Origin of the sequence: Hoyosella altamirensis (genome assembly GCF_014191505.1) — a bacterium.
Lineage (GTDB): Bacteria > Actinomycetota > Actinomycetes > Mycobacteriales > Mycobacteriaceae > Hoyosella > Hoyosella altamirensis.
On record NZ_JACHWS010000003.1, the window covers coordinates 461,372 to 692,057 of the forward strand.

General features: G+C 62.2%; 219 protein-coding genes, 4 tRNA genes, 1 other RNA gene and 1 riboswitch (2 of these 225 cut by a window edge). Of the genes, 79 read left to right on the top strand and 145 right to left on the bottom strand.

Annotated features, from left to right (window positions below; genetic code table 11):
- Both FHU29_RS16225 and FHU29_RS16230 read right to left on the bottom strand, forming a co-directional pair.
- Positions 1 to 1,227, bottom strand: the 5' portion of a protein-coding gene (locus FHU29_RS16225) for a collagen-like domain-containing protein (RefSeq protein WP_183377589.1). The gene continues 387 nt to the left of window position 1, outside the view; 1,227 of the gene's 1,614 nt are visible here — the first part of the coding sequence; the start codon lies at positions 1,225 to 1,227; its stop codon lies beyond the left edge, outside the window.
- A gap of 237 nt (positions 1,228 to 1,464) precedes the next feature.
- On the bottom strand, positions 1,465 to 2,088 hold the full coding sequence (locus FHU29_RS16230; protein ID WP_064439170.1) for a TetR/AcrR family transcriptional regulator C-terminal domain-containing protein: 624 nt from the start codon (positions 2,086 to 2,088) through the stop codon (positions 1,465 to 1,467).
- A gap of 98 nt (positions 2,089 to 2,186) precedes the next feature.
- Here FHU29_RS16230 and FHU29_RS16235 point away from each other — a divergent pair, with 98 nt between their 5' ends.
- Together FHU29_RS16235 and FHU29_RS16240 are read left to right on the top strand one after the other, a co-directional pair.
- On the top strand, positions 2,187 to 3,161 hold the full coding sequence (locus FHU29_RS16235) for a nitrilase-related carbon-nitrogen hydrolase (RefSeq protein ID WP_064439171.1): 975 nt from the start codon (positions 2,187 to 2,189) through the stop codon (positions 3,159 to 3,161).
- Positions 3,158 to 4,189: an agmatine deiminase family protein gene (locus FHU29_RS16240; RefSeq protein WP_064439172.1), complete on the top strand. Its 1,032-nt coding sequence runs from the start codon at positions 3,158 to 3,160 to the stop codon at positions 4,187 to 4,189. Before FHU29_RS16235 ends, FHU29_RS16240 begins: the two co-directional genes overlap by 4 nt.
- A gap of 64 nt (positions 4,190 to 4,253) precedes the next feature.
- Here FHU29_RS16240 and glgB read toward each other — a convergent pair whose 3' ends face one another.
- The 6 genes from glgB to glgC are packed head-to-tail and all read right to left on the bottom strand — an operon-like array spanning position 4,254 to position 15,019.
- A complete protein-coding gene (gene glgB, locus FHU29_RS16245) occupies positions 4,254 to 6,458 on the bottom strand; it encodes a 1,4-alpha-glucan branching protein GlgB (RefSeq protein WP_157094931.1) in 2,205 nt (734 codons plus the stop codon).
- Complete coding sequence (locus FHU29_RS16250; RefSeq protein WP_064439173.1) at positions 6,455 to 8,467, bottom strand: alpha-1,4-glucan--maltose-1-phosphate maltosyltransferase; 2,013 nt, start codon at positions 8,465 to 8,467, stop codon at positions 6,455 to 6,457. The genes glgB and FHU29_RS16250 overlap by 4 nt, the downstream gene beginning before the upstream one ends.
- Positions 8,464 to 9,630 (bottom strand): glycogen synthase, encoded by a 1,167-nt coding sequence (glgA, locus tag FHU29_RS16255; protein ID WP_064439174.1) that lies wholly within the window; start codon positions 9,628 to 9,630, stop codon positions 8,464 to 8,466. Before glgA ends, FHU29_RS16250 begins: the two co-directional genes overlap by 4 nt.
- Positions 9,631 to 9,636: 6 nt before the next feature.
- Positions 9,637 to 12,063, bottom strand: coding sequence for an alpha-glucan family phosphorylase (gene glgP, locus FHU29_RS16260; protein WP_157094932.1), 2,427 nt, complete (start codon positions 12,061 to 12,063; stop codon positions 9,637 to 9,639).
- 30 nt (positions 12,064 to 12,093) lie between these two features.
- Positions 12,094 to 13,749: a phosphoglucomutase (alpha-D-glucose-1,6-bisphosphate-dependent) gene (gene pgm, locus FHU29_RS16265; RefSeq protein WP_064439176.1), complete on the bottom strand. Its 1,656-nt coding sequence runs from the start codon at positions 13,747 to 13,749 to the stop codon at positions 12,094 to 12,096.
- Positions 13,750 to 13,774: 25 nt separating this feature from the next.
- Positions 13,775 to 15,019 carry a glucose-1-phosphate adenylyltransferase gene (glgC, locus tag FHU29_RS16270; RefSeq protein WP_064439177.1) on the bottom strand — a complete coding sequence of 415 codons (1,245 nt, stop codon included), beginning with the start codon at positions 15,017 to 15,019 and terminating at the stop codon, positions 13,775 to 13,777.
- 267 nt (positions 15,020 to 15,286) lie between these two features.
- Between glgC and glgX the strand changes: the two genes are divergently transcribed.
- Positions 15,287 to 17,401 (top strand): glycogen debranching protein GlgX, encoded by a 2,115-nt coding sequence (gene glgX / locus FHU29_RS16275; RefSeq protein WP_064439178.1) that lies wholly within the window; start codon positions 15,287 to 15,289, stop codon positions 17,399 to 17,401.
- Entirely contained in the window at positions 17,398 to 19,725 is a 2,328-nt protein-coding gene (gene treY, locus FHU29_RS16280) for a malto-oligosyltrehalose synthase (RefSeq protein WP_064439179.1), read from the top strand. The genes glgX and treY overlap by 4 nt, the downstream gene beginning before the upstream one ends.
- Before the next feature lie 11 nt (positions 19,726 to 19,736).
- On the opposite strand, the gene FHU29_RS16285 is transcribed toward treY, so the two are convergent.
- From FHU29_RS16285 to FHU29_RS16385, 21 genes are all read right to left on the bottom strand, one after another.
- Positions 19,737 to 20,483 carry a DivIVA domain-containing protein gene (locus tag FHU29_RS16285; protein ID WP_064439180.1) on the bottom strand — a complete coding sequence of 249 codons (747 nt, stop codon included), beginning with the start codon at positions 20,481 to 20,483 and terminating at the stop codon, positions 19,737 to 19,739.
- Between the two features lie 55 nt (positions 20,484 to 20,538).
- Positions 20,539 to 20,835: a YggT family protein gene (locus FHU29_RS16290; protein ID WP_013806135.1), complete on the bottom strand. Its 297-nt coding sequence runs from the start codon at positions 20,833 to 20,835 to the stop codon at positions 20,539 to 20,541.
- Between the two features lie 97 nt (positions 20,836 to 20,932).
- Positions 20,933 to 21,625 carry a cell division protein SepF gene (locus FHU29_RS16295; RefSeq protein WP_064439181.1) on the bottom strand — a complete coding sequence of 231 codons (693 nt, stop codon included), beginning with the start codon at positions 21,623 to 21,625 and terminating at the stop codon, positions 20,933 to 20,935.
- Between the two features lie 94 nt (positions 21,626 to 21,719).
- Positions 21,720 to 22,463: a YggS family pyridoxal phosphate-dependent enzyme gene (locus FHU29_RS16300; RefSeq protein ID WP_183377590.1), complete on the bottom strand. Its 744-nt coding sequence runs from the start codon at positions 22,461 to 22,463 to the stop codon at positions 21,720 to 21,722.
- Between the two features lie 2 nt (positions 22,464 to 22,465).
- On the bottom strand, positions 22,466 to 23,170 hold the full coding sequence (gene pgeF / locus FHU29_RS16305) for a peptidoglycan editing factor PgeF (RefSeq protein WP_064439182.1): 705 nt from the start codon (positions 23,168 to 23,170) through the stop codon (positions 22,466 to 22,468).
- A 54-nt stretch (positions 23,171 to 23,224) separates the two neighbouring features.
- Positions 23,225 to 24,460, bottom strand: coding sequence for a cell division protein FtsZ (gene ftsZ, locus FHU29_RS16310; RefSeq protein WP_064439183.1), 1,236 nt, complete (start codon positions 24,458 to 24,460; stop codon positions 23,225 to 23,227).
- 231 nt (positions 24,461 to 24,691) lie between these two features.
- The gene (locus FHU29_RS16315) at positions 24,692 to 25,339 is read right to left on the bottom strand and encodes a cell division protein FtsQ/DivIB (protein WP_083962161.1); all 648 of its coding nucleotides are present in this window, start codon (positions 25,337 to 25,339) and stop codon (positions 24,692 to 24,694) included.
- A gap of 84 nt (positions 25,340 to 25,423) precedes the next feature.
- A complete protein-coding gene (murC, locus tag FHU29_RS16320) occupies positions 25,424 to 26,884 on the bottom strand; it encodes a UDP-N-acetylmuramate--L-alanine ligase (RefSeq protein ID WP_064439474.1) in 1,461 nt (486 codons plus the stop codon).
- A 56-nt stretch (positions 26,885 to 26,940) separates the two neighbouring features.
- Complete coding sequence (murG, locus tag FHU29_RS16325; RefSeq protein WP_083962162.1) at positions 26,941 to 28,077, bottom strand: undecaprenyldiphospho-muramoylpentapeptide beta-N-acetylglucosaminyltransferase; 1,137 nt, start codon at positions 28,075 to 28,077, stop codon at positions 26,941 to 26,943.
- A gap of 42 nt (positions 28,078 to 28,119) precedes the next feature.
- The gene (gene ftsW, locus FHU29_RS16330; RefSeq protein WP_064439186.1) at positions 28,120 to 29,682 is read right to left on the bottom strand and encodes a putative lipid II flippase FtsW; all 1,563 of its coding nucleotides are present in this window, start codon (positions 29,680 to 29,682) and stop codon (positions 28,120 to 28,122) included.
- Complete coding sequence (gene murD / locus FHU29_RS16335) at positions 29,682 to 31,265, bottom strand: UDP-N-acetylmuramoyl-L-alanine--D-glutamate ligase (protein WP_064439475.1); 1,584 nt, start codon at positions 31,263 to 31,265, stop codon at positions 29,682 to 29,684. Before murD ends, ftsW begins: the two co-directional genes overlap by 1 nt.
- Entirely contained in the window at positions 31,262 to 32,347 is a 1,086-nt protein-coding gene (gene mraY / locus FHU29_RS16340) for a phospho-N-acetylmuramoyl-pentapeptide-transferase (protein ID WP_064439187.1), read from the bottom strand. The genes murD and mraY overlap by 4 nt, the downstream gene beginning before the upstream one ends.
- Complete coding sequence (locus FHU29_RS16345; protein ID WP_064439188.1) at positions 32,344 to 33,906, bottom strand: UDP-N-acetylmuramoyl-tripeptide--D-alanyl-D-alanine ligase; 1,563 nt, start codon at positions 33,904 to 33,906, stop codon at positions 32,344 to 32,346. The genes mraY and FHU29_RS16345 overlap by 4 nt, the downstream gene beginning before the upstream one ends.
- On the bottom strand, positions 33,903 to 35,504 hold the full coding sequence (locus FHU29_RS16350; RefSeq protein WP_064439476.1) for a UDP-N-acetylmuramoyl-L-alanyl-D-glutamate--2,6-diaminopimelate ligase: 1,602 nt from the start codon (positions 35,502 to 35,504) through the stop codon (positions 33,903 to 33,905). Before FHU29_RS16350 ends, FHU29_RS16345 begins: the two co-directional genes overlap by 4 nt.
- Positions 35,505 to 35,671: 167 nt before the next feature.
- Positions 35,672 to 37,519, bottom strand: a complete 1,848-nt coding sequence (locus tag FHU29_RS16355) for a peptidoglycan D,D-transpeptidase FtsI family protein (protein ID WP_157094933.1) — start codon at positions 37,517 to 37,519, stop codon at positions 35,672 to 35,674.
- Positions 37,516 to 38,214 (bottom strand): cell division protein FtsL, encoded by a 699-nt coding sequence (gene ftsL / locus FHU29_RS16360; protein ID WP_083962163.1) that lies wholly within the window; start codon positions 38,212 to 38,214, stop codon positions 37,516 to 37,518. Before ftsL ends, FHU29_RS16355 begins: the two co-directional genes overlap by 4 nt.
- A complete protein-coding gene (gene rsmH / locus FHU29_RS16365; RefSeq protein ID WP_064439190.1) occupies positions 38,211 to 39,221 on the bottom strand; it encodes a 16S rRNA (cytosine(1402)-N(4))-methyltransferase RsmH in 1,011 nt (336 codons plus the stop codon). The genes ftsL and rsmH overlap by 4 nt, the downstream gene beginning before the upstream one ends.
- 20 nt (positions 39,222 to 39,241) lie before the next feature.
- Complete coding sequence (locus FHU29_RS16370; RefSeq protein ID WP_157094934.1) at positions 39,242 to 39,409, bottom strand: hypothetical protein; 168 nt, start codon at positions 39,407 to 39,409, stop codon at positions 39,242 to 39,244.
- A 1-nt stretch (position 39,410) separates the two neighbouring features.
- Positions 39,411 to 39,842 (bottom strand): division/cell wall cluster transcriptional repressor MraZ, encoded by a 432-nt coding sequence (gene mraZ / locus FHU29_RS16375; protein WP_013806119.1) that lies wholly within the window; start codon positions 39,840 to 39,842, stop codon positions 39,411 to 39,413.
- A 449-nt stretch (positions 39,843 to 40,291) separates the two neighbouring features.
- Entirely contained in the window at positions 40,292 to 40,732 is a 441-nt protein-coding gene (locus tag FHU29_RS16380; protein WP_064439191.1) for a DUF3040 domain-containing protein, read from the bottom strand.
- Between the two features lie 190 nt (positions 40,733 to 40,922).
- Entirely contained in the window at positions 40,923 to 41,360 is a 438-nt protein-coding gene (locus FHU29_RS16385) for an SAV_6107 family HEPN domain-containing protein (RefSeq protein ID WP_064439192.1), read from the bottom strand.
- Between the two features lie 240 nt (positions 41,361 to 41,600).
- Here FHU29_RS16385 and FHU29_RS16390 point away from each other — a divergent pair, with 240 nt between their 5' ends.
- Genes FHU29_RS16390 through FHU29_RS16410 form a run of 5 tightly spaced genes read left to right on the top strand, consistent with a single transcriptional unit; the run spans position 41,601 to position 46,535 of the window.
- Positions 41,601 to 42,155 carry a GNAT family N-acetyltransferase gene (locus FHU29_RS16390; RefSeq protein WP_232322904.1) on the top strand — a complete coding sequence of 185 codons (555 nt, stop codon included), beginning with the start codon at positions 41,601 to 41,603 and terminating at the stop codon, positions 42,153 to 42,155.
- A gap of 19 nt (positions 42,156 to 42,174) precedes the next feature.
- Positions 42,175 to 43,761: a phytoene desaturase family protein gene (locus FHU29_RS16395; protein ID WP_064439194.1), complete on the top strand. Its 1,587-nt coding sequence runs from the start codon at positions 42,175 to 42,177 to the stop codon at positions 43,759 to 43,761.
- Entirely contained in the window at positions 43,761 to 44,642 is an 882-nt protein-coding gene (locus FHU29_RS16400; protein ID WP_232322880.1) for a carotenoid biosynthesis protein, read from the top strand. Before FHU29_RS16395 ends, FHU29_RS16400 begins: the two co-directional genes overlap by 1 nt.
- A gap of 4 nt (positions 44,643 to 44,646) precedes the next feature.
- A complete protein-coding gene (locus tag FHU29_RS16405; protein ID WP_083962164.1) occupies positions 44,647 to 45,339 on the top strand; it encodes an LppM family (lipo)protein in 693 nt (230 codons plus the stop codon).
- A 29-nt stretch (positions 45,340 to 45,368) separates the two neighbouring features.
- On the top strand, positions 45,369 to 46,535 hold the full coding sequence (locus FHU29_RS16410; RefSeq protein WP_232322881.1) for a glycosyltransferase family 2 protein: 1,167 nt from the start codon (positions 45,369 to 45,371) through the stop codon (positions 46,533 to 46,535).
- A 4-nt stretch (positions 46,536 to 46,539) separates the two neighbouring features.
- Here FHU29_RS16410 and metF read toward each other — a convergent pair whose 3' ends face one another.
- Complete coding sequence (metF, locus tag FHU29_RS16415; protein ID WP_064439197.1) at positions 46,540 to 47,469, bottom strand: methylenetetrahydrofolate reductase [NAD(P)H]; 930 nt, start codon at positions 47,467 to 47,469, stop codon at positions 46,540 to 46,542.
- A 216-nt stretch (positions 47,470 to 47,685) separates the two neighbouring features.
- Between metF and FHU29_RS16420 the strand changes: the two genes are divergently transcribed.
- The 4 genes from FHU29_RS16420 to FHU29_RS16435 all read left to right on the top strand — a co-directional run bounded on the left by FHU29_RS16420 (position 47,686) and on the right by FHU29_RS16435 (position 53,071).
- Positions 47,686 to 48,792, top strand: a complete 1,107-nt coding sequence (locus FHU29_RS16420) for a polyprenyl synthetase family protein (protein ID WP_232322882.1) — start codon at positions 47,686 to 47,688, stop codon at positions 48,790 to 48,792.
- Between the two features lie 61 nt (positions 48,793 to 48,853).
- On the top strand, positions 48,854 to 50,467 hold the full coding sequence (crtI, locus tag FHU29_RS16425) for a phytoene desaturase family protein (RefSeq protein ID WP_064439198.1): 1,614 nt from the start codon (positions 48,854 to 48,856) through the stop codon (positions 50,465 to 50,467).
- Between the two features lie 133 nt (positions 50,468 to 50,600).
- Complete coding sequence (locus tag FHU29_RS16430; RefSeq protein WP_064439199.1) at positions 50,601 to 52,157, top strand: alpha-(1->6)-mannopyranosyltransferase A; 1,557 nt, start codon at positions 50,601 to 50,603, stop codon at positions 52,155 to 52,157.
- The gene (locus FHU29_RS16435) at positions 52,154 to 53,071 is read left to right on the top strand and encodes a phytoene/squalene synthase family protein (protein WP_064439200.1); all 918 of its coding nucleotides are present in this window, start codon (positions 52,154 to 52,156) and stop codon (positions 53,069 to 53,071) included. The genes FHU29_RS16430 and FHU29_RS16435 overlap by 4 nt, the downstream gene beginning before the upstream one ends.
- A 12-nt stretch (positions 53,072 to 53,083) precedes the next feature.
- Here FHU29_RS16435 and FHU29_RS16440 read toward each other — a convergent pair whose 3' ends face one another.
- Positions 53,084 to 53,470: an Rv2175c family DNA-binding protein gene (locus FHU29_RS16440; RefSeq protein ID WP_064439201.1), complete on the bottom strand. Its 387-nt coding sequence runs from the start codon at positions 53,468 to 53,470 to the stop codon at positions 53,084 to 53,086.
- A gap of 177 nt (positions 53,471 to 53,647) precedes the next feature.
- Between FHU29_RS16440 and pknB the strand changes: the two genes are divergently transcribed.
- Positions 53,648 to 55,681, top strand: coding sequence for a Stk1 family PASTA domain-containing Ser/Thr kinase (gene pknB, locus FHU29_RS16445; protein ID WP_064439202.1), 2,034 nt, complete (start codon positions 53,648 to 53,650; stop codon positions 55,679 to 55,681).
- A gap of 3 nt (positions 55,682 to 55,684) precedes the next feature.
- Here the strand turns inward: pknB and FHU29_RS16450 are convergent, their stop codons facing one another.
- From FHU29_RS16450 to FHU29_RS16485, 8 genes are all read right to left on the bottom strand, one after another.
- Positions 55,685 to 57,070, bottom strand: coding sequence for a class II 3-deoxy-7-phosphoheptulonate synthase (locus FHU29_RS16450; protein ID WP_064439203.1), 1,386 nt, complete (start codon positions 57,068 to 57,070; stop codon positions 55,685 to 55,687).
- Between the two features lie 75 nt (positions 57,071 to 57,145).
- On the bottom strand, positions 57,146 to 57,634 hold the full coding sequence (locus tag FHU29_RS16455) for a polyadenylate-specific 3'-exoribonuclease AS (RefSeq protein WP_064439204.1): 489 nt from the start codon (positions 57,632 to 57,634) through the stop codon (positions 57,146 to 57,148).
- Between the two features lie 51 nt (positions 57,635 to 57,685).
- A complete protein-coding gene (locus tag FHU29_RS16460) occupies positions 57,686 to 58,453 on the bottom strand; it encodes a lysophospholipid acyltransferase family protein (protein WP_064439205.1) in 768 nt (255 codons plus the stop codon).
- Positions 58,454 to 58,504: 51 nt separating this feature from the next.
- A complete protein-coding gene (locus FHU29_RS16465) occupies positions 58,505 to 59,485 on the bottom strand; it encodes an ROK family protein (RefSeq protein WP_064439206.1) in 981 nt (326 codons plus the stop codon).
- A 50-nt stretch (positions 59,486 to 59,535) separates the two neighbouring features.
- Complete coding sequence (locus tag FHU29_RS16470) at positions 59,536 to 60,105, bottom strand: hypothetical protein (RefSeq protein WP_183377591.1); 570 nt, start codon at positions 60,103 to 60,105, stop codon at positions 59,536 to 59,538.
- Entirely contained in the window at positions 60,090 to 61,349 is a 1,260-nt protein-coding gene (locus tag FHU29_RS16475; protein ID WP_064439208.1) for an ArsA family ATPase, read from the bottom strand. The genes FHU29_RS16470 and FHU29_RS16475 overlap by 16 nt, the downstream gene beginning before the upstream one ends.
- Before the next feature lie 32 nt (positions 61,350 to 61,381).
- Positions 61,382 to 61,822 (bottom strand): SRPBCC family protein, encoded by a 441-nt coding sequence (locus tag FHU29_RS16480; protein ID WP_064439209.1) that lies wholly within the window; start codon positions 61,820 to 61,822, stop codon positions 61,382 to 61,384.
- Between the two features lie 10 nt (positions 61,823 to 61,832).
- Positions 61,833 to 62,246, bottom strand: coding sequence for a hypothetical protein (locus FHU29_RS16485; protein WP_064439210.1), 414 nt, complete (start codon positions 62,244 to 62,246; stop codon positions 61,833 to 61,835).
- Between the two features lie 158 nt (positions 62,247 to 62,404).
- On the opposite strand from FHU29_RS16485, the gene FHU29_RS16490 reads away from it, so the two are divergent.
- Positions 62,405 to 64,210, top strand: a complete 1,806-nt coding sequence (locus FHU29_RS16490; RefSeq protein WP_064439211.1) for an AMP-dependent synthetase/ligase — start codon at positions 62,405 to 62,407, stop codon at positions 64,208 to 64,210.
- A gap of 52 nt (positions 64,211 to 64,262) precedes the next feature.
- Here the strand turns inward: FHU29_RS16490 and FHU29_RS16495 are convergent, their stop codons facing one another.
- From FHU29_RS16495 to FHU29_RS16510, 4 genes are all read right to left on the bottom strand, one after another.
- Positions 64,263 to 65,393, bottom strand: a complete 1,131-nt coding sequence (locus FHU29_RS16495; RefSeq protein ID WP_064439212.1) for a glycosyltransferase family 4 protein — start codon at positions 65,391 to 65,393, stop codon at positions 64,263 to 64,265.
- A gap of 61 nt (positions 65,394 to 65,454) precedes the next feature.
- Entirely contained in the window at positions 65,455 to 66,789 is a 1,335-nt protein-coding gene (locus FHU29_RS16500; RefSeq protein ID WP_083962165.1) for a hypothetical protein, read from the bottom strand.
- Positions 66,790 to 66,798: 9 nt separating this feature from the next.
- Positions 66,799 to 67,854, bottom strand: a complete 1,056-nt coding sequence (locus FHU29_RS23740; RefSeq protein ID WP_157094936.1) for an NlpC/P60 family protein — start codon at positions 67,852 to 67,854, stop codon at positions 66,799 to 66,801.
- Positions 67,855 to 68,118: 264 nt separating this feature from the next.
- Positions 68,119 to 68,715 carry a C40 family peptidase gene (locus FHU29_RS16510; protein WP_064439213.1) on the bottom strand — a complete coding sequence of 199 codons (597 nt, stop codon included), beginning with the start codon at positions 68,713 to 68,715 and terminating at the stop codon, positions 68,119 to 68,121.
- A 16-nt stretch (positions 68,716 to 68,731) separates the two neighbouring features.
- Positions 68,732 to 68,896: riboswitch (cyclic di-AMP (ydaO/yuaA leader) on the bottom strand.
- A gap of 598 nt (positions 68,897 to 69,494) precedes the next feature.
- On the opposite strand from FHU29_RS16510, the gene FHU29_RS16515 reads away from it, so the two are divergent.
- Together FHU29_RS16515 and FHU29_RS16520 are read left to right on the top strand one after the other, a co-directional pair.
- Positions 69,495 to 71,261 carry a DEDD exonuclease domain-containing protein gene (locus FHU29_RS16515; protein ID WP_232322883.1) on the top strand — a complete coding sequence of 589 codons (1,767 nt, stop codon included), beginning with the start codon at positions 69,495 to 69,497 and terminating at the stop codon, positions 71,259 to 71,261.
- 42 nt (positions 71,262 to 71,303) lie between these two features.
- The gene (locus FHU29_RS16520) at positions 71,304 to 71,579 is read left to right on the top strand and encodes an Lrp/AsnC family transcriptional regulator (RefSeq protein ID WP_064439214.1); all 276 of its coding nucleotides are present in this window, start codon (positions 71,304 to 71,306) and stop codon (positions 71,577 to 71,579) included.
- Between the two features lie 4 nt (positions 71,580 to 71,583).
- On the opposite strand, the gene trpD is transcribed toward FHU29_RS16520, so the two are convergent.
- Entirely contained in the window at positions 71,584 to 72,639 is a 1,056-nt protein-coding gene (gene trpD, locus FHU29_RS16525; RefSeq protein ID WP_183377592.1) for an anthranilate phosphoribosyltransferase, read from the bottom strand.
- Positions 72,640 to 72,698: 59 nt separating this feature from the next.
- On the bottom strand, positions 72,699 to 73,157 hold the full coding sequence (locus FHU29_RS16530) for a hypothetical protein (RefSeq protein ID WP_232322884.1): 459 nt from the start codon (positions 73,155 to 73,157) through the stop codon (positions 72,699 to 72,701).
- Positions 73,158 to 73,377: 220 nt separating this feature from the next.
- On the opposite strand from FHU29_RS16530, the gene ctaE reads away from it, so the two are divergent.
- The 4 genes from ctaE (at position 73,378) to qcrB (ending at position 77,726) form a co-directional block, all read left to right on the top strand.
- The gene (ctaE, locus tag FHU29_RS16535; RefSeq protein ID WP_074390751.1) at positions 73,378 to 73,986 is read left to right on the top strand and encodes an aa3-type cytochrome oxidase subunit III; all 609 of its coding nucleotides are present in this window, start codon (positions 73,378 to 73,380) and stop codon (positions 73,984 to 73,986) included.
- 61 nt (positions 73,987 to 74,047) lie between these two features.
- Complete coding sequence (gene qcrC, locus FHU29_RS16540) at positions 74,048 to 74,935, top strand: cytochrome bc1 complex diheme cytochrome c subunit (protein ID WP_083962167.1); 888 nt, start codon at positions 74,048 to 74,050, stop codon at positions 74,933 to 74,935.
- Complete coding sequence (gene qcrA, locus FHU29_RS16545; RefSeq protein WP_064439216.1) at positions 74,932 to 76,080, top strand: cytochrome bc1 complex Rieske iron-sulfur subunit; 1,149 nt, start codon at positions 74,932 to 74,934, stop codon at positions 76,078 to 76,080. The genes qcrC and qcrA overlap by 4 nt, the downstream gene beginning before the upstream one ends.
- 2 nt (positions 76,081 to 76,082) lie before the next feature.
- Entirely contained in the window at positions 76,083 to 77,726 is a 1,644-nt protein-coding gene (qcrB, locus tag FHU29_RS16550) for a cytochrome bc1 complex cytochrome b subunit (protein ID WP_064439484.1), read from the top strand.
- Positions 77,727 to 77,896: 170 nt separating this feature from the next.
- Here qcrB and FHU29_RS16555 read toward each other — a convergent pair whose 3' ends face one another.
- Genes FHU29_RS16555 through ctaC form a run of 4 tightly spaced genes read right to left on the bottom strand, consistent with a single transcriptional unit; the run spans position 77,897 to position 81,229 of the window.
- Entirely contained in the window at positions 77,897 to 78,646 is a 750-nt protein-coding gene (locus FHU29_RS16555) for a TIGR03943 family putative permease subunit (RefSeq protein ID WP_064439217.1), read from the bottom strand.
- Positions 78,643 to 79,653 (bottom strand): permease, encoded by a 1,011-nt coding sequence (locus FHU29_RS16560; protein WP_064439218.1) that lies wholly within the window; start codon positions 79,651 to 79,653, stop codon positions 78,643 to 78,645. Before FHU29_RS16560 ends, FHU29_RS16555 begins: the two co-directional genes overlap by 4 nt.
- Positions 79,654 to 79,711: 58 nt before the next feature.
- Positions 79,712 to 80,128, bottom strand: coding sequence for a cytochrome c oxidase subunit 4 (locus FHU29_RS16565; RefSeq protein ID WP_064439219.1), 417 nt, complete (start codon positions 80,126 to 80,128; stop codon positions 79,712 to 79,714).
- Positions 80,129 to 80,161: 33 nt separating this feature from the next.
- A complete protein-coding gene (gene ctaC / locus FHU29_RS16570) occupies positions 80,162 to 81,229 on the bottom strand; it encodes an aa3-type cytochrome oxidase subunit II (protein WP_064439220.1) in 1,068 nt (355 codons plus the stop codon).
- A gap of 203 nt (positions 81,230 to 81,432) precedes the next feature.
- Between ctaC and asnB the strand changes: the two genes are divergently transcribed.
- Positions 81,433 to 83,364, top strand: a complete 1,932-nt coding sequence (asnB, locus tag FHU29_RS16575) for an asparagine synthase (glutamine-hydrolyzing) (protein WP_064439485.1) — start codon at positions 81,433 to 81,435, stop codon at positions 83,362 to 83,364.
- 13 nt (positions 83,365 to 83,377) lie between these two features.
- Here asnB and FHU29_RS16580 read toward each other — a convergent pair whose 3' ends face one another.
- Positions 83,378 to 84,367 carry a carbohydrate kinase family protein gene (locus FHU29_RS16580; protein ID WP_064439221.1) on the bottom strand — a complete coding sequence of 330 codons (990 nt, stop codon included), beginning with the start codon at positions 84,365 to 84,367 and terminating at the stop codon, positions 83,378 to 83,380.
- Positions 84,368 to 84,578: 211 nt separating this feature from the next.
- Entirely contained in the window at positions 84,579 to 84,929 is a 351-nt protein-coding gene (locus FHU29_RS16585) for a HesB/IscA family protein (protein ID WP_064439222.1), read from the bottom strand.
- A gap of 252 nt (positions 84,930 to 85,181) precedes the next feature.
- Here FHU29_RS16585 and FHU29_RS16590 point away from each other — a divergent pair, with 252 nt between their 5' ends.
- Genes FHU29_RS16590 through FHU29_RS16605 form a run of 4 tightly spaced genes read left to right on the top strand, consistent with a single transcriptional unit; the run spans position 85,182 to position 88,350 of the window.
- On the top strand, positions 85,182 to 85,907 hold the full coding sequence (locus tag FHU29_RS16590) for a DUF3043 domain-containing protein (RefSeq protein WP_064439223.1): 726 nt from the start codon (positions 85,182 to 85,184) through the stop codon (positions 85,905 to 85,907).
- A 14-nt stretch (positions 85,908 to 85,921) separates the two neighbouring features.
- Positions 85,922 to 86,455 carry a bifunctional adenosylcobinamide kinase/adenosylcobinamide-phosphate guanylyltransferase gene (locus FHU29_RS16595; RefSeq protein WP_064439224.1) on the top strand — a complete coding sequence of 178 codons (534 nt, stop codon included), beginning with the start codon at positions 85,922 to 85,924 and terminating at the stop codon, positions 86,453 to 86,455.
- Between the two features lie 33 nt (positions 86,456 to 86,488).
- On the top strand, positions 86,489 to 87,553 hold the full coding sequence (cobT, locus tag FHU29_RS16600) for a nicotinate-nucleotide--dimethylbenzimidazole phosphoribosyltransferase (RefSeq protein ID WP_064439225.1): 1,065 nt from the start codon (positions 86,489 to 86,491) through the stop codon (positions 87,551 to 87,553).
- Positions 87,550 to 88,350 (top strand): adenosylcobinamide-GDP ribazoletransferase, encoded by an 801-nt coding sequence (locus FHU29_RS16605; RefSeq protein ID WP_232322885.1) that lies wholly within the window; start codon positions 87,550 to 87,552, stop codon positions 88,348 to 88,350. The genes cobT and FHU29_RS16605 overlap by 4 nt, the downstream gene beginning before the upstream one ends.
- Before the next feature lie 31 nt (positions 88,351 to 88,381).
- Here the strand turns inward: FHU29_RS16605 and FHU29_RS16610 are convergent, their stop codons facing one another.
- Together FHU29_RS16610 and gcvT are read right to left on the bottom strand one after the other, a co-directional pair.
- Entirely contained in the window at positions 88,382 to 89,485 is a 1,104-nt protein-coding gene (locus FHU29_RS16610; protein ID WP_064439226.1) for a branched-chain amino acid aminotransferase, read from the bottom strand.
- A 23-nt stretch (positions 89,486 to 89,508) separates the two neighbouring features.
- The gene (gcvT, locus tag FHU29_RS16615) at positions 89,509 to 90,654 is read right to left on the bottom strand and encodes a glycine cleavage system aminomethyltransferase GcvT (protein WP_064439227.1); all 1,146 of its coding nucleotides are present in this window, start codon (positions 90,652 to 90,654) and stop codon (positions 89,509 to 89,511) included.
- A 107-nt stretch (positions 90,655 to 90,761) separates the two neighbouring features.
- Between gcvT and FHU29_RS16620 the strand changes: the two genes are divergently transcribed.
- Positions 90,762 to 92,294 carry a leucyl aminopeptidase gene (locus tag FHU29_RS16620; protein ID WP_064439228.1) on the top strand — a complete coding sequence of 511 codons (1,533 nt, stop codon included), beginning with the start codon at positions 90,762 to 90,764 and terminating at the stop codon, positions 92,292 to 92,294.
- Between the two features lie 24 nt (positions 92,295 to 92,318).
- Here the strand turns inward: FHU29_RS16620 and FHU29_RS16625 are convergent, their stop codons facing one another.
- Positions 92,319 to 92,696 (bottom strand): hypothetical protein, encoded by a 378-nt coding sequence (locus tag FHU29_RS16625; protein ID WP_064439229.1) that lies wholly within the window; start codon positions 92,694 to 92,696, stop codon positions 92,319 to 92,321.
- Between the two features lie 359 nt (positions 92,697 to 93,055).
- Here FHU29_RS16625 and sucB point away from each other — a divergent pair, with 359 nt between their 5' ends.
- The 5 genes from sucB to FHU29_RS16650 all read left to right on the top strand — a co-directional run bounded on the left by sucB (position 93,056) and on the right by FHU29_RS16650 (position 98,441).
- Positions 93,056 to 94,759 carry a 2-oxoglutarate dehydrogenase, E2 component, dihydrolipoamide succinyltransferase gene (gene sucB / locus FHU29_RS16630; RefSeq protein ID WP_064439230.1) on the top strand — a complete coding sequence of 568 codons (1,704 nt, stop codon included), beginning with the start codon at positions 93,056 to 93,058 and terminating at the stop codon, positions 94,757 to 94,759.
- 71 nt (positions 94,760 to 94,830) lie between these two features.
- Positions 94,831 to 95,727 (top strand): TIGR01777 family oxidoreductase, encoded by an 897-nt coding sequence (locus FHU29_RS16635; protein ID WP_064439231.1) that lies wholly within the window; start codon positions 94,831 to 94,833, stop codon positions 95,725 to 95,727.
- A 31-nt stretch (positions 95,728 to 95,758) separates the two neighbouring features.
- Entirely contained in the window at positions 95,759 to 96,571 is an 813-nt protein-coding gene (lipB, locus tag FHU29_RS16640) for a lipoyl(octanoyl) transferase LipB (RefSeq protein WP_064439232.1), read from the top strand.
- A gap of 52 nt (positions 96,572 to 96,623) precedes the next feature.
- The gene (gene lipA / locus FHU29_RS16645; RefSeq protein ID WP_183377593.1) at positions 96,624 to 97,634 is read left to right on the top strand and encodes a lipoyl synthase; all 1,011 of its coding nucleotides are present in this window, start codon (positions 96,624 to 96,626) and stop codon (positions 97,632 to 97,634) included.
- A gap of 54 nt (positions 97,635 to 97,688) precedes the next feature.
- Positions 97,689 to 98,441: a DUF4191 domain-containing protein gene (locus FHU29_RS16650; RefSeq protein ID WP_064439233.1), complete on the top strand. Its 753-nt coding sequence runs from the start codon at positions 97,689 to 97,691 to the stop codon at positions 98,439 to 98,441.
- Positions 98,442 to 98,453: 12 nt separating this feature from the next.
- Here the strand turns inward: FHU29_RS16650 and FHU29_RS16655 are convergent, their stop codons facing one another.
- Positions 98,454 to 98,918, bottom strand: coding sequence for an RDD family protein (locus tag FHU29_RS16655; RefSeq protein ID WP_064439488.1), 465 nt, complete (start codon positions 98,916 to 98,918; stop codon positions 98,454 to 98,456).
- A 213-nt stretch (positions 98,919 to 99,131) separates the two neighbouring features.
- Here FHU29_RS16655 and glnA (FHU29_RS16660) point away from each other — a divergent pair, with 213 nt between their 5' ends.
- From glnA (FHU29_RS16660) to FHU29_RS16670, 3 genes are all read left to right on the top strand, one after another.
- Positions 99,132 to 100,568 carry a type I glutamate--ammonia ligase gene (gene glnA / locus FHU29_RS16660; protein WP_013806057.1) on the top strand — a complete coding sequence of 479 codons (1,437 nt, stop codon included), beginning with the start codon at positions 99,132 to 99,134 and terminating at the stop codon, positions 100,566 to 100,568.
- Positions 100,569 to 100,654: 86 nt separating this feature from the next.
- Entirely contained in the window at positions 100,655 to 101,266 is a 612-nt protein-coding gene (locus FHU29_RS16665; protein WP_064439234.1) for a class I SAM-dependent methyltransferase, read from the top strand.
- A 340-nt stretch (positions 101,267 to 101,606) separates the two neighbouring features.
- Positions 101,607 to 102,254 (top strand): hypothetical protein, encoded by a 648-nt coding sequence (locus tag FHU29_RS16670; protein ID WP_064439235.1) that lies wholly within the window; start codon positions 101,607 to 101,609, stop codon positions 102,252 to 102,254.
- Between the two features lies 1 nt (position 102,255).
- On the opposite strand, the gene FHU29_RS16675 is transcribed toward FHU29_RS16670, so the two are convergent.
- The 3 genes from FHU29_RS16675 to FHU29_RS16685 all read right to left on the bottom strand — a co-directional run bounded on the left by FHU29_RS16675 (position 102,256) and on the right by FHU29_RS16685 (position 108,396).
- The gene (locus tag FHU29_RS16675; protein ID WP_064439236.1) at positions 102,256 to 105,285 is read right to left on the bottom strand and encodes a bifunctional [glutamine synthetase] adenylyltransferase/[glutamine synthetase]-adenylyl-L-tyrosine phosphorylase; all 3,030 of its coding nucleotides are present in this window, start codon (positions 105,283 to 105,285) and stop codon (positions 102,256 to 102,258) included.
- 15 nt (positions 105,286 to 105,300) lie between these two features.
- Positions 105,301 to 106,641: a type I glutamate--ammonia ligase gene (gene glnA, locus FHU29_RS16680; RefSeq protein ID WP_013806054.1), complete on the bottom strand. Its 1,341-nt coding sequence runs from the start codon at positions 106,639 to 106,641 to the stop codon at positions 105,301 to 105,303.
- 102 nt (positions 106,642 to 106,743) lie between these two features.
- The gene (locus FHU29_RS16685; RefSeq protein WP_064439237.1) at positions 106,744 to 108,396 is read right to left on the bottom strand and encodes an alpha/beta hydrolase; all 1,653 of its coding nucleotides are present in this window, start codon (positions 108,394 to 108,396) and stop codon (positions 106,744 to 106,746) included.
- Positions 108,397 to 108,579: 183 nt separating this feature from the next.
- On the opposite strand from FHU29_RS16685, the gene panB reads away from it, so the two are divergent.
- From panB to FHU29_RS16700, 3 genes are read left to right on the top strand one after another with little or no spacing between them, the layout of a single operon-like run.
- Entirely contained in the window at positions 108,580 to 109,425 is an 846-nt protein-coding gene (gene panB / locus FHU29_RS16690) for a 3-methyl-2-oxobutanoate hydroxymethyltransferase (protein ID WP_064439238.1), read from the top strand.
- A 44-nt stretch (positions 109,426 to 109,469) separates the two neighbouring features.
- On the top strand, positions 109,470 to 109,877 hold the full coding sequence (locus tag FHU29_RS16695) for a hypothetical protein (RefSeq protein ID WP_157094937.1): 408 nt from the start codon (positions 109,470 to 109,472) through the stop codon (positions 109,875 to 109,877).
- Between the two features lie 4 nt (positions 109,878 to 109,881).
- Positions 109,882 to 111,417: a CYTH and CHAD domain-containing protein gene (locus FHU29_RS16700; RefSeq protein ID WP_064439240.1), complete on the top strand. Its 1,536-nt coding sequence runs from the start codon at positions 109,882 to 109,884 to the stop codon at positions 111,415 to 111,417.
- Here the strand turns inward: FHU29_RS16700 and FHU29_RS16705 are convergent.
- Positions 111,414 to 111,596, bottom strand: a complete 183-nt coding sequence (locus FHU29_RS16705) for a hypothetical protein (protein ID WP_013806048.1) — start codon at positions 111,594 to 111,596, stop codon at positions 111,414 to 111,416. The two genes, FHU29_RS16700 and FHU29_RS16705, sit on opposite strands and share 4 nt — an antisense overlap.
- 113 nt (positions 111,597 to 111,709) lie before the next feature.
- Between FHU29_RS16705 and FHU29_RS16710 the strand changes: the two genes are divergently transcribed.
- Positions 111,710 to 112,771, top strand: a complete 1,062-nt coding sequence (locus FHU29_RS16710; RefSeq protein ID WP_232322886.1) for a peptidoglycan recognition protein family protein — start codon at positions 111,710 to 111,712, stop codon at positions 112,769 to 112,771.
- An 18-nt stretch (positions 112,772 to 112,789) separates the two neighbouring features.
- On the top strand, positions 112,790 to 113,785 hold the full coding sequence (locus FHU29_RS16715; RefSeq protein WP_064439242.1) for a DUF4185 domain-containing protein: 996 nt from the start codon (positions 112,790 to 112,792) through the stop codon (positions 113,783 to 113,785).
- 17 nt (positions 113,786 to 113,802) lie between these two features.
- Here FHU29_RS16715 and rnpB read toward each other — a convergent pair.
- The 5 genes from rnpB to cobC all read right to left on the bottom strand — a co-directional run bounded on the left by rnpB (position 113,803) and on the right by cobC (position 118,462).
- An RNA gene (gene rnpB / locus FHU29_RS16720) (RNase P RNA component class A) lies at positions 113,803 to 114,236 on the bottom strand.
- Between the two features lie 62 nt (positions 114,237 to 114,298).
- Positions 114,299 to 115,408, bottom strand: coding sequence for a bifunctional RNase H/acid phosphatase (locus FHU29_RS16725; RefSeq protein ID WP_064439489.1), 1,110 nt, complete (start codon positions 115,406 to 115,408; stop codon positions 114,299 to 114,301).
- Between the two features lie 18 nt (positions 115,409 to 115,426).
- Positions 115,427 to 116,155, bottom strand: a complete 729-nt coding sequence (locus FHU29_RS16730) for a zinc ribbon domain-containing protein (RefSeq protein WP_064439243.1) — start codon at positions 116,153 to 116,155, stop codon at positions 115,427 to 115,429.
- 73 nt (positions 116,156 to 116,228) lie between these two features.
- Positions 116,229 to 117,389, bottom strand: coding sequence for a Nif3-like dinuclear metal center hexameric protein (locus tag FHU29_RS16735; protein ID WP_423785881.1), 1,161 nt, complete (start codon positions 117,387 to 117,389; stop codon positions 116,229 to 116,231).
- Positions 117,386 to 118,462 (bottom strand): Rv2231c family histidinol phosphate aminotransferase CobC, encoded by a 1,077-nt coding sequence (gene cobC, locus FHU29_RS16740; RefSeq protein WP_064439491.1) that lies wholly within the window; start codon positions 118,460 to 118,462, stop codon positions 117,386 to 117,388. The genes FHU29_RS16735 and cobC overlap by 4 nt, the downstream gene beginning before the upstream one ends.
- 9 nt (positions 118,463 to 118,471) lie before the next feature.
- On the opposite strand from cobC, the gene FHU29_RS16745 reads away from it, so the two are divergent.
- The 3 genes from FHU29_RS16745 to FHU29_RS16755 all read left to right on the top strand — a co-directional run bounded on the left by FHU29_RS16745 (position 118,472) and on the right by FHU29_RS16755 (position 120,538).
- Positions 118,472 to 119,149, top strand: coding sequence for an HAD-IA family hydrolase (locus FHU29_RS16745; RefSeq protein ID WP_064439244.1), 678 nt, complete (start codon positions 118,472 to 118,474; stop codon positions 119,147 to 119,149).
- Positions 119,150 to 119,161: 12 nt separating this feature from the next.
- The gene (locus FHU29_RS16750; RefSeq protein ID WP_074390753.1) at positions 119,162 to 119,617 is read left to right on the top strand and encodes a low molecular weight protein-tyrosine-phosphatase; all 456 of its coding nucleotides are present in this window, start codon (positions 119,162 to 119,164) and stop codon (positions 119,615 to 119,617) included.
- Positions 119,618 to 119,680: 63 nt separating this feature from the next.
- The gene (locus FHU29_RS16755; protein ID WP_064439246.1) at positions 119,681 to 120,538 is read left to right on the top strand and encodes an SURF1 family cytochrome oxidase biogenesis protein; all 858 of its coding nucleotides are present in this window, start codon (positions 119,681 to 119,683) and stop codon (positions 120,536 to 120,538) included.
- Here FHU29_RS16755 and FHU29_RS16760 read toward each other — a convergent pair.
- Positions 120,488 to 121,456 (bottom strand): cobalamin biosynthesis protein, encoded by a 969-nt coding sequence (locus tag FHU29_RS16760; protein ID WP_064439247.1) that lies wholly within the window; start codon positions 121,454 to 121,456, stop codon positions 120,488 to 120,490. The genes FHU29_RS16755 and FHU29_RS16760 overlap by 51 nt on opposite strands.
- A gap of 131 nt (positions 121,457 to 121,587) precedes the next feature.
- Between FHU29_RS16760 and FHU29_RS16765 the strand changes: the two genes are divergently transcribed.
- Positions 121,588 to 122,289, top strand: a complete 702-nt coding sequence (locus tag FHU29_RS16765) for an ABC transporter ATP-binding protein (protein ID WP_064439248.1) — start codon at positions 121,588 to 121,590, stop codon at positions 122,287 to 122,289.
- Positions 122,286 to 123,602, top strand: coding sequence for an FtsX-like permease family protein (locus FHU29_RS16770; RefSeq protein ID WP_083962169.1), 1,317 nt, complete (start codon positions 122,286 to 122,288; stop codon positions 123,600 to 123,602). Before FHU29_RS16765 ends, FHU29_RS16770 begins: the two co-directional genes overlap by 4 nt.
- Positions 123,603 to 123,653: 51 nt before the next feature.
- On the opposite strand, the gene FHU29_RS16775 is transcribed toward FHU29_RS16770, so the two are convergent.
- Entirely contained in the window at positions 123,654 to 124,343 is a 690-nt protein-coding gene (locus tag FHU29_RS16775) for a mechanosensitive ion channel family protein (RefSeq protein ID WP_064439249.1), read from the bottom strand.
- Between the two features lie 273 nt (positions 124,344 to 124,616).
- On the opposite strand from FHU29_RS16775, the gene FHU29_RS16780 reads away from it, so the two are divergent.
- Entirely contained in the window at positions 124,617 to 124,913 is a 297-nt protein-coding gene (locus tag FHU29_RS16780) for a DUF1905 domain-containing protein (RefSeq protein ID WP_064439250.1), read from the top strand.
- A gap of 23 nt (positions 124,914 to 124,936) precedes the next feature.
- Here FHU29_RS16780 and FHU29_RS16785 read toward each other — a convergent pair whose 3' ends face one another.
- The 5 genes from FHU29_RS16785 to FHU29_RS16805 all read right to left on the bottom strand — a co-directional run bounded on the left by FHU29_RS16785 (position 124,937) and on the right by FHU29_RS16805 (position 129,062).
- The gene (locus FHU29_RS16785; RefSeq protein WP_064439251.1) at positions 124,937 to 126,238 is read right to left on the bottom strand and encodes a DUF4185 domain-containing protein; all 1,302 of its coding nucleotides are present in this window, start codon (positions 126,236 to 126,238) and stop codon (positions 124,937 to 124,939) included.
- A gap of 220 nt (positions 126,239 to 126,458) precedes the next feature.
- Positions 126,459 to 127,931: a serine/threonine-protein kinase gene (locus FHU29_RS16790; RefSeq protein ID WP_083962170.1), complete on the bottom strand. Its 1,473-nt coding sequence runs from the start codon at positions 127,929 to 127,931 to the stop codon at positions 126,459 to 126,461.
- Positions 127,932 to 128,076: 145 nt separating this feature from the next.
- Positions 128,077 to 128,148, bottom strand: a tRNA-Val gene (locus FHU29_RS16795).
- An 18-nt stretch (positions 128,149 to 128,166) separates the two neighbouring features.
- Entirely contained in the window at positions 128,167 to 128,643 is a 477-nt protein-coding gene (locus FHU29_RS16800; RefSeq protein ID WP_064439252.1) for a peroxiredoxin, read from the bottom strand.
- Complete coding sequence (locus FHU29_RS16805; RefSeq protein WP_064439253.1) at positions 128,643 to 129,062, bottom strand: DUF3052 domain-containing protein; 420 nt, start codon at positions 129,060 to 129,062, stop codon at positions 128,643 to 128,645. Before FHU29_RS16805 ends, FHU29_RS16800 begins: the two co-directional genes overlap by 1 nt.
- A gap of 526 nt (positions 129,063 to 129,588) precedes the next feature.
- On the opposite strand from FHU29_RS16805, the gene aceE reads away from it, so the two are divergent.
- The 6 genes from aceE (at position 129,589) to FHU29_RS16835 (ending at position 137,983) form a co-directional block, all read left to right on the top strand.
- A complete protein-coding gene (aceE, locus tag FHU29_RS16810; RefSeq protein ID WP_157094939.1) occupies positions 129,589 to 132,354 on the top strand; it encodes a pyruvate dehydrogenase (acetyl-transferring), homodimeric type in 2,766 nt (921 codons plus the stop codon).
- 85 nt (positions 132,355 to 132,439) lie between these two features.
- Positions 132,440 to 133,678 carry a PucR family transcriptional regulator gene (locus tag FHU29_RS16815; RefSeq protein ID WP_013806027.1) on the top strand — a complete coding sequence of 413 codons (1,239 nt, stop codon included), beginning with the start codon at positions 132,440 to 132,442 and terminating at the stop codon, positions 133,676 to 133,678.
- A 144-nt stretch (positions 133,679 to 133,822) separates the two neighbouring features.
- A complete protein-coding gene (locus tag FHU29_RS16820; RefSeq protein WP_064439255.1) occupies positions 133,823 to 134,752 on the top strand; it encodes an ACP S-malonyltransferase in 930 nt (309 codons plus the stop codon).
- A 69-nt stretch (positions 134,753 to 134,821) separates the two neighbouring features.
- Positions 134,822 to 135,121 carry a meromycolate extension acyl carrier protein AcpM gene (gene acpM / locus FHU29_RS16825; RefSeq protein WP_013806025.1) on the top strand — a complete coding sequence of 100 codons (300 nt, stop codon included), beginning with the start codon at positions 134,822 to 134,824 and terminating at the stop codon, positions 135,119 to 135,121.
- A gap of 32 nt (positions 135,122 to 135,153) precedes the next feature.
- Positions 135,154 to 136,398 carry a KasA/KasB family beta-ketoacyl-ACP synthase gene (locus tag FHU29_RS16830; protein WP_064439256.1) on the top strand — a complete coding sequence of 415 codons (1,245 nt, stop codon included), beginning with the start codon at positions 135,154 to 135,156 and terminating at the stop codon, positions 136,396 to 136,398.
- Positions 136,399 to 136,528: 130 nt separating this feature from the next.
- Positions 136,529 to 137,983 carry an acyl-CoA carboxylase subunit beta gene (locus FHU29_RS16835; protein WP_064439257.1) on the top strand — a complete coding sequence of 485 codons (1,455 nt, stop codon included), beginning with the start codon at positions 136,529 to 136,531 and terminating at the stop codon, positions 137,981 to 137,983.
- Between the two features lie 9 nt (positions 137,984 to 137,992).
- Here FHU29_RS16835 and FHU29_RS16840 read toward each other — a convergent pair whose 3' ends face one another.
- The 3 genes from FHU29_RS16840 to FHU29_RS16850 form a co-directional block, all read right to left on the bottom strand.
- On the bottom strand, positions 137,993 to 138,505 hold the full coding sequence (locus tag FHU29_RS16840) for a DUF3145 domain-containing protein (protein ID WP_064439258.1): 513 nt from the start codon (positions 138,503 to 138,505) through the stop codon (positions 137,993 to 137,995).
- A gap of 182 nt (positions 138,506 to 138,687) precedes the next feature.
- Positions 138,688 to 139,503, bottom strand: a complete 816-nt coding sequence (locus tag FHU29_RS16845) for a serine hydrolase domain-containing protein (RefSeq protein ID WP_064439259.1) — start codon at positions 139,501 to 139,503, stop codon at positions 138,688 to 138,690.
- 10 nt (positions 139,504 to 139,513) lie between these two features.
- Positions 139,514 to 140,023 carry a hypothetical protein gene (locus tag FHU29_RS16850; RefSeq protein WP_157094940.1) on the bottom strand — a complete coding sequence of 170 codons (510 nt, stop codon included), beginning with the start codon at positions 140,021 to 140,023 and terminating at the stop codon, positions 139,514 to 139,516.
- Between the two features lie 198 nt (positions 140,024 to 140,221).
- On the opposite strand from FHU29_RS16850, the gene FHU29_RS16855 reads away from it, so the two are divergent.
- Positions 140,222 to 140,881 carry a DNA alkylation repair protein gene (locus tag FHU29_RS16855; protein WP_198156513.1) on the top strand — a complete coding sequence of 220 codons (660 nt, stop codon included), beginning with the start codon at positions 140,222 to 140,224 and terminating at the stop codon, positions 140,879 to 140,881.
- 10 nt (positions 140,882 to 140,891) lie between these two features.
- Here the strand turns inward: FHU29_RS16855 and FHU29_RS16860 are convergent.
- Positions 140,892 to 140,979 (bottom strand) — tRNA-Met (locus FHU29_RS16860).
- 130 nt (positions 140,980 to 141,109) lie between these two features.
- On the opposite strand from FHU29_RS16860, the gene FHU29_RS16865 reads away from it, so the two are divergent.
- The gene (locus tag FHU29_RS16865) at positions 141,110 to 141,721 is read left to right on the top strand and encodes a hypothetical protein (protein ID WP_064439262.1); all 612 of its coding nucleotides are present in this window, start codon (positions 141,110 to 141,112) and stop codon (positions 141,719 to 141,721) included.
- A gap of 446 nt (positions 141,722 to 142,167) precedes the next feature.
- Here the strand turns inward: FHU29_RS16865 and FHU29_RS16870 are convergent, their stop codons facing one another.
- The 7 genes from FHU29_RS16870 to FHU29_RS16900 form a co-directional block, all read right to left on the bottom strand.
- The gene (locus FHU29_RS16870; RefSeq protein WP_064439263.1) at positions 142,168 to 142,974 is read right to left on the bottom strand and encodes a hypothetical protein; all 807 of its coding nucleotides are present in this window, start codon (positions 142,972 to 142,974) and stop codon (positions 142,168 to 142,170) included.
- Complete coding sequence (locus tag FHU29_RS16875) at positions 142,974 to 143,219, bottom strand: hypothetical protein (RefSeq protein WP_064439264.1); 246 nt, start codon at positions 143,217 to 143,219, stop codon at positions 142,974 to 142,976. Before FHU29_RS16875 ends, FHU29_RS16870 begins: the two co-directional genes overlap by 1 nt.
- A 1-nt stretch (position 143,220) precedes the next feature.
- On the bottom strand, positions 143,221 to 143,505 hold the full coding sequence (locus FHU29_RS16880) for a hypothetical protein (protein WP_064439265.1): 285 nt from the start codon (positions 143,503 to 143,505) through the stop codon (positions 143,221 to 143,223).
- The gene (locus FHU29_RS16885; protein WP_064439266.1) at positions 143,502 to 143,852 is read right to left on the bottom strand and encodes a MerR family transcriptional regulator; all 351 of its coding nucleotides are present in this window, start codon (positions 143,850 to 143,852) and stop codon (positions 143,502 to 143,504) included. The genes FHU29_RS16880 and FHU29_RS16885 overlap by 4 nt, the downstream gene beginning before the upstream one ends.
- A gap of 88 nt (positions 143,853 to 143,940) precedes the next feature.
- Positions 143,941 to 144,102 (bottom strand): hypothetical protein, encoded by a 162-nt coding sequence (locus FHU29_RS16890; RefSeq protein WP_157094941.1) that lies wholly within the window; start codon positions 144,100 to 144,102, stop codon positions 143,941 to 143,943.
- Entirely contained in the window at positions 144,099 to 144,332 is a 234-nt protein-coding gene (locus FHU29_RS16895) for a hypothetical protein (protein ID WP_064439267.1), read from the bottom strand. Before FHU29_RS16895 ends, FHU29_RS16890 begins: the two co-directional genes overlap by 4 nt.
- Complete coding sequence (locus FHU29_RS16900; RefSeq protein WP_064439268.1) at positions 144,329 to 144,649, bottom strand: WhiB family transcriptional regulator; 321 nt, start codon at positions 144,647 to 144,649, stop codon at positions 144,329 to 144,331. Before FHU29_RS16900 ends, FHU29_RS16895 begins: the two co-directional genes overlap by 4 nt.
- A 71-nt stretch (positions 144,650 to 144,720) precedes the next feature.
- Here FHU29_RS16900 and FHU29_RS16905 point away from each other — a divergent pair, with 71 nt between their 5' ends.
- Complete coding sequence (locus FHU29_RS16905; protein ID WP_183377594.1) at positions 144,721 to 144,858, top strand: hypothetical protein; 138 nt, start codon at positions 144,721 to 144,723, stop codon at positions 144,856 to 144,858.
- Between the two features lie 221 nt (positions 144,859 to 145,079).
- Here the strand turns inward: FHU29_RS16905 and FHU29_RS16910 are convergent, their stop codons facing one another.
- From FHU29_RS16910 to FHU29_RS16935, 6 genes are all read right to left on the bottom strand, one after another.
- Positions 145,080 to 145,484 carry a hypothetical protein gene (locus FHU29_RS16910; protein ID WP_064439269.1) on the bottom strand — a complete coding sequence of 135 codons (405 nt, stop codon included), beginning with the start codon at positions 145,482 to 145,484 and terminating at the stop codon, positions 145,080 to 145,082.
- 17 nt (positions 145,485 to 145,501) lie between these two features.
- Entirely contained in the window at positions 145,502 to 147,061 is a 1,560-nt protein-coding gene (locus FHU29_RS16915) for a DUF3987 domain-containing protein (protein WP_064439270.1), read from the bottom strand.
- Entirely contained in the window at positions 147,058 to 147,366 is a 309-nt protein-coding gene (locus FHU29_RS16920; RefSeq protein WP_064439271.1) for a DUF2742 domain-containing protein, read from the bottom strand. The genes FHU29_RS16915 and FHU29_RS16920 overlap by 4 nt, the downstream gene beginning before the upstream one ends.
- A 74-nt stretch (positions 147,367 to 147,440) precedes the next feature.
- Complete coding sequence (locus FHU29_RS16925) at positions 147,441 to 147,890, bottom strand: hypothetical protein (protein ID WP_064439272.1); 450 nt, start codon at positions 147,888 to 147,890, stop codon at positions 147,441 to 147,443.
- Positions 147,891 to 147,922: 32 nt separating this feature from the next.
- Positions 147,923 to 148,246: a hypothetical protein gene (locus tag FHU29_RS16930; protein WP_157094942.1), complete on the bottom strand. Its 324-nt coding sequence runs from the start codon at positions 148,244 to 148,246 to the stop codon at positions 147,923 to 147,925.
- Positions 148,216 to 148,401, bottom strand: coding sequence for a helix-turn-helix domain-containing protein (locus FHU29_RS16935; protein WP_064439274.1), 186 nt, complete (start codon positions 148,399 to 148,401; stop codon positions 148,216 to 148,218). The genes FHU29_RS16930 and FHU29_RS16935 overlap by 31 nt, the downstream gene beginning before the upstream one ends.
- Before the next feature lie 135 nt (positions 148,402 to 148,536).
- Here FHU29_RS16935 and FHU29_RS16940 point away from each other — a divergent pair, with 135 nt between their 5' ends.
- Positions 148,537 to 149,205: a helix-turn-helix domain-containing protein gene (locus tag FHU29_RS16940; RefSeq protein ID WP_064439275.1), complete on the top strand. Its 669-nt coding sequence runs from the start codon at positions 148,537 to 148,539 to the stop codon at positions 149,203 to 149,205.
- Positions 149,198 to 150,385, top strand: coding sequence for a tyrosine-type recombinase/integrase (locus tag FHU29_RS16945; protein WP_064439276.1), 1,188 nt, complete (start codon positions 149,198 to 149,200; stop codon positions 150,383 to 150,385). Before FHU29_RS16940 ends, FHU29_RS16945 begins: the two co-directional genes overlap by 8 nt.
- 39 nt (positions 150,386 to 150,424) lie before the next feature.
- On the opposite strand, the gene FHU29_RS16950 is transcribed toward FHU29_RS16945, so the two are convergent.
- A tRNA-Ile gene (locus tag FHU29_RS16950) sits at positions 150,425 to 150,498 on the bottom strand.
- 59 nt (positions 150,499 to 150,557) lie between these two features.
- Positions 150,558 to 150,633, bottom strand: a tRNA-Asn gene (locus FHU29_RS16955).
- A gap of 175 nt (positions 150,634 to 150,808) precedes the next feature.
- On the opposite strand from FHU29_RS16955, the gene FHU29_RS16960 reads away from it, so the two are divergent.
- On the top strand, positions 150,809 to 151,081 hold the full coding sequence (locus FHU29_RS16960) for a hypothetical protein (protein WP_064439277.1): 273 nt from the start codon (positions 150,809 to 150,811) through the stop codon (positions 151,079 to 151,081).
- A 6-nt stretch (positions 151,082 to 151,087) separates the two neighbouring features.
- Here FHU29_RS16960 and dnaG read toward each other — a convergent pair whose 3' ends face one another.
- Genes dnaG through FHU29_RS16975 form a run of 3 tightly spaced genes read right to left on the bottom strand, consistent with a single transcriptional unit; the run spans position 151,088 to position 154,959 of the window.
- The gene (dnaG, locus tag FHU29_RS16965) at positions 151,088 to 152,989 is read right to left on the bottom strand and encodes a DNA primase (protein WP_064439278.1); all 1,902 of its coding nucleotides are present in this window, start codon (positions 152,987 to 152,989) and stop codon (positions 151,088 to 151,090) included.
- Positions 152,990 to 153,017: 28 nt separating this feature from the next.
- Positions 153,018 to 154,295, bottom strand: a complete 1,278-nt coding sequence (locus FHU29_RS16970; protein ID WP_064439279.1) for a deoxyguanosinetriphosphate triphosphohydrolase — start codon at positions 154,293 to 154,295, stop codon at positions 153,018 to 153,020.
- 19 nt (positions 154,296 to 154,314) lie between these two features.
- On the bottom strand, positions 154,315 to 154,959 hold the full coding sequence (locus FHU29_RS16975) for a YdcF family protein (protein ID WP_064439280.1): 645 nt from the start codon (positions 154,957 to 154,959) through the stop codon (positions 154,315 to 154,317).
- 136 nt (positions 154,960 to 155,095) lie between these two features.
- Here FHU29_RS16975 and FHU29_RS16980 point away from each other — a divergent pair, with 136 nt between their 5' ends.
- Positions 155,096 to 157,171, top strand: coding sequence for a TPM domain-containing protein (locus FHU29_RS16980; protein ID WP_074390757.1), 2,076 nt, complete (start codon positions 155,096 to 155,098; stop codon positions 157,169 to 157,171).
- A 96-nt stretch (positions 157,172 to 157,267) separates the two neighbouring features.
- On the opposite strand, the gene FHU29_RS16985 is transcribed toward FHU29_RS16980, so the two are convergent.
- On the bottom strand, positions 157,268 to 158,656 hold the full coding sequence (locus FHU29_RS16985) for a glycine--tRNA ligase (protein WP_013806013.1): 1,389 nt from the start codon (positions 158,654 to 158,656) through the stop codon (positions 157,268 to 157,270).
- 297 nt (positions 158,657 to 158,953) lie between these two features.
- Here FHU29_RS16985 and FHU29_RS16990 point away from each other — a divergent pair, with 297 nt between their 5' ends.
- On the top strand, positions 158,954 to 159,241 hold the full coding sequence (locus FHU29_RS16990; RefSeq protein ID WP_423785889.1) for an ArsR/SmtB family transcription factor: 288 nt from the start codon (positions 158,954 to 158,956) through the stop codon (positions 159,239 to 159,241).
- A gap of 2 nt (positions 159,242 to 159,243) precedes the next feature.
- Positions 159,244 to 159,684 carry a Fur family transcriptional regulator gene (locus FHU29_RS16995; protein ID WP_064439281.1) on the top strand — a complete coding sequence of 147 codons (441 nt, stop codon included), beginning with the start codon at positions 159,244 to 159,246 and terminating at the stop codon, positions 159,682 to 159,684.
- On the opposite strand, the gene FHU29_RS17000 is transcribed toward FHU29_RS16995, so the two are convergent.
- From FHU29_RS17000 to hemW, 17 genes are all read right to left on the bottom strand, one after another.
- Positions 159,681 to 160,520, bottom strand: coding sequence for an isoprenyl transferase (locus FHU29_RS17000; RefSeq protein WP_064439282.1), 840 nt, complete (start codon positions 160,518 to 160,520; stop codon positions 159,681 to 159,683). The genes FHU29_RS16995 and FHU29_RS17000 overlap by 4 nt on opposite strands.
- Complete coding sequence (gene recO, locus FHU29_RS17005; protein ID WP_074390760.1) at positions 160,465 to 161,280, bottom strand: DNA repair protein RecO; 816 nt, start codon at positions 161,278 to 161,280, stop codon at positions 160,465 to 160,467. Before recO ends, FHU29_RS17000 begins: the two co-directional genes overlap by 56 nt.
- A gap of 57 nt (positions 161,281 to 161,337) precedes the next feature.
- A complete protein-coding gene (locus tag FHU29_RS17010; RefSeq protein ID WP_183377595.1) occupies positions 161,338 to 162,078 on the bottom strand; it encodes a response regulator transcription factor in 741 nt (246 codons plus the stop codon).
- 69 nt (positions 162,079 to 162,147) lie between these two features.
- Positions 162,148 to 163,044 (bottom strand): phosphate ABC transporter ATP-binding protein PstB, encoded by an 897-nt coding sequence (gene pstB / locus FHU29_RS17015; RefSeq protein WP_064439284.1) that lies wholly within the window; start codon positions 163,042 to 163,044, stop codon positions 162,148 to 162,150.
- A gap of 76 nt (positions 163,045 to 163,120) precedes the next feature.
- Entirely contained in the window at positions 163,121 to 163,888 is a 768-nt protein-coding gene (pstB, locus tag FHU29_RS17020) for a phosphate ABC transporter ATP-binding protein PstB (RefSeq protein WP_198156515.1), read from the bottom strand.
- A 58-nt stretch (positions 163,889 to 163,946) separates the two neighbouring features.
- A complete protein-coding gene (gene pstA / locus FHU29_RS17025; RefSeq protein ID WP_064439285.1) occupies positions 163,947 to 164,870 on the bottom strand; it encodes a phosphate ABC transporter permease PstA in 924 nt (307 codons plus the stop codon).
- On the bottom strand, positions 164,867 to 165,856 hold the full coding sequence (pstC, locus tag FHU29_RS17030) for a phosphate ABC transporter permease subunit PstC (protein WP_064439286.1): 990 nt from the start codon (positions 165,854 to 165,856) through the stop codon (positions 164,867 to 164,869). The genes pstA and pstC overlap by 4 nt, the downstream gene beginning before the upstream one ends.
- A gap of 112 nt (positions 165,857 to 165,968) precedes the next feature.
- The gene (gene pstS / locus FHU29_RS17035; RefSeq protein WP_064439287.1) at positions 165,969 to 167,078 is read right to left on the bottom strand and encodes a phosphate ABC transporter substrate-binding protein PstS; all 1,110 of its coding nucleotides are present in this window, start codon (positions 167,076 to 167,078) and stop codon (positions 165,969 to 165,971) included.
- 238 nt (positions 167,079 to 167,316) lie between these two features.
- Complete coding sequence (gene era, locus FHU29_RS17040) at positions 167,317 to 168,246, bottom strand: GTPase Era (RefSeq protein WP_423785882.1); 930 nt, start codon at positions 168,244 to 168,246, stop codon at positions 167,317 to 167,319.
- Positions 168,236 to 169,576 (bottom strand): hemolysin family protein, encoded by a 1,341-nt coding sequence (locus FHU29_RS17045; RefSeq protein ID WP_423785883.1) that lies wholly within the window; start codon positions 169,574 to 169,576, stop codon positions 168,236 to 168,238. Before FHU29_RS17045 ends, era begins: the two co-directional genes overlap by 11 nt.
- 9 nt (positions 169,577 to 169,585) lie before the next feature.
- The gene (gene ybeY, locus FHU29_RS17050; RefSeq protein WP_064439288.1) at positions 169,586 to 170,134 is read right to left on the bottom strand and encodes an rRNA maturation RNase YbeY; all 549 of its coding nucleotides are present in this window, start codon (positions 170,132 to 170,134) and stop codon (positions 169,586 to 169,588) included.
- A 42-nt stretch (positions 170,135 to 170,176) separates the two neighbouring features.
- A complete protein-coding gene (locus FHU29_RS17055) occupies positions 170,177 to 171,181 on the bottom strand; it encodes a PhoH family protein (RefSeq protein WP_221195186.1) in 1,005 nt (334 codons plus the stop codon).
- A 312-nt stretch (positions 171,182 to 171,493) separates the two neighbouring features.
- Positions 171,494 to 171,763, bottom strand: a complete 270-nt coding sequence (locus tag FHU29_RS17060) for a DUF1876 domain-containing protein (RefSeq protein WP_064439500.1) — start codon at positions 171,761 to 171,763, stop codon at positions 171,494 to 171,496.
- 66 nt (positions 171,764 to 171,829) lie between these two features.
- Positions 171,830 to 172,603 carry a 16S rRNA (uracil(1498)-N(3))-methyltransferase gene (locus tag FHU29_RS17065; RefSeq protein WP_064439289.1) on the bottom strand — a complete coding sequence of 258 codons (774 nt, stop codon included), beginning with the start codon at positions 172,601 to 172,603 and terminating at the stop codon, positions 171,830 to 171,832.
- A 2-nt stretch (positions 172,604 to 172,605) separates the two neighbouring features.
- Complete coding sequence (gene dnaJ / locus FHU29_RS17070) at positions 172,606 to 173,760, bottom strand: molecular chaperone DnaJ (protein ID WP_064439290.1); 1,155 nt, start codon at positions 173,758 to 173,760, stop codon at positions 172,606 to 172,608.
- A 166-nt stretch (positions 173,761 to 173,926) separates the two neighbouring features.
- Positions 173,927 to 174,961, bottom strand: a complete 1,035-nt coding sequence (hrcA, locus tag FHU29_RS17075) for a heat-inducible transcriptional repressor HrcA (protein WP_064439291.1) — start codon at positions 174,959 to 174,961, stop codon at positions 173,927 to 173,929.
- 103 nt (positions 174,962 to 175,064) lie between these two features.
- Complete coding sequence (gene hemW / locus FHU29_RS17080) at positions 175,065 to 176,288, bottom strand: radical SAM family heme chaperone HemW (RefSeq protein ID WP_064439292.1); 1,224 nt, start codon at positions 176,286 to 176,288, stop codon at positions 175,065 to 175,067.
- A gap of 374 nt (positions 176,289 to 176,662) precedes the next feature.
- Here hemW and FHU29_RS17085 point away from each other — a divergent pair, with 374 nt between their 5' ends.
- The 4 genes from FHU29_RS17085 to FHU29_RS17100 all read left to right on the top strand — a co-directional run bounded on the left by FHU29_RS17085 (position 176,663) and on the right by FHU29_RS17100 (position 181,727).
- Positions 176,663 to 178,453 carry a nitrite/sulfite reductase gene (locus FHU29_RS17085; protein WP_064439293.1) on the top strand — a complete coding sequence of 597 codons (1,791 nt, stop codon included), beginning with the start codon at positions 176,663 to 176,665 and terminating at the stop codon, positions 178,451 to 178,453.
- A gap of 234 nt (positions 178,454 to 178,687) precedes the next feature.
- Positions 178,688 to 179,389, top strand: coding sequence for a phosphoadenylyl-sulfate reductase (locus FHU29_RS17090; protein ID WP_064439501.1), 702 nt, complete (start codon positions 178,688 to 178,690; stop codon positions 179,387 to 179,389).
- A gap of 140 nt (positions 179,390 to 179,529) precedes the next feature.
- The gene (gene cysD / locus FHU29_RS17095) at positions 179,530 to 180,429 is read left to right on the top strand and encodes a sulfate adenylyltransferase subunit CysD (protein ID WP_064439502.1); all 900 of its coding nucleotides are present in this window, start codon (positions 179,530 to 179,532) and stop codon (positions 180,427 to 180,429) included.
- Positions 180,430 to 180,431: 2 nt separating this feature from the next.
- A complete protein-coding gene (locus FHU29_RS17100) occupies positions 180,432 to 181,727 on the top strand; it encodes a sulfate adenylyltransferase subunit 1 (protein WP_013805988.1) in 1,296 nt (431 codons plus the stop codon).
- A gap of 15 nt (positions 181,728 to 181,742) precedes the next feature.
- Here FHU29_RS17100 and FHU29_RS17105 read toward each other — a convergent pair whose 3' ends face one another.
- From FHU29_RS17105 to FHU29_RS23365, 7 genes are all read right to left on the bottom strand, one after another.
- Positions 181,743 to 184,073, bottom strand: coding sequence for a hypothetical protein (locus FHU29_RS17105; protein ID WP_064439294.1), 2,331 nt, complete (start codon positions 184,071 to 184,073; stop codon positions 181,743 to 181,745).
- A gap of 67 nt (positions 184,074 to 184,140) precedes the next feature.
- The gene (locus FHU29_RS17110) at positions 184,141 to 185,118 is read right to left on the bottom strand and encodes a sulfate/molybdate ABC transporter ATP-binding protein (protein ID WP_064439295.1); all 978 of its coding nucleotides are present in this window, start codon (positions 185,116 to 185,118) and stop codon (positions 184,141 to 184,143) included.
- A complete protein-coding gene (gene cysW, locus FHU29_RS17115) occupies positions 185,115 to 185,924 on the bottom strand; it encodes a sulfate ABC transporter permease subunit CysW (RefSeq protein WP_064439296.1) in 810 nt (269 codons plus the stop codon). Before cysW ends, FHU29_RS17110 begins: the two co-directional genes overlap by 4 nt.
- The gene (gene cysT, locus FHU29_RS17120; RefSeq protein WP_221195188.1) at positions 185,921 to 186,724 is read right to left on the bottom strand and encodes a sulfate ABC transporter permease subunit CysT; all 804 of its coding nucleotides are present in this window, start codon (positions 186,722 to 186,724) and stop codon (positions 185,921 to 185,923) included. The genes cysW and cysT overlap by 4 nt, the downstream gene beginning before the upstream one ends.
- A 41-nt stretch (positions 186,725 to 186,765) precedes the next feature.
- Positions 186,766 to 187,794, bottom strand: a complete 1,029-nt coding sequence (locus tag FHU29_RS17125; protein ID WP_064439503.1) for a sulfate ABC transporter substrate-binding protein — start codon at positions 187,792 to 187,794, stop codon at positions 186,766 to 186,768.
- Between the two features lie 164 nt (positions 187,795 to 187,958).
- Complete coding sequence (locus tag FHU29_RS23855; protein ID WP_369689856.1) at positions 187,959 to 188,087, bottom strand: Ms4533A family Cys-rich leader peptide; 129 nt, start codon at positions 188,085 to 188,087, stop codon at positions 187,959 to 187,961.
- A gap of 98 nt (positions 188,088 to 188,185) precedes the next feature.
- The gene (locus FHU29_RS23365) at positions 188,186 to 188,467 is read right to left on the bottom strand and encodes a hypothetical protein (RefSeq protein WP_260152835.1); all 282 of its coding nucleotides are present in this window, start codon (positions 188,465 to 188,467) and stop codon (positions 188,186 to 188,188) included.
- A gap of 103 nt (positions 188,468 to 188,570) precedes the next feature.
- Here FHU29_RS23365 and FHU29_RS17135 point away from each other — a divergent pair, with 103 nt between their 5' ends.
- Complete coding sequence (locus FHU29_RS17135) at positions 188,571 to 190,496, top strand: glycoside hydrolase family 15 protein (RefSeq protein WP_064439506.1); 1,926 nt, start codon at positions 188,571 to 188,573, stop codon at positions 190,494 to 190,496.
- Between the two features lie 4 nt (positions 190,497 to 190,500).
- Here FHU29_RS17135 and FHU29_RS17140 read toward each other — a convergent pair whose 3' ends face one another.
- From FHU29_RS17140 to FHU29_RS17155, 4 genes are all read right to left on the bottom strand, one after another.
- Positions 190,501 to 191,481 carry an ABC transporter substrate-binding protein gene (locus tag FHU29_RS17140; RefSeq protein ID WP_064439297.1) on the bottom strand — a complete coding sequence of 327 codons (981 nt, stop codon included), beginning with the start codon at positions 191,479 to 191,481 and terminating at the stop codon, positions 190,501 to 190,503.
- A gap of 132 nt (positions 191,482 to 191,613) precedes the next feature.
- Positions 191,614 to 192,153 carry a transglycosylase family protein gene (locus FHU29_RS17145; protein WP_064439298.1) on the bottom strand — a complete coding sequence of 180 codons (540 nt, stop codon included), beginning with the start codon at positions 192,151 to 192,153 and terminating at the stop codon, positions 191,614 to 191,616.
- Between the two features lie 342 nt (positions 192,154 to 192,495).
- Positions 192,496 to 192,924: a hypothetical protein gene (locus FHU29_RS17150; protein ID WP_064439299.1), complete on the bottom strand. Its 429-nt coding sequence runs from the start codon at positions 192,922 to 192,924 to the stop codon at positions 192,496 to 192,498.
- A gap of 120 nt (positions 192,925 to 193,044) precedes the next feature.
- Entirely contained in the window at positions 193,045 to 193,998 is a 954-nt protein-coding gene (locus tag FHU29_RS17155) for an NAD(P)H-dependent flavin oxidoreductase (protein ID WP_183377596.1), read from the bottom strand.
- Between the two features lie 209 nt (positions 193,999 to 194,207).
- On the opposite strand from FHU29_RS17155, the gene FHU29_RS17160 reads away from it, so the two are divergent.
- Complete coding sequence (locus tag FHU29_RS17160) at positions 194,208 to 195,110, top strand: type IV toxin-antitoxin system AbiEi family antitoxin (protein ID WP_064439300.1); 903 nt, start codon at positions 194,208 to 194,210, stop codon at positions 195,108 to 195,110.
- Positions 195,111 to 195,254: 144 nt separating this feature from the next.
- Complete coding sequence (locus FHU29_RS17165) at positions 195,255 to 196,040, top strand: PhzF family phenazine biosynthesis protein (protein WP_064439301.1); 786 nt, start codon at positions 195,255 to 195,257, stop codon at positions 196,038 to 196,040.
- Here FHU29_RS17165 and FHU29_RS17170 read toward each other — a convergent pair.
- Positions 196,037 to 196,864, bottom strand: a complete 828-nt coding sequence (locus FHU29_RS17170) for an alpha/beta hydrolase family protein (RefSeq protein ID WP_064439302.1) — start codon at positions 196,862 to 196,864, stop codon at positions 196,037 to 196,039. The genes FHU29_RS17165 and FHU29_RS17170 overlap by 4 nt on opposite strands.
- Before the next feature lie 65 nt (positions 196,865 to 196,929).
- On the opposite strand from FHU29_RS17170, the gene FHU29_RS17175 reads away from it, so the two are divergent.
- Positions 196,930 to 197,508: a TetR/AcrR family transcriptional regulator gene (locus tag FHU29_RS17175; RefSeq protein ID WP_083962173.1), complete on the top strand. Its 579-nt coding sequence runs from the start codon at positions 196,930 to 196,932 to the stop codon at positions 197,506 to 197,508.
- Here FHU29_RS17175 and lepA read toward each other — a convergent pair whose 3' ends face one another.
- Complete coding sequence (lepA, locus tag FHU29_RS17180) at positions 197,509 to 199,365, bottom strand: translation elongation factor 4 (RefSeq protein ID WP_157094950.1); 1,857 nt, start codon at positions 199,363 to 199,365, stop codon at positions 197,509 to 197,511. It abuts the gene before it with no gap.
- A gap of 297 nt (positions 199,366 to 199,662) precedes the next feature.
- On the opposite strand from lepA, the gene FHU29_RS17185 reads away from it, so the two are divergent.
- Entirely contained in the window at positions 199,663 to 200,805 is a 1,143-nt protein-coding gene (locus FHU29_RS17185) for a peptidoglycan recognition protein family protein (protein WP_064439305.1), read from the top strand.
- Positions 200,806 to 200,818: 13 nt separating this feature from the next.
- On the opposite strand, the gene FHU29_RS17190 is transcribed toward FHU29_RS17185, so the two are convergent.
- From FHU29_RS17190 to FHU29_RS17205, 4 genes are all read right to left on the bottom strand, one after another.
- Positions 200,819 to 201,661, bottom strand: coding sequence for a transglutaminase family protein (locus FHU29_RS17190; protein ID WP_232322888.1), 843 nt, complete (start codon positions 201,659 to 201,661; stop codon positions 200,819 to 200,821).
- Positions 201,658 to 202,629, bottom strand: a complete 972-nt coding sequence (locus FHU29_RS17195; protein WP_064439306.1) for an alpha-E domain-containing protein — start codon at positions 202,627 to 202,629, stop codon at positions 201,658 to 201,660. Before FHU29_RS17195 ends, FHU29_RS17190 begins: the two co-directional genes overlap by 4 nt.
- Positions 202,630 to 202,642: 13 nt before the next feature.
- Entirely contained in the window at positions 202,643 to 204,253 is a 1,611-nt protein-coding gene (locus FHU29_RS17200) for a circularly permuted type 2 ATP-grasp protein (protein WP_064439509.1), read from the bottom strand.
- 108 nt (positions 204,254 to 204,361) lie between these two features.
- Positions 204,362 to 204,889, bottom strand: coding sequence for a DUF1648 domain-containing protein (locus FHU29_RS17205; RefSeq protein WP_157094952.1), 528 nt, complete (start codon positions 204,887 to 204,889; stop codon positions 204,362 to 204,364).
- Between the two features lie 138 nt (positions 204,890 to 205,027).
- On the opposite strand from FHU29_RS17205, the gene rpsT reads away from it, so the two are divergent.
- Positions 205,028 to 205,291, top strand: a complete 264-nt coding sequence (rpsT, locus tag FHU29_RS17210; RefSeq protein ID WP_064439308.1) for a 30S ribosomal protein S20 — start codon at positions 205,028 to 205,030, stop codon at positions 205,289 to 205,291.
- Between the two features lie 61 nt (positions 205,292 to 205,352).
- Here the strand turns inward: rpsT and holA are convergent, their stop codons facing one another.
- The 11 genes from holA to FHU29_RS17265 form a co-directional block, all read right to left on the bottom strand.
- Complete coding sequence (gene holA, locus FHU29_RS17215; protein WP_064439309.1) at positions 205,353 to 206,309, bottom strand: DNA polymerase III subunit delta; 957 nt, start codon at positions 206,307 to 206,309, stop codon at positions 205,353 to 205,355.
- 1 nt (position 206,310) lies between these two features.
- Positions 206,311 to 208,737, bottom strand: coding sequence for a ComEC/Rec2 family competence protein (locus FHU29_RS17220; RefSeq protein WP_083962175.1), 2,427 nt, complete (start codon positions 208,735 to 208,737; stop codon positions 206,311 to 206,313).
- The gene (locus tag FHU29_RS17225; RefSeq protein WP_064439310.1) at positions 208,718 to 209,635 is read right to left on the bottom strand and encodes a ComEA family DNA-binding protein; all 918 of its coding nucleotides are present in this window, start codon (positions 209,633 to 209,635) and stop codon (positions 208,718 to 208,720) included. The genes FHU29_RS17220 and FHU29_RS17225 overlap by 20 nt, the downstream gene beginning before the upstream one ends.
- 105 nt (positions 209,636 to 209,740) lie before the next feature.
- Positions 209,741 to 210,583 (bottom strand): DegV family protein, encoded by an 843-nt coding sequence (locus tag FHU29_RS17230; protein ID WP_064439311.1) that lies wholly within the window; start codon positions 210,581 to 210,583, stop codon positions 209,741 to 209,743.
- A gap of 17 nt (positions 210,584 to 210,600) precedes the next feature.
- Positions 210,601 to 211,359: a diglucosylglycerate octanoyltransferase gene (octT, locus tag FHU29_RS17235; RefSeq protein WP_064439312.1), complete on the bottom strand. Its 759-nt coding sequence runs from the start codon at positions 211,357 to 211,359 to the stop codon at positions 210,601 to 210,603.
- The gene (locus FHU29_RS17240; RefSeq protein ID WP_064439313.1) at positions 211,349 to 212,017 is read right to left on the bottom strand and encodes a histidine phosphatase family protein; all 669 of its coding nucleotides are present in this window, start codon (positions 212,015 to 212,017) and stop codon (positions 211,349 to 211,351) included. Before FHU29_RS17240 ends, octT begins: the two co-directional genes overlap by 11 nt.
- An 11-nt stretch (positions 212,018 to 212,028) precedes the next feature.
- Positions 212,029 to 212,409, bottom strand: coding sequence for a ribosome silencing factor (rsfS, locus tag FHU29_RS17245; protein WP_064439314.1), 381 nt, complete (start codon positions 212,407 to 212,409; stop codon positions 212,029 to 212,031).
- Complete coding sequence (gene nadD, locus FHU29_RS17250) at positions 212,406 to 213,086, bottom strand: nicotinate-nucleotide adenylyltransferase (RefSeq protein WP_064439315.1); 681 nt, start codon at positions 213,084 to 213,086, stop codon at positions 212,406 to 212,408. Before nadD ends, rsfS begins: the two co-directional genes overlap by 4 nt.
- Positions 213,087 to 213,161: 75 nt before the next feature.
- A complete protein-coding gene (locus FHU29_RS17255; RefSeq protein WP_064439316.1) occupies positions 213,162 to 214,634 on the bottom strand; it encodes a vWA domain-containing protein in 1,473 nt (490 codons plus the stop codon).
- Positions 214,635 to 214,643: 9 nt separating this feature from the next.
- The gene (locus tag FHU29_RS17260) at positions 214,644 to 215,513 is read right to left on the bottom strand and encodes an AAA family ATPase (RefSeq protein ID WP_064439317.1); all 870 of its coding nucleotides are present in this window, start codon (positions 215,511 to 215,513) and stop codon (positions 214,644 to 214,646) included.
- Between the two features lie 53 nt (positions 215,514 to 215,566).
- Positions 215,567 to 216,868 (bottom strand): glutamate-5-semialdehyde dehydrogenase, encoded by a 1,302-nt coding sequence (locus FHU29_RS17265; RefSeq protein WP_064439318.1) that lies wholly within the window; start codon positions 216,866 to 216,868, stop codon positions 215,567 to 215,569.
- Between the two features lie 59 nt (positions 216,869 to 216,927).
- On the opposite strand from FHU29_RS17265, the gene FHU29_RS17270 reads away from it, so the two are divergent.
- From FHU29_RS17270 to FHU29_RS17305, 8 genes are all read left to right on the top strand, one after another.
- On the top strand, positions 216,928 to 217,791 hold the full coding sequence (locus FHU29_RS17270) for a ribokinase (protein ID WP_064439319.1): 864 nt from the start codon (positions 216,928 to 216,930) through the stop codon (positions 217,789 to 217,791).
- A 144-nt stretch (positions 217,792 to 217,935) separates the two neighbouring features.
- Entirely contained in the window at positions 217,936 to 218,457 is a 522-nt protein-coding gene (gene ectA, locus FHU29_RS17275) for a diaminobutyrate acetyltransferase (RefSeq protein WP_041450889.1), read from the top strand.
- 74 nt (positions 218,458 to 218,531) lie between these two features.
- Positions 218,532 to 219,842 carry a diaminobutyrate--2-oxoglutarate transaminase gene (gene ectB / locus FHU29_RS17280; protein ID WP_232322889.1) on the top strand — a complete coding sequence of 437 codons (1,311 nt, stop codon included), beginning with the start codon at positions 218,532 to 218,534 and terminating at the stop codon, positions 219,840 to 219,842.
- A 113-nt stretch (positions 219,843 to 219,955) separates the two neighbouring features.
- A complete protein-coding gene (locus FHU29_RS17285) occupies positions 219,956 to 220,351 on the top strand; it encodes an ectoine synthase (protein ID WP_064439320.1) in 396 nt (131 codons plus the stop codon).
- A 219-nt stretch (positions 220,352 to 220,570) separates the two neighbouring features.
- Positions 220,571 to 221,425: an NAD-dependent protein deacetylase gene (locus FHU29_RS17290; protein WP_083962177.1), complete on the top strand. Its 855-nt coding sequence runs from the start codon at positions 220,571 to 220,573 to the stop codon at positions 221,423 to 221,425.
- A 44-nt stretch (positions 221,426 to 221,469) separates the two neighbouring features.
- Positions 221,470 to 221,808, top strand: coding sequence for an ArsR/SmtB family transcription factor (locus FHU29_RS17295; protein ID WP_064439321.1), 339 nt, complete (start codon positions 221,470 to 221,472; stop codon positions 221,806 to 221,808).
- 19 nt (positions 221,809 to 221,827) lie between these two features.
- Positions 221,828 to 222,946 (top strand): ACR3 family arsenite efflux transporter, encoded by a 1,119-nt coding sequence (arsB, locus tag FHU29_RS17300; RefSeq protein WP_064439322.1) that lies wholly within the window; start codon positions 221,828 to 221,830, stop codon positions 222,944 to 222,946.
- Positions 222,947 to 223,005: 59 nt separating this feature from the next.
- A complete protein-coding gene (locus FHU29_RS17305) occupies positions 223,006 to 223,356 on the top strand; it encodes an arsenate reductase ArsC (RefSeq protein WP_064439513.1) in 351 nt (116 codons plus the stop codon).
- A gap of 4 nt (positions 223,357 to 223,360) precedes the next feature.
- Here the strand turns inward: FHU29_RS17305 and proB are convergent, their stop codons facing one another.
- The 6 genes from proB to ndk form a co-directional block, all read right to left on the bottom strand.
- Positions 223,361 to 224,464 (bottom strand): glutamate 5-kinase, encoded by a 1,104-nt coding sequence (gene proB / locus FHU29_RS17310; RefSeq protein ID WP_064439323.1) that lies wholly within the window; start codon positions 224,462 to 224,464, stop codon positions 223,361 to 223,363.
- Complete coding sequence (obgE, locus tag FHU29_RS17315; RefSeq protein ID WP_064439324.1) at positions 224,461 to 225,945, bottom strand: GTPase ObgE; 1,485 nt, start codon at positions 225,943 to 225,945, stop codon at positions 224,461 to 224,463. Before obgE ends, proB begins: the two co-directional genes overlap by 4 nt.
- 130 nt (positions 225,946 to 226,075) lie before the next feature.
- Positions 226,076 to 226,336 (bottom strand): 50S ribosomal protein L27, encoded by a 261-nt coding sequence (rpmA, locus tag FHU29_RS17320; protein WP_064439325.1) that lies wholly within the window; start codon positions 226,334 to 226,336, stop codon positions 226,076 to 226,078.
- Between the two features lie 67 nt (positions 226,337 to 226,403).
- Complete coding sequence (gene rplU / locus FHU29_RS17325) at positions 226,404 to 226,712, bottom strand: 50S ribosomal protein L21 (RefSeq protein WP_013805924.1); 309 nt, start codon at positions 226,710 to 226,712, stop codon at positions 226,404 to 226,406.
- Between the two features lie 214 nt (positions 226,713 to 226,926).
- Positions 226,927 to 230,166 carry a translation initiation factor IF-2 N-terminal domain-containing protein gene (locus FHU29_RS17330; protein WP_064439326.1) on the bottom strand — a complete coding sequence of 1,080 codons (3,240 nt, stop codon included), beginning with the start codon at positions 230,164 to 230,166 and terminating at the stop codon, positions 226,927 to 226,929.
- Between the two features lie 431 nt (positions 230,167 to 230,597).
- Positions 230,598 to 230,686 carry the final stretch of a nucleoside-diphosphate kinase gene (gene ndk, locus FHU29_RS17335; protein ID WP_064439327.1) on the bottom strand. It continues 325 nt past the right edge of the window, so only the last 89 of its 414 coding nucleotides appear in the window; its start codon lies beyond the right edge, outside the window — the gene reads right to left on this strand; its stop codon occupies positions 230,598 to 230,600.

A 230,686-nucleotide genomic window follows, 5' to 3' on the forward strand; every position in this document is an offset into this window, starting at 1 on the left:
CCCCATGTCACCGGTAACACCCGTGGCACCTGTCGGGCCGGTCTCACCCTGAATACCCTGCTCACCCTGCGGACCCGTCGGCCCCGTCTCACCGGTCGCGCCCGTCGCACCCGTGGCACCTGCTGGGCCAGTCTCACCCTGAATACCCTGCTCACCCTGCGGACCCGTCGGCCCCGTCGGCCCTGCTTCACCGGTCGCACCCGTGGCACCCGTCGCACCGGTCTCCCCCTGAATGCCCTGCTCACCCTGCGGACCCGTCGGCCCCGTCGGCCCTGCTTCACCGGTCGCACCCGTCTCACCCGTGGCGCCAGTCGCACCCGTGGCACCCGCCGGGCCGGTCTCCCCCTGAATGCCCTGCTCACCCGTCGGCCCCGCCTCACCGGTCGCGCCCGTCGCACCCGTGGCGCCCGTCGGGCCGGCCTCACCCTGAATACCCTGCTCACCCTGCGGACCCGTCGCACCCGTCGGCCCCGCCTCACCGGTCGCGCCCGTCGCACCCGTGGCGCCCGTCGGGCCGGTCTCACCCTGAATACCCTGCTCACCCTGCGGACCTGTCGCACCCGTCGGCCCCGCCTCACCGGTCGCACCCGTCGCACCCGTGGCGCCCGTCGGGCCCGTCGCACCCGTCGGCCCCGTGTCACCAGTCGCACCCGTGGCACCAGTCGGGCCGGTCTCCCCCTGAATACCCTGCTCACCCGTCGCACCCGTCGGCCCCGTGGCGCCAGTCGCACCCGTGGCACCAGTCGGGCCGGTCTCCCCCTGAATACCCTGCTCACCCGTCGCACCCGTCGGCCCCGTGGCGCCAGTCGCACCCGTGGCACCCGCCGGACCGGTCTCACCCTGAATACCCTGCTCACCCTGCGGACCAGTAGGGCCTGTCTCACCAGCCGGACCAACTGGGCCTGTCGGTCCTGTCGGTCCTGTCGGGCCAGTCGGGCCCACGCACCCGCCACAAGACGAGCCGTGTGGCCCCAATGAACCGAGTGCGGCAAGGGAGCCCAGGCCGACCAATGAACCTGATGAACCGGAAGATCCATGAGAGCCAGACGAGCCGTGTGAACTGCCATCGATGGTGGAGCTGCTCAGCGCGGGAACGATCGAGTCACCATGTGCAGTTGCAGCCGTGTTCCCTTCGCTGCTCGTCAGGTGTGCGCTCATGCCTGTGAAGCCGGTTACGGCAACCGCGCAGGCAGCGACAAGCACCGAGTTACGTGCGAAGCGTTTCATAGTGACTCCAAGGGTCTTCGTTGCGCAGCCGAATCGTCGGCAGATGAAAGCGCCGCAGCGTCTCTCCACGAGTGTGCTGCGCCACTTCTGTTGTCGATTGCGACCAATGCCACCACCTCGAGTGACCTGCCGGGCAGTTAGTTACTAACTGTTAGTTGCCCGTGACTGCATCGTTGTCGCGCGGCGAGGACGAGCAACCGAGGCTCGACATCGCCACGGCACCTTTTTCGTGAACCTTTAATTCGCTGCCTGCCTGGACAGCACGACCAGCCCTTCGACGAGCGCGCGCACCCCGAGTTCAAATGCGGCATCGGCGCGTGATTCCAGCGGTGTCGCGGCAGCTATTGCGCTCCGCATGGCCGCATTCGCGTTTGCGGGTGTCGCCCACACTTCCTTCGGGGCGGCAACGTCAAGCGCAGAGCCGAGCACGAAACTGTCGACAGCAGTGATGGCGTGCAGCACGTCCGCTGACGAAAACCCCGCACTAACAAACGCGTCTGCCAACGCGTTGTACATGTTGAACGCCACTTCCGTCTGAACAGTATGTGCAGTAAAGAGAGGGATGAGGCGCGGATGCTGAGCGTAGCTGCGCCGATACTCCCTGGCGAGCCCAATCACGACGTCACTCCATGTGCGTGATTTCGCCTTGACCGCTTCCACGTCAACGCTTGACATCATTCTGGCGCGCAGGAGTTCGATGATCTCGCCGCGTCCGCTTATGTGGTTATAGAGGGAGGACGGCCGAACCTTTAAGCGTGCAGCTATCCCCGGCATGGTGAAGTCCCCACTGTCGTCGACCATGCGCAGCGCCTCGTCGGCGATCCAGTCGGGGGTGAGCAACCGACGGGGCGGACGGCCCATTTTCACTCCTTCAGAAAAATGACCCTTGACTGCTGTGATGGGATTCACCATACTTAACGAATCACATTCGTTTTACTCCAACCCGCTCCGAGGACCCGATGCGCACCATCACAGCTTTGACGCCCCCGCACTCTCCCGCTCGCGTGGAACCCGCTGACCGGCAACCGCTCCGAGTCGGAGTGGTGCAACACCAATGGCACGACAACCCGATCACTCTCCGCAAGGAACTGCGTGAAGGAATAGCCCTCGCTGCCAGCCACGGCGCACGGGTCGTGTTCCTGCCCGAGTTGACGCTCAGCCGCTACCCGGCATTCGTGCCTGGAGGGGCAAACCCGGCCGCGAACGCCGAAGACCTGTTGACGGGGCCGACCTACCAGTTCGCCGCTCAGGCCGCCAAGGAGAATGGCGTTCTCGTGCACGCCTCCCTCTACGAGCGCAACAATGGCGAAAACGGTGTCGAATTCGACGACGGCCTGGGATTCAATACCGCAATACTCGTTGCGCCCAACGGTGAGCTTGTCGGCCGCACTCGCAAGATCCACATCCCCGTCACCGCCGGTTATTACGAAGACACGTACTTCAGAGGCGGCCCACAGAGCGCTGACGCGTGGACTGTACATACCGCGCCCGAGATCGACGGCGCACGAATCGCCATGCCGACATGCTGGGATGAGTGGTTCCCCGAAGTGGCGCGCATCTATTCATTGCGCGGCGCGGAGATCATTGTCTATCCCACTGCGATCGGCTCTGAACCGGATCACCCGGACTTCGACACACAGCCGCTGTGGCAGCAAGTGATTGTCGCGAATGGCATCGCTAACGGCACCTTCATGGTCGCCCCCAACCGGCACGGCGACGAAGGTGTCATCAAGTTCTACGGCTCGTCCTTCATCTCAGACCCGTACGGCCGGATCCTCGTGCAGGCACCTCGTGACGAATCCGTGGTTCTCGTGGCTGACCTCGACCTCGCGCAGCGCAAAGACTGGCTGACACTCTTTCCTTTCCTTCAGACGCGCCGTCCCGATACGTACACGCAGCTCGTCGCTCCAATCGAAGCGAGTGTTCCGTCATGACCAGCAACTGGCGGATGCCTGCTGAGCGCGCGCCACACGAACGCACATGGATGGCCTTCCCCTGTCGGGGCTACTCCCTGGGCGACACTGCCGAAGAGCACCATGCGGCACGTAGCGCGTGGGCCGCAGTGGCCAACACCATCGTCGACTTCGAGCCAGTCGCCGTCGTAGTAGCGCCCGATGAGGCTGAATACGCGCGCCGCTACCTTTCCAGCGCAATCGACATTCTCGAAGCCCCACTCAATGACGCGTGGATGCGGGACATCGGTCCCACCTTCGTTGTCGACGACGACGGTGACGTCGGCGCGGTGAACTGGATCTTCAACGGGTGGGGTGCGCAAGACTGGGCTCAATGGGACCTCGACGAAAAGATCGCGGCATTCGTCGCTGACCACCTGGCGGTGCCGCGAATCGATTCGCCGCTCGTCAACGAAGGCGGCGGCATCCAGGTCGATGGTGAGGGCACGGTCCTGGTCACCGAAACCGTCCAGCTCGATCAGGATCGCAACCCAGGCTGGACGAAGGCCGACGTGGAAGCTGAACTCGCCCGGACGATCGGCGCGAAGAAAGTGATCTGGCTGCCGCGCGGGCTCACCCGCGATTCGGAAAAGTTCGGCACGCGCGGTCACGTCGACATCGTTGCGGCGATTCCCGCTCCCGGAGTGGTGCTGGTACACCAGCAGCAAGACTCGGGGCACCCGGATCATGCAGTCAGCCGCGAAATCATCAACCTGCTCATGGAGTCCACCGACGCGGCTGGACGGGCGTTTGAGGTCATACCTGTACCGGCCCCGAAGGTCCTAGAGGACGAGGAGGGTTGGGTCGACTACAGCTACCTCAACCACTACGTCGCCAATGGCGCCGTCATCGCGTGCCAATTCGCTGATCCACAAGATCAGCAGGCCGCTGAGATCCTCGCGAGCACCTACCCGGGCCGCGAAGTCGTCACCGTCGACGCACGCCCGATCTTCGCCCGCGGGGGCGGCATTCACTGCATAACGCAGAACCAGCCGGCAACGGCGCGTTAGATACGTGCAGCCGCGGTAGTTATAACTACCGCGGCTGCACACAACTATCGCTCCAGCGCCGGCTCTAGGCGGGCACGAGCCAGAGCACCCCTAGCGGAGGCACCTGGACCACCGCTGAGGCGGGCAGCCCGTTCCAGGGCTCACCGGTCGCCTCGACAGATCCCATGTTGCCCACTCCTGATCCGCCATAGTCGGTGGAGTCGGTGTTCACCGCTTCACGCCACGTTCCCTTGGCCGGAAGTCCGACGCGAACATCGTTGTGCGGGATACCCGAGAAGTTCGCGACACACACCAATGGCCGGTTCTCGGGATTCACGGGGTCCATGCGGACGAAGCTGAGGATGCTGCGCGTGGAATCGTCGGCGTCGATCCAGCGAAAACTCTCTGCGGAGTTGTCACCCGCGTAGAGCGCGCGCACTGACCGATAGGTGCGATTCAGATGGGCGACACAGTCCTTGATCCCCGCGTGCAGAGGGTCCTCGAGCAGGTGCCAGTCGATTGATCCCTCGTGTGACCATTCGCGCTGCTGACCTAGTTCCCCGCCCATGAAGAGCAACTGCTTCCCTGGATGGGCCCACATGTACGCGAGCAGAGAGCGCAGCCCGGCCGCTTTCTTCCAGTGGTCACCCGGCATCCTCGTGAAGAGCGAACCTTTGCCATGGACGACCTCGTCGTGGGAAAGCGGCAGTATGAAGTTCTCGCTCCACGCGTACACCAATGAAAACGTCAGATCATTGTGGTGATAGGTGCGGTGTATCGGATCGCGTCCAATGTAGGCGAGCGTGTCATTCATCCAGCCCATGTTCCATTTGAAACCGAATCCGAGACCATCCGAATCAGTGGGCTTTGTGACTCCCGGCCAAGATGTCGATTCCTCGGCGATCATCATCACGCCAGGATGGTGCTTGTACACCGTCGCGTTGAGTTCTTGCAGGAACCGCATCGCGTCGAGGTTTTCTCGGCCGCCACGCTCGTTGGGGATCCACTCGCCTTCCTTGCGCGAGTAGTCAAGGTAGAGCATCGACGCGACAGCGTCGACGCGCAGTCCATCGATGTGGAACTCGCTGAACCAGTAGAGCGCATTGGCAACCAGGAAGTTTCGCACTTCGGGCCGCCCAAAGTCGAAAACGTACGTGCCCCAGTCGGGCTGTTCGCCCTTTCGGGGATCCGGGTGCTCGTACAACGCGCTGCCGTCGAACCGCGCAAGCGCCCACGTATCGCGAGGGAAATGCGCAGGCACCCAGTCCAGGATGACGCCGATTCCCTGGTTGTGCAGGGTGTCAACGAAATACCGGAGGTCGTCCGGGGAGCCGAACCGTGACGTCGGGGCATAGTAAGACGTGACCTGGTATCCCCATGAGCCACCAAATGGGTGCTCGGCGAGGGGCAGGAACTCGACGTGGGTAAAGCCCATTTCGGTGACGTACTCGGCGAGTTCCTTCGCGGCTTCGCGGTAGCCGAGACCGGGCCGCCAGGAGCCGAGATGCACCTCATAGATGCTGACCGGCGTGTTCACGGGGCTCACGGAATCGCGCTGCGCAAACCACGTGGAATCAGTCCACGTGTAGTCCGATTCGTAGATCACCGACGCGGTCGCGGGTGGGTGCTCAGCGCACACCGCCATAGGGTCCGCTTTCTCGTGCCATCCACCGTCAGCGCCATGGAGCCGGAACTTGTACTTTGTTCCGGCACCGATCCCCGGGATGAACAGCTCCCAGATCCCGGAGCTGCCCAGCGAGCGCATCGAGTGCTCAACACCGGACCAGCCATCGAAATCGCCGCAGACCCGTACGCCGCGCGCGTTAGGAGCCCACACCGAGAATGCGACGCCCGCGACCTCGCCCGATGGCGTGTCGTAGCTGATTGGCCGCGCGCCAAGCACATCCCAAAGGCGTTCATGGCGGCCTTCACCAATTAGGTGCAGATCGAGTTCCCCGAGTGTGGGGAGCCAGCGGTAAGGATCATCCAGTACGGAGGTGCGGCCGTGGTAGGTGACCTCGAGCTTATAGTCCCCGACCGTCTCGCCGGCGAAGCCGCTGAACAAGCCCTCATCGCCGCGTGAAAGTGGATACTTCTGACCGTCGCTTATCACCGTGACGGCTGAGGCCTCCGGCCGGTAAACGCGAACTACGGCGCGTCCAGATTCGTGCTGGTGCGCGCCCAGCATCCCATGCGGGTTACTGTGGGCGCCCACTGCGAGCGCGTGGATCTCCTCTGCGGTCGGCCAATGGCCGGCCTCTGAGTGACGTTCGGATATCGACGACATCATCCGTCCTTCCTTGCCGGGTACACCATGCGCTGCGGCCGCGGCCAGTCAATGCGAACGATGTGACACACCGAGCGCTCAGGCGTAAGGATGATTGTGTTGTGACTGCCCCAGTCCCAGGTTTGTCCGCTGACTTCATCGTGCGCACTCAGCCGCGCATCGGCCGGGAAACCGAGCGCGGGCAGGTCGAGGTACAAGGTGCCGTACTGAGTGCCGAAAGGGTCCAGGTTCACGATGACCACGACCGTGTCGCCGGTTTCCGGATCTTGCTTTGAGTAGGCGATCAGTGCGTCGTTGTCGGTGTGGTGGAACCTCAGGGTGCGCAGTTGCTGCAGCGACGGATGCCGTCGACGGATTGAATTCAGCCGTAACAGCCACGGCTCCAGCGAGTCACCCGTGTGCAAGGGGGTCACGAAGTCGCGCGGCCGCAGTTCGTATTTCTCTGAGTTCAGATACTCTTCACTGCCTTCGCGCACGGCCTCATGTTCGTACAGTTCGTAGCCCGAGTACACGCCCCAGGTTGGCGCTATCGTCGCGGCCAGGGCAGCACGCAGCGCGAACATTGCGCGCCCCCCATACTGCAGGGACGCATGGAGGATGTCGGGGGTGTTGACGAACAGGTTGGGCCGGCATTCATCAGCGTGCGCCACGAGTTCGTTGCCGAACTCGATCAGGTCGTGTTTAGACGTGCGCCAAGTGAAGTACGTGTAGGACTGGGTGAAGCCCAATCGCGCGAGGCCATATAGCCGTGCGGGCCGCGTGAACGCCTCGGACAAGAAGAGGACGTCATGGTGCTCCCGTTTGACCTCGCCGATCAGCCATTCCCAGAAGTTCGGCGGTTTGGTGTGAGGGTTGTCGACCCGGAAGATCTTCACCCCATGACTCACCCAGTACAGAACGACACGCAGGATTTCCTCGTACAACGTTTCAGGGGCATTGTCGAAGTTCACCGGATAAATGTCTTGATACTTCTTGGGTGGGTTCTCCGCGTAGGCGATGGTGCCGTCCGGCTGGGTGGTGAACCACTCGGGGTGCGCAGCTACCCAGGGATGGTCCGGCGCGCATTGCAGCGCGAAATCCAGTGCAACCTCCATCCCGAGTTCGCGTGTCCGCGCGACGAACGCTTCGAAGTCCTCCATCGTGCCCAGTTCTGGATGGATTGCATCGTGGCCACCCTCCGCCGCGCCGATCGCCCAAGGTGACCCCACATCCTCCGGGCCTGGGTTCAGTGTGTTGTTCCGCCCTTTTCGATTGATACGCCCGATGGGGTGGATCGGCGGGAGGTACACGACATCGAATCCCATGCCAGCTACGCGATCGAGTTGCGCCATCGCGGTGCGGAACGTGCCATGGACTGGTCGACCATTCGCATCCGAGCCGCCCGTCGACCGGGGAAACAGCTCGTACCACGAGCCGAACAGCGCTTCCGCGCGGTCGACATGAAGATGGTGCGCTTGTCCCTCAGTAACAAGATCCCGAAGCGGGGCTTCCTCCACTATCTTCTGGACAGGGTATGACAAGGCCTCAGCAATGCGCTTAACCACTGGCAGTTCCGTGTTGCGCAGGTCTCCGGCAGCGGCGCTAAGTATCCTGCGGTCCCCATCCGAGCGGGACAGTTCGACCATGCGGTCCAGCAAACGCGCACCAGTCTCCAGGTCGTTCGCGAGTTCCTCGGCCCCTTGACCGGCGGCAGCTTTCACCTCCACCGCATGGCGCCATGTTGTCCATGGATCGCTCCACGCGTCCACGCGGAACGTCCAGATGCCTTCGCTGTCCGGCGTGATCGCCGCAATACAGTCATCGGGATTGTCCGGTTCAGCAGTCATCCGTGTCAGCCGAGCTGATGTGTCGTTGGGGCCTTGCCACACGACCGTCGCGGCGACGGCGTCGTGACCTTCCCGCCAAACTCGTGCCTCGATCGGAATATGTTCGCCTACTACAGCTTTAGCAGGAAATCGACCACAGTCGACGACTGGACGCACACCATCGATACCGAGCCTGCCGTACGTCATGCAACCACTCCTTTGAGCACCGACCGATAGACATTTACCGTTTCGTGTGCGATGGATCCCCAATCGAAGGACCCCTCTGCGCGAGCACGGCCTGCCGCTCCCATCGCCTGTGCGCGCTGCGGGTCCTGCAGGAGCGAGTTCACCGATTCGGCGAGACCCGCTTCAAACGCAGCCGGGTCCTCCTCGTTGTAGTGCACCAGAATCCCGGTTTCCCCGTCGGCGACGACCTCCGGGATACCACCCACGTCGGACGCGACGACGGGCGTGCCGCATGCCATTGCCTCGAGATTGACGATGCCGAGGGGTTCATAAACGCTCGGGCATACGAAAACGTCCGCATGTGAAAGCACTTCGAGCATCGCCTGGTGATTCAGCGACTTGTCGATCCAGAAGACGCCGTCACGAGTACTGCTCAGCGTGCTGACCCCCAACCGTGTCTCCTCGGCGATATCGGGTGTGTCCGGAGCACCGGCGCACAACAGAACCTGCGCCTCGGGAGCGATTTTATGAGCGGCCGCGATGAGGTGGCGCAGACCTTTCTGCCGCGTAATTCGGCCGATGAACGCGACACTTGGCCGCGCTGGGTCGACACCGAACTCCTCGAGCGACTCGGTGCTGGTGACAGGATGGAAACGTTCCGTATCGACACCGTTGTAGACGACGTGGACGCGATTTGGATCGATCTCCGGATAACACTCGAGCACATCTTTCCGCATGCCGTCACTCACCGCGATGACAGCGTCCGCCGATTCGTACACCGCCTTCTCCACCCACGAAGATAGCCGGTATCCCCCACCGAGCTGCTCAGCTTTCCACGGCCGACGCGGTTCAAGTGAATGCGCGGTGACGACGTGCGGAATGCCATAGAGCAGGCTCGCCACGTGACCTGCGAAGTTGGCGTACCAGGTGTGTGAGTGCACCAGGTCGACACCTTCGACGGCAGCGACGATAGACAGGTCGACCGATAGTGTCGACAGTGCCGGGTTCGCTGCTTCGAAGCCCTCAGCCGGATGGTGCGCCACCGCGCCGGGTCTGGGGGAGCCGAAGCAGTGGACGTCCACTCCGACAAGTTCGCGCAAGCTATCGACGAGAGAGCCAACATGCACTCCCGCCCCGCCGTACACGAATGGGGGAAATTCTCGGGTTAGCAAGCCGATTCGCATCGCCTATCACTCCTTGAGAGGTCGCTGGCTGGTGTGCTCTGAGGGCTGAAATTCGTGGACTAAGCCGAGCTCATGCGGAGCGAGATGTGGATGCTTAGGAATGACACGCGCGGTGTAGCCGAAGTGTCCGCCACGTGGCACATCAACGACCGCTTCAAACGTGCCCTCAGAGGGAGCCCCGCCGCCAGAAATCATCGGTGTGAAGATCGGGTCGACGAGGGTGTCGCCCTGCATAGTTCCAACGAACAGTTCAACCTCGATGTCGTCAGGAGTGATTCCGCCGCAGTCGACTTCGGCACGGAACGACGCGCAGCCCGTCTCCGGATCCACACTGATCTCAAGCGCCCCTGGGGTTACCGACGGCCATTCATCCCGGATGCGTCCCGTCCATTCAGCGAGTTCCCGTGCTGGGCTGAAGTTGCTGGCCGAAATCTCAGCGGCCGACTGAGCTGCTGGCCGATAAAGCGAACTGAGGTAGTCGGTGAGCATTCGGTCCGAAAGGACTTGTGGCCGCAAGGTACCCAGCACCGCGCGAATCTTGCGCAGCCATTGGGGGTGGTCATCGTAGAAGAGCGGCACGACCTTGGTTTCGAGCAGATCATAGAGCGCTGCAGCTTCCTGCTCGTCACGACTCAATCCACCAACACCGTCGTGCCCCGACGGAATGGACCAACCATAATCGGGGGCAAAGCATTCCGCCCACCAGCCGTCTCCAATCGATAGGTTGAGTCCGCCGTTCAGCGCGGATTTCATCCCCGAGGTTCCGCAGGCTTCCAGTGGACGCGTTGGGGTGTTGAGCCACACATCACATCCGCCGACCATCTCCCGCCCCAGCGCCATGTCATAGTCAGGCACGAAAACAACCCGGCGGCGCAATGCTGGGTCACTGGCGAAGTGGATGAACTCCTGGATCAGGCGTTTGCCGCCGTCATCGGCGGGGTGCGCTTTCCCGGCGACGATCAGCTGCACTGGCCGGTCGGGATCAAGCAGGAGCTGCCGCAGCCGCGCAGGGTCACTCAGCATCAGGGTGAGCCGCTTGTAGGTGGGCACACGCCGCGCGAAACCGATTGTCAGCACATCCGGGTCTAGACAGTCCTCAACCCAGGCGGTCTCCGCAGCGAACTCAGAATCTGCTTGCGCCGAACGCATCCGGGACCGGACCGCCTCGATAAGTTTCTCACGAAGCGCCTTCCGGGCCGACATGACCTCTTCATCTGGCAGCCCAAGATCTGGTGCATGCGGAGCCCAGCTTGGTCCGTGTACCCCGTTGGTGACGTGCCGTATCGGCACCTCTTCTGCTTCGAGTCCCGGCCATAGCGGAGCGAACATCGACCGGCTGAGCGCGCCGTGCAGTTTCGACACTCCATTGCACCGCTGCGCGAGACGCAAACCCATGTGAGCCATGTTGAACACACCCGGATCGTCTTCAGCGCCGAGGTCGAGGCACGCCTCAGTAGGCAGTTTCGGCAGCGCGACCGCCAGGTGGCCGCCAACAAGTCCGCGGTCAAACCGGTCGATACCTGCCGGAACCGGCGTGTGCGTGGTGAACACGGTGCCAGCGCGCACTGCTGCGAGCGCCTCGGAGAAGCCGAGGCCATCATCGGTCAGTTCAGCGATTCGCTCGAGCCCGAGGAAGCCAGCGTGGCCTTCGTTCGTGTGGTAGACCGCGGGCTCGGCCAGCCCGTTCGCGTCGCAGTACGCACGTACCGCGCGCACACCGCCGATGCCGAGCAGCAGTTCCTGACGGAGTCGCGTTAGCGTGTCGCCTCCGTAGAGCTGGCTCGTGAGGTTCCGCTCAGCTTCTTCGTTACGGTCATCATCGCTGTCGAGAAGTAGCAGCGGCACCCTGCCCACCTGAGCAACCCACACACGCGCGTAAAGATCCGCACCGCCAGGCAGCGCGAGATGAATGTGCGCACTAGTGAGTTCGGAGAATCCAGCGTCTTCGGGAACCAGGGTCGGGTACTGCTCGCACTGCCAGCCATCCGGCGTGAACGACTGCGTGAAATAGCCTGACCTGTACAACAGTCCGACACCGACGAGCGGTAAACGCATATCGCTAGCAGTCTTGAGATGGTCACCGGCGAGGATCCCAAGACCACCTGAGTACAACGGCAGCGACTCGGTGATCCCGAACTCGGGCGAGAAGTAAGCGACGGCGGGTGCGTTCTCCGCCGCCGGTCGCGCCAGGTAGGCCTGAAGGTCCTTCCGGGCCGCGCGCATCCGTGCGAGGAACCTCCGGTTCGTGCTGAGAGCAGCTTTCCGTGCGGTTGTCAGCTGCGACAGGAACAGAAGCGGATTGTGCCCGGTCTGTTCCCACAGAGCGGCGTCCGCAAGTTCGAAAACCGCACGGGTATCGGGGTGCCAGGACCAACGAAGGTTTTGTGCCAGTTCCCTCAGGGGTTCAAGCGTCTCAGGTAAACGCGTGGGCATGGCGAATCGGCCATATGCGTGCACAGGTCATCACTTTCCGCCGAGCGCCGCGGACACCACTGCCCGCGCCTCGGCCTGAATCTGAGATAAATGGTCGCGGTCTTTGAACGATTCCGCGTAAATCTTGTACACGTCTTCAGTGCCTGAAGGGCGCGCTGCAAACCAGCCCGAATCGGTGCACACTTTGAGCCCGCCAATAGGTTTTCCATTGCCGGGAGCCTCGGTGAGGATCGCCGTAATCGGCTCTCCCGCAAGTTCTGTGGCCGTCACCTGGTGGGGTGACAATTGTGCGAGCACATGCTTTTCTTCGCGCGTCGCCGGTGCGTCTGTTCGCTCGTACACAGGTTCACCATGCTTCGCGGTGAGGTCGGTGTAATGCTGGCTGGGGGTGCGGCCCGTTGCGGCCAGAATCTCCGCGGCCAGCAAGCAAAGCACGATGCCGTCCTTATCTGTCGTCCAGACTTTTCCGTCCTTGCGAAGGAACGACGCGCCTGCGCTTTCTTCGCCGCCGAAAAGGATTGACGAGTTCACAAGGCCCGGAACGAACCATTTGAACCCCACCGGAACTTCCACGAGAGGACGGCCGAGGTCCGCAACAACTCGATCGATCATCGATGACGACACGACCGTTTTACCTATACCGGCGCCTGCTGGCCAGCTCGGCCGGTGACGCACTAGGTAGTCGATAGCGACCGCGAGAAAATGGTTGGGGTTCATCAGACCAGCATCGGGGGTGACGATGCCGTGCCGGTCGGCGTCGGGGTCATTGCCCGTCGCGAGGTCGTAGTTCGCCCGCTGGTCGACGAGCGACGCCATCGCGTACGCCGAGGAGCAGTCCATGCGGATCTTGCCGTCCCAGTCCAAGGTCATGAACCCCCAGGCTGGATCGACCTCGGGCTGCACCACCGTCAGCGAAATATCGTGTCGCGCAGCGATTTCAGCCCAATAGTCGACGCTCGCGCCGCCGAGCGGGTCGGCACCTATCCGGATTCCGGAGTTTTTGATCTGTTCGAGATCGACAATCGCCGGAAGATCGCCGATGTAGCTGCCGCGGAAGTCATAGCGCTGCGTGGTCTCTGCCTCGAGGGCACGCTCATACGGCATGCGCTTCACTGAGCCAAGGTCGGTGAGCAGCTCGTTCGCTCGGTTCTCGATCCACCGCGTCGCGTCGGAGTCCGCTGGACCGCCGTGAGGCGGGTTGTATTTGTACCCGCCATCACCGGGCGGATTGTGCGACGGTGTTATCACCACGCCATCCGCCTGCGCCGATTTGCCGTTAGCTCCCCGCCCCGCGTTGTAGGTCAGAATCGCATGCGAGAGCGCGGGGGTGGGGGTAAAGCCGTCACGGTTGTCGACGAGCACGGTCACGCCGTTGGCAGCAAACACCTCCAGGGCGGTCTGAGCGGCGGGATCGGACAGGGCGTGCGTGTCCCGCCCCAAGAAGAGGGGGCCAGCGACACCCTCGCCTGCGCGGTACTCGCACAGTGCCTGGCTGACAGCGAGGATGTGCGCTTCATTAAAGGAGTTATTGGTACTGGAGCCGCGGTGTCCCGACGTTCCGAAGGCAACGCGCTGACCCGGTTCCGCCGGATCGGGTTTGTTATCAAAGTAGGCGCTGATCAGCGCGTTAACGTCGATGAGGTCCTCGGCGCGTGCATGTTCGCCCGCTCTCGGATGGATCGGCATGGCATTTCTCCTTGCACAGTCGGTTTCAGAGCCCTGAATCAGTCGGCTGCTGCTTTGCGACCACAACCACGCCACCCTTGCTCACTGTGTAGGTGGCACTGTCTTCCTCGAGATCAACACCGATCGTCGCGCCAGGCGGAACTACAACGTTCTTGTCGAGAATCGCGTTGCGCACGACTGCGCCCGCTCCGATCACGACATTGTTGAACAGCACTGAGCCGTCAACCTCTGCGCCCGGACCAATTCTGACATCCGGAGACACAAGTGACCTGTTCACACGCGCGCCCGCAAGGATTGCACCTGGCGCGAGGATCGTATTCTGAAGTTCAGGCGTATGACCGTGGGACGAAACCACTTTCGCGGGCGGCCGCGGAGATTGGTGGCTCAGGATCGGCCAGCGATAGTTGTACAGGTTGAAGCCCGGGTTGTCGGCAACGACGTCCATGCTCGCTGCGTAGTACGAGTCGATCGTGCCCACGTCCCGCCAGTAGCCGCGATCTTGGTCCGTGCTGCCGGGCACGTAGTTCGTCGCGAAGTCATACACGTAGGCGCTGCCCGAACTGACGAATGCCGGGATGATGTCGCCACCCATGTCGTGGCTCGATCCGATATTCGTTGCGTCACGTTTCACTGCGTCAACCAGTGCTTGAGTGGTGAAAACATAGTTGCCCATCGAGGCGTAGACCTCGTTTGGAGCGTCCGGCAAGCCAATCGCATCCGAAGGCTTCTCCCGGAACGCCGCGATCTTCTCGCCGGCCTGATCGGTTTCAATCACGCCGAACTGACTCGCCTCTTCAATCGGGACCCTGATCGCGGCCACAGTGGCCGCAGCACCCGACTCGACGTGCTCGGCGATCATGTCGCGCGGATCGATACGGTAGATATGGTCAGCGCCGAATACGGCCACATACTTTGGCCGCTCGTCGTAAATCAGATTGAGCGACTGATAGATCGCATCGGCGGAGCCCGCGAACCAGCGCGGCCCCGTCCGCTGTTGCGCTGGGACAGGCGCGACGAAGTCCCCCAGCATTGAAGGTAACCGCCAGGTCAGGGAGACATGCCTGTCGAGGCTGTGGGACTTGTATTGGGTGAGAACAACGATCTTCCTGATGCCCGCATTCACCAGATTAGAAAGTGCGAAGTCGATCAAACGGTACGTTCCGCCGAACGGAACAGCGGGTTTGGCTCGGTCGGCAGTCAGCGGCATCAGCCGCTTGCCCTCCCCACCTGCTAAAACAATGGCCAGGACGTCGCCGGTATCAATCAGCATTAGGTGCCTCCTCCCAGACCGGCACTGTCACTTGTGGTGAAAATGCCCATCGTGGGTGTTGTTTAAATTGTGGTACTCGTCACAATCTAACACCACGAGATTGGGGCGTCAGATCGCCGCCTTATTGCCCGAATTACTCGGCTACAACCACATACACACGGGCACCTTCGGGCGTGGCGTTGGACGCGTATTGACCACACCACGCGTCGGTAGTGCCCCCCATCACTCGGGCGTAACAGAACACAGGCAAACGTCTACTGTTTAGATATGGCTTCGAAACCCGTATGGCCGGGCTCGTCCTACCCGCTCGGCGCGTCCTACGACGGCGCCGGTACTAACTTTTCCCTATTTTCGGAGATCGCAGAAGCGGTCGACCTTTGTCTGATAGCGAAAGACGGCACCGAGGAACGCATTCGACTCGAAGAAGTCGACGGACACGTCTGGCACTGCTACGCGCCGTCCGTCAATCCCGGGCAGCGCTATGGATACCGCGTGCACGGACCCTTCGATCTCCCGGCGGGACATCGGTGCGACCCGGCGAAGCTTCTCCTTGATCCCTATGGAAAGGCCTTCACGGGGGATTTTGATGGGCATCTCTCGCTGCTTTCAGAGCGCGGATATGGTCTCGATTCACTCGGCCACACAATGACCTCCGTGGTCGTCAACCCGTATTTCGACTGGGCGAACGATCGACCGCCGAAGCGCCCCTACCACGAGACAGTGATCTATGAGGCGCACGTCAAAGGCATGACCGCGACCCACCCGGACGTGCCCGACGATCTGCGAGGGACCTACGCCGGCCTTGCGCATCCCGTCATCATTGATCACCTCACCCGCCTGGGTGTGACTGCGATCGAACTCATGCCGGTTCATCAGTTCCTGCAAGATCAAGTTCTGCGTGACCAGGGTCTGCGCAACTATTGGGGGTACAACACCTTCGGATTTTTCGCGCCGCACCACGAATATGCTGCGGGCGCGAAGCCGGGGGCTGGGGTGGCAGAGTTCAAAACGATGGTGAAGGCGTTCCACGAAGCAGGCATCGAAGTCATTCTCGACGTGGTGTACAACCACACCGCAGAAGGCAACCATTTTGGCCCCACGATCAACTTCCGCGGCATCGACAACGCAGCCTACTACCGCCTGCTCGACGACGACCGTCGCTACTACAAGGACTACACGGGCACCGGCAACAGCCTCAATGTCCGTAACCCCCACACACTGCAATTGATCATGGACTCACTCCGCTACTGGGTTCTGGACATGCACGTTGACGGTTTCCGGTTCGATCTTGCCGCGACGCTCGCGCGGGAACTTCACGACGTCGACCGCCTCAGCGCATTTTTCGATCTCGTGCAGCAAGATCCTGTCGTCAGCCAAGTGAAGCTCATCGCCGAACCTTGGGATATCGGCGAAGGCGGCTACCAGGTCGGCAACTTCCCCGGCCTCTGGTCCGAATGGAACGGTAAGTACCGCGATACTGTCCGAGATTACTGGCGTGGTGAACCCGCCACACTTGGGGAATTCGCGTCGCGCCTCACTGGATCGTCAGACCTCTACGAGACCACTGGCCGCCGCCCCCACGCCAGCATCAACTTCATCACTGCCCACGACGGCTTCACGCTGAACGATCTCGTCTCCTACAACGAGAAGCACAACGACGCCAACGGCGAGAACAACCAAGATGGGGAGAGCCACAACCGCTCATGGAACTGCGGAGCCGAAGGCCCCACAGACGATCCCGAGATCCTCGCCCTGCGCGCGCGTCAACGCCGAAATCTGCTGACAACACTGCTCCTCAGCCAGGGTGTTCCCATGCTGCTCCACGGCGACGAAATGGGCCGCACCCAACAGGGAAACAACAACGTCTATTGCCAGGATTCAGAACTGGCGTGGATGGACTGGTCACTCGCCGACGAAAACCGGGACCTCGTGGAATTCACCGCGCAAATCATCGCCTTGCGCAAAGCCCACCCGGTGTTCCGGCGGAGGCGGTTCTTCGAAGGACGTCCCATCCGGACCGGCGACCAGACCCGAGACATCGCGTGGCTCACACCCACCGGGGACGAAATGACCCTCGAGGACTGGGATAGCGGGTTCGGCAGGGGACTCGCAGTCTTCCTCAACGGAGAAGGTATCCACGAACCAGACCAGCGTGGCCACCGCATCGTCGACGATTCGTTCCTGCTCTGTTTCAACGCGCACCACGAACCTCTCGACTTCATCACTCCAGACGGCAAGTACGCAAAGGAATGGGAGGTTGTCGTTGATACAAACCTCGAATCCCCAGCCGATATGAGAGCGATCGAACCCATTACGGCTGGAAAACCGATCACTGTGGAAGCTCGCGCGATGGCGGTGCTGCGGAAAGCGAAAAGCTCGTGATCACCTCCACATACCGGCTGCAGCTGCGCGCTGCGACCGCTCTGTCTGCGGGTTTCACATTTCACGACGCTGCTGGGCTGGTTCCGTACCTCCGTGAGCTCGGTGTGAGCCACCTCTACCTCTCACCGTTCCTCACCGCCGTCGATGGTTCAGCCCATGGCTACGACGTCGTAGACCCCGGTTCGGTCGCCCATGTCCTGGGCGGACGCGAGGGGCTGCAGTGCCTCGCTGATGAGGCTCACGCGGCGGGACTCGGACTGATCGGCGATATCGTCCCGAACCACATGGGGGTCGCTAAACCGGCCAGCAATCGGTGGTGGTGGGATGTCCTCACGCACGGGCGAGAGTCTCGCTACGCAGCCTACTTCGACATCGACTGGGACTCGGATCCCGAAGGCCGGCTTCGGCTTCCAGCTCTCGGAAACATCAGCGAGCTCGAGCATCTTGAACTCGACGGCGACGTGCTTCGGGTCCATGGTGTCGAGTATCCCGTGGGCCCCGGGACACACGGCGGTACCGCGCATGCGGTGCACGATCGGCAGCTTTATCGCCTGATCGACTGGCGCGACGGTCCGAACTTCCGCCGCTTTCTCGGAATCAACGAACTGGCAGCACTTCGGCAGGAAGAGAAACGAGTCTTTGAGGCTACCCACCAGCTAATCGGAGAGCTGACTGCGGAAGGTGTGCTTGACGGTGTACGAGTCGACCACCTCGATGGCCTCGCCCGGCCAGAACAATACATCCACTGGCTTCGCGATCTGCTCGGCGCGGACAAGCTACTCGTCGTGGAGAAAGTGATCGGCAGCAACGAAGAACTCGACCCACAACTGCCAGTTGACGGCACCACGGGGTACGAAACGCTGCGCGAGATCGGCGGTGTCTTCAACGATCCAGGCAGTGCCGATGCTCTTCAGCAGCTCGCGCACGAATTCACTGGCAGCAGTTGGGATGCGGGGGCAATCGCCACCGCGACGCGCGAACTGAAAATTGCCGCTGCCGCTGGTCCGCTCAAACCTGAACTCAACCGGGTGAGCCGTGCTGTCAGCACCACCGAATCGGATCTCAGCGCGACTACGGAAGCCATCATCGAGACGATCGCTGAGCTTCCTGTCTACCGCGCGGATTCCAGCGATCATTTCGCTCACCTGACGAGCGCCCTCAACACTGTCACCGCGCGCGGAGCTGAAATTGGCGCGGCGGCGCAGAAGCTTCGGGCGTCCCTCGACGAGCCAGAGATACTCAGCCGTTTCAGTCAGCTCAGCGCGGGCGCAATGTCCATCGCGACAGAAGGCCCCCTCGCGTACCGGGCAACTCGGCTCATCTCGCTCCTCGAGATGGGCGGAGACCCGAGCCGCCTAGCGACGGCCAGTGATGAGCTCCATGCGTTCTTTAAGCGCACCGCGGAAACGTGGCCCCGCACGATGACGACCCTTTCAACGCACGACGCGAAGCGCGGCGAGGATGTGCGGGCCAGAATCAGCGTTCTCACTCAGTTCCCCGAACAGTTCGGGGAACTCGCCCGTGCCTGCGACGCAGTTCAGCCTGCCCCTGACCGCGCGACCGGCTACTTTCTGCTGCAGAACATCATCGGCGTCTGGCCAGAAGCTGGTCCGCCCTCCCCTGCCCTTCGCGATCGTCTCGCTGACTTCGCCGTCAAAGCGGCCCGTGAAGCGGGAATTCGCTCGGGGTGGGGCACGCCGGATTCGGATTTCGAAGACTCGCTGATCAACTGGATCGGGGAGATCTGCGACGGCAGCTCCGCCGCGCTCATCAGTTCGTTTGTCGCTCGGATCAGCCCGCACGCGCACGCCGTGTCGCTAGGGCAGAAACTGTTCCAGCTCGCCGGTCCCGGCATTCCCGACGTGTACCAGGGCACTGAAATGTGGGAGGACTCGCTCACCGATCCGGACAACCGTCGTTTCGTCAGTTACCCCCGGTTCGACTTCGCGCTCCGCCAAGTCAGCCGGGTGCCTCCCTCATCGAGCGAACCTGCATGGCTCACGAAACTACGACTGGTTCGGGAGACACTGAAGCTGCGGCGCGAGCGGCCCGCCGCGTTCATCGGCGGCGGCTACGCACCGGTGGCGCCTGATCAAACATTCGTGGCAGGCTTCAGCCGGTCACGACCAGAGCAGCCTCCCGAGATCGTCGCAATCGCAGCTCGGTTTACCGCGGTTCGGTCACAGCAAGATTGGGCAGACACCACGATCACGCTTCCTGCTGGCGCATGGACGGATAGGCTCACAGGGATCGACCACACAGGCACGGTCGACGCGCCAACCCTCCTAGGGACCTACCCAGTCGCGCTGCTCTCGCAGTCCTAGACCCATCGGCCCTAACTGCCGTTGCTCACAAGTTCTGCCTGGGCCGACGATTCGGACTCCTCGTCGACAATTTCTGGCTCATCCTCGTCGTGCGCAGGGCGCGGCACCGGCTGGCTTCCGGAGGTCATCGACGTCAGATCTTCGAGCTGCGACTCCAGGTACGCCTTAAGCCGCACCCGATACTCACGCTCGAATGTGCGGAGCTGATCGATCCGCCCTTCAAGTACGCGGCGCTGCTCATTTATCGCACCCAAGATCTCTGTGTGCTGACGCTCGGCATCAGACTGGAGCGACTCCGCACGTTCCTGAGCAGCGGATAGTTCACCGTCGCCCTTCTCACGCGCGGCCGTGACGATCGTCTCTGCCTTCTCGCGGGCATCCTTCACCATCGCAGCGGACTTATCGCGCGCTTCGGTGAGCATCGTCTTGGACTTTTCCTTCGCGTCCGTCAGCGTCGAATCCGCTTCCTGACGAGCATCAGACGTCAGACGATCAGCCATCTCCTGCGCGAGGCCGATGATCTTCGCTGCCTGAGCGCTGGCCGCCTCACCAGAGCCCTCGTGCTTGTTAACGTTCGCCAGCTTCGATTCGAGTTCGGTAACGCGCTCACGCAGATCACCATTCTCGTCAGCTAAGCGTGCAAGTTCCTGCTCAACAAGATCGAGAAAGACGTCGACTTCGTCTTCGTCGTAACCCCGCTTACCAAGCGACGGCTTTTTGAACGCCACATTGTGGACGTCCGCCGGAGTCAGACGCATGTCTCCCTAACCTTCCTCACAGGTCTGTTGCACAACGCACTTATCGGACCCAACCCTACGCGTTGCTCGCAATGATGCCGCCAATGACACTCTGCACCACCATGATTCCGATCAGCAGGATGAGGACAGACAGATCCAGCCGTACCGACCCTAAAGGGATCGGTGGAATGAACTTCCGGAGGAACTTAATCGGCGGATCTGTGATGGTGAAGATGAACTCCAGGATGACAACAATCGCGCCCGTGGGATGCCAATCCCGCGCGAACATCCGGATGAACTCGATGACCACCCGCGCGATGAGGAAAAGCGAGTAGAAGAACAGAAGATTCGAGATCACTACAAGGATCAGCACTCTGCCACTCTGCCTGACTTCACGAGAAGGTTCAAACCCGCCAGCGCTTCGCAAGCGCCAGCATCGCCCGCCGCCCTATGCGGCGGACAATGAGGAATCAACGGGCCTGATAGAACCCGGTTTCTGCGATGCGACGACGATCTTCGGCCGAGACATCGATGTCAGCTGGTGACAGCAAGAACACCTTGGACGCCACCTTCTCAAAGCTGCCGTTCAGCGCAAAGGCGCATCCTGCAGCAAAGTCGACCAATCGCTTCGCATCCGCGCCTGGCATGTCATTGAGGTCCATGATCACAGGTACGCCTTCGCGGAACTGTTCACCGATGGTGCGCGCCTCACTGTAGTCGCGCGGACGGAGCGTGGTGATCTTGCCCAACTGGCTGCCTTCCTCCATAACGGCCGCAGGACGGCGGTCCGGGCCTCCCTCGTGCCGATCAACGCGTGGCGCCCGCTGCAGTGGCTGCCTGAGTGGTGCGCGGCCAAAGTCCTCAGGAGCTGGTCCAGGCTGCGGGCCACGGGCTGCACGGGGGTCCACGCCGAAGCGGTCGCGGTCGAAACCCTCACGGTCGAAACCATCACGCTCGTACCCATCCCGGTCAAAACCGCCGCGCGGGTAGTCGTCGCGCTCACCCCGACGGGGTGGTACGTACGTACCAGGACGATAGCCCGGCATCTCCTCATCGCGGCGCATGCGTCCGCGAGGGTGCTCAGGCTCATCAAGGTAGTCGTCCTCATACTCCGCGGGCGGTACTAGCGCGAAGTACTCCTTGATCTTCTGCAGAGTGCTCATAGATGACCTTCCTTGGCAGGGGCGAAAAGGCTGTGTCGGGATAGGTGGATGTAGTCCGCGCATTTGGGTGTTCGGGCAGTTCACCATCGTTCAATTACGGCGAGGTTATCGTTCTGAGACCCAACAATGCGGTACCGACACGCACGCAGGTAGAGCCGTGTCGCACAGCGATTTCCGCGTCACCCGACATTCCGGCCGAAAGCTCCACTGCGGAAGGGAACCGCGCCACAAATCGTTCATGGATGGCACCGAGTTCTGCGAACGCTTCTTCCGGCACCGCACTGAGCGGTGGGACACACATCAAGCCCGCCAGTCTCAGCCCCTTCGCCCCGGCAACCTGCTCGCCAAGAGCTTCCAGTTCGCTCGGGGGCGCTCCCCCGCGCTGCTCATCCTGATCAAGACTGACTTGCAGGTAGATCGAGAGGTCTGACACTCGGTCGCCCCTCTCCAGTGCGGACTGGACCCCACGCTCGAGCGCCGTGACGAGCTTGCTGCTGTCGACTGACTGCACTGAACTTGCCCAGCGCGCGATTCCACTCGCTTTCTTGCGCTGCAATCGGCCGATCATGTGCCACCGCACGTCAGCGCCTGGCTCGAGTTCCGCAAACGCCTCCACCTTGGCTGCTGCCTCCTGCGCGCGTGCCTCACCGAAGTGACGGAAGCCAAGGCGATAAAGGATCTGCACGTCGCTGGCGGGAAAGAATTTCGTCACCGGAAGTAGCTCGACTTCCCGCTCGGCTCTGCCAGCCGCACTGCACGCATCACGAAGCCGGTCACGCTGAGCAGTGACGGCATCGGCGATCTCCCGAGCGCGCGCAGTACTCAATACATCATCCACAGTTACTCCGTCATCCAGATCAGCGACGCGAACCGCCCCGTGGGCGCAGTGCGGCGGTGACTGTACAACGTTGGATCCTCGATCGTGCAACGGGGGTCTTGCCGGATCTCGCGAATCCCGAAACTTCTCAGTTGCCGCTCCAGTCCGGCGGGCAGGTCGATCGATGGGGTACCGGACCGAGTCGTCGATGAACTCCGCGGCAGGTGCCGCTCTACGTCTGCACGCATCTCATCAGGGACCTCGTAACACCGGCCACACGCCGATGGACCGAGAAGAACAGTGATACGGCCAGGGTCTGCCCCCATGCTGGCCATCTGGCCGATCACTGCCTTCACGACCCCGTTCTTCGCGCCGACCCTTCCGGCATGCGCGGCCCCTATCACACATGCCGTTTCATCGGCGAGCAGCACTGGCACGCAATCAGCGGTCAATACTGCGAGAACGAGGCCGGGCTTCGCGGTGACAACCGCATCGGTTTCGGTAAGTGGCTCCGAAGAAGGGCGCTCGACTACTGCGACTTGCGTGCCATGCACCTGGTCCATCCAGATCACACGATCGCCGCCCACGCCGAGGTCCGCAGCGAGCCGCCGGCGGTTCTCCGCAACAGCGTCCGGTGCGTCACCGACGTGAACGCCGAGGTTGAGGGAGTCGTAAGGGGGTTGGGAGATGCCGCCCGACCGTGTAGTGATCTTCCACCGAACTGGCATCTCGCCCCCCCTAATCAACTCCCCCGATTATCGCCCGATGAAGGGCCATAATCGTTACCGCATAAACGGCGGAACGTCGAAATCGTCGTCGAAATCGTCGTTGTAGCGGCCGCGGCCCTGTCCAGATCCTGCGGGTACTTGATCGGGCCGGGAGGGGGCATCCCCGCGACGACCATTACCTGCTGGGATTGGAGGCAAATCACCGCTGAAGCGGTTGCGAGAGGATGAAAACTCGCGTCCTGCAGGAGCCTCAGGAGCGGCGCGCCGGGTGTTCTCAGGTGCAGGGCGTGAGGCCGCCTGTCGTGTGGGCTCACGCCGCTCGTCACGAATGTTCCGGGCCGGTGGGGCTCCATCGAAGCCTGCGGCGATGACCGTGACCCGAACCTCGTCGCCGAGGGAGTCGTCGATCACTGTTCCGAAGATGATGTTCGCATCGACGTGAGCAGCTTCTTCAACCAGGCTTGCCGCGTCATGAATCTCGAACAGACCGAGATCAGAGCCACCGGCGATGGACAGGAGCACACCGTGCGCACCGTCCATGGATGCCTCGAGCAGTGGTGAATTGATCGCCGCCTCAGCTGCCTTGACAGCGCGACCCTCACCCCGGGATGAACCGATACCCATTAGCGCGGTACCCGCTCCGGACATCACACCCTTGACGTCGGCGAAGTCGACGTTGATGAGACCCGGAGTGGTGATCAGGTCAGTGATGCCCTGCACACCATTGAGGAGAACCTCGTCTGCTGAGCGGAAGGCATCCATGAGGCTGACTGCTGCGTCACCGAGCTGCAGCAGGCGGTCATTCGGGATGACAATGAGCGTGTCGCAGGACTCGCGCAGTGAGGCGATACCAGCCTCCGCCTGACCTCCGCGGCGCTTGCCCTCAAAAGAGAACGGCCGGGTGACAACACCGACTGTCAGCGCGCCGAGCTTTCGAGCGATGCTCGCAACCACCGGGGCGCCTCCGGTACCCGTACCGCCGCCCTCCCCGGCGGTAACGAAGACCATGTCTGCGCCTTTGATGACTTCTTCAATTTCGTTCTTATGATCTTCCGCAGCTTTGCGGCCGACTTCGGGGTCTGCACCTGCGCCGAGACCTCGTGTGAGTTCACGACCCACATCGAGTTTCACGTCAGCGTCGCTCATCAGCAACGCTTGCGCATCCGTGTTGATCGCGATGAACTCAACACCTTTGAGTCCCGCTTCGATCATTCGGTTTACTGCGTTGACCCCACCGCCGCCGATGCCGACGACTTTGATAACGGCGAGGTAGTTGTGCGGGGGCGTCATGGGCTCTCGCCTTCCATGTGTCTTGCTCTACCAGCGTTCTTTGTGGACCTTCGGGGGCCGGGAACTCGAACCCTAAACTCTAAACCTCAACCACAGGGTTAGAGTTATGTCAAGTACCTGACTGCTCGGAAACGCTAGGCATGACGCAAGACGATCTCCATTAGGCGCGCCGAGACTGCACAGTTATTTCTTCTTCGCGAAACGTTGACCGTGTCGTGCTGCGTGGAAGCGTCAGCGGATTGTTGGCAGATCTGGACTCGACACGTCGTAAACCTGCCCCGGCTGCGTGAGGAGAGCGTTCGCGACTCTGGCTTTACGCTCAGTGCCTTCTGAGCTGCCCCAGATTACGGTGCGACCGTCCTCAAGCAGTAAACGCACGTCGGCAGGCGACTCGGCACTGACCTCCACGACTTGCTCACGCATTTCGGGTGCGAGCGAGGAAAGCACAGAGAGCGCGGACCTAGTCGCGGAGTCGTCCGCTCCGGGTTCGTCAACTACCAGCCGGGGAACGCCAGGGGGCGGCGGTTCGATCGCGTAAGTTACCGCGTCTAAATCCATTAGATGGGGCCCAGCCGGATTGTCGTAGAACACTGCGGCAACACGCTCAGTGACCAGGATTCGCAGCGTTGACGGATAACTGCGCTTCACCGCCACCTCTGCAACCTTGGGCAGTTCCGCCACACGAGATGCGATATCGTGCGTGCTTACCTGCAGCAGTGGCGTTTCAGGTGCAACATCGACGACCGCGCGAACCATCTCATCTGGAACTGTCGGGCCGGTTTCGACATCGATGCTGCGGACTGCCAGTACAGGCGTGAAGTAGGCCGCCGCGCCAACTCCAGCAACTGCCGACACTGCGAGCACGATGATCAGGATCATTTTGACGCGCGCCAGCCGAGGCCGTCCCTCTCGTGGATTCCGCTGCTGTCGCCGTGGTCGCTGGGCTGTTCTCGAGCTCACCTGCTACCCCGAGTTTCCCCGGGTGTTTGACGCTCCTGGACGCAAATGGTTCCGTTTCGCGCGCAGGGCATCCAGAATCGATGGGCCCAGCATTGTGACATCGCCTGCCCCCATCGTGAGGACAACATCCCCAGCGCTAGCCAGCTTCGCCACCTGACGCGGAAGCTCTGACACATCAGGCTGGAAATACGCGGGCTTCGCCACCTGACGTGCAATGAGTTCACCGGTAACGCCCGGTACCGGCTCTTCCCTGGCACCGTAAACATCGAGGACGATGATTTCGTCAGCGATGCCAAGCGCAGCAGCGAACTCCGACGCGAAGGTCTGCGTGCGCGAGTACAAGTGCGGCTGGAACACGACTACCACCCTGCCCTGTGGTGTCTCAGGGTCGGCCGCGTGCTCCTGCGCCACCATGTCCTGCGCGGTGGACAGAACTGCCCGAACCTCAGTGGGGTGGTGCGCATAGTCGTCAAACAGGCGTACCCCGGCTTCACGCCCGGTGTACTGGAAGCGGCGGCGCACACCGCCGAACCCCTCAAGACCCTCGAGAATTTCGTCGGTATACGCCCCGACCTCACGCGCCGCAAGGAACGCTCCGAGTGCATTCAGTGCCATGTGCCGTCCAGGTACTGCGAGCCGCATGGCTCTGGGACTGTGCTCACCCGCGATATGGATCTGGCCAGCGCCACCACCATCACGCGCTTCCCAGTTGATGAGCCGCACACCGAGTTCAACTCCAGTCGGCACCGTTTCGCCAGAACCGTAACCAACGACCCTGATTCCCCGTGCCGCGGCGCGTTCCGCGAAGGCGGCGGCGCCAGCATCGTCAAGGCACACAACCATGAGGCCGCCGGGCTGCATACGACCGGCGAAGTCGTCAAAAATCCGCACGTAGGCCTCAGCGGAGCCGAAGTAGTCAAGATGGTCCGCTTCGATGTTAGTCACGATGGCCACGCCTGGCTCGTAGCGCAGCAGAGAACCGTCACTTTCATCAGCTTCCGCCACGAACACCTCACCAGTGCCATGGTGCGCGTTGGTGCCAGCTTCGTTGAGCTCACCGCCAACCGCGAATGACGGATCCAGTTTGCAGTGCTGCAGCGCAACGACCAGCAGCGACGTTGTCGAAGTCTTTCCATGTGTACCCGAAACGAGGACGGGTGTGCTCCCCCGCATCAATGTGGCCAAGACGTCGGGGCGGTAACTCGTCGGAATTCCGCGTTGCTGCGCTTCGACCAGTTCGGGGTTGGTCTTCGGAATCGCGCTCTGGGTGCTCACCACCATCGTGGGGCCACCATCGATAAGATCCAGAGCAGCGGCATCGTGCCCAACCCGCACTTCAGCGCCGCGCGCACGCAAATCGAGCAGGACCCGGCTATCTTTCGCATCTGAACCGGAGACAGCACCTCCACGAGCCATCAAAATGCGGGCGATGCCCGACATCCCAGCGCCACCAATGCCAATCATGTGGACGCGCCGCAGTTCGGGAGGAAGGTCAGTGGGACTATCGAGACTCTGTTCGGTCACGCGCGGTCTCCTCTCGCGACATCCATCACGATCTTCGCTACCTCAGCAGCCGCGGACCGGTGCCCGGCATCGGCTGCGTTCTCGCTCATTCGCCGCAACCGGTCCTTATCCTGCAACATTGGAATGATCGTATCGACCACCCGCGTTCGAGACAGATCGCCATCAGACACGATGATCCCCCCGCCTGCCGCGACGACAGGCCTGGCATTGAGTTCTTGTTCCCCATTGCCATGCGGCAGTGGGACATACACCGCCGGCAAGCCGACCGCCGAAACCTCAGCGACCGTCATTGCCCCTGACCGGCACACCACCGCGTCCGCAGCGGCATAAGCAAGGTCCATCCGGCTCAAGTACGGCACAGCCACGTAGGGCGGGCCGCTATCCACGTCCGGCACATCGAGAGAGTTCTTTGGCCCGTGGGCGTGCAACACCCCAATACCTGCTGCCGCGAGGTCCGGAGCCGCAGCAGAGACCGCTTCATTGAGTGATCGTGCGCCCTGTGAACCGCCGAAGACCAGAAGCGTTGTCGCTTCCGGATCAAGTCCGAAGCTCTCCCGCGCTTGCCCTCTTAGTGCGACGCGGTCGAGACCGGTGATTGCCGCCCGGACGGGAATTCCGACCATCTCCCCATTCGGTAGTCCGGATTCTGGAAACGCTGTCAGAACACGTGACGCGCGCCGGGCTCCGACCTTATTCGCGAGACCTGCGCTCGCGTTTGCTTCGTGTACAACAATGGGAATACGACTACGGCGACGTAGAAATCCGGGACCTGCGGCGAGATAAGCAGGCAGCGACACGTAACCGCCGAAACCAATGATCACATCGGCCTCTACCTTGTCGAGTACCGCCCGCGTCTGTTTAACAGCCTGGCGCACGCGACGCGGCAGGCCGAGCATTTGACGAGACGGTTTTCTCGGCAGCGGCACCGGCGGGATGAGTTCCAGGGCATATCCACGCTCCGGAATGAGCTTCGTTTCGAGACCACGTTCGGTTCCCAGCGCAGTGATCCGGACATTTGGGTCGATGCTGCGCAGGGCGTCAGCGACCGCCATCGCTGGCTCGATGTGGCCAGCAGTCCCGCCACCGGCCAGCACGACCGAAACCGGTCGGCCTCTGGACTCTGTCACTCCCACGCACCCCTATCACCTAGTTCACGACCACGCCTGAAATCCCGGTTATCTCCGGAATCGCCCGCCGTGCCCCGGGTAGCGTGACCGATTGCCGTCTGAGCTCCGATTCTGCTGACTGCGGCGGGCTCCACGACCTTCATCAATACCACTGTTGCCTGTGCTGCGACGCCCACGGGTACGGTACTCACGTTCGGGTGGAACTGGCGCTGGAGAACCGTAGGCAGCTGTGGGTGCCCGGCCACCAGGATAGGGCCGCTGCCCCCCGGCTCGTCCATAATCCCACGACTCGGCCGCACGCACATCACCATATGAGTGCGCCGCGTAGGAAGCACCACGGGGAGGCGCGCTGCGACTGGGTTTCGCTGGCACGTACTTTTCCGGATCGGGCAAGCGCAAAAAGCGGGAGAGTCTGCTCTTCTTCGGCGCGGACCGCAAGGCCGCGATCGCCTCAGGTTCGTGCCGAGCCGCATTCGCGATGACCCCCAGCATGTACAGAGTCATCACGGCTGAAGTCCCGCCGGACGACACCAGGGGCAGTTGCAGGCCAGTGACGGGCAGCAGACCGACGACGTAACCCAAGTTGATAAAAGATTGCCCGATTACCCAAACCGTTGAAGTCGCGACGAAGATTCTAAGAAACGGGTCGACCGATCTCGTGGCGATACGCAACCCGGTGTACGCGAACAGTGCAAACAAGCCAAGAACTGCCACGCAGCCGAGGAATCCGAGTTCCTCACCGATGATCGCGAAAATGAAGTCGTTGTGCGCTTCAGGCAGGTACGCCCATTTCGCGCGACTTTGTCCGAGGCCGACTCCCCAGAAACCACCATCGGCGAGCGAGAACTTCGCCTGTCTCGCCTGATAACTAGCACCGAGGGGATCGTCGTCTGAGTTGAAGAAGGCCCGCAGTCGCTGGGACCTGTAGCCTTCCGCGACCGCCATAACTGCGGCAACCGACATCGCCGCGCCCACACCAACAACGAAGAATCCCAGTGGCAGTCCCGCGAACCACAAGAGCCCTAAGAGGATGAAGAAAAGCACGACCAGGGTGCTGTAATCCGGCTGCATCGCCACGAGATAAAAGACCACGAGTGCGCCCGGCAGCAGCGGAATCAGCATGTCGCGGATGCTCCGCGTACGCACAGCCCGGTCACCAAGCAACACAGCGCCCCACATCGCGAGCGTGATCTTGACGAGTTCCGAGGGCTGGAACGCGAATCCAGCGAAATGGAACCAGCTGCGACTGCCATTGACGAGCACGCCGATCCCCGGTATCAGCACGAGCACGAGCAGCACGCAGGATGCCAGGAAGGCGACGAGTGCAAATCTGCGAAAGACGCGGATAGGTGTCCGTAATGCCAGGTAAAACATGATCCAGCCGGCTGTGATGAACATCAGCTGGCGGAAGAACATGGAGTACGCCGAGCCTGAGCGGCCGATCTCGGACACGCTCGACGCCGACAGCACCATCACCAGGCCGAGAATCGACAGCAGTGCAGAGATCGACAGGATCAGGTGAAACGACGCGAGTGGGCGGTTCAGCCACGCGCCGAACCTGGCAGCCACAGCAGTGCGCCACCCGGCAAACCCGCCAACAGCACGGGCCATCAGTCCGCAACACCCTTCACGCCAGGGAGTGGCGGACTTCCGAGCGCTGCCACGGCATGAGCGAAACTGCGACCGCGATGGCCATAATCGCGGAACATGTCGAGCGACGCTGCTGACGGCGCCAGCAGCACTGTGTCTCCCGGCTGCGCGAGGGCGGCAGCCGCGTTAACCGCCCGCGCCATAACCGCGTCTGCGAGGTCGATGTCCGCGGCTGCGGCGTACCTCTTCTCCTGCGCTGTCGAAGGGGTGCCAGCGCGTCCGCTCTGGATCGTCGTCACTGTCACTGACCTATCGTCGCCTGCGAACACCTCGACGACAGGAACATCCGGCGCGTGTCGCGCTAATGTCTGCGCGATCACCCCGCGATCCGCGCCGATGAGGACCGCCGCCACCAGCTGGTCGCGCACGTCGGCAACGAGTTCCTCGACATTGGCGCCTTTGAGCAGACCTCCCGCGAGCCACACCACACGCGGATACGTCGAGATCGACGCGAGCGCGGCGTGGGGGTTGGTCGCTTTCGAATCATCGACATACGTGACCCCGCCAAGCGACGCCACCTTGGCATTGCGGTGGGGGCCAGTCTCATGGGTGCGCAGGCCCTCTGCCACCGCTTCTGGACTTACGCCGATTCCTCGGGCCAGTGCTGCCGCGGCAAGTCCGTCGAGCAGGCCCGGCCGGCCTCCTGGCCGCACCTCATCCGCCTTCACGAGGCGGACGCCTGCAGCATCGCCGAATGCGCGATCAACCAGGTAGCCGTCCGCCACGCCGAACTCGTTGGGCCCGGGGACGCTCAAGCGAAATCCGATCGTCCGTGCTGCCATCGACCTGCTCGCCAGTTGCGATGCAACGGGATCATCTAATCCCAGCACGCCGATCCGGCCCGTGAGGACCTGAAGCTTCGCCGCGACGTAAGCATCCATGCTGCCGTGCCAATCGAGGTGATCCTCAGCAATGTTCAGGATCACTCCTGCTTCCGGGGTTACTGACGGTGCCCAGAAGAGCTGGAACGACGACAGTTCGATGGCGAGTACATCAATTCGGGCTGACGGATCAGAGCGATCAGTGTCGCACCCTGCCATCATCGCGTCCAGGATCGGGCGCCCGATGTTCCCGCATGCTGCACTCTTCAGCCCAGCTGCACGGAGAATCGAGTTCAGCATGGTGGTGGTTGTTGTCTTGCCGTTGGTTCCAGTGACGGCAAGCCACCGCCGCGGCGGACCGAAGATTCCGGCTTGGTCAAGCCGCCAGGCGAGTTCCACATCTCCCCAGACCGGGATCCCGTTGCGTGCTGCTTCCGCTAACAGAGCGGCGTCTGGCCGCCATCCCGGGCTCGTCACGACGAGGCGGATGCCGTCAAAAACATCCCTCCCCGGCTGTAGGGCGGGCTCCAGCAGAATGCCGCGAGCCCCCTGTTTGATCGCCGGTTCGAGCGCATGCTCACGCGTATCGGCGACGACCGCGCGCGCACCGATCGCGTTCAGCGCACGCACCGTCGCGAGGCCGGAAACCCCCGCTCCTGCGACCAGTACCTCACTTCCTGCGAAGTCGTGCGGTCGCGGTGCGGGCGCAGCGCCAGCCGTCACGAGACGCCCCCCGATGCGGCGAGCCACTCACCGTAGAACAAGCCGACACCGAGCGCACAGGCAATCGCTGTGAGCAGCCAGAATCTGATGATAACCGTGGTTTCCGCCCAGCCACCGAGCTCGAAATGGTGGTGGAACGGCGCCATTCGGAACACACGCCGCCCGGTTGTGCGGAACACAGCTATCTGGATGACGACGGAGAGGAACTCGGCGACAAATATCGCGCCCACGACGATCATCAGAAGCGCGGTCTGCGTGGTCAGTGAGACGCCTGCGATCAGTCCGCCCAGAGCGAGCGACCCTGTGTCGCCCATGAAGATCTTTGCCGGCGCGGCGTTCCACCACAGGAAGCCAACACACGCACCGGCGGCCGCGGCACACAAGATTGCGATGTCAAGCGGATCGCGGACGTGATAGCAGCCGGGCACAAAGTCTGCCTGGCACGAGTTCCGGTACTGCCAGAACGTAATGATGACGTATGCCCCGACGACGAGACCGGTGGTACCTGCCGCAAGCCCATCAAGCCCATCGGTGAAGTTGACAGCATTGGACCACGCCGTCACGACGAGGTACACGAAGATCATGAACACGATCACGCCCATTGAGATGGTCGTGATGTCACGGACGTAGGACAGGTGCGGGCTGCCTGGCGTCAGGTCGTCCTGATTACGGAACTGCAAGAGCAGACCACCGAAAACCAGAGCGGCAACCAGTTGCCCTACGAGCTTTGACGTCTTGTTGAGACCGAGATTGCGCTGCTTCCGAATCTTGATGAAGTCATCGAGGAAACCCACACCGGCGAGCATCGTGGTGAGACCGAGCACGAGCATTCCGGACGCCGTCGGCCCTTCGCCATCGATGCCCATCCCTACCAGGTGTGAACCCCAGTAACCCGCCCAAATGCCGGCAAGTATCGCGACGCCGCCCATAGACGGGGTGCCACGCTTGGACTGGTGTGACTGAGGCCCCTCGACACGGATCTCTTGACCGAAACCTTGCTTCGAGAAAACGCGGATCAGCACTGGGGTTAGGAGAATCGACACCGCAAGCGCGAAGCCCCCAGCGTAGAGAACCTGCGTCATTGGATGCTCTCCGTCCTCGTCGCAGTGCTGTCGGTGCTGTCGGTGCTGTCGGTGCTGTCAGTGCTGTAACCGCCAGCGAGTAGCGCCTCCGCGACAGTCCACAGACCTACTGATTGTGATGCCTTCACGAGCACGACGTCTCCGGGGCCCACCTCGGCGGTCAGCGCCGCGATCGCCGCCTCGGCGTCCGGTACGAGCACCGACTCGTTGTCCCAGGACCCTTCCATCACAGCCCCTTGGTGCATTGCATGTGATGGCCGCCCAGTCCCGACCACCACAAGCCGATCGACGAGCAGCCGTACAGCCTGCCTGCCGATACCGTCGTGCTCAACCACCGAGTTTTCGCCTAACTCAGCCATTTCCCCCAGGACCGCCCAGCACCGACGTGACGGCTTCCCGGATCGAGCCATAGTCACCAGCGCCTTGAGCGCAGCTTTGACTGAGTCAGGGTTCGCGTTGTAGGAGTCATTGATCACGGTGACGCCATCAGTTCTGGTTCTGACGTCCATCCGGCGCGCTGACACGGCCTTGGCCCCACCGAGAGCAGCCGAGATCTGGTCCACTGTGGCGCCACATTCCAGTGCTACCGCGGCCGCGCACAGCGCATTGGTTACCTGATGCTCGCCGTGTACCGCGAGCGTCACCTCGGTGACGCCCTGCGGAGCTGTTAGCGTGAACGATGCACGAGCCTGATCATCGAGGCGAACGTCGGTGGCACGCACATGAGCGTTCCCGGACTGTCCAACAAACACCACACGAGCAGTTGTTCGTTTCGCCATCGCAGCGACAAGCGGATCATCGGCGTTCAAGATCGCAACGCCTCCGGCGGCCGCATCAGGCAGCGACTCCACAAGTTCACCCTTGGTAGCCGCGATTACCTCCCTGCTACCAAACTCTCCGAGATGCGCGGTCCCCACATTGATCACCACCCCGATACGGGGTGGCGCCGTCGCTGCCAGAGCCGCAATGTGCCCGGGACCGCGTGCGGACATTTCGAGGACGAGGAACTGCGTACCGATACCGGCACGCAGTGCAGTCCAGGGGTGGCCGATCTCGTTGTTGAACGAGCCGGGCGGGGCAATCGTTGACCCGAGTGGTTTAAGGACGGAGGCGATCAGGTCCTTCGTCGACGTCTTACCTGCTGAGCCTGTCACGCCAACCACCGTGAGGCCATGCTGTTCAGTGAGAACGTCAACGCTTGCGCGGGCGAGTTTTGCGAGTGCAGCAAGCACTGCGGCACCGGATCCATCGGCATCATGCTCGAGTGCCATCGCGGTGCCCTGCCAGGCCGAATCCTGCTCCGCTATCGGAGGGACCACAACAGCCGGCACCCCGACTGGGCGGGCCGCCAGGATCGCGCATGCTCCCGCATCCACGGCTGCCTGCGCATAATCGTGCCCGTCCGCCTGTGCCCCTGGCAACGCCAGGAAGAGTCCTCCGGCCGTTACCTTGCGTGAATCGAACTCCACAGTGCCCGTGACGACCGCGTTCTCGTCCGGCACGTCATGGAGCGTCGCTCCCGTGAGATCCGCTATCTCACGCAGTGTCATGGCGATCACTCAGTTACCTCGCTCCTCAGCGCAGCATCAATGGCGTCGGCAAGGATGAGCCGATCGTCGAATGGATGCTTCACACCTCTTATCTCCTGCCCGGTCTCGTGGCCTTTCCCCGCCACGAGAACCACATCATCGCCAACTCCATGGGCGGCCACCCACTCGACAGCGACTCGGATAGCCTTCGCGCGGTCGCCGATCTCCTGGATTTCTGCGCGTTCAGCCTCGGGTACACGTCGCGCGCCAGCGAGCATTTCCGCTCGTATCACCGATGAGTCCTCATCACGAGGATTGTCATCGGTGATGATCACAACGTCACTACCCCTCGCGCTCGCCTCACCCATCGGCTCGCGTTTACCCGTATCGCGATTGCCGCCTGCTCCAATTACCAGCGCGATCTTGCCGCGGGCCTGGGCACGCAAAGTGGCGAGCACGGCCTCCACTGCGCCTGGCTTGTGGGCGTAGTCCACGACCGCCAAGAAAGGCTGCCCGCGGTCGATACGTTCCACGCGCCCAGGAACCTGAACATCCGCGAGGCCTCGTGCCGCTCGGATTGTGTCCGAACCAGCCGCGTCGAGGATCGCGAGCGCCAAGAGGGAATTCGCGACGTTGTATCTGCCTGGCAGCCGGACTGTCACGTCATACTGACGACCGTCACTTCGTTCTGCTGTAAAGACCTGCACTCCGGTACTAACGACTTGAGCGCTGCGGGCGAGCCACTGAGCGGGATGACCATCGGCGGATACCGTCACGACGTCGCCAGCAGCACAGCCCGCCATCCGGCGGCCCCAGTCATCATCGACGCAGATGACTGCGCGTTCGCATTTCACGCGTGATTCTGCGACAAACAGACGCGCTTTCGTGTCGAAGTAATCCTCCATGTCGCGGTGGAAGTCGAGATGATCTTGCGAAAGGTTCGTGAAACCGCCCACCGCGAAGTGGCATCCGTCAACGCGGCCGAGCGCGAGCGCGTGGCTCGACACTTCCATCACCACAGAGTCGATTCCCCGCTCCGCCATGACAGCGAGCAAAGCCTGCAACTGCGGAGCTTCGGGCGTGGTCAGTGCGCTCGGAATCGGTTTTCCGTCGATGCGAGTTTCTACGGTGCCAATAAGTCCTGCGCGCCGCCCGGCACTCACAAGACCACCTTCGATGAGGTATGCCGTTGTCGTCTTCCCTGACGTCCCCGTGATCCCGATCAGCTGAAGTTTGTCCGACGGGTTTCCGTAGATGCGAGCGGCGGTATCGCCCAGAATCCGCCGGGGCTCCTCATGCACAAGAACCGGCACCTGGATGTCACTACTGACGTGCGCTAGGCCGGCCTCATCCGTGAGGATGGCGGCCGCGCCGCGTTCGAGCGCCGCCGGAATGAACGAAGCTCCGTGTGCCCGCGCGCCAGGAAGCGCGGCGAAGAGGTCGCCGACTACGACATGCTGGGCTCGCAGCTCCACACCTGACACCGTCTTCGCCTCGACAGGCGGTCCCGCAGCAGCACGCGCACCCGATAAGACAAGCAGCTCGGAAAGCGAGGCGGGAGGCAGGGTCGACGGCCGCGGAGACGAAGGCTCCTCCCCTGGTCCGCCCGCTGCCTGTCCGATTGGCACCAGTCCACTCCTCTCCCACTTCGCTGCAGCACCCCACATTTTTGCAGCCCCGAAAACAGCGTCATTGCTGGCCATAAGCTAGGGCGAACGTTACCGGCCCGCCGCGTGCTTCACAGGCTCACGGCACAATACACGCGAATCTCGCGTTACGGTCGGCAAGCTGTCCCTTACGGGGCACTGGTGTCGAGGACGAGCTGCGGCCCGGGCTCTGCCGACAGCGGTATGTTCTCCCGCTGCAGCAGCCACGACGCGATGTTGTGAAAAAGGGGCGCCCCTGACGTCCCGCCGCCACCGTCGACCCCGCGGACCGGCGCATCAAGCATCACGCCGATCACGTAGCGCGGATCATCGGACGGCGCGATCCCGGCAAAAGTGATCCAGTAGGTCGAGTTCGAGTAGCAGCCGCAATTGGGATCGACCTGCTGCGCAGTACCGGTCTTTCCGGAAACCTGATATCCCTCGATTGCCGCCTGGGGACCCGTGCCCTGCTGATAACCCATCGGGTCGCGCTGGACAACGCTGCGGAACATATCCCGGACGATCTCGGCAGTCTCCGCGCTGACTACCTCGACCGGTTCAGGTCGCTCAGATTCGGTGCGCTTCCCGGATGCATCGACCGATGCCCGAATAATGCGAGGCGGGACTCGAACACCGTCGTTCGCGACTGCCTGATACATGCCAGTCATCTGAAGGAGCGACATCGACAGACCCTGCCCGATAGGCAGGTTCGCGAAAGTGCCGCCGCCCCACTGATCTAGCGGGGGGACCATGCCAGAGCTTTCGCCAGGGAGTTCAATGCCGGTTGGCAGCCCAATCCCGAAGCGCCACAGCATTTCTGCATACCGTTCTTCGCCGACTCGCTCCGCGAGCAGCAATGTGCCCACGTTTGAGGACTTACCGAAAATGCCAGTAGTGGTGTACGGCACTACCCCGTGTTCCCAGGCGTCACGCACTGTCACGCCGGACATGTTGATGCGGCCGTCGACGTCAAGCACCTCATCGGGCGTGGTGAGACCATCTTCGATCGCGGCCGCAGCTGTCACCAGCTTGGCCACCGAACCCGGCTCGAATGGCGTCGATACTGCAAGGTTTCCTAGCTCAGAAACCTTGTTTTCAGGTGCGCCGAGACCGAGTGCCGGGTTGAACGTGCCGTCATTCGCCATCGCCAGGATTTCACCGGTGTGTGCGTCCATCACGACAGCCGACACGTTGCGCGCTCCGGAGCGATCCTTGGCGAGTTGTGCCTGCTGCTGAACGAAGAACTGGATATCGGCGTCGATCGTCAACTCAACCGTGGAACCGTCGACAGCTGGATACACATCGCGGGTACTTCCGGGAATGACCGCGCCGTCCTCGCTGCGGTCGTAGGTGCGCGATCCGTTCTGGCCCGCCAGTTCGGCGTCCATTGCCTTTTCCAGGCCCATAAGGCCGTGTCCGTCCCACCCCGTGGACCCCACAATGTTCGCCGCTAGTGCGCCGCCCGGGTATTGGCGGATGTCTTGGCGCTCGGAGCCGACCTCAGGAAAGTCCTCCTGGATCTCCGTGGCAACAGCGGGATCGACGCCGCGAGCGAGGTACGTGAACGTCTCGTCACTCATAACCTGGCGGCGAAGTGTCCGTTCCGTCACCTGATCGTCGAGCGCACGCGCGACACCCCTCGCGATTTCTCGAAGTCGCGCGTCCGGATCAGGTGCGGTCGGATCATTCTCCGCCACGGTCTCGAGTTGCTCCCGGACCCTGCGCGGCTGGAAGGTCAACGCACGTGCCTCTGTGGTGAAGGCAATAACGTTGCCATTTCGGTCAACAATCGGCCCTCGCGTAGCGGGGTCGACGAGGGACACAGTCCGCTGCATGGCGGCCTCGGCCGAAAGGCGCGGCGCGGAGAAACCCTGAACATTGATGAGCTGTACAACGATGAGCCCGATTGCCAGGAACATGACGAAACCAGCGACACGGAAGCGGTAGACGCGCGCCCCCGGCTTAGGTGGTTGCCGTCGCGACCGGGATGGGGTCACGGCAGGTCCGTCGGCTCGTCGGCGGCATCTGGCTCCCCACCTACCGGCACCAGGGTCTCCGAAAGCTCACCATTCTCACCGAGCTGCGGAGTCATCTCCGGTCCGGGCAGTTCGTCCACCGGAATCGGTATCGCCACCTCGATTTCACGTTCCGGGGACCCGGAAAGCGGGCCTGTCAGGTCACGGCGCTGGGGGTCGATATTGAACGGCGGAAGCGGTGCACCCTGCGCAACACGTGGCTCGCCAATCAGGTTCACCGAGCCGTCGCGGGCCACCCGGAGATACGCAGGATCAGGCGCTGGGATCATTCCCTCTTCGGAAGCGAGACGGGCCAGTTCCGGGGCAGAACGGCCGCGCTCGACGTCACGGCGTAACGCTTCACGCTCTTCTGCGAGCTTTTTGTATTCCATCTTCGCCTCAGTGATCTGATACGCCTGCTGCGCCGCTTGCGTCGACAACAACAAGGTGAGCGCGAGTCCGCCTACTAGCATCGCAATGATCAGGGCCACAAACGGGATACGACTCGCCTTTTCCCGCATGTCGAAACGGGCCGCTCCGCCGTCGGGACTGCCAAGGCGGGTTGAGCGGCGGGCATATGCGCGGCGCGCAGCCGGCGACATCCCGTGTGCTCCCGGGCGCCCGTTCTTTCGTTTCTGGTCATTGCCGCGCCGGGTGGGGGTCAGCGTCGTCGTCATTGCGATCTCCTTGCGATCCGCTCGGCAGCGCGAAGCCGTACCGGCGCTGAACGTGGATTTGTTGCCGCTTCCGTTTCCGAGGCCCGTTCGGCACCTCGCGTCAGCAACCGAAACTCAGGCCCTGTTCCAGGAAGGTCAACTGGCAGACCTTCAGGGGAGCGAGACTTCACGCGCTGCGCGAGTTCCCGCTTTACGATGCGATCTTCAAGCGACTGGTACGACATGAAGGCGACACGACCGCCAATTGTGAGCGCTTCACACGCTGGTTCAATGACCTTTTCGAGTGCTTCGAGCTCGCCGTTGACTTCAATACGCAACGCCTGGAAGGTGCGCTTAGCAGGATGGCCGCCCGTCCTTCGCGCGGCCGCGGGTATGGCGGAGTACAGCAACTCCACCAGCGGGGCGCTCGTCGTGAAGGGCTGCTGTTCGCGGTACCGCACGATGGCTGACGCGATCCGGCCAGCGAAGCGTTCTTCTCCGTACGTATTCAGCACTCGGGCGAGTTCACCTCTTGAATAGGTGTTCAGCACATCCGCAGCGGTCAACTCGGTTGTCGTGTCCATGCGCATGTCGAGGGGTGCATCGATCGAATACGCGAACCCGCGGCCCTTCTCATCAAGCTGCATAGATGACACACCGAGATCAAACAGAATCGCTTCTACAGCTTCGGACTGCGCCAAATCAGCTTGGTCAAGGGCCGTCGCGATGCCGTCGAAGCGGGTATGGACGAAGGTCACTCGGTCCCCGAAAGGCGCCAGTCTCTCCCTGGAGAGCGCGAGCGCGCGCTGGTCGCGATCCAGACCCACAACTCGCAGTCCCGGGAAGTCCTGCAGAAACCGTTCCGCGTGACCGCCGAGACCAAGGGTTGCATCGACCAGGACAGCGCCAGCACCATCCGCGGATCGCTGGGTGATCGCTGGAGTAAATAGTTCGACCGCACGTTCCGCCATCACCGGGACATGGGTCGGCTGCCCCTCAGATGGACGCCCGGGCATCGCATCGGTCATGACAGCTCCTAAGGTGATCGTCACGGGGCGGCAACCTTGGAGAACATCGGTGGATGCAACGTGGGCTCTGTCCGGACGGAGTACCTGGCGTTGGGGAAGTACGCCAGGGGCTCTACCGGGCAGAGGCCGCGTAACACCCGGTCCAAGGTGGCCTTGGCGAGCGCTGAAAGCGAACCTGGATTCGACACGTCAGAGGATCTCCTTGAGCACCTCGTCACGCGCCTGCGAGTAGTCCTCCTCGTTCTCCGAGAGGTATTCCTCCCACGAGCCGGAATCCCAGATCTCAAGGAAATCCACGGAGCCAACGACGACACAGTCTTTGGCGAGGCCCGCCCACTTGCGGTGAGCTGAGGAGATCGTGATTCGGCCTTGAGCATCAACGTGCTGCTCATCCGCACCGGAAGCGAGACTGCGAATGAACGCCCGTGCTTGCGGATCGCTGCGCGAGATAGATGCCGCTTTTCTGGCAAGCTCCATGAACTCGGCACGCGGGTAGACGGCAAGGCTGTGGTCCTGCCCCTTGACAACCATCACACCTCCCACGAGCGATTCCCTGAACTTCGCCGGCAGTGTGAGCCGGCCCTTGTCGTCCAACTTGGGCGTGTAGGTGCCGAGAAACATTCCGACACCTCCTCATCCGCCCCGAGAGACCTGCAGCGGAACTTGGGTACGTTCCACCGCGCACCACGTTACCCCACTTTCCCCCACCGGCAATCTATAACAGGGGCGTTTCATTGTGGTGCGTGCCTATTTATGCTGATACACGAGGTGGGAGAAGGTGGGGGCGTTCAGACCGTTATAGGACCTTGGCCCAAATCGAGTCCAGCCCGCGACCTCCCCGTTACCGCGGAACTCTTAGCCCGCACCCTCTTTACCGGCCAAGACCCGCCTGCAGCGGTGTGTGGTCAGCATTCGAGGTGTGTGGCGACAAGCAGCACCGCGAACAATAGGGCTTCGGGTGGGGAGATGTGGGGAGAGGCGGCCGCGAGGTGCCGTTAAGCGATGCCGCAAAAGAAAAGAGGGTGTGGCTCCCGGCCGGGAGCCACACCCTCTTTACATATGAGAAGCCGCTATTGCTCGAAACGCTTCCGGAATCTCTCTTCCATCCGCTTCGAGAAACTTTCGGATGAACCCCGGGGCTTGCGCGCTCCTGGCTGCGGCTTCTTGCCGCCTTGCTTGCCAGAAGCACCGGTGTCCGTTGAGGCCTCTTGGCCTTCTCCATCTGCTGTGCGCTGGTGGTTACCCGCAAGCGCCCAGACTCCTGCGCCGAACATCACCAGGAAGCCGACGAGACTCAGAATCGGAAAATCACCCAATTTGAGCGGCAGCGCAACCCCGGCGATCAGCAGGACAAGCCCCAGTAGGAAGATCGCAGCGACCTGGAGTCGCCGACGCGGAGATGCACCGCGAGTGCTTGCTGTACGCACTTGCGAAGCGAACTTCGGATCCTCGGCATAGAGCGCGCTCTCGATCTGTTCGAGCATACGCTGCTCGTGCTCGGAGAGTGGCACGGTCCCTCCCCCGCACTTGGTGGTGGCCGCCACACCATACGGCGCAGCGGGTTCCTGACTCTTGCAAGAACTTACCACTATGATAAGTGCACTTCTCATTGCGTACCACACAGATCGCTGTGCGGTTTGCCGCATCTTTCGTTCAGTTGAGTCCCGGGCGTCCTTTTCGGACGAAACGGCGGAAACTTTCTCACGCCGCACCTGGCTCGCGCAGTCCAAACACCGTCTCGTGAACTACGTCAAGAAACTCACCAGCCAACTGGCAAAGACCATCGGCCTCCGCGGGAGTGGCGGAGGCGATACCTGCCTCGAAAGCCGTCCGCCGACGTGAATAGGTGGCGAACTCGCCACTCCACCGCGCCCATCCTTCAGAAACCCCCTCAAGCAGAACCCAGGCGTTTCTCGTCCTGCGGCCTCGCCGCTGAGGTTTATCGTGCAGTGCCAGCACCGTTGCCGCGCCACGAAGTGCCGCCAGATAGGCGGCACGGAATTTGTCGTCAGGAATGCACTCGCCAACCGCCTCCGCGTGGAGCTGATCCGCCCGTCGTAGCAGGTCACGCGCTCGCGCTGCCGCTACACCAGTTCCTGGGCGTGCGACACAGGGCGCCGGGCTCATCTGTGAGCGCATCCATCCTCCTAACAGAGCGGGCCCCACAGACTGCTGCAAGGGCCGTACATATTCTCGGCGGGCTGGCCTGTGTCGCTTCCCTCGAACAGGCCAGCCGCCGTATCGAACAGCTGTTCGACGTCTTCAATATAACTATCCCCCCTGACAATTTCTGACGAAGCCGAGGAGCCGATACCGCGAAATGTGGCCCTTGTTGTGAGCACCGTGATCGAGCTGTCGCCCGAAACGCTGCGCGAACGAATGCATGAGGCGCTCCAGATTTATGTGGCGGCGATGGGATACCCGCCGTCAGTCGCCCGACGGAGGGCCCCGATGTGGGCGGAACATGCCCTGCGCCCAGGATGGAAGGCAGTGGCGGCGGTGCTGGAACCTGGAGACCAGCTCCGCGGAGTCAGCAAGCTGAAACTCGCCGCGCACCATGCTCCGCTTGTCGGCATCGCATACGGCTACTCAGGCGCCCCTAGCCAGTGGTGGTACAAGCAGGTCTGGGACGCCCTCGAGTCGGGGGACGGTGAACTCAACGCTGAGCGCACCCTGGAGGACTACTTCGAACTGACCGAACTCCATGTTCACCCTGATGCCCAGGGCATGGGTGTGGGGCAAGCACTGATCACCGCACTCCTTGATGCCAGGCCGGAACGAGCGGTGCTGCTTTCCACACCAGAAGTCGGTGACGAGGACAATCGCGCGTGGCGACTCTACCGTCGGCTCGGCTTCGCTGATGTGCTGCGACATTTTCAGTTCGACGGCGACCCTCGTCCCTTTGCTGTACTCGGGCGGGAGCTTCCGCTCTGAGCGGCTAACCTCAGGAACCGTGAGTGAGGCTGTCGTCGTCGGGTCAGGGCACAATGCGCTCGTTGCCGCGTGTTACCTCGCGCGCGCCGGGTGGGGTGTACGGGTAATCGAACGGGACACCGTCATCGGTGGCGCCGTCTCCACGGTGGAACGGTTCCCCGGACATCGCGTTGACCGCGGGTCATCCGCACACTTGATGATCCGGCACAGCGGAATTATCGAGGAACTCGACCTCGCATCGCACGGTCTGCGATACATCGACTGCGACCCCTGGGCGTTTGCTCCGGCTGAGCCTGGTTCGCATGGCAGAGGCATCGTCTTCTGGCGCGACCTCGATCGCACCTGCGAGTCGATCGCCCGCGCATGTTCAGTCGGGGAAGCCCGCGCCTACCGGGAGTTCGTCAAAGTGTGGGCCCCGCGGAGCAGCCACGTTATGCGCGCGTTCAGCGCCCCGCCCTCGGCGCCGCACCTCCTGCGGTCATTCTGGGGCCTCGACACTGGTGGTGATCCCGCCCAACTCTCACGAGAATTCCTCTCACCTGGTGACGCAGTACTCGACGAGTTCTTCACGAATGAGCGCCTCAAGGCTGCCCTTGCCTGGTTCGGCGCACAATCAGGCCCTGCAATGTCTGAACCGGGGACCGCACCGATGGTGGGTTTCGCCGCGCTGATGCACGTCCTGCCGCCTGGGCGCGCGGTCGGAGGGAGCGGAGCGCTGACTGCCGCACTGGCCCGCCGCCTCGAGGCGGACGGTGGGTCGATCACCTGCGGTGATGCTGCCGTCTCCCTTGCCCAGCACAATGGCGGGTGGACAGTGACGACCGAATCTGGCACGCAAGTCAGCGCACCCGTCGTGATTGCGGGGTGTCACATCCTCACTACCCTTGACCTCCTGGCTGAAGGCAAGTTTGACAGTGCCAGACTGGCGGACTGGCGAAAGCGAATCCGTGTGGGCCCTGGCATCGGCATGGCGGTTCGCGTGCGAGCGCGAACGCTCCCGACATACCCGACTGCGGACGACGACGCAGCGGTCATCGGCGCCAGCCTGCAGCTCCTGGCCACTGATCGTGCGCATTTGCGGACCGCTCACGGCGCTGCTCTGGCGGGCGAACTCCCGCCGAGACCTGTCTGCCTTGCAATGAGTTTCAGTGCGATCGACCCCTCGCTCGCGCCTCCCGGGGAACATCAATTGACGCTCTGGTCCCAATGGCACCCGTTCAGTCCACGCGGGAAGGCCTGGGAGACTCTGGCTGACCGAGAGGCAGATCGTATCCAGGCTGAGCTTGAGCGTTTTGCTCCTGGATTCGCAGGGACCGTCCTCGACCGGCACATACAAACCCCGAAGGGACTGGCCGACGAACTAGGCCTGATCGGCGGCAACGTGATGCATGTCGAGATGGGGCTCGACCAGATGATGATGTGGCGGCCGGTACCCGCCCTCGCCGGGCAGAAAGTGCCAGGGGCACCTGGCGTTTACCTAACCGGTGCCTCCACCCATCCTGGCGGGGGTGTCTCGGGATTCAGCGGACGCAGTGCTGCGCGGATGGCAATCCACGATGAGCGTTTCTCCGGACGACTCCGGCGCGGGTTGACATGGCCCCGGTAATGCGAATCGCCGTGGTCCTTGCGGCTGCCGCGATCGGAATGCAAATCATGTTTCCACTCGCACAGGGAGCCATGCTTGATGCTGTTACCGCGGCCGTGGTTGTCCTCCTCGCTGCCTCCGCGCTAGCCCATGCGCTGGTTACGCGGGGGGCTGGCTTCACGGTCACCCTCCTGGCTTCAGCGGCAGGTGCCGGATTCGCGGCTGAAGCGGTGGGAGTCGCTACAGGTTTTCCATTCGGCTGCTACGAGTACGCGCTCGATCGCCTGGGTCCGCACCTCGCCGGAGTTCCGCTGGTGGTACCACTGGCCTGGGCAGCGGGCAGTTACCCCGTGTGGTGCGCGGTCTCGGCGCTTCTTTCGGGACGCCACGGCTGGCGGCGGGCGGCAATGCGGGTCCCGCTGGTGGCGGTGACGATCACGGCGTGGGACCTTTACCTCGATCCCCAGATGGTCACGATGGGTTACTGGACGTGGTGTGCGGACGGGCCAGTCCTGCCAGGCGCGGGGCAAATACCGCTAACAAACTTTGCCGGGTGGCTGCTAGTCGCGACTGTGATCGCGCTGGCACTCGAAGTTGCCACTGCTCGTTCTGATTCGGTCTCCGAGCTGCCCGACCGGTGGGCCCGACTCTGCGTCGACGCCGTCCCTCTCGTGCTCTTTCTCTGGACGTGGCTCGGATCCGCGCTCGCGCATGCCGTTTTTCTCAATGCCCGTTTTCCCGATGCGGGCCTGCAGATCTCCGCATCGTTTGGCCTGCTCGGGATGGCCGTCACGGGTATACCTCTCCTCATTTGGCTTTATCGAACGGTCCAATCGCGGCCACGGATTCGTGGCCGCTCGGCAGGTCAGCGCGCAACCAGCGAGTCAGACCTGGCACGATAGCGGGGTGCCGTTGCGAAACAAGATGCGATCGCCCAGGTGGAGCCGGTTTGCGCCAGCAAGCCTGCTGCTCGCCGCTGTCCTGCTGTTGACGACTGGATGCCTGTATACGGATGCGAACATCCGATTGAGCGAGGATGATCGTCTATCCGGGCGGATAATCGTGGCGCAAGAGCCCACCGAAGAGAACGATCAGGGTCCGCAGTTGCGTGTGCCCGATTCGCTCTACGGACGTGCGCGAGTGCAGCGCTGGTCCGATGAGGGCTACGTGGGCAGTGAGCTGATTTTCAGCGATCTGAGTTTCACTGACTTCCGGCAGTTGGGGCAGTTCGCGTCTGACGCACCCGGCAGTTTCGATTTGCGCTTCACACGCTCCGGTGATGTCGTCACCCTGACTGGGCGCGCTGACCTGCGCAATGTCCCTGATGGCTCCCCTGTCACGCTCGCTGTGAGCTTCCCATCCAACATCAGCTCCACCAATGGGGAGATGACCACAAATAGGTCCGTCGTCTGGACCCCGGCACCCGGCGATCTCACTTCCCTGCGTGCTGAAACGTCGTACACCGATCCGAATACGCGCAGCTTCGCGGGCTGGACCGGGCTGATGATCGCATTGAGTGTCGCCGCAGCAGTCATCGTCGGCGCACTGGCCTGGTTCAGCCGGGACCGGTCCCCGAAGCCAAGCGACCTCGTTCACTGATTTTGCCGACAGCTAGCTGGACGTATCGTTTGGCAGTTGCTGGAGCTGCGCTCTCCGGGGCTGGGGCAGCTCTTGCGCTCCTCAATGTGCGTACGACACCCGAACTGCGGGATTTCGCCCCGGCGCGGAATGTGGACACATTGCGGCTGCTTCGTCCGCACGAGCCCGCGGGCACGATCGCCGTCTGCGTCCCGGCGCGAAACGAGGAGCGGACGCTCCCACTGTTGATCGAAGACCTCCGGGCTCAGCGTGACGTGCCAGGGATGAGAGTCTTCATCGTGGACGACGGCTCCACCGACGAAACTTTCGATGCCGCCATCGCCGCGGCGTCAGGTGATACTCGCTTCAGTGTCCGGCGTTCTGAGCGGGAACCTCCGCCAGGCTGGCTTGGCAAGCAGGCTGCATGCTCGGCGATGAGCACCGAAGCACTGAACGCGGGCGCTCAGATCCTGATATTCATCGACGCCGATGTTCGTGTCGGACCTGACGCCGTCTCCCGCGCGGCGGCAGCACTGCGCAGCACCGGAGCAGGGCTGGTCAGCGTGTGGCCTTCGCAAAATGCGGTCACCTGGGCAGAGAGACTCATTCAGCCTTTACTTGCCTGGTCGTGGATGTCGACCATGCCGATCGCAGTAAGCAACCGGAGCTTGAGACCTTCGACCGCTGTCGCGTGTGGCCAGTTCCTCGCGTTCACGCGGGACGCATACCTCAGCGCGGGCGGGCACAGCAAGGTTGCTGCGAGTCTGACCGAAGATCTGGACATCGCAAGAAACCTGCGGCGCAGCCGGTTCCGGACCGTCCTGGTCAGCGGCAGGGCGCATGCGCGCTGCCGCATGTATACGTCGCGGCGTGAGCTCGCCGCAGGATATGGACGGTGGCTCGGCACCGCGTTCGGAGGTACTGGCGGAACAATTGTCGTTGCAGCTCTGGCAGTACTCGCCTACCTGGTACCCCCTGTGGTGGCGCTTGTCGGCCACGGGCGTGCGCGCCGTTTCGGCTTCATCGGCTACCTGGCCGCTGTGACCAGCAGGCTCGCAAGCTCCCATACCGAACACGGCGGCCGCCTGGGGGCAGCGCGCGTCGCGGAGTGTTGCCTGCACCCCTTCTCAGCGCTCGCTTTCGTCGCCTTGCTGGCTCACTCGACACGCCAGTCACGCAGACGCAGCGCGCACTGGAAAGGGCGGCCAGTGCGCTAACCGGTTACGCGGGCACTGGTGCCAGCCCGAGGTTTGTGAGGACTTCTTGGGTGGCCCGCGAGAAGTTCAGCGTGCAGAAGTGCAGACATGGCGCGCCCTCAGCAATCAGCCGCTCACTCATCTTGGTCGCCAGCTCGATTCCGACTTTCCGTACCTCCACGCGATCTTCTTCCGGTCCGGAACCGGCAGCTCGTGCCAGCCTGTCTTCCAAGTGCGACGGGATCTGGGAGCCGGACAGCTCAACGATCTTGCGGACCTGTCTCAATGACGTGATGGGGAGAAGGCCCGGAATGATGGGTTTTTCGCCGTGGACAGGGTCAGCAGCCGAGACGCGGTCACGGAGGCGCAAGTAGTCTTCGACCTCGAAAAACATCTGGGTTATCGAGTACTCGGCTCCGGCTCGCAGCTTGTTAAGCAGGTAGTAGGTATCGTGATCGAGGTCTTTCGCTCGATAGTGCCCCTCGGGGAACGACGCAACGCCCACGTGGAAGTCGCCTAATTCCCTGATGAGGCGGACGAGTTCTTCCGCGTACTCGACACCCTCGGGATGCATTACCCAATCTCCTAGGGGGTTCCCCGGCGGATCACCGCGAAGTGCGAGGAGATTCACAATTCCGCGGTCTGCATACGATCCCACCAGACCACGGAGTTCGCTGATGCTGTGGTCTACCGCCGTGAGGTGTGCCACCGGAAGCAACGTGGTCTCGGTCGCGATCTGACCTGCGATACGAACAGTGCGGTCACGCGTCGAACCACCGGCGCCGTAGGTCAGGGAAACGAACGCTGGATGCAGTTGTTCGAACGTCCTTACCGCACGCCAGAGCCGCTGCTCTTCCTTTTCATTGCGCGGCGGGTAGAACTCAACAGAAAACGGGGTCGAACGGGGGTCGGCGGTAATCCGCTCCACAATCGACGGGGTCCGGCCCGGTCTCATTCCACGCACACCTGTCTGTCTCGCCTGACTTGTCACCTAAGCAAGCATACGGATTCCGTGCAAATGATCGCCCTTCGATCGACCGGTATGCTGCGAGCAACGGCCAATGTCGCCGGCCGATACCTTGGTCGCGCGGCTATGGCAGACGGGCTCCAACAAAACCAGGGCGTGCCCGTAGTTTCGTGCCGACGACAGGAGCTAGCGCTGAGCGCGCCAATGATGCCCCCACATCTTCCTTCTGGGCTGCCGCAGCCTCCCCACGATATTCGCACGAATGTCGCAGATGCGCTGCGTGGGTTCTTCCGCGACCGCGCAAGCCTGGTGGAACCCGTTGGCACCGAGTTCCGTAGCGCCGTCACCCACCTTGAAGACTTCGTGCTTCGTGGAGGTAAGCGGGTACGGCCAACATTCGCCTGGGTGGGGTGGCTAGGTGCGGGTGGCGACGTCGATGCCCCAGGTGCGGACAACGTGCTCTCCGCCTGCGCGTCCCTGGAGCTGATTCAGGCATGCGCGCTGATTCACGACGACATAATCGACAACTCCCGCACTCGGCGCGGTTTTCCCACCATCCATGTGGAGTTCGCCCGGCAGCATCGCGACCAGGGGTGGGGCGGAGACCCAGAATCGTTCGGGGAGGCTGCGGGAATTCTCATCGGCGACCTCGCCCTCGCGTGGGCTGACGACATGTTTCATGGCTCGGGGATCGGAACCGAAGCTCATCAGCGCGCGCTGCCCGTCTGGGCCGCGATGAGGACCGAGGTCCTCGGCGGCCAGCTCCTCGATATTGTCGTGGAGTCTTCGGGTGATGGCAGCCATGGTTCCGCGCTTAAGATAAACCGGTTCAAGACAGCGGCCTACACCGTCGAGCGCCCCCTGCACCTCGGAGCGGCAATCGCTGGAGCAGATGATGCACTGATTGCTGCGTACCGGACCTTCGGTGCTGATATCGGAATCGCATTTCAACTTCGTGACGACTTACTCGGAGTGTTCGGGGATCCAGCTACCACAGGTAAACCCTCTGGCGACGATCTGCGCGCGGGAAAACGCACCGCGTTGCTCGCGTACGCGCTCGAGACTGCCGACGCTAACCAGCCCGACGTTGCCGCTACACTACGCAGCGCCGTGGGAACTGAACTTAGCGAAGCGGACGTCGACTCACTTCGGTCATTGATAATCAGCCTCGGAGCGGTGGAGCGCGTCGAGAAGCAGATAGCCGACCTCACCGAACGCGCCCTGAACGCGCTCGATGCGAGTTCTGCGCGCCCGGGTACGAAGGATGCGCTCCACGCGATGGCGCTGGCGGTAACGCGCCGCACCTACTGATCGACTTGATCGCGGTCCTGTGGCGGGCCGGATCGCCGCGTGAATCTACTGGAGGAAGATGATGTCTGCCTATTCGCCGGGGGCGGGAGCCGCTGTGGGCAAGCCCGGGAACAACCGCGCCACCGTGCCGGGGCGGTCTGACCATGTTGTCGTCGTCGGAGCGGGCCTGTCCGGGCTTGCCGCCGCTCTTCACTTGCGTGGTTCAGGACGTGAGGTCACGCTGCTCGAAAAATCGAGCCACCCAGGCGGACGCGTAGGCTTTTACGCTGGCTCTCACGACGGAGACACGTTCCGGATCGATTCGGGTGCGACTGTTCTCACCATGCCCGACCTGATCGATGAGGCGCTCGCTGCAGTCGGGGCCACACGGCGCTCGACCACGCCGCAACTGCACATCCGTCGGCTCGACCCCGCCTATCACGCACGGTTCGCCGATGGCACAGCCATCAACGTCCACAGTGATCCCGATCAGATGGAAGAGGAAGTCCGGCGCACATGCGGTCCAGATGAGGCGAGCAGGTACCGAGATCTCCGCGCGTGGCTGCAATCGGTCTTTGAAACTGAGTTCGATCGCTTCATCGCCTCAAACTTTGACTCGCCACTCGACCTCGTCAATAGCCCGGCAGCGCTACGCGAAATCAGCCAACTCGTCGCGATGGGCGGATTCGGGCGTCTCGGACGCCAAGTATCGAAACGGCTGAAGGACGCACGGCTGCAGCGCATCTTCACCTTCCAGGCGCTCTACGCAGGAATGCCCCCAGCCAAGGCGCTTGGCGTCTACGGCGCAATCGCGCATATGGACACGTCACTCGGCGTGTACTTTCCGGAAGGCGGGATGCATTCCATTACCAGCGCAATGGCGGATGCGTTCGTTCACGCTGGCGGCAGGATCCACTACAACGCTGACGTGACTGCCCTAGAATCGAGCGGCCCCCGCATCACCGCCGCACGCTGCACCGATGGTCAGCGCTTCACGGCGGACGCCTTCGTCCTCACAGCGGACTTGCCGATCGTCGACGGTCTCCTCAGTTCGACACCTGCCCGGCCGGCGCGGCGGAGGACACGATGGTCGCCGTCCGCGTTCATCATGCATGGGACCGTTCCGAAATCCACAGCATCACTGTGGCCGGCGCAAGGCCACCACATCATCGACTTCGGTGGCGAGTGGGATCGCACGTTCCAAGAGTTGACTGGGCGCAAGGGCCGCGGCCATCTCATGACTGACCCCTCGCTGCTGATCACTCGGCCGTCGCTGACGGATACGGGAATGCTCCTCGGGGATCCCGACGAGCCGAGCGAGTTGCTTTCCGTCCTCGCTCCCTGTCCCAACCTCGACTCGGCTCCGCTGGACTGGGAGCGCGTGACGCCGGCCTACCAGGAAGAACTGCTGATCACACTGGAGGAGCGCGGATACAAGGGTATTTCTGGCTCTGACGGAAGCGGCTTCACTGTCAGCCATGTCGATTCTCCGGCGACGTGGCAGGCACAGGGAATGGCAGCTGGCACGCCGTTCTCGGCAGCCCACAACTTTCCGCAGACGGGCCCCTTCCGCAGGCGCAACCTTGTGAAAGGCGTGCAGAACGCGGTGCTGGCGGGCTGCGGCACGACGCCCGGGGTGGGCGTTCCCACCTGCCTAATTTCGGGGAAGCTCGCCGCCTCACGCATTACCGGGTGACACGTACTGCTCATGCCGCCCAAGCCGGACATGCAGCGGGCCGATACAATAAGCCGTCTTTTAGCTGCGTCCTGTGGGGACCGCTCTGCAGGATTTGCAGCATCCCAAGACTCAAGGGGGTGAATCGGCGCCGATGAACGCCACGCCACGGGTGTCGCTGCGCACTACCGCTGAAGAGCGGCGCCTCGGCAGTCTCCGCGTGTTCTTCGGGCGCCCCCAAGGCCGGGCGGCGCTGCTCGGGGTAATAGGTGCGCTGATTCTTGTTGCTGGCGGTTTGGGCGCGGGAAGCACTCGACGCCATGACCCGCTACTCGAATCAGCCAACCTGTCCTGGCTCCGCTACGGCCACGGGCTCGTTCTCGCGAGCATCTTCGTGTGGGTCGGTGTTCTCCTCATGATCTGGGCGTGGGTACGACTTGGACGCGCCACACTGCTCGGGAACGTATCTTTAGCAGAACTTCGATTCACGGTTTTGCTCTGGACCGTCCCGATGTTGCTCTCTGTTCCGCTGTTCAGCCGCGACGCGTACTCGTACCTCGCCCAGGGCGCGCTGCTGCGCGACGGTTTCGATCCCTACGTTGTTGGTCCTGTCGTGAACCCAGGGACCTTGCTCGACAATGTGAGTCTCGTCTGGACAACCACGCCGGCGCCCTACGGTCCCGGGTTCATGCTCATCGCAGAGACAGTGACAAGAATCTCGGGTGACAGTGTCGTGATCGGCACGATGCTCATGCGTCTCGCTATGCTCCCTGGACTGATTCTCACGCTCTGGGCGGTGCCCCGGCTCGCACGCTACCTCGGCGGCAACCCCGCAATCGCGGTCTGGCTGGCAGTTCTCAACCCTCTGGTGCTCATTCACCTCATTGGAGGCGTCCACAACGAAGTCCTGATGGTCGGACTCATGGCCGCAGGCGTTGTTCTGGCTCTCCAGCGTCACCATGTCGCGGGCATAGCGGTCATTACTGTCGGTGTCGCGGTCAAGGCCACCGCCGGGGTCGCACTCCCCTTCGTCGTGTGGATCTGGATGGTTCACCTACGTGAGGACGCCCGGCAGCGCGGCCAACAGCCAGCCCATCCCTTCATTTTGTTCGCCCGGACCGCAGGTATCGGTTTCGGCGCATTCGCGGTGGTACTCGGTGCACTGTCAGTAATAGCCGGCCTTGGAATGGGCTGGCTCTCAGCGCTGCAAGGATCTGCCCGAATAGTTAACTGGCTTTCCTTGCCCACGATTCTCGCTCATATCGTCACATGGGTCACGAATTTTTCCCTCAGTCCGGTTCTCGACATCACCCGGATGATTTGCGGCGCAGCGATGCTCGCCATCCTCGTGTACGTCTGGTGGCGCTACCGGCATACGCAGCGAGATGCGCTGATCGGGATCCTCTTCGCGCTGCTGGCGATCGTCGCGCTCTCGCCTGCCGCGTTGCCCTGGTACTACTCGTGGCCACTGGCGATTGCCGCAGCTTTCGCGCTCAGCCAGCGCACACTGGTGGTTCTTGTGGCACTTTCGGTGTGGCTCATGGTCATCTTCAGGCCGGATGGCTCGCACGGCATGTACTCATGGGTGCACGTAATTCTGACGTTCGCGGTAGCAATCGTGGCTGCATTGTCACTGAGGCAGGAAGACCCGCTCCGGGTTCGCGATTGGCTACGGGACAAACCCAAGCAGGAAGCTAACCAGACAGCGTGAGCAGCCCGACATCTCAGCATCTCTCACTGGCCTATCAGCAATGCCGAGACATCACTCGTGCCCATGGGCGGAGTTACTACCTGGCAACGAAAGTGCTTGACTCTCGGCGTCAATCTGCCGTCTACGCGCTCTACGCCTTCGCCCGAGTGGTAGACGACGTTGTCGACGAAGGCGATCACACTCCGTCGCAAAAAGCCGCGCATCTTGATGAGGTCGAGTCGGCAATCAAAGCAGGGTTCTCGGGCGCGCGACTCTCTGAACCCGTGTTCGCAGCGTTGTGCGACACCGTCGACCGGTACGCGATCCCACATGAGTACTTCTGGGCGTTTCTTCGGTCGATGCGGATGGATATTCCAGGTGCTGTTGAGCACCGAGCGCGGTACCGGACGATGGCCGAGTTGCATGAGTACATGTACGGATCGGCAGCCGTAATCGGTCTCGAATTGCTGCCAGTCTTCGGCTCGCATGGTGAGGACGCTCAGATCGGCGCCGCCGCACTCGGCAACGCTTTCCAACTGACCAATTTCTTGCGTGATGTGGCGGATGACTACCGGAGGGACCGGATCTACCTTCCGTTCGACGAGATCCTTCCGTTCGGTGTCACGGAAGACGTCATCGCAACGTGCGTGCAGAGCGGCAGTACAGACCCACGGATGCGTGCTGCGCTCGCACACCTCATTGCGGTGACCCGCAGCTACTATCGCGTCGCTGAAGGGTCCTTACCGTCTCTGCACCCCCCGGCGCGGCTCTGCGTCGAAACTGCACTCCAACTCTACGGCGGCATCCTCACAGAGATCGAGCGCTCCAACTACCAGGTCTTCTCACAGCGGATCGTGGTCCCGAACCGGCGCCGAATCCGCGTTGCTGCACCGCGCATCGCCAGCGCCCTGGCGATGCGGGTGCGTCGACCCTGACCGACGGAGCGGTCAGAAGCCAAGCGCCTGCGCCCGCCGCAGCACTTCCCTCGCGAGATGCCCGTGAAGCGCATCCACCGGGCGGCCCGGCAGGGTGGGGTCCTCCTGATACATCCAGCGCAACGACTCGTCATCGGTGAAGCCACCGTCGCGGAGCACCGCTATGAGACCAGGCATCTGTTTGAGCACCCGGATTTCACCCCTGTGATGGGCATCCTCAGTGAGGAACAGGCGGGGTATACCAACCACGCCGTCTCTCTTGACGGCGAGGAGCTGGCGATCACGCAACATCTGGTGTACTCGGGTAACTGGGACATGCAGGCTTTCTGCGACATCTGGAAGCGGCAAAACTTCGTCAGACTCTGACAGGACATCGTCGCAGACCGGAAACGTACTCACATGCCTACAGTATCGTCCCCCCGCAGCCAGTCCTGCCCCGCTACCACCGTCCCGGTCGGCGCGCCTCTTCACGAATGCGGCACTCAAAGCGCCGTGCGGCTACCATCGGTGAGGCGCCGAAGCCGCTGAGCAGGGCGCTCAAACGACGATGTATCTGAATCCGCTGGAGGTGGACCACTGAGCAGTGATTCGCTGAAGCTCGTCGGCTCACTTCTGGACGGGCGCTACAGCATCGACGCGCCGATTGCCCGCGGCGGTATGTCCATGGTGTATCAGGGCATGGATCTGCGCCTTGATCGTCCTGTCGCAATCAAGGTGATGGATCCGCGCTTCTCCGACGATCCCCAGTTCCTCGATCGTTTCGAGCTCGAAGCACGCTCGATCGCCAAGCTCACACATCCGTCTCTCGTCTCGGTATTCGACCAGGGAACAGATCAGCACCACGTGTTCCTCGTGATGGAGCTTGTACAGGGCGGTACGCTTCGGGAGCTCCTGCGTGAGCGCGGCCCAATGCCTCCTTACGCAGCCGCCGCGGTCGCCCGTCCTGTGTTGCGCGCTCTGTCCGTCGCGCACCGTGCTGGACTTGTCCACCGCGATATCAAGCCAGAAAACGTGCTGATTTCCGACTCGGGCTCTGTCAAGATCGCCGACTTTGGGCTGGTTCGCGCCATAGCTGCATCTGGGACCACTTCCGGCAGCATGATCCTCGGCACAGCCGCGTATCTCTCGCCAGAACAGGTCAGCGTTGGCAGCGCTGATGCGCGAAGCGATGTGTACAGCATGGGCATCTTGCTGTACGAGATGTTGACCGGCGAGACACCGTTTACCGGAGATAACTCCATCACGATCGCGTACCAGCGCACCAGCGCCGACGTCCCGCCTCCGAGTTCCGTGATCGCAGGGGTGCCGCGGGAGTTCGACGAACTCGTGAAGAAAGCAACAGCGCGCAACCCCGACGAGCGGTTCTCAGACGCAGGTGCCATGGCCAGCGCGCTGATGGCCGTGTGCGAGAAGCTGACTCTGCCCGCATACCGGGTGCCCGCACCGCAACGCTCAGCACAGCACCGCACCCGGGAAAACCTGCACGGCGCAGTACCTGCGGAGCCAGGCCCTCCTGCCCTGGGGCCCGACTCAACCAGGCAGATGACGACGGCTCCGCCAAGTGAGCCGAATGCCGACAAGTCTCACACCGCTGTGCTCCCGCCCCACGCCCCGGTACCTCCCGCTGCGCCCACCACGTCAGCGCCCCCAGCGAACCCAACCCAGGCGCTCACTCAGCAATATCCGCCCGCCGAATTACCGCCGACGCAAGAAGGACCACCGCTCGATTCCTCTCGAGGCCGCAAATCCCCTATCGTCGTCCTTCTTGTCGTTCTGCTCATCGCGGCTCTCGTCGGCGCCGCAGCGTGGTGGCTAGGTTCAGGTCGCTACGTCGACGTGCCCTCCGTCGCCGGACTCGACCTTGTGGCAGCTGAGTCCGCGATCGCTGCTGCCGGGCTGACACCTGCGCGGAACGGAATCTATCGGGACGTCGAGCCAGTCGACACGATTCTCGGCATGGATCCCGCTGCTGGCAGCCGGATCCCTCGCGGCAGCGACGTCACCCTTGACGTCTCCCTAGGGCAGCCCGCCGTTCCTGAGATCGACGGTGACATCACTATCGACGAGATGGCCGACCTGCTCGCCGACCGAACGTTCGACGTCATGGTCGATGATGGGGTTTTTGATCGAGTGCGACCGGAAGGAACGGTTGTGTCTCTCTCACCGAGTCCAGGGACCGTTCTTGCGGTGGGGTCAACTGTCACAGTCACCCCCAGCCTCGGCGAACCGGTGATCGTCCCCGACGTCCGCGGACTCAGCGCCTCTGAAGCCCGTGACATTCTCACCGATGCAGGCTTGACGATCAGTGATGTTCGTGAGGAGTTCGATGGCGGGATCGACGCTGGCCGGGTCGCCGACACAGAACCAGCCATCGGATCGGAAGTGGCGTCCAACGGTTCTGTCACCCTTGTGGTGTCGAACGCCGTCCGGGTCCCCTCTGTTCTCGGTCGCAGTGTCAACGCCGCGCGTGACGAGCTCTCGCAACTTGGTTTCGCTGTCGAGGTGCGGCAACTCGTCAACTCCGGCTCCTCGATTGTTGTGGGTCAAAGCCCCAGCGCCGGATCGAGGCAAAGCCCGGGCGGCGCGATCACAGTCACCGCGCTGCCCTGACAGTCAGCCCCTGAGCATTTCCGCGACGAGGAATGCCAGTTCCAGCGATTGCTGCGTATTCAGACGTGGGTCGCACGCCGTTTCGTAACGTCCCGCGAGGTCGAGATCCGAGATGTCCTGCGCACCGCCCAAGCATTCTGTGACGTTCTCGCCAACAAGTTCTATGTGAATTCCACCGGGGTGCGTTCCCAGCGAATGATGCACCTCAAAGAAGCCCTGCACTTCGTCGACGATGCGGTCGAAGTGCCTAGTTTTGTATCCAGTCGTCGCCTCATGCGTGTTTCCATGCATCGGATCGCATTGCCAAATGACCTGATGCCCGGTCGCTTGCACCTTCTCCACGATGGGAGGGAGAAGCTCACGCACCTTCCCGTTCCCCATCCGGGATACGAGAGTGAGTCGTCCCGGTTTGTTGTGCGGGTCGAGCCGTTCTACGTACTCGACAGCCATCTCGGGTGTCGTCGACGGACCGATCTTCAACCCAATCGGGTTCGCAACGAGCTCAGCGAAAGCAACGTGCGCTCCATCGAGCTGACGTGTGCGATCCCCGATCCAGAGGAAGTGCGCCGACAGGTCATAGAGGCGCGGCTCGTCGCGGCGCGTGTCGAGCCTAAGCATCGCACGCTCGTAGTCGAGCACGAGTGCTTCATGGCTCGCATAGATTTCGACCGTGTGCAGCGCTGGATCGTTGACGCCGCAGGCCTCCATGAAGCGGAGTCCGCGATCGATTTCTCCAGCGAGCGCTTCGTATCGGGCACCGGCGGGTGATGTGCGCACGAATTCGCGATTCCACTCATGCACTTTGCGAAGATCCGCCATACCTGCGCCGGTCAGCGCTCGGACGAGGTTCATCGCCGCGCTGGCGTTCGCGTACGCACGAACGAGACGGGAGGGATCATGCACACGGGTGGCCGGATCCGGCGCCAGCGAGTTCACCATGTCGCCGCGGTACGAGGGCAGCCCCAGCGCGTCGACATCCGACGACCGTGGCTTCGCGTACTGACCCGCAATCCGTGCGACCTTCACCACCGGCATGCTCGCACCATAGGTGAGCACCACTGCCATTTGGAGCAGCGTCCGGATGTTGGCTTTGATGTGCGGCTCAGTGTTGTCGGCAAACGTCTCAGCGCAGTCACCGCCCTGGAGCAAAAAAGCTTCTCCACGCGCGACAGCGGCGAGTTTCTCCTGCAGGAGATCTACCTCAGGAGCGACGGTGATCGGCGGCACGGACTCGAGTACCGTCCGCATCATCGCCGCCTGCCCCTCCGGCCAGGAAGGCTGTTGCATGGCAGGTCTAGCTAGAGCATCGTCCAGCCTGGTGCGCAGATCCTGCGGCAGCGGCGGAAGCTCTGGCAAGCTATCGATCGGAACATCGACGGTCCAGTTCACCCCTCTAGCGTAAGACGTCGCCACAAGGTTGCGCTCGTTGGGTGGGGTTCGAAACGCTCGAGCCGGTCACCGCGCTCACGGCTGCTTCCGATTTCGTTCGATGGCAAGGAAACGCGCCCGGTTGTGCCTCGCGTCGGCAAGCGCATCGTGGGCGTCGTCGGGCGCTTGTGGCAACGCGGGCCGTCCGCTGGATTCCCAGTGCTGCTTGATCTCCCGGGTAAATCTCGGCATCCCGGTCGGCAGCGCCGTCATCGGCCCCCAGAGTTGGCACAGAGCCACATGGTCGTAGGCGCCTACCCAGGCCCACAATTCAACTTCCCGGCCGTCCTGTGCGAAATACTCAGTTAGCCCATCACGGATCGCACTGCGGCTGCGCCACACCTTCGACGCAGGCGACGGGAGCTTAGGCAGCACGTTTGCCCGCACCCACTTCCCCGCACGGCCGGGGTCGAACTCCGTCGAAACAGCATAGAACTCGCGTCCCGTTTCACTGACGAAAGCAATGGAAATCAAGTCGATCGTGCGTCCATCCTCGATGAACTCACAGTCGTAGAAGTACCGCACGGTGTCTGCGTGCCTGCCTGTCTAGTGTCTGAGGAACTTGAACGAGTTCGCTTAGCTTGCGGCGGCCGATGCGCCTGGCTGTGTATCGGTCTTCGGCGCTGGTGGCGAGACCGGCGACGCCTGCCCAGCCTTCGTTTTGTTCGCTGCTTTCTCCGCTTTGTAGGTCGCAGCGTAGATATCGACGTATTCCTGCCCAGACAGATTCATCAGTTCGTAGAGCACCTCATCGGTGATCGCGCGCTCAACGAACCGGGTCCCGCGCATGCCGTCAAACCGAGAGAAGTCCAGCGGCTTGCCAATACGGATCCGTACTTTCGCTGGCTTCCACATTTTGGAGCCCGGCGGGTTCATCTTCTCCGTCCCGATCATGGCGACAGGAATGATCGGAGTACCTGTCTCGAGCGCGAGACGCGCAATACCGGTTTTGCCCTTGAACAGGCGGCCGTCTGGGGACCGCGTGCCTTCCGGGTAGAGGCCGAGCAATTTCCCTTCAGAGAGAATGCGCCGGCCCGTGTTCAGCGCTGCCTCGGCAGCGGCTCCACTAGTTCGATCAATCGGGACCTGACCTGAGCCCGCATAGAAGAACTTCAGGAGTCTGCCCTTGATCCCCGGCGTAGTGAAGTACTCACTCTTGGCAAGAAACGTGATGCGACGGCGCACCATCAGGGGTAGGTACAGCGAATCAGCAACCGCGAGGTGGTTGCTGGCAAGGATCGCTCCGCCCTTAGCTGGGATATGCTCCGCACCCTCGATCGTTGGCCGCCCTATTAGGTACAGCAGCGGCCCGATAAGGATGTATTTGAATGTCCAGTACCACATCGGCCCTCCTCGTGCGCCGGCCCCCACATCGCCGGGCGACTGCATTGAACTCTACCCAGACGTGCTTTCACTGCGCGCGGCGCGTGCCACGTCTGCGGCACCAATCATGGCCGCTTCTTCTCCCATCTGAGCCCGTCTGATTCGTGCGAGCGGCCTGTGACCTGCTCCCGTGACCATCGCGGCGTAATGCTCACGCGCCTCGTCGAGATACATAGGCGCGGAACTGCCCACGCCACCACCGATCACGATCAGGTCCGGATCGTAGATGTCGCTGACCATCGCGAGCCCCACACCGAGCCAGCGTGCAAACTCGGCGACAGTCGCTTCACCGAGCGGGTCGCCATCCTGCGCCGCAGCGGTGATACGGCGCCCTGAGATCGACCCCGGATCCATTCGTACCTCACGCGCGAGCGGTGTGGACATTGATGGTTGCGACGCGAGCAACTCGATCGCGGTATCGATCAGGCTGGTGCCACTGCAATACCGCTCCCAGCAACCCCGTTTCCCGCACGGACAGGTCCGACCATCCGGCACCACCTGTATATGCCCCAATTCGGGGGCTATGCCGTAGCTCCCCCGGAAAATTTCGCCGTCAATCAGCAAAGCTGCACCAATACCCGTACCAATCGCAATGATGACGACATTTTCGCTGCCCTTCGCCGCACCGAAGCGGTACTCCGCCCACGCTGCGGAGTTCGCATCGTGCTCGAGCACGACAGGGACACCGAGCCGCCGGGTCAGGTCGCTGCCAACCGCGGCCTGCCGCCAGGGCAAATGGGGCGCAAACCGAACGGTGGTGCGGTCGCGGGTCAGGAAACCGGCGATCGCCAAGCCGACAGCACTTATTTCGTGGCGCTGCATCAATTCCCGGATCGTGCCTTCCAGAGCGCGCTCGAGTGAAGCAGCGGAACGCGGCGTAGGCGCGTGCACCGTGTCGAGGATTTCTCCGTCCCAACTGACCACGCCCGCGCGAATATTCGTTCCACCGATGTCGACACCGATTGCGTGTGTGCGCCGCTCGAGGTCGGACATGCCCAGCCCCTCACTGTCGTACCGCCGCGGGTAACCGTCCGTTGGCGCGGTCACGATCCGATGAGGACGGGTATGTGTTCGAACCTGCCCCTTCGTGGTGAACGCGGTGACCCCGATCTGTTTCCGGTAGATCGCTTCCGACCCTCATCTGTTTCGCCATTATCGGGGTCTGAACCATTGTGGCGTGCACGATCGGACACGTTCGTGGATTCCGGGTCCGGCATATTGCTGGCGAAGCCACGCGCGTACTCGGCCATTTCCGCAAACGTGTTCATGAGGAGATCCTCAGAGGCTTCCTCATCCGCGCTGTCGAGCAGGGCCCGGACGAAACTCAGCAGACTCGCACCGTGGCTAGCCACATAGCCAAGCAGTTCGTGGTTCTCACCGCGCGAGAGTGCAATGAGCGCGCACACGGGGCACCACGCACACCCAGAACGCAGATATGGCCCCGCCTGCTGCGTCTGCGCTACCTGCGCGACCATCGGTTCGAGGCGGTCGACAACTGACCGGGCCAGCAGTTTCAGCTCGCGTGCTGCCTGCCGGACGCTGTCGCTGTCACCGAGGTCATGCCGCTCGCCGTTGCCGCACGCGCCCTCGTCCACCATCACCATTGCGGCCACACTTCCGGGTTAGGCTGGAATCTGACACGCAGTTCGCTCCCTGTGATCTCCGCACCTGCGACAACACACCTTCGCAGAACTGGCGCAAGAGGCACCCGTCGTTTGATTCCCGCTGCTCCCACGACCAGATCATCATCGATACGGCCCAGCCGTATGCTCCGGGGATCGACCAGCGGCAGCGTCAACCGCATCAGATAAACAGAATCGAGCCCCGTTCCCGACTCATGTTCGACCTTGCAATCCGCCGCACGCCGACGCCTGACATCACCTGGTGAACCGGACGTCAGCGGGGCACGGACGTGATCCAGATTGTCAACGTTTCGCGCCAGATCGCCCAGCGCCGCGACACCCACCGGCTCTGTCGCGGCGTAGCCAGCTATCAGCAACGGTATGTCCCCCAGCGCACTCGTGAGCTCATCGATCACCGCGACCTGCTCGGATACCCGGTCTCGATACCAACGATGGATCGGATCGTCGTTCCAGGATGTCGGCGCGGTCACATTCCCGGATCGATCATAGGCAACAAGGACTCGATTGGCGATGACCCGGTCCAGAGTCATGCCCAGCAATGACATCGCAGTGACCGTTCGCCGGGTCTCCTCGAAGACGATGCGTTCAGGCGTGACCACGAGGCGTACCAGGGTGCTGTCTCCAGTAAGCAAGTCCCGCAGCTGCCGCGTGTGCTGAGTCAACTGGTCCAGGATCCCGGCTGCTATCCCGGCGAACGAGTCCTCAGACATCGCCTGCAGCCTGCGATTCTGCGGCCATACCCGGTCGACGTACGCCATCACGGATTCCGGCAGGGCCACAAGCCTCAGCGTTTCAGCAGTGGGCGCACAGTCAACGACGACGACGTCCCAGCTGTCCCCTTCCGCATAGCGGGCCACCTCGCCCAAGGCGAGGAGTTCCTCGACCCCGGGTACACCAGTGAGTTCCTCTGGCTCTAGACCAAACCACTCCACGCCGTGACGGTGCTCCGGCCCGAGGCCCGCGACAGAGGCAATGATGTCGCGCCATTTCCGCTCAACAAGATCAAGAGTGTTGATGTGCAGCGCATCGAGCCCCGGGGTGACAGTCCAGATCTCACCGTTGCCTGTATCTCCCGCAGATCCAAACGCATCCGCGAGCGAATGGGCTTGATCCGTCGACACAATGAGGACTCGTTTGCCCTGCTCTGAGAGCGCGACAGCCGTCGCTGCGGCAAGCGTCGTCTTTCCCACGCCGCCTTTGCCCACGAAGAGCATTAAGCGAGCATCAGGCGCGCTTCCATCTACGTTCAGCGTTCAACCCGCTTCTTCAGCTCTTTGAGCGCCGTATCCGTAATGACCTTTTCCGCACGACGCTTCAGCAGTCCGATGACAGGAATTGCCAAGTCGACCATGAGTTCATAGGTGACCTTCGTTGACCGCCCACCACTCTGGGGCTCGAGGACATATGAACCGCTCTGAGCTTTCTGGATACCTCCGGACACAAGCTCCCAACTGACGCGCAGCCCATCGTGCGACCACGTGTACGAAAGCTCATAGGTGTCCTTGATGACGCCGGCATCAAGGACAAAGCGAACGCGGGACGCTCTGCCGTCCGGGAACGTTTCAAGAACGTCTACCTGCTTCGCCGCGGAAACCCACGAGGGATATTCGGGGAAATCAGCGATCACGGCCATGACGCTCTCCGCGGGAGCGTCGATCACGATCGACTGCGTGGTCCTCTCAGCCATGACGCAAACGCTACCCTGATGTCGCGGACGATACCGCCGGCTCGCCCGGTCGCCGTCCCCGCTCGGCCCTGAACTTGACCTCGAACGCCATCGCGCGGCCCGTGGCCCGCCAGCTGCGATTCGCCTGTGCAAGTTCGGGGAAAGACAGCGGACTCTGCCCGACCGGTTCGGCGTGAAGAAAGTAGTGGATCATCGTGCCGTCCAGAACGGGCTCGAGCCACACCTCCATCGTGCCGTCCAGAGATTTTCCCACTCGCCAGCGGACCCCTTTGTCGCCGCGGTCCTCCTGCACCGTCACCGAAAGGTCAGGCCACCAGCGCGACCAGTCAGCACGGTCCTGAAGTTCCCGCGCAACGAGATCTGGGCTCGCCGCAACGAACGTGTCGTCCGCGACATGAATACTGCTCACGTTAGAGAGCATCACACATGCTCCCTGGGCGCGGCCAGACACCCTGGCCGCAAAGTGGTGCAGGACGACACACAGTCCCATCATTGGTAACACTCCGACGCAGAAGCGTGCTGTGTCCCATTTGGGATCGATTGACGTTAGAGTGTGAGTCGCAAAGCTAGAGGAATCCCCTGATGGAGGTACCAGTGCGCGAGTTCAGCGTCCCAGCAACCTATACAGTCCCCGAGGACGCGTCCTGCGCCGATGCCGTCGCGCGGAACGCTGCGGAAGACCCGGCATACCCCCTGTTTCGTCGCCTCGTAGGCGGAAGCTGGACCGATGTGACCGCGAAGGAATTCGCAGACCAGGTAGCCAAGGTCGCGAAGGGGCTCATCGCCCTCGGCGTCAATCAGGGCGATCGGGTCGCGCTGCTCTCGGACACGCGCTACGAGTGGGTCCTCATGGACTACGCAATCTGGACCGCTGGCGGCGTGACCGTGCCGATCTACGCGACGTCATCCGCTGACCAGGTGGCTTGGATCCTCGAGGATTCCGACGCGGTGGGGATCGTCGTCGAGACTCCAGCGAACGCGGCGACCCACAAAGAGGTCACCGACGCGGCGAAGAACCTGAAGAAGGTCCTTGTCCTCGACGAAGGTGCGATCGATGAACTCGTCGCCGCCGGGGCTGACGTCGCCGACGATGAGGTCACCAATCGTGTGAAGGCGCTCAAGTCCTCTGACCCTGCCACCTTGATCTACACGTCGGGTACCACCGGCCGCCCAAAGGGCGTTCAGTTGACGCACTACAACCTCCTTGCCGAGGTAAAGAGCATCCTGGCGTCCAGCTTGTCCGAGTACCTGAACACCAATAGCCGCACGCTGCTCTTCCTCCCTCTGGCTCACGTGTTTGCGCGAGCCATCAGCGTGGCCTGCGTTGAAACCCGGATGACCGTCGGTCACACGTCGGACATTCCGAACATCGTTGAGCATCTCGGTGTCTTCAAGCCCACCGTCATCCTCGCCGTCCCGCGCATCTTCGAGAAGGTCTTCAACGGCGCACGCCTCAAGGCACACGCAGCCGGCAAGGGCAAGATTTTCGACAAGGCCGCAGATGTAGCGATCGAGTGGAGCAAGTCACTCGACACCGGTGGTGCTGGCCTTGGCCTCAAGGTGAAGCACGCAGTGTTCAGCAAGCTCGTGTACTCGAAGCTTCTCGCAGCACTCGGCGGTGAGTGCGTTGCCGCTGTCTCCGGTGGCGCCCCACTCGGTGCTCGTCTCGGCCACTTCTTCCGTGGCGCGGGCCTGAAGGTGTACGAGGGCTACGGTCTAACGGAGACCAGCGCAGCTATCACCGTGAACACCCCCGACCACCACCGCATCGGCAGTGTTGGCCGCCCGTTGCCCGGCAACAAGGCGCGAATCGCCGAGGACGGCGAAGTGCTGCTCTCGGGCCCTGTTGTCTTCGGCGGGTACTGGCGCAACGAGCAGGCCTCGCAAGACTCGATCATCGATGGCTGGTTCTACACGGGCGACCTCGGGTCACTCGACGATGATGGTTACCTCTCTATCACCGGCCGCAAGAAGGAAATCATCGTGACCGCGGGCGGCAAGAATGTCTCGCCTTCCGGTCTCGAAGATGTCCTCCGCTCAAGCGCGATCGTGAGCCAGGCAATGGTCGTTGGAGATCAGAAGCCGTTCATCGGTGCTCTCCTCACTCTCGATCCTGATGCTCTCCCCGGCTGGAAAGAGCGCAACGACAAGCCCGCAGACGCGACGGTCGACGATCTCAAGAACGATCCCGACCTGATCGCCGAAATTGACGAGCTGGTCGTGCAGGCCAACAAGACCGTTTCGGCGGCCGAGGCCATCAAGAAGTACCGCATCCTCTCCATCGACTTCACCGAGGCTTCCGGCGAACTGACCCCGTCGATGAAGCTGAAGCGCAATGTCGTCGCAGAGAAATTTGCGGACGAGATCGAAGCGCTCTACAAGAAGTAACCTGCAAGGAAAAGGCCGACGGGCATGTGTGTCACTTGTCCGTCGGCTTTTTCTATTGTGTAAGGAATGTTTGTAACCGGCTGGCCATCGTGGCCCACTGCCAGTTTGCGGTGACCCACTTTCGGCCCTGGGCGCCCATGGCGGCCGCGTTATCGGGATCGCCGAGCAGATCCGCAACTCTTTCGGTGATGCCCGGAACTGACCGGCCATCCACGACGTAGCCGGTCTCACCTTCTCGCACGGTCTCGGGAGCCCCACCTGATTGCCCTGCGATGACGGGCACTCCCGTAGCTGAGGCCTCGAGAAAAACGATTCCGAGCCCTTCGACGTCGAGTCCGGCTCCACGGGTACGACACGGCATCGCAAAAACATCGGCGATCGTGTGATGGGCGGCAAGTTCGTTCGATGGGACAGACCCCGTAAACACAACGTCATCCTCGACACCGCATTCGCGCGCTAGCGTCCGTAAGTTGTCGGCGTAGGGTCCGCCGCCCACGATGACCAGAGCTGCCCCATCGACGCGGCGGCGAATCCTTGGCATCGCCCGTATGAGCATGTCCTGGCCCTTGCGCGGAACCAGACGCGACAGGCATACCACCACCGGCCGGTTACCCAATCGGTAGCGTGCACGCAGTTCACTTCGTGCACCGCTGTCGGGCTTGAACTTCTCAGTATCGACACCCGGGGGCACGTGCTCTAGCGCCGCGTTAGGCCCGAACGCGGCCCCAAACCTGCCGCGGGTGTATTTGCTGACATACGTGACGACGTCGGTCTGCTCCCCGATCACGCGAAGGGCCTGTCGTGCGGCGGGAATCATGGACCATCCGACCTCATGCCCGTGGGTGCTAGCAATGATCGTCTCCGCACCAGCCGAACGCAGCAACGGCCCCATCAGAGCGAGCGGTGCGGCCGCACCGAACCAGACGCCGGAGCATGCATGATGCCTCATGATCTCTTTCGCGCGCTGCACTACATTCGGAGTTGGCAGCATAAGCGTTGTGGGATGCCGCACCACCTCAAATGATTGTTGCGAGTCGAACCGTGTATGGCTGTCATCCCGCCAGCGCGGGGCGTACACGACGAGTTGCTCCGGCGGCAGCATTTCGGCGAGGGTATGCACGTAGGACTGGATGCCTCCGGGCCGCGGAGGAAAATCGTTGGTCACCAGCAGGGTGCGACGCATAGCTCTACCGTATTGGTTCCCCGTGCACCGCGACTCGGCACACGCGGCATCGTTACCCGTGTCACGCGAATTCACGCTCGAGCCATGCGCCCCACCCACGGATCATTTCGGCGAGACCACGGCCAGTTTCTTCACGCATACGATCCTCGAGGACCGCACGTCCAGTCCCTGGAGCAGCGAGAGCGTAGTAAACCCGGGGTAACTCCGCTTCGCCGAGGGTCTCTGCGAGGTAAACGGAGAACGTCCACGCAAGTTCGTACGCAAGCGCGGAGGTTTCCCCGCCTGCCTGGAAGTGATCATCACGCGGCAGCGTATCCGGTGGGCCAAATTGCCGGACCAAAGCGCGCACCATCGACGCCCCCTCGTGCAGGGTGACTCCTGCAGCAGCGCGGCCAGCGTACTCAGCTGTCCCCTCAAGCAGCCACAATGGACTCGACTGGCCAGTTTTCGCGCGCGTCACCACATGAGATAGCTCATGCCGCAGCACCACCGCCCGCGCTTCATCAGGGAGAGTCCGCATGACGGGGGCGGAGAGCACGATCCGCTGACCCGTCGCCGCACCACTGCTGTCGCGTTCTGGGTCCGCGATGGCAACTGCCGCCGCTGAGCCATGGTCATGAGCGCCCCCTGTCAGCGCGGAGAACTCCTCCTCGGTTTGGCTGACGAAAACGACAACTCGCTCTTCCCACTCCGCTCGCCAGAAGCGGTCCACGTCCTCAAGAGCCTCCGCGAGTTGCGCGACCGTCTCAGATACGACGTCTTTGTCACCTGGATGGCCCAGCACCAGTGAGTCAGCACCCTGCCAGTTCACGGTCTCCGTGATAACTGGGCCGAAGTCCCACGGCCCCCGCCAGGTTTGCGCGTCGGTTGTGACATCGCTGCGGCTTACCAGTAGCCATTCCTCATCCACGCGGGCTGCGATAAGGCCCACGGGACGACTCGTTTCGGCGTGATCAGCCGTCAACTGATAGACAAGCCGAAGCTGCGGCGCCCACACGTCTCTGGCATCGATGCGGTCCGCGATCTCCGCGGGGACAAATATCTCCGGTTCGGATGCTAGTTCGTACCGCCACTCACGGAGTGGGACGTCGTCAAGATGCACGGTCTTTCGCCGCTCCGATTCCACAAACTCCGGGTCTGCGGCCAGGTGGAACAGACGCGTCAGGGCCTCCGTGTTACCAGTGCGCTGAGCCTCCGCCCACTCAGCCAGCAGTGCGTTGAGGCCTTCGGCGCGGATGGCGTCGTAGCTGCTAACAGGAGATGCTGCCGGGGGTGCTGTCGACTCCGTCGGCGCTGATGTGCCGCCCTCTGGTCCGCTCGTCCCACACGAAACGAGCGCCAGGGTCGCCGTGATGGCCACGGCAGTCGCGGCGCAGAGCCGGCGCGTGAACCACATACGGAAAGGCTAGTAGCGCCGGATCGAGTGCACCGGTGCTGAATTGACCGCGTCAACTTTGACAGGAACACCGAATGTCGATGCGTGAACGATCTGTCCATTACCGATATAGAGACCCACGTGCGAAGCATCGCGATAATAGATGACGACATCACCGGGCTGAATATCGCGTGGCGACACGGGCATGCCACCCTGCGCTTGCATCTGACTGGTTCGCGGAATCGCGCGGCCCGATTGATTGTGAGCCCACATCACAAGCCCTGAGCAGTCGAACTGGTCGGGCCCAGTTGCGCCCCACACATACGGGGCACCGAGTCGAGTCAGTGCGGCACGCGCAATATCTACACCGGTGCCCGAACCACGAAGCGAACCTGGGTCGAATCCGGGAGGCACAGTCACGCCCGCCCACTGCTGGCGCTCCTCCGCACTCAGCGTTTCGTAAAGTTCCTTGATCTCCTCGATCTGCGCTTGGAGGGCGGACTGCCGACTCGCAAGCAGTTCGTGCTGAACCCGCGCGTCCTCAGTGAGCGAGCGGAACTGCGCAGCAGCTTCGCGCGCATCTTGCTCGGCGCCCTGATACGTGGTCCGGGCTGACTCGAAGTCCTTGATTCGCTCGAGAGTGTCGCGGGAGATGATCTCAAATGCCGACATCTGGGTGATTAGGTCCTGCGGTGAGTCGCTGGTCAGCAAGGCGAACAGCGAATCAAACCGGATACCTTGGTAGTTCGCAAAGGCGAACTTGTCGACGATCTCCTGGAGTGCATCGATCTGCTGACGGGCATCAGCCATCAGCCGGGCACTCTTTTGCTGGCGCCCTTCCGCATCCCCTAACTGCCCCTGCAGGTCCTCCAAGCGGATCTGAGCAGTCAGAACCTCGTCGTTGGCGCGTGTCGCCTCTCGGCTCAGCGCCGATAAGCGCTCAAGCGCTTCCGTTGCATCCGTGATCACGGGATCCGCGGACACGCGCGGCGTGTGCACAAGACCTACGGCGACGATCAGAACAGTTGCCACCATCGCGAGCCAGACACGGGTCGCTGCTCGGCCACCAAAAGCCGCCACACTCACCTCAACTCTTCACCCATCAGAATCTTGCTTGGCCCTGGGTGGCGGATGGCGCACCGTGCGTGACAGCACCGCCCATCAGACCGGAGGTTACCGGTGAGTCAGGCCAAAGGTCTCGATCAGATTACGGAACTGACCACCAGCTGTCCACTTGAGACCGTTTTCCGCTAACTCGCCGAAAAAGCGATGTGGGGCGGAACCATTCGCATGGTTTCGCCCCACATCACCGCGCAGCGCCTAATGGCCACTGCAATTACTCGCTAGCTGTCATGCATAGCGGCGTGCGCTATGGAACGGGAACGCCCCTAGTGAGTCGACCTTGACCGGCTGTGATGAGTTCAGCGCGTGGACAATCTGGCCGTTGCCGATGTAAATGCCAGCGTGTGAAGCGCCACCGTAGAAGAGAACGACGTCACCGCGGCGCAGGTCATTGTGTCCCACAGGGATGCCGCCGCCGGCTTGTGCCTGGCTCGTGCGCGGCACGTTCAGGCCCGCCTGCTGGTGTGCCCAGTACACGAGTCCGGAGCAATCAAAAGCGTTAGGTCCTGCCGCACCCCAGACGTAAGGCGAGCCAACCTTGGTCAGCGCGCCGTCGGCCACACGGTCACCGTTGGAGAAAGGTGCTGCAACGTCACCGATGCTGCCAGTGTTCAGCTCAGGAATCTGAACTCCAGGAACCTGCGGCATCTGAGGAACGTCAAAAGTAGTCGGAATCGCAAGGTTGTCAGGGACGTCGAAAGTGCCGATTCCCGGAATGGTCACCGGAGCTGCCATTGCGGGTGCAGCCGGAAGAGCGATCGCACCGGCCGCAATCCCAGCAGCGACGGCAGTGCGAACAGTCCGCTTAAGCGACTTCGTGGCCATGTTGAGTAAGTCTCCTGTTTCTTCCATCGACCGCCGACCGAGTTAGCTGACGGGTTCGGGCCTGGAAGACGGCCCTACCCACATCCGGTGTCGAGTCCGGTGCGGGATTCACCCCAGTGGAAACGTGGTTCCCCGGTTCAGTGATCGCTTCGTGCGAGCACTGATTAGGCGGCTGACCTTCGGCGCCATCCCGGTCGGGTCGGCAGGACTCCGCAAGGTCTCGAAAAGATTACGAAAGAGGATCGGAACCGTCCACACCCTGGCCCGCCGGGCGATCCTTGTGGTAGAAGTCACACGCTGCTAACGTAACGGACTCACCGTCGCGGTACGGCTGCAAAACCGCAGCTCAGGGGTCCCCCGTTCAGGGGACACCGCACCCAAGCCCTCCATTCGGGCGCGTCTGCAGGCTCAGCCAGGCCGCGGGAGCAGGCGCGTCGGCGCACCCCCGCCGAAGACTCGGTTTGATCAGCGCATCCGTCCAGGTAGACTCGATATTTGATGGTGTCGCTATTCTGCTTCGCACGCCTCGCGAACCGCAATACACGGGGTGCAAGGATCACACAAAAAGAAAATTGTGACCCTTCTCTCACTTCTTGGCTGAGTGCTTGCTGAGTGCTTGCTGAGTCCGACATGCGAAGATTCGCACCCAATGACGCACTCGGACGATTCGGGCGGGTGTCCGTTCTGCTGTGCACTACGACGCGCATTCCAGTGCCTGTGCCGGCGCGTTCTTCTACGCGTTGGCTCGAATTGTCAGGGGTGACAATTAATCTGACCGCGTGAGTCCGGTTTCCACCTTCGCGCCAAGTCGCCAGAGCCCCGCCTCGATCGCATCTGGTAGCGGCGGAACGCAGCTGAGTTTTGAGGAACTCGGCACCACGTTGCGTGACATCACCTTCGTCGTCGTGGATCTCGAAACCACAGGCGGGAGCTCCGACAACGACCAGATAACGGAAATCGGTGCAGTGAAGATCCAGGGTGGCGAGGTGCTTGGCGAGTTTGCGACGCTGGTCAATCCAGAGCGCGATATTCCGCCCTACGTTGTCCAGATAACGGGCATCACCTCCGCGATGGTTTACCAAGCGCCGACGATCCGCGAGGTGATGCCCAGCTTTCTCGAGTTCGCGCGGGGCACAGTCCTGGTCGCCCACAACGCCGGCTTCGACATGAGCTTCCTGAAGGCGGCTGCGCAGCGCTGTGACCTTGGCTGGTCATTCCCGCAACCTGTCTGCACTGTCAAGCTTGCCCGGCGGATCCTCTCCAAAGACGAGGCTCCGTCAGTCAAGCTCTCCGCACTGGCTGACCTTTTTCGCGTGCCGCACCGCCCCACTCACAGGGCACTCGACGACGCCCGGGCGACAGTAGACGTTCTGCACGCCTTATTTGAAAGGGTCGGCAACAAAGGGATCCATAGTCTTGGGGAACTCACGGAGTATTACCCCTCGGTCCCCTCAGTTGTGCGCCAGAAACGCGACCTTGCCCGCCACCTCCCGGAAACGCCAGGCGTCTATATCTTCCGTGGACCTTCGGATGAAGCGCTCTACATCGGAACCGCCACCAACCTTCGTACCCGGGTTCGGTCCTACTTCACCGGGTCGGAGCAGCGGACCCGCATGCGGGAAATGGTGGCACTCGCGGAAGGCGTCGACCATGTCGCCTGTTCTATCCCCCTCGAAGCCGGCGTACGCGAGTTGCGGTTACTTGCCGCTCACGCGCCTCCATACAACCGGAAGTCGAAGTGGCCGCGGCGCGCGTGGTGGGTCACGCTGACAGACGAGCCATTCCCGCGACTATCCGTGACGCGGACGGCACGCCCCCATTCGATCGGCCCGTTCCCAAACCGAGGTACCGCGACAGATGCGGCACTCACACTCGCGGAGAGTGCAGGCCTGCGAACCTGCACTCGTCGACTCACGGAACGTGATCGCCATGGTTCGCACTGTCCCCCAGCCCCCGTGGGTGGCTGCCCAGCAGCACGAGAGGGCCTGCTCTCTGCCACTGAATATCGCGCCACCGCGCTTCGGGTTGCCGAAGTGCTCGCAGGGATGCGTGACGACCCCCTCACTGAACTGCAGAACAGGATTGCCCAGCTCGCTGTCGATGAGAAGTTCGAAACCGCTGCCCGGCTACGTGACAGGGCCGCAAACTTCGGGCTCGCGCTGCACCGCAGTCACCGGATATCGGCCCTTGCTTTGATCGAGGAGATCGTGGCGGGGCGGCCCGATGGTCAAGGGGGCTGGGAGCTGGCGATCATCCGGCATGGACGTCTCGCGGCGGCGGGGCTCGCCCCCCGCGGCTCATCGCCGTTACAGCTAGTCGACCTGTTGACGCACACCGCGGAAACAGTGATTCCTGACGGAACGCCACTGAGCGGTACCCACCCCGAAGAGGTCGGGCTGCTCATTAAGTGGCTCAGCGAGCCTGGCGCACGAATTGTGCGGACAACGCACGGCTACTGCGAGCCCGCCCACGGTGCGGGCAAGCACCTCGCGTGGTGCAAGCGGGCGCGATCGAGCGCCCGCGAGGCGCACTCATTCCCCGGATAACCCGTGCGGCCCCAGCACCAGCCTGAGCGATACAGTCAGCGAATGATCACCGTCATCGTTCACATCCACGCCGACGCTCATAGCATCCCGGAGACCGCCCAGGAAGTTGCCGACCTGCCGGGCGTCACCGAGGTGTATTCATGCGCCGGCGACATCGACCTAATCGCGATCATCCGGGTGCGCAGTCACGAAGATATCGCGCACGTTGTCACCGAACGGATCGCCAAGGTTCCGGGAGTTCAGACGACCCGCACGCACATAGCGTTCAAGTCTTACGCGCGTGCGGATGTCGAGGCCGGGTTTTCGATCGGAGAATGAGCCTCTACCCGGTGATCCGGTGCGTGAGCTCCGCCCAGCGCGCAAGCAAATCCGCTGCAGCCCCTGTATCGATCGCGCGCGCTGCCTGCTCTGCGCCTAAAGCGATCGCATCCGTGAGTTGTGTGTCACCGACTCCGTTGAACGCTGCAATCGCCGCCGCAGAGTTGAGGATGACGGCATCACGTACGGCCCCGCGCTCTCCGGCGAAAACCGACCGGGCGATCTGCGCGTTTTCCTCGGCGTCGCCGCCCTTCAGCGCCCCCGGGTCCGAGTAAGGAATACCCACAGACCGTGGATCGAAGGTGGTCGTCGTCACCGCGCCATCCGCTACTGCGTACACCGTGGTGGTCGTGCTGGTCGTGATTTCGTCGAGCCCATCGTCGCCGCGCACAACGAGCGCGGAATGTCCTCTATTGGCGAACACCTGGGCCACGACGGGAGCGAGCGACGGGAAAGCGCAGCCAACGAGGCCCGCACGAGGGCGCGCAGGATTCGTCAGCGGCCCCAGCACATTGAACGCCGTCGGGATTCCGATTTCTTTCCGCGGAGCAGCGGCAAACCGCAAAGCCGGGTGGAAGACGGGTGCGAAGCAGAACCCGATCCCAACCTCATCCACGCAACGCGCAACCGCGTCTGGACCGAGATCGATCCGCACACCGAGAGCCTCAAGTACGTCCGCTCCACCGCTGCGCGACGATGCCGCCCGGTTCCCATGCTTGACTACCCGTACCCCGGCCGCAGCGACCACAATCGAGGACATAGTCGAGATGTTCACGGTATGAGAGCGATCACCGCCGGTGCCCACTACATCGACGGCCTCGGAACTCACCGGGACCGAGCGCGCATGCGACAGCATCACATCGGCGAGACCGCCGAGTTCCTCGGCTGTGGGGCCTTTCATCTTGAGGGCAACACCGAACGCCGCAATCTGCGCGGGCGTCGCTTCGTCCGACATGATCTCGTTCATCGCCCAGCCGGTGGCGGCCGAGGAAAGATCCTGCCCCTCGGTTAGCGCTCCGAGAACTAGCGGCCAGCTGAACTGAGCATCACGCGACGTCACAACGAAGCCTCTCCTGCCGATCAATTTCAGAGTCCAGCCGATCTTAGTACCCACCGCCTCTAATCACGGAGCGGCTGTAGCGCGTCCCATCCGTAACACTGTCCGCCGAGGCGCGACGCAAGACTCGCCATCCGGGAAGCTTCCTGCGAGCAAGAAAGCACCGACAGCTTCTGCACACGCTGCAGCACGATCAGTTGCTCGCCAGTTTCGGGTGCTGGACCCGACCGCGACAGGTGCGGCGCTGTAGTCGCGACTGAGTATCCATCGATCGCCGCGATTTGCGCCGCCTCCTGGGCGTCGCTGCGGAAAGCCAGATGATGGCGGAGAACCACCGGGTCAGTCTCACGCCACTCCGGACGCGTCAAACTCGCGCGGGCCAGGACGGCACTGCACGACTCGGAGGGGTCAAAAGCTTCCGCGACAACCACAAGGTTCGCTTGCTCTGGATCTAGCTCCCTCGTGTTGCTGCGCGCCGCCAGCCAGTTGCGTAACCGAGCGCTGCGCATCCACTGCCACATAGTGCGTCTCCTGTCCGCGTCCAGACGTCACCCGTCAGCATGCATCGGCTTTCCCGCCCCAATAGCGGCGATCGGACACATGCTTTGCAGGGCGCGACACTCCGAAAGACACTACCAGCGTGCCGCCGAAACGACCGCGACCTGGGAAAACATCTACCCTTGAAACGAAATACCGGACCCGGCTGCACGTTTCTTACGACGGGGCGTCATACTTCCAATTGTGACGAGCGCAGTAGGGACCTCAGGAACGGCAATCACACAGCGTGTGCACTCGCTGAACCGCCCCAACATGGTCAGCGTGGGCACTATCGTCTGGTTGTCCAGCGAGCTCATGTTCTTCGCGGGCTTGTTCGCGATGTACTTCGTATCGCGTGCCCAGGCGACGGAGTGGCCTCCGCCACCCACGCACCTCAACATCCCCTTCGCGCTGACGATCACTGTCGTCCTGGTGGCGTCTTCGTTCACCTGCCAGTACGGCGTGTTCGCGGCCGAGCGAGGCGACGTCTATGGCCTGCGGCGCTGGTATCTGATCAGCTTCTTCATGGGCTTGTTCTTCGTCCTTGGACAGGGCTACGAGTACTACGAGCTCGTCCATGAGGGAACCACCCTGTCGAGCAGCGTTTACGGCTCGGTGTTCTACATGGCGACGGGCTTCCACGGCCTGCACGTCATTGGCGGTCTCATCGCGTTCCTCTACATCATCGCGCGCACCAAGATGAGCAAGTTCACTCCAGCGCAGGCCACCGCAGCGATCGTCGTCTCGTACTACTGGCACTTCGTCGACATCGTGTGGATCGCGCTCTTCGCGACGATCTACTTCATTCAATAGTCACCGAAATGCCGAAAGACCAGCCCCGTCCAGCCCGTCCCCCGATACCAAAGGGATCTCGATGAGCTCATCTCCACCACCCACAGCCGACGACTTCGGCGGTGCACCGGGCGTTCCCGAGAAGTCGCCCGGAATCTCGCCGCGCCAGCAGCGCCGCGCACGCAAGTTGCGCAGGCGCGCCGCCGGAGCAGTAATGCTCTTGATGGGTCTTGTCGGCGCGGGTGTCATCGCCGCCGCGATCACTCCTGAACCACAGATCGCTACAGCCCAAGAGGACAGTGCCGCTCTGATTCGCGAAGGAAAGCAGTTGTATGACACGTCATGTGTCACCTGCCACGGCGTGAACCTGCAGGGCGTGCCAGACCGTGGCCCGAGCCTTATTGGTGTGGGCGAAGCTTCCGTCTATTTCCAGGTCGCATCCGGTCGCATGCCTGCGATGCGCAACGAGGCCCAGGCGCTGCGCAAGCCTGCCAAGTTCGAGGCTCGTCAGATTGACGCTCTCGGTGCATACATCCAGGCGAATGGCGGCGGTCCAATCGTCCCACGTGATGCCGATGGCGAAGTCGCAACGGCCTCGCTGCGTGGCAACGACCCAGCACGCGGTGGCGAACTCTTCCGCCAGAACTGCGCTTCATGTCACAACTTCACCGGCCAGGGCGGCGCCCTGTCAGCCGGCAAATGGGCACCTGAACTCGTCGGTGTGCCGGAACCCGATATCTACACAGCGATGCTGACTGGCCCGCAGAACATGCCTGTGTTCTCCGACCGCCAGCTGTCGCCTGAGGACAAGCGCGACATTATCGCGTACGTCAAGGCGGTCAACGAGCCGCGCAACCCTGGTGGATATGGGCTCGGCGGTTTCGGCCCCGTCTCTGAGGGTGTGACGATGTGGGTCCTCGGAACAGCAGTAGTTATCGGCGCCGCAATGTGGATCGGAGCAAGGTCATGAGCAGCGGGGATCCAAAGCAGAACCCCACGCCGGAGGAACTGGCCAATTTGAGCCAGGACGAGCTCGCGAAGCTCGGTGCCAATCTGGATGATGTTGATGTCATCTACCGGCGCAATCGTTGGCCCATCAAAGACTCCAAGTCCGAGAAGCGCGCAGAACGTCAGATAGCGTTCTGGTTCGCGCTGGCCGGTCTCTCGGGTCTTGCCTTCGTCGCGATCTTCGTGTTCTGGCCGTGGGAATATCGCACCATAGGCGAAGAGGGCTACGCGCTCTATAGCCTGACAACGCCGCTTTATGGTCTGACATTCGGCCTGTCAATCCTCAGCATCGGAATCGCGGTCGTGCTGATCGCCAAGAAGATGATCCCTGAGGAGATCGCGGTCCAGCAGCGGCACGACGGGCCGTCAGAGGAAGTCGATCAGAAGACGACGGTCGCGCTGCTTCGTGATGCTTATGACACGTCCACGATCGGCCGCCGCGGGATGATCAAGTGGAGCGCAGCCTTCGGTATCGGCGCCTTTGCAGTCGCTGCTCCGGTCGGCCTTGTCGGCGGTATGGTCAAAAACCCGTGGGCGGACCGGGACGACTCCCCCCTGTGGCGATCGTTGTGGACGCCTGATTATCCGGGCGAAACTGTCTACCTGCGCCGTGATACCGGCCGCATCACTGACGTTGCCCTGGTTCGTCCCGAAGACATCGATGCCGGCGGTATGGAAACTGTGTTTCCATTCAAGGAATCGTGGCGGGGAGATCACGACGCGCTGCTCAAGTCGTTCCGGCACGAGTATTCTGCAGTTATGTTGATCCATTTGCGCGCCGAGGACGCCAACCGGGCGGTCCGACGCGAGGGTCAGGAAACATTCAATTACGGAAATTTCTTCGCATACTCGAAGATCTGCACCCATCTCGCGTGCCCAACGTCGCTCTATGAACAGCAGACACAGCGGATCCTGTGCCCCTGCCATCAGTCACAGTTCGACGTGATGCAGTACGCCAAGCCGGTCTTCGGACCAGCTACCCGTGCTCTTCCGCAGCTGCCCATCACAGTTAACGAAGAGGGTTATCTGGTCGCCAACGGCGACTTCATCGAACCGCTCGGCCCAGCGTTCTGGGAACGGCCTGGCTACAGGAATCTGGAATCATGAGCATGAGTCAAGCGCTCAAGGCGCGCAGTACAGCCGAAGCGAACAGTGCCGCAATCAACATGGATGACCGCTACCGCATGGCTGCTGGTATGCGGCGGCAGATGAACAAGGTGTTCCCCACCCACTGGTCATTCCTGCTTGGCGAGGTTGCGCTCTACAGCTTCATCATCCTTCTGATCTCCGGCGTTTACCTGACGCTGTTCTTCGACCCCTCCATGGCGCACATTGCCTACGAGGGCGTCTACCAGCCGATGCGCGGCGTTGAGATGTCGAAGGCCTACGAAACCACGCTGAACCTTTCCTTTGAGGTGCGCGGCGGGCTCTTCGTCCGGCAGCTGCATCACTGGGCCGCTCTGCTGTTCGCAGCATCGATCATCATGCACCTTCTCCGGATCTTCTTCACGGGCGGTTTCCGGAAGCCGCGTGAAGCGAACTGGGTGATCGGCTCGCTGATCTTGGTTCTCACCATTGCTGAGGGCTTCCTCGGCTACACCCTCCCTGACGACCTGCTGTCCGGCACCGGGCTTCGCATCACCTCGGCGATCATGCTTTCGCTGCCTGTGGTTGGTACGTGGATCCATTGGCTGGCATTCGGCGGGGACTTCCCTGGTGAACTGATCATTCCGCGCGCGTACGTCCTGCACATTCTGTTGCTTCCCGGCATTCTGCTGGCACTCATCGCGGCGCACCTCGCGCTCGTGTGGTACCAGAAGCACACTCAGTTCCCCGGCCCTGGGCGCACAGAGAACAACGTCGTCGGCGTCCGCGTTCTCCCCGTCTTCGGTGTCAAGGCGGGTGGCTTCTTCGCGGTAATCTTCGGAATCCTCGCGCTCATGGGCGGACTGCTGCAGATCAACCCGGTCTGGAATCTCGGCCCGTACAACCCGTCACAAATCTCTGCGGGTTCCCAGCCTGACTTCTACATGTTCTTCACCGAAGGAATGGCGCGCATCTTCCCAGGGTGGGATATCTATCTCGGGAATTACATGATCCCGTCGGTTGTCTGGGTTGCCGTGATTCTGGGTGTCGTGTTCGCGCTGCTCTTCACATACCCGTTCATCGAGGCGAAGCTCACGAAGGACGACGTCCACCACAACCTGCTACAGCGTCCACGTGACGTCCCGGTCCGCACCGCGCTCGGTGCCATGGCCCTGGCGTTCTACCTGGTGCTGTTCCTGATGGCTATGAACGACATCATCGCGTTCAAGTTCCACATCTCGCTCAATGCGACGACGTGGGCTGGTCGTATCGGTATGGTCGTTCTGCCCCCGCTGGCGTACATCATCGCGTACCGCTGGTGCATCGGCCTGCAGCGTTCCGATCGCAAGGTTCTCGAGCACGGTATCGAGACCGGCATCATCACGAGGCTCCCCCACGGCGAGTACATCGAGCTGCATCAGCCGCTAGGACCGGTGGACGAGCACGGCCATCCGATCCCGCTCCCCTACCAGGGCGCAGCTGTCCCGAAGCGGATGAACCAGCTCGGTTCTGCAGGCAAGCCAGGTTCCGGCGGTCTGCTAGTAGCCGACCCGCAGGACGAGCACGAGGCCCTCGAACGTGCGGAACACCAAGCACACGTCGAGCACGCACGTGCCCTGCGCGAACTACAACAACGCAACATCGATGGTGGCAACGGCCACCACTAGGTCAGCAGACCGGTCGACACGGGGTTCCAGCGATTCGCTGGAACCCCGTTCGCGTTGGCCCCTCGTGCACACCTTCCCCACTAACGGGACATACTCGTAGGACGTTTCCAATGAGTTTGTCCCGCTATGCGTGAGTCTGCCTCGCTCTTTCCGCGAGCCTGGCCGGAGGTTCAGCCGCCTGGGTATTCGTAAGTGTTCGCCGGTGGGTCGATCGCACGAGCGGCCGTCACCCGAAGGTGCGGGATGTAACCGTTGCGTTCGGTCGCGCTGCCCGGCGTCACCTCGCCACGCACCTCGAACCATTGGTGGTCGGCGGCCACTTCGAGGGGGGTCCCGTTGATGGCGCTCAAACGGATGCTGACGAGTCGTGCGTCGGCCGCGCAGCAAATGATGCTGATCCGACCCAGCAACGGCTCTGGGTGCGATTCAGAAGCAGCGAGCCAGAACCCGGTAACCGTTACCTCACGGCCACCTAGGCTACCGGTGGTGTCGAACGCTGCCCTTCTCGTAATCTCCAGAATGCTCAGCGCCGGAGCCGAATCTTCCGGGAGCGGGTCGAAAGCAATCGCCGGTGCGCTTCGCAGTGATACCTGTTTCGCCGGTCCGCTAGCCGAAACCATAGTTTCCGGACCCAAGGGGGGCGGCAGAATGAACAGGAGCAGAAGGACAGGAGCGCTCAGCATCCAGGCCGCCCGCCCTGCCCGTCCAGCATCGATGCTGTGGTCGTGTTGTGAACGCCTGAGCGCGCGAAAGTCCTGGGCCATGCCAGCTAGAGCCAATCCAGCTACGACCACGCCGCTCGCTAGAAGGAACGGCCCAAAATCTTCGCGAACGTACCGAACGTGCATGTCAGCAACCACTATCTTGATCAGCACGCAGCCGAACAGGAGAAGCAACGCGTTCTGCATTTCTCGGGTCATGCGTTTGCCCCGAGGAACACCAGACCTGCTGCGCATCCGCAAATGACCGCAATCAGGAACGTCAGCGGTGCGAATCGGCCAGCGAAACCCTTACCGAATGTGCCGGCTTGCATAGCAATGAGCTTCACATCTACGGCAGGTCCGACCACAAGGAAGACTAGGCGGGGCATTAGCGGCATCATCGTCAGGCTCGCCGCGACGAACGCGTCCGCTTCGGAGCACAGTGCGAGCAGGACAGCTAGCACCGCCATCACTAGCACGCCAATCAGCAGGTTCCCGGCGATGTGATCGTAGACCTGGTCAGGAACGAAAACCCGCAGAACTGCTGCGATTGCGGCGCCGAGCGCGAGGAAGGCGCCCGCCTGAATGAGGTCATGGCGAGCGGCGGCGGTGAAGGTCTGTGCGCGTCCCCCGCGGGGGTCACCGTGCGAGCATCCTGGAGCAATTTCGCTACTTGCGTCCCTCATCCAGTGGGGTTTGGCGATGGCCATCCACACCCAGCCGACAATCAGGGCCGTAGCAAGAGAGCCAGCAAATCGCGCGGCCACCATCTCGGGATACCCCGTAAATGCCACCGCCGTCGAGACGAGGACGACAGGATTGATTGCCGGCGCCGACAACATGAAGGTCAGCGCGACCGCGCTGGGGGCGCCTTGGTCGATCAGGCGGCGTGCGACTGGCACCGAGCCACATTCGCAGCCCGGCAGAGCCAGACCGGCCATTCCAGCGGCTCCCACGGCAGCGTGACGCTGACGGGGCAGAATTCGCTGGAGGATTCGCGGCGACACAAAAGTCGCGATGCTCGCGCTGAGCAGAATTCCCACAATCAGGAATGGCGTCGCCTGGACGAAGACTGCAACGAACACCGTCAGCGCGGCGAGGAGACGCGGACTGCCCGCGAAATGACCCGCTATCCACTCATGCGTGGCGAGTAGCGCGAGAAGTGCAGCCGCGAACAGGTACAACGACCTGAAACGAACGGTTCCCGCCCGTTCGCTGCCGTCCACAGAAACGGCAAATCCGCCCTGGGCCGAAACTCTGCTCCAGGGCGGATTGTGCTGCTGCTCAGTGCTGCTCAGGACCGAGGTGGTATTCGAAGACCAAACCGGCGGTGGCAACGAGAATAGCGACTACGCCAGCTGCAACCACCCACCACTGGACGAAAGCGAACCCAACGGCGGTGACCGCCGCCGCTAGTCCCAGGAGTAGCGGCCAGAAGCTATGCGGCGGGAAGAATCCGAGGTCGCCGGACCCGTCTTGGATGTCAGCTTCGTCATAGTCTTCCGGCCGTGTGTCGATGCGGCGAGCAACGAAGCGGAAGTACGTGCCCACGATCAATGTGAGGCCCGCGGAGAGGGCAATCGCTGTAATGCCGACCCACTCGAGACCTGCACGGGAAATATTGGTGAACACCACGTAGATGATGCCCACGATGATGAAGAAAACCGTCAACAGCTCGAAGAGCTTCGCTTCGATCTTCATGTCAGTAATCGTCCTCGCTCGGGATGGTCAGCGTCAGTTCTCGGCCCTAAACGGGATGGCGGTCTGGACCTCACGCCGGGTTTCGAACGGAACCGTCGTGATGGAAACGGGTTCTTCACCGATCGCTGCGAGCGCTTCGGCGTTCGAGAGCCCTTCGCCACCGTCTTCGGTCGGCTTGCGCAACTCGATGTACTCGGCGAACCGCTCAGGGCTGACGGCACGCACCTCGAAGTTCATCATCGCGTGGTAAGTGCCGCACATTTCTGCGCACCGGCCAACGAACGCGCCTTCCCGCTCGATCTCGCTGATCTGGAACGAGTTATCAGAGTGGTTCTCGATTGGGTTAGGGAGAACGTCGCGTTTGAAGAGGAACTCTGGCACCCAGAAGGAGTGGATTACGTCGGACGAGTTCAGGACGAATTCGATTCGACGGTTAGTCGGGAGAACGAGTACGGGGATCTCTTCGCTCGAACCCACCGTCTCGATCTTGTTGTACTGAAGGTAGGAGAGGTCGCGCTTCGCGGTGCCGTGGATCGCACCGTAGTCCTCCTCCTCGTCAGATTCCTGACCGGCTGCGATGACCTGCGGGGTCTCCAGATCCTCCCCGTCATACGAGGGAGTGCCGTCCTGCATGTCGATCGTCCGGTACCCGAACTTCCAGTTCCACTGGTACGCCGTGACGTCGACAACAACCTCAGCCTGGCCGTGTTCCTTGTCGTTCACGAAGTTCTGCACTACTACGGTGAAGTAGAACAGAACCGCGATGATCACGAACGGAACCGCCGTATAAAGGAGTTCTAGCGGCACGTTGTAGGCAGTCTGCCTTGGGAAATCGGGGGAATCCTTCTTCTTGCGGTGGAACGTGACCGTCCAGAATGTCAGGCCCCACACCAACACACCCATTACGAGAGCAGCGACCACCGACCAAGTCCACAATTCGCGCATCATCTCGGCCTGCGGGGTTACCCCGGATGGCCAGCCGAATCGCAGAACAGCATTGTCAATGGAGCAGCCCGAAAGGAGCACGGCAGCGAAACCGAGAGTCGCCGCTAGCCCAGTCCGCCGCGCAATCCGACGCTGACTACCGTGTGCCACGTTCACGCCTTCCTGGTTGCCACACCTACTGCGGACTCATCCACATTCTGAGTCCGAATACTACGCAGCGTAAACCACGCCGTTGGCAGCGGCGCGCTCGGGTCGCCCCATCTGTGACCGACGTTTGCGGCATACTCCCTTTCGGAAGTGTTGCCCCGCTGCAGGAGGCCGACTGGTCCCTGGAACCGCGAATTGAGGTGCTGAGCGCTGTGTGTGGCCTGCTTGGAATACTGACTGCTGACCGAAACGCGGCGGCGATCGCACCTGAACTGGGCGAAGCGGTGCATTGCATGCGTCACCGCGGGCCTGATGAATCTGGAACATGGCACGACGACGACGTCGCTTATGGCTTCAACCGCCTCGCGATCATCGATATCGCGCACTCACACCAGCCGCTCCGCTGGGGTCCGGCCGATAACCCCGACCGGTACGCCCTTACCTTCAACGGTGAGATCTACAACTACCTCGAACTTCGCGAGGAACTGCGCCGTGATCACGGCGCGGTCTTCCAGACTGAGGGTGACAGTGAAACCATTGTTGCCGCGTTCCACTACTGGGGCGCCCACGCTGTGCGGCGGTTGCGCGGCATGTTCGCATTCGCGGTGTGGGACACCGAGAAGCGTGAACTATTCATCGCGCGGGACCCCTTCGGAATCAAACCCCTATTCATCGCCCATGGTCCGGGCGGTTTCGGATTCGCAAGCGAGAAGAAGAGCCTGCTCGAGGCTGCTGACCTGCTGAACATCGACCTGAGCATCGATCCCCGTGCGACTGAGCACTACCTGGTCCTGCAATACGTTCCAGAGCCTGAGACGCTCCACACCGGCATCAGACGGCTCGAGTCCGGCTCGTACGCCTGGATCCGGCCCGGCGGTGAACCGGAGATCACCCGCTACTTCACCCCTCGGTTCCCGGTTGTTCCGTTCGGGCGCGGCATGAGCGAGGCGCAGAAACGGTACGACGAGATCGCGCGCGTTCTCGAGGACTCCGTCGCGAAGCACATGCGCGCCGACGTGACCGTAGGATCGTTTCTGTCCGGCGGGATCGACTCGACGGCGATCGCCGCACTCGCGATCCGCCACAATCCGGACCTGATTACCTTCACCACCGGTTTCCAGCGCGAAGGTTATTCCGAAGTGGATGTCGCGGCCGAATCGGCGGAAGCGATCGGAGCGCGCCATGTCGTGAAGATCGTGGGGCCCGAAGAGTTCGCCCAGGCGATCCCCGAGATTGTTTGGTACCTCGACGACCCAGTCGCCGACCCGGCCCTCGTACCGCTCTACTTCGTCGCCAGAGAAGCCCGCAAACACGTCAAGGTTGTTCTCTCGGGCGAGGGTGCGGACGAACTCTTTGGGGGCTACACCATCTACCGGGAGCCGCTGTCGTTGCGCCCATTCAGCGCGCTCACCCCGGGAATGCGCCGAGCAGCGTCGCGGATGTCAGACCGCCTGCCCGAGGGTCAGCGCGGGAAAAGCTTGCTTCAGCGGGGTTCTCAGACCCTCGAGGAGCGCTATTACGGCAACGCTCGCAGCTTCCAGGACGCGCATTTGCGCGCAGTGCTTCGCGACTTCCGTCCAGAGTGGACGCACATGGACGTCACGGCACCGATCTACGCACAGTCAGAGGATTGGGACCCCGTCGCGCGGATGCAGCATGTAGATCTCTTCACCTGGCTGCGCGGAGACATTCTCGTCAAGGCCGACAAGATGACGATGGCGAACTCCCTCGAGTTGCGCGTGCCGTTCCTGGATCCCGAGGTCTTCAAGGTGGCGGAGCGAATCCCGTATAAGCAGAAGATCACCCGCGAAACGACCAAGTACGCGTTGCGTCAGGCTCTCAAGGGGATTGTCCCACCACACGTGCTTCATCGCGACAAGCTTGGTTTCCCGGTTCCTATCCGCCACTGGCTGCGCGGCCCTGAGCTTTATGAGTGGGCGCGCAGCCAGATCGCGGAGTCGGGTGCTGACCACATTCTCAACCTGCAAGCGGTCGGCCAGATGCTGGAAGAACACCGGTCAGGGATCGCTGACCACAGTCGACGGTTGTGGACCCTTATTACGTTCATGGTGTGGCACGGGATCTTCGTGGAGAAGCGGATCAAGCCGCAAATCCAGGACCACCAGTATCCCGTGACGCTCTAAGCGTGCGCCGCCGCTATGCGCTGGCACCTACGGGAAGGGCTTCGCCGATCTCGGCTGCGGCGTCCTGCCCGTAGGCGTCAGCGAGCCGGGCGAGAGCTTCGTCACGGTTCCAGTTCCACTCCTGGGTGCCAACGGTTTCCAGGACGAGCACAGCTACGAGACAGCCGAGCTGCGCAGATCGTTCAAACCCGAGGCCAGCTACTCGCCCGGTCAGGAATCCCGCACGGAAAGCGTCACCGACACCGGTCGGATCAACACGCTTGAGTTCAGGCACGACATCAACGTGGATGCGCTGACCGCCCGAAGGCAGGATCTCGACGCCCCCGGCGCCCAGCGTTGTCACCCGAACGTCGACCTGGGAGGAAACGTCTTCCGCAGTCAGTCCGGTCTTCTGAAGAAGCAGTCCCCACTCGTACTCGTTCGTAAAGAGATACGCGGCACCTTTGATTAGGTGCCGGGCGGCGGCTCCATCAATCCGCGCGAGTTGCTGCGACGGATCCGCGGCGAAGGGAAGCCCCAGCTTGCGGCACTCGTCAGTGTGAACGCCCATCGCTTCAGGGTCATTCGCACCGACCAGCACCATATCGATGGACGGGTTCTGGCGAACGACGTCAGCGATGGACGTATCTTTGGCCTCGGACATCGCACCCGGGTAGAAAGACGCGATCTGGGCCATATCGAGGTCTGTTGTGCAGACAAACCGCGCAGTGTGCGCGGTCGTCGAGAGCGAGACACCGCTGCAATCGACACCATGGGACTCCAGCCATTCACGGTACTCAGCGAAGTCACCGCCTGCCGCGCCCACCAGCACTGGTGATCCGCCTAGCACTCCGATCGCGTACGCGATGTTTCCGCCAACACCTCCCCGTCGCACGACAAGATCGTCAACCAGGAAGCTGAGCGAAATCTGGTTCAGCTTGTCCGCGACGAGCTGCTCAGAAAACCTCCCCGGAAACGTCATGAGGTGGTCTGTTGCAATCGAACCGCTCACAGCGATCGCCACTGATGATCCCTTTCCATGCCCACGGGTAGCTAGACGCGAGGTCCTCGCGACGCCTTACGGTACCGCGATCGACGGCCCTGAAGAGAGCATGAATTGCCGGAAAAGCACTCCGGGGTGGTCCGGTTTATTCACCAGACCACCCCGGGTGCGACTTTGGGGAGGTGCGACCTTGGCAGTCCCTACTGCCCTGGTTCCCCAGCTTGGCTGTAACTCAGTTGAATGAGTCCCCGCAGGCGCACGAGCCCGTTGCATTGGGGTTATCGATCGTGAAGCCCTGCTTTTCGATCGAATCCACGAAGTCGATGACCGCGCCGTGAAGGTACGGCTCGCTCATCCGGTCTACGGCGAGCGTGACACCCTCGAAGTTCAGCGTGTGATCGCCGTCCAGAGTCCTGTCGTCGAAGAACAACTGGTAGCGCAAGCCTGCGCAACCACCTGGCTGCACAGCAATTCGCAGCGAGAGATCCTCGCGCCCCTCCTGCTCGAGCAGCGCTTTTGCCTTCGCAGCTGCAGCCGGAGTCAGCGTCACACCCTGCGTGGCGGTCTCGTTCTGCACAGTCATGCGTTCTCCCTCAGCTTCTACATCATTGCCGTGCCGTGCACATATACCCGTGCTCTCTTAAACGGTACATTGTTCAGGAACATTCCCACAGCTGTGAGCGGCCGTGAGATTCCCCGCTCTATCGCGGACGGGACGTCAGCGTGTCCAGCGTGACAGTCGCCACGTTCCGGCGGAGGACAGCCGCGGTGGGCACGGCGTGGCACATGTCGCACCGGGTTTGTCCGGCCCCATTCATCCAATACCCTGTAGCGCGTGAAGTTCCCCCGACGTGGCAACGAGCAGAATTCCCCGAGCGACAGCGAGGGCGATGCACAGCACAGTCCCGAAGCGAGTGGTGAAAGCTCCGGCGAGACGCGCGGCGCCGCAGCTGACCAGGCTGAACGGCGCGGTTACACCCCAGGGAAAGGCCGCCCCACGCCGAAGCGGAATGAGGCCACGCGAGGTAGTCGTGGACCCATTACCCCAGCGCCCATGACGCGTGCCGAGGCACGCGCACGCAAGAAAGCGCTGAAGGCGGCCAAGAAGAACGAGCCGAAGATGAGCAAGGCAGAGAAGAAGCGCGCTGCTGCCGAGACCCGGGCGCGTGCCTCAGAGCGTCGCGCACGGATGATGTCCGGCGAAGAGGATTACCTGCTCCCGCGTGACCGCGGTCCGGTTCGGCGGCTTGCGCGCAACTTTGTTGACGCCCGACGAAATCTGGCGGGGCTCTTCATGCCACTGGCGCTGCTCGTACTGCTCACGCTCTTCATGCCCCCCGAGCTTCAGGGCGTGATCACACTCGGAATGCTCGTCTTCCTCATCTTCATGATCATCGAAGGCATCATGCTCGGCCGGATGATCAGCAACCGGATCCGGGAGCGCTACCCGGACAGCGACGACACCGGCTTCAGCATCGGCTGGTATGCGTTCGTCCGGGCGACGCAGGTCCGTAAGCTTCGCGTACCACGCCCGCAAGTTCGCCCAGGGGATGCGGTCTGACCGGCGCATTAACGATGGGCCGTGTACTCGTACTAGGTGGCGCGCGTTCCGGTAAGTCCGGGTACAGCGAAGAACTGATCGCGGGGCAGGCAAATTCACCGGACAAGGTGCGATACATCGCGACCGCTCCGCGACGGGTGAACGACCGCGAATGGGACGAGCGCATCGCGGCGCACCGCGCACGGCGAGCGCCGCAGTGGCACACCGTGGAGACCGCTGATGTTGCTGCGGAACTGCGGCGCGACCGCGACGCGCCGACACTGGTGGACGACCTCGGCACCTGGCTAACCGCGCAGATTGATGCACGGCAAGCCTGGGACAGTGGCCCCACGGCGCTTGATGATGTGCTGGACGATCTCGTGTCTGCCGTGTGCCTGTATGAAGGGCCGCTCGTGCTCGTGACACCGGAAGTCGGGATGGGGATAGTTCCCCCCACGCACTCCGGCCGGATGTTTCGCGACCTCATCGGGGTGTTGAACGGCCGCCTCGCGGAAAAGTGCGAGAAAGTAGTTGTGGTCATAGCGGGAATCCCCTTACCGCTGAAATGAAATCAGCGCGAAGTTTGAGGAGGACAACGACCGGTGTCAGCCCCAGTTGAGCCGGATCCCCGCGCCGTGTTCGATTCGGTCCCCCAGCCTGACAGGCCGTCGCGGCGGGCAGCCCAGGAGCGCCAGCGCTCGCTGACTAAACCACCTGGTTCTCTTGGGCGGCTCGAAGAGATCGGCGAGTGGGTGGCCGCGTGCCAGGGGCAAAGTCCGCCGCGCGTGTTCGAGCGCCCGCGAATCGTGGTCTTCGCCGGAGATCACGGCGTCGCCCAAACCGGGGTCTCGGCTTACCCGGCAGAAGTGACCCAGCAGATGGTCCTGAATTTTCTGGCTGGCGGAGCAGCGATCAATGTTCTCGCCAGGGCAGCTGGAGCCTCCGTGCGAGTGGAAGACCTGAGCGTTTCCGGTGACACTTCCCCGGCGGTCTCCCGGCATAAGGTGCGGCGATCCTCTGGCCGTATCGACCGTGAGGACGCGCTCACGGAAGAGGAAACGCTTACCGCGATTGCCGCTGGGCGCGCGATCGCCGACAACGAAATCGACAGCGGCGCGGACTTGCTGATCGCTGGAGACATGGGAATCGGGAACACCACGCCCGCCACCGTCCTCATCGCTTCGCTCACCCGGACTGAGCCAGTGGCAGCTGTGGGTCGCGGTACCGGTATCGACGATGTCACCTGGATGCGGAAAACAGAAGTGATTCGTGATGCGATGCGGCGCGCGCGCCCTGCTGTTCGCAACCCCGTCAAACTCCTGCAAACGGCAGCCGGAGCGGACATCGCTGCAATGGCTGGGTTCCTGGCACAGAGCGCAGTACGCCGAACGCCCGCCATCCTGGATGGAGTTGTAGTGTCAGCAGCCGCAATGGTCGCCGAGGATCTGGCCGCTGGGGCACGCGACTGGTGGATTGCGGGTCATCGCTCAACCGAACCTGCGCACACGCTTGCATTGCGGCAGTTGCAGCTCGACCCAGTAGTGGATTTCCAGATGCGTCTCGGTGAGGGCTCCGGTGCGGCAGTTGCGCTGCCAATTATCCGGGCAGCGGTCGCTACGCTCGCAGAGATGGCGACTTTCGACGAGGCAGGGGTGAGTGACCGGTGACGGATCGGCGTTCGCGACGTTCGGTGCAAGCACCCGAAAGTGCCGCCATCGACGGGATCCGTGCCGCTTTTTCGTGGTTGACAATATTGCCCGTCCGGGGGCCACGCATCGCGGACCGTCAGGCGGGGAGCTGGGCGATCGCCGCGTCCCCTTTCATCGGCCTGGGGCTCGGCGTCCTGTCCGCTCTCGCGTTGTGGGGTTTGGTTGCCCTTGAGGTCCCTGCGCCGCTCGCCGGAATAGCGACGGTCGCACTCCTCGCCCTCCTCACCCGTGGAATGCACCTCGATGGACTCGCCGATACCGCAGACGGACTTGGAACCTACGGACCGCCGGAAAAAGCTCAGGCGGTAATGCACAGTGGCAGCTCAGGCCCGTTTGGCGTCGCGACGCTGGTACTTTGCCTTGCGGCGCAAGCATTCGCGCTGGGCACTCTAGCTGAACAGGGGAAGCTCGTCGCGGTCGTTGTGGCGATCGCGACAGCGCGCATCGCCGTCGTCCTCGCGTGCCGGCCCGGTATCCGTTCCGCGCGCCCGGAAGGTTTCGGCGCTCTGGTCGCAGGGACCCAATCGTGGGCGATAATCGGGACCTGGCTGATCGCTGCGGTGTTCGTGTCAATCGTCGCCGTGCCCGACCGCCCCTATCAGGGCACGATCGTCATAGCTGTCGCACTGGTACTGACCTTCTTGTTCACTAATCATTGCGTGCGCCGATTCGGCGGCCTGAACGGCGATGTGCTTGGCGCAGTCCTTGAGTTGACGGTCGTGCTGATCGCTGTGGGAATGCTCGTCGGCGGGTAGCTCCGCCTACCCGCCGACGGTCACCCGCGCTCTACCCCAGCTTCTGCATCCAGCCACGGGTGTCCGCGAAAGTGCCTCTCTGAATACCCGTAAGTGTGTCGCGAAGCGCAACCGTCACCTCACCGGGGTTGCCATCCGCGATTGCGTACTCGCCACCGGGGTATTTCACACTGCCGACCGGCGTGATCACCGCAGCGGTGCCGCATGCGAAGACCTCGGTGATCTCTCCGCTCTTGGCCTTCGTCTTGAGTTCGTCGACAGATATCTTGCGTTCTTCCACAGGAATACCGGCATCGGAGGCGAGGTGAATCAGTGAGTCTCGCGTGATCCCAGGCAGGAGTGAACCCGACAACTCTGGAGTGATGAGTCGAGCGTCCGCGCCCGACCCGAACACGAAGAACAGGTTCATTCCCCCCATTTCTTCGATGTAGCGCCGCTCGATCGCGTCGAGCCAGACCACCTGATCGCACCCGTGGTCAATCGACTCGGCCTGGGCAAGAAGTGACGCCGCGTAGTTGCCAGCGAACTTCGCTGCACCCGTACCACCGCGCACCGCACGAACATATTCCGTCGACAGCCAAACGCTCACAGGCTTGATCCCGCCCTTGAAATAGGCGCCTGCGGGCGAAGCGATCAGTAGATACTTGTACTCCTTCGCAGGCCTTACACCAAGCCCGGCCTCGGTGGAGAACATATAGGGCCGCAGATACAGCGACTCTTCACCGCCAGCCGCGGGGACCCAGGCACGGTCGACGTCGATCAGCTCCCGCAGCGATTGAACGAAAAGCTCGTCAGGCAGTTCAGCCATCGCGATACGCCGCGCCGAAGTTCTGAAGCGAGCAGCATTGGCATCGGGGCGGAATGACGCAATCGAGCCGTCCGGCTGACGGTAGGCTTTCAAGCCTTCGAAAATGGCCTGTCCGTAATGCAGCACCATCGCGGCAGGGTCCAGTGTGACCGGCCCGTATGGCAAGATCTGCGGGTCATGCCAGCCTTTTCCCTCGGTGTAATCGATGCTGACCATGTGATCGGTGAAGTGCTGACCGAACCCCGGCGATTCGAGTATGTTGTTGCGCTCCTCGTCGGGAAGGGCTGAGGGGTGCGGAACGCGACTGAACTCGGGCAGTGCTGTCATGGGCGCAAATCCTATCGCGAAATCTATTGAGTCTTAGGAACGACAAACGGTGGTCGCACCACAGCGCAGGGCATGTGCCGCCCGCGGACCTCCACCATCACTTCAGCACCTGCGTCAACTTCTGCTGTTGCGTCGAGGAGAGCAAGCGCGATTCCAGCTTTCAGCGTAGGGGAAAACGTACCTGAAGTGCAGGTACCAATCACCTGATTTTCGTGAGTGACGGTGAGTCCGGGACGGAGGACCCCACGGCCGAGCGCGCGCAGCCCCCACAGTTGCCGCGAGACGCCTGCGCTCTTCTCCCGCAGTAGCTCGTCACGACCCCAAAACTGAGGCTTCTTCCATCCGACTGCCCAACCGCAGCGCGCTTCCAGCGGATTGATTTCCAGCGAAAGTTCGTGTCCGTGAAGGGGATAACCCATTTCGGTTCGGAGCGTGTCCCGGGCTCCGAGGCCAGCTGCCTGGCCACCTCGCTGTGCGATGCAATCGACGAGGCGAGTGAGCGCATCCGCCGCGCTCTCCCAGGGAACAAGAAGCTCATATCCGAGCTCGCCCGTGTATCCAGTACGGCAAACACGGACCACTGTGCCCGACAGCGCCGACCATGTGGCGTCCTCAAACGCCATGTACGACATATCTACCGGAAGCCCCTCAGCAAGCAGGACTTCCCGCGACCACGGTCCCTGTACCGCGAAAATCGCGAAAGAACGGTGCTGATCCTGAACGGTAACTCCGGCTGGCGCCTTCGCGGCGAGACGTCGCGCCACCTCAGCGGAGTTGGCGGCATTGGGAATCAGAAAGACCTCACGCTCGCTGACAAGATAGGCGATCAGGTCATCCACAACCCCGCCTTCCTCGGTGAGACACAACGTGTATTGCGCTTTACCCGGACTAACGCGGCGCAGGTCATTCGACAGGCTGTTGTTCACGAATTCTGCCGCCCCCTCCCCGGACACCAGAACCTTCCCGAGGTGGCTAACATCGAACACGCCGACATGCTCGCGTACCGCCTTGTGCTCCCCGACCACGCCCTGATAGGAGACAGGCATCTCCCAGCCTGCGAACGGCGCGAATGTCGCACCGAGGCTCGCGTGTACCGCGTGGGCCGGGCTGCGCAGTAGGGCTGTGTCACTCGGGGCAACTGAAGCAGGGGAAACGGATTCCGATGTCACCGGACCAACGCTAGCCGGCGCGCGTAACGGTAGCCTCGAACCGCAAGAGTGTGTGAGGCATCAAAAACCATCCCCCGGTGGTCGCAGAAGCGGAAGTGAGGAGTCCCTTGAGCGCGGATCGCAAGTCACGCCAGCTCGGACCGGAGATCAAGCTCGCAGGAAAGATCGGCAAACGCCACGAGGTAGTCATAGTCGGAGTCTGGAAGGGCGAAGACGGTCCCGTTGTGGACGAGGCCGCTGGAGCTTTTGACGAGGCGACACGCGAACTGCTGTCTGGACAGTTACTGACCGCCGGCGCCACCGGCAAGGCAGACGAGCTGACTCGAATTCCGGCTCCAACACCCATTCGGGCATCAAGCGTTCTGTCTGTAGGTCTGGGGCCAGCACCGGATGACGGGGCCGTCGACGCGGAACGGCTGCGCCGGGCTGCTGGTGTTGCAGCGCGCTCGCTTGCGGGAGTTCAGAGCGCGGCGTGCACTCTTGGCAGCCTCAACCTGGGCGCCACGGTGGAAGGCCTCTTCCTTGGCGGCTACGCGTTCAATGAGTTCAAATCACCCAAGTCGCGACCGGGGCCGGACTCCGCGCCCCTGGCAGGCGCTGACATGATCGTTCCGAATCCGAAATCTAAGACGTCGCAACGCACCCTTGAACGCTCCCTCGCGATCGCCGAAGCTGTCGCGACGGCACGCGATTTCGTCAACACTCCCCCGAGCCACCTTTTCCCTGGCGAGTTCGCCGACCGCGCTCGCGCGCTCGGCGATGCCGCTGGACTCGCAGTCGAGGTGCTGGATGAGACCAAACTCGAGGAAGACGGTTACGGAGGGATTGTCGGCGTTGGTCAAGGTTCCTCACGGCCCCCTCGACTGGTCCGGCTGATACACCGCGGTGCGGCCAAGAAGGGCGCGAAAACCGTTGCCCTCGTTGGGAAGGGCATCACCTTCGATACTGGCGGCATCTCAATTAAGCCAGCCGCGAACATGGAGAACATGACGTCCGATATGGCTGGGGCGGCAGCCGTCATCGCCACGGTTGTGCTTGCCTCAAGGCTTGAGCTTCCGTTGACGGTCATCGCCACAGTGCCCATGGCGGAGAATATGCCTTCGGGCACAGCTCAACGGCCCGGTGATGTGATCACGCACTACGGAGGCACCACCGTCGAAGTTCTGAATACCGACGCCGAAGGCCGACTCGTCCTTGCTGACGCCCTGGTTCGCGCCGGCGAGGACAATCCCGATTACGTAATCGATACCGCCACGCTCACAGGCGCACAAATGGTTGCGCTCGGCAACCGCACGCCCGGCGTGATGGGAACCGACGAGTTCCGTGACCGCGTCGCGGGTCTTTCTCAGCAGGTGGGAGAAAACGGGTGGGCGATGCCCCTTCCGCCGGAGCTTCGGCGAGACCTTGATTCAAAGGTCGCCGATCTCGCCAACGTCACTAACCATCGTTGGGGAGGCATGCTCTCGGCAGGCCTGTTCCTTAAGGAATTCGTCCCGGAAGGCGCCGAGTGGGCGCACATTGACATCGCTGGTCCCGCTTACAACACAGGAGGACCGTGGGGCTACACGAGTAAGGGGGGTACCGGCGTTCCCGTGCGCACACTCCTCGCGGTTCTCGAGGATATCGCCGCGAACGGGTGACGGTGAAAGCGAATTGACGATGCGTCAGTAGGGCTGCTGATCCCGCTTGATCTGTTCCCTGCGCTGCAGTATCCGCTGACGCTCGTCGTACTCGCGCATTCGCTGCGGGTAGCCGGTCTTCTGCACGTCGTAAATTGGCACGCTCAAGCGTTCACCGAGCTTGCGCGCGGTTTTCGCGTCACCGACACGGCGTCGGGTCCATTCGCCATCCTTTGCGATCAGTACGACTGACAGCTGGTTGACGAACGTCTCCGGTTCAACGAATGCTTCCACGCCCTTGCGCTCTGCAACCCACGCTTCAAGGTGCGCAACGTCGGTGTCAGACATTCCGCGCAGCCGGCCCCCAGTTCCCCCACCGCCGCTGCCGCCGAAAGATCGGCGCATCCGTTCGAAGATTCCCATATCTCGATGCTGCCAGGAATCTGATGGAAGTCCCACTTGGGACATTTGACTGAGACCGCTTTTCTGGAAAACCGGACATCTCCGCCTGGCCGCGCAGTCAGAGCACTCGAATTAACTCCGCTGAAATGGCCCCTGCGCGCGCGGTGACCGTTCAGTGATGCAAGGATGGCATACAGCAGCGAAAACATTCGCGTCATCCGTAGAAGGTTTCGCTGCAAAAGCAGTATCTCGTGCAACTGGCCCCACAAGGTCAGCGCCACAAGCACAATAGAACCGACTAGAACCGAATACGTCGTCTCGCTACACCACGGCGGGCCGACGCGCCAACAACCCAACGAGCGCCGAGGAGTCGAAGGATAATGGCCTTCTCCGTTCAAATGCCCGCCCTAGGTGAAAGCGTGAGTGAGGGAACCGTCACGCGATGGCTCAAGCAAGAAGGCGATACCGTCGAGGTCGACGAGCCCTTACTTGAGGTCTCCACCGATAAAGTTGACACCGAAATTCCTTCGCCTGCGGCTGGCGTTTTGAGCAAGATCATCGCAAACGAGGACGACGTCGTAGAGATCGGCGGTGAACTCGCCGTTATCAGCGAAGACGGCGACACCGACGATAGCGGCTCCGATCGTGACGACGAGTCCAGCACCGAAGAAGCCGACACTGAAGCAGACAACTCAGAGGAGTCTGATTCCGAGCCTGACGACGCGGATGACCTCGCTGAGAAGTCGGAAGAGACCGAAGACTCCCCCGCCCAAGAGGAGAAGTCAAGCGCGGATTCCTCGGGAACTCAGGTCACGATGCCCGCTCTCGGTGAGTCAGTCACTGAGGGGACAGTCACTCGATGGCTGAAAGCTGTCGGTGACGAGGTCGAGATGGACGAGCCGCTTCTCGAGGTTTCGACAGACAAGGTCGACACCGAGATTCCCTCGCCTGTTGCTGGCACGCTACTCGAGATCACGGCAGATGAAGATGAGGTTGTCGAGGTCGGCGGCCAGCTCGCGGTGATCGGCAGTGGCAAGCCCGAACCAAAGGCAGAATCCAAGCCCGAACCGAAGGCCGAGTCAAAGCCCAAGCCGGAGCCAGAGAAGAAGCCCGAACCAAAGGCAGAATCCAAGCCCGCTTCCGGTTCAACGCCGTACGTCACACCACTCGTGCGCAAGCTCGCGTCGGAACACAAGATTGACCTATCGACGATCGAGGGCTCCGGGGTAGGCGGACGCATCCGGAAGGAAGACGTCCTCGCTGCGGCAGAGTCTGCTAAGTCAGCGAAGGGCAAGGCGCCTGCTGCTTCCGGGGCGAAGAAGGACAGCACCCCAGCAGGAGTCCGCCCTGAACTCGCGGAACTGCGCGGCACGGTACAGAAGGCCAACCGGATCCGTCAGATCACCGCGGTGAAGACCCGGGAGTCGCTCCAGACAACAGCTCAGCTGACGCAGACTCACGAAGTCGATTTGACCCGCGTCGCAACGCTGCGCGCAGCGAATAAGGCCGCGTTCAAGGATCGCCACGGAGTCAACCTGACCTTCTTGCCGTTCTTCGCGAAGGCTGTGGTCGAAGCACTCAAGCTTCATCCGAATATCAATGCGAGCTATGACGAGGCTGCCAAGGAGATCACCTACCACGGCAGCGAGCACCTCGGAATCGCGGTCGACACGCCGAATGGCCTGCTCTCGCCGGTCATCCACAATGCGGGCGAGATGTCTCTCGCGGAGCTGGCGCAAGCGATCAATGACATCGCATCCCGGGCACGGACCGGTGGGCTGAAGCCAGACGAACTGTCCGGCGGCACGTTCACTGTCACCAACATCGGCAGCAACGGTGCGCTATTCGATACGCCGATCCTCGTTCCGCCGCAAGCGGCGATGCTGGGTACCGGCGCAATCGTCAAGCGTCCGATCGTGGCCCGAGACTCCGACGGCAACGACGTGATCGCCATCCGCTCGATGGCGTTCCTGCCGCTGACATACGATCACCGGCTTGTCGACGGCGCTGACGCGGGCCGGTTCTTGACAACGATCAAGCAGCGGCTCGAAGAAGGTGAGTTCGAGGGCGACCTCGACCTCTGACTTGATAACTGGCCCCAGGGATATCCCTGGGGCCAGTTTCCTTTATCACCCCTTTTGGAGGCGATGCTGCAATGCGAATAATGATTGCTGGATCATCTGGTCTGATAGGCACAGCTCTCGTGAAGGCACTTCGCGCAGAAGATCACACCGCCATCAGGCTCGTACGTCGGCAGCCGACTGGTTCCGACGAGGTTTCTTGGGACCCCGGCCGTGCACTCGACCCCTCCATCCTCGATGGTTGTGACGCGGTGGTGAACTTGTGCGGCGCAAGTCTTGGAGACAAGCGCTGGACCGGTGCTTACAAGCAAGAGCTGCGTGATAGCCGGATCGAGCCTACTGAGGTCCTTGCAGAGGCGGCCGGGAAAGCAGGCGTACCAGTCATGATCAGCGCGAGTGCCGTCGGCTACTACGGTGACACTGGAGACAAGGAAGCCGACGAATCCGCACCACTCGGTGAAGGCTTTCTCGCTGCCCTTTGCCAGGACTGGGAGAAGGCATCGGCGCCAGCCGAACGTGCCGGCGTGCGTGTTGCCAACATCCGAACCGGACTCGTGCTCGCACCCGAAGGCGGTATTCTCACCCGCCTACTACCGATCTATCGTTTCGCGCTCGGCGGAAGGCTCGGCGACGGTCGGCAGTACTTTCCGTGGATCTCGCTCACTGATCACGTGCGGGCGGTGATGTTCCTCCTCAGCAATTCGGAAATGTCAGGGCCTTTCAACCTGACTGGGCCCGCTCCCGTCACGAACGCGGAGTTCAATGCTGCGATGGCCAGAGCGATGCGTCGGCCCGCACCCTGGATCGTCCCTGGCTTCATGCTGAAGCTGATCGTCGGTGAGTTCGCTGAGGAGGCGATTCTCGCCGGGCAGCGGGCAATTCCGGCCAAGCTCGAGCGGGCGGGATTCACGTTTGAGCACAATACGATCCGTGAAGCGCTCGAAGCGGTGTTCGATGATGGCAGCAACTAGCGTCCGCACCGGTTTGGAGTAGTTTGAAATCATGAGCACACGTAGTGCATCCGCCCGGTTGTCGCGGGATCCGATCGACGTTGTCGACGTCGGCCGCATCGAGTACACCGAGGCATGGGAATGGCAGCGGGCGCTAGCTGCGAAGCGAGCCGTCGGCGAAGGTCGCGACACGTTGCTCTTGCTCGAACATCCCGCCGTATACACCGCTGGTAAACGCACTCTCCCAGAGGAGAGGCCTACCGACGGAACCCCAGTCATCGACGTCGATCGGGGCGGCAAGATCACATGGCACGGACCGGGACAACTGGTCGGGTACCCGATCGTCCGGCTCGCCGAGCCCATCGATGTGGTGGGCTATGTGCGCAGGCTCGAGGAGGCGCTGATCGAGGTCATCAGTAGCTACGGCATTCACTGCGGACGTATCGACGGCCGCTCTGGTGTCTGGTTGCCTGCGGAAATGGCCCAATCAGATGACGGTGCTGAAGTGTTCCGGCCGGAACGGAAAATTGCGGCGATCGGCGTCCGTGTCCAGCGCGGCGTGGCCCTGCATGGGTTCGCCCTCAATTGCAGCAACGATCTCGGCGCGTTCGATGCGATCATTCCGTGCGGAATCACCGATGCGGGGGTGACGTCCCTGTCTGTCGAAACAGGTACACCAGTCAACGTCCGCGATGTCATCGAGCCGGTAACCAGCGCTGTTGCGCGTGCGCTTGACGGGGAACTGGCTGTGGCGGAGCACGAGATCGAACGACTGACGCTTAGCGATTTCCAGGCGAGCATCTTCCAGACGAGTGAACCTGCTGTGCAAGGAATGCCAAAGGTGACGACTTTTACGTTCGGGTGAACGTCCCCTACTGGCGATCCGTCGCGTCACATTGGGGCGTAGCATCGACATCGTGACTATCGCCCCAGAAGGACGGAAGCTACTCCGTATCGAAGCGCGCAACGCTGAAACCCCGATCGAGCGGAAACCAAAATGGATCAAAACCCGCGCCAAAATGGGCCCCGAGTACACCGAACTCAAGGGTCTAGTACGGCGTGAGGGCTTGCATACGGTCTGCGAAGAAGCCGGTTGCCCCAACATCTTTGAGTGCTGGGAGGATCGCGAAGCGACCTTCCTGATCGGTGGTGATCAATGCACTCGCCGCTGCGATTTCTGCCAGATCGACACCGGCAAACCCGCCGAACTGGACCGGGACGAGCCGCGCCGTGTGGCGGAGAGCGTCCAGGCAATGGGCCTTCGCTACTCGACGGTTACTGGGGTCGCACGCGATGATCTCCCGGACGGTGGCGCCTGGTTATATGCCGAAACGGTTCGCCAGATCCATGCCCTCAATCCCGGCACAGGCGTGGAACTGCTGATACCCGACTTCAACGCCGTTCCCGAGCAGCTTGATGAGGTTTTCGGCTCGCGGCCAGAGGTACTTGCACACAATGTCGAAACTGTCCCCCGGGTCTTCCGCCGGATCCGTCCCGCATTCCGCTACCAGCGTTCCCTGGACGTGATAAGTGCCGCACGCGACGTGGGACTAGTCACCAAATCGAACCTGATTCTCGGAATGGGAGAAACACCCGAAGAGGTCTCTGAAGCGTTGCAGGACCTCCGCACCGCGGGCTGTGACATCATCACCATTACGCAGTACCTGCGCCCCTCCCCCCGTCATCATCCGGTCGAACGCTGGGTAAAGCCTGAGGAGTTCGTCGCGCATTCTGATACGGCCCGGGAGCTCGGCTTCGCTGGCGTCATGGCAGGCCCTCTCGTGCGGTCGTCGTACCGTGCCGGCCGTCTTTACACTCAAGCCGTCGCTGAGCGGGGCGAAGAACTCCCCGCGAACCTCACACATCTCGCAGGCGAAGGCACCGCGGCTCAGGAAGCAAGTGCTGTCCTTGCCCGCTATGGCGGCTAGTGCCTGCCGGACTGCATGGCGCTCGGCCCCGGCAGGGGAAGTATCCTGGGATGTATGGCTAAGGGCTCAGCGGGCAAGGGCAAGCTCGACAAGGCAGAACGCAAGGAACTGAAGGCAACGCGCAGGAAGCGCTCCAAGGAGCGTCGATCTCAGCTGTGGCAGGCCTTCAAGATGCAGCGCAAGGAAGACAAATGGCTCGTTCCCATCATGGCCGGAACGATCGTGCTCACCACCCTTGTGATGTTTGGTCTGGGCTGGCTCGTGAACGCCCAGTGGTTTTTCCTTCCGATGGGTCTGATCCTTGGCGTTCTGCTGTCGGTCATCGTGTTCGGCCGACGTGTGACGAAGACGGTTTACAAGAAGGCAGAAGGGCAGACCGGCGCCGCCGCGTGGGCGCTTGACTCACTCAAGGGGCCCTGGCGTGTCACCAACGCGGTTGCGGGAACCACCCACCTCGACGCAGTCCACCGCGTCCTTGGCCGTCCTGGCATCATCCTCGTCGGAGAAGGTGCACCCCACCGCGTGAAGAGCCTCCTGGCTCAGGAAAAGAAGCGTGTTGCACGCCTAGTCGGTGACACACCGATCTACGAGATCATCGTTGGCAACGAGGCCGACCAGATTCCGCTCCCGAAACTGCAAAAAGCTATGAACCGGCTGCCAAAGAACATCACGCGCAAGCAGATGGATTCACTTGAGCAGCGACTGGCGGCGATCGCTTCACGCACCAGCGGGCCAGCGATGCCCCATGGCCCAGTGCCTGGCGGCGGCAAGATGAAGAGCGTGCAGCGCACCATCAAACGCCGCTAGAGCGCACCGTTCTCATCGTGTCCGGACGATAGCGGTTCCGGTCAGCCTGTCATGCAGTCCCCTCCCGTCGCGATCCCAGATCGCGGCGGGGATTAGCAGCGACACCAGGAACGCGCGGAGGGCTGAGCGCCACAACCCCACCGGCGCGGCCCTGTCTACTCGTTGCACCCGCAGACCGAACAGCGCTTGTCCAGGCGTGAACGAGAAAAAGAGCACCGCGAAAATGGCCACCATGAACCAAACCAGGAGGCTCCAGTTGCGGGGCGGTTCGGGAAAAGTGAAGATGGCAGCGACGCCCGCCGCCATGAAGATGTCGGCAAAGAAGGCGCCGCTTCGTCTCAGCCAGGTGGGCAGTGAGCCAGGCCCATCCTCGGGTAAGCCGAGCGCTTCCCCCTTGTACTTGGACTCGCCGTGCATCTCACCTTTCGGGAGAGCCGCCGACGGGCCGTAGAGCCATGAGCCTGTAATCCTGGACATGGCTTCTAGGATAGTTCTGACCTTGCCGGTTCCCCACATCTGGATCTGTGCGCGATATGGAACACAGTGCATCCGATTCGCAACCCTCGCGTGAATCGGTAACACGTGTGAAACACTGGGGTGACCGCTGGGCAACACCAAGTCCATACGGTTTTCTCGAGAATCCCGCGTAATCAAACTGTCTGAGCGGGGCCCGACTGAAGGAGCAGACGAGTGGCGTTTTCCAATGCCGAAGAAGTCTTCAAGTTCATTGCCGATGAAAATGTCGAATACGTCGACGTCCGTTTCTGTGACCTCCCGGGTGTGCAGCAGCACTTCTCAATCCCGGCGTCCGCATTCAACCAGGATGTGATCGACGACGGTCTCGCGTTCGACGGCTCATCGGTTCGCGGCTTCCAGTCGATTCACGAGTCTGACATGCTGCTCCTTCCGGACGTGACCACGGCAGGCATTGACCCGTTCCGCGCGGCGAAGACGCTGAATGTTGTCTTCTCGGTGCATGACCCGTTCACGCGCGAGGCGTACAGCCGCGACCCGCGTAACGTGGCACGTAAGGCTGAGGCGTACCTGGCCAGCACCGGAATCGCCGATACCGCGTTCTTCGGGGCGGAAGCTGAGTTCTACCTGTTCGACTCGGTTCGTTTCGATTCACAGGCCAACGGCACCTTCTACGAAATCGATTCCGAGTCAGGCTGGTGGAACACCGGCGTTGATCGTGAAGCCGACGGATCGCCGAACCGTGGCTACAAGGTGCGCTACAAGGGTGGTTACTTCCCCGTCGCACCGTACGACCACTACGTCGACCTGCGTGACGACATCACCACCAACCTGACCAACGCCGGATTCGAAATCGAGCGCGGTCACCACGAGGTCGGCACCGCAGGCCAGGCTGAGATCAACTACAAGTTCAACACGCTGACTCACGCCGCCGACGACTTGCTGCTCTTCAAGTACATCGTCAAGAACACCGCATGGCAGGGCGGCAAATCAGCGACGTTCATGCCTAAGCCACTGTTCGGCGATAACGGTTCCGGCATGCACATGCACCAGTCGCTATGGAAAGACGGCAAGCCGTTGTTCCACGACGAGGCTGGCTACGCTGGCCTGTCCGACATGGCTCGCCACTACATCGGTGGAATCCTGCACCACGCTCCATCGCTGCTCGCGTTCACCAACCCGACGATCAACTCGTACCACCGCCTCGTGCCGGGCTACGAAGCGCCGATCAACCTGGTGTACTCGCAGCGCAACCGTTCCGCGGCTGTCCGTATTCCGATCACCGGAAACAACCCGAAGGCCAAGCGCCTCGAGTTCCGCGCACCTGACAGCTCCGGCAACCCTTACCTCGCTTTCGCTGCGTGCATGATGGCGGGCCTTGACGGCATCCGCAACAAGATTGAACCGCCAGCACCGGTGGACAAGGACCTCTACGAACTCCCGCCGGAAGAAGCCAAGGGCATTCCGCAGGCCCCAACCTCACTCGAAGCTGTCATCGACAACCTCGAGCGTGATAACGACTTCCTCACCGAGGGCGGCGTGTTCACCAACGACCTGATCGAGACCTGGATCGCGCTGAAGCGCGAACAGGAGATCGAGCCGGTCCGGCTGCGTCCGCACCCGTACGAGTTCAACCTGTACTACGACGTGTGATGCGGTAAGCCGCGCGATACGGCGAGAGCCCGCTCCCTTCGGGGGGCGGGCTCGTTCGCGTACACTGAGTTCGGCGGTGAGGACTGATGGGGCTTATTTACACGCTTCTTTACCGGCTGAGAATCACACCGTGGGAGCAGGCCGCTAAAGATCAGCAGCACGCGATTGAGCGGCTACTTGAGCGCGAAGCCGATGAACGAGGGAAGCCTGGGCGCGCACTGGATCTCGGCTGTGGGTCGGGCCGTTACTCCGTGATGCTTGCTGAACGCGGCTGGGAGGTAACCGGAATTGACCAGGTAGGGCTCGCTATCAAACGTGCGGAGAAACACGCCTCAGAACACCACGTTCACGTTCGCTTCCTCGTCGGTGATGTCACGGCACTCGATCCGAACGTCGTGGGCGGACCGTACGACCTGATACTCGATGTGGGCTGCTTCCACGGGTTAAAGAATGACGAGCGCGCAGCGATGGGCCGCGGGGCGAGTAGGGTCGCTAGTCCCAATGCCAGCCTGCTGATGATGGCATTCAAGCCCGGCAGTCCGAAACCGCTCCCCCACGGCGCCGACGAGAAAGACATCGCCCGCGCATTTCCTGGGTGGGAGTTCATCACCTCAGAGTCGGCCTCCGCCGACAATCTGCCCGGCCGCCTCAAAAAGGCGGCACCGACCTGGTATCGGTTCCGCAGGTCCGCAAGCTGACGCCCGCGAAAGAATGTGAGATGACGAACACCTGATTCTCGTAATGCGCCGGGCTCGCAGCTCAGTCTCTCTGTGGCACAGCGAAACTGGCGTATAGGATGGCGTCCGGTGCGTATCGGTGTGACGAAGTCATATCTAGACATAATCGGCACTCCTCCATATCAAGGAAGTACGCATGCACTAAAACCTACGAGGAGGCGAACGGGTGCTCACTTTAATTCCGTCGCGCCGCCCCGTGTTCGAACCATCGCATGAACGGAAACACTTTCGCCCAAACTTGGATGCCTTCTCATTCCGTATCCGCACCAGCGAGCCATCTCCGTGCCAGTACCCTAAAGGCATGGTGATTGTCGATGTCGCGCTCCTGCCCGTACGGGTGGGCATCATCGGTGCCCGGGTGACGGTCATGGCAAGCCAGTGGGTCCGGCCGGACGGCCCGATCCGCCGGGACAACGGTCTTCTCGATATGGCAGACGTGGTGGTCGGCAAACGCGGTGTTGCAGATCAACTGTTCGCGCTGCTCGCGAACCCTTACGGTCCTGTAGCTCTTTTGCGGGCGATCACCTCAGCAACCGCACCCGATCGTCCCCTCGGTCAGGCTCTCGAGCGTGGCGGCATGCTCGAGCATGTTTTCGACCACAATGGCCTGATCGACAAAGTATTTCAGTCCGGTGGTTTCGTTGAGCGAGTGCTCACAGAGAACGGCCTAGCGGAACGCATGGTCCACCTGATGGAGAATCTGGTTGCCATCGCGCCGACGATCGACGGTTTACAGGATCCGCTTTCGCGAATTGAGTCAGCGTCCCGTTACATTACGGATGCGGCTGAGCCGATCACCGACATGGCGGGGAAGTTCCCGCGCCCCCGCTTCCCGCGAGTCAGTCGTTCTAACACGACTGGCGAGGTCGTTGAGGGCGAGGCTGCGCCTCCGCGGTCAGCCTCGAAGGCATCTACTCCCAAGGCGACTAGTAAGAAGAATCCCCGCTAGTTCACTGGTTGCTGCCGAAGACCCGTTCCACTACCCCACGCGCCCGGCGGGTGGTGCGACGGTAATGTTCGATGAAGCCACCTGGATCGCCGTCCCATCCAGCGATGTAGGCCACAGTTGTGAGCACCGGACCGGTACCGGGCAGCTGATCTGATGGTTTACCCCGGGCGAGCACCAGCGCATTACGTGCCTTTGTTGCAGTGACCCAGGCGTCACGCAGTAGCGCGGTATCGCTTTCCGACAGCACTCCCTCCGCAGCGATCGCATCCAGGGATTTCAGTGTGGAGGTATTCCGCATGCTCGTCACTTCATGTGCATAGCGCAATTGGAGCAGCTGCACGGTCCATTCCACGTCGGAGAGACCACCCCTGCCCAGCTTCGTGTGAGTCGCGGGATCGGCGCCGCGGGGCAGCCGTTCCGAATCGACGCGCGCCTTGATTCGGCGAATCTCCCGCACGGATTTTTCGGACATCCCACCCTGGGGATAGCGGGACTTGTCTGCCATGTGCAGGAAGTCGATCCCCAGCTCAGGGTCTCCCGCTACCTGATGTGCACGCAAGAGCGCTTGCACTTCCCACGGCTGCGCCCACTGTGCGTAATACGCATCGTATGCAGCGAGCGTCCGCACCATAGGCCCGCTGCGTCCTTCCGGACGGAGGTTGGTATCAACCTCGAGCGGGGGGTCAACGCTGGGCGCTCCGAGTTGTTTCCTGACCATTTCGGCGATCCCAGTGGACCACTTCACGGCGGTGGTTTCGTCGGCGCCGGATTCGGGAGTACATACGAAGAGGACATCCGCGTCAGACCCGTAGCCGAGTTCAGCACCACCCAAACGGCCCATTCCGATGACCGCAATTCGGGCGGGAGCTGGCTCGCCCCGATCTTCGACGCTGGACTGGATGGCGGCTTTGAGGGCCGATTCCAGCACTGCCACCCAGACCGAGGACAGCGCCTCACACACCTGCGGGACATCGAGCATGCCGAGGACGTCAGCCGACGCGACACGTGCAAGTTCCGCGCGCCGCAGCGAGCGCGCCGCGGCAATCGAACGTTCCGGAGTTGCGTACCGCGCGGACGACGCGAGGAGGCCCTTCGCCACGTCTTCGGGACAGGGCTCGACGAGCCGGGGGCCAGTGGCACCGTCGGCGAACAAACGCAGCACGTCGGGGGCACGAATGAGCAAGTCGGGAATGTACGCGGACGAACCGAGTATCTTCATCAGCCGGCGAGCTGCGGCGCCCTCATCGCGAAGGGTGCGCAGGAACCATTCTTTGTCAGTCAGTTCGTCGGACATCCGCCGATACGCGAGCAGCCCCGCGTCTGGGTTCGGTGTCTCGCTGAGCCAGTCGAGCAATGTTGGAAGCAGCAGTGCCTGGATTCTGTCGCGCCTCGACAGTCCGCCCGAGAGGGCACGGAGATGGCTGAGCGCGTTACGCGGCGACGTGTATCCGAGCGCGGAAAGCTGCCTGATTGCCGCGTCCTCGGTGAGACGTATCGCCTCTGTTTCAAGCCGCGAGACAGACTCGAGAAGCGGCCGGTAGAAAAGCTTCGTGTGGATGCGGCGTACCCGGGCGATGTTGCGCTTGATCTCCGCGATAAGCACGCCCTTCGCGTCAGTTGTGCCGTCCGGGCGCACGTGTGCCGCGCGCGCGAGCCAGCGCAGCGCCTCATCGTCATCGAGCGAGGGCAACGTGTGCGTGCGCTGCATCCGCTGAATCTGGAGTCGATGTTCAAGCAAGCGAAGAAACTCATACGATGCCGTGAGATTCGCGGCGTCCTCGCGGCCAACGTAACCCCCAGCAGCCAGCGCGGTGAGTGCCTCAACCGTCGAGAGCACATGGAGCGAATCATCAGCCCGGCCATGCACCATTTGCAGAAGCTGCACAGCGAACTCGACATCGCGGAGGCCGCCAGCTCCGAGCTTGAGTTCGCGATCACGGATGTCAGCCGGGATCAGCGACTCCACGCGGCGTCGCATCTTGCGCACACCTTCGACGAAGTCGTCGCGTTCCGAAGTGACCCACACCATTGGGTTGAGCGCATCGATGTACTGCTGACCGAGCGCCATGTCACCAGACATCGGCCGGGCCTTCAGCAGTGCCTGGAACTCCCAGGTATGCGCCCAGCGCTTGTAGTAGGCGATGTGCGACTCAAGGGTGCGAACAAGGGCACCTGCCTTCCCTTCAGGACGCAGTGCGGCGTCAACTTCGAAGAACGCAGCCGAGCCGATGCGCATCGTTTCGCTTGCGAGGCGGGTGGCGGCACCATCCGCCGGCTCGGCAACAAATATGACGTCGACATCGCTGACGTAATTGAGTTCACGCGCGCCGCATTTCCCCATCGCAATAATTGCGAGCCGAACCGGGCATGGTCCTGCTGGGAACACTGTTGCGACGGCTACGGACAACGCCCCCGTGAGCGCCGCGTCGGCGAGTGCGCTGAGATGGCGGACGACTGCGGTGTACGGCAAGACAGGTTCGTCCTGCACCGTGGCGGCGAGGTCGACAGCGGCGAGGATCATCAACTGGTCGCGGTACTCGTTCCGCAACGCGATGATCGCCTTGGGACCGTCAATCCCAGCCTTGAAAATCTTCGACTGGCCCTCAGGGATTTCTTCAACCGTCGCTGGCACGGCGTCGACCGCAGCGAGCATGCGGGTCGTAAGTTCATCGTCGGTGGGCAGGGGAATCGACTTCCCCCGGAGGTGGCGCCAGAGTTCAGGCCGCGCGATCAGATGATCACCAAGCGCGGTCGACGCGCCCAACAGCCCGAACACACGCGCGCGCAAGCCGGTGTCGTCGCGCACCTCGCGGTCGAACTCCTGCCACTCGGCCCCAAGTGCGTCCTTCAAGCGGCCCAGCGCGAGTAACGCGAGGTCTGGGTCCGGTGCGCGCGAAAGCGCCCACAGCAAGTCCACGTCTTCTTGGCTGCCCCACCCCAGCAGACTGAGGCGGTTCGCCGCGCTGGAATCGACCATCCCAAGCCTGGCAGGGCCCGGGATGAGAGAACGGCCAAGCGGTGGTCGCACCATGACTGCATTAACCCTTTACAGAGAAAGGTAGGTCTTCAACTCGTATGGTGTGACCTGGGTGCGGTACTGCTCCCATTCCGCGCGCTTATTGCGGAGGAAGTAGTCGAATACGTGCTCACCGAGTGCCTCAGCGACAAGTTCCGACTTCTCCATCTCGCGGAGAGCATGATCGAGGTTCCCTGGGAGTTCACGGTATCCCATCGCACGGCGTTCCGCCCGCGTCAGTGACCACACGTCGTCCTCCGCCTCAGCGGGCAGTTCGTAGCCATGCTCGACGCCACGCAAGCCCGCCGCGAGGAGCACCGCGAACGTCAAGTACGGGTTACAGGCTGAGTCGGGGCTGCGCACCTCAATACGCCGGGACCCCGCCTTGTTGGGCGTGTACATCGGGACACGGACGAGCGCGGACCGGTTCGCTCGGCCCCACGACCCCGCGGTCGGCGCTTCACCGCCGTGTATCAACCGCTTGTACGAGTTGACCCACTGGTTCGTGACGGCGCTGATCTCGTTCGCGTGGTGCAGAATTCCGGCGATGAACTGCTTCGCGGTATCCGAAAGTTCCATCGGGTCGTCCGGGTTGAAGAACGCGTTGCTCTCCCCCTCGAAAAGACTCATGTGGGTGTGCATGGCCGAGCCAGCATGCTGACTGAATGGCTTCGGCATGAAGGAGGCGTGCACTCCCTCGAGCAGAGCGACTTCCTTCACGACGTAACGGAAGGTCATGACGTTGTCGGCCATCGACAGGGCATCCGCGTAGCGCAGGTCGATTTCCTGCTGGCCCGGTGCTGTCTCATGGTGGCTGAACTCGACCGAGATCCCCATCGATTCGAGCGCCTCGATCGCATGGCGGCGGAAGTTGGGGGCAGTGTCGTGAACTGCCTGATCGAAGTAACCGCCCTTGTCGGCTGGGATCGGCTCCGAACCGTCATCCGGCGAATTCTTCAGCAGAAAGAATTCGATCTCGGGATGGACGTAGCAGCTGAATCCCAAGTCGCCGGCTTTGTTGAGCTGGCGGCGCAGAACGTGCCGCGAGTCAGACCACGAGGGTGAACCGTCGGGCATCGCGATGTCGCAGAACATGCGAGCGGTATGCGGCTTCCCGTCTTTGTGCACCCACGGCAAAATCTGGAAGGTGGAGGGATCAGGCATCGCGACAGTGTCCGCTTCAGACACCCGCGAGAACCCTTCGATGGATGACCCATCGAAGCCAATACCCTCAGTGAAAGCGCCCTCAAGTTCCGCCGGTGCGATCGCCACCGACTTGAGGAAGCCGAGTACGTCGGTAAACCACAGCCGGACGAACCGGATGTCGCGCTCCTCGATCGTGCGGAGCACGAATTCCTTCTGGCGATCCATACGGGCGAGGTTATCACCTAAGGTGGTCCGCCAACCGGGTTCGGCACGGGATGGCGGTGTCTAGCAACGACTCAGATGTCAGCCTGCATTAACACCGCCGTCTCAGCACAGCGTGCCCTCCCCCGGGAGTTCCCCTTCAATCAGATATCTGGCCGCGTAATCGTCTACACACTGGATGCCCTGAAAAACCGCAGTATGCGTATTGCCGCGAAAAGTCAGCAGCGCAGCGCCCAGCTGATCAGCGAGTTCAACGCCCGCTTCGTAGGGTGTTGCTGGGTCACCCGTGGTGGATACGACGAGTAGCGGGGGTAACTCCTCAGCGATATCGAGTGTTCCCGGTTCACTCGTATGGGGCACGGGCCAGAATGCGCACGTCGACAGAGGCGCGTTCCCGGTTCCACGGCCATCATCGAGGAAGGGGGCAGCCTCGCGGTATCTGCGGTCAACCTCGCCAGCAGTATCGCGGTCAAGTTCGGGCGGGCTGTCAACGCAGCGGATAGCGTCAAACGCATCATTGCTGTTGTCGTAAAGCCCGTCGTCGCCGCGACCCTCGTAGATGTCTGCCAGCAGCAGCAGGGCGTCGCCACGGCCGTCGGCAAGCTCGGCAAGCCCCGCGCGCAGCGAGGGCCAGAACTGCTCCACGTAGAGGGCCTGCACAACTCCCGTGAGCGCATCCTCGTAACTCAAACCGCGCGGATCAGTCGTTTGCGCTGGCCGCTCGATGAGTGGGTCCACCAGTTCGCGAAACTGCGGTATCGCCTCGCCTGGATCGTCACCTAGCGCGCATTCGGGCTGCGCTGTGCAGTCTTCAGCGAATGCGTCGAAAGCGCGCTGGAAGCCCTCTCCCTGCCGAATCACCGATTCGCCCGCTTCCTCCGCAGGGTCTACTGCTCCATCCAGGATCATTGCGCGGACGTTCCCAGGGAACGCCTCGGCGTATAACGCTCCGAGATAGGTGGCGTAGGAGTACCCGAGGAAGTTCAGTTTGTCGTCCCCGAGTACGGCCCGGACAATATCCAGGTCACGGGCACCTTCCCGGCTGCCGACACTCGCAAGCAGCGCCTCCCCTGTTCGTTCGGCGCACAACGCTGCATATCGTTCATTGTCAGCCTCGTGCGCGGCGATGCCCTCTGGGCTCATATCCACGCGAACCTGCGCGCGGTAGGCATCTTTCTCCTCGTCGGTACGGCATGCGATCGGCGGATACGACGCTCCGACCCCTCGCGGGTCAAGTCCAACGATGTCGAAGCGCTCGATCACATCCGTGCCGAATATGGAAGTCGTGATATCGGCGACGGTTTGCACACCGCCAACCCCTGGGCCGCCTGGGTTTAGGACGAGAGAACCGATCTTCTGGCCTTCCGCAGCGCGTCGCGCGAGGGCCACATAGGCAACGTTGCCATCCACGCTCTCCTGGCCCTCCGGGTCGTCTGTGACATCGAGGACGCCTGGAGCGCTGTAGTCGACGGGAACCGCGACGCGGGCACACGAGAACTCGTACACAGTGAGATTCTCGCGAGCGAGGGGATCGACCGCGTAGTCGTCGCATGGCCCCCACTCGACGGCCTGCTGGTAATAGCTCGCAAGTTCCGGGGGAAACTCCGTGGGAGTGGCGGGCACGAATTCCGGCCCTTCTTCATCCCCAGGACCCGGTCCGGCGCACCCAGCGAGCGCGAGTGCTGCAATCACGACGAGAGTGAATCCCCCGCGGCCGTACCGCCCTCCCACCGCACGCGGAACCCGTTGCGTGATCATTCCTCAGATAGTGCCACGCTGCGACGGATGCGGCGGTGAATCTGTCACCTCCCACGGTCACGTGATCCCTGCCACACCCTCTGCTCAGGACGGTCTTTGACTTCGCAGGAGTGGCAGACTGAGGGAAGTCATCACCCAAACCCGGGGACCGTCAACTCGGCCTCGAGGCACGAAGGGAACACGATGTCGGACACACCTGTGTACGGGTCTGCGGCCCAGCAGCCCAAACGGACGAGAACACGCATTCACCACCTGCAGGCACTGAAGGAAAAGCACGAGCCGTGGCCAATGCTCACGGCATACGACTATCCGACCGCGCAGATCTTCGATGATGCGGGAATTCCGGTCCTGCTCGTCGGCGACTCGGCTGCGAACGTGGTGTACGGCTACGACACCACCGTGCCGGTCAGTATCGACGAACTCATCCCGCTCGTGCGTGCTGTCGTTCGCGGCGCGCCCAACGCCCTCGTCGTAGCCGACCTGCCTTTCGGCTCGTACGAAGTTTCCGCCGAACAGGCACTTGAAACGTCGATACGCTTCATGAAGGAAGGCGGCACGCACGCTGTCAAACTCGAAGGTGGCGAGCGAATGGCGCCGAAAATTCAGGCGCTCACTGCAGCTGGGATCCCGGTGATGGCGCACATCGGCTTCACTCCACAGAGCGTGAACAGCCTTGGCGGTTTCCGCGTCCAGGGACGCGGTAGTGGCGCCGATCAGCTCATTGCCGACGCGCTTGCAGTTCAGGACGCCGGTGCGTTCTCCGTCGTTATGGAGATGGTCCCAGCCGAACTCGCCACCGAAGTGACCCACAAACTGACAATTCCCACGATCGGGATCGGCGCGGGAAATGAGTGCGACGCACAGGTTTTGGTCTGGCAGGACATGGCGGGACTGAATCGTGGGAAGACAGCGAAATTCGTCCGGCAGTTCGCGTCCGTAGGGAACGAGCTCCTGCGCGCTGCATCAGACTATGCTGACGCGGTGCGCGATCGGTCATTTCCCGGCCCCGAACATTCTTTCACCAGCTGAGACCACGCGGCCTCAGGCCCTTATCGAGTTGTTCAGGAGGCACGGTGCCAAGGACGACCTCACCGCGAATGGCCGCGAGAGGCGCAGCCGCCATTGCCGTGGCGGCAATGGCGCTCGCTGGTTGCACCGACGCACCGAGCACTGACACTGCTCCCCCAATGCCCACGGAAACGCCCGCTTTCCAGCTTCCTGACGCATCGGCGCTGTGCACCAATCTCGAGGAGCGCGCACAAGAGTTCCGCACCTACACACCCACTATCGGCAAAGTGACGCTCAACGGCCTCGTGGCCAACTGGGCGACGAGCCAGGGCGTGGATCTACTCGAACTCGCTCGTAATCGTGATGCTGTGGATGTCGCCCTCGAAAATGCCTGTCCAGAAGTACGGGCGTCAATGCTGAGCTACCTCGACATCGATTCGATCGGCTCGGCGATGATTAGCCTTCCAGGGTGACTCGATGGTGACGCAAAGCCGTGAGCGAGAGCTCAAGTTCGAGGCTGGACAGCATTCGGAAATACCAGAACTCGGCGATATTCCGGGTGTTGATGCTGTTGCTGACCCGGCCCGCAATACCCTCCACGCGACCTATTTCGACACTGAAGACCTTGCCCTCATTCGGGCTCGCATCACGCTGCGGCACCGAACTGGCGGCGGCGACGAGGGGTGGCATGTCAAACTTCCACCGGTCAAAGGCGCACGCACCGAACTGCATCTGCCACTCACTTCGTTGACGGAGGGCCCACCCAGCGAACTCCTCGACCTCGTCCGGGTACACATCCGTGACAAGGACGTATCGCCCGTCGCGGAAATCATCAACAAGCGGCGCACTTGCTATCTACGCGACGCTTCGGGCACCGTGCTCGCCGAGGTCACCGACGACAACGTGACCGCCCGCTCGCTCCGTAAAGGGCACGAACACACGTCCCGCTGGCGAGAGTGGGAAGCAGAACTCGCGAGCGGGGATGAGGCGCTACTTCAGCGCATCAGGAAGCAACTGCTCGCCGCCGGTGCGCGGGACTCATTGAGTCCTTCAAAACTCGCGAAAGCCCTGGGCCCGCTTCCGCAAGACAGTGGCGCGGAGCGCGGCACAGACTATCCGGCAGGCACTGCCGGAGGCATGACGCTGACTTCGCTGCGCAAACACAGAGCGGCCTTCGTGGCCTACGACCCCCGCGTACGCGCCGATGAGCACGACTCGATCCATCAGATGAGAGTTGCGGCCCGGCGTATACGCAGCATCCTCCGTGCCTACCGACGAATATTCAACAGGTCGGTCATCGATCAGATCGAATCAGAACTGAAGTGGATCGCACGCGTGCTCGGCGCTGCACGGGATGCCGAGGTGATGGAGGACCGACTGCGGACTCTGATCGATGAGCAGCCCGCGGGGAGCATCCCAGCGGAAGTGCGAGACAAGCTGATCAGCAGCCAGCAGACGGCCTACCGGGACGCTTACGACGATGTCACGGACGCGCTCGACGGCGGGCGGTACTTCCGGCTCCTCGATTCACTCGATGCCCTCCTGAGCCCGGGGACCTTCGGCGACGGAGCACTCGATTCAGCTGACGACGCCGTCGGCCGCGCTATCCAGGGGATCTATCGCAAGGCGAAGAAAACCGAGAAGGCGTCGCGCGCTGAAGCTGACCCCGATGCTCGCGACCACCTGCTACACACACTGCGCAAGGAATGTAAACGCATCCGGTACGCGGCCGAACTCGCTTCTCGCGAACACAATTCCAAGAAGGTGAAGAAGAGCGTCAAAAGGGTACGCAAGGCTGCCGAGATGCTGCAGGAAACTCTAGGAGAGCACCAGGACGGCGTCATCACGCGGGCGCTTCTGACTGAAGCCGCGCACGCAGCTCAGAAGGCCGGTGCGGACCCCGCCGCATACGAGTTACTTGCTCAGCATGAGCAAGAACTCGCCGACGCGGCTATGGAGCGCTACCGGGAGCAGTGGCAGGCGCTTCGTCATGAGCTGAAGCGTTTGGGCTAATTCCGCCATTCCTCGTCGGACTCGTCTGCAGCGCGATTTCGCTCCTTCGCGATCTCGAGCGCACGCTCGGCAGCCGCGCGGTCCGGGTATGGCCCCATGCGATCAAGGCCACGTGATTCTTTGCCCTGTCGCACCGTTCCATCTGTCACGCAGTAGTACCACTGGTCATCATCGCGCATAAATCAAGTGTGCCAGGCTACGGAGAATCCCGGCGGCTACCCAGGAGATTCGGTGAGGCGCGGATACCTTCCGCGCCTGTCGGGTACGCAAATTGTCAGAGTTCACTGGCAGCATGCACATGCACTGGGACGGCCAGTGCAGACGGGAGGCACTTGTGGCGTGGATAGGTAATCTGTGGTGGCTCGCAGACGCCTTACGCGAAGAGGGGCTCCAGGTGGTCGAGCAGCCTGGCTGGCGACAGCGCGGGCATGGCGAGTACCGCGACATTCGTGGCGTCATGTGCCATCACACTGCCGGTGGTGGCCCCAACGATTGGCAGGTTGTCCTGAATGGCAGACCTGATCTGCCGGGGCCGTTGTCGAACCTCGTGCTCGAAAAAGACGGCACCTACCGTGTCATCGCCTCTGGTGTCTGTTGGCACGCGGGGCGTGGTTCCTGGCCCGGCTGGCCCACAGACAATGCGAACTGGCACGTCATCGGCATTGAAGCGGTGAGCCGAGGTGTGCCCGACGCGCAGGGCCGCTATGACTGGACTCCAGAACAACTCGACGCATATGTCCGCGGCTGCGCGGTCCTCGCGCGCCGCGCTGGATTTCCGGTGCGGAACGTCGTCGGGCATAAGGAATATAGCTCCGAGGGCAAAATCGACCCTGCCGGGATCGACATGAACGATTTCCGTGCCCAGGTTCAGCAAGTCGTCAACCGCATGAACGCACCCCGCAGCCCAGATGAGTACCCGCTGCCGGAAGGCTACTACTTCGGTCCGCTTGAGGGGCCCGTCCAGTCTATTTCAGGACTGCACCCATCTGAGCGGCCCGAATGGCGTGAGGCTCTCAAACACTGGCAACGCGCTCAACTGATCCCTGACACGGGAACATGGGATGACGCGACCGCAGCGGCTGCGCGCGCTGTGCAAGCCGAAAGTGGCTGGAACCCCGATGGGCTGATCGGACCGGGAACGTGGGCTGCTGGCCTTCGCGGCCCAGCAGCGCCGCCAGCCGGGCCTGAAGAGCCGATTCTCGAAGAGGTCGCGCCGGAGATCCCCGAAGGACCCGCCGAGCCAGATTCCGAAGTACCAGCGCCCACCGAACCGCAGCCACCGGTAGCGACGCCACGAACTGTACTGCGAGAGGCCCTGCAGTGGATTCGGGACCGCCTACCAGTCGGCCGCTGAGCAGAAAGGAACGTAGCTGTGACGGCAGCGTTCACCAAGCTGTGCGACCTCACCGGGCCGGGAACATCAAGTGCCAGGTTCGGTGTAGTCGGCACCGACCTGGGCATTCCTGCTGTCCTGCCGGACCACGAAACGATCGGATGGGTATTCGGCGACACCTTCGAAGGAACTGGCCCGGGCACAAAGGGGTGGCGGTCCCCTGTGCTGTTGCGCTCCCGACTGGCGCCCCCGAGCACTGGGGTGACATTCACGTCCGCGGCCGGTGGAGACTACGCAAAGCGGCTCATTCCGGAAAGCAATGCCAATGGTGTCACCTGGCTTCCCGCTGACGTTCTCACGCTCGACGGGACCATCTACCTGTGGGCGATGCGCAACAACGGACTCCACCACGTGACTAAAACCCGCATATTTACGTCTACCGACCATGGTGAGCACTGGTCACCCACGCGAGCGGCATGGAGCGGGCGGCGGAAGGGCGGCAACATGCAGCTCATCACCTGGGAACGCGGAGGCGATGGGTACGTGTACGCCTTCACGACCGGCTTTCAGCGGAACAAGCCGCTCTACCTCTACCGGGTTGCCGAGTCGTCACTACTGAACAAGAAAGCATGGACACCGTGGGGGTGGACCAAGCGAACCGGCTGGCAGTGGGGCAACAAGGCCACCCCTGTCTTGACCGGTCAGTTCGGCGAAATCTCACTAAGGCAGGTCGCGAACCGCTTCGTCCTCTCCTGGTTCGATGCCGGCAACTACCAGATCCGTGTCGCGGTCCTTACCCATCCAACGAACAACCTCTACCGGGCGCCAACCCGTACCGTCCTCGCTGGCACCACCTGGGATGCTGAAGATCACGCTGGAGGACGCATAGCGCAGCTATACGGCGGATACGTGATCCCCGGATCCTCACTGGAAGATTTGTATCTGGCGGTGAGCCAATGGAACACAGGAACAAACAGCGTCTACAAGACGATGGTGTTCCACGGCGATGTAGGCCCGCCCACCCAGTCTGCGTGACTACCGGTTGAGGGTAAAGGACGAGCCAGCCGTAAGCCGGATTCTGTGCCCCTCGTCCCTGTCTTACGACGAGAGAGGAGCGGCGACCATCCATCTGGGCACACCGTCGCCGGGTACCTCATGCGGCTCACCCGCGGGCTCGGGCGAGCAGCCCTCGAACACCCGCGCAGTCGCACCAACGCGGTGCGACCTTCAGCCTTGCTCCGGGCGGGGTTTACCAAGCCAGCCTGGTCACCCAGACTGCTGGTGCGCTCTTACCGCACCGTTTCACCCTTACCGGCACTGTGCGTGCACAGGTGTCGGCGGTTTGTTTTCTGTGGCACTGTCCCGCGGGTCACCCCGGGTTGCTGTTAGCAACCGCCCTGCTCTATGGAGTCCGGACTTTCCTCGGCACAGAGCCTGCCGCCACGATGGCGCTGGTTCTCTGTGACGCGGCCGCCTGGCTGACTCGTCCACCCCAAGGATATCCGGGGGTGCAGCAAAGTGAACGCCCGGTACCACCCGCGCGGCGCGTCAATGCGTGTGCGTGTGGCTTGTGTCGTTGACCAGCCGGACCGCGGCCCCGCCGTCCGGGTAGAACTCCGCGATGCTCAGCGACGCGAGATCGAGATGCAGCCTGAACAGAAGTGCGGGACCCACGTCGAGGGCAATCCGCAGCAGCGTCTTGATTGGGGTGACGTGGGTTACCACAATCACGTTGGCGCCGCTGTAATCGGCGACAAGCTCATCTTTGGCCTTCTGGATGCGCCGGTGGACCTCGTCAAATGGCTCACCGCCAGGCGGTGCAACCGAGGTGTCGGTCAGCCAGCGCTGAAATAGCTCCGGGTCACGCTCAGCTGCCTCGGCGAAGGTGAGGCCTTCCCACTCCCCGAAGTCCGTCTCGATGAAACCGTCCCGCACGTGAACATCCACGTCGAGGCCGTCTGCCACGGCGCGGGCTGTCTGCTGCGCTCTCGTCAACGGCGACGAGATGACAGCGGCGATTCGTCCGCGCTGACGAGCGAGCCTTTCGGCGGCGAATCGCGCTTGACGGTGTCCTTCTGGTGTGAGCGCATGGTCGCCCCTGCCGGAGTAGCGCCGCTCGATGGAAAGTTGTGTCTGCCCGTGGCGCAGGAGCAGCAGCCGAGTTGGTTTGCCAACAGCTCCCGTCCAGCCGGGTGCCATTTTCTCCGTTTCCGTTGGAGGTTGCTCACCGTTCTCATTGGCGGCGTCCATCGCCTCATTGGCCAAACGGTCAGCGTGCGCGTTGTCTGCCCTGGGGACCCAGCGGTACTCAACATGGCTGAACGCTTGCGCAAGCTCAGCCGCACGACGTGCCAGCGGAATCATGTCCGGATGCTTGACCTTCCACCGGCCTGACATCTGCTCGACGACCAGCTTTGAGTCCATGCGGACCTCCACTTCATGCGCACCCACTTCGGTGGCCGCCTCGAGGCCGGCGATAAGGCCGCTGTATTCAGCGACGTTATTGGTGGCGATCCCAATCGCTTGTTTGCGTTCCGCCAGAACGGTGCGGTCCTCAGGGTCGAGAACAACCGCTCCGTAGCCTGCTGGCCCCGGGTTCCCTCGCGACCCACCATCCGCTTCGATGATCACGCGCTTCTTCGCATTCGGCGTCGTCAACGCTCCAGTCACCGTGCCTTATCGGCCCGCGCGAACAAGGATCGCGCCGCATTCGGGGCATTGGACCACGCGTTCCGGCGGGGTGGCCTTAATTCGTTCGAGCTCCCCGCGGTCAAGCTCGATACGGCACGCGCCGCAGCGGCTGCCTTGGAGTCTGCCAGCGCCGACACTGTGCGAACGTCGTTCATTCTCATACAAGCTAAGGAGTTCTTCGGGAAAGAGCTGTGCGAGCTTCTCGCGATCTGTGTCGCACCGCTTCTCCGCGACGTCGAGATCCGCCGTCGCATCCCCGCGTTTACTTCCCGCGGCGTCGAGTTCCTCCTCCGCGTGCGAGAGCCGTGCACCGGCGTGCTTGTAGTTCTCCTCAGCCGCTTCGCGCTGCTCCATGATGTCGAGCAGTTCGTCTTCGAGCAGCGAGCGGCGACGACCGAGGGTGCCAAGTTCATGCTGCAACTCGGATAGCTGTTTCGCGGCTACGGACCCAGACTGCATGAGGGCGTTGTCGCGCTGCTCCCGCTGGCGCACCTGATCGACCTCACGCTCGAGGCGTTTGATGTCCCTATCAAGGTCGTCGAGCGCGATCTCGGCTGCCACTGCGTCATCTTTTCGGGCCTGGCGCTCTTTCTTCAGCCGCTCGATCTCCTTGTCTTCTGGGAGATTGATGCGACGATGCCGGATGCGCAAGAGTTCAGCGTCGACATCGGCAAGGTCAAGGAGCTTTTGCTGAACTTTCACGTCAACATCCACGTTTATGCCCCCACTAACAATTTATGACTATCCGCTGAACGATCCACCCTACCGCGCCCGCACACCCACCGGATCACGGCTGGGCAATCGTCCAGGGGTCTGTTCGGACTTCGCTGATCCTCGTCGCGACCCCTCGAGCACCGAACGCATCCTGGACAACGCTGCGCGCCTGCCCGCACCAGGGGAATTCGCTTGCCCAGTGTGCGACGTCGACGAGTGCTGGACCCCCGGCCCGCAGATGCTCATCGGCGGGGTGGTGCCGCAGGTCCGACGTGACGTACGCGTCGACGCCAAGTTTTGCGGCCAGGGCCAGGAACGAATCACCCGCGCCGCCGCACACTGCGACTCGCTCAACCATCCGATGCGGGTCACCCGCTGCCCGTACTCCCCAGGACGTTCGGGGAAGCCGCGCCGCGACCCGCTGCGTAAACGCTTCGAAGGTTTCGGGCTCCGGCAATGCAGCCACGCGGCCCAGCCCTTGCGCGGTCGGCATCGCGGCCAGTTCGATCACGTCGAAAGCCGGTTCTTCATAGGGGTGGGCTTCCCGCAGCGCCGAGAGGACGACAGCTCGGAGGCTTCGTGGCGCCACCATTTCGACGCGGTCCTCGGTGACCAATTCGAGCTCCCCCAGGGACCCGATCGTCGGGTTCGCATCAGCTCCGGGCCGGAACTGGCCAGTGCCTGTGACAGACCAGCCGCATTCGGTATATTCACCGATCTGTCCGGCGCCTGCGGCGAACATCGCGCGCGAAACAGCGTGGGCATCAGGCTGGGGGACGTAGACGATCCACTTGTCGGCGGGGCTGTCGTTCTTACTGGAGAGCGGGCCTTGCACCGTGAGGCCGAGAGCATCCGCGAGCGCGTCCGAGACTCCCGGATCGGCAGAGTCCGCGTTCGTATGTGCGGTGAACAGTGCACATCCTCTTCGGGTGAGCCGATGAATGAGGGCACCTTTGGGAGTGTGCGCGCCTACCGTGTCGACGCCACGCAGAAGTAGTGGATGGTGCGCGACGAGCAGGTCCGCACCCCACTCGAGTGCCTCCTCGACGACTGCGGCGGTTGCGTCGACGGTGAACATGACACGCGTGACGGCATCATCCGGATCCCCGCAGACAAGTCCCACGGAGTCCCACGGCTCCGCGAGGGCTGGCGGGTAAGCAACGTCGAGACACTGGGTGATGTTTCCGACAGATACTCGTCGGGCCTCAGCTTTTCCACCGTTGTCCTCGCTCACAGCACCTCCCTGATCGCGGCGAGAAGCGCATCAGCCGCCTCGCGCTCTCTCACGGCAACTCTGACATAGTCGTCTGACAGCCCCGGGAATGTGTCACACCGTCGCACCGCAATCCCGCGCTCCTTGAGCCGGTGACGCAGGTCAGGGCGGCCGCTGACATGGAGAAGCAGAAATGACGCGTCAGCTGGTTCCACTATGCCCACACCCTGGCTTTCAAACTGGCGCAGCGCCGCGATGAGGTACTTGCGGTCCTCCCCTATTCGCTGCATGATCACCTCTGCCGCGGCGAGCGCTTCCGGCGTACAGCAAGCGCGAATAGCCTCGAGCTGCAGCGTGCCGACCGGCCAGTGGGGGCGCCGTCGCGTTAACTCAGCAAGAAGCGCAGGGCTGCCGAGCAGGTAGCCACACCGCAAGCCCGCGATAGCCCACGTCTTGGTGAGACTGCGCAGGACAAGAACATCCGGCAATGAGATTCCCGCCAGTGTTTCAGGTTCGCCAGGCACCACGTCTGAAAACGCCTCGTCGACGACGATAACCCGGCCTGGCCTTCGCAACGCGTGTATGTCAGCGCGTGGATGCAGCACAGATGTGGGGTTGGTGGGGTTTCCGAGAACCACGAGATCAGCGTGGTCCGGCACCGTGGCGTCAGCCAGCCGGAATGGCGGGGGAACCACGACCTGCTGCACGGCGATTCCAGCCTGACGCAGGGCGAATTCGGGTTCGGTAAATGAAGGGTGGACCACGGCCGCGCAGCGAGGGCTGAGGTGCGCGAGCAGCGAAAACCCCTCCGCTGCACCCGAAAGGAGGAGGACCTCGTCAGGGTTTCGCCCGTGCCGTCGCGCGACAGATTCTCGCACCGCTAGATCCTCGGCCGCGGTTGGGTAACGCGCCAGATCGCTGAGCCTTGAGGCGAGCCGCCGCTGCAGCCAGTCGGGAGGCGCGGTCCCATGCACATTGACCGCGAAATCGAGCAGGCCGTCGCTCGCATCTACGTCGCCGTGGTGCCGTAACGAATCCCACAGCTGCCGGTCTGCACTCACAAGCGTGAGACTACCGGCTCCCTCACCAGGCATCATGGTGGCATGTCGTCTGTTCAATTGTTGCGTCCCGTTGTGCTTTTCGACCTAGATGGAACACTCACTGATTCTGCGCCTGGTGTGATGACGAGCTTCCTGTCCGCGCTTGAACGCATCGGCAAGGAGCCGCCAGCGGGGATGAATGTTCTCGATGTCGTCGGCCCACCGATGATTGACACTCTCACCGGTCTGGGTCTGCGGAAGCCCGCTATCGATGCTGCACTCGCCGCCTATCATGAGCGCTATGACAGCGTCGGCTGGTCCGAGGCAACGTTGTTTGACGGAATGCAGAATCTGCTCGCTGAGCTGGATCAGACCGGCGCCCGCATCGCGCTGAGCACCTCAAAAGCAGAGAAGTACGCTCGCCGCATGCTGGAGCACTTCGATATTGGCAAGCATTTTGATTTCATCGGGGGTGCCAGTGACGACGGCACGCGCAGACGTAAAGCAGACGTCATCCGCCACACACTGGAGAATCTCGGTGTGACCGCGAACGGTCAATCGCTCGGTGACGACGTCGTCATGGTGGGTGACCGCGTCCATGACATCACAGGCGCCAAGACATTCGGCATCCCGACTGCAGCAGTGACATGGGGGTACGGGCCAGCGTCCGAACACTGTGAGGCACAGTGGACGGTTGATTCCGCTGCTGAACTCCGCGAACTTCTGCTGCCCGCAAGCTAGGAGCGTTTACCCGTGCACATCACTTTTGTCTGTACTGGAAACATCTGCCGATCCCCTATGGCGGAACGCATCGTCGCTGATGTCATCGAGCGTGAGGGACTCGCTGACCACGTCCGCGTCTCAAGCGCCGGAACGGGTGGGTGGCACGTGGGCGATCCCGCCGACCACCGCACCGTCGCCACGCTCCGCAGGCATGGATACAGCACGACGCACCGTGCTGAACAGGTCAACGGCGACCATCTGTCGGCAGATCTGATCGTCGCCCTGGACCGCGGTCACGCTAAGGAACTCCGTAAACGTGGGGCGGACCCCGACAGACTGCGTTTGCTGCGCAGCTTCGAACCCGATGCTGAAGGGGAAGACGTCGCGGACCCCTACTACGGGGACATGTCCGACTTTGAGGAAGTCCGGCAGCAGATCGAGGCGGCGCTTCCAGGGCTGGTGGCGTGGATCCGCGAAAACATGTGATGCACGCAACCTCCACGCGCTGGGCATTTCAGCCGGATCACCTATACCGGTTACGGTGGTGACGTGCGACGATTCAGTTTCCTGTTCCGGCCCGGATGGCTGGCGCTCGTCGCTGTCGTCGGGGTATTCGCTTACCTGTGTTTTTCGATCCTCGCGCCTTGGCAGCTAGGCAAGAACACGGCAACCGAACACCGCAACAACCTGATCGAGCGGTCCGTCGAGGCAGAGCCAGTTCCTGTAGGCGAACTCGCCAGTCCAGGGGCCGCGCCCGATCGTGAGGACGAGTGGCGCCGCGTCACCCTGTCAGGCACCTATCTGCCTGAACATGAAGTCGTCGCGCGCCTGCGCTCCATCGAGGGCACGCCCTCATTCGAAGTCCTGACGCCATTTCGGCTAGACGACGGCAGCGAGGTTCTGATCAACAGAGGGTTCGTGCATACCGAGCAGGGCACTGACGTGCCCGAGTTCGCACCGGCACCGACGGGACAGCACACCCTTGAAGGACGCGTCCGGATGCCAGAGGCTGCCCTGGGACGCGAGCCCATCGTCTCGGACGGGACAACCCAGGTCTACAGCATCAATCCGGGCGAAATAGGGGCACTCGCAGGCATCTCGCTCCCTGGCTACTACATCCAGCTCGCACCCGAACAGCCCGGCGGCCTCGGCCTGATCGGGCTGCCGCAACTCGATCGAGGCCCGTTCCTGTCCTACGGGCTGCAGTGGATCGCGTTCGGGATAATGGCGCCCCTGGGCCTGCTGTACTTCGTGCGAGCGGAACTGCGTGAACGAAAAACCAGCCGCGGCAACGAGCCTGGAACCGCTGATCCGGACTCTGGACCCCTGGTGTACGCCGAGGCCGAACAAACGACATCACGAACGCCGGAAGAAAAACTCGCCAGCCGCTACGGCAAGCGCCGCTGAAACGGCCGCCACGACAGTTACGGTCTGCACACGGCGGGATAGCTGCACAGCACGGCGCAGGTCCTTCACCGACGGCGCGGGGCCCGATCCGAGCAATGGCCGGACTTCGGTCCCATGCCGATACGGTGTCACGCCTCCCAGCTGTATCCCAAGCGCACCCGCCATCGCGGACTCGGCCACGCCGGCGTTGGGACTTGGGTGCGAGCGTGCATCGCGGCGCCAGACCCTTATCGCCGCTCTCGGATCTCCTCCTGCCGACCATGCCGCGGCGACGGTCGCCGTGCCAGAAACACGCGCGGGGAGGAGATTGGCGAGATCGTCGAGCCGCGCGGCAGCCCAGCCGAATAGGAGGTAGCGGGGCGATTTGTAGCCGACCATCGCGTCGAGAGTATTGATCGCGCGGTACGCCACCGCCCCTGGGGAGCCGAGCAGCAACGCGTACACCACCGGCCCGATGGCAGCGTCGGAGGTGTTCTCCGCGACCGACTCCACGGCGGCTCGGGCCAAACCGTCAGCATCGAGGAGTTGCGGGTCACGACCGCACAGCGAGGGCAGAAGGTTTCGCGCGCCGGTCAGGTCGCCCGCATCGAGGCGCCGCGCCATGTCCTCACCCACGCGGTCCAGGGAGGTCCCGCCGAGGGTCGCCCAAGTTACCAGTGCTAGCGCAGCGATACGCGCCGGGTTGTGCGTCAGCCGCCGGTCAGCCCAGCCTGCTGCGACGTAAGAACCTCCAGCCAGAGCCGCGGCATAGAAGACTCCGACGACCCGGTCGTCCCGATAGATGAGCCGTTCCAGCCGCGCGGCGACCTGCCCAAAACCGGCGACTGGGTGATATCGGTGCGGGTCCGCGAATATCCGGTCCGCCCAGTACCCGAGCGCGATTCCGGCCGCCCGCACTACCATCTCGTCCCGTCGCATCACTCCGACAGTTCTACCAGCCCTGAAACAGGCTGCGTTCAGAGCCGTCATACCAGGGTCTGATGCCCCGGCGCCGCGAATCGAACTGTGAGCCGATGTGGCTTTTGTCCTGCTCAGTGACTATCGACTGTATGCAGACAACACCTAAGTCTCCCGTTCTCACGGCCCGCAACATTGTCAAGCAATTCGGTTCGGCACCGGTCCTGCGGAACGCCTCACTCGACGTTTACCCAGGCAGTGCGATCGCGATCATGGGCCCGTCAGGCTCGGGCAAATCCACGCTGCTCCACATCCTCAGCGGGATTCTGCAACCTGACTCAGGCGAGGTTCTTTTCAGTGGCCGGGCAATTCAGGGAATCAAAGAAGCAGAACGCACCGCACTTCGCCGATCGTCCTTCGGCTTCGTCTTTCAGTCAGGGCAACTGCTGCCAGAGCTTCCAGCAATTGAAAACGTGGCACTCCCCCTCATCCTCGGTGGCGCGAAAGTTGAAGCAGCCAAGCAGCAGGCTGCCGGGTACTTCTCTCCGCTTGGGCTCGCTGGGCTCGAGAACCGCCGCCCAGGTGAGATGTCTGGTGGCCAGGCGCAGCGTGTCGCGATCGCGCGCGCGCTGGTCACGCGGCCCGCGGTGCTGTTCGCGGATGAACCCACCGGCGCGCTGGATGCGCACACCAGCCATGAGGTGATGACGCTTCTTCGCGACGCGAGCCGACATACAGGTGCCGCGCTAGTTGTCGTGACTCACGACCCCGAAGTGGCGCAGTTCTGCGACTCCACAGTCCATGTGCGTGAAGGGCAACTCAGTAACGCAACCGCGAAGGGAGAAACCTGGTGAGCCTCATCGTGCAAGCAAGAACGGTCGGCAGGATCGGCGCAATGACGACACGGGCCGAAGGACTGCGAACTGTCAGCACTTGGGCTCTGCCGATCGTTGCCTTCGCATCATCCACAGCACTCGCCCTGACCGTATTCGGCGGCTACAACGCGTTTACTGCCCGCGACTCTCATCCTGAGGCGGGCATGTACCAGATTCTCGCCGCAATCGCGTCGATCCTGATCATCATCCCGTGCTTCACTCTCGGGCTCGCTGCCGCTCGACTGGGCGCACGCAGGCGGGATATGCGGCTGGCAGCGCTGCGCCTCACCGGCGCAACACCGGCGCAGGTGGTTGCCCTATCTTCCGTGGAAGCTGCAGTTCAGGGCTTTATTGGCGCCGTGATCGGCACAGGGGTGTACGTGCTGTGTCTTCCACTCGTGGCGCAACTGCCCTTCCAGGGCAACTCCTTCGCGATCAGTGAGCTGTGGGTGGGCGCCCCGATCGTGATCGTCACCGCCATGGGCGTGGTCCTCCTCGCGGTGGTGTCTGCACTCGTGGGGTTACGGTCGTTGGCGATCAGCCCGCTGGGCGTTGCGCAGCGACATGCCCCGCCCACCCCGAAGTGGGCGTTCGCGGCGGGAGCTGTCGTTGTCGTGGCGGTGTGGTCGCAAATCAATCCCGCGGCGATCGGTATTGGCGGGATGTTGGCTGGCCTTGTCATTGTGTTCCTGCTCGTCAACCTGATCGGTCCGTTCGCCGTCGCAGTGGTGGGTCGCCTGCTGGTCGCTCGAGCGCACAACGCTGAGTCGCTGATCGCGGCGAGGCGAATTCTCGACGACCCGAAGCAGGTGTGGCGGAGCGTCGGCGGAGTCACTGTGGCGAGCTTTGTCGCTGCGGGGACCGCCCTACTGACCGCGTTGGGTACAGGCTCGGATGACCCGTCACAGGTCCAGCTCATGACGGATATGCGACTTGGTGTCGCGTTCACTCTTGCAGTGACGTTCGGTCTCGCTGCAATCTCGGCGGTACTGACCCAGATCGCGTCGATCCTGGACAATCGCGAGCTGTACCGAAACCTGAGCCTGGCAGGTACACCATTCGGGGTCATGAATGCCGCACGCATCCGTCAAGTCCGAACACCCGTCGCAGTGATGTCGCTGGTAGGTGCCGGATTTGCTTTGGGCTTCCTCTTCCCCGTCACCGGGATGGTGCTCTTGACGAGCCCTTTGGCGCTTCTGCAACTCGCTGCCCTGATCGCCTTGGGCTGCGGCCTCGTCATCACCGCGGTTTACGCATCCAAACCGGTGCTGCGGTCAGTGATGAAAACCTGAAAACGCGGGGGAGCCGGTGTCGGCTCCCCCGCGTCTAGCCGTCGCAGCCCGCTACAGCGTGGGCGTCTGCGTCGTCTTGTTGGTCCGCAGCTTCTGAGTCTCTGCCTCTGCGTCGGTGAGGTACCGCTCCCACCGGCTCTGCATCGGCTTGATCAGACCGCCGCCGACACCGACGACGAGGATCCCGCCAGCAGTGGCGAGTACGGCGATCAGCACCGGCATGGTGACAGTGACAGCGACACCGACCTGGTTCAGTGCGGCAATGACCCCGAGCGCCAGAATTACGATGCTCGCGATGTTTGCGAGAAGCTTGCCGTACGAGAGGCCGGATAGACCGTTGCCAAGCAGGTCGCGCACTGCAGACGCAATTGCTGCAGCAACAACAACGATGACAAGCGCAACGAATAGCTTCGGCAAGAAGGCGATGATATCGCTGATGAGGCTGCTGATCGGATTAGGCCCGAAGACCCCGAATGCCATTTGCAGCACAATGAGCAACAGTGAGTAGTACACAAGTTTATGCACGATCCCACTGGGCGAGTAGGTGCTCCGCTCGAACGCCTGGCTCAGTGCGCCCCGGTTTACGAAGCCATCGAATCCGATTCGCTCGAGAAGCTTCTTCACGCCCTTCGCGAGTAGTTTCACAACAATCCATCCAATAATCAGGATGGCGAGGAAAGCTGCGAACTTCGGCGCGAATGTTGCGATGGAAGACCATAGGTCTCTCAGCGCATCTTCCACGGTTTTCTCCTTCTCTGTACCCGCGCCATGAGCGCAGGAATCGATCGTCGGTGCCGTGATCTTGCGTCGCCAGTCTTACAGAAGATTCTGTGGGTGGCCACTTTACACAACCGATATAGATACACGAATACGTGCATTATTTAACGGGGCTAAAAGAATTCCCACATTCGCTGCCATAATTTCAACGCCGCGTTAATAATACAGAATTACTGAGCCTTGGAAATTAATTTGGCCAGCCCGCCGGGTCTATAGACTGAGGGAAAGGAGCACAGGATGGGCCACTCGACGAGTTCACCTACAGCGCTGAACAGGCAGTTCACCGCCCCACTCACGAAAAGCCCCGCAGCGGGCGGCTGGACGTACGTTGTGATGCCCGGGTCAGCGGAGTTCTTCGGGACACGCGGTCGCGTGCGTGTCCGCGGCACCATAGACGGGCACCCCTTCGAGAGCAGTTTCATGGCGCTTGGTGACGGGACTCACAAGCTTCCAGTCAAAGCGAGCGTGCGAAAAGCAATCGGAAAAGAAGCCGGAACAGTGGTCGTCGTACACCTCACCGAACGCCTCAGCTAGGCCGGGAAGGACAGCCACGCGTGCTAGTGGAGCGAGACGTGAGTCAGAATGTCCATGCCATCATCCGCGATGAGTGCAGCTCGCTCCCCTAGTTCATCAAGGTCTGTCCTCATCAGCAGGACGTTGTAGTCGCTCCAGCGGGAGATCGCAAAGTACAGCGTGTTCCCACTGGACCACGGGTGAATGTAGGGCGCATACAGGCCGCTGATGTCGCTGCTGTCGATCAGTATGGACGCGTCACTCCACGGACCTTCGGGGCTTTCCGCAGTGCGCAGAACAATCGTGCCAGCCGGCTCGTCAGCGTACATCGCAATAAACTTCCCGAGGTACTCGTTCCATTGCACAGAAAGCTCGCTCACCGGCGCCGGAATAACTGGTTCTGTTTGAGCCGCTTCCGCTTCCCAGGAAACTCCATTCCAGTATTCGTAGGCGTTCAGGTCGAGGATGTCGCCCACCGCTACTCGTGACAGATGTGCTGCGCCAAAGCGGCCCGGCGGTGTACCAAAGCCATACAGGTATTCACCGCTCTTCACGTACGCATGCATCTGGAAGTTTTCATGCCCAGGGGCGAACTGGGGCACGCCCTCAAAACTGACATCACTGCTCAGCCGGATCGTGGACAGTGCGGTTTCCCAGGTGTGACCGTTATCTTCAGATACAGCGATGGCTGAGAAATTCGTGCGCCACTCACCGTGGTCGCCCCATTCCCGCACGGACATGTAATTGATGTACTGCTTACCATCGATGGCGACGGCGGCCGTGGGAATTATTGTCACTTCCACGCCAGAAAAGCCGAGACCTTCGATGATCTGACGCGCGAAGTCCTGCCCCTCGGGTGCTACCGAGGCCGCCACTAGGCTATCTGTGTGCCGAGGGACGAGTAAGTCCACGCCGTCAGACAGGTCCGTGTCAACGCTTCGTAACAGCGCGTTGCTGCGCCACTCACCGCCCGGCTGCCTGCAGTCACCGACCGTGTCACCGAAGGCAACCAGAAGCTGCTGATCGTCACCGGAACCACCGTTGTCCCACATGATTCCCAGGTCCGTCCCAGTAATGCCGAAGCGGGAGAACGTGTCGTTAGGGCTGTTCGCGCCGGTCATCCAGGACACAGATTGTGTCGGGTTCTCTTCCGGCATCTCGGGCAGTGGCCCCTGCTGGTCCGCACCGGAGTGACTGATTCCGCCGAACCCTCCGGAGCCTCCTCCCGGCGCGCCCGCGCCGTCGGCACATGGTTGCGCACCCGCAAATCCACTGGCTACCAGGACGCCACCCAGCGTCACGGCCACAGTTGTGGTGACAGAAGCAGCGTTTCGGCCCAGGCTCATACAAGCTCCATGGTCGGACGGCAATTCGCGAGCTGGAAAGATTCACCACACTCGCGGTACCCGGAACGCTACGTGTGACGAGTATCAACCCAGGCCGCAAAACGTCTCAGCGACAATGCAACTGGATTACGAACCGATAGTCACGGGCGCCACCACTGCGGGTAAGACATGTTGTTGAATGTGCGATTCGGGTACGAACTACACGTCGTTCCCGCCTGAGTCACCTTGGGTCACCATCGATCAGCAGACGTCCACCGACGTCGACCACGCGCACAGTTACCTGCTTCGTCTGCCCGTCGTAGGTCAGATTGTTGACCTGCATATCGACTGATCCATCGTCGTTGTTGGCCCGCTTGATTGCCTCGATCTGACCGAAGCTTTGAATAACACGCTCAGACCAGTAGTCCTGGAAGGCCTGTTGCGAGCCGAAGACGTCCTGCGCCGCGGGAGTCAGGAGTGACCATGAGCCAGCGGGATTGCTATAAAACTGCTGGACTAGCTGCCCGCCCTGCCCCCAATCGACCTGAGTGCCCGAGCTCGCTGTCTGTCCGGCGTCCGCGACGATCGTCTCTGACACGCCGGGACCTCCGGTTCCCGTATCTGTGTCCCCCGGAGGCGGCAGGTTCGTGACCACGATGACCAGCGCCAGAATCGCCAGCACCACGACCGCGGCCGATCCTGCATAGAGGACCGGCTTTCGATTGTTCTGGCCGTACTGCGCGGGCGAAGGCGCTGCCGACGCTAATGCGGCCGCGCTTCGCGTGGGCGCAGGGGGCGGCGGCGCAGAGGAATGAAGGGTCCGAGAGTGAGCGGTTCTCCGTCGGCCAGTGCTCGCAGGCAGCGCGGTTGTCGCGGCGGCACTTACGCCGGAGTCAGTCAGCCTGCCCAGCACTGCATGCGCCTGACTCATGGACGGCCGGTCGCTGGGGTTCACACTGAGCAGGTGACGCAGTAGGTCCGTTGCCGGCCCGGCGTGGCGCGGCTCGCGCACCTGACCATTGGCTGCTGCGTACAGCAACGCGAGTGAGTTTTGGTTGTTTCCGTAGGGAGGTTCACCGTCGACGGCATGGAGCAACGTTGCCCCTAGGCTGAATACGTCGGAGGCTGGTGTCGGATCTGCTCCTTGCGCGACCTCCGGGGGAAGGTATGCGGCCGTCCCTGAAACAAGGCCGGTAGCCGTCAGATTAATGTCGCCGACCGCCCTGGAAATCCCGAAGTCGGTGATCTTGGCGGTGCCGAAGTCATCGAGCAGAATGTTGCCAGGCTTGATGTCACGGTGAACGATTCCCGCGTCGTGCGCAGCGATGAGCGCGCCTGACACCTGTTCCCCCATGCTGACTGCTTGAGCAAGAGGGAGCGCGGCGCGCGCTTTGAGGACCTCAGCGAGACTGCGCGACTCGAAATACTCCATCACAAGGCACGGGTGACCCTCGTGCTCGGTGATGTCGTAAACAACGATTGCGTTCGGATGATGGAACCGGGCCGCGTTGCGCGCCTCACGGATTGCGCGCTGACGTATCACTTCGCGTTCGCTATCCGGAAGACTCGGCTGAATAGGGATCTGCTTGACGGCGACCGAGCGCTCGAGGCGCTCGTCGACGGCTCGCCAAACGACCCCGGCTCCGCCGCTGCCAATCCGCTCGACTAGGCGGTAATGCCCAGCGACCAACTGACCGGTTTCGATCGCATCCACCCCGTACTGTCTGCAGAAACAACTAATACACGCGCTACTTGCCGTGCGCTCCGCCGAGTGTACTGCGCGATGCGCGTGCGACAACCAAAGCATGGCCAACGTCACCGGCACATCAGCACGAATACCGCGCACAAAAAGACAGGAGTGGGCGCAGAGGGATTTGAACCCCCGACCACTGGTGTGTAAGACCAGCGCTCTACCACTGAGCTATACGCCCGTCATCAGCACCTGTAGTTCAGGCGCTGCTTGAAGAGGGTAGCGCGTCGAGTGCTTTCTCCCAAGCTGACTGGTCACGAGGCACTCCGGGGGGCCCAACTTCGGCGAAACGGATGATGCCGTTGACGTCGATGACGAAGGTTCCCCTGTTGGGCATTCCGTTGGTCTCATTGAGAACTCCGTACGCCCGAGACACCTCGCCGTGCGGCCAAAAGTCCGATAGCACCGAAAACAAGTAGCCCTGACCCGCAGACCAGATTTTGTGCACGGGGGGCGCGCTCACAGAGATCGCGAGAACCTCGGCCGATGAGTTCTGGAAGGCCGGAAGGTTGTCTCTGATCTGTCCGAGCTCACCCTGGCAGGTACCTGTGAAGGCAAGCGGGAAGAACACCAGAAGTACGTTCTTGGTGTTCCGGAAGTCCGACAGTGCAACTTGCTGGTTGTTCTGATCCCGCAGAGTGAAGTCGGGAGCTTCCGCTCCGACGTCTAAGGCCATCAGCGCTTCCCGACTCGCGCTCGCGGCTGAACAAGCCGTGCGCCCATCCAGGCCCCGAGGTTCACGGTCAGAGTCTGGGTAAGTCCAGCAGTAGGTGCTGACTCGGCGATCTCGCTGGGTTCGACGTGCCCGGGAGTACCGGTTTTGGGTGACAGCACCCAAATACATCCATCGTCCGAAAGCGGCGCAATCGCGTCCATCAGCGCGTCAACGAGGTCTCCATCTCCATCCCGCCACCACAGGAGAACCACGTCGACAACCTCATCGGTATCTTCGTCGAGGAGATCGTCACCGCATCCTTCCTCAACTGAATCGCGTATGTCGTCGCTAACGTCTTCGTCCCAGCCGAGTTCCTGAACAACCATTCCGTTGGTTATGCCCAGTCGCTCTGCGTATGTCCGAGCATCCGTCCCGGCCACGTTCTTCGTTCCTCCTGTTCGCGGGTTCCTGCTTTGATGATCACCCTTGCGGCCGGAGATTGCATCCCCCGGACGGCAAAAGTTTCAAGGATTTTTCAGCGGCCACGACAGTATGGCGTGCGCTGCTAGTGGTTGACTGTCGCGTCGACTGCAGCGTAGACGCACCAATTCGCGACGGGAAATTCTGTGAAGCGTCGCAAAAGCCGCCGCGCGCGGTAAGACCACAGAAGTGTGCGCCGCCCGGCGCCGAAGCGACGGCGACCCGTTCACGCCTGTTCACGAGCGCCACCCTACCCCCTTGGTTTGCCTGTCGTCGCGCTTTATGCCCGCGATCCGCATTTCCCGATCTTGTCCATGATGTGGGACATCGAAACTCACTATTTGACCTACCTCATTGGTGCGCCGGAAAGTAATCTAGGCGACAATTAGGAATGTCCATGCCTTGTACAACCACGGTCTGGATCACCCGCCCCGTCGCCGATGGACCCAACCAGGTCCTTTGACCACGCCCACAAGGAGTGCCGACGTGCCCAACGAGACATCGCCCCGAAAAGACCGAGACCGTGTTCGCGTAATTCGCGAAGGCATCACCTCGTATCTGCCCGATATCGACCCCGAGGAAACATCAGAATGGCTCGAATCGTTCGACGCCATGCTGTCTCACTCGACTTCGGAACGCGGCAGATACCTGCTACTGCGGCTTCTCGAGCGGGCTAACGAGCGGCGCGTCGCGCTTCCCGCACTGACGTCTACCGACTATGTGAACACCATCCCCACCGAGCGTGAACCCTGGTTCCCCGGTGATGAAGAAGTGGAGCGGCGCTACCGCGCCTGGATCCGCTGGAACGCCGCCATCATGGTCCACCGGGCACAACGGCCCGGCGTCGGCGTGGGTGGTCACATCTCGACATATGCGTCCTCTGCTGCGTTGTACGAGGTTGGCTTCAACCACTTCTTCCGCGGAAAATCCCACCCGGGCGGTGGGGACTCGATCTTCATCCAGGGCCACGCCTCACCTGGCATCTACGCACGCGCGTTTCTCGAGGGCCGCCTGACAACCGACCAGCTCGACGGCTTCCGCCAGGAGCACAGCCATGCAGGCGAAGGTGGAGGGCTTCCCTCCTATCCGCACCCGCGCCTGATGCCGGAGTTCTGGGAATTTCCAACGGTGTCGATGGGCCTCGGCCCCATGAACGCGATCTACCAGGCGCGCTTCAACCATTACCTGCGTGACCGCGGCCTGAAAGACACCTCCGATCAGCACGTATGGGCGTTCCTTGGCGATGGCGAAATGGACGAGCCAGAGTCGCGCGGTCTGGTCCACATCGCGGCGATGGAAGGGCTCGACAACCTCACATTCGTCATCAACTGCAACCTCCAGCGCCTGGACGGGCCAGTCCGCGGCAACGGCAAGATCATCCAGGAACTGGAGTCGTTCTTCCGCGGCGCGGGCTGGAACGTCATCAAGGTGATCTGGGGCCGCGAGTGGGACTCGCTGTTCTACGCCGACAAGGACGGCGCGCTGGTCAATCTGATGAATACCACGCCAGACGGCGACTTCCAGACATATAAGGCCAACGACGGCTCCTACGTCCGCGAGCACTTCTTCGGCCGCGATCCGCGCACAAAGGAACTCGTCAACAATCTGAGCGACTCCGACATCTGGAACCTCAAGCGGGGCGGTCACGACTATCGCAAGGTTTACGCTGCTTACAAGGCTGCGACGAGCCACAAGGGCCAGCCGACCGTGATCCTCGCCCACACGATCAAGGGCTACCAGCTCGGCACTCATTTCGAAGGCCGCAACGCGACGCACCAGATGAAGAAGCTCGCGCTCGACGACCTCAAGCAGTTCAGGGATCGTCAGCGCATCCCGATCACGGACGAGCAGCTTGAGAATGATCCGTACTTGCCGCCGTACTACCACCCCGGCGAGGACGCTCCCGAAATCGAGTACATGCTCGAACGCCGCAAGCAGCTCGGTGGCTTCCTGCCCCAGCGCCGCAACAAGGCAACAGTTCTTGAACTCCCTGGCGACAAGGCGTATGCCGCGGTTCGCAAGGGGTCCGGCAAGCAGGAAATCGCGACGACGATGGCGGTAGTCCGCCTGTTCAAGGAATTGTTGCGAGATAAGGAAATCGGGAAGCGAATCGTACCGATCATTCCCGACGAGGCCCGCACGTTCGGTATGGACTCGTGGTTCCCGTCGCTCAAGATCTACAACCGCCACGGCCAGCTTTACACCTCTGTCGATGCGGAACTGATGCTCGCGTACAAGGAGTCCGAAATCGGGCAGATCCTTCACGAGGGCATCAACGAAGCGGGCTCCACTGGTTCGTTCATCGCAGCGGGCACGTCGTATTCGACGCACGACGAGCCGATGATCCCGATCTATATTTTCTACTCAATGTTCGGGTTCCAGCGCACCGGCGACAGCTTCTGGGCTGCCGCCGATCAGATGGCCCGCGGCTTTGTGCTGGGCGCCACCGCCGGCCGCACCACACTGACTGGTGAGGGGCTGCAGCACGCGGACGGACACTCGCACACCCTGGCTGGGACCAACCCGGCGTGCGTGGCGTACGACCCGGCGTTCGCGTTCGAGATCGCGCACATCGTCAAGGACGGGCTCCGGCGTATGTACGGGCCGGATCCGGAGAACATTTTCTACTACATCACGATCTACAACGAGCCTTACTCGCAGCCGACCGAGCCGAAAGATCTCGATGTCGACAGTCTTCTCCGAGGCTTGTACCGATACGCCAAGGCCGGCAAGGGCAAACATAAGGCCAGCATCCTCGTCTCCGGGGTGGCCGTCCCATGGGCGCTGCGCGCACAGGAGATCCTCGCCAAGGAATGGGATGTGGCGGCTGATGTCTGGTCGGTGACGTCGTGGACAGAATTGCGTCGCGATGGCCGCCGGTGCGAGGACGAAGCTCTTCGTGACCCATCGGGCAAGAAGCGTGAAGCTCACGTCACCAAGGCGCTGAAGAAGTCTGAAGGTCCCTTCGTCGCTGTATCCGACTGGGAAAGCTCGGTCCCTGACCAGATCCGCACCTGGGTGCCTGGCCACTACGTGACTCTCGGCGCTGACGGTTTCGGCTTCTCGGATACCCGCCCAGCAGCTCGCCGGTACTTCAACATCGATTCGGAATCGATCGTCGTCGGGGTCCTCAATGCACTCGCCGATGAAGGGACCATCGATCGAGACGTCGCTGCCAAGGCGGCTCAGGAATATCGCATCGATGACGTCTCGGCAGCGCCGGAGCAGACCTCGGATCCGGGCGTCGCTTGATCCCACCCATCGTCGCGGTACTGTCACCGTGAGACGGCGGGTGTGACAGCGGCCATAAATCTGGGCCGCACGTGATGAGGAGCGTATGACCGGCAGGCCACAAAGCGGACGTAATGACGCCAACCCCTTGTCGGACGCACTCCTGCGCCGGGTGAAGCAGTACTCCGGCCGCCTCTCCACTGAGGCGGTCAACTCCATGCAGGAACAACTGCCGTTCTTCGCCGACCTCGACGCTGACCAGCGTGCAACGGTGCACCTGCTGGTTCAGAGCGCTGTGTCGAACTTTGTGGACTGGCTGAAAGATCCCGACCGTGACATCTGGAAGACCGTCGACTCATTCCGCGTAGTGCCGCATGACCTCGCACGCAGGGTCACCTTGCGTCAGACGGTCGAGATGGTGCGGGTTGCTATGGAGTTCTTCGAGCGATGGCTGCCGCTGATGACGCGCAATGAGCAGCAATTGGCAGCCCTCACCGAAGCGGTGCTGCGATACCGGGTGGAGATCGGGTTCGCAGCTGCCGCGGTTTATGCCTCGGCTGCCGAGTCGCGTGGTGCGTGGGATACCCGGCTCGAGGCTCTGGTGGTCGATGCTGTCGTTCGCGGTGATTCCGACTCCGCGATGCTTTCCCGGGCCGCCACGCTCAATTGGGACGCCAATACGCCAGCTACGGTGATCGTCGGCACTCCGCCCCCTGGGAGTGGCGTGTCCGCTGTGAGCAACGTTCACAACGCTGCGGGGAAGCACCACCGCTCGGCCCTGTCGGTGGTGCAGGGCTCAACACTGGTCGCGATTGTCAACGGTGAACTCGACCCTCGAAGCTCCTTCATGACCGATCTGCTCGTAGCTTTTTCTGACCAGCACGTCGTAATTGGGCCGACCGCCAAAACTCTTGCGACCGCACATACCAGCGCACGGGAGGCGTTGAGCGGCCTGCGCGCTGCGCCTGGCTGGAGATCAGCCCCCCGTCCGGTGCTCGCGGCGGACCTTCTCCCAGAACGCGCTCTCCTCGGTGACCCAGCTGCAGTGCGAGCCCTGAATGCGCAGATTGTGATTCCACTCGCGAAGGCGGGAAACGCCTTGGGCGAGACGCTCGATGTATACCTGGACACCGGTGGCGCTGTCGAGGCGTGCGCGCGAATATTGTTCGTTCATCCAAACACCGTTCGCTACCGCCTCAAGAAAATCACCGAAATCACGGGCCGAGATCCCTCGAGTCCGCGGGATGCTCATGTGCTCCGAGTGGCCGAATCCGTGGGGCGATTGATTCGCTCTGATGCAGAACCGTTACTTCAGTTTCCAGATCTCACTTCAGTAACACTGTGAAGTAGATTGCTGTAACGCTCCTGGCAGGTCCGACGATGGACCTCGTCTTTTGGCCCCTTTTGTGGAAACCCCACAAACCAGCCGGTCAAGGTTGGTACCCAAAAACACCTGAGAAAACCCTGAATAGGGTGTTGTCTTAAGCACGTGATCGCACTACTCGCTCCAGGACAAGGCGCACAGACGCCGGGAATGCTCACGCCGTGGCTCGAGCAGCCGGGCGCCGATGACCGCGTTGCGCGCTGGTCGAAGGTCACTGGGCTTGATCTCGTCCGCTTAGGCACCACTGCCGACGCGGATGAAATCACTGACACCGCCGTCACCCAGCCTCTCGTTGTCGCCACCGCGCTGCTCGCGTTCGAAGAACTCAAGCGGCTCGGGATAACCGAGGATCCCGCCTTCGCCAAGCTCACCGCTGGCCACTCAGTTGGCGAACTCGCCGCGGCCGCGATCGCTGGAGTGATCTCCAGCGACGATGCCGTTGCCCTCGCAGCGTTGCGCGGGCGTGAAATGGCCAAAGCGTGCGCGCTTGAACCGACAGGGATGACGGCTGTGCTCGGTGGCACTGAGGACGATGTCCTTACACGGCTCGACGAACTGGGACTCGAAGCGGCTAACCGCAACGCAAAGGGCCAGATTGTCGCGGCAGGCAAGCTCAGCGCACTCGCTGAACTCGCCGCAGCACCGCCAGCCCGGGCCAAGCTCCGGTCTCTCGCGGTCGCGGGAGCCTTCCACACACGGTTCATGGCACCCGCACGGGACGCCGTCGCAGAAGCAGCCGCATCGATCCCGACCAATGACCCGATGCGCATTCTTCTGTCGAACGCGGACGGCAAGCCGGTTACCACTGGCCGTGCTGCTCTCACCGAGATTGTCGAGCAGATTACGCGGCCAGTTCGCTGGGACCTCTGCACAGCCACAATGATCGAATTGTCGGTCGAAGGGCTCGCGGAACTACCCCCGGCGGGAACTCTCACTGGTATCGCCAAGCGCGAGATGCGGGGTGTTCCGCAAACCGCGCTGAAGACGCCAGACGAGCTCACCAATCTCGGCTTGCTGTCGCCGCAGGCTGCCTGACAGCCGCACCACTAGTAACACACACCTCAAAGCCCAAAGTATGGGAACAGAAGAAGGGAGCCATTCTCCATGGCCGCAACCCAGGAAGATATCGTCGCCGGTCTCGCAGAGATCATCGAAGAAGTCACCGGCATCGAGCCGAGTGAAGTGACGATCGAGAAGTCCTTCGTTGACGACCTTGATATCGACTCCCTGTCGATGGTGGAGATCGCCGTACAGACAGAAGACAAGTACGGCATCAAGATCCCAGATGAGGACCTCGCATCGCTCCGTACCGTGGGCGACGCCGTCAATTACATCCAGAAGCTCGAGGCTGAGGGTGTTGAGGGTGTCAACACTGAAGCTCTCAAGGGTGCAAGCGAGAGCTGACTGTGACTAATCCCGCTACGTCCTCCCCAGAGATGTCCATTAAGACCGGGCCAAATCGGCCCGGTGTCGTTGTCACTGCTATGTCGGCAACCACGTCGATCGCCGGTGACATCGAGCGCACCTGGAAAGGCTTGCTCGCGGGAGAGAGCGGAATTGTAGCGCTCACCGATCCGTGGCTTGAAGAGCTCGGCATGCCCGTCCGGATCGGTGGGCGCCTCAAAGTTCAGCCCTCGGAGTCCCTCACCAAGGTGGAAGCGCGCCGCAACGACTTTGTCGAGCAGCTCGCACTTGTCGAAGGCCGCAAAGCGTGGAGCGAGGCCGGGGCACCTGAAGTTGAGAAGGAACGCCTCGGTGTCGTGATCGGTACCGGCATCGGCGGTGTCGATACCTTGGTGCGATCTAACTTCGCACTGCGGGACGGAGGTGCCCGCAAGGTTTCTCCCATGGCCGTACCCATGATGATGCCCAACGGCCCCGCCGCAACGGTGGGGCTCGAGATCGGTGCGCGCGCTGGCGTACACACTCCGGTCTCGGCATGCGCCTCGGGCAGCGAGGCTATCGCGCAGGCCTGGCGAATGATCGTTCTCGGTGACGCGGACGTCGTCGTTGCCGGAGGGGTCGAGTCATTCCTGGACCCCATGGCGATCGCCGGGTTCTCGATGATGCGTGCGATGAGCACTCGCAATGATGACCCGCAAGGCGCGTCACGGCCGTTCGACAAGGACCGGGACGGCTTCGTTTTCGGTGAGGCCGGAGCCATCCTCGTTCTTGAACGCGAGGACTTCGCCCGGGCTCGCGGCGCTACGATTCTTGGTCGTGTGCTGGGCGCTGGAATCACGTCCGATGGGTTCCACATCGTCGCTCCCGAACCTGATGGCACGGGCGCCGCACGTTCCATGAGAAAGGCAATGGCGTCGGCTGGCGTCACTCCATCAGAGGTAAGCCATGTCAACGCACATGCGACGGCGACTAGCGTCGGCGATATCGCCGAGTCACGCGCCATCAACGCCGCTATTGGCAGGCATCCCGCTGTATATGCCGCCAAGTCAGCACTCGGCCACTCCATCGGTGCGGTGGGTGCGCTGGAATCGATCATCACCATCTTGAGCTTGAAAGAAGGGGTAATCCCCCCGACTCTCAACCTCGAGAACCTGGATTCCGAGATCGATCTCGACGTCGTCGCGGGCGAACCGCGTCACGGCCAGTTCGATGTCGCAATCAAGAACTCGTTCGGATTCGGCGGCCATAACGTCTCGCTCGTCTTTGCCCGCCCCTGACGGCACGCTTAGCTGCGCTTTGTGCTTCATCACTTTGGGGCACAAAGCGCGGTCAACCGGTAACAGATAACGAGACACACCAGACATATACCGATAGAGCAGTTCGCACGGACTGGGATTTGGAGGAGCGATGACCGTCTTGGCGCCGAGGACATCTCGCGACACGACACCGGACCCTCGAGATCCTTTGGACCGGCTAGAACGGTTCTTCGATCCGGGTTCGGTCAGCCTCCTTCACCCCCGCGACAACTCCGGCGTGCTCGCAGCAGTGGGACTCGTCGATGGTGTCCGCGCAATTGCCTATTGCACCGACGGCACGATCATGGGCGGCGCGATGGGTATCGACGGCTGTGCCCACATCGTCTCGGCTATCGACGCCGCAATTTCCGAAAAACTGCCGGTCGTTGGGCTATGGCACTCCGGCGGTGCACGCCTAGCCGAAGGGGTTGAGGCGCTTCACGCAGTCGGACGCGTCTTCGAAGCAATGGTGCGCGCTTCCGGCACTGTCCCCCAGATCTCCGTGGTCCTCGGACCTGCAGCCGGTGGCGCAGCTTACGGCCCGGCCCTTACGGACGTCGTCATCATGGCCCCGGATAGCAGGGTCTTCGTCACCGGACCCGACGTTGTCCGTTCGGTGACGGGCGAGCAAGTCGATATGGCTTCGCTCGGCGGTCCCGAGACTCACACGCGGAAGTCGGGTGTCGCGCACATAGCTGCGGCCGACGAAACTGACGCGATGGCCCAGGCTCGCAGCCTCGTTTCCCTGCTCGCCGACCAGGGCGAATTCGACCTCGCTGCTGCCAAGCACGAGGACTCTGACCTCAAAGCTTTACTCCCCGAATCGAACCGTCGCGCGTACGACATTCATCCCGTCATCCGGCAGTTGCTCGACAGCGTGGACACCGGACTCGAGGGAACGGAGTTGTCGACGTTCATCGAGTTGCAGGCCAAGTGGGCACCGAATATTGTCGTCGGTTTTGGTCGCCTGGCCGGCCGCACGGTCGGTGTACTCGCGAACAACCCGCTACGTATGGGCGGCTGTCTCAACTCGGAGAGCGCGGAGAAAGCCTCCCGATTCGTGCGCATGTGCGACGCTTTCGGCGTCCCCATGGTCGTGCTGGTCGACGTGCCGGGCTACCTCCCTGGCGTCAGCCAGGAGTGGGAAGGTGTGGTGCGCCGCGGCGCGAAACTCCTTCATTCATTCGCGGAGTCCGTGGTTCCTCGCGTCACCCTTGTAGTGCGGAAGGCGTACGGGGGCGCATACATTGCAATGAACTCCCGTGCGCTTGGTGCGACGAAGGTGTTCGCCTGGCCGGACAGCGAAGTTGCTGTCATGGGGGCGAAAGCGGCCGTCGGCATCCTGCACAAGCGCGCCCTTGCCGCCGCGGGGACCGACGAAGAGCGCGAAGCGCTGCACGAACGGCTCGCTGACGAGCACGAGCGTATCGCCGGTGGTGTCGGCCGGGCTATGGATATCGGCGTCGTGGACGAAATCATCGACCCCAGCGAAACCCGCAGCCGGATCGCCCAGGCAATAGCCGAGGCTCCTGCCCGCCGGGGCAACCACAAGAATATTCCGCTGTGATCGAGCCTCTCAGCCCACGCGTCGCGTCACCCAGGTAACCTCGGCTCCCTCCCCGACCGCGCGGTACGGCTCCAGATCGTCATCCCACGCACTCCCCAGTTCGTTGTGCAGGACAGTCGCCAGATCTTCTGGGCGTGCCGCCAGAAGTGCCTTCAGCCGCATTTCACCGATCAGGGTGTCACCATTGGCGCTCATCGTCCCGCGCCAGAGCCCGAGTTCCGGTGTGTGGCAGAAACGTTCGCCATCGACACCTTCGCTGGGGTCTTCAGTGACCTCGAAACGCAGCCCCGGCCACGCGGCGAGCGCGTTGGCCAGCCGCCCTCCGGTCCCCACGGGACCCACCCAGTTGATCGTGGCGCGCATATTGCCATCCGCCACTGGTTGCGGTGACCAGCGCACGCGCGCGCGACAACCAAGCGTCGCCGCAACCACCCAGTCCACATGCGCGCAGACAGCGTTAGGTGATGCGTGCAAGTACACGACACCTGTCGTCGCGTCAGATACCTGACACAAACCCGACACTTAAGCACCTCCGGTTATCTGGAACAGACGAGGAACGTCTTCCCCAAACGGTCCTCAGTCCAGCCGGTGGTACCCGCTCGCCCTTCGCCCCTGCCATGTGACAGCTGTTAGCGAAGTGCTTGCTGATGCAAGATAGTCTGCCGTGACTTTGCGAATCGCGCTAGTCTTTCGATGAAAATTCGTTACAAGTCTGAGATTTCACTGAGGATATCGTCACTCAGTTCAGGCCATAAAGGCTTTGCCCAGTCGCCGAAGTCGCGGTCGGTCAGAACAACGGTCGCGACTCGCACCGCCGGGTCCACCCAAAGAAATGTTCCTGATTGACCGAAATGACCGAACGTCTCAGCAGAGTTTTCCGATCCAGTCCAGTGCGGCGATTTGTTGCCACGAATCTCGAAACCGAGACCCCAATCATTCGGACGTTGCATCCCGTACCCCGGCACGATGCCGTCCAGATCTGGAAACTGCACAGCCGTTGCCGCACTCAGTGTTTCGGACGCGAGGAACCTCGGTTCGAGTAACTCCTCCGCGAACCGCGCCAAGTCGTCAACCGTCGAGACCGCCCCATGCCCTGCAGGACCGTCCAGTGCAGTTGATTCCATTCCCAGCGGTTCGAACACGCCCAGACGCAGATATTCGGGAAATTCAATACTGGTCTTCGATTCAATTAGTTCCGCGAGAACCTCGAAACCGGAACTCGAGTAAATTCGCTTTGTCGCAAGTTTCGCTTGAGTGCGCTTTTCGCCAAATGCCAGGCCGGAGGCATGGGCAAGTAAATGGCGCACTGTCGAGCCTTCTGGTCCGGCCTCATCATCGAGCCCGATCGCCCCTTCCTCGACGGCGATCAGTGCGCCGTAGGCGACGAGGAGTTTCGTTACCGAGGCAAGCGCGAAGAGCCGGTCCGTAGGCCCCGTACTCGCCAGCGTCCCCTGCGGCGAAACTACCGCTGCCGAGACGTGCGAGACGGGCCACGAACCGAGCTTCTCCAGAGATTGCACAGAGTGAAGCCTAGCCGCCCATGGGGTTCGCTGGCATGAGAGGCAACTCTGGCTGTGGGGCGAAGAGGTCGAAGTACATGCCGCCTGCGATCAGCAGGCCGATCACGCCGAGTGCGACACCAGCCCAGGCCAGCGCCCGCACCCACGTGCGCTCATCCTTGCGCGCGGCCAGCATGCCCACCAGAACTGCACCGACGAGCGCGGCAACCAGCGCGAACGCACCATTCACGAGCGCCGTCATATTCCACGGGGCTCCGTAAATGGCGTCGATCTCGTCCCCCGCGACACCGGTCGCCGCGTCGATCTGACCTAGCAGATCCTGCCGGGACCGCATCATGTCGGCGAGTGGGGTACCGACGACGGAGGCCAGCCCAAGGCCCACGCTGACTACAGCGCCCGCTCCCGTCGCAGTTCCCCCGCCGGAAGTGGATTTAGGCGGACTTTGTGGCGTCCGTGCCTCCACTTCACTGTCGGTCTTGTCGTCAACGAACTCTAAGCTACTCGTCTTGTCTGAAGTCATCGGCCGCGAGTGTAGGGGGAGAACTTAAGACGACAATAAGCGAGTGGAATCGGCATTGCCCCCACCACTCGTGCAGAGAAACGGATGTCATCGCGCGAGTTTTTGGTGCACTTCTCAGCACGAGTGCGCATCGGCGCCGAACCTTCGTCGTAGGCTGACCCTCACACGCGGCGGACGGAGGTTGAGGTGGCTCAGGTGATGGTGGCCGAGGTGATGGCCGAGTTGGCTGCGCTTGAGGACCCGAAGGTCCGCGCGGTGAACGAAAGGCACGGTGACGATCACGGCGTGAACCTCACCAAACTGCGCGCGCTCGCCAAGCAGCTCAAGACCCAGCAGGAACTTTCACAAGAGCTTTGGGAGACCGGCGACACCGCGGCAAGGCTGCTGGCGATCCTGATCTGCCGCCCCAAAGCATTCGACCGGGACGCGTTAGACACGATGCTTCGTCAAGCACGGCTACCCAAGGTTCAGGACTGGCTCGTCAACTACGTCGTGAAGAAGAACCCTCATGTCGAAGCCCTGCGCCAGACCTGGTGCGCTGACCCCGATCCGATCGTCGCAAGTGCGGGATGGGCGCTGACCACCGAACGGGTGGCGAAGAAACCCGAAGGTCTCAACCTTCCGGGGCTGCTCGACACCATCGAGGCGGAGATGAAGGACGCTCCCGATCGCTTGCAGTGGGCAATGAATCACTGCCTGGCCCAGATCGGCATCGACCATGCCGAGCACCGCGACCGCGCAATCAGCATCGGCGAGCGCCTTGAGGTTCTCAAGGACTACCCGACGCCCCCGAACTGCACGTCACCGTACGCGCCGACTTGGATCACCGAAATCGTCCGCCGCCAGCATGGCGAGTGAGGAGCTTGAGTGGGGCGGGCGGGGCTCGAACCCGCGACCAGCGGATTATGAGTCCGCAACACACTGTTCAGGCGTGTACGTGGATGCCTGACTTTGTTGGGTTTAGCTGCATAGACAGTCCGTGCCCGTCTGTCGGATTCCGTGAGCGTCCGAGTTGAGTTGTGACATCCTCGTGACACCAAGGCAGGAAAGACGCCGACTGCGCCCCGTGCGCAATAAGGTTCCCGTATGGAGGTTCTAGTCAGTCTGGTCGCGCTGGTCGTGGCATTGGTAGCTCTCGTCATCGCGCACCGTGACCATCGGCTCGCCCGCACAAAGGGGGGCGGACATGGGCTGTCTGTGACATTGAACATCGGCACGTCATATGTGACACCCAATGCAAGCGGTCAGCCGGTTGAACGTAAATCCGCCACGCTTCGTCTGCGAGCCGATGGCCCTGGAGTCTGGCATGACCTAAGCGTCTACATTGGCACTCTCCAAACACCCGTGTTCAAAGCGGTCAGATATGACTGCCATAGTGCCCCCTGGCAATGGGAGGTGCGCCTGGTCAAATCAGACTACGAAAACGCTTGGTACATGGTTACCTGGCTCGCTCCCCACCTCGAAGGACTGCGGTCAGAGGCGATGCGCAGCAGAATTGACGGCACAATGCAGGCAGAGAACTGGTACTGGCACAACTTCTACCGTCTACGACTCTGGTATAACGCTCAGAAATTTGTCCCGCGTCGCTGCAAGCCATTACCACTCGGCGGATGGCGGACAGTCAAAGAGACTCGGGTGCCCAGCCACCAGGGGCCAAAAATACCTGAATATCACATCACCCCCCACGGCCCCCTGTAGCACCAACCCAAACCCCTGTGGACTTTCGCGCTGCTCTGTCCTTGAGCCACAGGCCCTGGGAGGAAACAACAAGGGGGCGGTGAACGATGGCCCTGAGGTCCACGACGGCCCCCTTGGAAAAAACGAATAGGGGTTGCTCGCCTATGCCGTAAACGGCGAAATAACGCAGGTCACGGGAACCTCCCCAGGGGGGAGGGGGGAGTTCAGGGGGAGGACTCGCCTATGCCGTGAGGGGCGGAGAAAAGGCCCTCGACGGTACCCTCCCCTACCTCTTCATGCGACTGCGATCACGTTGAGTAGCGGGTGTGTTGGGTCGATGGATCGCAATGCTTCTTCAAGTTCTTTGATGCCGTGGGGGGCGAATCGGTGGGGTCGGGGGGTGCTTGCCTCCCCCTGGGTGGGTGTGACTCGGTGCCGTGCACGTGCCCAGCGCGGGTTTTCCGTAGCTAGTTGGTGGGTGTGAGGTCGTTGGCGATGCCGAGTGTGGTGCTGCGGATCGCGTTGTTGGCGTTGTGTGTTTCGCGTTCGCGGCGCGTGGTCTGCTGTTGCCGGATAGCTTCTACTCGCTGCTGGTAGTCGTCGAGGGTGGCGAGTTCGAGGGTGTGTCCGGCGTGGATGACGTTCTCGGCTTTCGGGTTGGGGCCGAGTTGTTCGAGCTGGCTTGCTGTGAGGTCGGCGATGATGAGTGCGTGTGTCCCGGGTGTGATGCGGACGGTGTTGGTGGCGAGTGCGCACATGCTCCATGTCTCGGTGATTTTGGATGCGCGTTCGGCTGCGGCTTTCGCTTCTCCCCACGTGGACATTTGTGAGGGTTGCAGCTGGTGGATTTGGTTGGCGTCGCTGAGGTTGAGGCCGGGGATCGTGTCGCGGGCGGTGTTGATGGTGCGGTCAGCGTCGGCTACTGCTTTGGTCCATACCTTGATGAGTGTGGGCAGGTGTTTGCGTAGGACTATTACGCGCTGCTGTTCGGCGTGTTGTTGGAGCAGCGCCGACCAGTTGAGCGCTTTCAGGCTTTCTCTGAGTGTTGCGCGTTGCACGAGGGTGTCGGTGAGGGGGTCGCGCTGTTCGAGGAAAGCGGCGGCGAGGGCTGCGGACAGTTCGGTCTTGTCGATCGCTGGGAGTGCGGCTTTGTCGAGTTCGTCGAGTTGGGTCATTGCTGCGGTGAGGGCGCTGGGGATTTTGTATCCGTGTTGTTCGGCGTAGCGGGTGGCGAAGTTGTAGGCGGTGCTGGCGGCGATTGCGTTGAGGTCCATTACTGCTCCTTGGGGATCGTGATGGGTGCGGGGCTGCTGCGGTTGAGGCTGACGGGGTTGGTGATGCACTCGGCGAAGGTGATGGCGAGTGCGGCGGCGGCGACGGTTTTGGTTCGTTCGATGCTTGTTCCGTGGGCGTGCTGCTTGAGTACTTCGAGGACGCGGTCTTCGTCGCCGGCGACGGTGGAGAGTGCGCGGATTAAGCGTTCGGCGTCGTGCTGCAGCTTCGGGGGGAGATTCTGCATCTCAACTCCACGTTGTGGGTTCGTCGTTGAAGAGTTGTCTGATGAACGCTGTTTCCCCTGTGTCTGTGGGCGGTGGCGGGTTGTTGCCTTCGCGGGGTGCGTGATTGCCCTCAGTAGTGCTTAGGGCATCGGGTTCGGTTTGGTGTTCTTGGGGGAACAGTGACCGGACGGCTTCGAGGTTGCGCCGGTAGTCGCTGTCGAGCGATTCGCGTAGGAATTGTTCGCGTTCGTCGGGGTCGAGGGCGGCGAGGTAGTCGGCTGCGGCTCGGCGGTGCTCATCGGTCATGTTCGTCCTTCGAGGTGTTCGGCAAGTGCGTGCCTATCGACGGTCCATCGGCCCTTGACCTTGCGGCCCCCGATTCGTGGTGCGAGGCGGCGGGCGTGGCGAGCGCTGACGCCAAGCTGTTCAGCCGCGGCAGCGAGTGGGATCGGGTCATGAGGGGTAGTTTCGTCGCCTGGTGGTTTTCGGTCGTCCGTGTGTCCTGACGTGAGGTGAAGGAGCCTGGTCAGCGTGGGTGATGCGGGTAGTCCGTTGCGTTTGCGGGCACGTATGGCGACTTCGATGGCGTAGCGCAGGGTGTTGAGGTCGTGGCCGGTGACGATCACGGCGTGTTCTATGCGCGCCGCGGGCATGGCTTTTTTCTCTGCATGGCGAGCATGAGTGCTTCCCCGAATTTGTCGGCGACGGTTCGAGGTTTCCGCGCAGGGGTGCGGGGTGGTTTCATGGCGTCTCGGTTCCTTCGAGTACGTCGTTGAGGCGGTCGGCGAGTGCGTGTGCTTCCCCGGCTGTGAGTACGTAGGCGGTTTCGCCGATTCGGAGGAGGACGCCGCGTTGATGTGCGGGGTGAACGGTCCAGTGCAAGCGCCGGGGTAGTCGTTTCATGCTGTGCCGCGGTTGGCTAGGTTTTCGAGTTGAGTCAGCGCGCTGGCTAGTTCGCTGTCGTAGATGTCCGCTAGGGGTTTCAGCCATTCCGTGTATGCCCGAAGCAAGTGGACATCGATCTTTTGCAGTTCAACGGCATCGAGAATCTGAGGCATGGTGCAGTCGTCGAGCTTCTTGCCGAGGTATTCAACGGTGATGCTGTTGAGGGCGGTTCGTTCGTCAGGGGTCATGCTGCTGGTTCCGTCTTCGGGCGCCCTGGTGGCCGTTCGTAGTTTCGGCCTGCCCATATCCCCGTCTTTTCGCCGTCGGGGAGTTCACTGGCCACCTGGTCACACGCAGCCAGCACGGGGCACGTGCTGCATTCGCTTGCCGCCCATTGCAGCCGTGCTCGGCGCTGCGGTTCGGGCTCGTCATCTATCAGGGAGTCGAACAAGGGCGCCTTGCCTGCGCAGCGGGCATCGGTGAGGCGACGGTCGATGAGGTTCGCGAGCACGGCGGGCAGGTCCGGTTTGGGTGGCTGCTTCCCTGTTCCCCGCCACAGCCTCATGACTCACCCCCGAGGGCTTGGTTAGCGCGGTCAGTGCGGGACACGTACGCGGGGGGTGTGGGGTGCGGGTCGTGGATCGGGCAGCGGCGGCGTTCGGGCGGGGTGTGTTCGCGCCAGCGCCAGCAGCACGACGGGTCGGTGCAGCGGTGCAGTTTCTCATTGGGCACGGCGGGACCGTCCTTTCCTTCGGGGCCGCTTGGGCTGGGTGAAGCAGGCGAGGCACAGGACGCCGCGGCGGGAATGGATGACGACGACTCGTTGCGTGCGGCACTCGGTGCATACGGGCTGTTGGTATACGGTCACTGGCTGCTCCTCGTCGAGCCGTTGCGAGCCACGAAGGCTTGCGCGTTAGCGAAGGAAGCGAAATATGCGAAAGAAGTCGCTCCGGTGGGAATGGGCAAGGCCGCTGATTCGGGCATGTGCTTCGCTGTCACTGAGAGGCTTCGCTGTCATGGAAGATGTGCACGTCCTGTCGCCAGTCGATCGCTTCGACGTTGCCCGTTGAGTCGGTATCAAGCGGCAGCACACTGCCGTCGCCCATGACGCCCCACCCGACTAGCGGGGAAGTAACGGGTTGTCCGCCTTCGGTACCGGCGGGCCACCGGATGTTCCATCCCGGGGCTGGGATCGCTGAGATGACGGTGAGTCCGGGGTGTTCACCGGACGTCTCGATGCCGAAGAATCCGTCAACGTCAGTCGCTGGTATGAGGTACTTAGCTCGGTCACTGAACACAAGAGGCTCGCCTTCGCTGCTCCATGCGATGACCTTCTTTACAAATCTGGGCTGTTTCTCACTTCGGAATATCGCGATCGAGTCGGTGGTGTCGGGGATCATGGACGCTGTCCTTATGGTCAGGCGAGGGACTGGTGGTTGAGTTTCTCGGCGATGCACTGCCCGCACTTCTTAGCGCGGGGTTTGCCGTGGCGGCATTGCTCGGGGTCGTTGTCGATGCACTTGCCGCATAACTCGCCGTTGGTGTGCCATGCCTCAAACGCGTCGGTGAGGTCCTTGCCGCACGTGGCGCAGCCGGATCGGCGGGCGGGGGCTGTCTCGTTAACAGGGGTCTGCGAGTTAGCGAAAGAAGCGAAATATGCGAAAGAAGTCGCTCCGGTGGGGTTCGGGGAGGGGTTTAGTTCGCTTTCTTCGCTTAATTCGCTGTCGCGCACGCCGCCGTTGGTGGCTCGGTACCACGCAGAAGGGCGGCCACGGCCAGTCGACAAACGGAACATTTCAACTGTTCCTGCCTCCACAAGATCGTTCAGCAGTTCGTCGAGCACGTCTGCCTTCAGGTGGCGTGAGAACAAAGCGGAAATGTCGCTCCGTGATAGCCCCTCATGACCGGCATCGGCTAAGGCCCGGTTGATGCGGTCCAGACGGGGATCGACGGCCATACCAGCGAGCACGTACTTCGCTGACTCGATCGAGAACCGGACCAGCGCCGCCGCGGCGGTCAGGTGGGGTTCGAGTATCTGACTGCCGCCCTCTAACGCGGCGTACAGCGCGGCAATACGAAGGCAGTAAGGGGCCGCTCGTTCCGTGAACTCAATCCACGCGCCGTCACCTTCAACGTCGGCGATGCCGGTGAACTCGTCGTAGAGCTCTTCCCAGAGCCGACGCGTTGCTGGGTCACCGGTCGCGACGCTGATACCCCCGAGGTTGCGTGCCTCGCACACAGCCTCAGAGAGACTGCCGGCAAGGTCATTGATGCGGGCAGTGTCGGGCCACGGTGGGAAGGCGAGTTTCTTCGACCGTTCGATGTAGACCGGCAAGTACCGGTTGTAGGTTCCCCCGGCCATGTCGGAGTCAGCCAGCCTCAGACGGAACTCGCGGGGGGTGATATGCCCAATGATCCCGACGTGGCTTGTTGAGGCTTTGGATTTCTTCCGGTTGAGTGTGGATAGTCGGCCCCCGTCCCATGCCTGACGGAGTATCTGCGCGAGCGTCGATCCTTCCCGCTTGGCGCGGGCCATGACGGAGGCGAATTCCGGTTCGAGGACGTACAGCCGTTTGTCTTCCGTGCCGCCCGGATCGTTCTCGTCGAGGGTGTCGCGGATACGTTCTATGACTCCCTCCCCGGATGAGAGCCCAGATTCGGTCAGCGCGGGCAGTTCGAGCGGGAACGCGGTCTCGACGTAGCGGGCAGCGACGTTGGTTGCGGAACCTTTGCGCCCTGATCCGGTGCGCCCAAACAGCAAAGGCCAGATCAGGAGGGGATGCCGCTCGTAGCCGATGCGCAGCCAGGTGCTGGGGCCGACTACCACACCGACCTGGCAGAGCAGTGACGTGTAGATGCCGATGGGGTCGGCTTCGGTAGCGGGTAATGCGGAGCGGGTGATTTCACCGAGGATGCCGTGGAGGATGCGTTCGTCGTACGCAGGGACTTGCGGTCTCTCGCGTGGCGTGCTGGTCACGCGGCCCTCCTTCGTCGTTCTGCGATCTCGTGCGCTATTTGCCCCCAGGTGAACGCCACTAGACCGGCATCGGCTTCGCTGCGGCTGCCTGCCGACCACTTCCGGGGATCGTCGTCGTCGAGTTCACGCCACGCTCTCGTACCGGCGCGGGGCACGTTGACTGGTGCTGCCGCGGGGGCTTCGCCCCCTTGCCACGGAATCGTGTTGTTACGATGAGCGTGACCCGTGGTGATGTGCGGGTGTGTGATGTGAGCGTGCGCCCTGGGGGCCGGTCCTGGGGCGTCGCTTCTGTTACCGGAGGTCATTCAAAGCGCTCCCCTCGCTGAATCGACGACACGGCTCGCGATTGTCGCTACCTCGAAAATGTGGGCCTGTACGGTCACCATTCGGGGCTCCACTCACGAGCACGGCGGGCAAGGTCGATGAGGTCGGCGGCGAACTGCTCAAGCTCCGCTGGGTCGGTGACTTCCGCGTACTCGGCAACGAATGCACAATCGGTGATCTCGCCGCTAGGCGCGTATTGGATACCGGCGTAGGTTGCCCACAGATCGCGCCTCTCTGGGGTGCTGAGAATCGTGACGTTGCGATACACGTTGCCGTCGAACTCAGCGCCCCATTCACCAACATCAACAACATTGCGCGGGGTGGGCACGTTCTTCGTGGCCCTGTTGATGAAAACGCGTTCTTTCGCGTGGATGAGTAAAGCTCGGGCAGCTTCGTCGTCTGTGCTGTGCTCGGTCCGAACAGCGTCGGCGAGGTCCATGATTTCGGTCATGTCCCCGGGGGTGAGTTCGTCAAGAATCTCAGCGGGCAGTTGAATGTTGCTCATTTACTTGCTCCTTCGCGTGTGATGTGGCTGGGTCATCGGTTGGTGCGGCAGCCGCGCCAAAGCCGAGTCAGTCCGTGCGAGCGGGACGGGCGTCTAGACACGCTGTAGCCGACGCATTCGATAACGCCGTCACGGGCAGCGACCGCGAACAAAGCACCCCAACGGCCCGGGTGGTCTGGGTCGGGTGTGCCATGCTCGGTGAGGTCGAACGTCTCAAACGGCCTGCCCTGCGCGGCGAGGTGCTCAAGGGCGTGGCGGGCGGTATTCCACCACCAGGAATCGTGGTTCTTGATGGCGTCGGCCAGCTGACGTTGATCGCCGCCGGTCACCGTGTTTCGCCCTGTCGTTCGATCCATTCGGTGAGGGCATCGGAAGGTATGAACCGCCGTCGTCCAATCTTTATCGAGGAAAGTTCTCCCTCAGACATCAGGACATACAGATGACTGCGGCTGATCCCGCCTAGCGCGGCGCAAGCTTCGGGCACTGCAAGCAAGTGCGTGTAGGTCTTCATTTCCACTCCTTTTGGTGCTGTCACAGCACCTTGATTATCACGACTGTACCTAGATCGGTGCTGCACCAGCGACAGTAGCGCATGGTGCTGGATAGCCGCAACCAATCACGGACACTGCCCTGATATGGTGCTGTAATGCAACCACCAGAGCAGGTTTGGGCCGACTGGGAGAGAAACGCCCTAGAACAACTCGCGGAAGGGCTACGCCGAGCACGTAAACGCGCCGGTTTGTCACAGCGGGCCTTGGCAGACCACGCGTGCATCGATCGCGGAATTATCGCGAACATCGAGTCTGGCACCGGTCGAATTACGGAACTACCTAAACTCGCGGTCCTAGTCCGCCTCGCGTGGGCTCTAGAAACAAGTCCAGCGGAGTTGCTCTACCCTCCCAACCAGAGAGAAGTGGCGGTTTACCTCAACTACCGCGCCGCGCCGCTGATTGCTGCCGAATGGCTACACAAGTCGAAGAGCTTCCGACTAATGGCTGATGCGTGGCTCACTGAAACTCAACTAACCGATGGATTTGCGGACATCCACGACACTTTCAGGAAGATCAAGGCCGATTCGGCAGACTTCAGCCGAGTTGGCTTCACGACACGAATTCGACACCTTCAGGAGGACATTGACCACCTAATCGACGTGAAGAACCAGTTGCCTGAAGAAGACGTTGCCGACGTCGGGGAACTTTCAGTAGAGCGCCTAAGAGAATTGCGGGATGGCCTGCGCAACCTGCAACTCGAGTTCTTCGAGTTGGTTGCCGATGAGGGCACCCATCGCCCCGAGCGGAGGCATCGTCATGGCTAGGCAGCAGTTGCCACCACAAATACGCAAGATCACGGTCACCGATCGACGCACTAGCAAGAAAGTACCTCGTTATCAGGTGACAGTTGATACGGGGACCAATGACGAGGGCAGACGGAAGCAGACACGCAAGCGCTTCACGACAGAGAAGGACGCCCGAGATTACCTAGCTTCAACACAAGCTGCGGTTGCGGCGGGAACCTATGTGTCGCGCAGTAAGCGGACTGTGCGACAGGCCATTGATGAGTGGTTAGCGAGTAAGCACAATCTGAAGGCGTCGACGCTGCGCGGGCATCAGTCGAAGCTGTCAGCCGTCACCGACGAACTCGGCAACGTCGAGGTTCAAAGGCTGTCGAAGGCAAACCTTGACGACCTAGTGAGACGGCTTCGCGCTGGCGAGGTTGAAGGCCGCTCGGCCTGGTCTCCCCGATCCGTGAACTACATGCTGTCCATCCTGACGTCCGCTCTGGAGTCTGAGGTACAGCAGGGCAACGTAGCGCGCAACGTCGCCGCGCTAGTCGAGCGTGTCGACCAGTCGGGCCGCACCGAGATGAAGACGTTGACCGAAGGCCAGATGTTCCGCATTCTCGATCACGAGTGTGAAGATCGGCACCTGTGGGCGCTCGCGCTGTACGGGTTGCGGCGTGGTGAGATCGCGGGCCTCCGCTGGTCGAAGGTCGATTTGAAGGCCGGGGCAGTGACTATCGATGAGACAAAAGTTGTCGTTGAACGTGAAGTACTTGTCGGTACTCCAAAGTCGAAACGATCACGCCGGACACTGCCCATGCCTGCTGACGTCATAGAGGTTTTGAGGGCGGCACGGAAGCGGCAACTCGAAGATCGCATGATCGCAGGGTCGACGTACGGGAGCGGCGAATACGTTGCCAGCGACCAGCTTGGGCAGCCGTTGCACCCTGACGCGATCACGTCCCGGTGGGAGAAACTGTTGAAGGTTCTCGGCATCCCTGCCGTGCGGCTGCATGACGCCAGGCACTCATGCGCGACGCTGATGCATCTTCGCGGTGTACCGATCGCGGTCATTGCGGCGTGGCTCGGTCATGCGTCGGCTGCGTTCACGATGGCGACCTACGCGCATTCGCAAGATGACGCTCTGAAGGCCGCTGCAAGTAGTTTTGGTCGAGTTGTGACAACTCGTGACACTGAGACCGGTTCGGATGCCTGAGTTAGCGCGATATTAGGGCTTCTACCTGCACTTATTGAGTGGGGCGGGCGGGGCTCGAACCCGCGACCAGCGGATTATGAGTCCGCGGCTCTAACCGACTGAGCTACCGCCCCTGGGCAGAACTACCATACACAGCATTAAGGCCCTCCGCCGCAGGGTGGAGGGCCTGTTATGGCTCCTCCGGCTGGACTCGAACCAGCAACCGTCCGATTAACAGTCGGATGCTCTGCCAATTGAGCTACGGAGGAATGCCCTGGCCCGCGAACGGGCCTTGCCGACTTTAGCGCATCCTCCCCCACTTTTGCCAAATCGAGAGGAAGCACCAAGTGCTGTGTCACTAGCGCGCTGCGCGGCAACCTGAGGCAAGATGGAACATGCATCAACCGTTGGTCCCGAGGATTCGAGCCGGGGAGGCTTTCGCTCATGATTGGTCTGTTAGTCGGCGTCGCTGCCGGGTACGTTCTGGGTACCCGCGCGGGACGTGAACGTTTCGAACAGATCAGCCGGACGGCCCGTACCGTCGCGACCAGTCCGGCCACGAAGAAAGCGATCGAAGTTGGTCGCCAGAAGCTCTCCGATGCACTGAGCACCACACCGAGGCTCGAGCGGATCGCTGATATCGACGACAGCACATCGGTTTATGCGCCGCATGAGGCGGCACGCGGCCAGGCGAACGTCAACGGGGCGCGGCGCTAACGCCTGCTAGACGAGTCCGCCCTCTGCCCCGTCGCCAACCGCCTTGTGCAGCAGACTGCGCCTGTACTCTTCCAGCGCAACTAGATCGCCGAACAGCGCGTGGTACTCGGCGGGATCTTCGCTCGGCGACATTCGCTGCAGCCTGGACTTAAGGTCAGCGACCTGACGCCCCACCCATACTTCCTGCAAGCGCGCGAGCACACCGCCGATATACCGCGGCACACTGGCTTCCTCCACCGGCATGGATTCCACCGCGAGTTCCGACACGAGCGATCTGAGCGGACCGTCATCGTCGAGTTCCCGCATTACCAGCTCAATCCACGATGCGCCGCCGTGCCCGCTGCCAGTACCTCCAGCGTCGGCCATGGCTCGGCGGATACGGAGATATGCCGGGTGCCGGAACGATTCGTCTGGCAGCGAATCGAACACCGTACCGGCGATACCTGGGTATTGGAGCCCTGCCTTGAGCGCCTCGCGCTCCGGCCAGACCGAGGGGTCACGTGGATCGGGCCGGGCTGCCGCGCCGCTCTTGCCGTTGCGCTTGGCTTGCGCCGGCCCCTGCGCCGCACCACCGCTGTGTTGCTGCGCGTACTCCCGGACCCGCTGCCGTACCTGCGCTTCCTTCTCCCAGCCGACCCAGTCGGCGAGTTGCTTTGCGTAATCATCACGCAGGGCAGTGTCCTTGATCTTGGCTACCACGGGCACAGCCCGCCGCAGCGCCTCAACCCTTCCCTCCGAGGTCTCGAGGTCATGCTCCCCAAGTATCGAGCGAACCACGAAGGCGAAGAGCGGACTCCGGCGCGCTACCAGGTCGCGCACCGCCGCATCTCCGCGCTCCACCCGCAGATCGCAGGGGTCCATCCCCGCAGGCGCGACCGCGACGAAAGTCTTGCCTGCGACTTTCTGATCACCCTCGAACGCTTTGAGCGCTGCCTTCTGGCCTGCTTCGTCCCCGTCGAATGTGAAGATCACTTCCCCGCGGAAGTAACTGTCGTCCATGAGCAACCGGCGCAGGAGCCCGACGTGCTCGTCACCAAAAGCCGTACCGCACGCAGCCACTGCGGTCGTCACGCCTGCGAGATGCATCGCCATCACGTCGGTGTAACCCTCGACGATCACGACCTGGTGCGACTTCGCTATTTCACGCTTGGCGAGATCAAGGCCGAACAGCACCTGCGATTTTTTGTAGAGCACGGTCTCGGGTGTGTTCAGGTACTTGGCCTGCTGAACGTCGTCGTCGAACAACCGTCGCGCACCGAAACCAATCACATCGCCGGACAGGTTCCGGATCGGCCACAACAGCCGCCGGTGAAAGCGATCGATGGGGCCGCGTTTGCCCTGCTTCGACAGTCCTGCTGCTTCGAGTTCTTTGAATTCGAAGCCCTGTGTCAACAGGTGCTTGGTCAGGCTGTCCCACCCACTGGGCGCGTAGCCGCAACCGAACTGGACCGCGGCCGCACCATCGAAATGGCGTTCCTTGAGGTACTGGCGCGCCACCTCCGCTTCAGGGGTGGAGAGCTGGCGCGCGTAGAACTGCTGGGCGGCAGCGTTAGCAGCAACAAGCCGTGTGCGGGTTCCGCGATCCCGCTGTACGGATGTACCGCCGCCTTCATAGGTGATGCGGTATCCGGAGCGGTCTGCGAGCTGTTCCACCGCTTCAGCGAAACTGATGTGCTCGATCTTTTGCAGGAAGCTGTAGACGTCGCCACCCTCGCCACAGCCGAAACAGTGGAAGTGCCCGTGGCTCGGCCGCACATGGAAGGAGGGAGTCTTTTCGTCGTGGAAGGGACACAGCCCCTTCATCGACGTTCCGGCGCGGCGAAGCGAAACATACTCACCTACGAGTTCATCGATGGGTACGCGGTCGCGGATTGCCGCGATGTCTCGTTCAGGAATACGGCCAGCCACGCGACGAGTCTACGACGTCTAGGAGCCTTCAGCCCCAGGCTGCCTGTGCTCCCCTGCTCGCGCGGTCGAGTCGTTCGAGGCGACTCTCGGTGTATGACGCGATCTGATCGACCACGACGCGGGTGCGCTGGGCATCTGACTGTGCCTGCTCCCAGAATGGCACGAAGATCGCATCAAGCTCACCTGGTGATGTGTGCAGCAGATATTGCGCGACTCGGTGGATTCGGTCACGCTCCCTTTCCTGCTTCGAGCGGTGCGCGGGGTCCGAGAAAACGAATCTAAGTGCGATTGTTTTGAGGATCGCAACCTCAGATTCGACTATCTGCGGGATGTGGAGATCGCAGTCGTAGCGTGCGACCCGCACCGCGCCGCATGAAGCGCGTGTAGCAGCGATCGCGGCCGAGGCGAATCGGCCCACCAGCTCACTGGTAAGTCTTTTGAGTGCGACAGAACTGTCAAGCGTGCCATCGAAAGTCCCAACCGCCTTGACCACCGGCAGCGCGGACAAACGCTGGGCCGCCTCGATCAGGATCGCGTCGTCGATGTCTTTGAACTCCCGGTGCCCCACCGCGGCGAGTTCGCGCTGTTCCGCTGGGTCAGCGAGCGCTCTCAGGTCGAGCCGGCCTTCGATCACACCGTCCTCGACGTCATGAACCGAGTACGCGACATCGTCGGCCCAGTCCATGATTTGCGCTTCAAGGCACTTCTGTTTGCCGGGTGCACCGTGCCGGAGCCAAGCCAGAACATGGGCATCATCGTCGTAGGCGCCGAACTTGGAACCTGGAGCCGGGCGCGTCCAGGGGTATTTCGTGGCCGCGTCGAGCGCCGCGCGTGTGAGATTGAGACCTACGCTCTCGCCGGCCGGGTCGAGAAGCTTGGGTTCCAGCCTGGTTAAGATCCGCAGGTTCTGCGCGTTTCCTTCGAAGCCGCCGCACTCGGCCGCAACCTCATTGAGGGCCCGTTCTCCGTTGTGTCCGTAAGGCGGGTGCCCGATATCGTGTGCGAGCCCGGCGAGGTCGACCAGGTCAGGATCGCAGCCCAGCCCGTCGGCAATTCCGCGGCCGATCTGCGCGACCTCAAGCGAATGGGTGAGTCGCGTACGCGGCGTATCGCCTTCCTGCGGCCCGACAACCTGTGTTTTGTCGGCGAGGCGGCGAAACGCAGCAGAATGCAGGACGCGGGCGCGGTCCCGGCTGTAGGAGCTCCGGTGCTGTGACGAAGCTCCTTCCAGGAGGGAGTTTTTGCCCCCTTCGGGCACACGCCGCTCCGCGTCGTGGTCGGTGTAAAGAGAGCCGCGCTCAATCATGTGCGTTCGCTTCTATGAGTCAGAGGCCAGGTACGTTCCGTAGTTCGTTCGATGAGTGGGTGAATTGGTAGTAAAGCAGAGCCGCGGTCTCACGCGCGATTCCACGGAATTGCGACTCTCTGGTCAGCACCGCAGGCCCGGAACGCGAAGGGGCCGTCGTCGCCTGCAATCCCGCGTCGTTAGCCATCACGCGGGTGCGCAGTGAATGCCACGGATCCGTGGTGATCACGACAGAGGAAAGCCCGAGGCCGCTGAGTTCGCGCGAAATGGCACGCACGCTTTCCAGCGTGTCAGCGCCCTCTTCGACAGCGAGCACATCAGCGGCTGGGATACCCGTGGACTCCAGATACGACTTGCCAGCGGCGGCCTCAGTGAACACGTCACCCACCTGCTTGCCGCCCACAGTCACTATCAGTGGAGCGACGCCCTCTTCATAGAGCGCTGCCGCCTGATCAAGCCGAGATCTGAACACATCAGACGGGACACCGTTGTACTGCGCCGCCCCAAGAACCGCAATGGCGTCGACGGGTGAGTAGTCGTTCACTCGCGCGACCTGCCACACTCGCGCGGCGGTACCAGCGACGAGCACGATAGCTATCAGGACCACACCGATGAGCAAACGGCTCACCCAGCGCCCGACCACCGCGACCACACATTCCCCCATCTCCCGGCTTTACTCGGGCGCAAGGCCTTGCGCCCTGTACCAGTGTGCCAGCAGTTCGACCACTGCCCTCAATGCCTGGCCTCCATGACTCCGCTAGATTCGGAGCATGCACCCTGGTGGATCAGATAGGCGAACGATGGGCAGGCGACCGGGTCGCACCGCCTTCGCCGCAGTTATGTTCATGCTTGCCGCGCTGTTCCTGGGAGTTCCCGCTACCTCGGTCGCAGAGCCACCCCTGCGCCTTGATGATCGCATCGTTGACAACGTCGGAGCGCTATCGGCCGGCGACATGGAACGGATTCGCCCTGAGTTCGATGAGCTTTACGACGATCGGCGAATCCGCCTCTGGGTGGTGTACACGGATACCTTCATGGGTTTTGATGGCCAGACGTGGACCGACGCCACGTCCGCCATCAGTGGTTTCGGCGACAACGACGTCCTTCTCGCTGTCGCAGTAACCGACCGGCAATACTTCCTCAATCTGCCGGATTCGATGACAGCCATTTCAGGTTCGGAGGAACGCGCAATCCTGCGGGACGATATTGAGCCCGCGCTGTCGGATGACCTGTGGGCTGACGCGGCGATCGGCGCTGCCAACGGTCTTGCGCGCGCTGCCGCACCGTCAACGTCGAGCCCGGTGCCAGTGTTGATTGTTCTGGGCGGAATCGCGGGCTTCATCGTTTTCCTCGTGGTGCGCTCTAAACGCCGCGCAACGCGAATTCATGCTCGCAATGTCGCGTCACTCGACAGCATCGACCTCACGGACCGTGCCGCGCTCGCTCAGGTGCCTGCGTCAGCGCTGGACACAAAATCGAAGGCGATGCTGGTTGAGACCGATGATGCGATACGTACCAGCGAAGAAGAACTTGCGCGCGCCCGGGACGAATTCGGAGATAGCTCGGTTTCCCAGTTCACGCAGGCTCTGACCAGTGCGAAACGAGCCCTTGGCCGTGCGTTCGAGATTCGTCAACGTCTCGATGACGCGATCCCAGAAACGCCGCCGCAGCGCCATCAGATGCTTGTCGATCTCATAGCGACCTGCGCGACGGCCGACAGAGATCTCGACGCACAAGTTGAGGCATTCGACGCGAAGCGCAACCTGCTCATCTCCGCTCCCGAGCGCCTCGATTCACTCACTCAGGACGTAGTCGCCGTGACGGTACGCATTCCGGAAGCGGAGCGCGCGCTCGAGTCACTTCGCGCACAGTTCGCACCGTCGGTGCTTGGCGCGATCGAAAAGAACCCGTCGCTTGCAAAAGATCACGTCACTCTGGCTGAGGAAACGATATCCGAGGCGCGTCGCGCGCTCAGCCGCGGTGACTCCGCCAATGTGATCGCGTCTCTGCGTGCTGCGGAGGCTGCGGTCAGTCAGGCACGTGAGCTAGTCGAAGGTGTTGCACACGCGGAAACCGATATTCGGTCAGCCATCACGCGCCTCCCAGCGGCAATGGCCGACCTTGAAAAGGACATTGAGCGTGCCCGCCAGCTCGCCAATGCAGGCGGTTCCGAACTTAACGCTGCGCGCGCTGCGGCCGAGGAGGCATTGGTGAAGGCGCGTGACGCCCGGGAATCTGATCCTCTTGGGAGTTTCCATCACATCGTCGAAGCGGACGCTGCACTCGATGAGCTGCTAGCGAGGGCGCAAGAAGCGTCCGAACGCGAACAGCACGCTCGGCGGACGCTGGCGAACGACCTATCCGCCGCTGATGCTCACATCACGGCAGCGCGTGACTTCATCTCGACTCGGCGCGGCGCCATCGGAGCGGAGCCGCGCACGAGGTTGTCGGAAGCGGAACGCCACGCTGGGTATGCGCGCCACATCGCTACCTCTGACCCGGTTACCGCACTCGAGCACGCTCGTGCGGCAGTGAAACTCGCACAGCAAGCGCTCTCCTATGCGCGCAGTGAGGTGTCGTCCTGGGAATCGCAGCAGCGCACCAACTTTGCGAACGTGGGGCAGACGGGCGGTGGCCCTGGGTCGATGACCAACGTCGTGGTTGGCGGGATGCTCGGCGGTATCCTGATGGACGCAATGCGCAGTGGCAGTGGTTCGCGCCATCGGAGCAGCGGTTTTGGTACAACACGCCGCGGATCGACAGGTGGCTTCAGCACTGGCCGGTCATCCAGCGCCCGCCGATCGTCGACCGTCCGGTCGCGTTCCTTTGGCGGGCCCCGCAGCTCAGGCCGGCGAGGCGGCGGCGGACGCTTCTGAAGGCGCCCAAAAAAGGCCAAACACCGCGAGTCCCGGCCACACACCCTTTGCTGGCGGTGTGTGGTCCCTACTCGCGGTGTGCGGTGGACCAGAGCCTTAAACGCCGATCAGGTGTTTTGCGAGGTATCCCTCTACCTGGTCGATGGCGATGCGTTCCTGGCTCATCGAATCACGTTCGCGGACCGTCACGGCGTGGTCATCGAGAGTGTCGAAGTCGACGGTGATGCAGAACGGGGTACCGATTTCGTCCTGGCGCCGATAGCGGCGGCCGATTGCGCCTGCGTCGTCGAACTCGACGTTCCAATGCTGCCGCAGACGCGCCGCGAGATCTTTCGCCTTCGGTGTGAGGTCGGCATTCCGGCTCAGTGGCAGCACCGCCGCCTTGACGGGTGCAAGCCGCCGGTCGAGACGCAAGACGACACGCGTGTCGACGCCGCCCTTCGCGTTCGGCGCCTCATCCTCTGAGTACGCGTCCACCAGGAACGCCATGAGTGATCTCGTGAGGCCCGCTGCGGGCTCGATAACGTACGGCGTATAGCGGCTGCCGGTCGTCTGGTCGTAGTAGGACAGCTCGACGCCGGAATGCTTGGCATGCGTAGAGAGGTCGAAGTCGGTGCGGTTTGCAACACCCTCGAGTTCACCCCAGCCGCTGCCGTGGAAGCCGAACATGTACTCGATGTCGACGGTGCGCTTCGAGTAGTGCGACAGCTTATCCTTCGGGTGCTCGAACAACCGCAGGTTATCGGGGTTGATACCGAGTTCGGTGTACCAAGAGAAGCGGTAGTCAATCCAGTACTGGTGCCAATCTTCGTCCGTGCCCGGCTCGACGAAGAACTCCATTTCCATCTGCTCGAATTCGCGAGTCCGGAAGATGAAGTTGCCGGGGGTGATCTCGTTGCGGAAGCTCTTGCCGATCTGGCCGATGCCGAAGGGTGGCTTCTTGCGCGCGGTGGTCATGACGTTCGCGAAGTTCACGAAGATGCCCTGGGCCGTCTCAGGCCGCAGGTAGTGCAGACCCTCTTCGTCGTCCACCGGCCCAAGGAAAGTCTTCATTAGTCCGGAGAATGCGCGCGGTTCCGTCCAGTTGCCCGGCTGCCCGGTGTCGGGATCAGAGATGTCCGCGAGCCCATTGGCGGGCGGCTTGCCGTGCTTCGCCTCGTACGCTTCGAGAAGGTGGTCGGCGCGATACCGCTTGTGGGTGTAGAGGGATTCGACAAGAGGGTCGGTGAAGACTTCGACGTGGCCGGACGCTTCCCAGACCTGACGCGGGAGGATGACGGACGAGTCCAGTCCGACGACATCGTCGCGGCTGGTGACCATGTTGCGCCACCACTGCTTCTTGATGTTGTCTTTCAGCTCGACACCCAGCGGACCATAGTCCCAGGCGGAGCGCGTGCCACCATAGATTTCGCCGCACGGGAAAACTAGCCCGCGGCGCTTGCAGAGGTTGACGACCGTGTCGATGCGGTTGGACTTGCCTGCCACTGAAGGAGCACTCCATCTCGTCGATTAGGTAATTCTGGGTTCCCAGCCGAAGTCAGTGTAGGCGGACTCACGCGCGTACGGTAAACCGGCGCCTGGCCGCACCGGCTGAGCAACACGCCACCCTCATCGTTGACATGCGCATCAATGCATACAACAATGGATATTGTTTCCATTTTCGACAAGGAGAGCGCCGTTCTGAACACCCCTGGCGTAACATCCGGTGACCCCACCGCTGAGCCGCTGCATGTGCAGTCAGCACGCCCCGACCACAGAGACCGGGCAATTCCGCCCGCGCCGATGCCACCGCAGCGATCCCTGATCGCTGCGGGCGAGCTGCTGCGCGCCCTTGCCGCGCCAGTCCGGATCGCGATCGTGCTGCAATTGCGCGAGTCCGAGCGCTGCGTACATGAGCTCGTCGATGCCCTGGGGGTTACGCAGCCGCTGATCAGTCAGCACCTTCGGGTTCTGAAGTCCGCTGGTGTCGTCCACGGGGAAAGGGCGGGACGCGAGGTGCTCTATAGCCTCGTGGACGATCACCTTGCCCACATCGTTGCCGACGCCGTCGCACACGCCGAGGAGGAATAAGTATGTCCGCGCCCGCAGGATCTCAACGCAAGCGTCCCTCACCGGCGATCGGAGTCCGCTCAACCCGGCAGCGCTCTGCCGTGACAGCGCTGCTAAACGACGTCGAAGAGTTCCGTTCCGCCCAGGACATACACGATGAGCTGCGCCGCCGCGGCGAAGGCATCGGGCTGACAACGGTGTATCGCACGCTGCAGTCACTGGCAGAGACCGGCGCTGTCGATGTGCTTCGTACTGACAACGGCGAAGCCGTGTACCGCAGATGCTCGTCGGGCCACCATCACCACTTGGTGTGCCGGGACTGCGGATTCACCGTCGAAATCAAGGGCGACGAGGTTGAGCGGTGGTCTCATTCGATCGCCTCAGAGAACGGTTTCACCGACATCAGTCATATCGTCGAGGTTTTCGGAATCTGCCGAGACTGCCAGCGCTCAGAGAGCGTTTAAGGCCTCACACCTCCGTACCGGCGGTCCCGCTTCGCGTATTCCACACATGCGTCCCATAGATCGCGCCGGTCGAAGTCAGGGAAAAGTTTCTCCTGAAAGACGAACTCTGCGTATGCCGACTGCCACAGCAGGAAGTTCGAAGTGCGCAGTTCGCCCGAGGGGCGGAGGAACAGGTCGACATCGGGCATGTCCGGCTCGTCGAGATGCCGCGCGAACATCGCTTCGGTAATCCGCTCGGGGTTGATTTCCCCCGCCGCTGCCTTGCGTGCGATCTCCCGCGTGGCGTCGACGATCTCAGCGCGGCCCCCGTAGTTGACGCACATCGTCAGGGTCATGACCGTGTTGTGTTTCGTCAGTTCTTCGGCGATCTCGAGTTCGCGTATGACGCTGCGCCACAGCCGCGGACGCCGGCCTGCCCATCGGACGCGTACGCCCATCTCGTTCATTTCGTCGCGGCGCCGACGGATCACATCGCGGTTGAATCCCATGAGGAAGCGGACTTCTTCTGGGCTGCGACGCCAGTTCTCTGTGGAGAAGGCGTAGGCAGATAGCCACGAAACCCCCATCTCGATGCAACCGCAGACAGTGTCCATGAGGACGGCTTCACCTTGCTTGTGTCCTTCGGTGCGCGGCAAGCCCCGCTCCTCGGCCCAGCGGCCGTTGCCGTCCATGACGAGGGCGACATGCTCCGGCACGAATTCTCGCGGCAGCTTGGGCGGTTTGGCGCCGGATGGGTGCGGGTCAGGCGGACGCACCGAACGCGCGGCTGCCTCTGCGCTGCTAGATCCCGCTCGCCAGGGGCTCCGTCGGTAATGTCGCTGTGTCACACCCTTCATCTTGCACGACTCCGGCCTGCGCATGAGGGCGGGATCGCTCAATCAGCGGGAGTGTGCGAAGCTGCCGCTCGAGGTGCCATTGAAGGTGTGCTGCAGTGAGGCCACTTGCCTGGCCACGCACCTGCGAGACTGTCTGCTCGGCGTAACCCCATTCCCCTGTCACCAAGGCGTCCATGAGGTCGAGAACCCCGGCTGAAGGCGTCGCCGCGCCCGGCGGGCGGCAATGAACACACACTGAACCCCCCGCTGCAACATGAAAAGCACGATGCGGCCCGGGCGCGCCACAGCGTGCACAGTCCCGCAGCGCGGGAGCCCAGCCTGCAAGCCCCATCGCGCGCAGCAGAAACGCATCAAGCACCAAGCCCGTTTCCCGCTGCCCCTGCCCGACCGCGCGCAGTGCACCGACCGTCAGCTGGTAGAGACGCGGAACCGGTGCGTGTTCCTCCCCAGCGAGACGCTCTGCGGTCTCGAGAATCGCGCAGCCCGTCGTATAGCGCCCGTAGTCGCAGGCGATGTCGGACGCGAACGTATTCACTGCATGGACCTGAGTGACAATGTCGAGGTTTCGGCCAGGATGAAGCAGCACGTCAACATGGTTGAAGGGCTCAAGTCGTGCACCAAACTTCGACCTGGTGCGCCTTATACCCTTCGCGACAGCACGCACGATGCCGTGGTCGCGGGTCAAGAGCGTCAGGATACGGTCAGCCTCGCCCAGCTTGTGCTGGCGCAGCACCACCGCGCAATCCCGGTACAACCTCACCCGTACAGTCTCTCACTGACCTCTGACAGTTTGCGGACTCCGCGCGGGGGTGTTCCGTCAAGCGCTGGGCGCACAGAACTGGTATCCGAACCCGCGTATCGCTCGTATCCACTGCGGATTCGCCTCATCGTCCCCGAGACGCCGCCGCAACCGCGCGATATGAACTGTCAGTGTATTGCTGTGCGTCGCCGAGCCATGCCAGGCCGCGTCGATCAGTTCCTGCCTGCTGACAACCGTGCCTTCATGCTCGGCGAAATATCGGAGCAGTGCGAACTCCCGCGGCGGCAGACGTGTGCACTCGCCATCTAGCCACATCTGCGGAGTAACTGCGTCCACCCGCAGCCGGCCGAGGCTCAGGGCCTCCGGTCGCGGCTGCCATGGGCTCCCCGCCTGGACATAGGACTGCAAAAGCGCAGGCAATTCACGCAGCCTGTACGGGCGCGGAATGACGATGTTCGCCTTTGCGGCCGCACGCGCTGCGAAAACGCCAGAGTCCGCATCCACTCCCGCAAAGATCGGCAGATCAGGTTCGGAGGCACGGACGATCGACAAAAACTCGATCGTGCCGATCCGTCCGCCCACGTTCGCGGCGATCACGACATCGGGCTGGAGACGCCCGACGAGCAAGAGCGCCTCAGCAGGGTCAGGACAGACGTGAATATCAAACCCGCAACTGCTGAGCCCAACAATGAGTTCGTCGACGAGTTGACGATCATCATCCACGACAAGAATGAAGGGCCTTACACGGGCCGTCCCGCGGCTGTCCCCCGATCTTGCATTCGCGACACGCATGTCCATGTTCGCTACCATTGCCTGCCCACTGCCGATACCCCGATCCTTGACCTCGCACGGATAACTGTCTGCAACTCAGCCGAAGCGGCCGGAAATGTACGCTTCAGTGCGCTCGTCGGCTGGATTGCTGAACATCTTCGCGGTGTCGTCGAACTCGACTAGTCTCCCCGTGCGATCGCCGTGCTCGTCGGCCTCCGCGGTGAAGAACGCGGTGCGCTGCGAAACACGCGCAGCTTGCTGCATGTTGTGTGTGACGATGATGATCGTGAACTCCTGCGCGAGGGAATCCATCAGATCTTCGATCTTGAGCGTCGCAATCGGGTCAAGCGCGGAACACGGCTCATCCATCAGGATCACTTCAGGCTTGGTCGCGATCGCACGAGCGATGCAGAGCCGCTGCTGCTGACCGCCAGAAAGGGCAAGCGCACTCCCCTTCAGGTTGCTTTTCACCTCATCCCAGATTGCGGCTTTACGCAGCGCCTCTTCGACGAGGTCATCCATGCTGTCGACCTGCATCTTGGTTACGCGCGGGCCGTACGCGACGTTGTCGTAGATCGACTTCGGGAACGGATTCGGCTTCTGGAAAACCATGCCAATCCGGCGCCGTACCTCGTTGACATCTACTCCGGCACCGTAGATGTCCGTGCCCTCGAAACGGATCATCCCTTCCACCCGTGCACCGGGAACGAGATCGTTCATCCGGTTAAGGCAACGCAGGACGGTCGACTTACCGCAGCCCGACGGTCCGATCAGAGCTGACACCTCATTGCGGTTAAACGTCATGTTGACGTCCCGCACCGCGAGGAACTTCTTGTAGAACACCTTGACGTCATCGCAGGTGATTGTGGGACCGCTGCGGCTGACTGATCGCGCTGCCTTCGCGTGCTGCAAGTCGATCTGAACGCCAGGTGTTCTTGCCTGCGATACGGCACCGGTGCGGACCGTACTGTCTGTCGGGACTGTGTGGGTCATGGGCGTTCCTCCTTGAGTGTCGTTAGGCAACTCGCCGGAGCGCGACGGGGACCCCGTCGCGCCCGGCGGCCTCCGGTCAGCCGAATCGACCACTGATGTAGTCCTCGGTCCGCTTGTTCGTTGTTTTCGTGAAGATGTATTCGGTGTCCGCAAATTCGACGAGCTCACCTGGGCGACGGTCGGCGTCACCGTCTTCGACACTGAAGAACGCGGTCTTGTCGGACACGCGGCCCGCTTGCTGCATGTTGTGGGTGACGATGACGATCGTCAGCGTGCCAGCGAGCTCACGGATGAGATCCTCGATCTTGAGCGTCGCAATGGGGTCGAGTGCAGAGCACGGCTCATCCATGAGTAGTACCTCGGGCTCGACCGCGATTGCGCGCGCGATGCACAAGCGCTGCTGCTGGCCGCCCGAGATCGCGGTGCCGCTGTCTTTCAGCTTCTTGTAGACCTCATCCCACAGTCCCGCTCGCTGCAGCGACCGCTCGACAAGGTCGTCCATGTTGCCCTTGTAGCCGTTGAGCCGCGGGCCGAATGCAACGTTGTCGTAGATCGACATCTGGAACGGGTTCGGACGCTGGAAGACCATGCCGATCCGGCGGCGCACTTCGGCGGCATCGATGTCATCGTCGTACATGTTCTCGCCGTTGAAATTGATGGTTCCGCCGACCGTCGTGCCCGGGATCAGATCATTCATCCGGTTCAGGCAGCGCAGCAGCGTCGACTTGCCACAGCCCGACGGGCCGATCAGCGCGGTGACCCGGTTGCGTGGGATGTCGAAGCTGACGTTTCGCAGCGCCACGAAGCTCCCATATGTCACCGAGGCGTCGGCAATCTCGAACACGGGATCGTCAACAGCGCTCCGGTCTGCCGTGGTTTCAGTGAGGTGTGCAGTCACTTCGTCATCCCTTCCGCTTGTTGGCTCGAGCACCGATGAGGCGCGCGCCGACGACCATGATGAGGACGAGGCCGAAGAGGCTCAGCGCACCGCCGAATGCACGCTCGATTCCCGCCTCGAATGCCTGACGTGCGCCGTCATAGATCTGCAGCGGCACAGCGCCCTGAGGGTCGCCCTGCAGCGACGTCACAATCCAAGAGGCGCCGAGCGCCGTCAGGATCAGTGGGGCCGTTTCACCTATGCCGCGCGCAATGGCCAGCATGACTCCCGTGGTGATGCCTGGAGCGGCAGCCGGCAGCACTGTGCGCAGAATCGTTTGAGCTTTGCCAGCGCCGAGACCGAAACTGGCGTTTCGCCACTCGTCGGGGACGAGCTTGAGCATCTCCTCGGCTGCTCGGGTAACGATCGGCAACATGATGATCGCGATGGCAACCGCAGCGACGAATGTTCCGAAGCCCCAGGTCACCCAGCCAGATACCAGAAGGCCATAGACGAAAAGACCAACAAAGATCGATGGGATGCCTGTCATGACATCCGTGAAGAATCGAATGACGAGCGCGAAACGTCCCGTGCCGTATTCCACGAGATAGATCGCTGTGGCAATACCGAGCGGCACAGCCATCGCGATGGAGAGCAGCATGATGTAGAGGGTGCCGAAAAAGCCAGCTGCGTAACCGCCGCCCTCGCGGCGGTATGGGGGCTCATTCTGTGTGAAGAAGTCCCACCCGATCACACCGTAGCCGCGGTAGGCGACGTATCCGATGATCAGGAAGAGCGGGACCATCGCGATGGCCATCGCGACCGCCAGAACCCCGGTGCTGAACGAGTTTATGCGGGTTCGCCGCGGCGCGTTGCCTTGCCGGTCGCGGAGACTGCGGTGCCCGGTTGGCGTGGAGCGCGTGGCTGACTGGGCTAACTGGGTGCTCATACTGCGGAATCTCCCGTCATACGGCCGAGGCGCCACACCAGCAGCCGCGCCAGAACGTTAATGGTCATGGTGACGATGAAGAGAGCGACGCCGATCGCCATGAGGCCCTGCACCGTTTCCGGCGATGCGTCCTGGAAGGTATTGGCGATGTGGGCGGCCATGGTGTTGCCTGGCTGGGCAAGGCTGGTGCTGAGAGTCTGGGCTCCGCCAACCAGGAAAAGTACCGCGACGGTTTCACCGAGCGCGCGGCCGAGGCCCAGCATGGTGCCACCCACGATGCCGGAGAAACTCGACGGCAGGATGACTTTGCGCATCACCTCGAAACGTGTAGCCCCGAGACCGTAGGCGGCGTACTGCTGGTCAATCGAGTTGACCGCGAAAACCTCACGGAAAATCGCTGTCATGATCGGGAGGATCATGATGGCCAGAATGATGCCGGCGCTGAGGTAGCTGGTCCCGTACACGGGTCCCTCGAACAGGAAGAACCATCCGAAGGTACGTTCGAGTGGTTCCAGAACGTAGGGCCGCAGAACGTTCGGCATCAGCCAGAAGAACCCCCACATGCCGAAGATGATGCTCGGCACTGCTGCAAGCATTTCCACGGTGTAAGAAAGCGGGTTGCGCAGCCGGGATGGCGCCAGCTGCGTCAAGTACAGCGCGACCGCGAGGGCGAGCGGAAGCGCGATGATGATGCCGACAACCGCAGTGACGATCGTGCCGTAGATGAACGGCCAGGCACCGTACGTGCCGGTGATCTCGTTGCGCGAGTAGCCCGCCTGCCACTCCGTGCCAAATAGGAAACCGAAGAATCCCTCATGCTGCAGGATCGGCCAGGCCTCCTGGACCGTCCGCACGACCATCAGCGCGAGAACGATGAGGACAGTCGTTCCGGCGATCGTGACGAGCCAGCGGAACATGGGGTCAGCGAAACGCGACGAACTCCGGTTCTTCAGGTCAGGACCACGTTGTGGTGAAAGAACTGACATGTGATGTTGCTCCAGTTGATGTCGGGTTGTGGAGTGCTGTGGAGCGCATCTGGCGCGGCCGGATAGGAACCCGGCCGCGCCGTTTGCTAACTCCGTGTGCTCGTCACGTCGATCAGTTCTGCGAGTTGATGCGCTCGACCTGAGCCTGAACGCGCCCCTTCAGCTCGGCTCCCATGGGCGCATAACCCAGTTCAAGAGCCAGCTCATTGGCCTCATCAGAGGTAAGAACCCAGTTCCAGAAGGACTTCAGCATCTCAGCGGTGTTGTCGTCGTAGCCGCACTCGTAGGCGAAGATCCAGTTGGTACCCGTGATGGGGTACCCCTCGCCGCCGATGTTGTCGATGTCGAACTGGAAGCTGTCCGGGATCTCTGCAAGCTCAGATGCCTCGGTGGTTGCTTCGAGCGTAGGGTAGATCGGCTCACCGTCTTCGTTCACGACGCTGGCCTGAGCCATTCCCGTCTCGATGGCGTACGCCTGGTTGACGTATCCCAACGCGCCACGGTTCTGGTTGACCTGCGCGGATACGCCCTCGTTCCCCTGGCCTCCGACGGTGCCGGAAGCCCACTGGACCTCAGTGCCTTCGCCGTACTTGTCTGCCCACTCTTCGTTCTCGGTGCTCAGGTAGTGCGTGAACACGTAGGTGGTACCCGAGCCGTCAGAGCGGTGTACCGGGATGATGTCCTGGTCGGGCAGGTCCATATCCGGGTTGAGTTCCTGCAATTCAGGATCGTTGAAGTTGGTAATCTGGCGGTCGTAGATCTTCGCGATGGTATCGGCCGTCAGGACCATGCCGTCGAGTTCGGGATCGTTGAACGCGATGACCACCGAGCCGAAGATGACAGGGAACTGTACGCCTTCGCAGCCGCGGCCAGAGGCTGCCTCTTCGAGGTCCTCATCGCTCAGGTAACGCTCGGATGAGCCGAAGTCGACGGTGCTACGGATGAACTGTTCGATGCCGCCACCGGAACCGATGCTCTGGTAGTTGATCCGGACACCGGGCTCCACTGCGCCGAAATCTGCAGCCCATTCCTGGAAGACGGGGTTGGGGAAGGTCGCGCCCGCACCCGTCAGGTTCCCGCTGAGTGAGCCACCGTTTCCACCGGTTGCTCCCCCTTCTCCATTGGCCCCTTCTCCGTTGCCGTTGTCGCCACCACATGCGGCAGCGAAGGCGACGACAGGAAGTGTCGCGCCAACGGCAACCAGGGAACGCCAATTACGCATAGTGATCTCCTTCGGAGGTTCGACCTGGCAGAGCGGCACTGTCTGCCAATCGAGTCGAAACGTATCCGGGGAGGGTGAACAGAATGTGCGACTGGGCGAACGGAAGGTTAACGGCGAGGGTGTCGTGAATGAATATGTTTGTCGTACACGTATGAACCCTTAATTCCGCGGCAGCTGACAGGCTCTCAACAACACCGAACTACCTCAGGAGCTCCCCCACGCCACTGGTTCCGCCGACTCAAAAACCTAACTTGCCCAGCTGTTTTGGGTCGCGCTGCCAATCCTTGGCAATCTTTACGTGCAGGTCGAGAAACACTTTGGTTCCGAAGATTCGCTCCAGTTGGGCGCGCGCCTTTATGCCCACTTCGCGAAGTCTCGCGCCGCCCTTTCCAATGATGATGGACTTTTGAGATGAACGCTCGACATAAAGATTTGCGAAGATTGTCAGAATTGGATCCCCACGACGAGTCTTGCTGTCGTTCACCTCTTCGATGACAACCGCTAACGAATGAGGGAGTTCGTCACGAACGCCTTCGAGCGCAGCCTCCCGAATGAGTTCGGCCATCAGAACGTTCTCTGGCTCGTCGGTCAGCTCGCCGTCTGGATAGAACGCCGGTCCGGGCGGCATGAGCGAACGCAGCAACGCGACGACACGGTCAAGGTTCTCGCCTGAGGTCGCGGAAACCGGAATGACTTCCCGTTCCGGCCCTAATAGCTGCGACACTGCCAGCAGTTGCTCGACAACCCTGCTCTTCGACACCTTGTCAATCTTCGTGACTATGCCGAACAGGGTGGTCTTCGGCGCAACAGCACCGATCTGCTCGTGAATCCAGCGGTCGCCCGGTCCGATCTTCTCATCTGCGGGGATGCAGATCCCTACTGCATCCACCTCGGTGTACGTGTCACGCACCAGATCATTCAGCCGCTGCCCCAGCAGGGTTCGCGGTCGGTGCAAGCCCGGCGTATCAACGAGGATGATCTGCGCGTCCTCACGGTGAATGATCCCGCGAATGGTGTGGCGGGTGGTTTGCGGCCGTGATGAAGTAATCGCGACCTTTGCCCCCACAAGCGCGTTGGTCAGTGTTGATTTCCCGGTATTCGGACGACCGACGAGGCACACAAAGCCCGACCTGAAGTCGTCTGAACCCTCCGAAACATCACTCACCACGTGTCTCCCTGCTTCCCTGAGTTGAGTCAGCCCGAGATTCACCCTCAGGCTTACTGTTGGCGCCGATGGATTCGCGGGCGATCACGGTATGAACACGCACTCGGCCGCGAACGTCCTCTCCCCCTTCAGCGGTGAGGTGGAGCCCCTGAACGTCCACTGTCGAGCCTGGCAGTGGCACGCGGCCCAGCACGTGCGCAATCAGACCACCAACAGTCTCAACCTCATCGTCTTCGACGCGCGTCCCGAACAGTTCGCCGAGGTCTTCGATGGGCAGCCGCGCCGAGACGCGGTATACACCGTCACCAAGCGGCTCGACCGGAGCCTGCTCATTCGTGTCGTACTCATCAGCGATTTCACCGACAATTTCTTCCAGAATGTCTTCGATCGTGACGATCCCCGCGATTCCGCCGTATTCGTCGACGAGCACAACGAGGTGGTTTCGGTCGCGCTGCATCTCACGTAGAAGACTGTCGAGCGGCTTCGTGTCCGGCACGAACACCGCGGGACGCATGAGGTCGCGCACGATGACACTTCGGCCACCGTCGACCGCCGTGTAGGTCTGCCGGACGAGGTCTTTCAGATAGACGACGCCGCGGATGTCATCAATGTTCTCGCCGATCACGGGGATTCGCGAATGGCCACTGCGCACCGCGAGAGTTGTCGCCTGCCCGGCGTTCTTATCCTCTTCGATCCACACCATTTCAGTTCGCGGAACCATCACTTCACGAGCAATGGTGTCGCCGAGTTCGAACACCGACTGGATCATGCGGTGCTCGTCCGCTGCCACCACCCCGCGTTCCTGCGCGAGATCGACAAGTTCGCGCAGTTCGATTTCCGACGCGAACGGTCCGTTACGGAATCCCTTTCCTGGTGTTACTGCGTTGCCGAGGAGGATCATCACCCGCATCAGCGGGCCAAGCAGCGAGCCGAGCAGACGCAGCGGCCAGGAAGTCGCGATGGCAATCGAGTATGCGTGCTGACGTCCGAGAGTCCTCGGCCCCACACCGATCAGCACGTAGCTGACAACAACCATGATGGCCGCGCACAGGAGCAGTGCCCACCGCGTCTCGAACTGGTCGAGCAGAAAAGCGGCGAGCAGCACTGTGGCTGCTATCTCACACGCGACACGGAGCAAAACTGTCAGATTGACGTACTGGGGCCGGTTCCGCACGAGCTGCGTCAACCCGCTCGCACCAGCCTGGCGGCTTTGCACAAGCTCTTCGATGCGCGCGAGCGACAAAGTGTTCAGCGCAGCATCCGTCGCCGCGAAGAGCCCGCCAAGAAGCACAAGGAGGACGACGCCGCCGAGCAGCATCACATCAGTAGTCACCTGTGATGCCTATCGGAGCTCATCGGGGTCGTTCAGCAGGCCGACCTTGCCTAGCAACCTGCGGTCGCGCTCGATTTGCGCAACTTTGCGTGCCTCCGCTTGGCGCAGCTCAAACCAGTCGCTGAGGAGCGAGTTCTGCAGCGCGAACATCTCCTTCTCCTCATCGGGCTCGGCGTGGTCATAGCCGAGGAGGTGCAGGACGCCGTGGATGGTCAGCAATGCCAATTCATGATCGACAGAGTGACCGGCCTGTTTAGCCTGCTTCGCCGCGAACTGGGGACAGATCACGATGTCGCCCAGCATCGCCGGTCCCGGCGAGGAGGCGTCAGGGCGCGCCCCGGGGATCATCTCGTCCATCGGGAAGGACATCACATCTGTAGGTCCAGGCAGGTCCATCCACCGTTGATGAAGCTCGGACATCGCGTCGAGGTCAACGAAGACCATCGAGAGTTCCGCCGCTGCGTGTACGTCGAGCTGATCTAGTACGTAACGTGCAACAGCGCTGAGGTCTTCCGCGGGTACCGCGACGCCACTCTCGTTGTTCACCTCAATGCTCACTGCGAGAGCTCACCTTTCCCCGTCTCAGTTGTCCGCGAGCGATCACCTGCGAGGAAACCGATGCTCGGCACGCCGCTGCGCCCTGTTGGCGAAGCGCCGCGCGTCATCCGAATCGGCCTCTTCCTCGAACCGTTCGTAAGCGTCGACGATATCCGACACCAACCGATGCCGCACCACGTCCCCACTCGTGAGGCGAATCAAATGGATTCCCTCGATGCCGGCGAGAATTTCTGTCGCGACGTGCAGCCCTGAACGTGTTCCCGTGGGGAGGTCCACCTGTGTCACGTCACCGGTCACAACGATCTTCGACCCGAACCCTAAGCGAGTGAGAAACATTTTCATCTGCTCGCGTGTCGTGTTTTGGGCCTCGTCGAGAATGATGAAGGCATCGTTAAGCGTGCGGCCACGCATGTAGGCCAGTGGCGCCACCTCGATGACACCCGCCTGCATGAGCTTCGGGATCGCCTCAGGATCAATCATGTCGTGCAGTGCGTCGTACAGCGGACGCAGATAAGGGTCGATCTTCTCGTTCAAGGTGCCCGGGAGGAAGCCGAGGCGCTCTCCGGCTTCCACCGCTGGCCGGGTGAGGATGATGCGATTGACCTGCTTGGCTTGGAGTGCTTGAACTGCCTTCGCCATCGCGAGGTAGGTCTTGCCTGTACCGGCGGGACCGATACCGAAAACGATCGTTGCCGCATCAATCGAGTCGACATACGTTTTCTGGTTGAGAGTTTTCGGGCGGATGGTCTTGCCGCGCCGGGAGATGATGTCGAGGCTCAGCACCTCAGCAGGTGACGTGGCGGTGCCGTCCGTGAGCATGGCCACTGATCTCTCGACGACATCCGTGGGGAGGTGCTGATCACGGCGCGCAATGGTCAAGAGTTCGCCAATCACACGTTCAGCGAGCGCGACATCTGAAGCCAGACCAGTCAGCGTGACCTCGTTACCGCGGACGTGGATGTCTGCGTCGAGAAGATTCTCCAGCAACCTCAGATTTTCATCCGCCGACCCGAGCAGCGGTAGCACCGATTGAGGCGGCAACTGCATAGTCGAGCGAACCGTCCGCTCTACGGGGCGAACCTGCTCTTCACCAGCGGGCCCGTCGGGCCCAGCACCGCCAATGTTGTCCTGAGGCGTCACGAGTGGAGTTAGACCTGCTTCCTCTGAATCCGGCAGCACACCGCGTGGCTGCAGACTTTGTGTCTTGTCTCAGTCTAGGACGCGCAACGCGTTTCGTCGCCCCGGTATTGATCAGGCGTTAGGGCCAGGAGGGCAACTGAGCAGGAATGGGTTGACGGTTCCCGCGCGGGAACCGTCAACCCATAGGGAAGCCAGGAGCGCTTCGAGCTTTTTCGGCCTCTACGTCGTCACGTGCGCTGGCACGTGTGTGCTCGACTCGATGTCCGTAGCCGTTTGCTCAATCAGCTGATGTGAAAGATCAGCGAGCGCGCGCGCCGCGGCTAATTCGTCACCGATTAGAGGGACGTCCCGGTCATCCGGATTCTTCCGGGCGACACCGGTGGCGACAAGCTTTCGCGAGCCTTCGTCGGCATGCAGCCGGGCTTCAGCGTGCGTCTGCCCATTTCTCTCATCGATAAGGATCTCTACCGACCAGTGCTTGTCCTGCATCACTTCTCCTTCCGCCGTATGTCCAGGTTCGTCCTGTTCCATTCCGATGTCCAGAGGAGAAGGTGATCAATATCTCATCGGAGTGTTGTCCCATCGCGCCGTCAGCACTCCCAGCGCACCGAGTGTCACCGCCGCAGCAGTGGAAGTGCGCAGGATTGTCGGGCCCAAACGCACAGGCTGCGCACCGGCTTGCGTGAATTGTTCCGTCTCTTCGGGGCTCACTCCGCCTTCGGGGCCCACGATGAGCAGGATCGATCGGACGTCGCCGACCGCGTGCACGACAGTGGCAAGCGCCTCGGTCGCGTCTTCGTGGAGGACTACCGCTGTTCCGCTGGCTGCAACGGTCGCAGCGATTGCAGCCGCGACGTCGCGGCTTGTCGCAAGTTTATGGACCAGCGGGATATGCGCACGCCGCGCCTGCTTCGCCGCGCTCGCAGCCACGCGTTGCCAGCGTTCAACGTTCTTGTGGGCCTTCGGGCCCTGCCAGCGCGCGACGCACCGAGCTGCCTCCCAAGGGATGATCTCGTCGGCACCCGCCTCAGTCATCAACTCGACTGCAAGCTCGGACCGGTCCGACTTGGGCAGCGCCTGAACCACCACAACCCGCGGGACAGGCTCAGCAATGGATTCCCGGCGCTCGACTCGAACCTCAAGGGTGTCCTTGCCGACGGTCACAGCAGTCCCCCAGGCGACACCTCCGCGGCCATCAGCCAGCACCACCTGTTCGCCGATTCTGATACGCCGAACCGTCGCCGCATGTCGGCCCTCTGGCCCGTCAAGGATGGCTAGGTCTCCGGCGCTGGGCGGCAATGGGTCGAGATAGAAGACCGTCGCCGCCACCGTCAGCGCCCGCTCACGAAGTCCCGGAGCTTGGAGAAGATCTTGCTGCCGTGGTGCGATGCGCTGGTCACCACTTCGGCTGCGTCGCGTCCACGTGCATTTCGGAACGACTCGAGAAGGTCAGCCTGCTTGCCGTCGAGTTTCGTCGGGATCACTACCTCGAGGTGTGCGTAAAGGTCCCCACGTGTACCCGCCCGGAGCCTCGGCATGCCCTGGCCTGGAATCGTGGCAACTGCACCCGGCTGAGTGCCTGGCTCCACCGACAACTCGATCGGGCCGTCGATGAGGCTCTCGACAGTGACGGTGGTGCCCAGGGCAGCATCAACCATGGGGATTTTCACTGTGCAGTGCAGCGAGTCGCCATCACGCACGAAGACCTCGTGCGGCTGCTCGACTACCTCGACGTAGAGGTCTCCAGCGGGACCGCCGCCAGGCCCTACTTCGCCCTGACTTGCGAGCCTGACCCGCATCCCGTTTGCCACACCTGCCGGTATGCGCACAGCGATGTCGCGGCGAGCACGCACGCGACCTTCGCCGGCGCACTTCCGGCAAGGGTCGGGAATGATCTGACCGAAACCGTTGCACGTCGGGCATTGCCGTGTCGTCATGACCTGCCCGAGAAAACTGCGCTGAACTGACTGGATTTCGCCGGCCCCGCGGCAGGTGTCGCACTGCACTGGTTTCGAGTCACCATTCGCGCCGGACCCCGTGCAGGTATCGCACAAGATCGCGGTGTCCACGGTGACGTCCTTGGTGACACCCTCCGCGCATTCAGCGAGGTCGAGCCGAACCTTGATGAGGGCATCAGCGCCAGGCTGGACACGGCTTCGGGGGCCGCGTGACCCCATTCCCCCGGCACCGCCGAAGAATGCCTCGAATACGTCGCCGAGACCACCGAAGCCTTGCGCTCCGAAACCGGCACCGGCGCCTCCGCCTGGACCGTCGAGCGGGTCCCCGCCCATGTCAACGATCTTCCGCTTCTGCGGGTCGCTCAGAATCTCGTACGCCGTCGTCGCGTCTTTGAACCGTTCCTGGGCCGCCGGGTCGGGATTCACATCGGGGTGAAATTCCCGTGCGAGCTTCCGGTACGCGCGCTTGATCTCCTGATCAGTCGCCGTCTTGGAAACGCCGAGCGTCCCGTAATAGTCACGTGCCACGTTTGTGTTCTGTCCTGTTCCTCATCATGCGGATCTCAACTTGACCCGAAGAATGCCACCCAGAAATGTCACTAATGGGCGCGGCGGATAACCAACCTCTGACGGTACTCCCCTTGACGCCCGGCACCATACTGCATGGCTGCAGAGCCGGCGCACGCACCTCGTCTCATCTCGCGGAGAGGACCTCCCCCACGTAGCGGGCGACCGCTGACACAGCGGCGATTGCCCACGGGTAGTCCATACGGGTCGGGCCGAGTACGCCAACGCCACCGAAGGTCGCGCCCGCGGCGCCATACCCAGTCGAGATGACGGACGTCGCCCGGATCTGTTCGTCTTCCATTTCCTCACCGATCCGGACTGTCACCATTCCCGGGTGCTGAGCCGCGGCGAGTAGTTTGAGAACGACTACTTGCTCCTCGAGCGCCTCCAGAATCTGCAGCATCGCCCCAGGGCTGCCGCCAAAGTCAGCAGCATTGGCGGTCAGATTCGAGGTACCGCCGAGAACCAGCCGGTCCTCGCTGCGCTCAACGAGCGTCTCGACAAGGACGGTCGCTGACCGCACCACCGGGTCGCGCATGTCATGATCGACCTGATTTGCAAGTTCAGCGACGGCGACCGAGGCCGCTGAAAGATGTTTACCTTCGAGCGCTTGACCGAGCAGCACCCGGAGTGTGCTCACCTGCTCTTCACTGATGACGTCACCGAGTTCCACCAGACGCTGGTCGACGCGTCCGGTGTCCATGATCACCACAAGCAGCAGTCGCGCTGGATTCAGCGGCACGACCTCGATATGCCGCACTTTCGATGACGTCAAGGTGGGGTACTGCAGCACTGCCACCTGGCGGGTGAGCTGTGCAAGCAGCCGTACCGCGCGGCGCAAGACGTCATCGAGGTCGACTCCGCCCTCGAGAAACTCCATGATCGCGCGCCGCTCGCCCTGCGAGAGTGGCTTAACTTCGGCTATCCGGTCGACGAACTGCCGATATCCCTTGTCGGTCGGCACCCGCCCCGACGACGTGTGTGGCTGCCGAATGTAGCCCTCAGCCTCGAGAACTGCCATGTCGTTACGAACCGTGGCGCTCGACACCCCAAGCCCGTGACGATCAACCAGAGCCTTGGACCCGACCGGCTCATGCGTCGAAACGTAGTCCGACACGATGGCTTGCAACACCGCGAAGCGCCTGTCATCCGTGCTCGGCATCGTTCACCACCTCCCCGACATCGATATGCCGCAACGAAGACCCATTTTAGCCCGGTCTATAACCAGCAGTTATGCCATAGGCGAAGTGAAGATTGCCACGTCTTCATTCTGCGGTCACGATCTGTCTCACCACACCGTCCGCAAGCAGACGTCCCCGGCCAGTCAGCCGCAGCCTACCCCCGGCGATCTCAGCAAGCCCCTCATCGGCGCATCTCTCTGCTGCCGCGCGCTCCGCAGGAGACAACCGGCGAAGCGAGAGGCCAGCCCGCATCCGCACCGCGAGCATCACGTACTCGAGGTGCTGATCTTCCGGGGAGAGCGTCTCGACGCCTCCTACTGGCAGTAGACCGGAAGCGAGTTGATCGGCGTAGCGAGCTGGATGTTTGGCGTTCCACCAGCGCACACCCCCGACATGACTATGCGCTCCGGGCCCCAATCCCCACCAGTTCGACTCGTTCCAGTACCCGACGTTGTGGCGGCAGATAGCCTCCTCATTCGCGGCCCAGTTCGATACTTCGTACCACTGAAACCCAGCTGCGGCGAGACGCGAGTCAATCAGCTCATACCTCGCTGCCAGCACATCATCGTCAGGCGCGGGCATCTCTCCCTTTCTGATCCTGCGCGCCAGCGCCGTACCGTCTTCAACTATGAGTGCGTAGGCCGAAACATGGTCAGCCCCAGCTGCGAGAACCGCGTCGAGCGACGCGTCGAGGTCGCTGTCTCGTTCGCCGGGAGTTCCATAGATGAGGTCGAGATTCACGTGTTCAAATCCGGCCTCGCGTGCTTCTCGAGCCGCGGAAATGGCGCGTCCCGGGGTGTGGGTCCGGTCAAGCGCGGCCAGCACGTGCTGCGCAGCCGACTGCATGCCCAGAGAGACCCTGGTAAAGCCTGCCTCTCGAATAGCCTGAAAGAACTGTGGCGATGTGGACTCCGGGTTCGCTTCAGTAGTGACCTCAGCGTTCGGCCGCATGCCGAAGTTGTTCGAGATCGTGTCGATAACGTCAGCAAGAGCCGCGGCACCCAGTAACGACGGCGTCCCACCGCCCACGAAGACGGACTCAGCCTGCGGTACTCCGGCCGCACTCAGCATCTTCGCCGCGAGTTCCGTCTCTCGCTTGAACGCCTCGAGCCAGGATTCCGGCGATGCCGAACTGCCGAGTTCCCCGGCTGTGTAAGTGTTGAAATCGCAGTAGCCGCAGCGCGTCGCACAAAACGGGACGTGCACGTAGATGCCGAATCGCCTTTCAGACACCGTGTTCATGGCCGACGCCGGGAGGACTAACTCGTGGGCGGGAAGTGACATTTTTTCCGTTCCTGGGCTGGACATGTGCTTCCAGTGTGCCCGCTTCTCGCATCCGGTCCGAAACACAATCGGACGAGACACGCTGCTGATACGCGGTACCGGGTATCGAAAACATGCCTTTTTCAGCGTCTACCTGCGCGTTCGGGACGTATCCCGATCCATGGCACAATGGACGGGTGAGTGGACCAGGGGTATGGCTGGCTGGCACGCGGCTTGTGCAGCGCCGCCATATTGATTTCAAGCGTGTCAATAGCTGCGGCTGTCGCCCGTAGCTGCCTGCGCATGCCCGGTTCAACGGGGAAGTCCGCTCGGCTGAAAGCGCCAGCCTCACACGTCCAGGTAGCTTGAACTCGCGCAAACCGGACAGTCCACGTCAGATCTTGTTTCAGGAGCATTGAATGTCGTCAGCCCACGACGCTGCCTCCCCAGCTGAGCCGACCGCGGCTCCCGTGCGCCGTGAGCGGCCTGCACGGACCGCCACGAAGGCTGGTGGAGCGAACGGCGCCGCAGCAGGGGGCCGTGCCCGGGCCGCACGGCCGAAGCGTCGCAAAGCCGAGGGCCAGTGGAAACTCGGGTATCGCGAACCGCTGAACCCGAATGAGCAGACGAAGAAGGATGACAATCCCCTCAACGTTCGCCAGCGTATCGAGAACATCTACGCGATCCGCGGTTTCGACAGCATCGACAAAGCCGACCTCCGCGGGCGTTTTCGCTGGTACGGCCTCTACACCCAGCGCAAGCAGGGGTATGACGGCAGCTGGACGGGCGATGAGAACATCGACATCATCGAAGACAGCTATTTCATGCTGCGGATCCGTGTCGACGGCGGGCAGCTGAACCTCGAACAGCTACGGACCATCGGTCAGATTTCGAAAGAGTTCGGCCGCGACACCGCCGACCTGTCCGACCGCCAGAACGTCCAGTGCCACTGGATCCGGGTCGAGGACGTGCCAGAAATCTGGCGCCGCGTTGAAGGGTGCGGCCTCACCACAACGGAAGCGTGCGGTGACACACCTCGCATCGTTCTCGGTTCTCCGTTAGCTGGCCTGGCCGAGGATGAGGTCCTGGACCCGACACCGGCGATCGAGGAGATCGTTCGCCGCTACGTCGGTGATCCGCGGTACTCGAACCTGCCCCGCAAGTTCAAGACAGCGATGTCGGGCCTTCAGGACGTCGCTCACGAGGTGAACGACTGCGCATTCATCGGTGTGAACCATCCAGAGCACGGGCCCGGTCTCGACGTGTGGGTCGGCGGCGGGCTCTCGACCAACCCCATGATCGGGCAGCGCCTCGGCGCTTGGGTGCCTCTGGAGGAAGCGCCCGATGTGTGGGAAGGCATCGTCTCGATCTTCCGCGACTACGGGTACCGCAGGCTGCGCGCCCGGGCACGCATCAAGTTCCTGGTAAAGGACTGGGGCCCTGAAAAGTTCCGTGAGGTCCTGGAAACCGAGTACTTGGGCCGAAAGCTGATCGATGGACCGGCACCTGAACCACTGACAAAGCCCCGTGACCATGTCGGCGTGCAGAAACTGAAAAACGGCAACTACGCGGTCGGAGTCGCGCCCATCGCCGGTCGCGTGTCGGGAACCACACTTCTCGCTGTGGCCGATGCGGCCGAGCGGGCTGGCACGGACAAGGTCCGCCTCACTCCGTACCAGAAGCTGATCATCGTCGATGTACCCGAGGATAAGGTCGAGCCGCTGATCGCTGAGCTCGATGCGCTTGGGCTCCCCGCCCGCCCGTCACTGTGGCGCCGGAACCTCATGGCCTGCACCGGCATCGAGTTCTGCAAGCTATCGTTCGTCGAGACACGCAAGCGTTCGCAGGATCTTGTTCCTGAGCTTGAGCGGCGCCTCAAAGATCTCAACGAAAAGCTCGACACCGCGGTGACGATCAACATCAACGGCTGCCCTAACTCCTGCGCCCGTGCACAGGTGGCCGACATTGGGTTCAAGGGCCAGCTCGTCCCGGATGAGGACGGCAATCACGTCGAGGGCTTCCAAGTGCATCTTGGCGGTCACCTCGGCCTCGAACCAGCCTTCGGGCGCAAGCTCCGCGGCCATAAGGTCACCACTGAAGAACTCGGTGACTACGTAGAGCGCGTCGTTCGCAATTTCGCTGACAGCCGCGTGAACGGCGAGCACTTCGCCGACTGGGCCGTGCGAGCCGGCGAAGAACTGCTTCGGTGAGGCGCAAGGACCAGCGATGACAGAACACAGCGCGGAAAATCATGGTGCCGGAGGGAACACTCCGGTGTCCCGCGCTGTTCCTTTCTATTGCCCCTATTGCGCGGATGAAGATTTGCGACCTGATCTGGCCGACGGCACAGCCCTGCCGCACGGTCAATGGCGATGCGGCGGATGCAGGCGTGTTTTTGCGCTGAAGTTCCTGGGTGCATCGGCGGTAAAGCGAAAGGTTTCACGATGAGTATCGCGACGGAAACGGATCTGCGGCGGATCGCCGAACGCGGCGCCGCTGACCTTGACGGAGCATCCGCCGAGGATTTGCTCCGCTGGACGGAAGAGAATTTCGGCGGCCGCTACATTGTCGCTTCGAATATGCAGGACGCCGTGCTGGTTCATCTCGCAGCGCAGGTCCGGCCCGGGGTGGAGATCTTGTTTCTCGACACCGGCTACCATTTCGCGGAAACGCTCGGTATGCGCGATGCCAGCGAAGCTGTGTACGGCGTGAACATCCGCAACGTCACGCCCGAGCAGACGGTGGCTGAGCAGGACGCTTCGGAGGGCAAAGACCTCTTCGCCCGCGAACCCAACCGCTGCTGCGCGCTTCGTAAAGTCGCGCCGCTGAAGAAAACCCTCGCAGGTTATGACGCCTGGGTGACCGGAATCCGGCGGGTCGAGGCACCCACCCGGGCGAACGCGCCGCTCATCTCTTACGACGAGGCGTTCGGTTTGGTGAAGATCAACCCGCTCGCGGCGTGGTCCGACGACGACATGCAGAATTACATCGACAAGCACTCGATTCTGGTTAATCCGCTTGTCGACGAGGGGTATCCCTCAATCGGGTGTGCGCCGTGCACCATGAAGCCAGCACCCGGCTCAGATCCGCGCAGCGGTCGCTGGGCGGGCAAAAACAAGATTGAATGTGGGTTGCACTCAACATGACAATCGAAACCGCCCAATGGGGCATGACCGGCCGAGATCAGAACGGAGTGATGCCTGCCGTGGGCGCACACACACCTCCCGATGAGGCACTGACTCCTGATGAGGTGTCACACCAGCCTGCTGAAAAGGCTCGCGTCGATATGGCGGCGAACTTCGATACGCTGACCGCACTTGAAGCCGAGTCGATTCACATCTTCCGTGAGGTTGCAGGCGAGTTCGAGCGTCCGGTCATTCTGTTCTCGGGCGGCAAAGACTCCACCGTGCTCCTGCACCTCGCGGTCAAGGCCTTCTGGCCCGCTCCCCTTCCCTTCCCGGTACTGCACGTCGATACCGGGCACAACTTTCAAGAGGTCCTCGACTTCCGCGACCGCATGGTCGAGAAGTACAACCTGCGCCTGCACGTAGCGAGTGTTGAGGACTACATCGCCGACGGCCGTCTGGAAGAACGCCCCGACGGTATCCGTAACCCATTGCAGACGGTCCCCCTCCTCGACGCGATCAGTGAGCACCGGTTCGATGCGGTATTCGGTGGCGGCCGCCGGGACGAAGAACGCTCCCGGGCGAAGGAACGAATTTTCAGCCTCCGCAACGCTTTCGGCCAGTGGGATCCGAAGAAGCAGCGCCCCGAGCTGTGGAACCTGTACAACGGACGGCATTCCCCTGGTGAACATGTGCGCGTGTTCCCGCTCAGCAACTGGACTGAGCTGGACATCTGGCGCTACATCGCCCGCGACAACGTCGAACTTTGCCCGATCTACTACGCACACGACCGTGAGGTCTACCAGCGTGACGGCATGTGGCTTGCGCCCGGCCCCTGGGGCGGGCCGCGTGAGAACGAGTCGCTCGAGACCCGTTCGGTGCGTTACCGCACGGTGGGTGACGGTTCCACGACAGGTGCGGTGCTGTCCGACGCTAGCGACAACTTCGCAATCCTCGCCGAGGTCGCGGCGTCACGTTTGACCGAGCGCGGAGCTACCCGCGGCGACGACCGAGTTTCAGAGGCCGCCATGGAGGACCGCAAGCGAGAGGGATATTTCTGAGCATGAGCGACCTTTTACGCCTGGCTACCGCAGGCAGCGTGGATGACGGTAAATCCACCCTTGTTGGCCGATTGCTCTACGACACGAAATCCGTTCTCGCCGATCAGATTGACGCGGTCACCCGTGCGTCAGTGGACCGCGGCCTTTCCACACCGGACCTGTCGCTGCTCGTTGATGGCTTGCGCGCCGAACGCGAGCAGGGCATCACGATCGACGTGGCGTACCGCTACTTCGCGACGCCCCAGCGTTCGTTCGTGCTGGCAGACACCCCCGGGCACGTGCAGTACACGCGGAACACGGTCTCGGGAGCTTCGACAGCCCAGCTCGTGATCCTCCTCGTCGACGCCCGCAAGGGCGTTATCGAGCAGACGCGGCGTCACGCGGCCGTGATGGCGCTGCTAGGGGTGCCGAAGCTCGTCCTGGCAGTGAACAAGATTGATCTTGTTGAAGATCCGGCCGCAGTATTCGGTCAGATCTGCGATGAGTTCAACGCGCTCACCGCCGCGCTCGGCTGGGGCCCCGACGATGTCCAGGAAATTCCGGTGTCCGCGCTGTTCGGTGACAACATTGCGAGCCGCTCAGAGCGAACCCCCTATTACACGGGGCCATCGCTCATCGAGCACCTCGAAGCGGTGCCTGTCGATGCTGAGCCGCACAATGTGGGATTGCGATTCCCGGTCCAGTACGTCATTCGTCCCCGCACTGCCGACTATCCCGATTATCGGGGCTATGCGGGGCAGGTCGCCGCAGGTGAAGTGCGCACCGGAGATGAAATTGTGGTTCTTCCCGCCGGTATCCGCTCCACTGTCACGAAGATCGACACTGCTGATGGTGAACTCGACCATGCTGAAGCGGGGCGGAGCGTCACTCTGCTTCTTGCTGACGACATCGACATTTCTCGCGGTGATGTGATCGCGTCCCCCTCGGATGCGCCCGACGCGATCGATGACTTCGAAGCGACGGTGTGCGTCCTGGCGGAGAAGCCGCTGCGCCCGGGTGCGCGTTTGCTGCTGAAACAGGGCACGAAAACCACGCAGGCGATCGTTGGCTCTATCATCGAGCGGTTCGATGAGCAGGAACTGACCGCGGACCCTGACCCGGGCACTCTTTCGCTCAACGAAATCGGGCGCATCCACATTCGGGTGGCCGAGCCGATCGTCGCGGACAACTATCGCGTCAACCGGCACACCGGCAGCTTCCTGCTGATTGATCCGTCGAGTGGCAACACCCTCGCTGCAGGTCTTGTGGGTGACGCACTCTCCGCCGTGGAGATCGGCGAACGCGGCGTTCCCACCTGAGGGGCGCACAAGAGCTTACTCGGCTGCGGGATCGACCTGTGGAACGACGTGCACGGGCACTCCGAGCTCGGAGTCCATGGTGACGATGATCCCGTCACCAAACTTCGCCACATCGCGCGTGATTCCGTCTGTCAGGGAGGGGATCCGCCACGGTGTCCACCGCACTCCATTCGGTGATAGCCATACGACCGGGCCGCTGCCGTTGTCCGATGTGAATCGGCCCGGTGCCGCGAATCCGCCTGGTATGGAGACAGGCTTCAACATGCTCGACCCGTACTCAGTGCGGAATACGCCTTCGAACTGGATACCGTCTTCGGTGCGAAGGACGATGTTCCTGCCCCCCGTGCTAGCACCGATGACGGTCCCATCACCCGTGGTCGCACACCCGGTGAGTTCTCCCGTACCGGTTGTGAGGATCTCCGCTGTGGCTCGTTCCCAGCCATCGTCGGTGCCGCGCCAAGCGGCGGGTACGCGCACGTCGCCGTCGAGAAGGTAACCGACAGCCAGCAGCAGGCCATCCGGAAGCGTACACACGCCAGTAGCTTCACCTGCCGCCTCGTCAAGAGCAGTGGCGTCCTCCCAGCCCCGCCCGTCACCCGAGCGCCACAGTGACGCACGCCGGACCGTGTCGTCTGGGTTCTCAGGGTTCTCGGGGTCTTCGGTAGCCGCTTCCCTGCTAGCCCCGACTGCAACCCACCCATCGGCTGTGCGCTGCACCGCGCTGAACTTCGCATCGATGACATCCCCGAAGCCGCCCGCCGGTTCCCACGGCTGGTCAGGTCCGCCGCGGAACCACCCGCGGGGTTCGACACGCTGGCGCGAGGGACTGAATCGGGAACCCAGCAGCACAGTGTCGCCGGGGTCACTTGTCCCCACCACGGTGTCGGTGAGTTCGGCCACCTCGGGAGGGTCGAAGGGTATTTCGTTCACCTGCCGGTCCGGGGTGAGTTCGAAGAGGGCGCGCTCTGGAATTGCAGAGAAGTTCGGGCCGTCCACCTCGTACCGCACGCGCAACGTCTTGATGAAGGCGCGTTCCGCGTCGGCTGCACCCGCAACGGTGGCCAGGGATTCCACCTGGGCAACCTGTTCGATGGACCCTACACGTTCAAGTTCACGCCATGCATTTTCACGGCCATGCACGCCGACGACTGCCTGACCGGTACCGAACGGGCTCAGAATTGCGATCTGCTCGTCTGGATTGACGGACAACGTCAGGCCACCGACACCGGGATAGTCCATCAAATCTGAGGTGCCGGTGAAAGCCCAATCCCCTTCCGCGTTCCGGTTGTAGAAGCCCGCACGCAGCGAATCGTCGTTGCTAGCCACAACGAAGGCGATACCATCGCGCACCGCGGGCCGCCCCAACACAGTGTCGACGCCCTCTGCGACATAGAAGACGGATTCTTCGGGTGGCGGCGGGACGACTTCGGTGTCCCAGTCTGCTCCGTCGTCTGACGACCATGCAGCGGGAATGAGCCCACCGGTACTGGGATCTCGGCTGCCGCCGGTCACCACATAGCGGTCGCCGGTCCACGCCATCCCTGAAAGGAACGTATCGGGGTCATCCGCGACGGCGGCAGGACCGCTCCATGTCACTCCCGCATCGTCCGAAGTGTATGTTTCGAAAGTGCCCCCGGCGCCTTCTTCGCCGCGCTGGACGAGGATCACTGCGGAATCCTCATGCGCTGCCATATCGACGATGACTCGCTGTTCTCTATCCGCGATGCCGGGCAGTCGCACATATTCAGTGCGGTCCCCGTCGAGGATCGCCACACCCAGCTCTTTCTCGACCGAGGTGCCCGCCACCAACAGTCGTGACTCTGCGGCCGCGCCCGTCACCACACGGTAAGTGCGTGCGAAGTCCTCGGGGAGTTCCACTTCGTGCCAGTCACGGCGGTCGAACGCTCGCCACACGCGTGACACGAGCGCGCCGTCTTCGAAGGAGACTCCGACCAAGCCACTCACGTCGGGGTTCCCGACGAGCCCTCCAGTGAAGGATGCGTTGTAGTCGCCTGCCACGTCGGCCCGGAACCAGCCAAATCCGTCGTCGGAAAGCCAAACCTGTGGGCGCGCTGCTTCTCGTGGCGCTGCGACATTCAGCGCAAACGCGAACGGCACACCCTCGGCCGGCGGTAAGAAATCCATCCCCAGCCCGGCATATTCGTCGCCGCGATACCACTCGCCCGGCACATCAACCGGCTCCGATGGAAGTTCACGCAGAGCCTCCGCAACATCTGGGGCTTCGCCCGTCTCGACTTCCGGATCTTCCGTGGGGGTCGCGCATCCCGCGAGAGCGAGCGCCGCAGCGATGAGCACGGCGCCTGCCCGACGGGCGGTTATCACCATAAATCTCGACCCTAGTCCGATTTGGGTCGGCCAGTAGGTGATATGCCCGGATTGCGTTTACCGCGCTTTACACTCCATTCGCGACCGGAATAGGCGCGCCACCCGGCACGTGCGTTGCGCGGACGTAAATTCCCTCCCCGCGAACAAGATTCAGATCGTCTGCGTCCCCCCTCGTGATCTGGGCAGACAACCGCGGATCACCATTCACCGGCACAAGTTCCACGCGCACTTCGAATCCAAGCCGCACAATGCGATCCACGACGGCTTCAATGGCACCCGGATGGTAAACACGGTCGAGGTGAAGGTCGTGGGGCCGCACCATTGTTCCATTGATTGTCGCCACCGGCCCCAGGAAAGACATCACAAACTCGTTGGCAGGCCGCTCATAAAGGTCGTCCGGTGACCCGACCTGTTCGATGCGACCTTTGTTCATCACAGCGATCCGGTCCGCCACATCGAGCGCTTCTTCCTGATCGTGAGTGACAAGCACTGTCGTCACGTGCACTTCGTCATGCAACCGACGGAGCCATTCGCGCAGATCGGCACGCACCTTCGCGTCCAGCGCACCAAACGGTTCGTCGAGCAAAAGCACCTTCGGGTCGACAGCAAGCGCACGCGCGAGTGCCATGCGCTGCCGCTGCCCACCTGAAAGCTGTGACGGGTACCGGCGCTGAAAACCATCGAGCCCGACAATCCGGAGCAGATCGTCAACGCGGTCGGCAATCTCGTTCTTCGGACGGCGGCGAATCTTCAGGCCGAACGCGATGTTGTCACGGACCGTCATGTGCTTGAACGCGGCATAATGCTGGAAAACGAAGCCGATGCCCCGCTTCTGAGGTGGCACCCCAGTGACGTCGTTTCCTCCGATGGTGATTGCACCACCATCGGGATGCTCAAGGCCCGCGATCGATCGCAACAGGGTCGACTTCCCCGATCCGGATGGACCCAGTAGTGCTGTGAGCGACCCTGACGGAATGTCCAGGGTGACATTGTCCAGCGCCTTGAAGTCGCCGTAGTTCTTCCGAACCCCAGTCACAGTGATCATGTTGTGCTCCTCTTGCGGTCGAGGACAGTCATCAGAAGCAAAGTCAGGATGGCGAGCATCATGAGCAGCGTCGCTGCCGTGTAAGCGCCGAACGTGTTGTGGTCATCGATGTAGCGCGCGTGCACGAGCAATGTCAGCGTCTGCGAAACGCCCGCAAAACCGGAAGAAACGAAGAGCACCGCACCGAACTCGCCGAGTGCACGAGCCACCGTGAGGACCACGCCATAGGTCAGCCCCCACCGGATCGCGGGCAACGTGATGCGGGAGAACGTCTGCCACGAGTTCGCACCGAGCGTCGCGGCAGCCTGTTCTTGTTCCTCGCCGATCTCACGCAGCACCGGCTCAACTTCGCGAACCACGAAGGGCAATGTCACGAAGATAGTGGCGAGGACCATGCCCGGGATGCCGAAAATGACACGGAAACCGATGTTCTCCACAAACGTGCCGAACCAGCCGCCTGCGCCCCACAAGGTAATGAGCGCAACGCCGACGACCACTGGTGAGACGGCGAAAGGAATATCAACTACGGCCTCGAGCAGCCGGCGGCCGGGGAACCGCCCGCGGGCGAGCGCGAGCGCGGTCACAATGCCGAATATCACGTTCACCGGCACCACGATGACCACGATGAGCAGCGACAGATTCAGCGCCGATATTGCCGCTGGCGTTGTGATCGACTCCCAGAACGCCAGGATTCCGTTCTCGAATGTGCGGTACAGAATCATCCCGATGGGGACGAGTACGAGCAGCGCCAGGTAACTGAGGGCGAGGGTGCGAAGCGAGAGCCGCCAGCCGCGAGTCACGATCATGCCGCACGCTCCTCACGCCGTACCGCACGGTGCGCAAGCACGCGCAACACGAGCAGGGTGATGAACGCGATGATTAGTAAGACAACGGATACGGCTGCCGCGTTCTCGGGCCGATCCATTTCGAGTTGTTGCTGAATGTACTGCGAGGCGACCTGGGTTTCGCCGCGAATATTGCCGCCGATCAAGATGATCGAGCCGAACTCTCCGATAGCGCGTGCGAAAGCAAGCCCAGCGCCACCAAAAATCGCCGGAGACAAAACTGGCAGAACAACCCTCCAGAAAATGGTGAAGTTGCTCGCCCCCAGCGAGGCCGCCGCTTCCTCTACGTCTTTCTCGAGTTCGATCAATACCGGCTGCACCGACCGGACGACGAAGGGAAGCGTGACAAATGCAAGCGCAACGATCAGGCCCGGCTGAGTTGCATTGAGGTGCACGTTGATCGGACTGGCAGGGCCGTACAGCGAGAGGAGCACAATGCTCGCGACGATCGTGGGCAGCGCGAAAGGTAGATCGATCAAGGCATTGACGATTCGCTTGCCTGGAAAGTCATCGCGCACAAGCACCCAGGCGATCAGCGTGCCGAAAACCACATTGATCAAGGCAACCACCGCCGACACGAACGCGGTTATCCGAAGCGCAGCGACTGCGCCGGGAGCGGTGATCGCGTCCCAGAACCCGCCGAGTCCGTTCTCGAACGACGTCGCAGTGAGCGCGGCGAGCGGCAACAGAACGATGATGCTGAGCCACAACACCGCGACTCCGATGCCGAGAGGCCCCACAGTGCCGGTGAAGCGGCTCATCCGCACCGGTGGGCTTGCTGTTTCCTGAATCGCCACGTCTGCTACCTCAGCGCCTCGTAGTACAGGGTGGAAATCGCACCATTGTCAGGATCAAACAGCTCTGTGTTGACGACCTTCCATCCGCCGAAGTCGTCCACCCCCCATACGGTTTCTGGCTGGGGGAAGACGTTTTCGAACTCAGCGCGAATGGCGGGGTCTGCTGGCCGGAATCCCGCACGAGCCCATGTGCGCTGCCCTTCCGGCGAGAACTGGAAAGCGAGGAAGTCTTCCGCCATGTCGCGGTTCGGGCTGTTCTCAATGATCGCCATCGGGTTCTCGATACGAAGTGTCTCGTCTGGCGTGACAAATTCGATCGGATCTCCCAGGCGTTCGAGGAAGATAGCTTCGTTTTCATATGTCAGGAGGACGTCGCCGCGTCCCTGGAGGAAGGCCTCCGTCGCTTCCCTGCTCGACCCGGGCTGAATTTTGATGTGCTCCTGAATGAGAGTGCGCACATACTGCAGGCCCCGCTGAGGGTCTTCGCCACCACGGCTCATGACCGCGTACGGCGCGAGGAGGTTCCACTTGGCAGATCCTGAACTGAACGGGTTCGGGGTTACAACCTCGACGCCCGGTTCCACGAGGTCTTCCCAGGTCTGGATATTCAGCGGGTTCCCCTCACGAACCACGAACGTCACCATCGAGCCGAAAGGGATGCCACCGGATTTCCCATCGTTCCAGTTGGGAGCGACCAGACCTGCATCGACGAGGCGGGTGACATCGGGTTCCACCGAGAAGTTGACGACATCAGCGGGGGCCCCGTTTGCCACTTTTCGTGACTGATCCGCGGAGGCACCGAAGGACTGCAGGAACGCGACGCCCTCCCCCTCGGGCGTATCCGCGAACTCGGGGATTACTTCATCGAAACCGATTTTCGGCACCGCGTAGGCGAAGAGCCCTAATGTCCCGCGGGTTCCGTCTCCGCCGATCGTGCGCTGCCCTGGAATGTCGCTTGGGCCACCCGCGCAGCCAGCGGCAAGGAGAGCCAATCCCAGCAGAGCCGCGACCGCGCCAGCGGACTGTCTGCTAATGGAGGTGGCCCAGCGTATTCGCATGGATATTCGATGCCTTCCGTCTGCTGACTTGGACGCACGCCGCAGCTGCGGCAGTCCCGTAAAGTTGTCGCCGCCAGAAATTCGGGGACGGCACCCGGCCAGCTCGGCGGGTACCCCACGCACCCGTCAGCAAGGCTTGACTAGCGACAACACATGATGTCAGCGACCGCGGGCAAACCGACAGCGATCAGCGCCAACTGATGGCGCACTTCGTACTGTCCGGCCTTATCCACGGCGACAATCTTAGCAGCGATCTTTCGCGCCGCCACATCGTCAAAGCGGCATTACGCAGACGGTGACCTACCACACAGATAGAGCCCAGGCGATGACGATGAGAATCAGAAGCGCGCAGAGCGCGAGCGTGACCCTAGACTTCGGCATCACCGCCCACCTCTCCTTCAGTTTCGGAACCGCGCGCACCAGAGGCTCGCCTAGTTCGCTCAAGCCGTTCGAAAAGCGGCCCCATGACTCGATCAAGCACCGTAGCGAATACGAAGCACAATGGCACCATTACCGCCACTACCAGGACCACCTGGGGTACGAAAGGCAGCCCGGCTATCCATAGCTCGACGCCATCCCACCAACGCGCGATCGCATCCACCACCCCACCATATCGGTGCCGGCCCGCGCGGATCTCCACACAGTCCACGGATTGAGTGTTTCCCTCAGCACACCGAAGCCCCACCCGTCACAATGAGGCAATGTCACTGTCTGAGGACGCACCGCCCCACGGAAGCCACGTGAATCCCGGCATGCCGACGCCACCGCGAGCGCATCACACGGGCTTCCCGCCGATTGGAGACTACGGCTTTCTCTCAGACTGTGAGACAACCTGCCTGATCGCTCCCAGCGGCGCGGTCGAATGGATGTGTCTCCCCCGTCCTGATTCGCCGAGCGTCTTCGGCGCAATACTGGATCGCAGTGCGGGGCATTTCCGGATCGGCCCCTACGGACAGAACCAGCCCGCAGCGCGCCGGTATCTGCCCGGTGGGCTCATTCTCGAAACAACTTGGCAAACCGAAACCGGCTGGCTGACGGTGCGCGACGCACTGGTCATGGGAAAGTGGCACAACACTGATCAGCGATCACGCACGCACCGCCGCACACCAACCGATTGGGATGCGGAGCACATGCTGCTGCGCACGGTGAAATGCGTCAGCGGCCGCGTCGAACTCGAACTGAGTTGTGAGCCCGCATTCGACTATCACCGGAAGGCCGCGACGTGGCAGTACAGCGGCAAGGTGTACGAGCAAGCCACCGCCTACTGCACTGATTCGCCGGAAGGCGAGCCAACTTTGACTCTGACAACTAATTTGCGTCTAGGCATCGAGGGCCGTGAAGCACGGGCACGCACACGCCTCGTCGAGGGGGACCAGGTGTTTGTCGCCTTGTCCTGGAGTGATCTCCCCTCCCCGCAGTCCTACGAGGAAGCAGCGAAGAAGATGTGGGACACCGCCGAATGCTGGCGCCAGTGGATCACTATTGGACGGTTTCCAGATCATCCGTGGCGCGGCTACCTTCAGCGGAGCGCGTTGACGCTGAAAGGCCTCACGTACGCACCGACGGGTGCTCTGCTCGCCGCGGCCACTACGTCCCTCCCGGAAACTCCTGGTGGCGAACGCAATTGGGACTATCGTTACGCCTGGATACGCGACTCGACGTTCGCACTGTGGGGTCTTTACACGCTGGGCCTCGATCGGGAAGCCAACGATTTCTTCGCCTTCATTTCCGATATGGGTGTCAGCGAATCCGGTGACCCACTGCCGCTCCAGGTGATGTATGGCGTCGGTGGCGAACGTGAACTGATCGAGGAGGAACTGCACCATCTCAGCGGTTACGAAGGCGCGCGGCCAGTCCGGGTCGGAAACGGCGCGTACAACCAGAAACAGCACGACGTGTGGGGCATCATCCTCGACTCTGTGTATCTGCACGTGCGGTCACGCAACCAAGTGCCCGAATCGCTGTGGCCGCTGCTCAAGCGGCAGGTGGAAGAAGCAATCACCAACTGGCGCAAGCCCGACCGGGGCATTTGGGAGGTACGCGGTGAACCGCAGCATTTCACCTCATCGAAAGTGGTGTGCTGGGTCGCATTAGATCGGGGTGCGAAACTCGCGACGATGCACGGCGAAATCGCGTACGCAGAGGAATGGAACGCGATCGCCGACGAGATCAAGGAGGACATCCTGGAGAACGGCGTCGACGAGCGTGGTGTGTTCACACAGCGCTACGGGGACCCCGCACTGGACGCGTCACTCTTGCTGGTTCCGCTGATGCGCTTCCTCCCCGCATCCGACGATCGTGTTCGCAACACTGTTCTCGCGGTTGCGGACGAGCTCACCAAGGACGGACTCGTCCTGCGATACCGCGTCGAGGAAACCGATGACGGCTTGAGCGGTGAGGAAGGAACCTTCACGATCTGCTCGTTCTGGCTGGTATCCGCGCTCGTCGAGATCGGCGAGGTCGAACGCGCGAAACGGTTACTCGAGAAACTCCTCAGCTACGCGAGTCCGCTAAAGCTTTATGCGGAGGAGATCGATCCTTCCAATGGACGGCACTTGGGGAACTTCCCTCAAGCGTTCACCCACCTCGCATTGATCAATGCCGTGGTCCACGTCATCAGAGCTGAGGAGGAGTTGGAGGCAGGGGCGTTCCACCCCGCCCACCATTCTCCCCACTGATCATTCAGCATCGTCCTGAAACGCATTCGAGTTGCGGACGGAGCGAGCTCAGGACCCATTCAGTGGAGAGTGCGCTGGGCGTGTTCAAGGCGATCACGGTCTCGATGTCGACGGCCGCGAATCCGCCGCCCTGGACTGAGGGCAAATCACTGAACCCTGGGATCTGCATAAGCTCCTCGGGGTCGCCGCCGTTGGGCCAGGTTATGAGAAGGTCACTGCGCAGGATGTCAACTCTCTCTGGGCTTACGATGAGCCGTCCTGTCCCGGCTGCTTCGGTGACGAGGTGATCGGGCAGGGCCATGCCCAGAGCGTAGAAGAGCGTGCTGGCGCCGTCCTCAGGGTCCGCTACTGCGACGATCTGGTCGCTGTCGAACATGAACTGCGAGAGCACAGCAGTTTTCCCGGCCAGCTCCGGTAGCTCGCTCGCGATGGCCGTAATCTCATTGTTCACACGATCGATGATCTCGTCGGCTTGCGCGGTTTTGCCGAGAATCTCACCGATCACCCGAAGCTGCTTATCCCAGGGGTCCACCTGCTCATCGCCCAGCATTCCGATCGTCGGAGCGATTGCATTGAGCTGGTCGTAGACCTGCTGCTCCCCCGCGCTGTAGTCGGCCAGAATCAGATCGGGTTCAGCGGCCGCGATTCGCTCAAGAGGCAAACCCGTGTCGGAGGCAGTGATGGCGTCCGCATCGCCTATGTGCGGATGCTGCCAGACATAAAGGCCATCGTCACCAGCAAGGGGGTCCTCGAGATACGCGACGGGCTGGACATCCAATGCCAGCAGGGCATCGAGCCACTGTGAGCTCAGTGCTACCACTCGCTGTGGCTGCCCGATGATCTCCGCTGCGCCGAAACGATGTTCGACAGACAGCGGTGCCGTTTCGGCGCCCGCGTCCCTGTCGCTGCTACCGCAGGAAACTGCGGTAGCAAGGGTGGCGATGGACAAAGTGACGTACATGATGGCTCGCTGAGTCGCGCGCATTCTTCAGCCTCCGAGGGTTTGGTGAGGCTTACTTTGGCACAGCTCTGGCTGTCGTGGGGAAGTTGCCTCGCACACAGACTGGGCCCCGCTACTGCGTAAGTAGCGGGGCCCAGGATGAGGCTGCGCGATCTATCAGACCACGCCCAGCCCTGCGAGTTCGTTAGGAAGCTCGACACCGGCTGGGAGTTCGACACCGGCCGGCAGTTCGATGGTGTCAGGCAGTTCGGGCACGTACTCGGCGAAGATCGCCTCAGGTGCACCCTGCGCTGCAGCAAGGTCAGGAGCGGAAGGATCCGGCGTCACAGCTCCCGGAGTGGGGCGATCAGTCGGGCCACTGCCGAGGCCGAGGCTCTGTGAGCATGCTGGCCATGCGCCCCAGCCCTGCCCTTCGAGCGTGCGCTCAGCGACGTAGATCTGCTGGTCGCGTGTCGCGAGGTCGGCGCGCGGCGCGAACTCGGTGCCGCCATACCCTTCCCACGTGCTCTGCGAGAACTGGAGGCCACCGTAGTACCCGTTACCGGTGTTAATGGACCAGTCTCCACCGGATTCGCACTGTGCGAGCGAATCCCATTCGGCATCGGTCGCAGCGTTCGCGGGAGCGGCAAGAGTCACTCCGGCAAGTGCGATAGCGGAACTTGCGAGTGCGGCCTTGGTGACGGTGCGAAAACGCATAAAGTAGTTGGTGTCCTCTCAATTTCGGCTGCAGGTTCATGCTGGCCTTGAAAGCAAATCGTGGTGCATTTGCTTTTGCCGACCTTCACGCTACGAACGAGAGGCGCCGAAAAAAACCCCTAAGTGACGCCAGTAACAATTGACTTCATCGCAGCAAAGACCGCCCTATGAGGTCATAGTTACTGGTCATCACGATTTTTGCGTCCCAGATGTCGCATATGTTATTCATCCGTGATGTGGCTTGCTTCATATCCTGAAAAGTCCCTCTTCTCAAAATATGGGACCATATGCTTCTGGCCGCACCCAAATAGGTGCGGCCAGAATGTCCGGTGCTTCGCTTATTTACTTTTTCGGCTTCTTATCTGAACTGCTCTTTTCACTCCCCGACGCGGCTTCTGCTTCAGCAGCATCGGCTCCCCCGGCCGCTTCCTTGGCCGTAATGCCTTCCTTCGCGCTGCCGCGCGGCATCAGGCGCTTGAGTGGCTTACGCAACGACTGGGCTGGGCTCAGCATCCAGTCCGCATTCTCGAGAACGTTATCGAGACGCCCCAGCGAACTATCGAGGGAATCAAGCGATGAGTTCAGCGTCGTGAGGCTGGTATCCAGCTTCGAGAGCGTCGTATCGAGCTTCTCCAGGACGAGCAGTAGACGCTCAGTGATGACGTCCAAACGAGACAGCGTCTCGTCGAGGTTGAGAACCGCATTGGTGAGCTGCTTGATCTTGCGCCCCGGGCGCCAACCCGTACTTTTCTCCTGGGCTGGAACGGTCATGAAAACTCCTTTTGTCACGCGGCTCCTGCCGCCTGAAAAAGCCCGGCCTGCCGCAGTTCGGTCTGTGTGAATCCTAGGTCACTGCGACAAAACCGGCGCGGGCCGCGGGGGTCATGCCGGTCACATGCCACACACGCGAGTCAACTGCTTTTCCGCATCATGGGCGATGTTTTTCACTACCTCGAAGACGGGTCTGCTGGCGGTGACGAGACCCGCAGCCTGCCCCGCGTACACGACGCCGCAATCCGGGTCAGCCGGGTCGTAGACGTCGGCGATCTCGTCTTCTGAGGCCCCCGCACCATCGAACTTGTCGCTCAAATTGTTCACGATCGCTCGCCCGAACCATCGCGCAGGCCAGGGCTGATGGCGCGCCTTGTCAAAAACATCGGTGTAGACGGTGTCCGTGCTGCGCGCCGCGAGGAGCCTGCCGATTGCGTACTCCGGACCCGTCGTTTCGGGACTCGCCAGCAATGCCGTACCCACGAACGCGCCGTGTGCACCCGCCGCGAGCACGGCTGCCAATCCGCGCCCAGTCGCGATTCCACCTGCGGCGAGCACCGGCAGTCTCGTGGCTTCCAGCACCTCTTGCAGCAACGTCAGCGTCGCGATGCGGCCGGTATGACCACCCGCTTCTGTCCCCTGCGCGACGATCGCATCGACACCGGCAGCTTCGGCGACTGCCATGTCTTCGACGGTGCTGACCTGCGAAACGACGAGCGCGCCCGCGTCCTTTACGCGGTCGACGTACGGTGCGGGATCGCCGAACGAGAGGGACACCAGGGCTGGTTTCTCGGCCAGCGCGGCAGTCAGCAGCGCATCATCATCGTCGAGAGCCCACGACATAAGCCCCACCCCGAAGCTGCCGCCAACTCTGCGGGCAATCGCAGCCTCGGCGGCGACCCATTCGGGTGTCGTGTATCTCGCGGCACCCAGCATCCCCAAACCGCCGGCGCGACTTACCTCCCCTGCCAGCAGGCCACCGGCCCGCCCGCCCATGGGCGCGCCAATGATGGGAATCTCCAAGCCAAGTTGTTTGGTCAGCCATGTGTTCAGCACACCTAGTGCGTACCACATGGCCGACACGATGGTGCAAGACGTCCGCGATATGCCCTGACGTCGCGCAAATCGGGCACCGTGCTGGGGAAACCGGTTCGTGGCCAACACATCGGCATATCTCGGACGCATGGGACCGTTTGTCCACAGGAACTCGAGCCAGCAGTGGTTATCCACAGAATCGGATATTGCCCCTGGTCCGCCGTCCTGCTGCCCGAGATCCTCTACCTATGCATCGAGAACTTGACCTGTTGCGGCGACAGCAAGAAGGGGTGTTTAGCCGGCAGCAGGCTCTGCGGTTCCACTCGGCCGCCTATCTCACCAATAAGGTTCGCGAGGGAAAGTGGACCAAGATTCTGCCTGGAATCTTCACTCTGCAAGGCACGTCACCCACCACACGGGTACGTATCCGCGCTGCTGCGTTATACCTTGGGCGCGAAGTAATAGTGACACACCAGACCGCCGCCGAAGTGCACGGATTTGCGATCTTCAATGACTCCAGCACCCATATCCTGATGCCTCCTGGTCGCAGGCTAACCACCGCAGGCCTTACAGCCCACCGCGATATTGTTTCGAGTTCGGATATCCAGTGCGTGAGCAACAACTTGGTGACTTCTCCCGCCCGTACCGCTGTCGACCTCGCGCTTCAATACGACCGACTCGATGGCCTTGCGATTCTCGATCGCGCAATCCGTGCGCACAGGAACCGAAGCGCGCCTGCGACACTCGAGGAGTTGCTCGCCCAGGTGAGCCGTATCGCTGGCAAAAAGGGCGCCCGGAAGGTTCGTGAACTGCTCGCAATAGCCGACCCTGGCGCTGCATCGCCGATGGAATCACGTGTGCGCCTCCGCTGCCTTGATGCTGAACTGCCGCGGCCTGACACTCAGGTCCGAGTTCACACACCAGAGGGCGACAAGTTCCTTGACCTTGGCTGGCGCGAATACCGCATTGGCCTCGAATACGACAGCGTCCAACATCACAGTGGATCCGACGCAGTCAGGCGGGACTATCGCAGGCACAATGCCATCAGCGACTCAGGGTGGCTCCTCTTCTATGCGACCGCCGAACAGGTACGTCTACGACCGTGGGAGTTTACGGAGCCGATCAGACGCGCGATCCGCCGACGCAGCTAGCCACCGACACGATGGTGCAAGACGTCCGCGATATGCCCTGACGTCGCGCAAATCGGGCACCGCGCTGGGGAAACCGCTTCGTGGCCAACACATCGGCATATCTCGGACGCGTCGAACATTTATCACCCCCGTTAGGCTTGTCGCATGCCACCGTTCTGGATTGTCGACGCTTTCACCTCCCGCCCGTTCGCGGGCAATCCCGCGGCCGTTGTCCTCATGGACCAGAAGTACGAGGACGCGTGGGCTCAGCAGGTAGCGGCGGAGTTCAATCTTTCTGAAACAGCATTCGCCCGTCACCTGGCGGACCATGCGGGGTGGGAGCTGAGATGGTTCACGCCGACTACAGAGGTGGACCTTTGCGGGCATGCGACGCTCGCGACGGCGCACGTTCTTGCCGGTGAAACCTCGGTTGGTCCGCTCAGATTCTTCACTCGCAGTGGAGAACTCGTCGTCACAAACACGGATGGCCGTTACTGGATGGATTTTCCGTCCGCGGCCCCGGTACCCGCTGATGAACCGCCAAGCCTCGCTGATGCTCTGGGTGTGAAACCTGTGGGTGTCTGGTCAGGAGCAACGGGTGACCTCCTCGCGGAACTGCCCGACGCGGAGACGGTGCGTGACCTCACACCCGACCTCGCGCTGCTGAAGCATATTCACGCGCGCGGGGTTATCGTCACGGCTCCAGGTTCACCCCAGTACGACTTCGTTTCGCGGTTCTTCGCACCGTCGGTGGGGGTACCTGAAGATCCTGTCACCGGGAGCGCGCACACCGTTCTCGCGCCCTTCTGGGCGGAGCGACTCGAGCGATCTGAGCTTCTCGCGCGCCAGTGTTCTGTCCGCGGAGGTGACGTGTACTTGCGTCTGCAGACACCCGGCCGGGTAATGATCGGTGGCGACGCGGTCACTGTCATGTCGGGCGAGCTCAGCTAGCGCAGATGCTGCGTGAACCATTCCACAGTCAGAGCGTCTACTTTGCTGGCGTGCGGCAGCTGCGGTGTTGCCTCTAAACCCGGCTCGTCGGCGAGAGCATGGGCCATATTGTCGACGAACTGCAGGTCAGTGGGGGTTCCGTTGTAAACGGAGCGAACTGCGCCAATGAAGTTTTCGGCGGGTTCGATGAAGCCGTCGGTTTCGTCGTCCGCACCGACGATGGCGCGGACCGGCGGAGTGCCCGCGCGAGCGAAGTCAGACGCACGCGCGACGAAGTCGAGCCGGTCCGCAACCCGATTCGCTTCGGGCGTCCACTCGTAATCGATCCCGTACACGCGGCTCATCGCTGCGACAACTGCCCGCAATTGCAGGAGCGGCGACACGAGTACCGCGGCACGGACCGGCATGACTCGTTCGGCAATGATGAGGGAGGCAATCGCAGCGCCGAGTGATCCGCCCATCACGCCGAGGGCGGCGTCTCCGAAACCAAACTTCTCCCTCAGGAGTGGGTAGACATCGGCAAACTCCCGCACAGCCTGGTCAGCGATTGGGCCGTGCAGATTGAGGACAGCGTCCTCCATTCCCAGTTGCATGATCTCGTCGAAACCACCCGCTGGCATACGGGAACCGCATAGGGGAAGCCCCAGATAGATGCGCCAGGCGTCGAGGCCCTCCATCGGGACAGCGGCCTCGAAGGCCACCTCACTCCGGGGAGAGTCCATGAGATGCCATCCGAACACCACTGGCGCGTTCTCTGCCGCCCCACTGATAGGGGGCTTCGCCACGTAAGGGACGCCCGCCGCGATGCCGCGCTGTAGGTTCATGCTGGTCCTCTCAAGGTACGTACTGTACACCGTCCAATATAACTGGACGGTGTACAGTTAGCAAGGTGACGGCACCCCGAGGGCCCGGTAAACGGGCAGGAATTACCTTGCGTGACATCCTCGATGCCGCCCATGGGCTGCTCAAAGCAAAGGGCCACGAAGGGCTGTCCATGCGGGCGATCGCCCGCGTGCTCGGTGTCGCACCAAATGCCCTGTACAGCCACACGCCGAGCAAGCAGGCACTCATCGACGAGTTACTCGACGACGTTCTCGCCGCAGTACCCTCCCCCACTGAGGAAGATGCCACGCAGGCACTGAGCACAATGATGACGTCCACCTATGACACATTGCTCAGACACGGTGAACTTGTCCCGCTCTTCCTTGCCCGGCAAGGCGCGCGCGGCCGTAACGCCTGGCGGCTCGGGGACCAGATGCTGCTACTCCTCGAGCGGGCCGGGGTAGACGCCGAGGCGGCCCGGGAAGCACAGCGCGTGCTGATCGTCTACACGATTGGCTTCGCTGCGATAGCGGCCCAGTCCACTGTCGAAGTCGGCGCCACCGCACGATTGCAGCCGCGCGATTTGCGCCAGAACTTCATGACCGGACTCGAATGGCTGCTCCGCGGCGTCACCGGCCAGCAGTGACTACTTCTTAGGCTTGTCGGTTGAAGACTCCGTCGACAACGCCGCCACGAACGCCTCTTGCGGTACGTCGACGCGGCCGATTGTCTTCATCCGCTTCTTGCCTTCCTTCTGCTTCTCGAGCAGCTTGCGCTTCCGGCTGATGTCACCGCCGTAACACTTAGCCAGAACATCTTTTCGGATTGCGCGGATATTCTCGCGTGCGATGATCTTCGAACCGATGGCTGCCTGAATCGGGACTTCATACTGCTGCCGCGGAATGAGATCTTTGAGTTTGTTGGCCATTTTGTTCCCATAGGCCTGCGCGGCGTCTTTGTGCACGATCGCACTGAACGCATCCACCGCTTCCCCCTGCAAGAGGATGTCGACCTTCACAAGCTGCGCTTCCTGTTCACCTGACTCTTCATAGTCGAGTGATGCGTAACCGCGAGTACGCGACTTCAATGCGTCGAAGAAGTCGAAGATGATCTCTGCCATCGGGATCACGTAGCGCATCTCTACTCGAGTCTCCGAAAGGTAGTCCATGCCCTTCATGTCGCCGCGGCGAGACTGACAGAGTTCCATCACTGGGCCGATGAACTCTGACGGCGTGATGATCGTGCATTTCACCATAGGCTCGAAGACCGACCGGACCTTTCCTGTCGGCCAGTCAGATGGGTTGGTCACGATTGTCTCCGCCCCGTCTTCCATGACCACGCGGTACACAACGTTCGGAGCGGTCGAGATAAGGTCGAGCCCGAATTCACGCTCGAGCCGGTCACGAGTGATTTCCATGTGCAGCAAGCCAAGGAACCCGCAGCGGAAACCGAATCCAAGCGCCACCGAGGTTTCAGGCTCGTACGTGAGCGCTGCATCATTCAGCTGCAGCTTGTCGAGTGCTTCACGAAGGTCCGGATAGTCAGAGCCGTCGACCGGGTACAGGCCGGAGTACACCATCGGCTTTGGGTCGCGGTAACCCGTCAGCGCTTCCGAGGCACCCTTCCGCGCAGCGGTAACGGTGTCCCCAACTCGTGACTGGCGAACGTCTTTCACACCCGTGATTAGATAACCGACCTCACCGACGCCGAGCCCGGCACACGGTTTGGGGTCCGGCGAGATGATTCCCACTTCGAGCAGATCGTGTGTCGCTTTCGTCGACATCATGAGGATCTTCTCCCGTGGCGTGATCTTGCCGTCCACCACGCGCACATAGGTGACGACGCCACGGTACGTGTCATAGACCGAGTCAAAGATCATTGCTCGCGCGGGCGCATCCGAGTCGCCCACCGGTGGTGGCACCTTCTTCACCACAGCATCCAGGAGTTCCGTAACCCCGATACCCGTCTTTCCCGATACGCGGAGCACGTCCTCAGGCTCACAGTCGACGATGTGCGCGATCTCTTCCGCGTAGCGATCAGGATCAGCTGCGGGCAGATCGATCTTGTTCAGGACAGGGATGATTTCCAGTTCTCGTTCGAGCGCCATGTACAGGTTCGCCAGGGTCTGCGCCTCGATACCCTGCGCCGCGTCAACGAGCAGAACTGCGCCCTCGCATGCCTCGAGCGCGCGGGAAACCTCATAGGTGAAGTCGACGTGCCCGGGGGTATCGATCACCTGAAGAACGTAGTCGTCCTTCGTTCCGTCGGGACCTTCCACGCTCCACGGCAAACGCACGTTTTGTGCCTTGATGGTGATGCCGCGTTCGCGCTCGATATCCATACGGTCGAGGTATTGATCACGCATAGATCGTGCGTCGACCACCCCCGTGAGCTGCAGCATACGGTCGGCAAGCGTCGACTTCCCGTGGTCGATGTGCGCGATGATGCAGAAGTTCCGGATCCGGGACGGATCGGTGAACGTCGTGTCCGCAAAGCTAGGCACTCGGCTCCTTACGTGGCGATCAGTTGGCGGCGGATGCTGAGCGAGCAAACGTGCGTGCAAACACCCTTAGGGTCTTGATTCTATGGCTACTCGCTGGACATAAGAAAAAACCTGCCCTTCCGGTGACCGGATAGACAGGACGAAATGGGGTGGCAGCTGCGACACGGGTGACTAACGAGGCGGTCACAAGGTGGGCGGTTCTGAGGAAAGCGCGCGCCTAGTCCACCACCCTCTAGACAACAAGGTTACTCGCGGGTTTTTTGCGGTAAGAGTGACACGTGAGGTCAAGGAGTGCGGATGGCAATCAACCGCCGGAAGTTCGTTGTCGGCTCATCGCTCGCGGTGGCGGGTGCGGCCGCGATCAGCTCGGGTGCTGCGCCCGCCGTCGCCACACCACGCGAACGACATATCCTGCCCATCGGGCAGCCGGTGGCGCCTCCCCAAGAAGCCGATTTTGTGGGTGTCACCTTCAGCCAAAGACCCACCTCAAGCGCTCGCATCCGCTTCACATCAGGTACGTCTGCCAGCGAATGGATACCGGTTAGGCCGACCTCGCATAGTCCCGACTTCCAGCCCTACGGGACCGCCGCAGACCTCGTGCCGATTCCACCTGAGTGCACCAGCATCGAAATCGAGAATGATGACGTTTCCGCGGCGGCGACTCCGGTTGCGATCAGCGGTTTGCGAAATGCGACTAGTCCCCTCTCACAAACCGCAAACTTGTTCTCCTTGCCGGTGATCACGCGCGCTGGCTGGGGTGCGGAAGAGGCGCTCGGCCGACGTCCCAGCGGGGGTCTCAGGTGGAGTCCCAGTTTCGCCATCCCACAGATCATCACTGTGCACCACTCTGCGATCGGCACCGCTCGCAACGCCGCCGCGACGGTACGGGGCATCCACCGCTACCACACTGCGACCCTCGGCTGGGGCGACATCGGCTACCACCTGCTCATTGACCCGGCCGGCCTGATCTATGCAGGGCGCAGCACCGGTGAGGTCCAATCCCCCGTTTTTGGGGGTAACGGCCCGTCACTCGATCAGCTTGTGGTGGGCGGGCACGCCTACGCATTCAACGAAGGCAACCTGGGGATCTGCCTGCTCGGCGACTTCACGAGCCAAGCGCCAACACAGGCAGCCCGCGAAACCCTCATCGCAGTACTCACCGAACTCTGTCGCGCACTGAACATCGACCCCGAAGGGCAGACCAGCTACACGAACCCCGAGACCGGTGCCACCGCTCTAGTCTGGTCGGTGGCACAGCACAGGGAACTCAACTCGACGAGTTGCCCCGGTGACGCGGTCGCGATGGACTTCCGTGACATCCGTGCCGCGGTAGCCCAGCGCCTTGGCTCTGGGGCGGCCCCTACGCAGAACGCCGCAGGGGCCGTGCCCGCTTCCGCGACCGTGGCAGAGGTTATCCCCGTCCAGGTTCAGGACGCGTAGGCGCGGTCCAGGCTCACGCTAGCCGGGTGATCTCAACGACCACGTCGAGGGCGTTCGATTCGCCACCAATGTAAATACCCCGCAAGGGCGGCACGTCTCTATAGTCGCGGCCCACACCCACCGCAACGTGGCGCTCGGTCACTTCAATCGCGTTGGTTGGATCGAAGCCCCACCAACCGCCAGTCCAGGCTTCGATCCATGCGTGGCTTTCCCCCTGTACCGTCTCTCCCACGGCAGCGTCGCGCCGCGGGTGCAGGTAACCAGAGACGTAGCGGCACGGTACGCCAACACCGCGCAGCATCAGCAGCGTCAGGTGCGCGTAATCTTGGCACACTCCTTTGCGTTCCTCCCACGCTTCAACCGCGGAGGTGTGCACACCGGTCGTGCCGGGGACATACGACATGCTGTCATGTACCCAGCCCGCGATCTCCGCGACCGCGTCATCAGGAGCCTTCCCCTTCTTGAGCTCCTTTGCGACACCTATCAATTCCTTGTCGTACGGAACGTATCGGGTATTGGAGAGCGCCTCGTTAAACCAGTCGGTGACGCGGTCGGTTGCGAGTTCCTTCCACGTGATCTTCTCCTCTGGACGCGTACTACTATCTGTCTCGACAACCGACGAGCCGACGACCTCGAGTTCTGTGTGCGGGGCGTGCAGGTCGAAAGCAGTCACCTGCGTGCCCCAGTAGTCGGTGTAGCGGTACGAGCGGGTGGCCGGGGTCGTTTCCACCCTGTTCAGAATGACGTTCTGTCGCGGTTCATTGCGCGGGCTCAGCCGTGCCTCGTTGTACGACCTCGTAACTGGCGCCTCGTACGCGTAGCCAGTGGTGTGGACGATCCGCATGCGGGTGTTCACAGTTCAGCCTCCACATGGACGTCATCGACACGGGTCCCGGCATCAGTCCATGCGACCCAGGGGGCGGAATGGAAGTACTGCAAGGCGACGGCTTCGTTCACCTCGGTGCACAATTCGAGAAGACTGAGAAGCCGCGTCTGCAAATCCTCGAGGAGCATGCCCGGACGAAGGAACTCCAATTCACTCCGTGCGCGCCCGAGCAGCCGCAGAGCTTCGGCACGCGCACCGATCCGGCTGCGTGGACGGTGATCAAGTTCTTCCAGCGCGACCTCTGCCGTCCGGATCGTGTGGAACACTGACCGCGGAAACAGCCGGTCGAGAAGGAGGAACTCGACGACGCGGCCTGCGTCGAGCGCACCCCGATAGGTGCGCAGGTATGTATCGTGTGCGCCCGCAGAACGCAGCACGGTCACCCACGACGGGGATGAGGCCCTATCGCCCGCCCGGGAAAGCAGCAGACGCACGAGCATGTCAATCCGCTCCACCGAACGGCCGAGGATTAAGAAGCGATACCCGTCGTCCCGGCTCAGCGTCGTATCCACCAAGCCGGCGAACATCGCCGCGCGTTCCTCGACGTAACGGAAGAACTCGTGCGGACCGAGCAACCGCGCCGCGCGCTCACGGGACGCGAGGCCGTTGACGGTGGTGTTCAGGCATTCCCACATCTCGGCGGATGTCACTTCGCGTGCGCCGCGCGCGTTATCTCGTGCGCTGGTCAGTGAGTCGACGATGGATCCTGAATCCTCACGGCTATACGCGACGCGTTCGGTCAGCGACCACACGTCGAGCGGACCGTCCGGCGGATTGGTGCCCAGAACACGGAGAAGCACCCGCGACGCGCGATCTGGATCGACGGTCGAATCCTCAAGGAGATGATGGACTGCTACATCGAGAATTCGCGCGAGATCATCAGCGCGTTCGACATATCGCCCTATCCAGTACAGCGATTCTGCATTTCGTGCCAGCACCGACCGTCACCTCCTACTGCTGCTGTTGTTGTTCTTGGTCGATCGCAAGTTCGGGACCGGTCTCCGCTTTGTGCGCGGTCTTGACCTCACTGACGAGCTCCTCGCCCGCGAGTTCGCGGTCCTGAGCCGCCGAGCGCGTCGTCGCCAGCACCCACGTGTCCTTACTCCCCCCGCCCTGGCTGGAATTCACCACCAGGGAACCCTCCGTCAGAGCTACACGTGTAAGGCCACCTGGAAGCACCCAGACGTCGTCGCCGTCGTTGACCGCGAAGGGACGCAGGTCGACGTGACGCGGCGCTAGCTCATCTCCTGATTTCGTCGGCACCGTCGATAGCTGGACCACAGGCTGCGCGATCCAGTCACGGGGCGAATCACGGAGTTGCTTGGAGAGCTTCTTCAACTGAGCGGGCGAAGCATCCGGCCCGAAGACGATTCCGTATCCGCCTGAGCCCTCCACTGGTTTCACAACGAGTTCGTCGATCCGGTCGAGAACTTCCTCGAGTTCCTCGGGAATCCAGCAGCGGAATGTATCCACGTTAGGCAGGCTGGGCTTCTCGTTCAGGTAATACTCGATGATCGTCGGTACGTAGGTGTAGATGAGCTTGTCGTCACCCACGCCGTTGCCAACAGCACTGGAGATCACGACGTTTCCTGCCCGGGCCGCGTTCAGAATGCCAGGCACACCGAGAACCGAATTGGGCCGGAACTGCAGCGGATCGAGGAATTCGTCGTCGATGCGACGATAAATGACATCGACCTGCTGCTCACCCTCGGTCGTGCGCATGTAGACAATGTTGTCGCGGCAGAACAGGTCCCGGCCCTCGACGAGTTCGACTCCCATTTGCCGAGCGAGAAGCGAATGTTCGAAGTACGCGGAATTGGCGACACCGGGAGTCAGCACGACAACCGTGGGGTCGGCTTCGTTCAGCGCAGCGGAGTTGCGCAGCGCCCGGAGCAGATATGCGGGATAGTCGGCTACCGCACGCACCCGGTGGCTTGCGAACAGATCCGGGAAAACTCGCGTCATTGTCCGCCGGTTTTCCAGCACGTACGAGACCCCTGACGGCGAGCGCAGGTTGTCTTCAAGCACCCGAAAAGTCCCGTGATCATCACGGATCAGATCGATCCCCGCGACGTGGATGCGGACCTCGTTGGGCGGAACAATACCCGCGGCTTCGCGGTGGAAGTGCTGGCATGAGGTGATCAGCCGCCGAGGCAGGACTCCATCTCGCAGAATGTTCTGCTCGCCGTACACATCGTCAAGGAAGAGTTCCAGGGCCTGTACTCGCTGCTTGATTCCCCGCTCGAGCTTCGTCCATTCGCCAGCGGCAATCACACGCGGGATGAGGTCAAGCGGAAACGGCCGCTCCTGCCCGGACAGTGAGAACGTGATGCCCTGATCGAGGAAAGCACGCCCCAGCGCGTCTGCCCGTGCAGCGAGGTCATTCGCGGTCGCTGGCGCGAGAGCTTTGAAAATGCCCTTGTACGCTGACCGCACGTTGCCTTCGGCGTCGAACATCTCGTCGTGCGCGAGAGCGTAGTGCTCATAATGCGGTCCCGTATCCGCATACCCCCCAAAGACGTATTCACCGTTGCCGGCCGCGGGATCATCGGACTTGTGCAGTGCCTCGTATAGCGCGCTCTGCGCACTCAGCGACTTCGTTCGGGAACTCACTCACTCAATGGTGCTACAGATCCACCCGCTCAGCACGCGACTTCGGCGCATCTGGCGTTAAGGTCGCGTTTCGGATTTCGTAACGGGAGCCAGCGTCGCTCCTACGGCTCCCGCGACGAGAGCTGCCACGAACGAAATTGCGATCATGGACCAGTCAGGTGCTGGCGCTTCGAGAGCCGCCTGCGCGCCACGCTGTCGCGCTAGGAGCATCAGAACCAGCGCGGAAATCAGAACCGAAACGAACCAGCCCAGTGCGTACGCGAGCCGGATGCCCCATTGCGCGAGCGATGAGTCGCCCGTCTGGTAGTGCCCAATGACGAGCGGGATCAAGATCGCGACGAAAATGGGCAGCAAGTAGGTGACGAGCATGACGAAAGGAGAACTCTGGCTAGTCACCTGTCCGTCGGCTGACCATTGCGTCGCAATCTGACTTGGGAGATCCGGAAGCCACATCAGTATCGTCACCATGGTCGCCGCCACGACCAGCGCTGGGAACCCCAGATACGCCTTCCAGCGAGGATTGTTGTCTTGCCACATTTCGCCCATCGCCATCGACAGTACATGCGGCGTTTGTACTGAGGTCACCGCAGGTGGTAGCCTTCTCCTTCGGCGCGCACGGTCAGCCAATGACTGCTGCGCACGCACTCCCCTCACGCCTTGAGCGAAGGTTACGGGAAGTGCCAGTTTTTCCCTTTAATACCAAACTGACCAGAGGTTGTACGCGTGGCCAACATCAAGTCCCAGGTGAAGCGGATCCGCACCAACGAGCGTAACCGGCTCCGCAACCAGTCGGTTAAGTCCGCGCTGCGCACCGCCATCCGGAAGTTCCGCGAGGCGGCTGCCGCAGGCGACAAGGCCGAAGCACAAGAGCGCCTGCAGGCTGCAAGCCGTCATCTCGACAAGGCTGCGACTGCTCGTGTCATCCACAAGAACCAGGCCGCGAACAAGAAGTCTGCGATGGCGCAGGCTTACAACAAGCTCGGCTGAGTTCTAACCCAACTCGTCAAAGAGCCGCACAGGGTCCCTGTGCGGCTCTTTTGCGCACTTCTCAGCGAGCGAGGGCGGCCACGCCGATAACCGCACGCTCGAGGGCGTAACTCGTGTCGGCCGCGCCGCCTTTGACATCACCGTTGAGACGGGCAACGATTCCGAGAGCACGCCCCAACGTGTCCGGATTCCAGTTCCGTGCCTGCGCCTGCGTTTTCCGTACCTTCCACGGAGGCATACCGAGTTGCGGTGCGAGCCGGTTGGGGTCACCCCGCCCTGCTGCGCTCACCCGCGCGATGGCACGGACGGTCTCTCCCAGCGCGTCAGCCAGAACGACGTGCGGCACACCGCTGTGATGGGCCCAGCGCAGCGCCTCGAGCGCTGCGGCACGGCTGCCCGTGACCGCTTTCTCCGCGACATCGAAGCCGCTGACCTCCGCGCGGCCTGAGTAATAGCGTGTGACTGCCGCGGCGTCGACCTTCCCGCCGGTGTCGGCGGCCAGCTGAGAACAGGCCGAGGCAAGTTCACGCACATTCGAGCCGACGGCCTCGACCAGCGTGGTGATGACTTCGGGAGACGCTCGTACCCCATGCGAACGGAACTCCGATCGCACGAACTCAGCACGCTCCGTGGCATTGAGTTTCAGGCACCTATGCACCTCGGCACCACGCTTCTGCAGGTCGCTGGCAAGGGTTTTCGCGCGCCCGCCACCAGAATGGATCACCACCAGGGTGACTCCGCTGGGGAGGTCAGCCGCGATATCCCGCACAAGCGCAACTGCATCCTTTCCCGCTTCATGCGCTGACTCGAGAACGACGACTCGGTCCTCACCGAAAAGAGACGGGCTGAGTAACTCAGCTAGCTGCGCAGTGCCGAGGTCGCCCGCGCGCACCCGGCTTACCTGGATATCGCTGTCTCCGGACGCAGCGCGGACAGCGGACAAGACAGACCCGACTCCCCGTTCGATCAGGAATTCCTCGTCACCGAGGAGAAGATGCAGCGGCTCTACTGTTGGCACGTCACGATACTGGCACACTGGCCCGCTCTCCCACCACGACCAGTTCCCCGTCCCTCGCCAACACCGCCACAAGACCGTGGTCATCAGCCCGGCCGATAATGCTGTCCACTGTCTGAAGAGTCGCAAGCACATCGGCGTGGGGGTGACCGTATGAGTTGTCGGCTCCCACACCAATAAGTGACACCGAGGGACCGACGGTGCTGATGAACCGCGGTATTGTCGTCCCCGCGCCGTGATGCGGAACTGTGAACACATCTGCCCGCAAGTCCGACGGCTCGTACTCGGCTAGCAGCCACTGCTGCGATTCCTCCTCCGCGTCGCCCGTAAACAAAGCTGTGAAGCCAGGCCAAGGGTGTGTCCGCGACGTGATGGACACGACCAGTGACTGGTCGTTCGGCGCAAGGAACCGCGCCCGGTCCGTCGGAGGACCTAGGACCCGCAACACGGCATCACCGAGCTGCAGTTCCTGACCCTCGTTAAGTTCGACAAGGGCGACCCCTGCTGACGCCACAGCGTCCTGGACCACGTCGAAGCCCGTACTTGGATCGCGGCCCACACCCACAGCGACAGCACCGACCTGTCTGCCACGCAACACACCTGGCAGGCCTGTGACATGGTCTGCGTGCATATGCGTGAGGATGACGAGATCGATTTCGCGAACCCGTAACCGCCTGAGACATCTGTCAATGGCCTCCGGGTCAGGTCCGGCATCCACGATGACGGTGGTCCCAGGGCTGAGTGATAGCGCGAACCCGTCTCCCTGGCCGACGTCACACGCGGCAACTATCCAATCCCTGGGCGGGAAGCCAGGGCCGTACAGCCCCGCGACACTCAGCAGCTTCACCGGCACGAAGAGCGCCACGAACCCCGCCGCCGCCGCGAGAACCACACCTCGCGAACGGCGGAACCGGATCGAGAGGACCCCCGCGACGATAACCACCACCATCGCCCCCGCACCTGCAAGGCCCGCAGGTACCGTGATCAGCGCGTGGGGCAGGCCCGCGCAATACCTCGCCACAGCGAGCAGCCAGGTGACTGGTATGCCCGTGACAGTCAGAACAGCTGCTGCCCCGCCCGTCCAGATCGGCGCAAGCAGAAGACCGGCATAGCCACCGACTATCGACACAGTCACAACGGGAGCGGCAAGGAGATTCGCGAGAACTCCGACGACGCTGAATTGCCCCGCAAACCCCGCTATGAGCGGGGCAGTGACGAAGTGTGCGGTCACCGACACAGCCAGCACGGAAGCGAGGAGCTTCGGCACTCTCCTGCGCACCAGCAAGTCCGTCAGTGGCGGTGTAAGCACCACGATCCCGGCGGTCGCGGTGACGGACAGCGCGAAGCCAAGATCGGTCGCCAGCTGCGGTCGCACAAGCAGCAGGACGATGACGGCTGCATGCAGCGCTGGCAATGCTTGGCGCCGTCGCCCGCTGATGAGGGCAAGGAGAGTCACCGAACCCATCGCGGCAGCACGCAGCACGCTGGGTTCAGGACGGCACACGATCACGAACCAGAGCAGCGCCACACCGGTCACAACGGCGGACAGCCGCCTCGATCCCGTCGCGTACCGCGCCGTGAGGAGCACGGCACCGCACACGATCGTCACGTGCGTACCGGACACCACAGTCAGATGCGTCAGGCTCGTTGCGATGAAGACGTCGCGCAACCGTTGGGACATCGCAGAACGGTCGCCAATCACCAGCCCGGGCAGAAGCTGCGCCTGCTCCTCACCGAGGGTGGACGAGACTACTCCGATGAACGATGCCCGAACATCCGACGCGCTCCGCTGCAGCGCTGAGGACTCCGCGATGACCTGCGGATCGCCGCGCGCAAAGAGTGTCGCGACGGTGAAGTCCCGCCGGGAAGGTTCGGATACTTGCCCCCGCAGGACAACCGTCTCTCCCGGTCGGAGCTCTTGCCACGCGTGCCCACTCGCGAAGACCGTGAGCACTCCGCGGGTCTGCGCCCATTGGTCGGGCTGTGTTGCCGACTGGTACGCGCGGGCGGACGCGCGAATCAGGAAGCGCGGCCTCCCATCGGGGCCTGGACTGACTAGCCGCGGATCGCTGCGCACGATCACCTCCAGCTGTGCCTGTGACGCTTCGACAGCCAGGCTGCGCAGCGGGCTCATTTCAGCCGAATATGCGCGCGCCCCTGCTGCTGCGCACACCGCCGCACCGAACAGCAGCACGGCGACCAGAACTCGAGCAACTGAGCGATGAATCGTGAAACTAACCCGAGGCTGCATCACCGCAAGCCCGAGGGCAGCCACGCTGAGAATCAGCGCACCAATAAGCACAGCCCGGTACCCGGCGTACGCGGCAAGCAGAACTGAAGCCCACGTCAGCAAAGCAGCTGGCAGCAGTCTGACATCGAGTGCCCGGACCTGGCTTGGTGGTGCAGCCGCGTCAGACAGTGACGTGGTCACGGATCTGGTCGAGCTTAGCCGGACCGATTCCCCGTACTTGCCTCAGCTCTTCGATGCTGCTGAACTGGCCATTCGTTGACCGCCATTCGATTATCGCGCCAGCAGTGACCGGACCGACGCCAGGCAGGGCAACGAGGTCGCTCTCAGTCGCGGTGTTGAGGTTGACGAGTGGCGCCGCGGTTGCGCCACCAACAGTTCCACCTGAATCCCCAGCCATTACTGGGGCACCGGTGCGGAGAATCATGCTGACATGCGGGATGTCGTCACTACCTCCGTCTCGCCGTCCCACTACGATCTGGTCGCCATCGGAGAGCGGCTGGGCAAGGTTGAGAGTGATGAGATCCGCCTTAGGCAGGGCGCCACCCGCGCTGCTGAGCGCGTCCGCGACGCGAGCGCCCTCGCTGAGCTCGACCAGGCCGGGCTGCTGGACATGTCCCGCGACACTCACGATCACATAGGCGGAATGCTCCACCTCCGCACCCGGAGATTCGCCGACTCCCGGGGAGGGGCCATGGCCATGACCGGCGTCCGCCGAGTCGGGTGCGCTCAATGCTGCCAGGTCTGTACCGTCCGTGACCGGCACAACCCCGACTGTCGCGCCGGTGCCGTGGCTGTCCCTGAGCATTACGAAACCCGCGAAGAGCGCGCCAAGCAGCCCGACACTAACCAGCGCGACCGCTCCGGCTCTGGTCAGGTCCAGGCGTATTCGCTGCCGCCACGACGCTGACCGAGGCTCCGTCTCGGTGAACCAAGGAGGCGCTGCGCATTCGGTTTCGTTGTCCGCCTGGAGCAGGCCCGCATCATGCCCCGGCCGGAGACCTGAAGCTCGCAACGGCATCTCCATCAGCTGCCGAAAACGTGCCTGGGCGTCGTCGGCAGTTCGGCTTTCGTCATGCATGATGCGAAGGTAACTACAACCCGGCGATACCGTCAGTTCTGGCCCGCGGCCGACTGTGGATAACTCGATCCTGTGGATAACAAGAAATATCCAGAGGTCGCGGGCTCAGCAATGCCGGTATACCGAGATGCTCAGCGCGCCAGGCCCCAGGTGCACACCGAGCACCGCGCCAAGGTCACCGACGAGCGATTCCTCCACGTCTGGAACCTTCTTTCTGAAACGCTCAAGCACCTCGTGGGCACGCTCCTCCGCTTCGAGGTGCTGGACGGCCACGCAGAGCCTCCCATCAGCTCCTTTAGCTCGCGCGGCCTCAGCCGCAACATCGACGAGGCGGACGAGCGCCTTCGACGCAGTGCGCGTCTTCTCCCGAACCGTCAGCTTCCCGTTCGAGAGCTGCAGGACGGGTTTGATCGCAAGGGCAGTCCCGAACATCGCGGCTGCGGTACCAATCCGGCCGCCTCGCCGCAAGTTGTCGAGCTGATTCACATAGACGAAAGAATATGCGCGCTTCGCAGCGTCCACTGCGGCCGCGTATACCGTGTCAAGGTCAGATCCATTCGATGCCTCAACTGCCGCGGCCCGCACCGCGAAGCCAAGGCCTAGCCCGGCGGCTGCAGAGTCGACAATCCGGACTCTCCCAACCTCCAGCGCTGCCTGTCGCGCAGCATCCCACGTCGACGACAGCTGGCGAGATATGAACACACCTACCACGCCGTCACCACCACTGAGCTGATGAGCCCGCTCGAACGCCTCCCGCATTTCCAGCGGGGAGGCCCCGGCCGTGGAGACTCCCGTTGCCCGCCACACCGAATCCGGTATCGCGTCGATGCCCTCACGGAAATCATGGCCGTCCGAGAGGATATGCAGTGGCACCACCCGAATGCCGTACTCGCCGGTGATTTCACCGGGCAGGGTGGATGACGAGTCAGTTACCACGATGACTGCCAAAGCTGCACCGTCTTTCGTTAGGCCTGGCTTAGGTCGTCTACTGGATGGGTTAGCGATTCACCCACACCGGACACGATAGCGTCGCGCATGAGTCCGGCAACCCGGCGGTGCGCGTCGAAATTCCAGTGGATGCCGTCTGGGTTCCCCTCACCTGCTCTGAGGTGAGCGATGGTGGCAGCAGCGAGGTCGACGAGCGGGACCGCATGCTGCGCGGCCCACGCCGACACTGCCCGTGAAGTGCGGGGCTGCCCAGGCTGCGAATAGCTGTAGTACTTGCTGTGCTGCAGCGCAGGCAAGGTGGCGAAAACAGGCAGATCGGGCCGCACTGCGTTGAGCGCAGACCGCATCTCCTCCAGATAGGACACGGTGAGGCGCGGCGGCAACGCCATCGGCCACCCAACAGGAGACAACGCTGACTGGACGTGACGGTACGCGCCACGGACCACGCGGCGCAGAGCCGGCGGTCTCACATAACGGATGTGTTCACGCAGAGCTGTCGGAAGTGGTGATGGCAGCGAGTCCATGCCGCCGACCGCGATCACGACTGCACGCGCACGCGGAATCACTGACCACACCTGTGGATCCTGCGTCAGCGCCCACCACGCGTCCCTCGTCGTCCATCCGACTCGCGCGCACAGATGCGCTCTTAGCCCAAGTTCTTCCGCGACGAGGTTAGGCCAGAGCCGGGGATCGTCCGCAGGCAATCCACCCTTCGGCCCATAAAACGCCAGCGAATCACCAAGGACCAGCAGCGTATCGCTCGTGTCAGACGGCATCGGGGGCGACCTCAGCAGACGAGTTCCACACATCGAGCCGCCATTGTCCGCTGGTCGGCTCCGCAGTGCTGAAATGGCGGAGCTGAACCCAGCTGGCGTTGCCTAGGCCCCCAAGGATCGGCCAGCGCGACACCGGAAGGTCAAGCAACTGCGCGGTCAGCGCGGCGATCAGGCCACCGTGGGCGACGAGAACGATTGGGCGCGTCGACCAGTCGGCGTACTCGTCACTCCCGAGCAGCTCGTCAACGACCGGCACTGAGCGCCGAGCGACATCGACTCGGCTTTCTCCGCCGGGCGGTGCCCACGTCGCGTTGTCTCGCCAGTAGGCGCGTGCACCGGGGTACTCGGTATCCACTTCCGTGTGTGTACACCCCTGCCACACTCCGAGGTGTGTTTCGCGCAGACGCACATCAGTGATGACGTCGATGCCCACTTCCGCACCTAGCGCAAGTGCCGTGTCGTGCGCCCGTTTCAAGTCTGAGGAAAGCACTGCTGATGGCTTGCAGCGGGCGAGGACCTGGGCGGCGCGGACGGCCTGCTCAACACCGAGTTCGGAGAGTTCCGTGTCAATCTGGCCCTGCATGCGCGCATCAGCGTTATAGACGGTCTGTCCGTGGCGGAGCAAAATGAGACGCCGGACCCTGGCTGGCGTAGTCATCAAGTGCCCTGTCAGCTCGGTGCAGAGCCGGCGTCGAGGCCCTCGACCTCGATTGCGGGACAGTCTTTCCACAGCCGCTCGAGACCGTAGAAGTTGCGTTCATCGTCGTGCTGAATGTGGACGACGATGTCGACGTAGTCCAGGAGCGCCCAGCGCCCCTCCCGCGCGCCTTCACGCCGTGCTGGTTTGTGGCCAGCCTCGCGCAGCTTCTCTTCCACGCTGTCAACGATCGCTGTCACCTGGCGTTCGTTGGAGCCGGACGCGATGACGAAGCAGTCCGTGATCACCAGCTGCTCAGAGACGTCCAGCACGACCACGTTGGTCGCTTTCTTGTCGGCAGCGGCGAGAGCGGCAATGCGTGCCGCGCGGATCGCATCATCGGATGCTGTCACGTGTCGTCTCCTGAAGTCTTATGGTGGTTCCCCTGGACATCGTTGCCCCCGTTATTCTGCCTTGGCGCGGACGCAGATGCAGCATCGCGGTCTCGTGGCTGGTAGAGACCACGCTTCGTGATGTACTGCACCACCCCGTCCGGAACGAGATACCAGACGGGGCGTCCCGAACGGGCGCGCTGTCGGCATTCGCTCGATGAGATGGCCAGCGCGGGGATCTCGATCAGTGTCACTGTGTCGTCTGGGTAGTCACCCAGGTGGCCGGAGAGATGCTCGATATGCAATTCATACCCCGGCCGGCTCACACCCACGAACCGTGCGAGATCGAACAGTTCCTTCCACGCCTGCCACGATAATATGCTGGCCAGCGCGTCGGCTCCGGTAATGAAGTAGAGCTCCGCGTCCGGATGCATACGGCGCAGATCTCGCAGTGTGTCGACGGTGCGGGTGATGCCCTGACGATCGATGTCGACGCGACTGACCGAGAAGCGCGGGTTCGAGGCTGTTGCGATGACGGTCATCAAATACCGGTCTTCCGCCGCGCTCACGTCGCGGTCGGCCTTCTGCCACGGCTGCCCCGTAGGAACGAAGATGACTTCATCGAGCCCGAATCGGTCAGCCACTTCGCTCGCTGCGACGAGGTGGCCGTTGTGGACGGGATCGAAGGTGCCTCCCATCACCCCAATTCGGCGATTCCGTTTTTCGTGCCCTCCTGCTTCCGGCTGTTGCTGCACGAGTGTTCACCTTACGGCTCACACGGGCAGCAGCCGCGCAACGACTGCTGCGAGGTGCTCCGCGGTGCGACATTCATGCATTGGGATCAGCTGCCGGTACGCCTCCGCAGCCGAGTCACCAGTCGCCCACTGCCGGGCAGGTTCGGGGTTCAGCCAATGCGCGTGCTTCGCGAGCGTCACCATGTGCGCGAGTGCCGCCAGATTCGGGTCGCGATAGTTGGTGCGTCCATCACCGAGGATGAGCAACGAGGATCTGCTGGTGAGAGCATCACCGAACTTCTCGACAAAAGTGCCAAGCGCGTGCCCGTAATCGGAGTGCCCGTCGTAGGTGATCAGGCGGGCTTCACGGATCATCCTCGAGACAGCGACGCCGAGCTCGGAACCCGCGTCGAGAAAATTTGTGACTTCGTCCGTGGTGTCGATGAACGCGAACACGCGGACGCGTGAGAATTGTTCCCGCAGTGCGTGAACGAGCTGGAGCGTGAAGTTGCTGAATCCCGCAACCGATCCCGACATGTCGCACAGCACCACGAGTTCGGGGCGCGCTGGCCGCGGCGTATGAAGCACTAGGTCGATTGGTACCCCACCTGTGGTCATCGATTTGCGCATCGTGCGGCGAATGTCGATCGCGCCGGTGCGATAACGCTTCCGCCGCGCGGCGAGCCGTGTCGCAAGCAATCTGGCTAGCGGGGCAACAGTGCGCCGTAACGCGGCAAGGTCATCATCGGATGCTCGCAGGAAGTCCACCTGCTCGGCCACCTTAGGCACCGCGTAGGAGGTGACTTTCTCCTTGCCGAGACGCTCGGCAACGCGACGCCGGGTTTCCCGCTCAATCGAGCCGCGCAGCCGCGAGACCAATTCTGCCGCATTACGTTTCGCGATCTCTTCGGCGAACGGTTCCGGGGCCTCCGAGTTTTCCGGGGCGTCCGCAGGCGGCTTGAGTAGCCCATCGAGTACCTTCTTCATCACGACATCGGGTGCTACCGACTGCATTGCCTGATACGCCGAATACGACTCCCCGTTGATGGACCGGTACGCGCCGAGTTCGTCAACGATTATTGTGACGAGGGAATCGAGGTCGTCTTGCAAATCCATTGAGTCGCTGGCGAGTATTTCCGCAAGCAGATCTCGCAGTGCGGGAACGTCGATGTCGCCGTCTGGAGTGCGCGGCACGTCGAACTTCGCGTCGGGAGTAACCTTCGCACCAACCGCTGCCGGGAACCACAGGTCGAACAAGTCGTCAAAGATGGGCCGGTGTGTCGCACGGCGAACCAACGCGCAGGCAAGACCTTCCCGCAGTACCGCCCGGTCGAGGAGGTCAAGGTGTGTGATGACGCGTCCGGCATCAACAGTCTCAGCTGGACCGACCGGAAGCCCTTTGGCGCGCAATGCTTCCACAAATCCCGCCAGATGCCCGGGCAGCCCGTACGGCGCTAGCGGACCCCGCCCCCCAGGACCTTTCGGGGGCTTCGGAATCTGGTGCTGCGCCATCGCAAGTCCTCAGTTCAGCCTGAGTTCGGCGGCGGCCCGCAGTTGATCGCTGCGATGTTTCAGCACTACTCCTAGCGTCATGCGGACAGCGGCATCGTCGACGGTGTCCAGGCCGAGTGCCAGCAGCGTCCTCCCCCAATCGATGGTTTCCGCCACTGACGGCGCCTTCTTCAGGTGCATACCGCGTAGCACGCTGATGACCCGAATGAGTTGCTCCGCGAATGCTTCTGGCAGTTCCGGGACCCGCGCCGCAAGAATTTTGCGTTCTCGGTCGGGATCCGGGTAGTCCATGTGAAGGAACAAACACCGGCGCTTCAGTGCCTCTGAAAGTTCCCGCGTGGCGTTTGACGTGAGGACGACAAACGGGCGACGCACCGCCTCAATCGTGCCGAGTTCAGGGACGGTGACCGCGAAATCACTGAGGACTTCGAGGAGCAGCCCTTCGAACTCGATATCTGCCTTGTCGGCTTCATCGATGAGCAGCACGGTGGGATCTTCACGCCGGATCGCTGTGAGGAGCGGCCGGGACAGCAGGAACTCCTCGGAGAAAACATCGTCGCGAGTTTCCTCCCAGCTGTTTTCGTGTGCGGCCTGAATACGGAGAATCTGCTTTGCGTGATTCCACTCGTAGAGGGCCCGGGCCTCATCGACGCCTTCGTAACACTGCAGCCGAACGAGCGCTGCGTCGGCGGCTTGTGAGACCGCGCGCGCGAGTTCCGTCTTGCCCACCCCAGCGGGCCCCTCGATGAGCAGTGGCTTACCCAGCCTGTCCGCGAGAAAGACTGCGGTCGCGGTCGCGGTGTCGGCAAGGTAGCCGGTCTCAGCGAGTCGCTCAGTGACATCCGCTGGGCTCGAGAATATCGGGCGCGAGGCGGGCATGGAACGGTCCAAGCCGGGTCCTTTCCTAAGTCAGCTTTCGCTGGGCAGACCTGTCACACAGGTCTGGTGTGGCCCTCACCCCAGACGATCCACTTTGTCGAGGTCAGTTCGGGTAGCGCCATGGGGCCGCGTGCATGCAGCTTCTGTGTGGAGATACCAATTTCGGCACCAAAGCCAAACTGCTCCCCGTCGGTAAAGGCGGTGGAGGCGTTCACCATCACCGCTGCCGCGTCGACACGGTTCGTGAATTCCCGCGCAGCCGCCAGATCTTGCGTGACGATCGCTTCGGTGTGGCTGGTTCCCCATCGGTCGATGTGCTCGATAGCCTCATCGATACCGCTCACCACTTTGACCGCGATATCGAGGCTCAAATACTCGTCGCCCCAGTCGGAATCCGTCGCGGGAACCATCCCAGGTAAATCACCATGCACGGTGACGTTGCTTTTCTCCAGCGCCTTCATCAGACGTGGCAGAGCGGTCGAGGCAATCGACTCGTCGATAAGCAGAGTTTCCGCCGTATTGCACACACTCGGCCGACGGGTCTTCGAGTTGAGAACGATTTCCTCGGCCATGTCCAAGTCAGCGTTGCCGTGCACGTAAACGTGGCAGTTTCCAACACCAGTTTCGATTGTCGGCACGGTCGCGTCGCGCACGACCGCACTGATCAGTCCAGCGCCACCACGTGGAATGACAACGTCAACAAGCCCACGTGCCTGAATCAAGTGCGTTACCGAGGCGCGGTTCTCGCTCGGCAGCAACTGAACAGCGTCGGCAGGGAGACCGAGTTCGGTGAGCGATCGGCGCAAGGTGTGGACTAGCTGGGCGTTCGATGCCGCTGCCGAGCCTGAACCGCGCAGCAGCACTGAGTTTCCGGATTTCAGGGCCAGGCCGAACGCATCCACTGTGACGTTTGGGCGCGCTTCGTACACGATCCCAACCACACCGAGAGGGACGCGTTTCTGCACGAGTTCAAGCCCGTTCGGCAGCGTCGTGCCGCGCAGAACTTCACCCACAGGATCTGCGAGCCCCGCTACTTGCCGCAAGCCGGAGGCAATACCTTCCACGCGTGCCTGGGTCAGCCGCAGACGGTCGAGGAGGCTCTCCGCCGTACCAGCAGCCCGTGCACGCTCAATGTCGCTGTCATTGGCGGCGATGATGTCCCCTGCACCAGCGAGCACAGCGTCAGCGGCAGCATGAAGCGCCCGGTTCTTCTCCTCAGTGGTGAGCAACGCGAGTGTGCGCGCGGCGCCTCGCGCACGGCGGGCCGCGTCGTGAACGGCGTCGCGGAGATCCTCCGCACCTGACGAACTAGTCGCAGTCGCACTGGCGGCAGACCCCTGAAAACCCGTAGTCATGACCACCAGGGTAGCGGGTTGCGTCACAAGACCGAACTACGTGATGCGATGCTGTCCACATGAGCCGGATCGCGGTCCTCGGCAGTATCAACATGGACCTTGTCGTCCGGGCGCAGCGCTTGCCTGCACCCGGAGAAACAGTTCTCGGCGAGTCACGGCGAGAACTGCCCGGCGGCAAGGGCGCCAACCAGGCGATCGCAGCCGCCCGCATGGGGGCGCAAGTCTGGTTTCTCGGAGCGGTCGGGACTGACAGCTATGCGGAGCCCCTTAGGGATCGCCTGCTTTCGGCAGGTGTGCACACATCTGAGCTGCGCACGATCGAGGGCCCCAGTGGATTCGCGGCGATCACGGTCAACCCGGCGGGCGAGAACTCGATCGTCGTCGTCCCCGGCGCGAATCATGCGCTCCGCGAACTCACGCCTGCAGACCAGGCACGCATCCGTGACTGTGATGTCTTGCTGCTCCAGCTCGAGGTGCCCATCAGCGTCGTCGCCGACGCCGCCGAGTTCGCGTATGAGGCAGGCACGACCGTGATGCTGAACCCTTCGCCCTATCAGCAACTCCCCCGGAAGCTGCTCACCCACGCAGATGTGGCGATCGTCAACGAGATCGAGGCTGAACAACTCGGGCGCGACCAGGAGCGGTTCCGTCAGCTCGTCATCACCCGCGGGCGCCGCGGTGCGCATTTTCGGGGCTGTGGGGGCGAAAGCTTGGATGCACCCGCTCCGGAGGTAGATGTGGTCGACACCACGGGTGCTGGAGATGCATTCGCGGGGGCATGCGCAGCGCTCTGGCGCAGCGGCCCATCTGTCGCCGTGCCGTGGGCCTGCACAGCAGGGGCACTCGCAGTAACTCGAGAGGGAGCGTACAGTCCGGGATATACCGATGTGGCGGCAAGAATGCCTAGCTTGGGTAGTAGCTAGCCGTGCCTATCACACCTGGTCAATGATCACAATGTAATGATCGTCACATAGTGTCTTTAACCAGGGGATTCGCTAGTCATCCCATGTCCGAATCCCCCTGCCACCCTGACATCGCTAATGCATCTTGTTAACCTCGGGTTACCGATGAATTCGACAGCAGAACGCCCAAACACCGCCCGGAGTGCGGTGCGATTCCGCTTCCCGGAGCCCAAGGATGGGGTCCGGCTGTGGGAGATTGCCCGCGATTCACAGGTCCTCGATCTGAATTCCAGTTATGCCTACGTCCTGTGGTGCCGCGATTTCCGTGAGTCATCCGTAGTCGCTGAGGTCGACGGCAGAGTGGCCGGATTTGTCACTGGCTTCTTCCGTCCGCAGGACCCACTAACGCTGTTTGTCTGGCAGGTTGCCGTTGACAGCGATTACCGCGGGATGAAGATCGCCCACGGGATGCTCGACTGGCTGCTCGATCAGCCACCTGTGCGCCGGGCAACCCACCTCGAAACGACCGTAAGCCCTGACAACAAAGCCTCGATCGCGATGTTCACCTCGCTCGCGCGCACCCGAAATACCTCTATTACGCGCAGCGATTTGTTCCCGCCTGATCTCTTCCCGGACAGCCACGAGCCGGAGGATCTCTATCGAATCGGCGAATTCGAACCGCGCTAAGCGCGTAACAGGGCTAAACCTGGCAAACGCTGGGTAATAGAACTTATCCGTATCTCTCTTATGAGGAGTAACTCATGACTATCGCTCACTTGCCAACTGATGAAAAGGCAGAGAAGCCCGGCACCGGACCTGGGGTTCCGAGCATCATCGAAACACGTGAATCCGAGGTTCGGGGTTACTGCCGAGGCTGGCCGACCACGTTCGACACCGCCCAGGGCGCGTGGATCACGGACACGTCCGGCCGCAAGTTTCTCGACTTCTTTGCCGGCGCCGGTTCACTGAACTACGGGCACAACAATCCTATTCTCAAAGAAGCGCTGATCGACTACATCGCGCGCGATGGCATCACTCACGGCCTCGACATGGCTACGGTCGCGAAGAAGGAATTCCTCGAGACCTTCGAGGACGTCATCCTCAAGCCGCGCAAACTCGACTACAAGGTCCAGTTCCCCGGCCCGACCGGCACCAACTCGGTCGAGGCCGCACTGAAGCTTGCACGCAAGGCTACTGGCCGTGAAGCGATCATCAACTTCACCAACGCGTTCCACGGGATGACGCTCGGCGCGCTGTCCGTCACCGGTAACTCGATGAAGCGCGCAGGCGCGGGCATCCCGCTGGTACACGCCACACCGATGCCGTACGACAACTACTTTGGCGGCGTCACCGAGGACTTCCAGTGGTTCGAGCGCGTCCTCGACGATTCAGGTTCCGGCCTCAACCGCCCGGCGGCCGTCATCGTTGAGACCGTTCAGGGTGAGGGTGGCGTCAACGTTGCCCGGCCCGAGTGGCTCGCCGCTCTCGCCGAGCTTTGCGCTCGCCGCGACATCCTCCTGATTGTTGACGACGTCCAGATGGGCTGCGGCCGTACCGGACCGTTCTTCTCCTTCGAGATCGCTGGCATCACCCCGGACATCGTCACCGTGTCGAAGTCGATCAGCGGCTACGGCTTGCCGATGGCACTGACTCTCTTCAAACCGGAACTCGACATCTGGGCTCCCGGCGAGCACAACGGCACCTTCCGCGGGAACAACCCTGCATTCGTGACCTCGAAGGTCGCGCTGGACACCTACTGGTCGAACAACGCGCTTGAGCTCGACACCATCCGCAAGGGCCAGAAGATCGCCGAGAATTTCGATAACCTCGCCAAGAAGTACGAGGGCGAGGTCCACGGCCGCGGAAGGGGCATGGTCCAGGGTCTGGTGTTCGACAAGCCCGAACTCGCTTCGAAGGCATGCGAGATCGCATTCGGGAACGGGCTGCTCGCCGAGACTTCCGGTCCGTCAGATGAGGTCGTCAAGCTGCTGCCGCCGCTGACTCTCACGGACGATGAGCTCGACCAGGGCCTCGCGATTCTCGCCGATGCCACTGAGCAGGTCCTCAGCTGATCTCCCACGAAGACGCGCCCCGGGATCGACAACCAATCCCCGGGGCGCGTTTCCGTCGGGCATCACCACATTTCGAAAGTCGCTGATCACTTCACAACAGAAAGGCCGCTCCCATGATCGTGCGCACCACCCAAGAGATCACCGATACTGAGCGCGATGTAACCGCCGAGAACGGAAACTGGCGCAGCAAGCGGATCGTCCTCGCTGACGACCGCGTAGGCTTCTCTTTCCACGAGACCACGATCAAAGCGGGCACCATCAACGAGTTCCACTACGCGAACCATGTTGAGGCCGTCTGGCTGGTGGAAGGCCGGGGCAAGCTCACAGACCTCGAAACCGGCGAGGTGTACGAACTGTCAGCTGGTTCGATGTATCTGCTGAACAAGTACGAGAAGCATCGTCTCGAGGTCGACGAGCAGATGCGGATGCTGTGCGTGTTCAACCCGCCCGTTACCGGACGCGAAGTACACGACGAACACGGGGTTTATCCGCTGATCGAGCTTGACTGATCGCAGTAAACGAACAGGCGGGGCTACGGGGCGGCCACCAAAGCCGCACCGAACGGTAACAAAACCAAACTTCTGATATCGGATGACGGGGACTGTCAGTCCAGCCTGATACAACGGTAGAGACGCGGGGCAGCAAGGGAAGGTTGCCCCGCGTCTCTGTGTCTTTCCGTGCCTTCTGTGTCTTTCTGCGGTCTCGCTATGCTGGATGGGGTGAAACCCGTGGGCTCAGTGATCAGCGAGCAGCAGACCATCAGCCGGGCGCACACCGTGCGGCTGATCGAGTGTTTGGCAGGGCAGCGCATTCTTGCCCTTACGGGCGCTGGAATCTCGACGGAGTCTGGTGTGCCAGATTACCGGGGCCCTGACTCCCCCAAACGGACTCCGATGACCTTTCAGCAGTTCGTCGGCAGCTCCGTGAACCGTCAACGCTACTGGGCACGTAACCACCTCGGCTGGCAGTACATGGAATCACGGTCGCCCAACCCAGGACACGCAGCGCTTGCGGAACTCGAACGTTCCGGCGCAGTCGCCCATCTGATCACCCAAAACGTTGATCTGCTCCATACCAAGGCCGGTCACCGCACCGTCATTGATCTTCACGGCACCTACCGGTCTGTCGTTTGCCTCAATTGCGGGAGTACGACCGACCGCAAAGCCCTCGCGAAGCGGCTCACCGAACTCAATGCAGACTTCGGAGCCCGCGCTGCTCTCGACGGGCTTGAGATAGCGCCGGATGCGGATGCGATCGTGCACGCCGTCGAACATTTCCGCGTCGCGGCCTGCGTTGCCTGCGGGGGCATCCTCAAGCCAGACATCGTGTTCTTCGGCGAGTCCGTCCCGCGTGAACGGGTCGAACATGCGTATGCCGCCGTGGACGACGCGACGGCACTTCTTGTTGCGGGGTCATCACTCACCGTCATGTCAGGGCTCCGGTTCGTGCGGTATGCGGCGAAGCAGGGAAAACCCATCGTCATTATCAATCGGGGTCAGACTCGCGGCGATGATCTCGCGGCACTCAAACTTAATGCGGGATGCACCGAGGTCCTCACGACTCTGGCGCGGCTGCTGACGTAGCGTTTGCGCTTTGGATAGATATCTATCAATATAGATGGATGTCAATGGCACCACCTGGCCATCAGCCGCTAACGGCTGAGGAAGCCAAGTTGCGGGCGCACACGCTCAAAGCCCTGAGTGACCCCGTGCGATTACGAATAGCGAGCCTCATCGCGAGTGATCCTCGCGGCAAAGTCTGTGTCTGCGACATCACGCCCCAATTCAGCCTCTCGCAACCGACGATTTCTCATCACCTCAAGGTGCTGAAAGAAGCCGGTCTTCTCTCCTGTGAGCGCTCTGGAACCTGGGTGTACTACTGGATCGCCGCAGGAGCTGAACCACTAGTAAGCGCTCTGCTGGGCCCCTCCGCTCCCACCGTTGCACCCGACCCGAACTGCTGCTGATACCTCGAGAAGGAGTGTCGTGAGTAACTCACGCACGGACGCTGTCACGTTAACCCCTCCCGCTGCCGCGGGGCCGCGACTGTCTACCCTCGACCGCTTCCTTCCCCTATGGATCGCCCTCGCAATGGGGGCGGGCCTGCTGCTGGGCCAGTTTGTGCCCGGACTCGGTTCGGCGATCGACGGTATCAAGATCGATGGTATTTCCCTGCCCATTGCGCTCGGCCTGCTGATCATGATGTACCCGGTTCTGGCAAAGGTCCGGTACGACCGACTCGACTCGGTGACCGGAGACCGACGGCTGCTCGCAAGTTCAATATTCCTGAACTGGGTCATCGGCCCTGCGGTCATGTTCGCTCTCACCTGGGTATTCCTCGCCGACTTACCGGAATACCGCACCGGTCTCATCATCGTCGGGCTTGCCCGGTGTATCGCGATGGTGATCATCTGGAACGATCTGGCCTGCGGTGACCGTGAAGCCGCGGCTGTTCTAGTCGCCCTCAATTCGGTGTTCCAGGTTTTCATGTTCGCGGTGCTCGGCTGGTTTTATCTTGCTCTCCTGCCCAGCTGGCTGGGGTTCGAGCAGGCATCGATCGACGCATCCCCGTGGGACATCGCACGATCCGTGCTGATATTTCTGGGCATCCCTCTGCTGGCCGGATATCTGACACGCCGATTCGGCGAACGCGCGAAGGGACGCGAGTGGTACGAAGCTAAGTTCCTGCCAGTAATCGGTCCATGGGCCCTCTATGGGCTGCTATTCACAATCGTCGTCCTCTTCGCCCTGCAGGGTGAGCAAATCAGCTCGAACCCGCTGGACGTCGTCCGTATTGCTGTGCCGCTGCTCATTTACTTCGCAGTCATGTGGTTCGGCGGCTACCTCCTCGGAGCGGCAATCGGTCTGAGCTACGAGCGGACCACCACGCTCGCGTTCACCGCCGCAGGCAACAACTTCGAATTAGCTATCGCCGTCGCCATAGCGACCTTCGGCGTCACCTCAGGTCAGGCCCTCGCCGGTGTGGTCGGGCCCCTGATCGAGGTGCCTGTCCTGGTCGCGCTCGTATACGTGTCCCTGTGGCTCCGAAAGCGCTTCTGGGCCGCAGACGTACCACCCCTCCCGGAAGGAAGCACCCGCAAGTGAAAAGTTCTGACAAGCCTTCGGTGCTGTTTGTGTGCGTCCACAACGCGGGCCGCTCGCAGATGGCCGCCGGCTACCTCCGCCATCTCGCCGGTGACACAATCGAGGTGCGATCAGCTGGTAGCACCCCCGCCGACACCATCAATCCGGCTGCAGTCGCCGCGATGGCTGAAGAGGGCATCGACATCACCACACAACATCCCAAAGTGCTCACAACCGACGCCGTCGAGGTGTCAGACGTGATCATCACAATGGGATGCGGCGATGCCTGCCCAATATTCCCTGGGAAGAGCTACCGGGATTGGCAACTCGACGACCCTGCTGGCCAGGGCCTCGAGTCCGTACGTCCAATTCGTGACGAGATCCGGCGGCGGGTCGAAGCCCTGATCGGCGAACTCGTCACTGTGCGCTAGTGCGTCAGCGCAAGTGCGCTACCAGGTCGTCCGCGTGGATAACAGGACGGCGCAACTCGGCCGGAAGATCAGTGCTGGACCTGCCGAGCATCGCGGACAATTCCGACGAATCAAATGCGACGACACCGCGCGCCACCTTCGCGCCATCCTTGTCGATGATGTCGACGACATCGCCGCCATAGAATCGGCCCTCGATTCGAGTGATGCCAGCGGCGAGCAAGGAGCGGCGTTTGCCGACCACGGCTGCCACTGCGCCATCATCGAGCTGCAGACTGCCGTTGGTGTCGGCCGCATGGCGCACCCAGAACTTCCGCGCTGACATCCGCCCGGGCCGGGCTGCGAACACGGTGCCCACAGAAGCGCTGGACAGTGCACTGTCCGCGTCCACAGCGGCAGCGAGCAGCACGGGCACCCCTGAGTCCGCCGCGAGGCGGGCGGCGGACAGTTTCGAAGCCATTCCGCCGGTACCGAGCGCTCCCCCGGTCCCTGCGACCACGCCGTCGAGGTCATCCGGTCCAGCGACCTCGCGAATGATTTTGGCGCCTCCTTTACGCGGGTCCCCGTCATAGAGGCCGTCCACGTCGGACAGGAGAATCAGCGCGTCAGCACCGACTAGATGCGCCACGAGGGCCGCCAAGCGGTCGTTATCGCCGAACCTCAACTCGGTCGTAGCGACAGTGTCGTTCTCATTGACAACCGCGACGGCGCGCAGCGAACGTAGGCGGTCTAGTGTGCGCTGGGCGTTGCGATGCTGGGCACGGCGCGCGATGTCGTCAGCGGTGAGCAGCACCTGACCCACGACTCTGTTGTGCCGGGCAAAGGACGTCGACCACGCTTGCGCCATAGCGAGTTGCCCCACGCTGGCGGCGGCCTGTTTGGTGGCGAGGTCTTGTGGGCGCTTTTTCAGACCCAGCGGCGAAATCCCGGCACCTACGGCTCCTGACGAGACGACAACAACGTCGGACCCAGCGCGCATCCGTGCCTCACAGGCGTCCACAAGCGCGTCGAGCCGAGCGAGTTCGAGACCACCTTCGAGGGTCGTGATAGCGGAAGAGCCAATTTTGACGACGATGCGGCGGGCGCTCGCGATGGACTCCCGGACGCTCATCGGCCTGCGTCTCCTCCCTGATCCGCATCGTCTTCAGCGTGAGCTTCCAGTCCCCGCCGAACGCGGCGCGCGAACTTCCGCTCTTTGGCGCCGATGCGCTCATTCTGTTCAAGGCGCGCATCCGTGCCACGGCCACTTAGCAGCACATCGGTACCCGCCGGTGTCTGTGGCTCCCAGTCGAAGGTCACAGGACCGATGGTGACCTGTGCACCTGGTTCCGCTCCGAGACGCAACAGTTCGTCCTCGACGCCCAGGCGTGCAAGCCGGTCTGCGAGGAACCCGACCGCTTCGTCATTATCGAACTGGGTCTGGCGAATCCAGCGCTCTGGCTTAGTGCCACGCACCACGAAAGCCCCCGGAGTGGCTGGGTCTGGAGATACCGAAAAGTCGCGCTCTTTCGCCTGCACCGGCCGGATGATCGGACGTCGCTGAGTTTCCTTCGGATGCGCTGCACGATATTCCTCAACCATCCGCGCAAGGGCGAAACTCAGTTCACGCAGGCCGGTGCGCGCCACGGCAGAAATAATGTAGACGGGCCAGCCGCGCTTCTCGAACTCGGGTTTCACGAAGTCGGCAAGTTCGGCGGCCTCAGGCACGTCCGCTTTATTCAGCACCACGATGCGCGGACGCTCAGCCAAATCTCCGAGGCCAGTATCAGCGGCCAGCGCCGGGGTATAAGCGGCAAGTTCAGCTTCCAGCGCATCGACGTCAGAAACAGGATCACGGCCTGGGTCCATCGTGGCGCAATCGACGACGTGTGCGAGTACCGCGCAGCGTTCGAGGTGCCGCAGGAAATCGAGGCCCAGTCCTTTGCCGTCGCTCGCGCCGGGGATAAGTCCAGGCACGTCAGCGATGGTGTAAGTCGTTTCCCCCGCTTCGACGACGCCAAGGTTCGGCGCGAGCGTAGTGAACGGGTAATCGGCGATCTTCGGTTTCGCGGCAGATAGCACCGAAATCAGTGAGGACTTGCCCGCAGAAGGAAAGCCGACCAGGCCAACATCAGCGACCGACTTGAGTTCAAGCACGACGTCGCCCTGGTCCCCCTCCTCACCGAGGAGAGCGAAGCCGGGCGCGCGCCGCGCCTTCGAAACCAGCGCAGCGTTACCCAGCCCGCCGCGGCCACCCTTCGCGATCACAAACTCAGTACCGGGGCCCACCAAGTCGGCAAGCATCTCGCCGTCCTTGTCCAGGACGACTGTGCCGTCGGGGACGTGAAGGATGAGGTCCTCGCCGTCAGCGCCATTGCGGTTGCTGCCCATTCCGGGCCGACCGCTTGTCGCAGTGGCGTGCGGGCGGAAGTGAAAGTCCAGCAGGGTATGCACACCGGCATCGACGACGAGCACGACGCTTCCGCCCCGGCCACCGTTGCCACCGTCCGGGCCACCCAGCGGTTTGAACTTCTCCCGGTGCACGGACGCGCAGCCGTGGCCGCCGTTGCCTGCTTGAACATGCAGAACAACCCGGTCAACAAATCGAGCCACAGTCAGTTCCTCCTCTTCAGCACCGGGAAACGAAAAAGGGGCGGGCCTACGAGCAGCTTGGCCCGGGCCCGCCCCTAATTCAGAGCGTTAGTGCTGTGTTGTTCCTTGAGCTGAACCCCGCTGAACTAAATCAGACAGCTTGAGCCGGAACGATGTTTACGGTCTTGCGACCACGCTTGGCGCCGAACTGCACCGAGCCTGCTGAAAGCGCAAACAGCGTGTCGTCGCCGCCACGCCCGACGTTCACGCCCGGGTGGAAGTGTGTTCCGCGCTGACGAACGAGGATTTCGCCCGCGTTCACCAGCTGACCGCCGAATCGCTTCACACCGAGTCGCTGGGCGTTGGAATCGCGCCCGTTCCGTGAACTCGATGCACCCTTCTTATGTGCCATTTCCCTGATCCTCCTCGAAGGCCCTCGGGCCTATTAAGCCCTGGTGCTAACTTTCCTGAACCGGCGCTTACGCGTTGATACCGGTGACCTTCAGGACGGTCAGCTTCTGCCGGTGACCCTGACGCTTGTGGTACCCGGTCTTGTTCTTGAACTTGTGGATGCGGATCTTCGGGCCCTTGGTGTGCTCGACGACCTCACCAGTGACCGTGGCCTTAGCCAAAGCAGCGGCGTCGGAGGTCACTTCTGCGCCGTTCACAACGAGGGCGACAGGAAGCTCAACAGCAGTGCCCGGAGCACCCTCGATCTTCTCGACCTTCACGAGGTCACCAACAGCAACCTTGTACTGCTTGCCGCCGGTTTTGACGATCGCGTACATGGAGGGCTACCCCTTGCTTCATCGAACTTTCTACTCGCACCGCTGGTCGCGGAGCGACTGGTCTATTGTTTGCTGCCCACATCCCGCGGTTTCCCGCGACGGCTGACCTTCACACAGAACCGCAGCCTGAAGGAACGTCGCTGGGCAGCGACTTGCCAAGGTTAGTGGAACACAGCCTTGGCGGTCAAACTGACGGGCCGCGCATCAACAGCGCTCATACGGAGGCCTGCTCACTTGCGTGGCCCTGGTCCTGCTCCCCATCGACGGGAGGGCCTGCCGGCCGGCCTGCAGCGCGGCGGCGCCGCCTCACAGGTCCGGCAGCAACCTCAGCACTGAGGTGCTCACTCTCTCCGGAATCAGCCCCTGAGCCGTCCGCAGACGCCTCCTCGAGCACCGGCAGCGCGAACACTGCCTCGGTGGGCGCTGGACGATCAGAGGCCTGTGCTGGGGCCGCGTTTCTGCTCACCCTGCGACGACGCACCGCTACGGCGACAGGCTCGTCCGCCACCACCTGCTCTGAGGGCGCCTCAGTTTCAAGGGGCCTGACAGGTTCTTCCATTGCTTGCGGTGTCGCGGGCGCGATCGGCTCAGCGGCCTGTGCGGCGTCGATCGCCTCCGAAATCTCAGCGGGCGCCGAAGTCTCCGGAGCGTTGACTCCCGCGTCACTGGGCGAGGACGGTGCTTCCGCTTCGTCCTGCTCGTCACCGGGTTCGGTCCCACCTGCCATGGCAAGGATCATCGGATGCTTGCTGTGAACCTGGGCCTGCGCTTTGAGCTCGTCGGGTTTGGCCTGGGGCGGCACAACTTCCTGGCGTGCTTTGGCCCTGCGTGACCGACGGCCACTCGGTGGGAGACCACCGCGGCCATCGCCGGTGACCTGAGCATCAACCGGTTCCTCGTGCACCACGATGCCCCTGCCATGGCAGTGCTCGCAGGGCGTCGAGTATGCCTCGACCAGGCCAGTACCGATCTTCTTTCGTGTCATCTGGACGAGACCAAGCGAGGTCACTTCCGACACCTGGTGACGTGTGCGGTCACGGCTCAGCGCCTCAGTCAAGCGGCGCAGCACCAGATCGCGATTCGACTCCAGAACCATGTCGATGAAGTCGATGACGATCATGCCGCCAATATCGCGCAAACGCAGCTGCCGAACGATCTCTTCAGCCGCCTCGATGTTGTTACGCGTCACCGTCTCCTCGAGATTTCCACCAGACCCGGTGAACTTCCCAGTATTGACGTCGATAACGGTCATCGCCTCGGTGCGGTCGATCACGAGGGTGCCGCCAGAGGGCAGCCATACCTTCCGGTCGAGCGCCTTCGTGATCTGCTCGTCGATCCGGAAAGCGCCGAAAGCATCCTGGTCAGCCTGGTAGTGCTCGACCCGGTCCAACAGGTCGGGGGCTACCTTGCGGACATAACCTTCGACGGTGTTCCAGACGCGATCGCCCTGCACCACCAGCCGCGAGAAGTCCTCGTTGAACAGGTCGCGGACGACCTTGACCAGTAGATCCGGCTCCTCGTAGAGGGTCTTGGGCGCGTTACCCTTCTCAGATTTTGCTTGCTCATCAATCGATGACCAGAGCGTGCGCAGACGCTCGATGTCACGGCCGAGTTCCTCCGCTGATACTCCCTCGGACGCGGTGCGGATGATGACGCCGGCGTCTACTGGGACGATTTCGCGGAGAATGTCCTTAAGCCGTTTCCGCTCGTTGTCAGGCAGCTTACGGCTGATACCCGTGGACGAGCCTTCAGGCACGTAAACGAGGAACCGTCCCGCCAGTGAGATCTGGGTCGTCAGGCGCGCGCCCTTGTGTCCGACGGGATCCTTGCTGACCTGCACAAGCACCTGATCACCAGGCTTGAGCGCCTGTTCGATCTTGCGCGAATTGCCCCCAAGACCGGCAGCGTCCCAGTTCACTTCACCCGCGTAAAGGACTCCATTGCGGCCACGGCCGATATCGACGAACGCCGCCTCCATACTGGGGAGGACGTTCTGCACCCGGCCAAGGTAAATATTGCCGACGATGGACCCCGACGACGCACTGGTGACAAAGTGCTCGACGAGCATGCTGTCTTCGAGCACCGCGATCTGCGTCGTGGTACCCGGCTGGCTGTCAGCCTGCTTCTCACGCACCACCATGACGCGATCGACTGACTCACGGCGTGCGAGGAACTCAGCTTCAGTCAGGATGGGCGGGCGGCGGCGGACAGCGTCGCGTCCGTCCTTGCGTCGCTGCCGCTTCGCTTCCAGCCGAGTCGAACCAGAGATGCCCTGCACTTCGTCCTTGCGGGACTTGTTCCGGGGCTCGCGTTCGTGAATGACGGTGTTCGGGGGATCGTCGTCTGATGACGCGGCGTCGCTCCCATCGCCGTCCTCTCCCCCAGCCTTGCGCCGGCGGCGGCGACGGCGACGGCGTGAGGTGCCCGAAGACCCCTCGTCTGAGGCTTCCTCGGATTCGCTGTCTTCCGACTCGCCTTCCCCCGACTCGTCGTCAGCGGCTTCAGCGGCCGGACGCTCCGGCGCCTTCTCGGCTTTCTTCTTGGCAGCTTTCGGCTCGTCTGGCTGCTCCGCTGAATCGTCGCCAGATTCGGATTCCGCTGACTCACCCGATTCGGCTGAATCCTCGGATTCGTCGTCGGCGCCCTTTTCTGAACTTGGCTCGCCCTTTCCGCGGCCACGTCCGCGGCGGCCCCGACGACGGCGTCGGCCCTTCTTGCCACCCTCGTCGTCACCCTCATCGGACGTGTCCGACTCTTCTTGGGGCTTCACATCAGTTTCGGCGGTCGCCTTTTCTGGAGTCGCTTTTTCTGGGGTCGCCTTTTCTGGGGGAGCTGCCTCTGCTTCGCGTGCAGGCTTTGGTTCGGGTTTGCCAGCCGACGCTTCCGGCTCAGCTTCCTTGACCTTGCGAGTGCGCTTGCGGCGCCGACCGCGATCAGCGTCTTCCTCAGCCTCTGGCGGTGGTGGTGGCGGGAGGAAAAGTGGCGGGCCTACTTCAGCTGCTGCTGAAGAACGCTCCGCACGTTCGGTCTCGGCCGTAGTTGCTGCGGCCGAAAACAGGGAATCCTGACCCACGCGGGACTCACTGGGCGCGGGCTCGGCGGCAGGTGTTTCACCGGCTTCGGGTTCAGGGATCGCGGCGGCCACGTTTGCGGCAGCTTCCTCACCGGGCTGCTCAGCCGGGGCGGACACAGGGGGCGAACTTCTGACCGCGTCCCAGACCTCCTCAGCGACCTGGCGCTCCACAGTGGAGTGCGCGCTGCGCAACTCCAGCCCACGCTCCTTGAGCGTCGACAGCAGCTGCTTGCTCGTCTGTCCGAGCAATTTCGCTAGTGCATGCACACGCATCTTTGCAGGAAACACTGGTCGAGCATCCTCACCGTTGCTGGAGTGATCCTGCTGATCTCCACCTGCAGTGTTCTCGATTACGTTGTTAGGCGGCGCTTTATCGGCCACGTATTCTCCTCGGGCCCCCGGGCGCGAAAATCGCGGCCACGCAGGGGCGTAAGCCTGCTCACGCACATTTGGCGCGAGATAGTTGTCCGGTCTCGTGGCGGCTCGCCGACATCAAAATCGCCGACTTACCACCTGTGGGCCCCACAGTTCGCCTAACCGGCCTGCCTCTGCGTCCATTCGTTAGCGCGTCGCGACCTCCGCCGCCGCGCACAACGTCGCGATCACAGCCCGGCTGGACTCACTGGTGAAGTCCAGCAGCACCCTTACACGTTAACCCTGACTTGTTCGCTTCGTCATTGTCAGAGCACCGCGCAGCGTTGCTACTTCTCCACTATCCCACACTTAGCGGCGAGTCCCGTCCAGATAGGCACACTCTGTGGTGCGGTGCGCATGCACCACGCCACAGAGCATGGCGATTGAGCAGGGATTTTTCAGGAAAGTCCCGGGAACCACAATTCAATTTCACGTGCGGCAGACTCGGCTGAATCTGAGCCGTGAACGATGTTCTCCTGGACTTCGA

Bases quoted from the DNA above. Each gene is read 5' to 3' on its own strand.
- FHU29_RS17000 (WP_064439282.1), bottom strand. From the start codon at position 160,520: ATGAAGGGTGTGACACAGCGACATTACCGACGGAGCCCCTGGCGAGCG.
- FHU29_RS16240 (WP_064439172.1), top strand. From the start codon at position 3,158: ATGACCAGCAACTGGCGGATGCCTGCTGAGCGCGCGCCACACGAACGC.
- FHU29_RS16710 (WP_232322886.1), top strand. From the start codon at position 111,710: ATGCACATGCACTGGGACGGCCAGTGCAGACGGGAGGCACTTGTGGCG.
- glgP (WP_157094932.1), bottom strand. From the start codon at position 12,063: ATGCCCACGCGTTTACCTGAGACGCTTGAACCCCTGAGGGAACTGGCA.
- FHU29_RS16420 (WP_232322882.1), top strand. From the start codon at position 47,686: ATGATGCCCCCACATCTTCCTTCTGGGCTGCCGCAGCCTCCCCACGAT.
- FHU29_RS16835 (WP_064439257.1), top strand. From the start codon at position 136,529: ATGACCGTCTTGGCGCCGAGGACATCTCGCGACACGACACCGGACCCT.
- FHU29_RS16935 (WP_064439274.1), bottom strand. From the start codon at position 148,401: ATGAAGACCTACACGCACTTGCTTGCAGTGCCCGAAGCTTGCGCCGCG.
- FHU29_RS16650 (WP_064439233.1), top strand. From the start codon at position 97,689: ATGGCTAAGGGCTCAGCGGGCAAGGGCAAGCTCGACAAGGCAGAACGC.
- FHU29_RS17145 (WP_064439298.1), bottom strand. From the start codon at position 192,153: ATGCGTTTTCGCACCGTCACCAAGGCCGCACTCGCAAGTTCCGCTATC.
- FHU29_RS17295 (WP_064439321.1), top strand. From the start codon at position 221,470: ATGGCACCACCTGGCCATCAGCCGCTAACGGCTGAGGAAGCCAAGTTG.
- FHU29_RS16675 (WP_064439236.1), bottom strand. From the start codon at position 105,285: ATGGTGCGACCACCGCTTGGCCGTTCTCTCATCCCGGGCCCTGCCAGG.
- FHU29_RS17260 (WP_064439317.1), bottom strand. From the start codon at position 215,513: ATGCCCGCCTCGCGCCCGATATTCTCGAGCCCAGCGGATGTCACTGAG.
- FHU29_RS16510 (WP_064439213.1), bottom strand. From the start codon at position 68,715: ATGGCCACGAAGTCGCTTAAGCGGACTGTTCGCACTGCCGTCGCTGCT.
- mraZ (WP_013806119.1), bottom strand. From the start codon at position 39,842: ATGTTTCTCGGCACCTACACGCCCAAGTTGGACGACAAGGGCCGGCTC.
- FHU29_RS16460 (WP_064439205.1), bottom strand. From the start codon at position 58,453: ATGTGGTACTGGACATTCAAATACATCCTTATCGGGCCGCTGCTGTAC.
- FHU29_RS17090 (WP_064439501.1), top strand. From the start codon at position 178,688: ATGAGTATCGCGACGGAAACGGATCTGCGGCGGATCGCCGAACGCGGC.
- FHU29_RS16385 (WP_064439192.1), bottom strand. From the start codon at position 41,360: ATGCGCTCACAGATGAGCCCGGCGCCCTGTGTCGCACGCCCAGGAACT.
- pstB (WP_064439284.1), bottom strand. From the start codon at position 163,044: ATGACCCACACAGTCCCGACAGACAGTACGGTCCGCACCGGTGCCGTA.
- rpmA (WP_064439325.1), bottom strand. From the start codon at position 226,336: ATGGCACATAAGAAGGGTGCATCGAGTTCACGGAACGGGCGCGATTCC.
- FHU29_RS16945 (WP_064439276.1), top strand. From the start codon at position 149,198: ATGGCTAGGCAGCAGTTGCCACCACAAATACGCAAGATCACGGTCACC.
- FHU29_RS16565 (WP_064439219.1), bottom strand. From the start codon at position 80,128: ATGAAGATCGAAGCGAAGCTCTTCGAGCTGTTGACGGTTTTCTTCATC.
- FHU29_RS16585 (WP_064439222.1), bottom strand. From the start codon at position 84,929: ATGACTGTGCAGAACGAGACCGCCACGCAGGGTGTGACGCTGACTCCG.
- FHU29_RS16490 (WP_064439211.1), top strand. From the start codon at position 62,405: ATGGAGGTACCAGTGCGCGAGTTCAGCGTCCCAGCAACCTATACAGTC.
- nadD (WP_064439315.1), bottom strand. From the start codon at position 213,086: ATGGGAGGCACCTTCGATCCCGTCCACAACGGCCACCTCGTCGCAGCG.
- FHU29_RS16465 (WP_064439206.1), bottom strand. From the start codon at position 59,485: ATGTCCGACCTCGAGCGGCGCACACACGCAATCGGTGTCGACATCGGT.
- FHU29_RS17240 (WP_064439313.1), bottom strand. From the start codon at position 212,017: ATGACTACGCCAGCCAGGGTCCGGCGTCTCATTTTGCTCCGCCACGGA.
- panB (WP_064439238.1), top strand. From the start codon at position 108,580: ATGTCGGACACACCTGTGTACGGGTCTGCGGCCCAGCAGCCCAAACGG.
- glgB (WP_157094931.1), bottom strand. From the start codon at position 6,458: ATGATGTCGTCGATATCCGAACGTCACTCAGAGGCCGGCCATTGGCCG.
- hemW (WP_064439292.1), bottom strand. From the start codon at position 176,288: ATGTCCAGCCCAGGAACGGAAAAAATGTCACTTCCCGCCCACGAGTTA.
- FHU29_RS17105 (WP_064439294.1), bottom strand. From the start codon at position 184,073: ATGGTGATAACCGCCCGTCGGGCAGGCGCCGTGCTCATCGCTGCGGCG.
- FHU29_RS17055 (WP_221195186.1), bottom strand. From the start codon at position 171,181: ATGCAGTTGCCGCCTCAATCGGTGCTACCGCTGCTCGGGTCGGCGGAT.
- FHU29_RS16495 (WP_064439212.1), bottom strand. From the start codon at position 65,393: ATGCGTCGCACCCTGCTGGTGACCAACGATTTTCCTCCGCGGCCCGGA.
- mraY (WP_064439187.1), bottom strand. From the start codon at position 32,347: ATGACGCAGGTTCTCTACGCTGGGGGCTTCGCGCTTGCGGTGTCGATT.
- FHU29_RS17010 (WP_183377595.1), bottom strand. From the start codon at position 162,078: ATGGACATGCGTGTCGCGAATGCAAGATCGGGGGACAGCCGCGGGACG.
- FHU29_RS17285 (WP_064439320.1), top strand. From the start codon at position 219,956: ATGATCGTGCGCACCACCCAAGAGATCACCGATACTGAGCGCGATGTA.
- qcrB (WP_064439484.1), top strand. From the start codon at position 76,083: ATGAGTCAAGCGCTCAAGGCGCGCAGTACAGCCGAAGCGAACAGTGCC.
- FHU29_RS16900 (WP_064439268.1), bottom strand. From the start codon at position 144,649: ATGAGGCTGTGGCGGGGAACAGGGAAGCAGCCACCCAAACCGGACCTG.
- FHU29_RS16970 (WP_064439279.1), bottom strand. From the start codon at position 154,295: ATGATTGAGCGCGGCTCTCTTTACACCGACCACGACGCGGAGCGGCGT.
- FHU29_RS16960 (WP_064439277.1), top strand. From the start codon at position 150,809: ATGATTGGTCTGTTAGTCGGCGTCGCTGCCGGGTACGTTCTGGGTACC.
- FHU29_RS16940 (WP_064439275.1), top strand. From the start codon at position 148,537: ATGCAACCACCAGAGCAGGTTTGGGCCGACTGGGAGAGAAACGCCCTA.
- FHU29_RS17155 (WP_183377596.1), bottom strand. From the start codon at position 193,998: ATGTGGTACGCACTAGGTGTGCTGAACACATGGCTGACCAAACAACTT.
- FHU29_RS16665 (WP_064439234.1), top strand. From the start codon at position 100,655: ATGGGGCTTATTTACACGCTTCTTTACCGGCTGAGAATCACACCGTGG.
- rsmH (WP_064439190.1), bottom strand. From the start codon at position 39,221: ATGACCGATGCGATGCCCGGGCGTCCATCTGAGGGGCAGCCGACCCAT.
- FHU29_RS16870 (WP_064439263.1), bottom strand. From the start codon at position 142,974: ATGGACCTCAACGCAATCGCCGCCAGCACCGCCTACAACTTCGCCACC.
- FHU29_RS16875 (WP_064439264.1), bottom strand. From the start codon at position 143,219: ATGCAGAATCTCCCCCCGAAGCTGCAGCACGACGCCGAACGCTTAATC.
- FHU29_RS16430 (WP_064439199.1), top strand. From the start codon at position 50,601: ATGAACGCCACGCCACGGGTGTCGCTGCGCACTACCGCTGAAGAGCGG.
- FHU29_RS16880 (WP_064439265.1), bottom strand. From the start codon at position 143,505: ATGACCGATGAGCACCGCCGAGCCGCAGCCGACTACCTCGCCGCCCTC.
- pgeF (WP_064439182.1), bottom strand. From the start codon at position 23,170: ATGCCAGTTCGGTGGAAGATCACTACACGGTCGGGCGGCATCTCCCAA.
- proB (WP_064439323.1), bottom strand. From the start codon at position 224,464: ATGAGCGTCCGGGAGTCCATCGCGAGCGCCCGCCGCATCGTCGTCAAA.
- FHU29_RS16555 (WP_064439217.1), bottom strand. From the start codon at position 78,646: ATGACCCGAGAAATGCAGAACGCGTTGCTTCTCCTGTTCGGCTGCGTG.
- FHU29_RS16295 (WP_064439181.1), bottom strand. From the start codon at position 21,625: ATGAGCACTCTGCAGAAGATCAAGGAGTACTTCGCGCTAGTACCGCCC.
- FHU29_RS16765 (WP_064439248.1), top strand. From the start codon at position 121,588: ATGCAGACAACACCTAAGTCTCCCGTTCTCACGGCCCGCAACATTGTC.
- FHU29_RS17110 (WP_064439295.1), bottom strand. From the start codon at position 185,118: ATGATCACTGTGACTGGGGTTCGGAAGAACTACGGCGACTTCAAGGCG.
- FHU29_RS17225 (WP_064439310.1), bottom strand. From the start codon at position 209,635: ATGCATGACGAAAGCCGAACTGCCGACGACGCCCAGGCACGTTTTCGG.
- rplU (WP_013805924.1), bottom strand. From the start codon at position 226,712: ATGTACGCGATCGTCAAAACCGGCGGCAAGCAGTACAAGGTTGCTGTT.
- FHU29_RS17150 (WP_064439299.1), bottom strand. From the start codon at position 192,924: ATGACCGTTCCAGCCCAGGAGAAAAGTACGGGTTGGCGCCCGGGGCGC.
- FHU29_RS17060 (WP_064439500.1), bottom strand. From the start codon at position 171,763: ATGCAGGACAAGCACTGGTCGGTAGAGATCCTTATCGATGAGAGAAAT.
- FHU29_RS16685 (WP_064439237.1), bottom strand. From the start codon at position 108,396: ATGATCACGCAACGGGTTCCGCGTGCGGTGGGAGGGCGGTACGGCCGC.
- FHU29_RS17135 (WP_064439506.1), top strand. From the start codon at position 188,571: ATGCCGACGCCACCGCGAGCGCATCACACGGGCTTCCCGCCGATTGGA.
- FHU29_RS16865 (WP_064439262.1), top strand. From the start codon at position 141,110: ATGGAGGTTCTAGTCAGTCTGGTCGCGCTGGTCGTGGCATTGGTAGCT.
- FHU29_RS16475 (WP_064439208.1), bottom strand. From the start codon at position 61,349: ATGCTCTTCGTGGGCAAAGGCGGCGTGGGAAAGACGACGCTTGCCGCA.
- FHU29_RS16530 (WP_232322884.1), bottom strand. From the start codon at position 73,157: ATGTGGCAGTGGATGCGCAGCGCTCGGTTACGCAACTGGCTGGCGGCG.
- FHU29_RS16850 (WP_157094940.1), bottom strand. From the start codon at position 140,023: ATGACTTCAGACAAGACGAGTAGCTTAGAGTTCGTTGACGACAAGACC.
- FHU29_RS17100 (WP_013805988.1), top strand. From the start codon at position 180,432: ATGAGCGACCTTTTACGCCTGGCTACCGCAGGCAGCGTGGATGACGGT.
- murC (WP_064439474.1), bottom strand. From the start codon at position 26,884: ATGATTGGCATTGGTGGCGCTGGGATGTCGGGCATCGCCCGCATTTTG.
- cysT (WP_221195188.1), bottom strand. From the start codon at position 186,724: ATGAGCCGCTTCACCGGCACTGTGGGGCCTCTCGGCATCGGAGTCGCG.
- FHU29_RS16785 (WP_064439251.1), bottom strand. From the start codon at position 126,238: ATGAGCCTGGGCCGAAACGCTGCTTCTGTCACCACAACTGTGGCCGTG.
- FHU29_RS16400 (WP_232322880.1), top strand. From the start codon at position 43,761: ATGCGAATCGCCGTGGTCCTTGCGGCTGCCGCGATCGGAATGCAAATC.
- FHU29_RS17140 (WP_064439297.1), bottom strand. From the start codon at position 191,481: ATGCGCGCGACTCAGCGAGCCATCATGTACGTCACTTTGTCCATCGCC.
- FHU29_RS16895 (WP_064439267.1), bottom strand. From the start codon at position 144,332: ATGACCCCTGACGAACGAACCGCCCTCAACAGCATCACCGTTGAATAC.
- ftsW (WP_064439186.1), bottom strand. From the start codon at position 29,682: ATGGCCCGTGCTGTTGGCGGGTTTGCCGGGTGGCGCACTGCTGTGGCT.
- FHU29_RS17185 (WP_064439305.1), top strand. From the start codon at position 199,663: ATGGCAATCAACCGCCGGAAGTTCGTTGTCGGCTCATCGCTCGCGGTG.
- FHU29_RS16995 (WP_064439281.1), top strand. From the start codon at position 159,244: ATGTCCGCGCCCGCAGGATCTCAACGCAAGCGTCCCTCACCGGCGATC.
- cobC (WP_064439491.1), bottom strand. From the start codon at position 118,462: ATGCCTGGTGAGGGAGCCGGTAGTCTCACGCTTGTGAGTGCAGACCGG.
- hrcA (WP_064439291.1), bottom strand. From the start codon at position 174,961: ATGCCGAGCACGGATGACAGGCGCTTCGCGGTGTTGCAAGCCATCGTG.
- qcrC (WP_083962167.1), top strand. From the start codon at position 74,048: ATGAGCTCATCTCCACCACCCACAGCCGACGACTTCGGCGGTGCACCG.
- FHU29_RS17265 (WP_064439318.1), bottom strand. From the start codon at position 216,868: ATGACTACGGGTTTTCAGGGGTCTGCCGCCAGTGCGACTGCGACTAGT.
- FHU29_RS16980 (WP_074390757.1), top strand. From the start codon at position 155,096: ATGGGCAGGCGACCGGGTCGCACCGCCTTCGCCGCAGTTATGTTCATG.
- glgC (WP_064439177.1), bottom strand. From the start codon at position 15,019: ATGCTGATTGATACCGGCGACGTCCTGGCCATTGTTTTAGCAGGTGGG.
- FHU29_RS16610 (WP_064439226.1), bottom strand. From the start codon at position 89,485: ATGACAGCACTGCCCGAGTTCAGTCGCGTTCCGCACCCCTCAGCCCTT.
- FHU29_RS16815 (WP_013806027.1), top strand. From the start codon at position 132,440: ATGACCGGCAGGCCACAAAGCGGACGTAATGACGCCAACCCCTTGTCG.
- FHU29_RS16250 (WP_064439173.1), bottom strand. From the start codon at position 8,467: ATGACGTACGGCAGGCTCGGTATCGATGGTGTGCGTCCAGTCGTCGAC.
- lipB (WP_064439232.1), top strand. From the start codon at position 95,759: ATGAGCACACGTAGTGCATCCGCCCGGTTGTCGCGGGATCCGATCGAC.
- metF (WP_064439197.1), bottom strand. From the start codon at position 47,469: ATGAGACCGGGCCGGACCCCGTCGATTGTGGAGCGGATTACCGCCGAC.
- octT (WP_064439312.1), bottom strand. From the start codon at position 211,359: ATGCCGTCTGACACGAGCGATACGCTGCTGGTCCTTGGTGATTCGCTG.
- FHU29_RS16760 (WP_064439247.1), bottom strand. From the start codon at position 121,456: ATGCGACGGGACGAGATGGTAGTGCGGGCGGCCGGAATCGCGCTCGGG.
- FHU29_RS16780 (WP_064439250.1), top strand. From the start codon at position 124,617: ATGGGCCACTCGACGAGTTCACCTACAGCGCTGAACAGGCAGTTCACC.
- FHU29_RS16285 (WP_064439180.1), bottom strand. From the start codon at position 20,483: ATGCGTCTGACTCCGGCGGACGTCCACAATGTGGCGTTCAAAAAGCCG.
- FHU29_RS16235 (WP_064439171.1), top strand. From the start codon at position 2,187: ATGCGCACCATCACAGCTTTGACGCCCCCGCACTCTCCCGCTCGCGTG.
- FHU29_RS16655 (WP_064439488.1), bottom strand. From the start codon at position 98,918: ATGTCCAGGATTACAGGCTCATGGCTCTACGGCCCGTCGGCGGCTCTC.
- pstS (WP_064439287.1), bottom strand. From the start codon at position 167,078: ATGCGTAATTGGCGTTCCCTGGTTGCCGTTGGCGCGACACTTCCTGTC.
- FHU29_RS17270 (WP_064439319.1), top strand. From the start codon at position 216,928: ATGAGCCGGATCGCGGTCCTCGGCAGTATCAACATGGACCTTGTCGTC.
- FHU29_RS16855 (WP_198156513.1), top strand. From the start codon at position 140,222: ATGGTGGCCGAGGTGATGGCCGAGTTGGCTGCGCTTGAGGACCCGAAG.
- FHU29_RS16920 (WP_064439271.1), bottom strand. From the start codon at position 147,366: ATGACCTCCGGTAACAGAAGCGACGCCCCAGGACCGGCCCCCAGGGCG.
- FHU29_RS16480 (WP_064439209.1), bottom strand. From the start codon at position 61,822: ATGGCTGAGAGGACCACGCAGTCGATCGTGATCGACGCTCCCGCGGAG.
- FHU29_RS16990 (WP_423785889.1), top strand. From the start codon at position 158,954: ATGCCACCGCAGCGATCCCTGATCGCTGCGGGCGAGCTGCTGCGCGCC.
- acpM (WP_013806025.1), top strand. From the start codon at position 134,822: ATGGCCGCAACCCAGGAAGATATCGTCGCCGGTCTCGCAGAGATCATC.
- ectB (WP_232322889.1), top strand. From the start codon at position 218,532: ATGACTATCGCTCACTTGCCAACTGATGAAAAGGCAGAGAAGCCCGGC.
- cysW (WP_064439296.1), bottom strand. From the start codon at position 185,924: ATGATCGTGACTCGCGGCTGGCGGCTCTCGCTTCGCACCCTCGCCCTC.
- qcrA (WP_064439216.1), top strand. From the start codon at position 74,932: ATGAGCAGCGGGGATCCAAAGCAGAACCCCACGCCGGAGGAACTGGCC.
- cysD (WP_064439502.1), top strand. From the start codon at position 179,530: ATGGCGGCGAACTTCGATACGCTGACCGCACTTGAAGCCGAGTCGATT.
- FHU29_RS16315 (WP_083962161.1), bottom strand. From the start codon at position 25,339: ATGATCCTGATCATCGTGCTCGCAGTGTCGGCAGTTGCTGGAGTTGGC.
- ftsZ (WP_064439183.1), bottom strand. From the start codon at position 24,460: ATGACGCCCCCGCACAACTACCTCGCCGTTATCAAAGTCGTCGGCATC.
- FHU29_RS17085 (WP_064439293.1), top strand. From the start codon at position 176,663: ATGTCGTCAGCCCACGACGCTGCCTCCCCAGCTGAGCCGACCGCGGCT.
- FHU29_RS16705 (WP_013806048.1), bottom strand. From the start codon at position 111,596: ATGCGCGATGATGACCAGTGGTACTACTGCGTGACAGATGGAACGGTG.
- glnA (WP_013806054.1), bottom strand. From the start codon at position 106,641: ATGGATCGCCAGAAGGAATTCGTGCTCCGCACGATCGAGGAGCGCGAC.
- FHU29_RS16625 (WP_064439229.1), bottom strand. From the start codon at position 92,696: ATGGGAATCTTCGAACGGATGCGCCGATCTTTCGGCGGCAGCGGCGGT.
- FHU29_RS16800 (WP_064439252.1), bottom strand. From the start codon at position 128,643: ATGGCCTTAGACGTCGGAGCGGAAGCTCCCGACTTCACTCTGCGGGAT.
- FHU29_RS16885 (WP_064439266.1), bottom strand. From the start codon at position 143,852: ATGCCCGCGGCGCGCATAGAACACGCCGTGATCGTCACCGGCCACGAC.
- FHU29_RS16975 (WP_064439280.1), bottom strand. From the start codon at position 154,959: ATGGGGGAATGTGTGGTCGCGGTGGTCGGGCGCTGGGTGAGCCGTTTG.
- FHU29_RS16745 (WP_064439244.1), top strand. From the start codon at position 118,472: ATGTCGTCTGTTCAATTGTTGCGTCCCGTTGTGCTTTTCGACCTAGAT.
- FHU29_RS17170 (WP_064439302.1), bottom strand. From the start codon at position 196,864: ATGAACCTACAGCGCGGCATCGCGGCGGGCGTCCCTTACGTGGCGAAG.
- glgA (WP_064439174.1), bottom strand. From the start codon at position 9,630: ATGCGAATCGGCTTGCTAACCCGAGAATTTCCCCCATTCGTGTACGGC.
- FHU29_RS16595 (WP_064439224.1), top strand. From the start codon at position 85,922: ATGGGCCGTGTACTCGTACTAGGTGGCGCGCGTTCCGGTAAGTCCGGG.
- sucB (WP_064439230.1), top strand. From the start codon at position 93,056: ATGGCCTTCTCCGTTCAAATGCCCGCCCTAGGTGAAAGCGTGAGTGAG.
- FHU29_RS17305 (WP_064439513.1), top strand. From the start codon at position 223,006: ATGGCCGCCGGCTACCTCCGCCATCTCGCCGGTGACACAATCGAGGTG.
- FHU29_RS16500 (WP_083962165.1), bottom strand. From the start codon at position 66,789: ATGTGGTTCACGCGCCGGCTCTGCGCCGCGACTGCCGTGGCCATCACG.
- FHU29_RS16890 (WP_157094941.1), bottom strand. From the start codon at position 144,102: ATGAAACGACTACCCCGGCGCTTGCACTGGACCGTTCACCCCGCACAT.
- FHU29_RS16635 (WP_064439231.1), top strand. From the start codon at position 94,831: ATGCGAATAATGATTGCTGGATCATCTGGTCTGATAGGCACAGCTCTC.
- glgX (WP_064439178.1), top strand. From the start codon at position 15,287: ATGGCTTCGAAACCCGTATGGCCGGGCTCGTCCTACCCGCTCGGCGCG.
- ectA (WP_041450889.1), top strand. From the start codon at position 217,936: ATGAATTCGACAGCAGAACGCCCAAACACCGCCCGGAGTGCGGTGCGA.
- FHU29_RS17165 (WP_064439301.1), top strand. From the start codon at position 195,255: ATGCCACCGTTCTGGATTGTCGACGCTTTCACCTCCCGCCCGTTCGCG.
- crtI (WP_064439198.1), top strand. From the start codon at position 48,854: ATGTCTGCCTATTCGCCGGGGGCGGGAGCCGCTGTGGGCAAGCCCGGG.
- ftsL (WP_083962163.1), bottom strand. From the start codon at position 38,214: ATGACGACGACGCTGACCCCCACCCGGCGCGGCAATGACCAGAAACGA.
- FHU29_RS16925 (WP_064439272.1), bottom strand. From the start codon at position 147,890: ATGAGCAACATTCAACTGCCCGCTGAGATTCTTGACGAACTCACCCCC.
- pstA (WP_064439285.1), bottom strand. From the start codon at position 164,870: ATGAGCACCCAGTTAGCCCAGTCAGCCACGCGCTCCACGCCAACCGGG.
- FHU29_RS16670 (WP_064439235.1), top strand. From the start codon at position 101,607: ATGGTGATTGTCGATGTCGCGCTCCTGCCCGTACGGGTGGGCATCATC.
- FHU29_RS16520 (WP_064439214.1), top strand. From the start codon at position 71,304: ATGATCACCGTCATCGTTCACATCCACGCCGACGCTCATAGCATCCCG.
- pgm (WP_064439176.1), bottom strand. From the start codon at position 13,749: ATGCCGATCCATCCGAGAGCGGGCGAACATGCACGCGCCGAGGACCTC.
- FHU29_RS17255 (WP_064439316.1), bottom strand. From the start codon at position 214,634: ATGGCGCAGCACCAGATTCCGAAGCCCCCGAAAGGTCCTGGGGGGCGG.
- FHU29_RS16390 (WP_232322904.1), top strand. From the start codon at position 41,601: ATGCATGAGGCGCTCCAGATTTATGTGGCGGCGATGGGATACCCGCCG.
- pstC (WP_064439286.1), bottom strand. From the start codon at position 165,856: ATGTCAGTTCTTTCACCACAACGTGGTCCTGACCTGAAGAACCGGAGT.
- FHU29_RS17160 (WP_064439300.1), top strand. From the start codon at position 194,208: ATGCATCGAGAACTTGACCTGTTGCGGCGACAGCAAGAAGGGGTGTTT.
- FHU29_RS16830 (WP_064439256.1), top strand. From the start codon at position 135,154: ATGTCCATTAAGACCGGGCCAAATCGGCCCGGTGTCGTTGTCACTGCT.
- FHU29_RS16910 (WP_064439269.1), bottom strand. From the start codon at position 145,484: ATGATCCCCGACACCACCGACTCGATCGCGATATTCCGAAGTGAGAAA.
- FHU29_RS16230 (WP_064439170.1), bottom strand. From the start codon at position 2,088: ATGGGCCGTCCGCCCCGTCGGTTGCTCACCCCCGACTGGATCGCCGAC.
- FHU29_RS16930 (WP_157094942.1), bottom strand. From the start codon at position 148,246: ATGGATCGAACGACAGGGCGAAACACGGTGACCGGCGGCGATCAACGT.
- FHU29_RS16700 (WP_064439240.1), top strand. From the start codon at position 109,882: ATGGTGACGCAAAGCCGTGAGCGAGAGCTCAAGTTCGAGGCTGGACAG.